The sequence below is a fragment of the Amycolatopsis sp. NPDC104863 genome, assembly GCF_055582965.1.
Window position 1 is genome coordinate 640,954 of record NZ_JBVJOW010000003.1, and the last position, 226,585, is coordinate 867,538.

The window sequence follows — 226,585 nt, forward strand, 5'->3', positions numbered from 1 at the left end:
CCCGTCCTGCCTCGAAGCGGAGACGGCCGTGCCGTGAAGTAGGGCGGCAGGGGGTGACCGGCGCCGCTCCGGTCACCCCCTGCCGCGGCTTTCTAGGCCGCCGCGCTGGACTTTCCGCGCAGCTGCACGTTCGCCGTCGACGCGCCCTTGATCGCGGTTTCGATCTGGGCCATCGTCGAAGACGAGCTCAGGCCGGGGACCGTCGCGGTGTTGAGGGCGTAGAGCGTGAACGTGTACGGGTGGCTGGACCCGCCCGGGCAGGGGCCGAAGTACTTCTGCGCGTTCGCCCCGCTGCCCATGGCCTTCTGTTTCGCGCCACCCTGGTTCGGCACGGTGTACCCGGCGCCGAGGCCTTCCGGCAGCGAGCGGGCCGCCGCCGGGACGTCCCAGATCGCCCAGTGCAGCTTGTTGCCGCTGTTCGCGGTGTCGGCGAACACGACGGCGTAGCCCTTCGCCCCGGTGGACGCGCCCCACGTGAGCGGCGGTGACGGGTCCTGGCCCGCCGTGCCGTCGCCGGCGCAGGTGTACTTGTCCGGGATCGTCGTGTTGTCGCCGAACGCCGAGCTCGTCAGCTTGAAGTCACCGGGGGTCGAGCCGCCGGGGAACTTCAACCGCACGATGACGTTGTCGATGCCGCTCGGCGAGCCGCCGTTCTTGTCGTCGTTGGTCGAGGTCAGCCACAGCCCGCCGTCCGGGGGCTTCGTCACCGAACGCAGGCGGCCCCACCGGCCGGAGAACAACGTCGACACTGTGCCGACCCCCGTGCCCGCCGCGTTGATCTGGGTGGCGAACATCTGCTCACCGGTGACGCCGGCGATGTAGATCCAGTCGTTGACGATCTCGATGCCGGACGGCCCGGCCTGCGACGTCGACCAGGTCTTCTTCGGGGCGATGAAGCCGCTGCAGCTGCCCTGCGTGCCTTCGCAGCTCGGCCAGCCGAAGTTGCCGCCCTTCTGGATCAGGTTGAGCTCGTCCTGGCTGCTCTCGCCGAACTCCGCCGCCCACAGCTGGCCGCGGGAGTCCCAGGCCAGGCCCTGCGGGTTGCGGTGGCCGTAGCTGTAGACGTACCGGGCGTTGCCGCCGGTGGCGTAGAACGGGTTGTCGCTCGGGGCCGAGCCGTCGGCGTTGAGCCGCAGGATCTTCCCGTTGAGCGAACTCTTGTTCTGCGCGTTGTCGCTGTTCTTCGCGTCGCCGACGGTGGCGTAGAGCTTGCCGTCCGGGCCGAACTTGATCCGGCCGCCGTTGTGGTAGCGGTTCTTCGCGATCCCGGTCAGCACCGGCGTCGACGTCGAGGACAGCGTGGTCCCGTCGTAGGTCATCTTCACGATCCGGTTGTCGCCGGATGCCGTGTGGTACAGGTAGATCGTGTGGTCGCTCGACCAGTTCGGCGAGATCGCCAGGCCGAGCAGGCCGCCTTCGCCGTTCGTGCCGACCGCGCCCGGGACCTTGCCCAGCGTCGTCTTCTGGCCGGACGGCGTCACCAGCAGGACCTCGAACCGGTCCCGCTCGGTCACCAGCGCGTTGCCGTTCGGCAGGAAGTCCACGGACCAGCCGAGGTCGACCTTCGTGATGTCCTTGTCGTACTCCGGGATGCCCCCGGCGCCGCCCGGAGCGCTGGTCTTCGCGGTCACCGCGTTGCTGGCCGCCGAGCTGTTGCCGTCGGGGTCACGCGCCTTCACCGTGAACGTGTACGAGGTGTTCGGGTTCAGGTTCGTGACGGTCGTCCCGAGTGACGTCGTGGTAGCGACCTTGGTGCTGCCTTGGAAGACGTCGTAGCCCGCGACCGTGCCACCGTTGTCGGTGGAAGCGTTCCACGCCAGCGAAACGCTGTTCGCGGTGACGCCGGTGGAGCGCAGGTTGCCCGGCACGGTCGGCGGGGTCGTGTCGTCGCTCGGCGGCGTGGTGAAGGTGACCACGTTGCTCTGCTGCGACGGGTTGCCCGCGGCGTCGAACGCGCCGACGGAGATGTCGTAGGCGGTGTTCGGGGTCAGGTTGGTGACTGTCGCCGACGTCGTGGTCCCGTCGACGGTCTTGAGGATGTTGCCACCGCGGTTGATCTCGTACCGCACCACGCCGACGTTGTCGGTCGCGGCGGTCCAGGAGAACGTCGCGGCGGTGGGCAGGATGTTGCTCGCGACGAGGTTCGACGGCGGCGTGGGCGGCTCGCCGTCGGTCGGCGCGGTGAAGGTGTCGGTGAGCTTGTCCGCGTTCGGGCCGCCGTTGGCGGTGGTCGCCGTGGTGCGGATCTTGTTGACACCGGCGGTCAGCTGCACGCTCGCGGTGACGGTCTTCCACGTCGTCCACGCGCCGGTGCCGGGGAAGTCGACGGTGCCCTTGTCCCCGCCGTCGACGACCAGCTTCACCGGCCGGTTGTCGGCGGTTCCGTTGGCGTAGCGGAAGGTCAGCGTGTGCGTGCCCGCCTGCGCGGCGTTCACGGAGTATTCGACGTAACTGCCGACGACGTTGTCGAAGTTGACGAACCCGGTGCCGGAGTACCCGGCATGGTTCGACTCGACGACGCCTTGCGACACGACGGCGTTCTCGGACTCGTAGTCCGTTGCCGCGGCGGCGAAAGCGCTTACCGGGGAGAGCGCGGTCAAGCCGAGCGCCGCGACGGCGGTGCCGGCCAGGACCACGCGCCACGGTGGACGGGGTGCCACTGGGAGCCTCCTGCGTGGGTCGGGGGACAGGGGGTGACCGGGGCGGAATGGTCGGCGGACCACCGGAACGGGGGTGAAATAGTTAGGAAACTTTCCTATCTATGGGACAGATCTCACACCCTCCGAGCGGGTCGTGTCAATACTCGACGCACGCGCTCACCCTTGGTGAAGAAGGGTTTCCCGCTGAGCGGGGCGCGTGCCCGGAAACCGGAACGCGCGGCAGCGGTCAGCGGCAGGGCGGCACCGGTGTACCGCCAGCTGTCCGGGGCGAAGTGGTCGGTCGCGCCGCCGTGGTCCGCCGGGCCGGTCAGCGTGAACGGGGGCCGCCCGCCGGGTTCCGGGCCCACCTCGCGCCCGGTCAGCGGCCCGCGACGGTCGCCGCCTCCGCGGCCCAGTCCCGCGGCACGAGGAACGACGTCAGCTCCGCCTCCGGGCTCCCCGGCTCCGGCGTGAACTCGAACTCCCACCGCGCCAGCGGCGGCAGTGCCATCAGGATGGCCTCGACGTAACCGCCGGTCTGCAGGCCGAACCGTGTGCCGCGGTCGTGGACCAGGTTGAACTCGACGTACCGGCCGCGGCGGTAGAGCTGCCACTGGCGCTCGCGCTCGCCGTGCGGCAGCTCGTGGCGGCGGCGGACCAGCGGGAGGTACGCGGGCGCGATCGTGGCGATGCCCGCCGCGGTGAACGCGGCCACGCGCCGCCAGCCGTCCGGGCCCGGGAGGTGCAGGTGGTCGAAGAAGATGCCGCCGACGCCGCGGGTCTCGCCGCGGTGGGGCAGCCGGAAGTAGTCGTCGCAGGCGCGCTTCGCCTGCGCGTGGAACGCCGGGTCGAACGTGTCGCAGTAGTTCTTGAGCACCCGGTGGAAGTGCGCCGCGTCCTCGGCGAAGCCGTAACACGGCGTCAGGTCCGCGCCGCCGCCGAACCACCACGTGCCGCCCGACTCGAAGTAGCGGAAGTTCGCGTGGAACGCCGGGACGTACGGGTTGCGCGGGTGGATCACCACCGACAGCCCGGTCGCGAAGAACCCGCCGTCCGGGTCGAGGCCGTGCTGCGCCGCGACCGCCTCGGGCAGGGTTTCGCCGTGCACGGCCGAATAGTTGACGCCGGCGCGCTCGAAGACGTCGCCGTTCTCCAGCAGCCGCGCCTGACCGCCCCCGCCTTCGGGCCGCTGCCACGTGGACCGCCCGAAGCGGCCCCCGCCGTCGAGGCGTTCCAGTTCCGCAACCAGCTCGCGCTGGCCGGAGCTCATCATCGCCTTGACGGCGTCACGTCTGCTGTCCGCACCCGAAAGCATGGCCCCCACCCCCGGAGGCAGGTTACCAGCGAACGCAGGTCAGCCGGCGATTTCCGCGCGTGCGACGACCTTGGTGATCTTCGCCCGGACGAGTGCCTCTTCGGGCACGGCGTTGCGCTTGCCGTACTCCTCGGCGCGGTCGGCGCCCATGTAGCGGCCGCCGAGGCGGGTCGCCCACGCCAGCGTCTCGTCGTGGTCGTGGGTCAGCCGCGCTTCGGCGGTGAACTGGACGTAGGAGTACGGCGGCTGCTGGTCGTCGACGACGAGCGAGATCCGCGGGTCGCGGGTGATCGCCTTGCCCTTGATCGTCTCGGTGCCGGTGTTGAAGATCAGCTCGTCGCCGTCGGGGCCCTCGTTCAGCAGGAACCAGATCGGCGCGACGATCGCGGCGCCGTTCGCCCGGACGACGGCGAGCTTGCCGGTCCGGGTGCCCTCCGAAGCGAACTTCCACCACTCTTCGCGGCTCATCTCACGCATGTGAGCGACGTTAGCCCGTCACCCGCGCGTGCGCAGAGGGTGGCCGACTAGCCTGGCCTGCTGTGCGAGACGACGAGACCGGCGGCCCGGGCCTGGCCGACGAGGGGCTGACGCGCCGCCTCAAGGCGCTGGCCTGCACCGCGCCGCTGCACGACCTGGACGCGCGCAAGGCCCTGCTCGACTGGGCCGACGCCACGATCTACCAGATGGCCGAGATCGCGCTGCACACGATCGACCAGGTCACCATCGCGATGGACTTCGACACCGGCGCCGGCCACGACGAGGTCATCGACCGGCTGCTGCCGTTCATCGCCGCCCAGGCGCCGTCGCGGATGCCCGAAGAGCACGTCCGCGTGGCCAAGTGGGTGCTGGACAACCTGATCAACGTCGGCACCACCGACCGCGGCTTCCGGCGCGTCTACGGCTCGATGGGCCCGGGCGGCTACCAGCGCCGCCAGTTCGACTTCAAGCTGCTGGTCGAGCTGGCCGCGCCGGACGGCGAGGTCTACCTGCGCGCCACCGACGAGGCGATCAACGTCCTGGTCGGTGCGCTCGACACCGACGTCGAGTCGGCGCAGATCGCCGCCGAGGTGAAGCTCGAGAACCTGATCAACCGCGGCCGCCTGGCCGACGCGAAGCTGGCCGCCGAGCAGGCCCGCTACCGGACCGTCCAGTACGGCGAGGTGCTGCGCGCGAAGCTCGACGCCACCCGCCGCGACGTCCGGTCGGTCGACTGGGAGCGTGAGGTCCCGGAGCTGCTCGACAGCGCGCTGAGCCACATCGAAGCTCGCTTCCGCGCCGAGAACGCCATCCTCAAGAACATCACCACCGCCCGCGACGAGACCGAGGACCTCGACCGCAAGCGCCGCGCCGCCGAGCTCGTCGACATCGTCGGCGACTGCATCCGCCGGCACACGCGCCTGCAGTCCCGGCTGGCCGACGCGGGTGCGGTCTTCCGCGCCGAGCAGGACCGCCAGCAGTTCTCCGGACCACCCCAACGGGCGACCCTCGACCTGTTCGGCCAGCTCCTCGTGCCGACGCTCGGCCTGCCGCTGGCCGACGCCGTCGCCCCGGCCGAGCACTTCTTCCACGCCGCGGCGGGCATCACGGCGCCCGTCGTGCCGTCGCTGTCGAGCCTGGTCTCGCTGCTGCTGCGGCCCGCGCCCGAGCGTGACCAGCTCGTCGGCGAAATCCCGGAGCCCGAGCTGATGCCCGCCGAGGTCACCGACAAGTTCGGCGACGACGTCTGGCGCGCGGCCGACGAGCTGCTCGACCTGCCGGAGGTGCCGCGCCGGCTGTCCGGCCTCATCGAAGAGGCCCGCCGCAGCCGCCAGCCCGGCCTCGCCGCCCTGGTCGCGCTGCGCGCCGTCCACGCCTACAGTCCCGGGATCGGCGCCGCCCGGCGCCAGGGGGACCGCTCGGTGCTGCTCGCCGTCGACGACGGCGTCCTCCTGGACGACCCGGAGTTCGGTGGCGCCGACCTGCTGCTGTCCACCGCCGCCGTAGAGCGGGCCGACGAAGAAGAGGAAGTCGCGTAATGGCGCTGTCCCACAGCAGCGTGGACGCCGAGGCCGCGGCCCGGCTGGTCGCCTTCGGCATGCGGCCGAAGCAGCTGCCCGCGCGTGACGTCGTCTACGGCGACCTCGTGCGCCGCTACGGCGAGGACAACGCGTTCAAGGCGCTCACCCACGCCGTCGCGGCGGGCCTCGGGCTGATGGTGCTGGAGGTCAACCAGCAGGCCGGCGCGGTGCTCGCGGCCACCGACGAGTCCGTCTTCGAGATCAAGATGGACTCCTACGCCCGGCAGGCCAAGATCCGCGAGCGCCGCGAGACGGAGAAGGTCCTGCACGGCCTCATCCACCTCGCCACCGCCGCGCTCGGCTACCCGCGCCCGGACGACCTCGCCAACGACACCTACATCGGCCGCGTCAGCGTCGAGCAGGTCGACGCGATGGTCCGCGAGGCCGCCCGCATGCTCGACGAACGCGCCGCGGCGGCCGAGGCCAACAACGACCCGCTGGCCGATGCGCCCGAGCTCGAACAGGCCTGGCGCGCCTACGCCCGCCGTCCCGCGGCCGCGGCGACAAAGGACGGGCGCCTGGCCGCCGACACCACCCGCGGCATGGTCAGCCGTGCCCTGCGCTTCCTCGCCGACCAGGGCTTCCTGGTCCCGGTGAGCGACGAGCAGGGCGGCACCTATCGCACCACACCGCGCTACCAGATCCAGGTCCGCGAACTCGCCGCCGACGCCGCCTTCGACGACCTGCTCGCGCTGGACGTCGTGGCCGTCGCGAACGCCGGGGGCACGTTGCGCGCCACGGCGTCGGACACGCTGTAGAGGGGAATCGATGTACGAGCTTTCGCGGGTCCGCCTGCACTCGGTGGGCCCGGCGGGCGCCCGCTACCAGGACGTCGTCCTCGACTTCAGCGGGGTCGGCGCCAAGATCACCGCGCCCCAGCAGGACGCCCTGTTCAGCGCCGGCATCCACGCGACCGGGCCGGCCGAGCTGCGCCGCCCGTCCCCGGCGAGCGTGCTGTTCCTCGAGAACGGCGGCGGCAAGTCCGTCCTCATCAAGCTGATCTTCTCGGTCATGCTGCCCGGGCGCCGCCAGGTCGTCGGCACCACCAGCACGAAGGTGCTCGAGAAGTTCGTCGCCGCCAAGGACGTCTCGCACGTCGTGCTGGAGTGGCTGCACGTCGAGAGCGGGCACCGGATCATCACCGGCAAGGTCTCCGAATGGCGCGGGCACGTCGTGTCCGCCGACTCCGAGAACCTCGTCGACTCCTGGTACTGCTTCCGCCCGACCGCCGCGCTGGCCCTCGGCTCGCTGCCGATGACCCAGGACGGCCGGCTGCTCACCATGTCCGGCTTCCACGACAAGCTCGCCGCCGCGCAGCTGGCCGAGCCGGAGCTGGAGCTGTCCTGGACCCGGCGCCACCACGAGTGGACCGGCCGGCTCGACACGCTCGGGCTCGACACCGAGCTGTTCCGCTACCAGCGCGCGATGAACGCCGGCGAGGGTGAGGCGGCGGACGCGTTCGCCTTCGGCACCGACGACGCGTTTGTCGAGTTCCTGCTGCGCGCGGTGATCTCCGAGGACGAGCCGAAGGACCTCGCCGAGGTCGTCTCGACCTACGCGCACAACCTCGCGCAGCGCGGAGACCTGCTGTCGGAGCGCGACTTCGTGGCGGGCGCGCTGGATCTGCTCGGGCCGCTGGCCGCCGAAGAAGGCGTCGCCGCGGAGTCGCGGAAGATCGCGGAGTCCGCGAAGGCCGACATGGCGTCGCTCGCCGGTCGTGTCGTCGCGCGCAACGAGCTGGAGAACGCGCGGCTGTCCGGGCTCGAAGACCACGTCACCGAGGTCAAGTCCGCGGAGAAGCTCGCCGAGGGTGACCACCGGCGGCTCGCGGCCGGGGTCACGGAGCTGCGCCGCCTGGTCGCGGTGCTGCGCCTGGACGAGGCCCAGGAGGCCCGCAAGCGCGTCGACGCCGAACTCGCGACGGCGAAGACCGCCGCGGAAGCGTGGCGCGAGACGGCGACCGTGCTCAACCAGCTGAACGCGGCCCGCAAGGCGAAGGACCTGCGCGAGCTCGTCGGCAGCCGTGAAGAGAAGGCGCGCCCGGCGCTGCAGGCGCGCAACAACGCGGCGTCCGCGCTGGCCCGCGGGCTGCATTCGCTGGCGCAGGACGCCCAGCGCCAGGCCGACAAGGCCGAGGCGCACGCGGGCGCGTTGCGTGCCGAAGCGGAGAAGGCCCAGACCGAGCGTGACGAGGCCGCGAACCTCGCGGCCGCCCGGCGGGCCGAGGCGCGCGGGCTGACCGCGCGGATCACCGAGCTGCGGGAAGAGGTCCAGAACGCCGTCCGCGGCGGGCTGCTGTCCTCGGGCGCCGACGTCGCGGACGCGTCCCGGGCCGCTCGCTCCGCGGCGGAATCGGCGTCTGCTGAGCTGGCCCGGCGCGAGCAGGAGCTGGACCGTGTCGCGGCGGATCTCCAAGCGGCGCAACGGGCCGTGAACGAGGCGCACCAGCTCGCGGGCACCACCCAGGACCGCTTCGAACGCGCCACCGAGGACCTCGACCGGGCGCATCGCCGCACCGACGCGCTCGCGGCCGAAAGCCGTCTCGTCGAGCTGCTCGGCGCGGACGAGGTCGCCCTCGAGAGCGACCTGCCGGTGCTGCTGGAACGGCTGCGCGAAGCGAGCGCGTCCGTCGAGAAGGAGCAGACCGCGCTGCGGATGGAGGAGTCCGCCGACGAGCGGGCCCTCTCCGCGCTCGGCTCCGGCGGGCTGCTGCCGCCGCCCGAAGACGTCCAGGCCGCACTGGACGCGTTGGAAGAAGCCGGGATCACGGCGTGGTCCGGCTGGCGTTATCTGTCCAAACTGGACTCTTCGCGCCGGGACGAGGTGCTGGAAAGCCTGCCGCAGCTGGTGTCCGGGGTGCTGTTGAACGACGCCGCGCACGCCGATCGCGCCCGGGACGTGCTGACGAAGCGGCGGCTGCTGCCGTCCGCGATCATCGCCGTCGGCACCACCGAGGGCCTCCTGGCCGAGGCGCCCGCCGCGCCCGGTGTCGAGTTCCTCGTGCCGCCGAACCCCGCGATGTACGACGAAGAAGCCGCCGACGCCGAGCGGGAAGCCGTGGCGCGGCGGAACACCGAGCGCCAGCGGCGGCTGGAGTCGTTGTCCGCCAAGCTGTCCGCAGACGGCGCGTTGACGTGGAAGCTCACGACCTGGCGTGAGGACTACCCGCCCGGCGCTATCGCGACGCTCGCCGAGCAGGCCCAGGCGGCCCGCACGGCACGCGAAACCGCGCGCACGGCGCTGGAGCAGGCGGACGCGGAGTTCGCGCGGTTGAGCGAAAAGACCGCGTCACTGCGTGAGCGCGTCCCCGAGCTGCGGGCGGCCGCGGCCGAAGCCGAGGAGAAAGCGCGGCGGCTCGGTGAGCTGGGGGCGCGTGGCGCCCGGATCGCGGAGTGGACCGAGGACGTCGAGCGCGCCACCGAGGTCGCCGAACGCGCGGATCTGCAGGCCGCCGACGCCGCCGGCAAGGCCGCGCGGCTGCGTGAGCAGGCAGGGGAGGAGCAGCGCACCGCCGACGGCCACCGCCGGACCGCGACCACCGCTCGCGCCGAGCTGGCCGAAGTCCCGGGCGCGGCCGACATCGACGGCACGGTGGACGGCTTGCCGTCCGAGCCGGTCGACGCGTTGCGGCGGACCTACCTGTCGGCGTCCGAGTCTTACGCGAAGGTCGAGGTCGGCAGCGACCTGCGGGCCGAGCTGGAGCAGGCCGAGTCGGCCGAAGCGGCCGCGGGTTCGGCCGTCGAGTCGCTCGACGAAGCCGTCCGTTCGCGGGCCGCGGAACTGCTGGAAACCCCCGACGGCTCCGACGCCTCGGCCCGCGCGGCCGCGTTGGCGCGCGCCCGCCGGGTTGTCGACGGCCTGGAGGACGAGCGCACCGAGGCGATCGGCCTGGTCTCGACCCGGCGCGCCGAGCTGGACGCGTTGCCGCTGCAGAACGGCGTCTCGGGGGAGAAGCCGCGCGACATCGAGCACGGCCTCGAGCTGATCGACGCCGCCGGGCTGGAGATGTCCGTGGCCGCGCGGAAGTGGGAAGAGCTGCAGGAACGCCGGGCCGCGGCGGAGGCCACGCTCGAGTCGGCGAAGAGCTCGGCGTCCGGCTTCTCGCTGCTCGCCGAGTCGATGGCCCACCTGGTGACCGACACCGACGCCGTGGCCTACGACGGCGACGTCGACACCGCCCGCGCGCAGCACACGCGGCTGAACGCGACGCTGTCCGAGGCGCAGGACGCCGCCGACGCGGGAGACCGGCGGGTGCGTGCCGCCGCCGACCAGCTCGCGCAGTACGCGACGGAGAAGCGGTTCGAGAAGCTGAGCACGCCGGTGCGGCAGCAGGTCATCTCCGTCAAGCGCGACCAGCTCCCGGCGCACGCCGCCGAGTGGGCCGAAGCGCTGCGGCCACGGCTGCGGTCGCTCACCGACGACCTCGCGCAGATCGACCGGCACCGCGGCGGCATCATCACGCGCCTGCAGGGCATGGTCGACGGCGCGCTCCGGCAGCTGCGCTCGGCCCAGCGCGTCTCCCGGCTGCCCGACGGCCTCGGCGACTGGTCCGGGCAGGAGTTCCTCCGGATCCGCTTCACCGAGCTGGAGGACAACGCGCTGACCGAGAAGCTCGGCGAGGTCGTCGACGAGGCCGCCGTGGGCAAGACGGCGGACGGCCGCGACGTCAAGCGCGACGGGCTTTCCCTGGTGCTGCGCGGAGTCCGCGCCGCGGCGCCGAAGGGGTTCCGCGTCGACATGCTCAAGCCGGACTCGGTGCTGCGGACCGAACGCCAGCGCGTCTCGGAGATCCGCGACGTCTTCTCCGGCGGCCAGCAGCTGACCGCGGCGATCATCCTGTACTGCACGCTGGCCGCGTTGCGGGCCAACAACCGCGGCAAGGTCCGCAACCGGCACTCGGGTGTGCTGTTCCTGGACAACCCGATCGGCCGCGCGTCCGCGGGATACCTGCTGGAGCTGCAGCGCGCGGTGGCGGAAGCGCTCGGCGTGCAGCTGATCTACACGACGGGCCTGTTCGACGCGGGCGCGTTGTCGGAGTTCCCGCTGATCGTGCGGCTGCGCAACGACGCCGACCTGCGGGCGGGCCGGAAGTACCTGTCGGTCGACTCGACGATCCGCACGTCGCTGGAGGACCTGGGCGAGCCCGACGGCGTCGCGCGCCTCTCGGCGACGCGGATGTTCTCCCGGACCGCCGACGAGCCCGAGGATTCCGCCGAAGGCGAACAGAGCGCCTGAGCGGAACACCCCGGGAGCGCGGGAGGTTGACGCGCGCATGACGAACCTGGGGGCGCTGGGCGCCACGTTGGGCACGACCGGGCCGGAGACCGTCACGGCCGCCGCGGAGCTGGACGAGCTGGGCTACGCCACGCTGTGGCTGGCCGGCGGGCAGGGCAACAACCTGCCGCTGATCACCGACGTGATCCACGGGACGGCGAAGATCCCGGTGGCGAGCGGCATCCTCCCGGTCGACCGGGTGCCCGCGGCCGACGTCGCCCGGGCGTACGCGGACCTGCCGGCCGGGCGGTTCGTAGTCGGCCTCGGTGGCGCCCACGGCCCGCGTCCGCTGGCCACGCTGAACGACTACCTCGACGAGCTGGACGACACCGTCCCGGCGGCCGACCGCATCCTGTCCGCGCTCGGCCCGAAGATGCTGGAGCTGGCCCGGGACCGCGCGGCCGGGGCGTACCCGTTCCTGGTGACGACGGACTACGTCGCCTCGGCGCGGGAGATCCTGGGCGCGGGGAAGCAGCTGGTGGTGCTGCTGAGCGTCGTCCCGGACTCCGGCACCTCCGCGGCCCGCGATAAGGCCCGTTCCGGCTCGCTCCGGTTCCTGGCCGGGATGCCGGGCTACGCGAACAACTTCCGCCGCATGGGCTTCACCGACGCCGACGTCACGGACCTGTCGGACCGGCTGGTCGACGGGCTCACCGTGCGCGGCGACCTCGACGCCGTGGTGGCCCGCCTGCGCGAATACCGGGCGGCGGGGGCGGACCAGGTGGTCGTCCCGGCCAGTGACCTGCCTCGCGAGTGGTGGCCCGCGCTGGCGGAGGCCATCCGCTGACCGTGTTCAGTCACCCCGGCCGGTGAAGGCCAGCGTGGTGCCGAGGCCGATCATGACGAGGCCGCCGGTGCCGCCGACCATCTCGAGGCGCTTCGGTGAGCGGGCGAACCACGCGCGTGCGGTGCCCGCCACCAGCGCCCACGCGGTGTCGGTGGTCAGCGCGATCGCGGGCAGGCACAGGCCGAGCAGCAGCATCTGCGCCGGCACCGACCCGGCCGCCGGGTCGACGAACTGGGGCAGCAGCGCCGCGAGGAACACGATCGACTTCGGGTTGGCGAAGCCGACGACAAAACCGTCGCGCAGCACGGTGAAGACGCGGCCCGGGGTGGTGCGCACCTTCGCCGCCATCGCGTCGGACAGCTTCCGCCGGTGCCGGAACGCCTGGATCCCCAGGTACACCAGGTAGATCGCGCCCGCGATCTTGATCCCGGTGAACACCGCGGCCGACGTCGTGACGAGCGCGCCGAGGCCGAACGCGACCGCGACGACCTGCGTGTAGACGCCCACGGAGTTGCCGAGGACGGTGAGCAGCGCGTCGCGCCGGCCGACGGTGAGCGCGCGGCTGATCGTGAAGAGCACGCTCGGGCCGGGGACGACGACCATGAGGAAGGTCAGCGCGGCGAAGGCCGCGAAGTGCGTACCGGAGACCATGCCGCGAGGGTAAACGGCTCCCGACCGGGGAACCAGGCGTTTTTGTCGGTGCGGGGTGGTAAGACCAGCGGGTGCCTCCGCCGAAGATCACCACCGAGCAGCGCCGTGCCCGCCTCGCCGTCCGGCACCACCTGGCCGCGCCCGCGGCCACGGTGGCCGACGCCGTGGCCGGGGTGATCGCGCTGCACGCCACCGACCCGGCGACCGTCCACCTGTCGGCGTGCGCGCGGCTCGCGTCCCCGGCGATCGCCGCGGTGGAGCAAGCGCTGTACGAGGACCGCACCTTGCTGCGGCTGCTGGGCATGCGCCGCACGGTGTTCGTCACCAGTCTGGACACGGCGGCGCTCGTGCAGGCCGCGTGCTCCGCGGACATCGAAGTCAAGCAGCGGAAGCTCCTGGAGCAGCACCTCGGCCAGCAGGGCCACCCGGAAAACGTGCCGGAGCCGGGGAAGTGGCTGGCCGAGGTCGAAGCCGCGGTGGAAGCGGCTCTGCGCGCCCGCGGCTCGGCGACGGCGCAGCAGCTGAGCGAGGACGAGCCGAGGCTGCGCCAGCAGCTGCTGATGGCGGCGGGGAAGCCGTACGAGGCGATCGGCAACGTCACGAGCCGGGTGCTGTTCCTGCTGGCGGCGAGCGGCCGGATCGTCCGCGGCCGCCCGCGGGGCAGCTGGATCAGCACCCAGTACGTCTGGCACCCGATGGATGCCTGGGCGCCGGGGCTGCGCCCGTGGGAGGCGGAGGAGGCGCGGGTCGAGCTGGCCCGGCGCTGGCTGCGGGCGTACGGCCCGGCGCCGGTGGCCGACCTGCGCTGGTGGACGGGCTGGACGGCCGGCCAGACGAAGAAGGCACTGGCCGTGCTGAAGCCGGCGGAGGTCGACCTCGACGGCGTGCCGGGCGTGGTGCTGCCGGACGACGTCTCACCGGTGCCGTCACCGCCGCCGTGGGTGGCGTTCCTCCCGGCCCTGGACCCGACCCCGATGGGCTGGCAGGAGAGGGACTGGTTCCTGGGCCCGCACCGCCCGGCGCTGTTCGACCGCAGCGGCAACATCGGCCCGACGATCTGGCTGAACGGCCGCGTGGTGGGCGGCTGGGCCCAGCGCGCCTCGGGCGAAGTCGTGTTCCGGCTGCTGGAGGAGGTGGGGAAGGAGGCGACGGCGATGGTCGAGGCGGAGGCGGACCGCTGCGCGGGCTGGTACGGCGAGGTTCGTGCGGTGCCGCGGTTCCGGACACCGCTGGAGCGGGAGCTGACCGGGTGAAGCGGTCTCGCTGGATCGGTCGAGTCATGGACCTCACGCCCGCTCCCGCGCGCCCGGAACCCGGCGTCGGACAGCGGCCGGAAGCCGCCTTCCGACCAGATCGACTGAATCGTTCCAGCGCCTCGCGGGACACCTCCCCGTCACCAGTCCGCACCCCGCACTCCCAGCCGGAACCGCCGAACCGCGAGCCTCACCGGTCCACCGTGGTCCACCCGGCGGACCCACCCGGAAACCACCAGACTTCTTAATCGATTCTTGACCCGTTCGCCAAGTGGTGGAAGTCTCGTCAGGGCAGTCAGGGACGCGCATGCCCGCACGCTAGGGTTGCCGCGAGCCCGCAAGTCACGGCCGGGACTCCGGCCGATCCTCAGAGGAGTGGCAGCAGTGACCGTTCGCGTAGGTGTCAACGGCTTCGGCCGCATCGGCCGCAACTTCTTCCGCGCCGTGCAGGCCAGCGGCCACGACATCGAGGTCGTCGCCTTCAACGACCTCGGCGACGTCGCCACCATGGCCCACCTGCTGAAGTACGACTCCATCCTGGGCCGGTTCCCGGGTGAGGTCAGCGTCAGCGACGAGGGCATCGTCGTGGACGGCAAGACCATCAAGGCCCTCGCCGAGCGCGACCCGGCCAACCTGCCCTGGGGCGACCTGGGCGTGGACGTCGTGGTCGAGTCGACCGGCTTCTTCACCAACGCCGACGCCGCCAAGGCGCACATCGCCGGCGGCGCGAAGAAGGTCATCATCTCCGCGCCCGCCAAGGGCGAGGACCTGACCGTCGTGCTGGGCGTCAACGACGACAAGTACGACGGCTCGCAGAACATCATCTCCAACGCGTCGTGCACCACGAACTGCCTCGGCCCGCTGGCCAAGGTGCTCAACGACTCGTTCGGCATCGAGCACGGCCTGATGACCACGATCCACGCGTACACGCAGGACCAGAACCTGCAGGACGGCCCGCACAAGGACCTCCGCCGCGCCCGCGCCGCCGCGCTGAACGTGGTGCCCGCCTCGACCGGCGCCGCCAAGGCGATCGGCCTGGTGCTGCCGGAGCTGCTGGGCAAGCTGGACGGCTTCGCCTTCCGCGTCCCGGTCCCGACCGGCTCGGCCACCGACCTCACGGTGACGCTGAAGAAGTCCGCCACCGTCGAGGAGATCAACGCCGCCTACCAGGCCGCCGCCGAGGGCCCCCTCGCCGGCATCCTGCGCTACTCGGTCGACCCGATCGTGTCCTCGGACATCGTCACCGACCCGGCGTCCTGCATCTACGACTCGCCGCTGACCAAGGTCATCGGCAACCAGGTCAAGGTCGTCGGCTGGTACGACAACGAGTGGGGCTACTCCAACCGCCTCGCGGACCTGATCAAGCTCGTCGGCTCGAAGCTCTGAGCCGGATGTCCGTCAAGAACCTCGACGACCTGCTGGGCGAGGGCGTTCAGGGCCGGTACGTACTCGTGCGTTCCGACCTGAACGTCCCGCTCGACGGGTCTCGCATCACCGACGACGGCCGGGTCCGCGCCGCGCTGCCGACGATCAAGAAGCTCGCCGAGGCGGGGGCGAAGGTCGTCGTCACCGCGCACCTCGGCCGCCCCAAGGGCGAGCCGGACCCGAAGTACACGCTGGCCCCGGTCGCCGCGCGGCTCTCCGAGCTGCTCGGCGCCGACGTCACCCTCGCCGGTGACCTGGTCGGCGACTCCGCGAAGGCCCTGACCGCCGGCCTGGCCGACGGCAGTGTCGTCCTGCTCGACAACGTGCGCTTCGACGCGCGCGAGACCAGCAAGGACGCCGTGGACCGCTCCGAGCTGGCCGCCGAGCTGGGCGCGCTCGTCCCGGGCGGCGCGTTCGTCTCCGACGGCTTCGGCGTGGTGCACCGCAAGCAGGCCTCGGTCTACGAGGTCGCCTCGGTGCTCCCGGCGTACGCGGGTGGCCTGGTGCTGGCCGAGCTCGACGTGCTGAAGAAGCTCACCGACGACGTGCAGCGGCCGTATGTGGTCGTGCTCGGCGGCGCGAAGGTGTCCGACAAGCTCGGCGTCATCGCGAACCTGCTGACCAAGGTCGACCGGCTGCTCGTCGGCGGCGGCATGGCGTACACCTTCCTCAAGGCCCAGGGCCACGAGGTCGGCCAGTCGCTCCTGCAGGCCGACCAGCTCGACCAGGTGAAGGGCTTCCTCGCCGAGGCCGAGAAGCGCGGCGTCGAACTGGTGCTGCCGGTCGACGTCCTCGCGGCGACGGAGTTCGCGGCCGACGCCGAGAACGAGGTCGTCGACGCCACCGCCATCCCGGCCGACCGCCAGGGTCTCGACATCGGCCCGAAGACGCGCGAGCTGTTCGCCGGCAAGCTGGCCGACGCCAAGACCGTGTTCTGGAACGGCCCGATGGGCGTGTTCGAGTTCGAGGCGTTCTCCGGCGGCACCCGTGCCGTCGCGGAAGCCCTGGTCAAGAGCGACGCGTTCACGGTGGTCGGCGGCGGCGACTCGGCGGCGGCCGTCCGTCAGCTCGGGCTGCCCGAAGACGGCTTCTCGCACATCTCCACCGGCGGCGGTGCCTCGCTGGAGTACCTCGAAGGCAAGGAACTGCCGGGCGTGACCGCCCTGGAGGAGAAGAACTAGTGGCACGCAAGCCGTTCATCGCCGGCAACTGGAAGATGAACCAGAACCACCTCGAGGCGATCGCGCTCGTCCAGAAGATCGCCTTCGCGCTGCCGGAGAAGTACTACGCGAAGGTCGACGTGGCGGTGCTGCCGCCGTTCACCGACATCCGCAGCGTGCAGACCCTGGTCGACGGCGACAAGCTGTCGCTCACCTACGGCGCCCAGGACATCGCGCCGCAGGACTCCGGCGCCTACACCGGTGACATCTCGGGCCTGATGCTGGCGAAGCTGGGCTGCAAGTTCGTCGCCGTCGGGCACTCGGAGCGGCGCGAGTACCACGCCGAGACCGACGAGCTGGTCAACAAGAAGGTCAAGGCCGCGCTGAAGCACGGCATCACGCCGATCCTCTGCATCGGGGAGAAGCTCGAGGTCCGCGAGGCCGGCGAGCACATCCACCACACCACGACGCAGCTGATCGAGGGCCTGAAGGGCCTCAAGGCCGAGCAGGTCACCGGCGTGGTCGTCGCGTACGAGCCGGTCTGGGCGATCGGCACCGGCAAGGTCGCCTCCTCGGCCGACGCCGAAGAGGTCTGCAAGGCCATCCGCGCCACCCTCCAGGAGAAGTACGGCGACGAGGTCGCTTCGTCCGTCCGGGTGCTCTACGGGGGATCGGTGAAGTCGGGCAACATCAGCGAGCTGGTGGGCTGCGAGAACATCGACGGTGCCCTGGTCGGCGGAGCGAGCCTCGACGGCGAGGAGTTCACGAAACTCTGCGCACTCGCCGCGGGCGGGCCGCTGCCCTGATCGAGGCCACGACCGGGTAACCTGTGTATCCGGTCCGTCACACAGCAGTGGACGAGTCCAGGGGTACGGTGGTGGTCGGAAACGACCATGCCGTACCCCTGCATTCTCCTAGAGCCCAGAGGATGACATGAAGCTGTTCCTGCAAATCCTGTTGATCGTCACCAGCGTGTTCCTCGTGGTGGCGGTTCTCCTGCACCGTGGCCGGGGTGGTGGCCTGTCGTCGCTGTTCGGCGGTGGGATGCAGTCCAGCCTGGCGGGGTCGAGCGTGGCCGAGAAGAACCTCGACCGGATCACCCTGCTGCTGGGCGCGGTCTGGCTGATCAGCATCGTGGGGCTGGGCCTGCTGCTCAAGGTGTGACGTCCGGCGTCACGTCGTCGATCGAGACCGGGTCACGGCGGCAGGGCGCAGCGATTCGGCGTGCCTATTGGGGGGCGCGCCGCCGATTCCATAGGTGTGAGGATTCATGGTTGGCGGTAACGCGATTCGGGGCACCCGGGTGGGTGCCGGACCTACGGGCGAATCGGAACGAGGTGAGTCGGCGCCGCGGCGCCGCGTCGGCTACTGGTGTGCCAACGGGCACGAAGCCCGCCCATCGTTCGCGCTCGACGCGGAGATCCCCGACGAGTGGGACTGCCCCCGCTGCGGGCTCCCCGGCGGGCAGGACGAGAAGAACCCGCCGGCCGCGCCGCGGACGGAGCCGTACAAGACCCACCTGGCCTACGTGAAGGAGCGGCGCAGCGACGCCGACGGCGAGGCCATCCTGGCCGAAGCCCTCGAGCGCCTGCGTCAGCGCCGGGAGATCATCTAAGCGTTCGCTGGCCGGAAACCACCCCGGGACACCTCGGGGTGGTTTTTCGCGCGTTCCGGGCCTGAATACTCCGCGGCCCGGACCGCGCTCTCCAGGAGCACGAGTCGCTTCTTCGGGCGCGTGACCCGACTCCCCGGGCGCGTGTGTCGGCGCTTCAATCACGCGAGTTGACCGCTCAATCACGCGAGTTGACCGCTCAATCACGCGAGTTGACCGCTCAATCACGCGAGTTGACCGCTCAATCACGCGAGTCGATCCTTCAGACACGCGAGCTGACTCACCAGGCACGCGAGTCGCCCTCCACGCACGCGAACCGGCTGCCGGAGCACACGCAGGCCTTTCCGCCGGGCGTTCCGCGCCTGAGCAGCCCCCGTTTCCACGCTACGGCAGGGCCCCGACAGTTCCCGGGCCCAAGAAAGCCGCGAACGGCGGATTCCGGCCGTCACAGCCCGGAATCCGCCGTTCGCGGCTTCATCGAATCCGAAATCGTCCGACCCTGCCGGTAAAATGGAGACCGGGGGCCGGCGGCCGCCCTCAGCGGTCCAGCGGATACCGAGCCCGGACCCGGAACCCGCCGTCCTCGGTGCCCGATGTCTCGAAACTCCCGCCCAGCAACCGCGCCCGCTCAGCCAGGCCCGTCAGCCCGTGCCCACCCGAAGGCAGCTTCTCCGACGGACGGTTCGCGCGCTCGTTGCGGACCTCGATCTTGAGGGCGCCGTGCTCGCCGTGGATGCGGATCGTCGCCGTTGCGCCCGGCGCGTGCTTGTGGACGTTCGTCAGGCACTCCTGCACCGTCCGGTACGCCGCCGCCGAGACCTGGTTCGGCAGGGCCTCCGGCAGGTGCTCCACCGACAGGTGCACCGGGACCTCCGACGTCCGGATCAGCCGGTCGAGGTCGTTGATCCCGGGGCGGGGGCCGTCGTCGTCGGCGTCCGCGCGCAGGACGCTCAGCAGGGAACGCAGCTCCTCCAGCGTCCGCTTCGACAGCGTGCGGATGACCTGCGCCGTCTCCTGTGCGCGGTCGTCGGTGGTCTGGGCCTGCAGCGCGCCGGCCTGCATCGCGATCAGCGTGATCTGGTGCGAGACGACGTCGTGCATCTCGCGGGCCAGCCGCGCGCGTTCCTCGGCGCGGACGGCGTCGGCGTGGAAGCGGCGCTCGCGGTCGCGGCTCGTGGCCAGCTCGGCGAGCTTGTTCGAAACCTCGGCCCGCGCTCCGATGAGCAGGCCGATCGCGATCGGCATGCCGGCGACCAGCACGCCGTAGATGCCGTCGAGGATGTGCTCGCGCCAGCTGAGCTCGGCGAAGTCCTCCAGGGGCCACTGCACGAACCGGCAGATCCACACCAGCCCGGCGCCGACCCAGACCTGCCAGTGCAGCTGACGGCGGGTGGCGAGCATGCCGAGGGTGATCATCGACGCGAGCTGCGCCCAGCCGGCCAGGAAGCCGGGCACCGCGACGAGCACGGCGAGGAACGGGAACTTCCGGCGGAACACGACCGCGAGGCACGCGGCGCCGGACAGGTAGATCGAGTACGGCTGGGCCTTCTCGGGGATCACCAGCCAGACGTCGAGCACGGCCAGGATGACCGCGGCCGCCTCGATGGCGAACGTGACCACGGCGGGGCGGGGCACCGAGCCGAACAGGCTCAGCCCGCGCTTTCGGACCCGCTCGGCGGCCGACGGCCCCGAGGCTCCGATCGAGATGCCTGGAATCGAGAGTCCCTCTGTACTCATCGCTGGCGACCCCATTCGTCTTGTGGACTTGATGGTGAGAGGTGCTCAGGGCCCGATCGGGACGCGCAGCAACGGACAAATGTGCGGATGCTAACGAGGTGGCGTACGAAGACGGTAAGTTTCACCCGCCGTCGGCGTTCCGGCGTCCGGATTTCGCAATCGACTGGTCCATCCGGGCGATAGCCACGGACGGGTGCTACCGAGAGTGGGAGCTCTGCTTCCCAGCGTGCACCAAGACGACCACATCGTGGGAATCATGTTACCCACGTGTGGCCGTCCGGCGGTAGTTCTCAGGCCGCCATCGACCGGAGGTCGTCGCTGAGCAGGTCGTGCAGACCCGACGCGCACGCCTTCGCCGTCTCGATCGACCGCGGCAGCATCCCGGCCTCGTAGGTCCGGACGGCCTCGCCGACGCTCGACGCGGTCGCCAGCGCCGTGGCGAGCTCGGTGCCGTCCAGGAGGGCGAGGTTCGCGCCGACCCCGAGCGGCGGCATCAGGTGCGCCGCGTCGCCGAGCAGTGTCAGGTGGGGCGTGTGGGTCCACGCGTGCGGGACCGGCAGGACGTACAACGGCCGCGGCGTGAACCCGCCGTCGAAGTCCCGCAGGTAGCCGAGCAGGCCCGCGTCCCAGCCGGCGTAGCGCTCCAGCAGGCCCGCGCGCACGGCGGCCGTGTCGGCGAAGTCGACACCGGCGACCCATTCTTCCGACGCGTAGAAGACGGCGTAGCAGCGGATGTGGCCGTTGCTGTTGCGCTGCGCGAAGAGCGCCTGGCCACCGACCTTCGTCATCATCGTGCCCTGGCCGGTCAGCGCGGCGAGGGCCGGATGACGGCGGTCGGCGTCGTCGAGCCCGAACTCGACGAACGTGACCCCGCTGTACTCCGGCCGGACGCCGGTGAGGGCGCGGCGGACGCGCGACCACGCGCCGTCGGCGCCGATCACCAGGTCGAAGTCCTGGGCGGTGCCGTCGGCGAAGGCCAGACGCCCGGTCGTGGAGACGTCGGTGATCGGCCGCCCCCAGCGGACGGTGCCGGGCGCCAGGGAGCCGAGGAGAAGCCCGCGGAGCTGGCCGCGGTCGATCTCCGGGCGGAAGTCCTCACCGTCGGCGGGGACCTCGTCCACGACGACCTCGCCGCTCAACGGGTCGAGGGCGCGCATCTGCTGGCCTTCGGGCCGGGAGAGGGCGCGGAACTCGTCGTGGAGGCCGGCGGTGCGCAGCGCGACCTGGCCGGTGTCGCCGTGCATGTCGAGCGTGCCGCCCTGGGGGCGCGCGTCGGCGGCGGCTTCTTGTTCGAACAGGGTGACGTCGAGGCCGTGCAGCTGCAGGACGCGGGCACAGGCGAGCCCGCCGAGCCCGGCGCCGACGATCGCGATCCTGGCGGTGTCGATCCTGGTGGTGTCGATCCTGGTGGTGTCGATCTTGGTGGTGGTCATGGCTTCCCCCTGGAAGTCGGTGCCCCCGGCGGTTCCGGCGGCTCGAACCCAGAAAAGCACAGTGACTCAAAAAGTGCAATGACTCAACTTTTGAAGTGAGTCCACCATCACGTAGGCTGGACCGCATGACCGAAGTGATCGGGCGCCGCGAGCGCAAGAAGGCGCAGACCCGGCAGGCGCTGGCCGACGCGGCACTGGAGCTGTTCCTCGAGCGGGGCTACGACGCGGTCGGGGTGAAGGAGGTCGCGGACGCGGCGGACGTCTCGGTGACGACGTTGTTCAAGTACTTCCCCAGCAAGGAAGCCCTGCTGTTCGACCAGGACGACGACATCGAGGCGGCGCTGGTCCTCGCGGTCCGCGGCCGCCCGCCGGGCCACACGATCGTGGACGCCCTGCGCGAGCACGTCCTGCGCGACATCGCCGACGGCGGCCCGAGCCCCGAGTTCCTCAGCCTGATCGAGAGCACCCCGCCCCTGCGCGACTACGGCAGGCGGATGTGGATGCGCCACGAGACGGCACTGGCCCGCGCGATAGCGGAGGAGCAGGGCGCCCCCGAGGACGACGTCTCGTGCGCGTCACTGGCCCGGTTCGCACTGGCGTCCCGGGAGCTGATCGTGGCCCACGAGAACCCGCGCAAAGCGGCGGAGGAGATCTTCGGCAACCTGGGCCGCGGCTGGCGAACGAAATAACGCGCAAAGAACGAAGGCCCCCTGCCGAAGCAGGGGGCCTTCAAGAAAACTCACGCCGTAGGCGGCTGATACACCTTCGTCAGCTTCCCAGCAGCAGCACGATCCAACAGCCACAAAGTCCGCCGATGCCCCCGCGCCCCCGCCACCGGGAGCTGGACTTCGCCCGCTCCCGACAACGCCAGCGCCACCGCGTCGGCCTTCGCGTCGCCCGCCGTCATCAGCCAGACGTCCCGCGCCCGCCGGATCGTCGGCAGGGTCAGCGAAACCCGCGTCGGCGGCGGCTTGGGGCAGTTGCGGACCGCCACCACCGAACGCTCCGTCTCGTACACCGCCGGGGACTCCGGGAACACCGACGCCGTGTGCCCCTCGCCGCCCAGGCCGAGCAGCATGATGTCGAACGACGGGACGTCGCCGTGGTCCTCCGGGTCCGCGTTGTCCGCCAGCACGTGCGCGTACGCGGCCGCGGCCGCGTCCACGTCGTCGCCGAACTCGCCGTCCGAGGCGGCGATCGCGTGGACCCGCTTGGGATCCAGCGGCACGTGGTCCAGCAGGGCCTCGCGGGCCTGCTTCTCGTTCCGCTCGTCCGAACCCGTCGGGACGAACCGCTCGTCGCCCCAGTAGATGTCCAGGCGCGACCAGTCGATCGCGTCCCGGGCCGAGGACGCCCGCAGCTCGGACAGCACCGCGATGCCGGTGCCGCCGCCGGTGAGCACGAGCGACGCCGAGCCCTTGGCGGCCTGGACGTCCACCAGCCGCGTGACCAGCCGGGCGGCCGCGGCGGCCGCCAGCAGGTCCTGGTTCGCGTAGACGACCACCTCGGTCTTGCTCATGAAGCGCTCTTCTTCCCCGCAGCCGCCTTCTTCGGCGCCTTCGCGGCGGCCGGCTCCTTCGCGGCGGCCGGCTCCTTCGCGGCAGCCGGCGCCTTCTCGGCGGCGGCCGCGGCCCCCGCGGAGGTGACGTCGGGCTTGGCCGGCGCGCCGGTCTTGCCGTTCGTGCCGGACGTGATCTTGCCCAGGCCGTGCAGCGACGCCTCGTAGACCTCGTCCGGGTCGAGCCGGCGCAGCTCCTCGATCAGGCAGTCCTGGGTGCTGCGCCGCTGCAGGGCGATCCGCCGGGTCGGCTGGCCCGGCTGGGTCAGCGTGCCGACACGCCCGTCCGGCCGGTGCAGCTCCACCGCGCCCGACCGACGCTCCAGGTTGACCGAGATGATCCCGGCCGCGCCCGAGCTCTTGACCCGCTTGACCGGCACCTTCAGGTACTCGGCCAGCCACGCGGCCAGCAGCTCGGTCGACGGCGAGTCGGCCTCGCCGGTCACCGTCGCCGCGGTGACCTTCTCGTACGGCGGCAGGTCGAGCGCCGAGACGAGCTGGGCGCGCCAGTGCGTCAGGCGCGTCCAGGCCAGGTCGGTGTCACCCGCGGTGTATGCCTTCGCCCGCGTGGTCAGCGCCCGCACCGGGCTCTTCTCCGCGGCCGAGTCGGTGATCCGGCGCTGGGCCAGCTCGCCGAGCGGGTCCTTGTCCGGGTCCTTCGGGCCGGCGCCGGGCCACCAGGCGACGATCGGCGCGTCCGGCAGCAGCAGCGGCACGACCGCGCTCTGGCCCTGCGCGGCCAGCGGGCCGTAGAGCCGCAGCACGATGACCTCGCTCGCGCCGGCGTCGCCGCCGACGCGGATCTGGCCGTCGATCCGCGGCGCGGCCGTGCGCGCGCCCTTCGCGACCACGATCACCCGCGACGGGTGCTCGCGGCTCGCGCCGTTAGCCGCTTCGATCGCCTCTTCGAGGTTGGCGTCGTCGTCGGCCGCGATGACCAGCGTCAGCACCCGCCCGAGCGCCACTTGCCCGCCCTGTTCGCGGATCTCCACCAGCTTCTTGTTGAGTGCCGAAGTCGTGGTGGACGGCAGGTCGATGATCACGGGCGCCTCCATTTCCGGCCGGTGCGCTCCAGCATTTCGTCCGCCGACGGCGGGCCCCAGGTGCCCGGCGGGTACTGCTCCGGCGAGCCCTCCTTGGCCCAGTGCTCCAGCACCGGGTCGAGGATCTTCCAGGAGAGCTCGACCTCTTCGTTGACCGGGAACAGCGACGGCTCGCCGAGCAGGACGTCGAGGATCAGGCGCTCGTAGGCCTCGGGGGAGGACTCGGTGAACGCGTGCCCGTAACCGAAGTCCATGGTGACGTCGCGGACCTCCATCGTGGTCCCCGGCACCTTCGAGCCGAACCGCAGCGTGATGCCTTCGTCCGGCTGCACCCGGATGACCAGGGCGTTCTGCCCCAGCTCCTCGGTCGACGTCGAGTCGAACGGCAGGTGCGGCGCCCGCTTGAACACCACGGCGATCTCGGTGACACGGCGGCCGAGCCGCTTGCCGGTGCGCAGGTAGAACGGCACCCCGGCCCAGCGGCGGCTCTGCACCTCCAGGGTCACGGCGGCGTAGGTCTCGGTCTTCGAGTCCTTCGCGAAGCCCTCTTCCTGCAGCAGGCCGGGCACCTTCGTGCCGCCCTGCCAGCCGCCCGCGTACTGGCCGCGCGCGGTGGTCTGGCTCAGCGGCCCGATCGCGCTGGTGCCCGAGAGCACCTTGATCTTCTCCGCGCGCAGGGCCCGCGGCTCGAACGAGAGCGGCTCCTCCATCGCGGTGAAGGCGAGCAGCTGCAGCAGGTGGTTCTGGATGACGTCGCGGGCGGCGCCGATGCCGTCGTAGTACCCCGCGCGGCCGCCGAGGCCGATGTCCTCGGCCATGGTGATCTGCACGTGGTCGACGTAGTTGGCGTTCCAGATCGGCTCGAACAGCTGGTTCGCGAAGCGCAGCGCCAGGATGTTCTGGACCGTCTCCTTGCCGAGGTAGTGGTCGATGCGGAACACCGACTCCTCGGGGAAAACGTCGTTGACGATCGCGTTGAGCTCTTCGGCGCTCTTCAGGTCGTGCCCGAACGGCTTCTCGATGACCACGCGGCGCCAGGTGTTCTCGTCGGCGTTCGCGAGCCCGGAGCGGGCCAGCTGCTTGGTCACCACCGGGAACGCGCCGGGCGGGATCGACAGGTAGAACGCGGTGTTGCCGCCGGTGCCGCGTTCCTTGTCGAGGTCCTTGACCGTCTGCGCGAGCCGGTCGAAGGCGTCGTCGTCGTCGAAGGTGCCCTGGACGAACCGGATGCCTTCGGCGAGCCGGTTCCAGACCGACTCCTTGAACGGCGTGCGCGCGTGCGCCTTGACCGAGTCGTGCACGAGCTCGCCGAAGTCCTGGTGCTCCCAGTCGCGGCGGGCGAACCCGACGAGCGAGAAGCCCGCGGGCAGCAGCCCGCGGTTGGCCAGGTCGTAGATGGCGGGCATCAGCTTCTTGCGGGCCAGGTCGCCGGTGACCCCGAAGATCACCAGGCTGGACGGCCCGGCGATGCGCGGGAGCCGTTTGTCCCGCGGATCGCGCAGCGGGTTGCGCCAGGTCATGCGTCGACCTCCTGTACCGCGCGGACGACGGCCGCGAGGCCCGCGGCCCGGTCGGTCAGGTGCAGGCGCAGCACCGGGCGGCCGTGCTCGGCGAGCACCTGCCCGTCGCCCAGGGCCTGGGCGTGCTGCAGCTGCCCCAGCGTGTACGGCCGCTCCGGCACCTCGAGGTCGTGCTCGACGGCGCCGGACAGCTGCAGGAAGACCCCGTTCTGGTGCCCGCCCTTGTGGTACTGCCCGGTGGAGTGCAGGAACCGCGGGCCCCAGCCGAACGTCGTCTGCAGCTGCGTGCGCTTGGCGATCTCGCCGCGCAGCAGCTCGGTCGACGCGTCGTCGAGGCGGTCCAGGTAGGCCTGCACCGCGATGTAGCCGGCTTCCGGCGCCGACGCGAAGAACGCGCGGAGCACGTCGGTGAGGCTGCCGTCCGTGGAAACCCCGGCACTGCCGAAGATCTCGACCGGTCCGTCCACATTGGACGCCGTTTCGCCGCCCTTCAGCTTCTCCGGGTCGTCCAGCAGCGCGCGCGCCGCCTTCTTGGCCGCTTCGACGTCGGGCTGGTCGAACGGGTTGATCCCGAGCAGCCGGCCGGCCAGCGCCGTGGCGAACTCCCAGAGCAGGAACTGCGCGCCGAGCGAGCCGGTGACGGCGATCTTGGCCGCGCCCTTCGGGGCGCGGACCGCGACCGGGGTGGCGTCGGACTTCGCGTCGGCGAAGCCGGGCGCCTCCGTGCCTTCGACCGCGACGGGCAGCAAACCGGTGCCCTGCTTGCCGGTGGACTCGGCGATCAGCTGCTCGGCCCAGTCCGGGAAGCCCTTGATGCCGGAACCGGAGTCGGCCAGCACGACCTTCTCGGCGCCGGTCTCGTGCGCGGCGGCCCACGCGGCGGCCAGCTTGACCGCCGGGTTGTCCACGGAGTCCGCGCCGAGCTCTTCGGCCACCGAGGCGGCCTGGTCGAGCAGGCGGGCGACGTCCGCGCCGGCCAGCCCGGCCGGGACGAGCCCGAACGCGGTCAGCGCGGAGTAGCGGCCGCCGACGTGCGGGTCGGCGAGGAAGGTCTTGCGGTAACCCTCCTTTTCGGACAGTTCCTGGAAGGGCGAGCCCGGGTCGGTGACGACCACGATCCGCCGCGCCGCGTCGATCCCCGCGTCGGTGAACGCCTTCGCGAAGATCCGCCGGTGGCTGTCGGTCTCGACGGTGCCGCCCGACTTCGAGGACACGACGATCACCGTGCGCTCGAGGTCGCCGGCGAGCGCGTCGGCGACCTGGCCCGGGTCGGTCGTGTCGAGCACGGTCAGCGCGACGTCGTCGGTGCCGGTGATGACCTCCGGCGCCAGCGACGAGCCGCCCATGCCGGCCAGCACGACGCGGTCGACACCCTCGGACCGCAGCTCGGTCCGCAGGGCTTCGATCTCGCCGATCAGCGGCCGGGACGACTTGTGCAGCGACGTCCACGAGAGCCGGATCGACGCCTCGGACTCGGCGTCCGGACCCCACAGCGTGGCGTCCTGGGCCGCCAGCTTCGACGCGGCCTGGTCCGCGACCAGGCGCTCGGCCAGCGGAGCGGCCCGCTCCGCCAGCGTGGCGTCCACGATCTCGACGCCGGTGTTTTCCCCTGTCGTCATGTCGTGCTTCAGCCCTTCGCCTTTTCGAGCTGGCCGTTGACGGTGTCGAGCAGTTCGGTCCAGGACTTCTCGAACTTCTCGACGCCCTCGTTCTCCAGCACCAGGAACACGTCGGTGATGTCGATACCGACGGCCGAAAGCCGGTCGAAGACCTCCTGCGCCTCGGCGCCGCGGCCGGTGACCTGGTCACCCTTGAGCTCGGAGTGCTCGGCGACGGCGTCCATCGTCTTCTCCGGCATGGTGTTGACGGTGTCCTTCACCACCAGGTCGTCGACGTAGAGCGTGGGGGAGTAGTCCGGGTTCTTGACGCCGGTCGAGGCCCACAGCGGGCGCTGCGCGTGGGCGCCGTCGGCCGCGAGGGCCTTCCAGCGGTCCGAAGCGAACAGCTCCTCGAAGGCGGCGTACGCGAGCCGCGCGTTGGCGACGGCGGCCTTGCCGCGCAGGGCCTTGGCCTCGTCCGTGCCGATCGTGTCCAGGCGCTTGTCGATCTCGGTGTCCACACGGGACACGAAGAACGACGCGACCGAGTGGATGCCGCGCAGGTCGTGACCGTTGGCCTTCGCCTGCTCGAGACCGGCGAAGAAGGCCTCGATGACCGCCTTGTAGCGGGCGACGGAGAAGATCAGCGTGACGTTGACGCTGATGCCCTCGGCGAGCGTGGCGGTGATCGCCGGCAGGCCCTCCTGGGTGGCCGGGATCTTGATCAGCGTGTTCGGCCGGTCGACGGTCTTCCAGAGGTCCTTCGCCTCGGCCACCGTCTTGTCGGTGTCCTTGGCCAGGCGCGGGTCGACCTCGATGGAGACGCGGCCGTCGACGCCGTTCGTGGCGGTGTAGACGTCGCGGAACAGGTCCGCGGCGTTGCGCACGTCGGTCGTGGTCAGGTCGCGGATGGTGGCCTCGACGTCGGCGTTCTGGGCGGCCAGCTCACGGGTCCGCTCGTCGTAGGCGTCACCCTTGGACATCGCGTTGGCGAAGATCGTCGGGTTGGTCGTGACGCCGACGACGTGCTTGTCGCGGATCAGGTCCGCGAGGTTGCCGGTGTTCAGGCGTTCGCGCGAAAGGTCGTCCAGCCAGATCGATACACCGGCTTCGGACAGCGCGGCGAGCTTGTCTGTGCTCATTACTGTCATCCCCTTCAGTTCTTGGTGTTGGCGATCGAGCGGCGGGCCGCCTCGACGACTGCTTCCGCGGTGAACCCGAACTCACGGAACAGTGTGGCGGCATCGGCGGAGGCGCCGAAGTGCTCGATCGAAACGTTCACCCCGGCGTCACCGGTGAAGCGGTGCCACGACTGGGCGATGCCCGCCTCGACGGACACGCGGGCCTTCACCCCGGCCGGGAGGACCGACTCGCGGTAGGCCGCGTCCTGCGCGTCGAACCACTCGACGCACGGCATCGACACGACGCGCGCCTTGACGCCGTCGGCCTCGAGGGTCTTCTTCGCCTCGACGGCGAGCTGGACCTCGGAGCCGGTGGCCATCAGCACGACGTCCGGGGTGCCGTCCGAATCGGCCAGGACGTACCCGCCCTTGGCGACGCCCTCGGCGCTGGTGCCCTCGAGCACCGGCACGTTCTGGCGGGTGAGCGCCAGGCCGGACGGGTGGTGGATGTCCTCCAGCACGGCCTTCCACGCGTAGGCGGTCTCGTTGGCGTCCGCCGGGCGGACGACGTTGAGGCCCGGGATCGCGCGCAGCGCGGAAAGCTGCTCGATCGGCTGGTGCGTCGGGCCGTCCTCGCCCAGGCCGATCGAGTCGTGCGTCCAGACGTAGGTGACCGGCGCCTTCATCAGCGCGGCCAGCCGGACCGGCGGGCGCATGTAGTCGGAGAAGATCAGGAACGTCGCGCCGTACGGACGGGTGCCGCCGTGCAGCGCGATCCCGTTGAGGATCGAGCCCATGGCGTGCTCGCGGACGCCGAAGTGCAGCGTCCGGCCGTACGGGTTCGCCGCCCACATGTCCGTGGCGGCCTTCTCGGGACCGAACGAGTCGGCGCCCTTCATCGTGGTGTTGTTGCTCTCGGCCAGGTCGGCCGAGCCGCCCCACAGCTCCGGCAGCGGCTCGGCGAGGGCGTTGAGCACCTCGCCGGAGGCCTTGCGGGTCGCGATGCCCTTGGCGTCCGGCTCCCACTTCGGGAGGTTGTCCGCGAAGCCCTCGGGCAGCGTGCGGGTGGCCATCCGGTCGCCGATCTTCTTGCGCTCCGGGTTCGCGGCGCCCCACGCCTCGTACTTCTCCTGCCATTCGGCGTGGGCGGCCTTGCCGCGCTCGAGCGCCTGGCGGGTGTGCTTGATGACGTCGTCCTCGACCTGGAACGACTGCGCCGGGTCGAAGCCGAGGATCTCCTTGACCGCCGCGACCTCTTCGCCGCCCAGCGCCGCGCCGTGCGCCTTGCCGGTGCCCATCTTCTTCGGCGCCGGGTAGCCGATCACGGTCCGCAGCGCGATGAACGACGGGCGGCCGGTCTCGGCCTTCGCGTTCTTGATCGCCTCTTCGATCGCGACGACGTCCTCGCCGCCCTCGACGACCTGGGTGTGCCAGCCGTAGGCCTCGTAGCGCGCGACGGTGTCCTCCGACAGCGCGATGTTCGTGTCGTCCTCGATGGAGATCTTGTTGTCGTCGTAGAAGACGATCAGGTTCCCCAGCTCCTGGCGGCCCGCGATGGACGAGGCCTCGGAGGTGACGCCCTCTTCGATGTCGCCGTCGGAGGCGATGACGAAGATGTGGTGGTCGAAGATGCTCTCGCCGGGCGCCGCGTCCGGGTCGAGCAGGCCGCGCTCGCGGCGGGCGGCCATCGCCATGCCCACGGCGTTCGCCAGGCCCTGCCCCAGCGGGCCGGTGGTGGTCTCGACACCGTCGGTGTGGCGGTACTCCGGGTGACCCGGGGTCTTCGAGCCCCACTTGCGCAGCCGCTTGAGGTCCTCGAGCTCGAGGCCGTAGCCGGCGAGGTACAGCTGGATGTAGAGCGTCAGGCTCGAGTGCCCGGCCGACAGGACGAACCGGTCACGGCCCGGCCAGTGCTGGTCGTTCGGGTCGTGCCGCAGGATGCGCTGGAACAGCGTGTAGGCCAGCGGCGCCAGGCTCATCGCGGTGCCGGGGTGGCCGCTGCCACAGTTCTCGACCGCGTCCGCGGCGAGCACCCGGACGGTGTCCACGGCGCGGGTGTCGGTGTCGGTCCAGTCGGCGGGGACGTTACGCCGGAGGAGTGGGTTGTTCTCGCTGGTAGGGGCGGTTTCGGACACTGAACTCCAACTCCCGGTCATGATGGTTGCGGCTGGTCTTCCTCGTTCCGGTTACCCGTGCGCGGGGTCCTCTGTCTCAATCGATCCCGAAGGGACGATATTCCTGCTCGCGACCCTGCGCAGGGGCAATCGCGGCCCGTCGCGGCCAGCCTAGTGCTTGGACCCGTTCCAGACCCGCGATCACCCACGGGATTCACCACGTCTAACATCGTTCGAGGGTTCACACCGGCGGTTTTCAGCGGCACCACACGCCTCCGGCAGCGGGCCCGCCCCGAACCTGACGCAGGGAGTGAAATGTCGTTGGTGAACGCTGCGCACGGACGCAGTGACGACACCAGCGCCGTGCACCCGACCGGTGAGCGACCGCACGGTGACCGGCGAAGCGTGCGCCAGGTCGTCGGCGCCTATGCCGCGTTGGCGAAGCCGCGGGTGATCGAGCTCCTCCTGGTGACCACGATCCCGGCGATGTTCCTCGCCGGCCGTCAGATCCCCTCGCCGTGGCTGGTCCTGGCCACGCTGCTGGGCGGGACGATGGCCGCGGGCAGCGCGAACGCGCTCAACTGCGTGATCGACGCGGACATCGACAAGGTGATGAACCGCACGAAGCGCCGTCCGCTGGTGAAGGACTCGGTGCCGCGGCGCGGCGCGCTGATCTTCGGCTTGGTCATGGGCGTCGCGTCGGCCGTGGTGCTCTATTTCACGGTCAACCTGCTGTCGGCGATCCTCGCGGTCGCGACGATCCTCTTCTACATCTTCGTCTACACGCTCGGCCTCAAGCGGCGCACGTCACAGAACGTGGTCTGGGGCGGTGCGGCGGGCTGCATGCCGGTCGTCATCGGCTGGGCCGCGGTCACCGGCACCGTGCAGTGGCCGGCGTTCGTGATGTTCGGCGTCATCTTCTTCTGGACCCCGCCGCACACCTGGGCGCTGGGCATGAAGTACCGCGACGACTACGAGCGCGCGGGCGTCCCGATGCTCCCGGTCGTCGCCACGGCCCAGCACGTCGCCAAGCAGATCGTCATCTACTCGTGGGTGATGGTGGCCTGGACGCTGCTGCTGCTCCCGGTGACGTCGTGGCTGTACGGCACGTTCGCCATCCTGGCCGGCGGCTGGTTCCTCTTCTACGCGCACAGCCTGCAGGCGGCGGTCCGGCGCGGGGAAGAGACCAAGCCGATGGCGCTGTTCCACCGGTCGAACACCTACCTGATGATCGTGTTCGTCGCGCTGGCCGTCGACTCGGCGATCGGCCTGCCGACCCTCGGCCTCCCGTTCTGAGCCCGGCGGGGTTCTTCGCCGACGTCATCGAGTCGGGCACCGTGCTCGGGGCCGACCACACGTGGTCACCCGAGCGGGTGGCCGAACTGCTCGGCGACGACTACGGCGACAACCCGTCGAAGCACTCCCTGGGCCGCGACCACGGCATGGCCGAGTTCTTCTGGCAGCGGGGCAGCGCCCGCGAGCCGTGGGCGGGGACCCACTTCTCGGTGCAGGCGCACCGGCTCCGGCACCGCGACCCCGAGATGATCAACCGCCTGGTCCGCGAGCGCTACGGCCCGTTCGCCGGTCCGGTGACGTTCGACGAGGTGAGCGCGCTGCTCGCCGTTCGAGGTGTGCCGCTTGCCGAGGTGCCGTACCCGGACGACCCCGACGAGATGCGCACGTACTGGCAGGCGGGCTCGCGGACCTTGGTCTTCGTGGTGGCGGGGTCTTACTACGGCCGGGCCGGCGACCTCTACCGGGTGCAGAGCCCAGGCTCGCCGTGAGGCCGCGCCTGGGCAAGGACCGGGTGCTGGTGGTGCTGGCGGCCGTCGTGGTCCTCGGCCTGCTGGCGTTTATCGGCCGCGGAAAGGTGTCGCTCGACACGAACGCGCTCCTCGGCAGCGGTTGTGCGATTCCCGCGCGGATCACGGCATCGCCGGGTCCGGCCCCGGACGGCGGTGCGGTGCGCGTCGCCGAACAGGGGCCGGGCGCCGCTGTGCTGGAGAACACGAGCGCGCTGGCCGCCTACCACGTCGTGGTGACGTCCGGTTCGCGGTCCGTCGAGGTGCCGCTGCTCACTCCCGGGCAGCGGGGCGGCGTCGCCCTGGACCGGCCCACACCCGGCCCGGCGGTTTGGCTGGCACCCGAGGCACTGGGCGGCTTCACCCCGGTGACCGCGACCGTCGTCCCGGGTGGTGTCCGCTACCACTCGGCGAACTGCCGGGCGCTGACCAGCCGCGGAGCCGCGGTGCTCCACCGCGACGCGGCCGGCCGCATCACCGGCGGCGAGCAGCTGCCGGCGGCGAGCGTGTCGTGCGCGGTGGGGGAGAAGGAGCTGCCGGCCACCCTCGCTCCCGGCAGCGAGGTCTCCCCGTACTGCGACCTCGCGCCGGAATGATCGCGCCGCGTGCGCCGTTAAACTTGGCTGGCTCTTTTCCTTGAGGCGAAAGCAGGATCCTCTTGTCCGTGTCTTCGGACGGCTTCCCCGCCGAGCTCGCGCGCGAGCAGGCGTACGTCACCACCCTCTACGCGAAGCTCGACGCCGAGCGTGTCGACGCCCAGCGCCGCCTCGACGAGACGCTGCGCCAGACCGGCGGGACCCCGCAGGCCCGCACCGAGCGCGACGTCGCCACGACGCTGTACACCGACCGGCTGGCCCAGCTCGGCTCGGTCGAGCAGGGGCTGGCCTTCGGCCGGCTCGACTTCGTCCCCGGCAGTGCCGAGGAAACCACCTACATCGGCCGGCTCGGGCTGTTCGACGAAGACGACGACTACAAGCCGCTGCTCGTCGACTGGCGGGCGCCGGTCGCGCGGCCGTTCTACCTCGCCACCGCGGCGTCACCCGACGGGGTGCGCCGGCGGCGGCACCTGCGGTCGCTGACCCGCAAGGTCACCGGCTCCGACGACGAGATCCTCGACCTCACCGCCGCCGACCAGGGCCAGGACCTCGGCCTGGCCGGCGAGGCCGCGCTGCTGGCCGCGCTCGAACAGCGGCGCACGGGTGAGATGAGCGACATCGTCGCGACCATCCAGGCCGAGCAGGACCGGATCATCCGCGCGCCGCTGGGCGGGGTCATGGTCGTGCAGGGCGGGCCGGGCACCGGCAAGACCGCGGTCGCGCTGCACCGCGCGGCCTACCTGCTCTACACCCACCGCCAGCAGCTCACCACGCGCGGCGTGCTCGTCGTCGGGCCCAACAGCACCTTCCTGCGCTACATCGGCCAGGTGCTGCCGTCGCTCGGCGAGACCGGTGTGCTGCTCGCCACGATCGGGCAGCTCTACCCGGGCCTGGACGCCGACGGCGCCGAGCCGAAGGAGACGTCGGAGGTCAAGGGCCGGCTGGTGCTGGCCGAGGTGCTCGCCACCGCCGTCCGCGACCGCCAGCGGGTGCCCGAGCCGGTGGTGGAGATCGAGTACGAGCACGACGTCCTGCGGCTCGACCGCAAGACGTGCGCCGACGCCCGCACCCGCGCCCGCCGGTCGCGCCGCCCGCACAACCCGGCGCGGCGCCTGTTCGTCTCCGACGTCCTCGACGCGCTGACACGCCAGGCCGCGCGGAAGCTCGGGGACGACCTGCTCGACGGCCAGGACCTCCAGGACATCCGCGCCGAGCTGGCCGCGGACGAGAACGTCGCGAAGGCGGTGAACGAGCTGTGGCCCGTGCTGACCCCCGAAGGGGTGCTCGACGACCTGTTCGCCGACCGCGAACGCCTCACGAGCGCCGCCGGGAAGCTGCTGTCCGCCGACGAGCGCGCGCTGCTGGAGAGCGGCCGCGACACGAAGTGGACCCCGGCGGACGTGCCACTGCTCGACGAGCTGGCCGAGCTGATCGGCGTCGACGACACCGAGGCCCGCGTCGAGCGCAAACGCCGTGAGCGCGAAGACCGCGCGTACGCCGAAGGGGTGCTCGACATCCTCGAACAGGATGAAGAGATCATCGACGAGGAGCTGCTGCGCGTCTCCGACGTCCTCGACGCCGAGCTGTTCGCCGAGCGCCAGGTGGAGCGCAGCGAGCTGACCGCCGCCCAGCGCGCCGCGCAGGACCGGACCTGGACGTTCGGGCACGTGATCGTCGACGAGGCCCAGGAGCTCTCGGCGATGGACTGGCGGCTGCTGATGCGCCGCTCGCCGAACCGGTCGATGACGCTGGTCGGCGACGTCGCGCAGACCGGCGCGGCCGGCGGCGCGCGGTCGTGGGACGAGGTGCTCTCGCCGTACGTCGCGGACCGGTGGCGGCTGGAGCAGCTGACCGTGAACTACCGCACGCCCGCCGAGATCATGGCGGTCGCGGCGCGGGTGCTGGCCGAGGTGGATCCCGCCTTGTCGGCGCCGTCGTCGGTGCGGGAGACGGGAGTGCCGCCGTGGTCGGCGAACCCGGCTTCCCTCGAGCACGCGCTGCCGGAGCTGGTCACCCGCGAGCTGTCCGAAGTGGACGGTGGCACGGTGGCGGTGCTGGTGCCCTCCGGGCGTCTCGAGCAGGTTTCGGGGTGGCTCGCCGACCGGGACGAACGGCTGAGCGTGCTGACCGTCGAGCGCTCGAAGGGCCTGGAGTTCGACTCGGTGGTGCTCGTCGCGCCGGACGAGGTCGTGGCGGGCTCGCCGCGCGGGCTCAACGACCTGTACGTGGCCCTGACGCGGGCGACCCGGCGACTCGGTGTGGTCCGGACCGGTGACGAAGTACCGGCACTCTCCGTGCTTGGCTAGGGTGCCCGGCATGCAGAAAATCGGGAAGATCGTGGTCGTCGCCGCGGCGGCGCTGTCGCTGGCCGCGTGTGGCCAGGACGCCAAGACCGAGACGGCCGCCCCCGCGGGCCCGCCGGTCCCGTCGTCGGACGCCGCTCAGGCGACCCAGAGCAAGGGCCGTGAGTGCACCGCGGACGACGTCAAGACGACGGGGAAGTTCGGCGAAGCGCCGACGATCACCATTCCGGACAACTGCGACCCGCCGAAGAAGCTGATCACGAAGGACCTGTCCGAGGGCACCGGCAACGGCGCGAAGGCCGGCCAGAACCTGAAGATGAACTACTCGCTGGTGACCTGGTCGGACAAGCAGAAGCTGGACAGCTCGTTCGACCGCGGTGAGCCGTTCGACCTGCAGCTGGGCGCCGGCATGGTGATCCCGGGCTGGGACCAGGGCCTGGTCGGCATCAAGCAGGGCGGCCGCCGCCTGCTGATCATCCCGCCGGACCTCGGGTACGGCCAGGGTGGCCAGGGCATCAAGCCCAACGAGACGCTGGTCTTCGTCACCGACGCCGTCGCGGTGCCGACCGACAAGGGCTGAGCACGTGCGCACCCACCGCGGCCGAGTCCGCGAATGGCACGTCGAGGAGGGCTGGGGGGTCGTCGAAGCACCGGGCTTCGACGACCCCGTCTGGGTGCACTACTCGGTGGTCGAGGCCGAGGGGTTCCGGCAGCTGACCGAGGGCGCCGACGTCGAGTTCACCGCCGAGCGCGCCGAGCAGGACGGCTTCCACTGGCGCGCGGAGTGGGTCAGGGAATGAGCAGCAGCTTGCCCGTCGTCCGGCGGCCCTGAAGGTCTTCGTGCGCCTTCCGGGCGTCGGCGAGCGGGTACTTGCCGCCGATCCGAACGGTGAGGTCGCCCGCCACGACGGCGTCGAACAGCTCCTTCGACCGCCAGTCGATCTCGTCGCGGCTGCGCGTGTAGTGCGCGGACGTCGGGCGGGTCAGGTAGAGGGAGCCGCCGGAGTTGAGGCGCTGCGGGTCGACCGGGGGCACCGGGCCGCTGGACGCGCCGAACAGGGCGAGCAGGCCGCGGACCTTGAGGCTGGCGAGGCTGCCGTCGAACGTGTCCTTGCCGACCCCGTCGTAGACGACGTCGACCCCGGCGCCGCCGGTCAGGTCGCGGGTGAGCTTCGTGAAGTCGTCGCGGTCGTAGCGGATGACCTCGTCGGCGCCGGCCTCGCGGGCGAGCTTCTCCTTCTCCTCGGTCGACACGGTGCCGATCACGCGGGCGCCGCGCGCCTTCGCCAGCTGGACGAGCAGCAGGCCGACCCCGCCGGCGGCCGCGTGCACCAGCACGTCGTGGCCCGGCTTGACCTCGAACGTGGACGCGACCAGGTAGTGCGCGGTCATGCCCTGCAGCATCGTGGCGGCGGCGGTCTCCAGGGAGACGGCTTCGGGGACCTTGACGGCGATGGCGGCCGGCACGATCTTGCGGGCCGCGTAGCTGCCGAGCGAGCCCTGCCAGGCGACGCGGTCGCCGGGGGCGAAGCCGCTGCCGGCGCCGGCTTCGACGACCGTGCCCGCGCCTTCGAGGCCGAGCACGAACGGCAGGTCGATCGGGTAGATGCCCTGGCGCTGGTAGGTGTCGATGTAGTTCACCCCGGCGGCGGCGACGTCGACCAGCAGCTCGCCGGCCTGCGGCGCCGGGACGTCCACTTCGGCCGTGGTGAGCACCTCCGGGCCGCCGGTCCTCGTCACCTGCACTGCGGTGGGCATGGGTCCTCCTCGAGTCGGTTCTACCGGGCACAACTATGGCCGACGCCACGCTGTTCCGCGTTCCGGCCGCGGGTTGGTTATGGTTCGGGACGTGGCTGAGGAAACTTCTGAGACCGTCGCCCCGCCGTCCGGCGCTCAGCTGGGCGCGGCGCGCAAGTTCGTGAAGGCGCACGGCAAGCCGTCCCGCGCGGTGGTCGAGAACATCGGCCGGGCCGGGGCCCGGGTCGTGCTGGTCGGCGCGGACGGCGCGCTCGGCGACGTCGTGGTGGCGTCGGTGGCGACCGGCGAGGCGCTGGTCGAGGCGGTCGAGGACCTCGAAGCCGCGTCGTGGGACGCCGAGACCGTGCAGGCCACGAAGATCGGCCCGGAGCACCGCCGCAAGATGGCCGGCCGGTGAGCCGCACCGCGATCCTGGTCGGCTGCGCGGAGCTCCCGTCCGGCGACGGTGACGACGACGCCGTGGTGCCCGCCCTGACCTCGCTGGGTTTCGACGTCTCGTGGGCGGCCTGGGACGACTCCCGCGTCGACTTCGGCGCGGCCGACGCGGTGATCCTGCGGGCCACGTGGGACTACGCCTCCCGCCGCGCGGAGTTCCTGTCGTGGTGCGAGTCGGTGCCCGCGCTCCTCAACGCGGCCCCGGTGGTGCGCTGGAACACCGACAAGTCGTACCTGGCGGAGCTGCTGGACGCCGGGGTGGCGGTCGTCCCGACCACCCTGGTCGGCCCGGGCGAACCGGCGAAGTTCCCGAAGTCGGCGTACGTGGTCAAGCCGTCGGTCGGCGCGGGTTCCCGCGGAGCGGCCCGGTTCGACGCCGGCGCCGACGCGGCCGAGCACGTGGCGGCACTGCACGCCGAGGGGCACACGGCGCTGGTCCAGCCGTACCAGTCCAGTGTGGACACCGAGGGCGAGCTGGCCCTGTCCTACTTCGGCGGCATCTACTCCCACGCGTTCACCAAGGGCGCGATGCTCGGGTCCACAATGGACGAGTCAGGGCTGTACCTGTCGGAGAAGCTGGCCGCGGCCGAGCCCCCGGCGGACGCCGTGGCACTGGCCGAGGACGTGCTGGACGCGGCGTCGGGCCTGCTGGGGATCCTGCGGGCGGAGCTGCTGTACGCCCGGGTGGACCTGGTCCGCGGCGCGGACGGCAAGCCGTTGCTGCTGGAGCTGGAGCTGACCGAGCCATCGCTGGGCTTCCGCCAGACCGACCCGGCGGCCGCGACGCGGTTCGCTTCGGCGGTGCGGCAGCAGCTGGCCTAACCGGCGGCGGCCTCGATGATCGCCGTCAGCTCCGCCGGGTGCGACAGGAACGGCGAGTGCGACGACGGCAGCCGCTCGACGTGCCCGGCCCGCTGTGCCATGGCTTCCTGGGCGAACATGGGAATGGCGTTGTCGTCTTCGCACACGACGTACGTGCTGGGCACGGTCTTCCACGCGGCCGCCGTGAGCGTCTCGCGGGCGACCGCGTAACTCTGCGGCCGCAGCCGGGCGACGGCTTCCGCGGCGACCTCCGGATCGACGTCGCCGAAGAAGATCTCCTGTGGTGTCAACGGGCTGAAGAGGTCACCGTCGACCTTCCACCACGACGGCGGCTGCCCGCCCACCGTGCCGAGGAGCGACTCACCCTCGTCGAGCTGGAAAGCCGTGACGTAGACGAGGTGGGTGACCTGGGGCACCCCGGCCGCGCCTTCGCTCACCGGCGCCCCGCCGTAGGAGTGGGCGACGACGACCACGGGCCCGTCGATCGTGTCGAGGGCTTCGCGCACCGCGCGGGCGTCGTCGTGCAGCCCGGGCCGCCCGGCCGGCGGTGCGACGCTGGGCAGGTCGACGGTCACCACGGGAAACCCGTGGGCGGCCAGCCGCGTCCGGACGGGCTCCCAGCACCAGGAGCCGTGCCAGGCGCCGTGGACGAGCAGCAGGGTGGGTGCGGTCATCGGGACTCCACGGGGCTCGCGCGGTTCAGGCGCGCCCAGCTCAGTTCACGCGCGGCGAATCGGCCAGCCGCGTTTCCACTGGGCGGAAGCTCAGGCGCGCTTCGCGGCCAGCCGGTCCGCTCGCGGCCACCGCACGTCGCTGGCCCAGCCCAGCTGCTCGAAGGTCCGGATCACCCGCGCCGAGACGTCCACCTGGCCCCGCAGCACGCCGTGGCGCGCGCAGGTCGGGTCGGCGTGGTGCGAGTTGTGCCAGGACTCGCCCATCGACAGGATCGCCAGCGGCCAGAAGTTCGCCGCCTTGTCGCGGCTGGCGAACGGGCGCTCGCCGATCAGGTGGCAGATCGAGTTGACCGACCACGACACGTGGTGCAGGAACGCGATCCGCACCAGGCCGGCCCAGAAGAACGCCGTCACGACGCCCCACCACGACCACGACAGCATGCCGCCCAGGACCGCCGGGAGGGCCAGGCTCAGCGTGATCCACAGCCAGAAGTAGCGGTTCACCACCCGCAGGTCCGCGTCCGCCACCAGGTCCGGCGCGAACCGGTCGGCGTTGGTCACCTCGCGGCCGAACATCCAGCCCATGTGCGCGTGCCAGAAGCCGCGCAGCAGCGCCGAGGGCGAGGTGCCGAACAGCCACGGGGAGTGCGGGTCGCCCTCGCGGTCGGCGAACGCGTGGTGCCGTCGGTGGCTGGCCACCCAGAAGATCACCGAGCCCTGCACCGCCATGCTGCCCGCGACGGCCAGCACGATCCGCAGCGGCCGGTTCGCCTTGAACGCGCCGTGGGTGAAGTAGCGGTGGTAGCCGACCGTCACCCCGAGCGTCGCGAACACGTAGAACACCGCGGCGAGGATCAGGTCGACCCAGCTCATGCCCCAGCCCCAGACCAGCGGGACCGCGACGAGCAGTGCCACGAACGGCACCAGGAGGAACGTCTTCAGCACGATCATCTCGCCGGTGCCGCGGCGGTGGGAGATCAGCGGCTTGGGGGCGGCGCGCGAGGTCATGGCCCAGACCGTAGCGGTAGCGAGTTACGACGGCGTGGCCGACGGTTGCTCAGGTGGTGGCGAGTTCCGGTTGCTTCGGCGCGGCCGTCAGCGAGACGACCGGGCCGCGGTCGCGGCTGCCGGTCCACAATGTCGCCGTCGCGACGATGACCGCCATCGCGCCGAGGACGTGGAAGGAGACCATCGCCTCGGGCACGCCCAGCGCGTACTGCAGCGACCCCAGCCCGCCCTGCGCGACGGCGACCACCCAGACCCAGGTGTAGCGCTGCCAAAGGCTCTTCGGCGCGTTGACGCGCATCAGCTGCAGGCCGAACACCGCGAGCAGCAGCAGGTACAGCACCAGCAGCCCGCCGTGGACCTGGGCGAGCGACTCGACCGGGACGGCGAGGCGGTGGGTGTTGATGTCGCCGCTGTGCGGGCCCGCGCCGGTGACGGTGGTGCCGGCCGCGAGCACGAGCCACATGACCACGGCGAGCGCCACCAGCAGCTTGCGGCCGGACGGCGGGACCAGCGACCGGGCGGGTTCGTCGCCTTCGCGGAACGCGCGCAGCAACAGGACGGCCAGCCAGACCAGGGGAGTGGTGGCGAGGAAGTGGATCGCGACGGTCCACCACTCGAGCTTCGCGAGCACAGTCATGCCGCCGACGACGGCCTGCAGCACCACCCCGCCGGGCATCGTCCAGGCGAGCTTCACCAGGCGCTTGCGGGACGGGTGGTCGATCTGGACCCGCCACGCGGTGAGGACGGCGATGGCGGCGACGGCGATGACCACCCCGGTCAGCATCCGGTTGCCGAACTCGATCCACTGGTTGAGCGCGTGGACACCGGGGTGGTTCACCGGCACGAGGCTGCCGGCGACGCACTGCGGCCAGGTCGGGCAGCCGAGGCCGGACCCGGTGACGCGCACGACGGAGCCGGTGACGCCGATCAGCGCCTGCGCGAGCACCGCGGCGATCCCGACGGCCCGCTGCACGGCGGCGGAGGGAAACGGCAGGCGGGCGACGAGGCTGGTGAACGGCACGACACCGATGGTAGAGCGCGCGGAAAAGCGGCTTTCGGCAGGTCCCGGCGTCCAGAACGGCGTCGCCGGCGCAAGGGACCTAGGTCATCGATGACCGGCACCGAAGGTCAGGCGCGGCCCATCGGCCCGGTCACCTCGCGGTCCGAGATCGCCCAGCAGATGGCCGTGGTGTCGCCCGTGGGCCAGTCCTGGGGCAGCGGGAGGAACGCCGTCGAGGTGACTCCCGCGCGCCGGCCGCCCAGGTGGGCGGTCGGCTGCTGCTCGCAGTGGTCGATCGTCCGGTCCACCAGCGGGCCGCCCAGGTCGATCGGCGGGGCGGCCGGCTGCTCACCGGGACAGACGGCGAACGCCTCCAGCGTGCTCGCGTCCGCGTCCGAATTGCCCAGGTACGCCAGCCAGCCGCTTCACGTCCGGCGGGTAGGCGGCCGGGACGCCCGGGGACCAGACCCGGGTCAGGTGAGCTTCGTCGTGCGGGAAGCCAGTGCTCCCGCGGCCACCGCCCACACCACCAGCACCGCCATCGGCCCGGGCGCGAACGCGCCGTCGACCAGCGCCGCCCGCATGCCCTCGGCCAGCGCTCCCGATGGCAGCAGCTCGACCACCACCGCGAGCCCGGAAGGCAGCGCAGAAGGCGCCAGCAGGATGCCTCCCGCCAGCAGCAGAACGAACCAGACGACGTTCGCCAGCGCCAGCACGGCTTCCGCGCGCAGGGCGCCGCCGAGCAGCACGCCGAGCGCTCCGAACGCCAGCGTTCCCAGCACCAGCAGCAGGATCGCCGAAGCCAGCCCGGCCGGCGAAGGCGACCAGCCGAGGAACGCCGCCACCACGCCGATGATCACCGACTGCAGGGCCACGACGACCAGCGCCGCCGCCACCCGGCCCGCCACCAGCAGCCACCGCGGCAACGCCGTCGCCGACAGACGCTTCAGCACGCCGTAGCGCCGGTCGAAGCCCAGGGCGATCGCCTGGCCGGTGAACGCCGAGGACATCACCGCCAGCGCCAGGATGCGCGGGGTGATCCAGTCCACTTTGGACGCCGAGCCGAGCTGGGCCGCGGGCAGGATGTCCAAGAGGGACAGGCCGATCAGCAGCGCCAGGGGGATGAGCAGGGTCAGCAGCACCTGCTCGCCGTGGCGCAGGGTCAGGCTCGCTTCGATCCGCGCGTGCGTGCGCAGCATGCGCCCGAGCGAGCCGCGCCCGGGCGCCGGGGTGAACGTGCCGGCCGGAAAGGTCACGCGCGCAGCTCCCGTCCGGTCAGCTCGAGGAAGACCTCTTCGAGCGTCCGCTTGCCGACCTGCAGCTCTTCGGGCAGGACGCCCTGCTGCGCGCACCAGGCGGTCACCGTCGACACGACCTGCGGGTCGACCGAGCCGACCACCACGTACGTGCCCGGCGCCGACTCGCGCACGGCGTACCCCTCCGGCAGCGCCGCGGTCAGCAGCTCGGTGTCCAGCCGCGTGCGGGCCTTGAAGCGCAGCCCGGCCGCGCCGGTTTCGTCCATCGTCAGCGACTGGGGCGCTCCGGAGACGACGACCTTGCCGTGGTCGACGATCACCACCGTGTCGGCCAGCGCCTCGGCCTCCTCCATCAGGTGCGTGGTGAGCAGCACCGAGACGCCGTCGGCGCGCAGCGCGCCCAGCAGGTCCCAGACCAGCCGGCGGGCCTGCGGGTCCATGCCCGCCGTCGGCTCGTCGAGGAACACCAGCTCCGGGCGCCCGATCAGCGCGCAGGCCAGGGAAAGCCGCTGCTGCTGCCCGCCGGAGAGGCGCTTGAACGGCGTCCGCCGCACCGAGGCCAGCCCGAGGACGTCCAGCAGCCAGGCCGGGTCGAGCGGGGACGCGGCGCAGGAGGCGACCAGGCGGAGCATCTCGTCGGCCCGCACACCCGGGTACGCGCCGCCGCCCTGGGGCATGATCCCGACGCGGGGGCGCAGGTCGGCCGACTGCCGCACGGGGTCGAGGCCGAGCACGCGGACGGTGCCGCCGTCAGGCCGCCGGAAGCCTTCGCAGACCTCGACGGTGGTGGTCTTGCCGGCCCCGTTCGGGCCGAGCAGGGCGAGCAGGCTGCCGCGCTCCATCCGCAGGTCGAGACCGTCGACCGCGCGGGTGGAGCCGTAGCTTTTCACCAGCCCGGTGATCTCGACGGCGGGGGCACTCACATCGGGTCACGATACGGCGTCGGCATGCGCGGGCAGCCGCGGGGACGGCCTGGACAGCAACACGGGAGCCAGCCGCCGCACGATCAGCATTCCCGCGCCGCACACGACGATCGCCGCGACGTAGGCGAACGGCAGCACGTACGGCCGGCCGTCGAAGGTGCTGCCGGTCGGCGGCAGCAGGAACGGCAGGGCCGCGGACAGCACCGTCGCGGCGACCCGGAACCGGGACGTCCCGGCGGCTGCGGCGAGCGGGATCACCGCCCACAGCACGTACCAGGGCTGCAGGTTGATCTGCAGGATCATCACCGCGCCCAGGGAGACGCCGAGCCCGATGATGGGCCGGTAGCGCCACTTGAAGCTGTCCCAGAGGAACTTGACGGTGATGGCGACGGCGATGAGGTAGCCCAGCGCGCCGAGGATCGGCACCAGGGCGTTGGTGTGGTTGCCCAGCCCGAGCGCGATGCCGAGGACACCGGACAGGTTGGCCAGCTCGGCCGTGGGGGAGATCCACGCGCGGACGAGGCCGGGTGTGTTGAACGTCGCGCCGACCCAGCCGAAGCCGAGCCCGGAGCCGAAGCAGACGGCGGCCAGCACCACGCCGAACCACGCCGCCATCGGCGCCCCGGCCAGGAACAGGTCCTTCAGCCGGCCGTGCCAGCGGCGCGCGACCATCACCGCGAAGAACGGCAGCGCGAACACCGCGGGAACCTTCACCGCGACGCCGAGGGTGATGATCGCCACGCCCAGCCCGATGTAGAGGAGCTCGCCCCGCGCCAGTGGCGGGGGTGTGTCGCCCTTCACCCGGATCGGCAGCCGCCGGATGCCCACCTCCAGCCCGGCGAGCATCAGGCCGACGGCGAGCGCGTCGTTGTGGGCGCCGGCGACGAAGTGGAAGATCAGCAGCGGGTTCAGGGCGCCGAGCCACAGCGCGGTCGCGGGCTGGACGCCGAACCGGCGGGCCAGCCGCGGCAGGGCCCAGACGATGAGGACCACACCCGCGAGCGCGAGCACGCGCTGCAGCAGCACGCCGACCGCGATGCTGTTGCCGGCCAGCGGGGCGAGCCAGCCGCCGAGGCGCAGCACCAGCGGCCCGTACGGCGCCGGCGTCTCGCGCCACATGTTCGACACGCCCGCGGTGTAGGGGTCGGCGACGCCGAGCGCCTGCGCCGGGCCGAGGACGTACGGGTCCATGCCGCGGTGCACGATCTCGCTCTGCGCGAGGTAGCTGTAGACGTCGCGGGAGAACAGCGGCGGGATGACCAGCAGCGGCAGCACCCACAGTGCGATGGTGCGCGCCAGCTGGCCCTGCGACGCCAGCCGGGCGCGGTCGGGCCGGGCGAACTTGCCGAGCATCAGCCAGCTCAGCACCAGGATGCCCATGCCGGAGATGGCGATGGCCAGCGACACCGTCGGGATGCGGGTGAACAGCCGCAGCACCGGGATCTCCTGCACCGGGTTGATCACCGGGGCGGCGCCGGCGCCGAGCGAGCCGAGGGCGAGGAAGAGCGAGCCGACCGTGCCGAACCGGCGGACGACGTTCAGCCCGCGCTGCTCGTCGGCTTCGAGGGGGAGCGGCTCCAGCGGGCGGATGGGCGAAAGCGTCACCGCGTGGGCACCCTCGGTGCGCACGTCCGTTTCCTGCTCCTGCCGCGCAGGATGTTCACCCACAGCCACGCGTGCAGGGTATCGGTCCGCCCCGGAGTGAGTCGGGTCACTGCCCGGCACCCCGCCTTTGCCGACCGCCGGGAAATAAGACACACTTGTGTTGTGAAAAAGACGGAGGCGGGTGAGCAGGCGGGCGGCGACATGCCCCGCGCCGCACTCCCGCACGTTCCGTCGCAGGTCAGCGCCGAGGGCAAGACCCGGCACGAGGTCGCGCGGCTGCTCCTGGAACAGGGTCCCATGACCGCTGTCGTGGTCGCGGAGCAGCTCGGGATCAGCCCGGCCGCCGTCCGCCGGCACCTCGACGCACTTCTTTCGGATGGCGAAGCCGAGACGAGGGACGCGCCCCGGCGTGGGCCCCGGGGCCGGGGCCGTCCGGCCAAGCTCTTCCTGCTGACCGAGTCCGGCCGCGCCCGCTTCGGGCACGCCTACGACGACCTGGCCGTCTCCGCCATCCGTTTCCTCGCCGAGCACGCCGGTGAAGACGCCGTACGCGCCTTCGCCGAGCGCCGCGTCGCCTCGCTGGTCGAGCCCCACCGCCCGGCGATCACTGGATCGAGTGATCCGGCGGCACGCGCGGAGGCCCTGGCGACCGCTCTGACCAGGGAGGGCTACGCTGCGTCGACCCGTCAGGTCGGTGCTCCGGCACCGGGTCAGACGGTCGGAGCGCAGCTCTGTCAGCACCACTGTCCGGTCGCCCACGTGGCCGCGGAGTTCCCGCAGCTGTGCGAGGCCGAGACGGAGGCGTTCGCGAAGCTGCTGGGCACCCACGTCCAGCGGCTGGCGACCATCGCACGCGGTGACTCCGCGTGCACCACGCACGTGCCCGTCACGACGGGTAACCCGGCCCATCCCGAGCCGGGAAGCACGGTGCCCTCTGGGCGCGAAGCACGGATCCCGAATGGAGGGAAACCCGCATGACTGCCGCTGCCGAGCAGCGCACTCCCACCACCGCGCCACTGAGCCAGGAAGAGACCATCGAGTCCCTTGGCAAGTACGCGTTCGGCTGGGCCGACTCCGACGAGGCGGGCGCCAGCGCCCGTCGCGGGCTGAACGAGGATGTCGTCACCGACATCTCCGGGAAGAAGTCCGAGCCGGAGTGGATGCGCGAAGCGCGACTGAAGGCGCTCAAGCTCTTCGAGAAGAAGCCTATGCCCAACTGGGGGGCCGACCTCTCCGGGATCGACTTCGACAACATCAAGTACTTCGTGCGCTCCAGCGAGAAGCAGGCTGCGAGCTGGGAAGACCTGCCCGAGGACATCAAGAACACGTACGACAAGCTCGGCATCCCCGAGGCGGAGAAGCAGCGCCTCGTCGCCGGTGTCGCGGCCCAGTACGAGTCCGAGGTCGTCTACCACTCGATCCGCGAGGACCTCGAGAAGCAGGGTGTCCTGTTCCTGGACACCGACACCGCGCTGCGCGAGCAGCCGGAGCTGTTCGAGGAGTACTTCGGCTCGGTCATCCCGGCCGGCGACAACAAGTTCTCCGCGCTGAACACGGCGGTCTGGTCCGGCGGCTCGTTCATCTACGTGCCGAAGGGCGTGCACGTGGACATCCCGCTGCAGGCCTACTTCCGGATCAACACCGAGAACATGGGCCAGTTCGAACGCACCCTGATCATCGTCGACGAAGGTGCGTACGTGCACTACGTCGAGGGCTGCACGGCGCCGATCTACCAGTCCGACTCGCTGCACTCGGCGGTCGTGGAGATCATCGTCAAGAAGGGCGCCCGCTGCCGCTACACGACCATCCAGAACTGGTCGAACAACGTCTACAACCTGGTCACCAAGCGCGCCAAGTGCGAAGAGGGCGCGACCATGGAATGGATCGACGGCAACATCGGTTCCAAGGTGACCATGAAGTACCCGTCGGTCTTCCTCATGGGCGAGCACGCCAAGGGTGAGGTCCTCTCGGTCGCGTTCGCGGGCGAGGGCCAGCACCAGGACGCGGGCGCCAAGATGGAGCACCTCGCGCCGTACACCTCCTCGACGATCGTGTCGAAGTCGGTGGCGCGCGGCGGCGGCCGCACCTCCTACCGCGGCCTGGTCCGCGTGGCGAAGCGGGCGCACCACTCGCGGTCCAGCGTCGTCTGCGACGCCCTGCTGGTGGACACGATCTCGCGCTCGGACACCTACCCGTACGTGGACATCCGCAACGACGAGGTGTCCATGGGCCACGAGGCCACGGTGTCCAAGGTCAGCGAAGAGCAGCTGTTCTACCTGATGTCGCGCGGCCTCGACGAGGCCGAGGCGATGGCGATGATCGTGCGCGGCTTCGTCGAGCCGATCGCGCGTGAGCTGCCGATGGAGTACGCGCTCGAGCTGAACCGCCTGATCGAGCTCCAGATGGAAGGGTCCGTCGGCTAGTCATGTCGGTTACCGAGAACAACGTTTCGGAGTCGCTTCGCGAGGGGGCCGTCATTCCGGCGGCCTCCCGCGCGGAGCGCTTCACCTCCTACGACGTCGAGGCCTTCGAGGTCCCGGGCGGCCGTGAGGAGAACTGGCGCTTCACGCCGATGAAGCGGCTGCGCGGCCTGCACGACGGCTCCGCGGTCGCCACCGGCGAGATCACGCTGGAAGCCGACGCCGCCCCCGAGCTCACCATCGAGACCGTCGGCCGTGACGACTCGCGGCTGGGCGCCGCGGGCGTCCCGAGCGACCGGATCGCCGCCCAGGCGTACTCCTCGTTCACCCAGGCCACCGTCGTGACGGTGCCGAAGGAGACGAAGGCGTCCAAGCCGTCGGTGCTGCGCATCCACGGCCCGGGTGTGGACAAGGTGGCTTACGGGCACCTGCAGGTCCGCGCCGAGGCGTTCGCCGAAGCCGTCGTCGTCCTCGACCACGTCGGCTCCGGCACCTACGCCGACAACGTCGAGTTCGTCATCGGTGACGGCGCCAAGGTCACCGTGGTCAGCGTCCAGGACTGGGCCGACGACGCGGTGCACGTCTCCGAGCAGCACCTCAAGCTGGGCCGCGACGCCGCGCTGCGGCACACGGTCATCACCCTGGGCGGTGACCTGGTCCGCGTCTCGCCGACGGCGACCTTCACCGACAAGGGCGGCGACGTCGACATGCTCGGCGTCTACTTCGCCGACGGCGGCCAGCACCAGGAGCACCGCCTCTTCGTCGACCACGCGGTGCCCAACTGCAAGTCGCGCGTGGGCTACAAGGGCGCGCTGCAGGGCGAGGGCGCGCACACGGTCTGGATCGGCGACGTGCTGATCCGCGCCGCGGCCGAGGCCACCGACACCTACGAGTTCAACCGCAACCTGGTGCTCACGCCGGGCGCGCGCGCGGACTCCGTGCCGAACCTCGAGATCGAGACCGGCGAGATCGAAGGTGCCGGCCACGCGAGCGCGACGGGAAGGTTCGACGACGAGCAGTTGTTCTACCTCCAGTCGCGCGGGATCGCCGAAGAAGCCGCCCGCCGTCTGGTCGTGCGCGGGTTCTTCCACGAGATCCTGGTGAAGATCGACGTCCCCGAGGTGCGCGAGCGCCTCGAAGCCGCGATCGAGGCCGAGCTCGAAGCCGTTGGCGCCTGACGCCGTCCACCGCAGACTTTAGGAAACGAAGAATGGCTACCCTGGAAATCAAGGACCTGCACGCCTCGGTCGACACCGACGAAGGCGCCAAGGAGATCCTCAAGGGCGTGAACCTGACGATCAAGTCGGGCGAGACCCACGCGATCATGGGCCCCAACGGCTCCGGCAAGTCCACCCTGTCCTACGCGATCGCCGGTCACCCGAAGTACCAGGTGACCTCCGGCGAGGTGCTGCTCGACGGCGAGAACGTCCTCGAGATGAGCGTCGACGAGCGCGCCCGCGCCGGCCTCTTCCTGGCCATGCAGTACCCGGTCGAGGTCCCCGGCGTCTCGATGTCCAACTTCCTCCGCACCGCGGCCACCGCGGTCCGTGGCGAGGCTCCCAAGCTGCGCCACTGGGTCAAGGAGGTCAAGGAGGAGATGGGCAAGCTCGAGATCTCGCAGGAGTTCGCCGAGCGCTCGGTCAACGAGGGCTTCTCCGGCGGCGAGAAGAAGCGCCACGAGATCCTGCAGCTGGCGCTGCTCAAGCCGAAGTTCGCCATCCTCGACGAGACCGACTCCGGCCTGGACGTCGACGCCCTGCGCGTCGTGTCCGAGGGTGTCAACGCGTACAAGGCTTCCAGCGAGGTCGGCGTCATGCTGATCACGCACTACACGCGGATCCTGCGGCACATCACGCCGGACTTCGTGCACGTCTTCGCCGGCGGCAAGATCGTCGAGTCGGGCGGCAAGGAGCTGGCGGACGAGCTGGAGGAGAACGGCTACGTCAAGTACGTGGGCAAGCCCGAGCCCGCCGCTCTCTGACTTCCGTAGTACTACACCGAGAACGAGAGGAGTCGGCCCGATGACCACCACCTCGGCCAGCTCTCTGCCACTCGACGTGGCGGCCCTCAGGGCCGACTTCCCCATCCTGTCGCGCACCGTCCGCGACGGAAAACCCTTGGTGTACCTGGACTCCGGGGCGACGTCCCAACGTCCGACCGCGGTGTTCGAGGCCGAACGCGACTACGTCTTCACGTCGAACGCGGCCGTCCACCGCGGCGCGCACCAGCTGTCCGAAGAGGCCACCGACGCCTACGAGTCCGCGCGCGCGAAGATCGCGGAGTTCGTCGGCGCCGACCCCGAAGAGCTGGTGTTCACCAAGAACGCGACCGAGGGCATCAACCTCGTCGCGTACTCGATGAGCAACGCCGCCACGGCCGGCCCGGAAGCCGCGCGCTTCGTGGTCGGGCCGGGTGACGAGATCGTCATCACCGAGATGGAGCACCACGCGAACCTCGTGCCGTGGCAGCAGCTGTGCCAGCGCACCGGGGCGACGCTGAAGTGGTTCAAGGTGACTCCCGAGGGCCGCCTCGACCTGTCCGATGTGGACGAGCTGATCACGCCGCGCACCAAGGTGGTCGCGTTCGCGCACCAGTCCAACGTGCTCGGCACGGTCAACCCCGTCTCGCTGCTGGTCGAAAAGGCCAAGGCCGTCGGCGCGCTGACCGTCCTCGACGCTTGCCAGTCGGTGCCGCACTTCCCGGTCGACTTCCACGCGCTGGGTGTCGACTTCGCGGTGTTCTCCGGGCACAAGATGCTCGGCCCGTCCGGCATCGGTGTCCTCTATGGACGCACCGAGCTGCTGTCGGCCATGCCGCCGTTCCTGACCGGCGGGTCGATGATCGAGATGGTCCGGATGGAGGGCTCCACCTTCGCGCCGCCGCCGCAGCGGTTCGAGGCCGGCGTGCCGATGACGTCGCAGGCCATCGGCCTCGGCGCGGCCGTCGACTACCTCTCGGCCGTCGGCATGGACCGCATCGCGGCGCACGAGCACGAGCTCGCCGCGGCGGCCCTCGAAGGCATCGGCGCGATCCCGGGTGTCCGGATCGTCGGGCCGACCGACGTGGTGGACCGCGGCGCGACGGTGTCGTTCGTGATCGACGGCGTGCACCCGCACGACGCCGGCCAGGTGCTCGACAGCCTGGGCATCGCGGTTCGCGTCGGCCACCACTGCGCGTGGCCGCTGCACCGGGCGTGCAACGCCCAGGCGACCGTGCGCGCGTCGTTCTACCTCTACAACACGCTGTCCGAAGTGGACGCCCTGGTAGCGGGTGTTCGCGAGGCCCAGAAGTTCTTCGGGGTGGCGCAGTGAACCTGGAAAGCATGTACCAGGAGATCATCCTGGACCACTACAAGAACCCGCACGGGCGCGGTCTGCGTGACCCGTTCGACGCCGAGTCGTTCCAGGTCAACCCGACCTGCGGCGACGAGGTGACACTGCGGGTCAAGCTCGACGACGGGAAGGTCGCCGACGTCTCCTACGACGGCCAGGGCTGCTCGATCAGCCAGGCGTCGACGTCGGTCTTGACGGATCTCGTCGTGGGGCACACCCTCGAGGAAGCGTTCACCACCATGGACGCGTTCGTCGAACTGATGCAGGGCAAGGGAAAGGTCGAACCGGACGAGGAAGTGCTGGAGGACGGCATCGCCTTCGCGGGCGTCGCCAAGTACCCGGCACGGGTCAAGTGCGCCCTCCTCGGCTGGATGGCCTTCAAGGACGCCGTCGCCCGGACCACCAGTGGAGCTGAGAGCGCATGACTGAAGAGACCGCCACTCGTGAGGGGCGCACCGCCGCCGACCTCGACGCCGAGACCACCGCGAAGCAGGACCTCGACCTCGCCAAGATCGAGGACGTCGAAGAGGCGATGCGCGACGTCGTCGACCCGGAGCTCGGCATCAACGTCGTCGACCTGGGCCTGGTCTACGACATCCGCGTCGAGCAGGACAACACGGCGACCATCGACATGACCCTGACGTCGGCGGCCTGCCCGCTGACCGACGTCATCGAGGACCAGACGTCGGCCGCGCTGACGTCCGGTGGCCTCGTCCAGGACTTCCGGATCAACTGGGTCTGGATGCCGCCGTGGGGCCCGGAGAAGATCACCGAGGACGGCCGCGAGCAGCTGCGCGCCCTCGGCTTCACCGTCTGAGATCCGCTCGGGAAGGGCCGCTCTTCGGAGCGGCCCTTTTTGTGTATAACGACCTATACCGCCCGTGCCAGGCCAGCGCGTACAGCACGAGCGCGGCGAGGAAACCGCTGCCGGCGCCGGTGACCGCGAGGTAGGTCGTGTTGCCGACCACGCCGGCGCGGGTCATCGGGTCGTGGTGGGCGAGGAACGGAAGGACGCTCGTCAGCACGCCGGCCAGCGCTCCGCCGAGGAGCAGCGCCACCACCGGCTTGCGGTGGCGGGTGGACGGCGGCGCGGGTTTGGTGGGTGCCGTGCGGTACCAGTGCACCAGCCACCAGGCGAGGATCGCGGCGCCGGCGACCGTGCTGACGAGCTGGATCAGCCGTCCGACGTCGACGCCGGTGACCAGCGGGATCCGCAGGAAGGCGAACCCGTCGTGCTCGTGGGTGAAGGCGTCCCAGCCGACGTGCGTGGCGGCGCCGAGCACCAGGGACAGGGCGATCCAGCCCGGCCGTCGCCAGGTGAAGCCGCCGGGGAGCCGTTCGGCGAGCGGGCGTGGCGCCAGCGCCACCAGCGGCCGCTTCAGGAGCACCTGGAAGACGGCCAGCAGGGCGAGCGCGAGGAGCGGGTCGAGCCAGAGGACCGAGGCGAGTTCGTGGGTCTTGGTCAGGCCGACACCGGGCAGCCGCGGCACGAACCAGAAGACGTCCGGCGCGACGGACCCGGCAACGAGCGCGGAGGGCACGAGCGGCCGTCTCGCCAGCGGCAGCACGGCGGCGGGATGACTCAGCGTGAACGGCACCCGGTTAGTATCCCGAGGTGGTCCTGCGCTCGATCCTCCTGTTCCTCGCGGCGGCGGTGTGCGAGATCGGCGGCGCGTGGCTGGTCTGGCAGGGCGTCCGCGAACACCGCGGCTGGCTCTGGATCGGCGGGGGACTGCTGGCACTCGGCGTGTACGGCTTCGTGGCGACGCTCCAGCCGGACGCCCACTTCGGCCGCATCCTCGCCGCGTACGGCGGCGTGTTCGTGGCGGGTTCGCTGGCCTGGGGCGTGGTGGCGGACGGTTACCGCCCCGACCGCTACGACGTGATCGGGGCCCTGCTGTGCCTGGCGGGTGTCGCGGTGATCATGTACGCGCCGCGGACGGGGTAACACCGTCCACTGTGTCCCGATAGATCGTTGTGACCGAATCCGTCTTCCCGCCCGCACCACCGGCTCCACCCGCGCGTCGCCGGCGCTCGCCGGTGTTCTTCGTGCTGGTGGCCGTGACCGTGCTCGGTGTCGCCGTCGGCCTGTTCGGCGCCGGCAAGCTGCTGATGGGCTACCGGCCGTTCGTCGTCTCTGCCGGCGCGATGAGCCCGACGCTGAACGCGGGCGACCGCATCGTCGTGCGGGAGCGGACCGGCGAGGAGGTGCACCGCGGCGACGTGATCGGCTTCGACGGTGGCGCGTTCGCTTACGGTGGCGGCGAGCCCGGTATGCACGTGTTCCGCGTGGTCGGGGTCGCCGGGGACACGGTCGTCTGCTGCACCGACGGGCACCTGACCGTCAACGGCAAGGTCGTCGTCGAGCCCTACGTCGGCGCCGGCCCGGGCTCGCAGCCCGAGACCGCCACCCGCCCCTTCCGGACCCAGGTGCCCCAGGAGTCGGTCTTCGTCGCCGGTGACAACCGCGGCAACGCCGACGACTCGCGCTTCCGCGGGGTCGTGCGGCTGTTGTGGGTCAGCAAGTTCGTGGTCGCCACCGGCACCGTGGTCAGCCCGCACCCGCTGCCCGCGGTGACCGCGTTCACCGACGCGGGCCTGCCCGGCGTCTCCCCGCCCGACTCGGGCCTGGACGTGGCCCGGTGGTCGATCGTCGCCGGGGTGGTGCTGTTCTTCGCCGGGCTCACCGGGGTGATCGTGTCCGCGGTCCGGACCGCCGGAAGACGACGAACAGCAGCCGCAGGCCCACCAGGGCGCTGATCACCAGCAGGTTGTAGCCGAAAACCTGGTGCAGCGTCAGGCCTTCCGCGATGCGCGGCCCGCCGTCGCCGGTCAGCAGGAGCACCGCCATCAGGCCGGTCGCCGCGCCCACGAACGCCAGCAGGACTTCGTGGACCAGGCTCGTGACGACGGCGCGGTCGCGCTCGTCGGAGAACAGCCGGACGTTCACCGACAGCCGGCCCTCTTCCAGGGCCGCGCCGACGCGGTCGACGCGGCGGGGGATGCGGCGCAGCACCGGCAGCAGCGCCATCAGCTCGTTGACCGCGGTGGTGCGTACCGACTCCGGGCGCAGGCGGGCGCCGACCTGCTCGACCGCGAAGGCCCGGGACTCCGCGACGACGTCGAAGCCGGGATCGAGCGTCGCCAGCGTGCCTTCGACCGTCGCCAAGGCGCGGAACACCGCGGCCACCGGCGGCGGGACGCTCAGCCGGAAGTCCGCGACCACCCGGAACAGCCCGGTGAACAGGTCGAGGTCCGGAGTGCGGCCGGGCCCGAAGTGCCGGGCGACCAGGGCGCCGAGTGCGCGTTCGAGCCGCTGTTCGTCGATCTCGACGGTGCGGTCGACGATCTCCAGGAGACCGTCGCGCAGACCCGGCGGGTCGCCGCGGTCCAGGGCCAGCAGCAGGTTCTGCAGGCCGCCGCGCAACCCCGCGTCGAGCCGGCCGACCGAGCCGAAGTCGAGCAGGCCGAGGCGGCCGTCGTCGAGGAGCATGAGGTTGCCGGGGTGCGGATCGGCGTGGAAGACCCCGCCGATCATCACCTGGTCGAGCAGGCAGCGCAGGAGCGTCCGGGCCAGTCGCTTGCGCTCGGGCGCCGGCGCGGTTTCCAGCGGCTTTCCGACGAGCCTCGACATCACGAGCACGCGGTCGGTCGACAGTCCCTTGTGGACTTTCGGCAGCACGACGTCCGGGCCGGAAGCCGCGGCCACGGCGGTGATGTTGCGGGCTTCGACGGTGAAGTCGAGCTCCTCGGCGAGGACCTGGGCGAACCCGTCGGCGAGTTCGGCGACACCGAGCGAGCGCGCCCAGTCCGCGCGTTCCTCCAGCGCGGCGGCGACGCGGCGGACGATGTCGACGTCGCGTTCGGCCTGCTCCCGCACCCCCGGGCGCTGGACCTTGACCACGACGTCCTCGCCGCTGCGCAGCTTCGCCCGGTAGACCTGCGCGACCGACGCGGCGGCGAGCGGTTCGGGGTCGAACTCGGCGAAGACGTCGTCGGGCGAGCCGCCGAGCTCGGCGGTCAGCACCGCCCACACGGCGTCGGCCTTCGCGGGCGCGACCTGGTCCTGGAGCTTGCCGAGCTCGTCGACGAAGACCGGGGGCAGCAGGTCGGCGCGGGTCGAGAGCAGCTGGCCGAGCTTCACGAACGTCACGCCGCCCTCCTCCAGCGCCCGGCGCAGGGAGCGGGCGAGCTTGGCGTGCCGCCCAGGCGGGAGGCCGGGTTCGCGGCGGCCGGCGAGGTGGCGGCCGAGGCCGTGCTTGATGGCGATCCGGCTGATCTGCGAGTACCGGCGGGTGCGGGAGAGGCGGGCGCGGAGTGAGCGCAGGCGGCCGAGCGGGCTGAAGCCGCTCGGCAGCGCCATCTCGGCGACGAACAGGAAGATCAGCGTCGCCAGGAAAGCGCTGCCCGCCAACGGGATCAGCAGGCCGATGGCCGCCGAGCCGTTGTGCAGCAGGGAAAGCGGGAACGCCTGCCCGATCCCGCCGGCGACGAGCCAGCCGAACCCGGCGGCGCACAACGCGCGGACGGCGCCGATCCGGACACCGAGCACCCGCCGCGACGCGACGACCAGCGGCCACAGCACGAGCGCGTAGAGGGGGAGGGTCGGCAGGCCCAGCAGGATGTCCACGCCGCAGAGCAGACCACGGCGGCGCGGCGGGGCGGCTCACGCAGCGGCGGGACCGGCCTCCCTCCCGCGAGGGAACTACTTTCGGCCGTGGCCCGGGCGCGAGTGGACTTCTAACCTGATCGCGCGAACCACGGTGAAGTGTTCTCTAAACCGGACGAAGGAGACACGATGAACGGACGCGTGATCGGCCGGGTCGTGGCACTGGCCACGGCCGTCGCGGCACCGCTGGGCCTGGGCCTCGCGGCGGCACCGGCCGCCTCGGCGGCCGCGGTCACGACGCTGTACTACACCTCGTCGGGCGCCCCGGACTACGTCAGCCAGATCGACGGCGGCGCGGCCAACTGGAACGCCGCGGTCACCGACGTGAAGCTGGTGAAGCGGAGCTCGGGCGCCACGATCGTGTTCCACGAGATCCACAGCGGCGGCTCGTACACGAACACGAACGGCCACGGCCGCGGCGACATCTACCTGGACACGAGCCAGGTGGCCGAGGGCTTCGACCCGACCCGCATCGCGGCGCACGAGCTGGGCCACAACCTCGGCCTGCCCGACCACTACACGGGCCCGTGCACGGAGCTGATGTCCGGCCACGGCCCGGGCACGGCGTGCAAGAACGCGAAGCCTTCGCCGGCGGAAGCGGCGAAGGTGCAGTCGTTGTGGGTGAACGGTTTCGCGGCGACGCAGGTGCGGAAGGTCGCTTACTAGCCGGCTGACGCCTGGTTGTGCACAGGTCGCTCGAGTTGTGGACAACCAGGCGTCGACGGCGGCCGATCCGGCTTTTCGTCCGGGGGTGCCGATAGGCTGGAGCGGGGCCGGACCCCCGGGAGGGTGGGCGCTGCGTCCTGCCGTGGGAGGGGCGCGGTTCCGGCCAGGCTCGGCGGGTAGGGCCCTCCCGGCTTCCGCGGGAGCCATCACCCATTCCCGCTCAAGAGGGAAGCGCTCGCCCCGCCTACCTGCGAAGATCGACCCGTGCGTGTACTCCGCCCCCTGACGAGCAAGGCGACCTACCGCCGCTGGGTCTACCTCGTCCTCGGCGGTGCCATCAGCGTGCCCTACCTGCTGCTCGCCGCGGTCGCCGTGCCGTCTTTACTGCCGTTCGTCACCACCATGGAACGCGCCGCCGTGGTCGGGGGGCTGATCACGCTGCTCGTGCTGGCCGGGACCGCCTTTCTGCCCGCCGTGCACGTGCTCGAGTCCACCGCCATCCGCGAGCTGCTCGACGACCCCGTTCCCGACGCGCCCGCGAAGCCGCACACCCGGCAAGGCCGGCTGCACGCCGCGACGATGTTCGTCCTGCATGTCGTCGCCGGGTTTGTCGTCAGCTTCTTCAGCCTCGTCGCGCCGGTCATGATCGGCCTTTCCGTCAGCGCCGTGTTCACCGGGCACTTCTTCCAGACCACCGAAGGCGGCGAGGTCACCGTGCCGACCGGCTGGGCGTCGGCCTGGCTCCCAGTCGTCTTCGCCTTCGCCGTGGTGCTGCTGATCTACGCCGTCTGGGTGGTCGGCGGGCTGCTGCGCCGGGCCGCGGCCGGGCTGCTCGGGATGACCGCCGCCGACCGGATCGCCCGGCTGGAGCGGCGGACCGAACAGCTCGCCGAGCGCAACCGGCTGGCTCGGGAGCTGCACGATTCCGTGGGGCACGCGCTGAGCGTCGTCACCGTGCAGGCCGGCGCGGCCCGGCGGACGTTGCGCACCGACCCGGACTTCACCGAGCGCGCGCTGGGCGCCATCGAGGAGTCGGCCCGCACGGCGCTCGACGACCTCGACCACGTGCTCGGGCTGCTGCGCGAGGAGGCCGCGAGCCGGACGCCGCAGCCGGCGTTGACCGAGCTGGAGACGCTGCTCGCGACGACCCGCCTGGCCGGGACCGAGGTCACCGCCGACGTCCGCGGCGAGCCGGGCGCCGTGCCGCCGGTCGTGTCGCGCGAGGTGTACCGGATCCTGCAGGAATGCCTGACCAACGCGGTCCGGCACGCCGGTAGGGTCCCGGTGACGGTGGTCGTCGACGTCGCGGCGCACGGGCTGGTCGCGCGGGTGGCGAACCCGCTGGGCGCCGGCACGGGCCGCGCCGGCGGCGGCCGTGGCCTGCGCGGCATGACCGAGCGGGCCGCGGTGCTCGGCGGCGAGCTGTCGGCCGGGCGGGTGGACGAGCGGTGGGAGGTCGTGGTGCGGGTGCCGTGGAAATGACCGTGCGCGTGCTCTTGGTCGACGACGAGCCGCTGATCCGCGCCGGGCTCCAGGCGATCATCACCAGCGAGCCGGGCCTGAGCGTGGTGGGCGAGGCCGCCGACGGCGCCGAGGTGCCCGGCCTGGTGGCCCGGCTGCGCCCGGACGTCGTGCTGATGGACGTCCGGATGCCCGCGGTGGACGGGATCCGGGCCACCACGCACCTGATGTCCACTGTGGACAGGCCGCCGAAGGTGATCGTGGTGACCACCTTCGAGAACGACGACTACGTGTACGACGCCCTGGTCGCCGGCGCCAGCGGGTTCCTGCTCAAGCGGGCGCGGCCGGAGGAGATCGTCGCGGCGATCCGGACGGTCGTGACGGGCGAGTCCCTGCTCTTCCCGGCGGCGATCCGCCGCCTGGCGGCCCAGAATGCCCCGGCCGTGCCCGGAGACGGCCTGGCGGGCGCCGGGCTGACCGGCCGCGAAAGCGAGGTGCTGCGGCTGATGGCGGCCGGACTGTCCAATGTGGAGATAGCGGGCGAGCTGTACCTGGGCGTCCAGACGGTGAAGACCCACGTGGGCAACGTCCTGGCGAAACTGGGGGCGCGGGATCGGACCCAGGCGGTGATCCGGGCGTACAACTCGGGCTTCGTGGCCCCCGGCGGTTAGTTCGGGCACTATGGGGCGCATGACTTCCGTCGCCGAATACGACAACTTCGCCGAGGCGTACACGGCCGAGAACGAGTCCAGCCTCATGAACGCCTACTACGAACGGCCCGCGGCCCTGGAGCTCGCCGGGGACGTCGCCGGACGGCGGATCCTCGACGCCGGCTGTGGCTCGGGTCCGCTGTTCGCCGCCCTGCGGGAGCGGGGTGCGGTCGTGAGCGGGATCGACCAGAGCGCCGGGATGCTGGAGCACGCCCGGCGACGGCTCGGCCCCGACGCCGAACTGCGGGTCGCCGACCTGGCCGAACCGCTGCCGTTCGAGGACGGCGTCTTCGACGACGTCATGGCGTCCCTGGTGCTGCACTACCTGCGTGACTGGCAGCCGACGCTCGCGGAAGTGCGGCGCGTGCTGAAGACCGGCGGCCGACTGATCGCGTCGGTCAACCACCCGCTCATGGTCAACCTCACGCATCGCCAGGCCGGGCCCCGCCCCGACTACTTCGAGCACTACACCTGGACCGACGAGTTCGAGATGCACGGCGAAACCGCGCGCATGACCTTCTGGAACCGCCCGCTGCACGCGATGACCGACGCTTTCACCGCCGCCGGGTTCCGGATCTGTGCCCTCAGCGAGCCGCATCCCGTCGCGGAGGCCCGGGAGCTGTTCCCCGACGACTTCCAGATCCTCGACACCTTCCCGAGCTTCCTCTTCTTCGTCGTCGAGGCCACCTAGCCGAGGTCGTCGAGGAGGACCTGGATCGCCGCCGCCATCGTGGCCGGGTCGCCGTCCGTCGGCCTCAGCACCAGGTCCGGCGACGATGGCCGCTCGTACGGGGCGTCGATGCCCGTGAACCCCTGGATCTGCCCGGCGCGCGCCTTCGCGTACATCCCCTTCGGGTCGCGCGCTTCGCACACCTCCAGCGGCGTGTCGACGAACACCTCCACAAACGGCAGATCTCCGGATATCTCGCGAGCCGAAGCGCGATCCGACGCATACGGGCTGATCAGGGACGCGATCGCGACCACCCCAGCGTCCGCGAACAGGCGCGCCACCTCGGCCACCCGGCGCACGTTCTCGGCGCGATCCGCAGGGCTGAACCCCAGGCCCGCGTTCAGCCCGTGGCGCAGGTTGTCGCCGTCCAGCAGGTATGCCGGGCGGCCCGCCGCCACCAGACGGCGTTCCAGCTCCACCGCCACCGACGACTTGCCCGACGCCGACAGGCCGGTGAGCCAAACCGTCGCGCCGCGGGTGGGTCGGTCCTCGCGGCGGACCGCCGCCGTGTGCCAGACGACCGGGGACGCCGGGGCGCCGGTGATCATGCCCGCCGCGACCGTGTCGCCCGTGTGCTCGTCCACCAGCAGGAACCCGCCCGTCGCGCGGTTGCGGCGGTACGGGTCGAACAGCAGCGGCGCCCGCGTGCGCAGGCGGATCCGGCCGATGTCGTTCAGCGACAGCGCATCCGCCGGGGAGCGGTGCAACGTCGTCACGTCCAGGCGGTACTCCAGCCGCTCCACCGAACCGCGAGTCTCGGTCGTCGTGTGGCGGACGATGTAGGACGCACCCGGTGTCAGGGAAGACCGCGGCGAGAACCAGCACACCAGCGCGTCGACGTCGCGGGCCTGCTCCGCGCGGTTGCCCGGGCGGCACAGCATCGCGCCGCGGCCGAGATCGAGGTCGTCGGCCAGCTCCACCGCCACCGCCTGGCCGGTGAAGGCCTCCGAAAGCGGCGTGCCGCCCGGGCCCCACACCGCCCGGACCGTCGAGGTGAACCCCGACGGCAGCGCCACCACCTCGTCACCCGGCTTGAACACCCCGCCGGCGATCGTGCCCGCGTAGCCGCGGAAGTCCGACCGGCGGATCACGTACTGCACCGGGAACCGGGCGTCGATCAGGTTGCGGTCGGACGCGACGTGCACCTCTTCCAGCTGGTGCAGCAGCGAAGTCCCTTCGTACCAAGGCATACTCGCGCTGCGGTGGACGACGTTGTCGCCGTGCAGCGCCGAAACCGGCACGAACGTCAGGTCGGCGACGTCGAGCTTCATCGCGAACCGCCGGAACTCGTCGCGGATCTCCTCGAAGCGCGCAGACGACCAGTCGACGAGGTCCATCTTGTTGACACACACCACGAGGTGCCCGATCCCGAGCAGTGACGCGAGGAACGCGTGCCGCCGCGACTGCTCGAGCACCCCTTTGCGTGCGTCGACGAGGATCAGCGCGAGGTCCGCAGTGGACGCTCCGGTCACCATGTTCCGCGTGTACTGCAGGTGGCCCGGGGTGTCGGCGATGATGAACTTCCGCTTGGGCGTGGCGAAGTAGCGGTGCGCGACGTCGATGGTGATGCCCTGCTCGCGCTCGGCGCGCAGGCCGTCGGTGAGCAGCGCGAGGTCCGGGTAGTCCTCACCGCGCTCGCGGCTGGCCCGTTCGACGGCGGCGAGCTGGTCGGTGAAGATCGCCTTCGAGTCGAACAGCAGACGGCCGATCAAAGTGGACTTGCCGTCGTCGACGCTGCCCGCCGTGGCGATCCGCAGCAGCTGCATCAGAAGTAGCCTTCCCGCTTGCGGTCTTCCATGCCTGCCTCGGAAATCCGGTCGTCGGCCCGGGTCGCGCCCCGCTCGGTGACGCGCGTCGCGGCCACCTCGGTGACCACTTCGGACGGTGTCGCCGCCGACGACTCGACGCAGCCGGTGCACGTCGCGTCACCGACGGTCCGGAACCGCACGGTCGCCTCGTACGGCGTCTCGCCGTCCACAAGGGACAGGAACCGGGTCGCCGCGAGCAGCATGCCGTCGCGCTGGACCACCGGACGGCGGTGCGCGTAGTACAGCGGTGGCAGCGCGATGCGCTCGTCGCGGATGTACTGCCAGATGTCCAGCTCGGTCCAGTTCGACAGCGGGAAGACGCGGATGTGCTCACCACGCCGGTGCCGCCCGTTGTAGAGGTTCCACAGCTCCGGGCGTTGCGCCCGCGGGTCCCATTGGCCGTGCTCGTCGCGGAAGCTGAAGACGCGCTCCTTCGCGCGGGCCTTCTCCTCGTCGCGGCGCGAGCCGCCGAACACGGCGTCGAACCCGCCCTCGCGGATCGCCCGCAGGAGTGTGGTCGTCTGCAGCCGGTTCCGGCTGGCGCGCGGCCCGGTCTCCTCGACGACGCGGCCGGCGTCGATGTCGTCCTGCACGCTCGCGACGACCAGCCGGAGGTTCAACGCGGCGACCGTCTCGTCGCGGAAGCGGAGCACTTCGTCGAAGTTGTGGCCGGTGTCGACGTGCAGCACCGGGAAGGGGAGCGGCGCCGGCCAGAACGCCTTCGCGGCGGCGTGCAGCATCACCACCGAGTCCTTGCCGCCGGAGAAGAGCAGGACGGGGCGCTCGAAGGTCGCCGCGACCTCGCGGAAGACGTGCACGGCCTCCGCTTCGAGCGCGGCCAGGTGCGAGAGCTCGTACGAGGTCACGGACACCGGAAAAAAGTAGAACATGTTCTTGTCATTGGTCAAGCGGTGCGGGACCCTGGGACGATGGACCTGGTCGTACTCGAAGAGATCCGCCGGCTGAAGTACCGCTACCTCCGCGCGGTCGACCTGAAGCAGTGGGACGAGGTGGCCGACACCTTCACCGCCGACGCCACGGCCGACTACGGGACCCGCGCGACCGGTGAGGACGGGAAGCACTTCGACGGGCGCGACGCCATCGTCGCGTTCCTCACCGAGAGCCTCGGCAACGGCATCATCACCGTCCACCACGCAGGTCAGCCCGAGATCGAGGTGGACGGCGACACCGCGACCGGGCGCTGGGCGTTCACCGACAAGGTCATCGTGCCCGAGCACAAGGTGATCATCGAGGGTGCCGCGTTCTACGAGGACACCTACCGCCGCGAGGCCGACGGGGTCTGGCGGACGACGCACATCGGGTACGTCCGCACCTACGAGTCGATGCTCTCGTGGGCGGGCAACCCGGGCTTCCGGCTGCTCGCGAACCGCTGGGCCGTGCCGGCATGATCGAGAACGAGTTCTCGTTGACCCGGGCGTTCGCCGACGCCATCGCGGAGGCCGAGAAGCTGATCGCCGAGGCCCCGCCGGCGCAGACCGAGCAGGGGCTCCTGGAGGGGTACGACTACCTCGCCGGGAGCATCCGCGCGTCACTGCAGATGGCCTGGGCCTACCAGCGCGACTTCCCGTACTTCACCGCGTCCACCGGGCCCTACACGAAGATGGGCCTGGACAACCCGGACACGCTGTACTTCAACGCGAACATCCGTGACGACCGCGAGTACCTGGTCACCGGCGTCCGCGGGACCACCGCCGACCTGAGCTTCCAGGTCCTCAACGGCGACTACTCGCCGGTCGTGGTGCCCGACAGCCTCGCCGCGTTCGACGACCGCGCGATCGAAATCGGCGAAGACGGCCGGTTCGAGCTGCGCTTCGGCTCGGCTCGCGAAGACCCGGGCCCGAACTACTTCGTCCTGGGCAAGGGCTCGTCGATGCTCGTGGTCCGCGAGGTCCACAGCGACTGGGCGACCGAGAAGCGCGGTGAAATCCGGATCCAGTGCGTCGACACCGCCGGGCAGGCGCCGCCGGTGCCGGACCGCTCGGCGCTGGCCAAGCGCTACGGCGTCACCGGCAAGATGCTGTTGAGCCGCCTGAAGACGTTCCTGGCCTTCCCGAAGTGGTTCTACGACAACCTGCCGGTGAACACGATGACCGAGCCGCGCTCGACGCCGGGCGGGCTGACCACGCAGTTCTCCTCGGCCGGGCACTACGAGCTGGGCGACGAAGAGGCCATGGTCGTCACCGTGCCGCGCTGCGCGGACGCGCCCTACCAGGGCATCCAGCTCGGCAGCCTCTGGTACGTCTCGCTCGACTACATCAACCACCAGACGAGCCTCACCGCCGACCAGGCGCGGGTCGACCCGGACGGCAAGATCCGGTTCGTCATCAGCGAGCGCGACCCGGGTGTCGCGAACTGGCTGGAGCGCACCGGGCACGACCGCGGGTACGTCCAGATCCGCTGGCAGCGGCTCGCGCGGGACCTCGGCCCGGAGGACGGCCCGGTCGTCGAGGTGGTCAAGGTGGACGAGCTGCCCGACCGGCTGCCGTTCCACGAAGAAGCGCGGGTGACGCCGGCCGAGTGGTCGGCGCGGATCGCGGCGCGGCAGGACGCCGTCGCCGCCCGGATGCTGGGGTGAGCGTGGAGAACCTGTTGCAGGGCAAGGTGGTCGTGGTCTCGGGCATCGGCCCCGGGCTCGGCCGGTCGATCGCGGTGCGCAGCGCCATGGCGGGCGCGGACGTCGTGGTCGCCGCGCGCACCGAGTCGCGGCTCACCGAAGTCGCCAAGGAGGTCACCGATCTCGGACGGCGAGCCGTCGCGGTCCGCACCGACATCGACGACGAGGACTCGGCCGCGAACCTCGTGAGCGAGGCCGTCGAGGCGTTCGGCCGGGTGGACGCGGTGGTGCACAACGCTTTCGCCGTGCCGCCGCTCACCGATCTGGCCACTGTGGACCTCGACGCCGTCCGCAAGGGGTTCGAGACCGCCGGGATCTCCGTGCTCCGGCTGACCCGGCTGTTCCTGCCCGCGCTCAAGGAGAGCAAGGGCTCGCTGGTGATGATCAACTCCGCGGTGCTGCGGCATTCGCGGCGGACGTTCGGCGCGTACAAGATGGCTAAGTCGGCCCTGCTTTCGCTGTCCCAAAGCCTCGCGAGCGAGCTCGGGCCGGACGGGATCCGGGTCAACACCGTCGCACCCGGCTACATCTGGGCGCCGAACCTCAAGTGGTACTTCAACTACCTGGCCAAGGAACGCGGCATCACGCCGGAAGAGGTGTACGCCGAGACTGCGTCCACAATAGACCTGCGGAAGCTGCCGGAACCCGACGAGATCGCCGACGCCGTGGTGTTCCTCGCCTCGCCGATGGCGCGCGCGATCACCGGGCAGTGCCTCGACGTCAACGGCGGCGAGTATCACCACTAGGAGGCGCCATGCTCCCCGGACGGGACGACCTGGGCACGTTCGAGGACCTGCACGCCTCGGCGTCGAAGCTCACCGGGCTCGACGACTTCGGCGGCGACGAGTACACCGAAGGCCTGCGGGTGCTGCTGGAGTCGTACGAGGCCGACGAAGAGCTGACGCCGTTCGGCAACAAGGTGCACCGGGCGATGCTGCGCGGCGCGCTCGTCGCCCGGCTGCTCAGCGAGGCCGGCTGGAAGCAGCACCCGGCCTCCGTGGACGTCCCGGTGGAGCGGCCGATCTTCGTCACCGGCCTGCCGCGCACCGGCACGACGGCGCTGCACCGGCTGCTCGTCGAGGACCCCGCGCACCAGGGCCTCGAGGTGTGGCTCGCCGAGGTGCCGCAGCCGCGGCCGCCGCGCTCGACGTGGGCGGAAAACCCGGTGTTCCAAGGGATCCAGGCCGGCTACGAACGCCACCACGTCGAGCACCCGGAGTTCATGGGCGTGCACCACATGTCCGCCGACCAGGTGGAGGAGTGCTGGCAGCTGCTGCGGCAGTCGATGCGGTCGCTGTCGTTCGAATGCCTCGCGCACCTGCCGCGGTACTCGCGCTGGCTGGCCAAACAGGACTGGACGGACGCCTACGCGCGGCACCGGCGCAACCTGCAGCTGATCGGGCTGCCGGACGCGGGCAAGCGCTGGGTGCTGAAGAACCCGAGCCACCTGTTCGCGCTGGACGCCCTGATGGCGAACTACCCGGACGCGCTGGTGATCCAGACCCACCGCGCGCCGCGCACCATCATGGGCTCGATGTGCAGCCTGGCCGAGAAGGCCGCGGACGGCTGGTCGACGAAGTTCCGCGGTGAGGTGATCGGCCGTGGCCAGCTGGAGCTGTGGGCGCGCGGCGCCGAGGAGTTCCGCTCGGCGCGGGCCCGGTACAACCCGGCGCAGTTCTGCGATGTCGCGTACGAGGACTTCGTCGCCGACCCGGTCGGCACGGTGTCCACTGTGTACGACCACTTCGGACTGACGCTGACCCCGGAGGCGCGGGCGGCCATGACGGCCGTGCACGAGGAGAGCCGGACGGGTTCCGCGAAGCCGGTGCACAAGTACAGCCTGGCGGACTTCGGGTTGACGGCCGAGGAGGTCGACGAGCGCTTCAGCACTCCGTGACCAGCTTGACGACGTCGTCCATCGACGGTCCGGCGGCCATTTCGGCGGCCAGCTCCCGCGCCCGGTTCCGGAAGCGCGGCTCGGTCAGGACGGCGTGGACGTCCCGCCGGATCGCCCGCGGTGACGCCGAGGCGCGGGCGCGGCCGATCCCGGCGCCGGACCAGGTGACGCGGGCGGCGACCTCGCGCTTGTCTTCGCTGGCACCGACCACGACCAGCGGGACGCCGTAGCGGAGGGCGTGGTTGACGCCGCCGTACCCGCCGTTGCCGAGCATCACGGCGCAGCGGGGGAGCAGCTCGTCGTACGGCAGGAAGTCGGCCACGCGGACGTTCGCGGGCAGCGGGCCGGGCCGCAGCCGCCCGCCGCACGTCGTCGCGACGACCAGCACGTCTTCGCCGGCGAGCGCGTCGATCGCCGGTTCGACGAGCCGGCCCAGGTCGTCGTTCGCCACCGTCCCCTGGGTCACGTGCACGACCGGGCGGGAGCCGTCCAGGTCGGCCCACCACGGCGGCAGCGGGTGCTCGCCCGTGCCGCTGACCGTCGTCGGGCCGATGAAGTGCAGCGGCGCTTCGGGGCGGGGGTACTCGAAGCCCGGGCAGGTCATCTGCAGCACGCCGTCGCTGTGCAGCGGCCAGTCCGTGAAGAGCATGCCGGGGTCTTCGCCGAGCAGCTCGCGGGCTTGCCGCTGGGCCGGGCCGAGCACCCACGGCGCGAGTGTCCTGAGGATCGCGCCGCGAAGGCGGTCGGCCGGCCCCTTCGGCGGCGGGCCGCTCGGCACCGGGGGCATGAACGGCAGGAAACCCAGGGTCAGCAGCCGTGGCCGGGGTTCGCGGCGCACCAACGCCAGGCCGGCCATGAAGAGCGGGTCGCACAGCACGACGTCGACGTCGAGGTCCAGGACGCTCAGCTGGGCGGGCAGCACGCGGACGAAGTTCGTCAGCTCGAACCGGGCGAGCTCGAGGCCCTTCAAGCCGGCGCGGCCGGGGATGGAGCCGTCGAGGTCGGTCTCGTCGAAGTCGGCTTCCGGGGGCAGCAAACGCACTTCGGCGCCCAAGGCCTCGAAGGTCGCTCGGTAGCGCGCTCCGGTGACGACGGTGACGTCGTGCCCGGCGGCCCGGAGCGCTTCGACGATCGGCTTGGTCGGCCCGACGTGCCCGCGAGCGGGCTGGACGCACACGAGCACCGAAGCCATGGCTCCCCCTTGATTGACCGATACGTTGTACTATCCAATTGATGACGATACCCGAAGGCGAACGGCGACGTTACGAATCGCCGGTGCGCGAGGCCCGGGCCCGCCGCACCCGGGCGCACGTGGTGGCGACGGCGGGCCGGCTGTTCGCCGAGCGCGGGTACGCGGGCACGAGCATGCGGCAGATCGCCGCGGCGGCCGAGGTCAGCCTGGAGACGGTGACGCAGGCCGGGCGCAAGGCGGATCTGCTGCTCGCCGCGTTCCGGGACGGCTTCGCGGGCAACCCGGACGCGGTGAACCTGGACGCGCTCGTGGGGCCTGCGGAGCTGCCGGATCTGCCGGAGGTGGTCGGCCGGGTGGCTGCGGGGGTGCGCCGGTCGTTGCCGATCTGGCGGGCGTTCACCACCGCGGCGGCGGCCGACCCGGCGGTGGCGGCGGTGCGCGCGGAGCTGGCGGTGGCCCGCCGCACGGAGATCGTGGCTCGGCTGGAGGAGGCGGGGTTGGCGCCGGAGGGGGATCGCGGCCGGTTGGCCGACGCGATCGGGTTGCTCACCTCGCACGAGGCTTACGACCACTTGACCGGCGTTTGCGGCTGGGGGCACGAGGAGTACGTGGCCTGGACGGCCGCGGCGATCCAGGCTCAGCTCACGCTCGACTGGCGATGAGGTCGCGACGTGCGGCCGGCTCGTACGGCAACCCGCTAACCGGCCGCGGCCTGCAAACCCCGCGTTCCGATACCGCGCAGCACTTCCACGCGGTCCGAGCCCGGACGGCTCAGCACCCAGCTCGACCCCGGCACCGCCTTCGCCCGCTTCTTCAACGGCGCCAGCAACCGCGAAACCTCCTGGTACGACGGGACCGCGCCGCTCGCGCAGACCAGCGTCGCCAGGGAGACCGTCACCGGAAGGCCGTCCGCCGACCAGCGGCGGTCCAGCAGCGCGCCCGCCACCGTCGCGATCTCGTCGACGTCGCAGACCACCAGGAAGTCGTCGCCGCCCACGTGGCTCACCCGCATGCGGCGCAGGCCGCCGGACAACGCCGTCAGGGCCGCGCCCAGCTCGCGGATCAGGTCGTCGCCCGCGGCGAAGCCCGCCGTGTCGTTGACCGTCTTGAACGAGTCGATGTCCAGCCACGCCGCGACGAACGGCTCGCCGATCGTGATGCGGCGGGCGACGTCGCGGGCCACCGTGTCGCTGCCCGGCAGCCGGGTCAACGGGTTCAGCGCCGCCGCGGCTTCGACCTTCGCCTCGGCCACACCGCGGACCACCTCGGTCACCAGCACCACGCCGAGGCAGCGGCCGACGTCGTCGACCACGACGACGTCGTCGCCCGTGCGGCCCCAGTCGGCGTCGGTCACCAGCTCGAGGAACTCCATCGCGCCGGCGCGGGCTTCGATCGTGTGCGGGGTGTCGGCGAGCCGGGCCGCCGCGCGCTTCGCGTGCAGCGCATGCCCGTACGGGCCGGTGACCGCGACCAGGAACCGCGTCCGGTCGATCGACCAGCGCGGCCGGTTCAGCTCGTCGACCCCGATCACGCCCGAAGGCGCGTCGGCCGCCGCGAGCACTTCGCGCACCTGGTCGCACGTCGCGGTTTCCGGCAGCGTGGTCGCCGGGCGGAGGAAGTCGCCGACGCACGGCGCCAGTGCGGCCGGGGCGGGCGCGACGCGGGGCCGCGTGAGCAGCGCCGGGGCCGGGCCCTCGGCGGTCGGCGGGGCGAGCAGGTTGCCCTGCGCGATCCGGATGCCCAGCCCGCGCACGGCGTCCAGCTGGAAATCGGTCTCCACGCCGGTCGCCACCAGCCGGGTGCCGGTGCGGTTCGTGTAGTGCAGGAGCGCTTCGACGACGGCGACCGCGGCCTGCTCGTCCGGCAGTCCGCGCAACGCGCTGCGGTCGAGCTTCACCAGGTCGATCGGCGCCTCGACGAGCAGGTTCAGCGGCAGGTCGCCGCGGCCGAGGCCGTCGAGCGCGAGCCGGAAGCCGAGCTCGGTGAGCGCCCGCATGCCGGCGAGCGCGCGCTCGGTGGGCACCGGCGCGAACGGCGGCCCGATCTCCAGCACGACGTCGCGGGTGCGGCGCCCGGCGTCGCCGAGCTCGGCCAGGAGGTCGTCGAACATCGCCGGCGGCGCGGCGAGCGTGCGGGCGGAGAGGTTCAGGTGCAGGGGGAGGGCCGTCTCGTCCTGCCGGACGGCGGCGATCGCGAGGCCGAGGTCGACCTCGGCGAGGCGGCCTTCGCGGCGCGCCTGGGTGAGCAGTTCGGGGACGGTTCCGTGGCCCGGCCTGGCCAGCGCTTCGTGAGCCACGACGCCCCCCGTGTGGAGGCTGTACAGCGGCTGGAAGGCGAAGCGGACCGCGCGTGGCGACTTCACGGCTTCGATCGTCGCGGGTCTCGCGGCGAAACGAAACCGATGTCGACTGATGTTCACCGCGCAGGAACCCGGGTTACCTGAATCGGAGTAACACGCTGTGACACCTGCCACTTATTCAGCCTTGACTTATATAAGCATGAACTTGTAGCTTGGCGGGGTGCACGCGTTCGACGTCCTCGGTGACCCGGTCCGCCGCCGGATCCTCGAGCTGCTGGCCGACGGCGAGCGGGCGGCCGGCGAGGTGACCGGGGTGATCCGGGCCGAGTTCGGCATCTCGCAGCCCGCGGTGTCCCAGCACCTCAAGGTCCTGCGCGAGAACGGCTTCGCGCTCGTCCGCCAGGAGGGCACCCGGCGGCTGTACGCGGTCGGGCACGAGCCGCTGCGGGACATCGACGGCTGGCTGGACCGGTTCCGCCGGTACTGGACCCCGCCACTGGACGCGCTGGCCACCGAAATCGCCCGCGGCAAGCGCGCGCGGCGCCTCACCGAAGGAGAAGGTTCGTGATCGACGTCAGCCACCAGATCAGCGCCGTGCGCCGGACGCTCGGCGACCGGGTGCTCGAAGGCAAGGAGGCCCGGGTCCTGACCATCGGCCAGGTCTACGACACCGACGTCGACGACCTGTGGGACGCCTGCACCAACCCCGAGCGCATCCCGCGCTGGTTCCTGCCGGTCAGCGGTGAGCTGAAGCTCGGCGGGAAGTACCAGTTCGAGGGCAACGCGGGCGGCACGGTCGAACGCTGCGACCCGCCGAAGAGCTTCGCCGCGACGTGGGAGTTCGGCGGCAACGTCAGCTGGATCGAGGTCCGCCTGACCCCCGAGGGGTCCGGGACGCGGTTCGAGCTGGAGCACGTCGCGCACGTCGACGAGCGCTGGGACGAGTTCGGCCCGGGCGCGGTCGGCATCGGCTGGGACGGAGCCCTGGTCGGCCTGGCCCTGCACACGGCCAACCCGGGCTCGGCGGTCGACCCGGAGGCGGCGATGGCCTGGATGATGTCGCCCGACGGCATCCGGTTCATGACGGCGTCGGGCGAAGCCTGGTACGCGGCCGACGTCGCCGCGGGTGCCGACCCGGAGCAGGCCCGCGCGGCGGCCGACCGCACGCTGAAGGCGTACACGACCCCGCCGGAGGCCTAACGCTCGTTCGCCTTGACCGCGGTCAGGGTGATCACGGCGTCGGGCGCGACCTCGGTGCCGGCGGCCGGGTCCTGGCCCGTCTGGACCCAGTTGCGGTCGATGACCAAGGCGCGGCCCTGGCCGGTCCCGTCGACCTCACGCAGGTTGTAGAGGCCGGCCTTCTGCATCGTGTTCTGGGCGTCCTGGTGGTTCATGCCGGCGACGTCCGGGACCTTGATCCGCTTCGCGGCCGCCGAGGCCGAGGTGTCCGCCTTGGGTGACGTCGACGGCGTGCCGGCGTCCCCGGGCGGCGCGCCGCACGCGACCAGGGCGAAGGCAAGGGCTGCGAGCAACGTGACCATGCGTCCGGACATACCGGTGGGGTACCCACGCACCCGCCCGCCGATCGGGTGAAGCCGGATAGGGTCGGCGCATGGATCAGGGCACCGAGCACACCGACCCGCGGGCGGGCCGGCGCGACCCCGTGGCGAACGTCGGCGGGTTCACCGACCTGGCGACCAGCCCGTTCCGGATCGACCGCGACCGGATCGCCGCGTCGCCGTTCTTCGCCCGCCTCGGCGGGGTGACGCAGGTGGTCAGCGCCGGCGGCGCCGGCCTGCTGCACAACCGGCTCACCCACAGCCTGAAGGTCGCGCAGGTCGCCCGCGCCGTCGCCGAGCGGATCACCGCCGGGGACGACGCCGAGCTCGCCGCCAAGCTGGGCGGCTGCGACCCGGACGTCGCCGAGGCCGCCGCGCTCGCCCACGACCTCGGGCATCCGCCGTTCGGGCACCTGGGGGAGCAGACGCTCGACCGCATCGCCCGCCACCGGTTCGGCCTCGCCGACGGCTTCGAGGGCAACGCGCAGTCGTTCCGCATCATCACCACGACCGACGTGCGCGGCCCGTCGGCGATCGGGCTCGACCTCACCGCCGCCGTGCGCGCGGCCGTGCTCAAGTACCCGTGGCTGCGGCTGCACCACCCCGCGCCGCACCCGTCCGGGATGGCGGTGCCGCCGCGCGGGGCCGGCGAGCCGGACGACCACCCGGGCACCGGCGCGGCCAAGTTCTCCGCCTACGCCACCGAGCTCGACGATTTCGAACAGGCCCGCGCGGCGTTCGCCGGACGCGTCGAAGGCTGGCAGCAGACGGTCGAAGCGTCCGTGATGGACACTGCCGACGACATCGCCTACGCCATCCACGACCTGCAGGACTTCCACCGCATCGGCGTCCTGCAGCACGCGCCGGTCGCGGCGGAGCTGGGGCAGTGGCTGGAGCACGCGGACGAGCTGGCCGCGCTGGACGACGAGACGCTGCACGCGGGCCTGCGCCGGCCCGGCCGGTCGCTGGAACGCCTCCGCCGTCGCATGCACGCGAAGGACGCCTGGATCGTCGACGACGACGCGTTCGCCGCCGCGGTGGCGCGGGTGCGCGCGGAGCTGGCGGACGGCCTGCTCGCCGGCGAGTTCGACGGCTCGATCGAGGCCGAGCAGGCGACGGCCGCGTTCTCCGCGAACTGGACGGCGCGGCTGGTCGACGGCGTGTACGTGGTCGCCTCGCCCTCGACCCGCAGCGGGCACGTGTCGCTGCGGCCCGCGCAGTGGCACGAGGTCCAGGTGCTGAAGTTCGTGCACCGCCGGTTCGTGCTGCTGCGGCCGGACCTCGCGCTGCACCAGCGCGGCCAGGCGGGGGTGGTGGCGAGCCTGGTCGACGCGCTGGACGCGTGGCTGCTCGACCGCGACGAGGTGTCCCGGCTGCCGCGCCGGCTACACGACCTGGTCGAGCTGGCGCGCGCGGAGTACTCGGAGCTGGCGCGCTCGGCGCCGGAGCTGCTCGTCGGCGCGACCGGAGAGCCGGTGACGGGCGCGGACGCGGTGCGCGGGCTGGCGCGCGGGCGGGCCGTGGTGGACTTCGTGGCGTCGCTGACAGACAAGCAGGCGGTGACCCTTTTGGACGCGCTGTCCGGGCGCGCCGCGCAGCCGTGGTCGGACTCGTTTGTCCTGTAGCTGTCCGGTGGGAAATTCACGGTTGGACTGAACGGCCTACGACCTCTGGCCGGTTCGGGAAATTATCCGTCCTTTGTCACTCGAACGGCGGGTTTTTACGGAGAACTCACCGTACTTGACTGGGTCTCGCCGGTGATCACCGGCGATCGGTCAGCGTGAGTCGGGGCACGCGCCTGGAGATAATCGGAGGGCGCACGTGCGTCGTACCCGTTCCACGAGATCGAGATCCACCGTGCTCACTGCCGGGGCCGCGGCGTTGCTCGCCGCCCTCGGCCTCGTGTCGCCGCCCGCCGCGGGCGCCGCCACCGCGTCCACACCGGACACCTTCAGCGAAGTCGCACAGCAGCAGATCGCCGCCCTGCAGGCGGTCAAGGCCGGGCGCACCGGCGCCGAGTCCAAAGTGGACAGCAACCTGCTCGCCGCCCAGAAGGGCGTCACCAAGCAGCTGAACGCGCTGCAGTCGGGGGCCAAAGTCTCCCCGGCCGGGACCGTCCTGGTCGACATCCGCGCGAGCAAGGTCTCGCCGGACCTCATCGCCGGGCTCACCAAGGCCGGGGCGGGCATCCGCGCGGTGTCCGACCGGTACGGCAGCGTCCGGGCCGAAGTGCCGCTTTCCGCCGTGGACGCGATCGCCGCGCGCGGCGACGTCAAGCGCGTCGAGCAGGCCGACCAGGCCATGACCGCGCGCGAGCTGGCCACCCCGGCGACGACGCCGGTCAAGACCGAGACCAAGCAGCAGAAGGCCGACCGCATCGCCGGTGAGCTGCAGAAGGCGGTGGCGAGCAAGTCGCAGCGCAGCGCGGCCGCCGCCGCGACCCTGACCAGTGAGGGCGACCGCGCCCACAACGCCGACATCGCCCGCCAGCAGTTCGGCGTCACCGGCGTCGGCGTCAAGGCGTGCGCGCTGTCCGACGGCGTCGACTCCCTGGCCACCTCGCAGGCCAAGGGTGAGCTCCCGCCGAACGTCGACGTCATCGCCGGCCAGGAGGGCAGCGGCGACGAAGGCACCGCGATGCTGGAGATCATCCACGACCTCGCGCCCAACGCCGCGCTCGGCTTCGCGTCGGCGTTCAACTCCGACGCCAGCTTCGCGGACAACATCCGCAAGCTGCGCTTCGAGTCGCACTGCGACGTCATCGTCGACGACGTCATCTACTTCAAGGAATCCCCGTTCCAGGACTGGATCATCGCCCAGGCCGTGAACGACGTGACCGCCAACGGCGCGCTGTACTTCTCCTCGGCGGGCAACGAGGGCAACGTCCTCGACGGCACCGCCGGGCACTGGGAGGGCGACTTCGTCGACTCCGGCAAGTCGGTCGGCAAGTTCGCCGGCGCCGCGCACAACTTCGCGGGCTCCGCGGGCAACCAGATCTACGAGCCCGTTTCGGACGCGTCTTCGGCCGGCGTCCCCGTGACGCTGCACTGGTCGGACCCGCTGGGGCACTCGTCGAACGACTACGACCTCTACCTGCTCAACTCGGCGGGCGCGGTCGTCAGCTTCAGCCAGAACGTCCAGGACGGCACCCAGGACCCGTACGAGATCCTGCAGACGCCGGTCTTCGGCGGCACCGGGCTGCGCCTGGCCGTCGTGAAGTTCTCGGGGCAGGCCCGGTACCTCTCGCTTTCCGCGCTGCGCGGGCGGTTCAAGGACTCGGCCGACGGCCTCAAGGCCTACAACACCCCGGGTGTGACGGTCGGCCACTCGGCCGCGCGCGACGCCTTCAGCGTGGCCGCCACCCCGGCGGCCGCGGCGTTCGGCCGGCCCCTCGAGCCGGGCGACCCGGCCAACCCGACCGGCCCGTTCCCGGGTTCGTTCAGCGGCACGTCGAAGGCCGAGCGGTTCAGCTCCGACGGCCCGCGGCGCGTGTTCTACGAGGCCGACGGCACCCCGATCACCCCGGGCAACGTCTCCTCGACCGGTGGTGAGGTCCGGAACAAGCCGGAGATCACCGCGGCGGACGGCGTGAAGACCAGCGTCACCGGCTTCAACCCGTTCTTCGGCACCTCGGCCGCGGCCCCGCACGCGGCGGCGATCGCGTCGCTCGTGCTTTCGGGCAACCCGGGCCTGCCGCCGGCGGACGTCCGCGAGGCGCTGATCAACACCGCCGTCGACATCGAAACCCCCGGCCGCGACAACGTGACCGGCTCGGGTGTCATCCTCGCCGACAAGGTGCTCGCCTACACCGGTGCCAGCCCGCAGCCGCTCGCGGTGGCCAAGCAGCCGACGGTCACCCCGGCCGACGGCGGCTCCGCGCTCGACCCTGGTGACACCGCCAAGGTGACCCTGCCGGTGACCAACGACGGTGACGGCGCGGCCGTCTCCACCAGCGTCGTGCTCACCAGCCCGACCCCGGGCGTGACCGTGGCGCCGCGCTCGAAGTCCTACGGCACCATCAGCCCGGGACAGACCGGCGTCAACGACTTCACCATCACCGTCCCGGCGAGCCAGCAGCTCGGCGTGCCGGTGGTGCTGAACGCCAAGGTCACCTTCGCCGGCGCCCACTCGCCGACGACGTCGACGTTCTCGCTCCCGGTCGGCACCCCGTCGCCGGTCGCGCAGGACTTCGCCTACACCGGCGCGCCGGTGGCGGTGCCGGACAACAGCCCGGTCGGCGCTTCGGTGACCATCCCGGTCACCGGGGTCGGCCGCGCGTCCAAGGTGACGTTCTCCGTGGACGGCACCGCGTGCAGCACCGACCCGACCTCGACGACGGTGGGCCTGAACCACTCCTACGTCGGTGACCTGGTCGGCACGCTGACCGCGCCCTCGGGCGCCAAGGCGACGGTGTTCCAGCGCAACGGCGGCTCCGGCAAGAACCTGTGCCAGGTTGTCTTCGCCGACAACGCCGCGGCCGCGTTCAGCACGGTGACCTCGGCGAACGCGCCGTTCACCGGCTCGTGGCGGCCGACGCAGGCGCTGACCGGTGGCCTCACCGGCGCGGCCGTGGACGGCACGTGGACCTTCGGCGTGGTGGACGCGGCCGGCGGCGACGTCGGCTCGATCCGCTCGGTGGCCCTGCACATCAACGGGTTCGTCCAGCCCCCGGCGGCCGGCGCGCCGTCGAACGTGCGGGGAGTGACGAACAACGGCCCCGTGCACCCGCTGTGATGGCCTGACAGTGAATTGAACAACCCGAACGGGGCCGTCGCGGTGACGCGGCGGCCCCGTACCGTTTCTCCCATGGCGAAGCCCCGGCAGGTCGCGGGCGGCGGCCGTGCGGTGGAGGTGCCGCCCGACCGCCTGGCCGGCTGGTTCGACCGCTTCTCCGCCCGGCACGAAGGGGTCGTGACGACGGAGGTCGCGGAGCGCGCGGTGCACGTGGTGGCCGTCGACGGCGCCACGGCGACCGCGACCGTCCCTTTCGGACCGCTCGAAGCGCCGCCCGGGACGTTCGACGGTATGGTCGTCGACGCGCTCGTCGCCCACGCGCTGGTGCCGAGGCGGGTCGCGCTCGTGCTGGCGCGCCTCGGCGGGCACAGCGTCGGGGTCGCGTGGGACGGCCGGATCGAGGTCTCCCGCACCGGCCGGCACCTCGTGCAGGGCCGGTCCGCGGCGGGCGGCTGGTCGCAGCAGCGTTTCGCCCGGCGTCGCGCGGGACAGGCGCGGCAAGCGCTGCAGGCGGCCGCCCAGGACGTCTTCGAGGTGCTGATGCCGCGGCTGTCCGAAGTGGACGCCGTGGTGCTCGGCGGTGACCGGCGGGCGCTCGACGAGCTGCGCGCGGACCGCCGGCTGGCCCCGCTGTTCGCCCGCGCCGAACCGCGGGTGCTGGAGATCGGCGAACCGCGGCGGACCGTCCTCGAAGAAGCGGCCGTGCGCGCACTGTCGGTGCAGGTCACGCTGCGCGACGGGTGAGACCGCACACGTCCGGAAAAACCGGTCGACCGCAGCCCGTACACTCGTCTCCGTGGATATCCAGCTGGAGTGACGCCGCGGCCCGCAAGGCCGCCCGAAGCTGTCCTCCGTACGCCCCCTTTCCACGGGAGTTCCCTTGATCACGGCCACCGGCCTTGAGCTGCGCGCGGGTTCGCGCATCCTGCTCGACGGCGTCACCCTCCGCATCCAGCCCGGCGACCGCATCGGCCTCGTCGGCCGCAACGGCGCGGGCAAGACCACCTCGCTGAAGGTTCTCGCCGGCGAAGGCGAGCCGCACGCGGGCGAGGTCCGCCGCACCGGCGAGCTCGGTTACCTGCCGCAGGACCCGCGCGAAGGTGATCTTTCGGTCACCGCCAAGGACCGCGTGCTTTCCGCGCGCGGCCTCGACAAGCTGATGCGCGACATGGAAAAGGCGCAGGCCTCGATGGCCGAGCTGGTCGATGACGCCGCGCGCGACAAGGCCATCAACCGCTACGCCCGGCTCGAAGAGCGCTTCGCCTCGCTCGGCGGGTACGCCGCGGAGAGCGAAGCCGCGCGGATCTGCTCGAACCTCGGCCTGGCCGACCGGATCCTGGCGCAGACGCTGCAGACGCTGTCCGGCGGGCAGCGCCGCCGCGTCGAGCTGGCGCGGATCCTGTTCGCCGCGGCCGAGGCCGGCGCGGGCGGCAAGTCCGAGACGATCCTGCTGCTCGACGAGCCGACCAACCACCTCGACGCCGACTCCATCAACTGGCTGCGCGGGTTCCTCAAGCAGCACGACGGCGGCCTGGTCGTGATCAGCCACGACGTCGAGCTGCTCGCCGACGTCGTCAACAAGGTCTGGTTCCTCGACGCCACCCGCGCCGAGCTCGACCTGTACAACATGGGCTGGCAGCGCTACCTCGACGCGCGCGCCACCGACGAGAAGCGCCGCCGCCGCGAACGCGCGAACGCCGAGAAGAAGGCGTCGGCGCTGCAGCAGCAGGCCGCGAAGCTCGGCGCGAAGGCGACGAAGGCCGTGGCGGCCAAGAACATGGCGCGCCGCGCGGAGCAGATGCTGTCCGCGCTCGAGGACACCCGGCAGGCCGACAAGGTCGCCCGGATCAAGTTCCCCGACCCCGCCCCCTGCGGCCGGACCCCGCTCACCGCGGAGGGCCTGTCCAAGTCGTACGGCTCACTGGAAATCTTCACCGGCGTCGATCTCGCGGTCGACCGCGGTTCGAAGGTCGTCGTACTCGGCCTGAACGGCGCGGGAAAGACCACTTTGCTCCGGCTCCTCGGGGGAATGGAAACCCCGGATACCGGTGAGATCGTGCCGGGTCACGGAATGCGTTTGGGCTATTACGCACAGGAACACGAAACTCTTGATCATGATGCGTCGGTGTGGGAAAACATCCGACACCTCTCGCCGGACACCGGCGCCCAGGAGTTGCGGAACCTGCTCGGCTCGTTCCTCTTCACCGGCGAGCAGCTCGACCAGCCGGCCGGGACGCTTTCCGGTGGCGAGAAGACCCGGCTCGCGCTGGCGGGCCTGGTCTCCAGCGCTGCCAACGTGTTGCTCCTGGACGAGCCCACGAACAACCTCGACCCGGCCAGCCGTGCGCAGGTCCTGGACGCTTTGCGGAGCTTCGCCGGCGCCGTCGTCCTGGTGACGCACGACCCCGGCGCGGTCGAAGCGCTGGAGCCCGAGCGGGTCATCCTGCTGCCCGACGGCACCGAGGACCATTGGTCGGCGGACTATCTGGAACTTGTCCAGCTAGCGTGACCGGTGCGTCCATTCGGGTGCAAGATCACGGCCGCCGGGCACTGGAATGGCCCAATGTGATCGCAGTTTCGGCCGTTTTACGTCTGTCGTCTGGCATTCCGGCGCTCAGTGTTCGATCATTGCCCCGGCAGGGGCCGATATGTGGCCCAGAACACTCTCGGCGGGAAGGCGATCGACGTGGCTGATCTCAAGAAAGGCGCGCGGATCACCGGCAACACGCGCGACAAGCTGGCCGCTGACCTGAAGAAGAAATACGAGAAGGGCCAGAGCATCCGGGCGCTGGCGGAGTCCACCGGGCGCTCCTACGGGTTCGTCCACCGGGTCCTGTCGGAGTCCGGGGTCCAGCTGCGGGGGCGCGGCGGGGCCACCAGGGTCAAGAAGAAGTAGTCGCGGACTGCTGCGCGGGGGGCGCAGCGGGAGCTTCGGCCACGCGGAACACCAGGTGGGCCCCGAGCAGGACCAGCGGGTACACCAGGTAGCCGTAGCGGGTGGCCGGGGTCAGCAGGATCAAAGCGCCGAGTCCGACGGCGATGCGCAGCACTGCGTCGGAGCCGTTCGCGGGGGGCCGGCGCACCAGCCAGACCAGCATGGCCACGGCCGCGACGCCGACCAGCGCGAACGCCGCCACCTGGCCGAAAACGCCGGTCTCGGCGATCAGGTGGCCCGGGAGCGGGCTGGCCGCGGGTGAGCGCACAGCACCCATCCCGAGCGGGAACCGGAAGACGTGTTCGACGAACGCGGCCGGATCCACCAGGTACACGGGCAGGTGCACGGCGGCCGTCGTCGCGACGAGCGCGGCCGCGAACCGCCCGAGCGCGGGCCAGCCGAGCCCGTCTTTGCGGCCGTCCCGGCGTACCAGCACGAACACCGCCAGGACCGCGGCCGCCGGCGCGACGATGAGCTTCGCGCTGATCACCAGCGCCAGCACCAGTCCCGACCAGGCGATCTTCCCGGTCGCGGCCAGCGCGCACGCGAGCACCAGCAGGCCGACGATCGCGAGGTCCGGGCCGGCGACGGCCCAGGTCAGCGCGGTGAGCGGGCAGGCGAGCGCGAGCTGCGCGGCGCCGACCGGAACCTTCGGCCACTTCAGCAGTTTCAGCGTGCCCAGCACACACGCGCACGCGGCGAGGGCGAACATCCAGCGCGCGTCGGTGAGCGCGTTCGCCGGCGGAGAACCGCCGAACAACGCCCGGGGCAGGCCGAAGACGGCCATCACCGGACCGTACGGCGTGTAGTCGTTCACCTCCGGCGCGCGGCCGAGCGCGGTGACGTCGACGTACGGGGTTCCGTGGTGCAGCAGCAGATCCGCGGACCGCTCGATCACCCAGACCTCGGGCTGCGCGGCCCACGAGCCCGGCGTGACCAGCCAGTCCACTCCGGTCAGTCGGCGGATCACCAGGAGTGCCAACGGAAGGATCATTGCCAACAGGCCGACCGCGGCGATGGCGCACCAGCGGGAACCGAGTGCGCCGGTCGGCGTACGGCCCTTGCGTGCGGACAGCAGCAGCCAGCCGCTGTGCAGCGCGCCGAGCGCGTACGCGACCGTCGCGAAGTTGCCCCAGACGCGGTAGCCGTAGAACTCGGACTTCAGCGCCGTCGGCAGCGCGAAGGCCAGGCAGCCCAGGTAAAAGACCAGGTCCCAGCGCAGCGCCGGGAGACCGGCGAGGTACGAAGGCGCGGTGAACAGCCGTGCCGCGCGCCGCCATGCGGGCGCCCGGCCCACCTCCGTTTCCACCCCGTCAGGCTACCGACGGCGCTTTGGTCCGCTTCAGCCGACGTCTCGCAGGCGGGGGAGCAGCTTCGCGGCGGCTTCGGCCGCCTTGACCACGTTGTCGTGGCCGGTCGGCATGAGGACGAGCTCGGTGAACCCGGCGTCGACGTAGCTCTGCGCGAGGCGCAGGGCACTGTCCGCATCGGACGGCAGCCGGAACTGCACGGCCCGGCGGATTTCCGCCGGATCGCGGCCCACCGCCGCGCAGTGGCGGTCGAGGACGGCGGAAAGCCGTTGCAGCTCGGCGGTTTCCGTGCCCGGCAGGGCCGCGTTGAGCCAGACGTCGGCATGCTCGGCGACCACGCGCAGCCCACGCTTTTCGCCGCTGCTGCCCAGCCACAGCGGCGGTTTCGGTACCTGCACGGGCTTCGGGTCACTGATCGCGTCGGTGAGCGTGTAGTGGCGGCCGCGGAAGCCCGCACTCGGCCGTGTCCACAGCAGACGGAGGATTTCGCAGGTTTCTGCCAGTCTTTCGACACGTTCGACCGGTGCCGGCGTCGGCGTGCCCATCATCCGGTCGGTGAGGGTGTCGCCGCCCGCGCCGAGGCCGACGTCGAGCCGGCCGCCGGAGAGGTGGTCGACGGTCGCGGCGATCTTCGCGAACGTGCCCGGGTGCCGGTTGGTGTTTCCGGAGACGAGGCAGCCGATGCGGACCCGTTCGGTCGCCTCGGCCATCGCGGCCAGCAGGCTCCAGCCGTCGAAGACGTCGCCGGTGCGGTCCGGGCCCATCGGCGCGAGGTGGTCGAACACCCAGCAGCCGTCGAAGCCCGCGTCGTCGGCGATCGTCCAGACCTCGCGGAGGGCGGTGATGCCGAGGTGCTGCTGGGGCGGTTTGATCCCGACGGTCGTCATGGGGAGCTCCTGATTATCAGTTTAATAGATCGTCAGCAAGACTGACGATCAGGCTAGGGGTAGAGTCCTCGCGTGTCCAGCGACCTCGATGCCCCGCCTGCCGTCACCCGCCGGCTCGGGTACCTGCTCAAGCACGCCCAGCTGCGGCTCGCGGAGCTGGCCGAGCCGCGGTACGCGCTGCTCGGGGTCACCGGGCGGCAGCTGGCGCTGCTGACGCTGTTCGGGGACGGGCCGGCGCAGTCGCAGCAGGACGGCGCGGCCCGCCTGGGTGTCGACCGGACGACGATGGTCGCGCTGGTCGACGAGCTGGAGGCCAAGGGCCTGGTCGCGCGCGAGGTCGCGCCCGGCGACCGGCGCAAGCGCCTGGTCCGGCTGACCGAGGCGGGGGAGCGGGTGCGGCGGGCGGGCGAGGAGGCCACGCGGGAGGCCGAGGCGGACCTCCTGGCACCCTTGGCGCCCGAAGACGCGGACCGGCTGCGCGCGGCTTTGCTCCGCGTTGTTCGCACTGAGTGAACGGTCGCGGGAAGCAATCGGACGGCGACCGCGTTGTCCAGGTCATATCCGAAGAAAACCTCAGCTATGGTAGAGGTTTTGGAACTGGGGGTCTCCCGTGGACAACACCTGGGCGCTGCTCAGCTCGGCGATGCGCGCCAACGACGTCCCGAAAGGGCTGACGCGGGGCACGTTCAAGCGCGTCGCCCGCTTCGCCCGTCCGCACTGGCGGCGGCTGCTGGCGTTCCTCGTGCTCACCGTCATCTCGGCGGTCCTCGCAGTGTCGACGCCGGTGCTGGCCGGCAAGGTGGTCGACGCGATCGTCGGCGGGCACGACCTGCCGCTGGTCATCTGGCTCGCGGTCGTGATCGCCGGGCTCGCGGTCGCCGACGCCGGGTTCGGCCTGGTCGAGCGGTGGCAGTCCGCGCGCATCGGTGAGGGCATCATCTACGACCTGCGGCGCGCGGTGTTCGAGCACGTGCAGCGCATGCCGATCGCCTTCTTCACCCGCACCCGCACGGGCGCGCTGGTCTCGCGGCTGAACAACGACGTCATCGGCGCGCAGCGGACGTTCACCGCGACGCTGTCCGGCCTGGTCACCAACACGATCCAGCTGGCGCTCTCGCTGGCCGTCATGCTGACGCTGTCGTGGCAGGTCACGCTGCTCGCGCTGGTGCTGCTGCCGATCTTCGTGCTGCCCGCGCGGCGGCTCGGCCGCCGGATGGCCGGGCTGCAGCGGGAGTCCGCGAACCTGAACGCGGGCATGACCACGCAGATGACCGAGCGGTTCTCCGCGCCGGGCGCGACGCTCGTCAAGCTCTTCGGCCGGCCGGTCCAGGAGGCCGACGACTTCGGCCTGCGCGCCGGGCGCGTCCGGGACATCGGCATCCGGACCGCGATGCTGACCCGCTGGTTCATGACCAGCCTGACCCTGGTTTCGGCGTTGGCGCAGGCGCTCGTGTACGGCCTGGGCGGCTACCTCGCGCTGACCGGGGTGCTCGCGCCGGGCACTGTCGTCGCGCTGGCGCTGCTGCTGACCCGGCTGTACGCGCCGCTGACCGCGCTGGCCAACGTCCGCGTCGACGTCATGACGGCCTTGGTGTCTTTCGAGCGTGTCTTCGAGGTCCTCGACCTGAAGCCGATGATCGAGGAGAAGCCGGCCGCGCGGTCCCTGCCCGCGGCGTCCGAGGGTGTCTCGGTGGAGTTCTCCGACGTCCGGTTCGGGTACCCGGCGGCGGACCGGTACTCGCTGGCGTCGCTGGAAGACGTCGCGACGCTCGACCACCGTGGTGGTGAAGAGGTGCTGCACGGGATCTCGTTCCGCGCCGAGCCGGGGCAGATGGTCGCGCTGGTCGGGTCCTCGGGGGCGGGGAAGTCGACGATCGCTTCGCTGCTGCCGCGGCTCTACGACGTCGACGCCGGGTCGGTGCGACTGTCCGATGTGGACGTCCGGGACCTGAGTTTCGCGTCGCTGCGGGAAACCGTCGGGGTGGTCACGCAGGACGGGCACCTGTTCCACGACACGATCCGCGCGAATCTCGCTTATGCGCGTCCCGGCGTCACCGACGACGAGATCTGGGCGGCGCTCGAGCAGGCTCGCCTGGGTGAGCTCGTGCACTCGCTGCCCGACGGCCTCGACACGACGGTGGGGGAGCGCGGTTACCGGCTCTCCGGCGGCGAGCGTCAGCGGCTGACGATCGCACGGCTGCTGCTGGCGCGGCCCAAGGTCGTCGTCCTCGACGAGGCGACCGCGCACCTGGACTCCGAGTCCGAAGCGGCGGTCGGCGAAGCCCTGACCCACGCCCTGGCCGGCCGCACGGCCCTGGTCATCGCGCACCGCCTCTCGACGGTCCGCGCGGCCGACCAGATCCTGGTCCTGGAGCACGGCGAGATCGTCGAACGCGGCACGCACGAGGAGCTCCTGGCCGCCAACGGCCGCTACGCGACCCTCCACGCAACCCAGTTCACCGAAGAAGAACCCGCCATCGCGTGATCAGCCAGGCATCACGCGTGATTGGCGGGGCATCACGCCGATGCCCCGCCAATCACGCGTGTGTCCCCTGCAGACACGCGTGATGCCCCTCTGATCACGCGTGATGCCCCTCCACGCACGTGTAGAGGGCGGCGACCAGGGCCATTTTTCGGGGGTCGTCGCGGATCAGGGGGCCGAGCTGGTTGAGGGTGTAGCCGAAGGCGATGCCGTTTTCCGGGTCGGCGCCGCCGGTGGAGCCGCCGAGGCCGTCGTGGCCGAAGGCCGCCGGGTTCGGGCCGAAGCCGCGGGCGTCGCTGCCGAGGTAGAAGCCCAGGCCCCACTCGTTCGGCAGGCCGAGCACCGCGTCGACCTCCTTGCCCTGGCTCTCCCGCGCCTTGGCCAGCGTCGGGGCGGACAGGAGCGTTCCGTCGACGAGCCCGCCGTAGATCGTCGCGATCGCGCGGGCCGTGCCGTGGCCGTTCAACGCCGGCATGACGGCGTGGCGGAAGGCCGGTTCGTTCGCGTGGTGCCCCGTGAGCCGCGGGTTGGTCAACGCCGCCTGCGCGACCGGGCCGGCCGCCGCGAACGCCGTGGCCAGCGCGTTCGCCATCTCCTCGGTCATGACCGGGTCGACGAGCGTCGCGCACCGCTGCAGGTCGGCGTCGGGCGCCAAGCCGATCGAGAAGTCCGCGCCGAGCGGTCCCGCGACCTGCTCGGCGAAGAACTCGCGGATGCCCTGCCCGGCGATCCGCAGGACGACCTCGCCGACGAGCCAGCCGTAGGCCAGCGCGTGGTAGCCGCCCGCGGAACCGGGTTCGTACAACGGTTCCTGGGCCGCGAGCAGCGACGTCATCAGGTCCCAGTCGTAGAGCTCCTCGACGGCGACCGGCCGCTCGAGGCCGATCCCGGGCACACCGGAGCGGTGGGTGAGCAGCCAGCGCACCGGGACGCCGCCCTTGCCCGCCGCGGCGAACTCGGGCCAGTACTTCGCGACCGGCGCGTCCACGTCCAGCTCGCCGGCGTCGACGAGCTTGTGCGCGCAGATCGCGGTCATGCCCTTGGTCGTCGACCAGACGTTGGCCAGGGTGTCCGCCCGCCACGGCCGCGCGCGGTCCGGACCGGACCAGCCGCCCCACAGGTCCACCACGACCTCGCCGTGCCGGATCGCGGTGAACGCCGCGCCCAGCTCGCCGCGCTCCCGGAAGTTCGCTTCGAAGGCCTCGCGCACCGGCTCGAACCCGGGGGCGCACTCGCCGTGCACCGTCGCCGTGGGAACGTCCATGAAGACCTCCTCCGACCGCCCGACCGGACCACACCGACCAGTCGGTATGCCGACGCTAAAGCGGCCGGGCACGCCCGTCAAGACGTGCCCGGCCGGAGCTTTTTCACCAACAACTACTTCAGCTGCGGCACGATTTCGCCGTACTTCGCCAGCAGCGCCTCGTTGGCCTGGTCGCCGCCTTCCACATTGGAGCTGCGCCACAACGGGACGTCGAGCCCCTCGGCCGTCCCGCGGTCGTAGACCTGCGCGAGCACCAGGTTCCACAGGAACGCGTTGACCACAGTGGACAGCGGCGCGGTGCGCGGGGCGTCCGGCGGGTAGCTCGCGTCGCCCGGGACCACCAGCGAGTCCAGCACGACCGTGCCCTGCTCGACGAGGGTGCTCGACGACCGCTTCGGCGCCGCTGCCACGCACGCCCGCGACGTGATCGCGATGACCGCCGCGCCGCGCTTGCGCGCCTCGATGCACAGCTCGACCGGGTACGGGTTCGACCCGGACGTCGAGAACACCACCAGCACGTCGGCCGGCCCCGGCGCGCGCTCGGCCAGCACCTCGGCGGCCAGCCCGCTGCGCCGCTCGGTCTTCGTGCTGCTCACCGCGCCGTGCAGCGGCAGCAGCTCCGGGTGGTACAGCGGGTAGACGCAGGCCAGCCCGCCGGCCCGGTAGAACGTCTCGGCGACGGCCGCCAGCGAGTGCCCGGCCCCGGCGGTATAGACCAGTGCGTCGGCCCGGATCACCCCCAGCACCAGATCCGCCGCTTCGCGCACTGCTTCGGCGTTGGCCTGCTCGACGTCGGCCAGCTGTTTCGCGACGCTGCCCGAGATGTCCGTGGCGCTCACCACACCCACCCTTCCGTAGGGGATCGGGCGCCGAATCTACCGCGAAGATGGTGGTGCGCGGTGGAATAGGCCGGTGGGCGGTCGCGGTTGACCCGGATGCGGGCGAGGAGGAGGACGCGGGTGAGCGAGGCGGAACCGGCGGTGTCGGTGTGGCCGGCACGCGGGCGGACCGAAGCGGTCGTGCTCGTGCTGCACGGCGGCACCGAGCACAGCACGAGCGGAGTGCCGCCCTGGAGGCTGGCCTACCTGCGGATGGTCCCGATCGCACGCGCCCTGCACAGCGCCGGCCGCAAGGCGGGTGTCGAGGTGCGGCTGCTGCGCAACCGCCGCTACGGCTGGAACGCGCCCGCCCTCGACCCGGTCCGGGACGCCCGCTGGGCCCTCGACCGCATCCACGCCGACCACCCCGGCGTGCCGGTCGTGCTCGTCGGTCATTCGATGGGGGGACGCGTGGCGCTGCGCGTCGCCGACGACCCCGCCGTGCGCGGGGTCTGCGCCCTGGCTCCCTGGACCCCGCGGGGCGAGCCGGTCGAAGCCGTCGCGGGCCGTGCCCTGCTCGTCGTGCACGGCATCCGTGACCGCATGACGAGCCCGGTCGAGTCGCACGCCTTCGCCGAACGGGCCGAAGGTGTCGCGGCCCGGGTCGCGCGGTTCGAGATCGCCGGCGAAGGCCACGCGATGCTGCGCCGCTCCTCGGTGTGGACCCGGCTCACCGTTGCTTTCACACTGGAAGTGCTGGCCGGGAACACCGGCGACGAGTTGCGGGAGGCGTGGGCCGCACCAGGGCCGCAGCGGCTGCGAATACCCGTGTGACACCGCCCCGAACAGGGCATATTGCGAAGCGCGCCGTGGGGTGCGGCGACTAAGATCGATCACCGGCGAAGCTGGCCGGCCGGAGGGAGAACCGTGACCACCTCGAGTGTTGACCGCGCGTCGGCCCAGGACGTCCCCGACGAATCCCGGTGGCCGGGCCTGGCCACCCCACCGCACTCCGCGCTGCGGGCGCGGATCGCCGCCACGCTGTTCCGCCGCGCGGTCCGCCCGCTCGACGTGCGGGTGACGTTCCCGGACGGCACCGTGCTCGGCGCCGGCGGCCCGGAGTCGCCCGAAATGCGTATTTTGCGGCCGGAAGCCTTTTTCCACCGCCTGGGTGTCGACGCCAAGATCGGCTTCGGCGAGTCCTACATGGCCGGTGACTGGACCGCGTCCGACCTGGCCGAGGTGCTGACGCCGTTCGCCGAGCGGATGGCCACGCTCGTGCCGCCGGTGCTGCAGAAGTTCCGGAAGATCGCCGAGCGCACGCAGCCGCCGTCCGAGGAGAACAGCCTCGAAGGCGCGCGGGCCAACATCCACCGGCACTACGACCTGTCGAACGACCTCTTCGGCACGTTCCTCGACGAGTCGATGATGTACTCCTCGGCCCTGTTCGGCCCGGCCGACGACCTCACCGCCGCCCAGCACCGCAAGATCGACAGCGTGCTCGACTACGCCGGGGTGCGCGCGGGCAGCGAGGTCCTCGAAATCGGCACCGGCTGGGGTGAGCTCGCGATCCGCGCCGCCGCCCGCGGGGCGAACGTGACGTCACTGACCATTTCGGAGGAACAGCGCGCGCTGGCCACCGAGCGCATCGCCGCGGCCGGGTTCGCCGACCGCGTCGACGTGAAGCTGTGCGACTACCGCGAGTCGAGCGGCCAGTACGACGCCGTGGTCAGCGTCGAGATGATCGAGGCCGTCGGGGCGTCCTACTGGCCGACGTTCTACGCCACGATCGGGGAGCGGCTGCGCCCCGGCGGGCGGTTCGGCCTGCAGGCCATCACGATGGACCACGACCGGATGATGGCGGCGTCGCGCGCCTACACCTGGATCCACAAGTACATCTTCCCCGGCGGCATCATCCCGTCCGTTCGCTCGATCGAGGACGGCCTGCGCGCGAACACCCGGCTCAAGCTGGCCGGGATGCGCGAGTTCGGCCAGGACTACGCGCACACGCTACGGTTGTGGCGCGAACGGTTCCTGCACCGCTGGGCCGACATCGCCGGGTTCGGGTTCGACGACGTCTTCCGCCGGATGTGGGAGTTCTACCTGGCCTATTCCGAGGCGGGGTTCCGCTCCGGGTACCTGAAGGTCCACCAGTTCGGTTACGAGGTGACCGACAAGTAACCTCGGGCGGCCAACCCGACCCCGGTCCCGCACGTCCTCCTTTCGAGGGCGTGCGGTGTACTGAAGACGACACTTTTGTCCGGATCGGGATTGGGTGATGGTGATGACGTACCGTGGCGACGACGGCGGGCGCCGGATGCCGCCGCCCCGGCCGCCCACCGGCCGCCCCCGGGAGCACCAGCGCGCGCAGATGATGCCGCTGCCCGGGCGGGGCCGCAGCCCGTACGACGAGCGCACCCGCCCGATGGGCGACCCGGAGCCCCAGTACGCGCCGCCCCCGCCGCCGCGCCGTGACCCGCCCCGGCCGGACGAGGACTACCCGCCGTCCCGGCCGCCGCGCCGGCGTCGCCGCTGGGGCTTCGGCCGGGTCCTGATGACGTTGTTGCTGGTCTTCGTGGTGTTCCTCGCGGGGATCTGGGTCTACCTGGAGTTCTCCATCAAGCGCGTCGACGCGCTGGCCGACTACGACGGGCGCCCGGTCGCCGCGGCCGGGACCAACTGGCTGATCGTCGGCTCCGACAGCCGGGAGGGCCTGACCGCCGCGGACGAGGAGCGCCTGGCCACCGGCGACGTCGCGAACGCGGGCGGGCAGCGCACCGACACGGTCATGGTCGCGCACATCCCGGACAACAGCACCAAGCCGACGCTGCTGTCGCTGCCGCGCGACTCGCAGGTGACGATCCCCGGCCACGGCAAGAACAAGATCAACGCGGCGTTCTCCCTCGGCGGGCCGGCGCTGCTGGCGAAGACCGTCGAAGGCGCCACCGGGCTGCACATCGACCACTACGCCGAGATCGGCTTCGGCGGGTTCGCGAAGATCGTCGACGCGATCGGCGGCGTCGACATGTGCATCGACAAGGACATGAGCGACACCTTCACCAACATCACCATCAAGGCCGGCTGCCAGTCGCTCGACGGCCGCTCGGCGCTGGGCTTCGTCCGGATGCGCCACAGCGAGGCGACCCCGCGCTCGGACCTCGACCGCGTCGCCAACCAGCGCAAGTTCATCGGCGCGCTGGTCAGCCAGATCGCCAGCCCGGGCACGCTGCTCAACCCGTTCCACTTCTTCCCGCTGCTGTCCTCGGGGCCGGACGCGCTGACGCTGGACTCCGGCGACCACGTGCACAACCTGGTGGGCCTGGCGCTGGCGATGCGCGGCATCTCCTCCGGCGGAGTCGTCACGACGACGGTTCCGGTGACCAGCGCGTCGGCGGAGAACTGGGACAAGAACAAGTCGAAGCAGCTGTTTGACGCGCTGAAGAACGACTCGGAGATCCCGGACAGCGTCATCGTCAATTAATTCGGGAGCGCTCGAACACCCGGCCGGGGCACCATGGAAGCCATGGAGACCCCGGCCGAGGTGTATGCCCGTGACGAGTTCGTGCTGACCCGGTGGACGCTCGCCGACGCACCGGCGCTCACCGCGACGGTCGCCGGGTCCCTCGACCACATCGGCGCCTGGATGATCTGGGCCGCCGACGGTTACACCGCCGAAGACAGCGCCGAGTTCCTGCGGCGCACGGGAAAGAACTGGGAGACCGGCGAAACGCACGACTTCGCCCTCCGCGTCGACGGCTCGATCGCCGGCGCCATCGGCACGATGGCGCGCGAGGGCGGGGTCGAGATCGGCTACTGGCTCACCCGGGAGCACATCGGCCGCGGCCTGGTCACCCGCGCGGCGGAGCTGCTTACGGAGGAGGCGTTCCGGCTCGGCGCGGGGTACGTCGAGATCAAGCACGACGTGCGGAACGTCCGAAGTGGAGCGGTGCCCGCGCGCCTGGGTTTCACGAAGGTGCGTGAGGAGCCGGTCGACGAGCCCCTGCCCCCGCGGTGTGCGGGCACGAACCACGTGTGGCGCAAGGAGAAACCGTGAAGGAGACGTATACTGGGGACGGGTTCACCCTGACCCGCTGGCTCGCGTCGGACGCCGCCGCCGTGCAGGCGGCCGTTTCGGGGTCCGGCGCGCACCTGGCCGACTGGATGTTCTGGGCCGTCGGCAGCTACACCGACGAGGATGCCGCGGCGTTTCTCAAGCGCACCAACGAGCAGTGGGAATCGGGCGGTGCGTACGAGTGGGCGATCCGCGTCGACGACGCGCTCGCGGGCGGCATCGGTGTGATGACCCGCGAGGGCGGGGTCGAGATCGGCTACTGGCTCGCCCGGGAGCACACCGGCCGCGGCCTGGTGACCCGCGCCGCGCGGCTGGTGACCGAGGAGGCGTTCGGGTTCGGCGCGGGGTACGTCGAGATCAAGCACGACCGGGCGAACGTCCGAAGTGGAGCCGTCCCGGACCGGCTCGGGTTCGTGCTGGTGCGCACGGAGTCCGCGGACGCGGATCGCGCGCCGGCGTGCACCGGCACGAACAACGTGTGGCGCAAGGAGAAGCCGTGACACAGGTCTTTGCCGAAGTGACCCAGCCGAGCCAGCGCTGGCTGTGCGAGCGACGGGGTTTCCCCAACCGCGCCGCCAAGCGTGGGACCCGTGCGGAAGCGCACGAGTACCCGGTCGGACGACGGCGTCGGCGTGACGGCCTGAGAAGGTGGCAGGCGGCCGGCGCGCGAGTGCGCCGGCCGCGGCCGTGGCCGCCCCGCCGGTGACGGTCAGGACACCTTGTTGCGCTCCCGCAGCACCTTGAGCGCCTGGTCGGCGTGGAGGGTGAAGTTCAGCTCGCTCTTGATCTTCTCGAGCACCCGCCGGTCTTCGCCGATCACGAACGTCGCGCGCTTGGTGTGCAGGGGGATGAGCTTGCGCCACACGCCGAACTGCTTGGCGACCTCACCCTCCACATCGGACAGCAGCGGGTAGTCGAAGTCGTTGGCCGCGGAGAACTGCCGCTGCTTGGTGACCCCGTCCGGGCTGATCCCGACGCGGTGCGCGCCGACCTCCGCGAACTCCGCGGCCAGGTCGCGGAAGTGGCAGCTCTCCGCGGTGCAGCCGCCGGTCATCGCGGCGGGGTAGAAGAACAGCACGACCGGCCCGGTGGCCAGGAAGTCCGAGAGCTTGCGCTCACGGCCCTGGTCGTCGGGCAGGCTGAAGTCGGGGGCGAGGTCTCCGGCGTCCATGGACGTCCCTTCTCGTCGGCAGCAGAACCCATCCTGCCGGGTCTTCGGAGCCACCCCGCCACCGGCTTGGTCAGCCGCCCGGGTGACGCGCGATCAGCTCGTCGACCTCGTCCCCGGTCGCCGACGCGCTCACGAACTCCCCGCGCGCCGCCAGCACCCCGAGCTGCCGCAGCCGCGCCGCCTGGTCGTGCGTTCGCACGCCCTCCGCGCCGACACGCAGCTGCAGCTCGCGGGCCCGGGTGATCAGCTGGGTCAGGTGCCGCAGGTCGGTCTCGGCCGGCTCGTCGGTGTCGAGCGCGTCGACCACCGGGCCCGAGAGGATCACGTGGCGGACCGGCAGATCGTGCTGGGGGATCAGCTCCAGGTCGGCCGAGCCCGAGATCGTCAGCACCAGCTGGGTGCCGAGGTCAGCGAGCACCGTGAACGACTCCAGGACCTCGCCGGCCGGGTCGAGGACGGACTCGCGGTCCGTGCACAGCCGCAGCGCCTTCGGGGGCAGCTCGTGCTTGTCCAGCTGCTCCTTGACCAGCAGCACCAGGTCCGGGTCGATGGCCAGCCGTGCGGGCAGCCGGACGCAGACGTCCGGGGCCGCGTCGCCGAAGCGGGAGCGCCACCGGGCCGTCGCGGCCAAGGACTCGGCCAGCAGCCAGCGCCCGAGCGGCACCGTCATGCCCGTCGTCTGGGCCAGCGGGTAGAACTCGGCCGAGTCGAGCTCGCCCTTCTCCGGGTGGTTCCAGCGCAGGCCGGCGTTCACGGCGGCGAGCTCGTCGGTGCGGGCCAGCTTGACCGTCGGCTGGTAGACGAGCGAGAACTCGCCGTTCTCCAGCGCACCGGCGATCACCGCGCCCAGCTGGTAGCGGCCGCGGTCGCGGGCGTCCAGCTCGGGGTCGAACAGCATCCACTGCGCCTTGCCGGCCTCCTTGGCCCGGTGCAGCGCGATCTCCGCCGCCCGCAGCAGCTCGGCCGCGCCGCCTTCGACGGCCGCGCGCACCACGATGCCCGCGCTCGCGCTGACGCCGATGCCGTGCCCGCCGAGGTAGATCGGCTCGTTGAGGTCCTCCAGCGCCCGCTCGACGAGCTCGACGACCTCGGCCGGGCTGAGCTCGCCCCGCAGCAGCACCGCGAAGCCGTCGCCGGACAGCCGCGCGACGAACCCGTCGTGGTGGCCGGTGAACACGGCCGAGAGCTTGCCGGCGATCCCGCGCAGCACCTGGTCGCCGACGCCGGCGCCGAGGCCGTCGTTGACCACCTTGAAGCCGTCGACGTCGAGGTAGACCAGCGCGATGTCGTCGCGCGCGCCGGCGCCGAGCGCGGCCTCGAGCTTGGTGGTGAACGACGACGCGTTGGGCAGCCCGGTCAGCGGGTCGTGCACGTTCTGGTGCAGCAGCCGCTCCTGCAGCAGGTGCAGCTCGTTCGCGTCGGACACCATGAGCACCGGGTAGATCGAGCCCGGCCGGTCGCCGGGCAGCCGGGCGAGGGTGACGTCGGTCCAGAGCTGCCCGTCTTCGGTGTGGTCGAGCAGCATCCGCTCCTGGTAGCGCTCACGCCCCAGGCGCACCTGCTCGAGCCCGGCCTTGAGGCGCGAGACGTCGTGGTCGGTCGAGCCGAGCTCGGTGAGGTGCCGGCCGCGCAGCTTCTCCGGTGAGCAACCGAGCAGCTGGCCCAGCGCGAGGTTCGCTTCGACGATCTCGCCGTCCGGGTCGGCCAGCGCGATCCCCATCGGGGACGCCGCGTAGAGCGCGGTGAACCGGTGCACCGCGCCGTCCGGTCCCGGCGCGACGTGGCCGACCGCGTCGTGCGCGATCTCGAGCAAGAGTGGTTCAAGCTCCTCCGGGGGAAGTGTTACTCCTTTGGTGTCGGCCAACGTGGCCGCCCACCTGCGCGCCACGTCCAGCAGCCCCGGCGCGGCACCGAGCTCAGGCACACTCCACCTCTTCACGCACAGGTCAGCCCAGTTCAGACACGGTGTCGGGGATCATGAAGCCACACTAGGTACCCCTCGGCATCGATCGATGCCACGCCATCATGCGCGTAACGGGGTGTCTACCGGCTGAACGAGTGAACGAATCTCCACATGTGGTGACCTTTTGTCACCGCGTGTATGCAGTGGTGGACAGTCCCGCGTCAACGCGGCGTCAGGCGCACCGGGAGACCGTCGGCGGGGACCGGCAGCGAGACGTAGTCCCAGCGCGCGGTGTAACTCTCCGGAACCGACCAGCGGTACGCGCGCAGCATTTCGTGCATCAGCAACTTCACCTCGAGCCCGCCGAAGTGGAGCCCGATGCACTTGTGCGCGCCGCCGCCGAAGGGCATCCACGCCATCCGGTGCGACTTGTCCTCGCGGCGCGGTTCGGCGAACCGCTCGGGGTCGAAGGTGAACGGGTCCGTCCAGCACTCGGGCGAGAAGTGGTTCACCGTCGGTGAGACGCCGACCAGTGTGCCCTCCGGGATGTAGTGCCCGAGGACCTCGGTGTCCTTGACGGTCTGGCGGGTCAGCGTCGGCACCGGCGCGACCAGCCGCAGCGCCTCCTTCATGACGAGGTCGAGCGTCTCCAGCCGGTCGATGGCGGTGATGTCGAGGACGTCGTCGCCGAGCGCGAGGGACTCTTCGCGCGCCCGCTCCTGCCACTCCGGGTGCTTGGCGAGGTAGTAGGCCATGGCGCTGCTGGTGATGGTCGTCGTGTCGTGCGCGGCCATCATCAGGAAGATCATGTGGTTGACGATGTCGGTGTCGCTGAACCGGTCGCCGTCCTCGGTGGTGGCGTGGCAGAGCGCGGAGAACAGGTCGTCACCGTCGGCGGCGCGCTTGGCGGGCAGGTTCTCGCCGAAGTAGCGCTCCAGGACCCGCCGGCCGTGCAGCCCGGCCGCCCAGCGGCCGCCGGGCACCGGGACGCGCACGAGCGCGGTGCCGGCCCGCACGGAGCTGACGAAGGCGCGGTTGATCCGGTGCGCGTCGGCGCCGCTGCGCATGCCCATGAACACGCGCGTCGCGACGTCGAGGGTGAGCTGCTTGAGCGCCCAGTACAGCCGCGGCCGGTCGGTCGCTCCCCAGGTCGCGACGCCTTCACGCAGGGCGGGGCCCATCTCGTTGACGTAGCCGGTGAGCCGGTCGCGGGTGAAGGCCTCCTGCATGATCCGGCGGTGCAGGTGGTGCTCGCCGAAGTCCATCAGCATCAGGCCGCGCTCGAAGAACTTCTCGATGAAGAACTTCCAGCCCTCCTGCGAGAACGCCTTGTCCTTGTTGACGAGCGCGATCTGCGTCGCCTCCGGCCCGGACAGCGCGACGATCCGCCGGCCGAACCCGCTGGTCCACGACACCGGGCCGTAGAGCTCGTAGCGGCGCAGGCCGAAGGCGGGGCCGAAGCGCATCATCTCGAGCATGTGCCCGACGACCGGCGGGCCCTCGTCACCGAGAACGGGCTTGAGGCCGCTGCCGGCGGGCGGGGTCGCGAGCTCCTGGACGGGCCAGCGCGACTGCAGCCAGCGCTCGTCGACTTTGCGCGGCAGGGGGAGGGCGGTGAGGGGCGGCACCCGTTCACGCAGTGCTTCGGCGGCTCGGCCCACGGTGCTCGTCAAGGTGACCATCTCCCCGTCGAGATCGGCTACCCCTCCACGATGCACCCTTGTTGACGACCTGACAACAGGTTGGGGTGTCCTCTTTTCGGGTGGTCCGTGCCGTGCCTTCCGCACAAAACAGCTCGGCCACGCCCTGGCGGACCAAGGCGTGGCCGAGCTGAGCGCGAGACGTCAGTCCCAGTCGAGGGCGCCGCCCGACTGGTACTCGATGACGCGGGTCTCGAAGAAGTTCTTCTCCTTCTTCAGATCCATCGCCTCGGACATCCACGGGAACGGGTTCTCGGTCTCGCCGAAGATCGGCTGGAGGCCGATCTGCTGCGCGCGCCGGTCGGTGATGAAGTGCATGTACTGCTCGCACAGCTGCGCCGACAGGCCGAGCATGCCGCGCGGCATGGTGTCACGCGCGTACGCGACCTCCAGCTCGCACGCCTCCTTCAGCATCCCGCGCACCTCTTCCTGGAACTCCTCGGTCCACAGGTGCGGGTTCTCGATCTTGATCTGGTTGATGCAGTCGATGCCGAAGTTCAGGTGGATCGACTCGTCGCGCAGGATGTACTGGTACTGCTCGGCGATGCCGACCATCTTGTTGCGGCGGCCGAGCGAGAGGATCTGCGCGAAGCCGGTGTAGAACCACATGCCCTCGAAGATCACGTAGAACGCGACGAGGTCACGCAGGAACGCCGTGTCGGCCTCCGGCGTCCCGGTCTCGAAGTCCGGGTCCTCCAGGTGCTGGGTGTACTTCAGCGCCCACGCGTCCTTGTCCGAAATGGACGGGACCTCGCGGTACATGTTGAACAGCTCGCCCTCGACCAGGCCGAGGCTCTCGCAGATGTACTGGAAGGTGTGCGTGTGCACGGCCTCCTCGAACGCCTGGCGCAGCAGGTACTGGCGGCACTCGGGGTTGGTGATCTGCCGGTACACCGCGAGCACGATGTTGTTGGCCACCAGGGACTCCGCGGTCGCGAAGAAGCCCAGGTTGCGCTTGAGCATCTGCCGCTCGTCCTCGGTGAGGCCGTCCTTCGACTTCCACAGCGCGATGTCGGCCTGCATGGCGACCTCGGTCGGCATCCAGTGGTTGTTGCAGCCGGCCAGGTACTTCTCCCAGGCCCAGGTGTACTTCATCGGCAGCAGCTGGTTGACGTCGGCGCGCGCGTTGATCATGCGCTTGTCGTCGACGTTGATCCGGGCGGCGCCGACCTCGATCTCACCGAGGCCGGTCGCGCCGGTCGTCTCCACGTTGGTCATGTTCCTCGGGTTCCTTACTGGCAGGCTTCGCAGTCGGGGTCGTCGATGCGGCAGGCGGCGCCTTCGGTGGCGACGAAGTCGACGTCGGTCTTCGGCATTTCCTTCGACTCCGGCTTCGGAGCCGGGGTCACCGGGACGGCCGGCACCGCGGCGGCGGGCGACGGGGACGGCGCGGGCGTCGGCGCGGGAGCCGGGGCCGCCGCGGGAGCAGCGGGGGCCGGGGTGGCCGAGACGGCGTTCAGCTTGCCGTCGGTGCCGCGCAGGGTGCTCTTCTCCACGTGCGTCGCGGACCGCGCCCGCAGGTAGTACGTGGTCTTGAGGCCCTTGTGCCACGCGTAGCGGTACAGCTCGTCGAGCTTGCGGCCGCTCGGCGCCGCGATGTAGAGGTTCAGCGACTGCGCCTGGTCGATCCACTTCTGGCGCACCGAGCCGGCGTCGACGATCCACTTCGACTCGATCTCGAACGCGGTCGCGTACAGCGCCTTCAGGTCGTCCGGCACGCGGTCGATCTGGCCGAGGGAGCCGTCGAAGTACTTGAGGTCGCTGACCATGACCTCGTCCCACAGCCCGCGCGCCTTGAGCGAACGGACCAGGTGCGGGTTGACGACGGTGAAGTCGCCGGACATGTTCGACTTGACGAACAGGTTCTGGAACAGCGGCTCGATCGACTGGCCGACACCGGAGATGTTGGAGATCGTCGCGGTCGGCGCGATCGCCATCACGTTGGAGTTGCGCATGCCGACGGTCTTGACGCGCTCGCGCAGCGGCGCCCAGTCCAAAGTGGACGAGGTGTCGACGTCGAGGCCGTCACCCTGGCGGGCGTCGATGAGCAGCTGCAGCGAGTCGATCGGCAGGATGCCCTTGCTCCACAGCGAGCCCTCGAACGACTGGTACTGCCCGCGCTCCTCGGCGAGGTCGGTCGACGCCGAGATCGCGTAGTAGGAGAGGTGCTCCATGGAGACGTCGGCGAACTTCACGGCCTCGTCGGAAGCGAACGGGACGCCGATCTCGAACAGCGCGTCCTGGAAGCCCATGATGCCCAGGCCGACCGGACGGTGGCGCAGGTTGGAGCGGCGCGCCTCCGGGATCGTGTAGAAGTTGATGTCGATCACGTTGTCCAGCATGCGGACGGCCGTGCGCACGGTCTTCTCGAGGCGCTTCGTGTCCAGGCCCTCGGGGGTGACGTGCTTGAGCAGGTTCACCGAGCCGAGGTTGCAGACCGCGACCTCTTCGCTGTTGGTGTTCAGCGTGATCTCGGTGCACAGGTTGGACGAGTGCACGACGCCGACGTGCTGCTGCGGCGAGCGCAGGTTGCACGGGTCCTTGAAGGTGATCCACGGGTGGCCGGTCTCGAACAGCATGGTCAGCATGCGGCGCCACAGCTCCACCGCGCGGATCTTGCGGAACACCTTGATCTCGCCGCGCTCGGCCATCGCCTCGTACTCGCGGTAGCGCTCCGAGAACGCGTTGCCGTAGAGGTCGTGCAGGTCCGGGGTCTCGTTCGGCGAGAACAGCGTCCACTGCGCGTCGGCCTCGACGCGGCGCAGGAACTCGTCCGGCACCCAGTTCGCGGTGTTCATGTCGTGCGTGCGCCGGCGGTCGTCACCGGTGTTCTTGCGCAGGTCGAGGAACTCCTCGATGTCCACGTGCCACGTCTCGAGGTACGCGCAGGCCGCGCCCTTGCGCTTGCCGCCCTGGTTGACCGCGACGGCGGTGTCGTTGGCGATCTTGAGGAACGGGACGACACCCTGCGACTGGCCGTTGGTGCCCTTGATGTGCGCGCCGAGGCCGCGGACCGGGGTCCAGTCGTTGCCGAGGCCGCCGGAGTACTTGGCCAGCAGCGCGTTGTTCTTGTACGCCTGGAAGATCGAGTCCAGGTCGTCGTCCACCGTGGTCAGGAAGCAGGACGACAGCTGGGCGCGGGTGGTGCCCGAGTTGAACAGGGTCGGCGTCGACGCCATGAAGTGGAACGTCGAGAGCAGCTCGTAGAACTCGATCGCGCGGGCTTCGCGGTCGTCCTCGCGGATCGCCAGGCCCATCGCGACGCGCATGAAGAACGCCTGCGGCAGCTCGAAGCGGGTGCCGTTGTGGTGCTGGAAGTACCGGTCGTACAGCGTCTGCAGGCCGAGGAAGCCGAAGTCGAGGTCACGCTTGGCCTCGATCGCGGCGGTGATCTTGTCCAGGTCGAACGACAGCAGCTCGCCGTCGACCAGCTCCAGCTCGACCGCACGGCGCAGGTAGTTGCGGAAGTACGCGGGGTACTCGGCGGCCATCTCGTCCTGGCTGGCCAGGCGCGGGCTCTTCGCGAGGTAGCTCAGGGCCTCGCCGCGCAGCTTGTCCAGCAGCAGGCGGGCGGAGACGTAGGAGTAGTTCGGCTCCTGCTCGACCAGCACGCGAGCGGCCATGATCTGGGCCAGGGCGAGCTCGTCGGCGCTGATGCCGTCGTAGAGGTTGCGCTTGGCCTCGGCCAGCACCGGCTCGGCGGTGACGTCCTCGAGCCCGGCGACGGCCTCGCCCACGACGTGGGACACGCGCGCCCAGTCGAGCGGGCGCAGGACGCCGTCGACACCCTTGACGTTCAGCGCGACCTCGGTCGTGGCCGGCTTGGCGGCCTCACGGGCCTTCATGCGCTCGTCGCGGTAGAGGACGTACGCGCGGGCGACCTTGTGGTGCTCGCCGCGCATCAGCGCGAGCTCGACGATGTCCTGGATCTGCTCGATGTGCAGGGCGGTCTCGGGGCCGGCGTGGCGCAGCAGGGTCGTCTCGACCTGCTGGGTCAGCTCGGCGACGACGTGGTGCACGCGGGAGGACGCGGCGGCGTCGCCACCCTCGACCGCGAGGAACGCCTTCGTGAGCGCGACCGAGATCTTCCCGGCGTCGAACGGCGACACGCTGCCGTCCCGCCGGATGACCCGGATCGCGGTGGGGGTGTCGGCGGCGGCGGGCGGCCGCTGACCGGTTTCGACGGACATGCGTGTCTCCAAGCTTTCGGGCGCGTTCGATCGCCACACGGCCTCACGAGGCCGTGCGCTGCAGGTTCTTCAAAACGGCCCGGCAGTACTCTGCAGCGGTCTCCCCGTCGCTGGGCCCTGCCGGTCACCAGAGACTACATGTAGGGGTCGTTGCCCGCACGGGACCCCAGATGGCGTGTCGTACGCTTAACCCTGGCGGGTTAAGTGATCACCCAGAGAAGCAGTTCGGGGTGCGCCCGGGACGCCCCGGGGGTAGGTTTCGACGCCGTTCGGCCGGGTCAGGCGCCGAAGCGCAGCTGCGAGCCGGGCAGCTCCAGGCTCGCCACCGGGCGCCGTCCGGACAGGTAGCCGAGCGGGCCCGCCGGGTTGAAGCTCCAGTCCGCCGCCGCGGCGCGCGGGCTGATCTTCGCCGAAACCGGCGTCCGCAGCAGCGTGCCGTCGAGCAACTGCGCAACCTCGAAGACGGTCGGCAGGCGCAGCGGCAGCCCGCCGCGCCGGCGGAACGCGGCCGTGGCGATCCAGTCGTCGGAAGTGGCCGCCGTCGCCGTGAACGAGCGGTCGCCGGTGAAGCCGAGGGTCGCCAGGCCCTTCGGGATGCCCCACAGCTCGCGCCCGCCGGCCAGGGAGACCTCGCTGTCGACCCAGATCTCGCTGATCGAGCACGAGACGCGGCGGCCCTTGACCGCCGTCGCGGCCAGCAGCTCGTGGTAGGCCAGCTGACCGGGCGGGGTGTAGTCGATCCACGCCGTGAACACCGACGCGTGCCCCGCGACGAGCAGCGGCTCGGCCGCCAGTTCGGGCAGGTCGGCCGCCGGGACGCGCCAGACCGACACGCGCGCGTCCGCGACCAGGTTCCAGGGCTGCGGGGGATAGGCGGTCATGCGTCCAGCCAGGGGAGGTACGGCGGCAGGTCCTTGTCCACCCGCAGACCCCACGACGGCGGCCGTTTCTGCAGGAACGACATGACCCCTTCGACGGCGTCCGCGTTGGTGCCGAGCCCGCCGATCAGGCGGGAGTCGAGTTCGTGGACCGGGAACGGCGAGTCCGCGCTCGCCATCCGGTAGAGCAGCTGGCGGGTGACGGCGACCGACACCGGCGCGGTGTTCGTGATGAGCTCGTGAGCGAGCTTGTAGGCCTCCTCCAGCACCGTGCCGGTGGGGAAGACCTGGTGCACCAGCCCCTTCGCGAGGGCCTCGGCCGCGGGGAAGACCCGGCCGCTGATCATCCAGTCGAGTGCGGTGCCCATCCCGACGAGCCGGGGGAGGAACCACGCCGACGCGCCTTCGGGGTAGATGCCGCGGCGGGTGAAGACGAATCCGAAGCGCGAGTCCTCGGAGGCGAGCCGGTAGTCGCAGGGGAGCGTGATCGTGCTGCCCGCGCCGACCGCCGCGCCGTGCAGGGCCGCGATCACCGGCTTGTTCATCGTGAAGATCCGCTTGGAGCACCGGCCGGCGGGTTCCTGCCACGACGCGTCCGGGCCGGTCGCCGGGTCGAAGTCGAAGCCGCCCTGTGAGAGGTCGGCGCCGACGCAGAAGTCCTTGCCGGCGCCGGTCAGCACCACCACGCGGACGTCCTCGTCGCGGTCGGCGCGGTCCATCGCGGCGCCGAGCTCGTCGGCCATCCGGATCGTGTAGCCGTTGCGCGCCTCGGGGCGGTTCAACGTCACCGTGGCGATCCGGTCCGCGACGGCGTAGGTGGTCTCGGCCATGCGACGAAACTAAGGCAGTCCGGCACTACTGGCAAGATGTCAATAGTGCGTCCGCAGCGTCCGGGGCGAAACAATCAGGCGTGCTTGATTTTTCTCGGGGCCGGTGCCACGCTGGGCGCCAGTACGCAAGGAGGCGGCGATGGCGGACCTCGGCGTGATCCTCGGGGATCTCGACGCGGAATCACGGACGATCGACGACGTGGTGGCGGACCTGCCCGCGTCGGACTGGGCGCGGGAAACCCCCGCCGAGGGGTGGACGATCGCGCACCAGATCGCGCACCTGGCCTGGACCGACGGGAAGGCCCTGATCGCGGCGGCCCACCCCGAAGACTGGCAGGCCGAGGTGGAAAGCCTGCTCACCGTCGGCGAGCACTACGTCGACGAAGCCGCGGCCGAAGGGGCCCAGGCGTCCCCGGAAGAGCTGCTCGAACGCTGGCGGACCGGCCGGGAGCGGCTGGCCGAGGCCCTCGCCGCGGTGCCGGACGGGCAGAAGCTGCCCTGGTACGGGCCGCCGATGAGCGCGGCGTCGATGGTCACCGCGCGGCTGATGGAGACCTGGGCGCACGGTCAGGACATCTACGACGCCCTCGGCCTGACGCGCGAGCCGACCGCGCGGCTGTGGCACATCGCCCGCTTCGGCACCCGCACCCGCGACTTCGCCTACCTGCTCAACTCCCTCGCGCCGCCGGCCGAGGAGTTCCGCGTCGAGCTCACCGCGCCCGACGGCACCACCTGGGCGTTCGGGCCCGAAGACGCCGAGCAGAAGCTGACCGGCAGCGCCGTGGACTTCTGCCTGGTCGTCACCCAGCGGCGCCACCCGGCCGACACCGACCTGGTGGCGCACGGCGCCGACGTCGAGGAGTGGCTGACCGTCGCGCAGGCCTTCGCCGGCCCGCCCGGGGAAGGCCGGAAACCGGGGCAGTTCGCCCCGCCGACGCACTCTTCTCCGCGGAGGCGGCAATGACATCGCCGTATCGCATCGGCAACGCGTCCGGCTTCTACGGCGACCGCTTCTCCGCGGTGCGCGAGATGCTCACCGGCGGCCCGCTGGACGTCCTGACCGGCGACTACCTCGCCGAGCTCACCATGCTCATCCTCGGCCGCGACCGGATGAAGGACCCGAACCGCGGGTACGCCAAGACGTTCCTGCGGCAGCTGGAGGAGAACCTCGAGCTGGCGCGCGAAAACGACGTCAAGATCGTCGCCAACGCCGGCGGGCTCAACCCCGCCGGGCTCGCGGACGCCCTGCGCGAACTGGCCGACAAGCTCGGCCTGGACGTGAAGATCGCGCACGTCGAGGGCGACGACCTGGTCGCCCGCGCCGACGAGCTGTCGCTGGGGAAACCGTTGACCGCCAACGCTTATCTCGGCGCGTGGGGCATCGCGGAATGCCTGAACGCGGGCGCCGACGTCGTGGTCACCGGGCGTGTCACCGACGCGTCGGTGATCGTCGGGCCGGCCGCCGCGCACTACGGCTGGGCCCGCGACAACTACGACGCGCTCGCCGGAGCGGTCGCGGCCGGGCACGTCATCGAGTGCGGCGCCCAGGCCACCGGCGGCAACTACGCCTTCTTCACCGAGCACTCCCTGGGCGTGCCGGGCTTCCCGATCGCCGAGATCGAGGCCGACGGCTCCAGCGTCATCACCAAGCACCCGGGCACCGGGGGAGTGGTGAACGCCGGGACCGTCACCGCGCAGCTGCTGTACGAGATCACCGGCGCCCGCTACGCCGGGCCGGACGTCACGACCCGGTTCGACACGCTGTCGCTGACCGAGGACGGGCCCGACCGCGTCCGCATCTCGGGGGTTCGCGGAGAGGCTCCGCCGCCGACGCTGAAGGTCGCGCTGAACACCCTGGGCGGGTTCCGCAACGAGACGACGTTCGTCCTCACCGGACTCGACATCGAGGCGAAAGCCGCGCTGGTGAAGGAACAGCTCGAAGCCGCGTTGAAGGACCGGCCGCCCGCCGACGTCAAGTGGACGCTGGCCCGGACCGACCACACCGACGCCGACACCGAGCAGACCGCGAGCGCGCTGCTGCACGTCGCGGTCAAGGACGCCGACCCCAAGGTCGCGGGCCGGGCGTTCACCGGCGCCGCGGTCGAGCTCGCGCTGGCCAGCTACCCCGGGTTCCACGTCACCGCGCCGCCGTCGGATGCCTCGCCCTACGGCGTCTACACCGCGGCCTACGTGGACGCCGGTCTGGTGCCGCACATCGCGGTGCTGCCGGACGGGATGCGTGTCGACATAGCTCCTCCGACGTCCACTGTGGAGCTGTCCGATGTGGACGAGCCCGCGCTCCCCGACCCGCTCGACCACGGGCCGGTGCGGCGCGCGCCGCTCGGCCGGGTTGTCGGGGCCCGCAGCGGGGACAAGGGCGGCAACGCCAACCTCGGCGTCTGGGTGCGGTCCGAGGAGGCCTGGCGGTGGCTCGTGTACCGGCTGACCGTCGCCGAGTTCAAGCTGCTGCTGCCGGAGACCGCGGACCTGCCGGTGACACGTCACCTGCTGCCGAACCTGCGGGCGGTGAACTTCGTCGTCGAAGGCATTCTCGGTGAAGGCGTCGCCTCGCAGGCGCGGTTCGACCCGCAGGCCAAGGCCTTCGGCGAGTGGCTGCGGTCCCGTGAGATCGACATTCCCGAGGTGCTCCTGTGACCGATCCTTTTCGGACGCCCGAACGGGCGGAGCTGCGCAAGACCGTGCGGAAGTTCGTCGAGCAGGAGGTCCTGCCGCACCTCGACGACTGGGAGCGCGCCGGTGAGCTGCCGCGCGACCTGCACCGCAAGGCCGGCGACCTGGGCCTGCTCGGCGTCGCGTTCCCCGAAGAGATCGGCGGGGGCGACGGCAACTATCTGGACGCGCTCGTCGTCGCCGAGGAGATGCACTACGCGGGTGGGTCCGGCGGGCTGTTCGCTTCGCTGTTCACCTGCGGCATCGCCGTCCCGCACATCGCCGAGGCCGCCGACCCGGTGCAGATCGAACGCTGGGTGCGCCCGACCCTCGCCGGGGACAAGATCGGCTCCCTGGGTGTTACTGAACCGGACGGCGGTTCCGACGTGGCCGGGATCCGGACCACCGCGGTCCGGGAGGGCGACGAGTACGTCATCAACGGCGCCAAGACCTACATCACCTCCGGCTGCCGCGCCGACTTCGTGACGACCGTCGTGCGCACCGGTGGTGACGGCGCCCACGGGCTGTCGCTGATCGTCGTCGAGCGTGGGACGCCCGGGTTCACTGTTTCCCGCAAGCTTGAGAAGATGGGGTGGCTCTGCTCCGACACTGCCGAACTGTCCTACGTGGACGTCCGGGTGCCGGTCGAGAACCTCGTCGGCGCCGAGAACAGCGGGTTCGCGCAGGTCGCCACCCAGTTCGTCACCGAACGGCTTTCCCTGGCCGTGCAGGCGTACTCGCACGCCCAGCGCGCGCTCGACCTCACGTTGGACTGGTGCCGGCTGCGCGAGACGTTCGGGCGGCCGCTCATCTCGCGCCAGCTCGTGCAGCACAAGGTGACCGAGATGGCCCGGCGGGTCGACGTCGCCCGCACCTACGCCCGGCAGGCCGCGATCCGGCACGTCTCGGGCGAGGAAGTCATCGCCGAAGCCTGTTTTGCCAAGAACACCGCCGTCGAGGCCGCCGAGTGGGTGGTCAACGAGGCCGTCCAGCTGCACGGCGGGCTCGGGTACATGCGGGAGGCCGAGGTCGAGCGGCACTACCGCGACGTCCGGATCCTCGGCATCGGCGGCGGCACCAACGAGATCCTCACCGGCCTGGCCGCGAAGCGATTGGGATACACCTCATGACGACCCTGAGGTCCACAGTGGACACGCGGGCCGCCGAGTTCGGCGCGAACCGCGAGGCGATGCTCGAGAAGCTCGCCGAGATCGACACCGAGCAGGCCAAGGCGGTGGCCGGTGGCGGGGACAAGTACGTCGAACGGCACCGCAAGCGTGGCAAGCTCCTGGCCCGCGAGCGGATCGAGCTGCTGCTCGACGAGGACTCGCCGTTCCTGGAGCTGTCGCCACTGGCGGCCTGGGGTTCGGACTACCGCGTCGGTGCGAGCCTGGTGACCGGCATCGGCGTGGTCGAAGGTGTCGAGTGCCTTGTGTCGGCCAGCGACCCGACGGTCAAGGGTGGTGCGAGCAACCCGTGGACGGCCAAGAAGTCCTACCGGGCGGCGGACATCGCCGCGCAGAACCGGCTGCCGACGATCAACCTCGTCGAGTCCGGCGGCGCGGACCTGCCGACGCAGAAAGAGATCTTCATCCCCGGCGGCCGGATCTTCCGCGACATCACGCGGGCGTCCGCCGCGGGCTGCCCGACGGTTGCGCTGGTCTTCGGCAACTCGACCGCCGGCGGCGCGTACCTGCCGGGCATGTCGGACTACGTCGTCATGGTCAAGGAACGCGCGAAGGTGTTCCTCGGCGGGCCGCCGCTGGTCAAGATGGCGACCGGTGAGGAGTCCGACGACGAGTCGCTCGGCGGCGCCGAGATGCACGCGCGGACCTCGGGCCTGGCCGACTACCTGGCCGTCGACGAGCAGGACGCGATCCGCCTGGGCCGCAACATCATCAAACGTCTCAACTGGACCAAGCAGGGGCCGTCGCCCAAGCCGGAGTACGACGAGCCGCTCTACGACGTCGATGATCTGCTCGGCATCGTGCCGCCCGACCTCAAGGTGCCGTTCGACCCGCGCGAGGTGATCGCCCGGGTGGTCGACGGCTCCGACTTCGACGAGTTCAAGCCGCTGTACGGCTCGTCACTGGTGACAGGTTGGGCGAGCATCCACGGTTATCCGGTCGGCGTGCTGGCCAATGCCCAGGGGGTGCTGTTCGGCGAGGAGTCGCAGAAGGCCGCGCAGTTCATCCAGCTGGCCAACCAGATCCACACCCCGCTGGTCTTCCTGCACAACACGACCGGCTACATGGTCGGCAAGGAGTACGAGCAGAGCGGCATCATCAAGCACGGCGCGATGATGATCAACGCCGTGTCGAACTCGAAGGTGCCGCACCTGTCCGTCCTCATGGGAGCGTCCTACGGCGCCGGGCACTACGGGATGTGCGGCCGCGCCTACGACCCCCGCTTCCTGTTCGCGTGGCCGAGCGCGAAGTCCGCGGTGATGGGCCCGGCGCAGCTGGCCGGCGTGCTGTCCATCGTGGCCCGCGCGGCCACCGAGGCGCGCGGCCAGGAGTACAGCGAGGAGAACGACAAGGCCATGCGCGCCATGGTGGAAGGCCAGATCGAAGCCGAGTCGATGCCGATGTTCCTCTCCGGCATGCTCTACGACGACGGCATCATCGACCCGCGCGACACCCGCACCGTGCTGGGGCTGAGCCTGTCCGCGATCCACAATGGACCAGTGAAGGGCGCCGAGGGCTTCGGCGTCTTCCGGATGTGAGTGAGCGATGATCCAGAACCTGCTGGTCGCCAACCGCGGCGAGATCGCCCGCCGCGTCTTCCGCAGTTGCCGCGACGCCGGGATCGGCACGGTCGCCGTGTTCTCCGACGCCGATACCGCCGCGCCCCACACCCTCGAAGCCGACGCGGCCGTCCGGCTGCCCGGCAACGCGCCGTCCGAGACGTACCTGCGTGCCGAACTGCTGGTGAAGGCCGCGGCCGACACCGGGGCCGACGCCGTCCACCCCGGTTACGGCTTCCTGTCCGAGAACGCCGCGTTCGCGCGGGCAGTTATCGACGCCGGGCTGACCTGGGTCGGGCCGCCGCCGGAAGCCATCGAGACGATGGGCTCCAAAGTGGAGTCGAAGCGGCTGATGGCCGCCGCCGGGGTGCCGGTGCTGTCCGAACTGGACCCCGCGTCGGTCACCGAGGCGGATCTTCCGTTGCTGGTCAAGGCGTCCGCGGGCGGTGGCGGACGCGGAATGCGCGTGGTCCGCGAGCTGTCCGAACTCGCCGAAGCGGTGGAAGGTGCGAGCGCAGAGGCCGGGTCAGCGTTCGGCGACCCGACGGTGTTCTGCGAGCGGTACCTGGAGACCGGGCGGCACATCGAGGTCCAGGTCCTGGCCGACCAGCACGGCACGGTGTGGGCGGTGGGGGAGCGGGAGTGCTCGATCCAGCGCCGCCACCAGAAGGTCGTCGAAGAAGCGCCCTCGCCGTTTGTCGACGAAGCGATGCGCGCCGAGCTGTTCGACGCCGCGCGCAAGGCCGCCCAGGCGATCGACTACGTCGGCGCGGGCACGGTCGAGTTCCTCGCCGGGCCCGACGGCCGGTTCTACTTCCTGGAGATGAACACCCGGCTGCAGGTCGAACACCCGGTCACCGAGAACGTCACCGGCCTGGATCTGGTGGCCTTGCAGCTGCGCGTCGCGGATGGGGAACGGCTGCCCGCCGACCCGCCGCCGACCGTCGGGCACTCGATCGAAGTCCGGCTCTACGCCGAGGACCCGGCGGCGAACTGGCAGCCGCAGAGCGGCACGCTGCACACCTTCGAGGTGCCCGATGTGGACCGTTCATTCAGCCACGGACCGGGCCTGCGGCTCGACTCCGGCTTCGAGACCGGTTCGGTCGTCGGGGTCCACTACGACCCGATGCTCGCCAAGGTGATCACCTGGGCGCCGACCCGCGCCGAGGCCGCGCGACGGCTCGCCAAGGCGCTGGCCGCGACGAAGATCCACGGTGTGGTCACCAACCGCGACCTGCTGGTCAACATCCTCCGCCACGACGCCTTCCTCGCCGGGGAGACCGACACGGCGTTCTTCGACCGCCACGGTCTCGACACCCTGGCCGCGCCGCTGGCCACTGTGGACACCGAGCGCGTCTCCGCGCTCGCCGCGGCGCTGGCGGACGCGGCGGGCAACCGCGCGACGGCGGCCACGCAAGGACGGCTGCCCAGCGGCTGGCGCAACGTCCGCTCGGCCGGGCAGCGCAAGGTCTTCTCGGTGAGCGACCGCGAGTACGAGGTGGTCTACACACTCGGCCGGGACGGTTTGCGGGCCGAGGGTTACGACGCTGAGGTGGTGACCGCCAAACCCGGCCGGGTCGTCCTGGACGTCGCCGGGGTGCGCCGCACCTTCGACGTCGCGAGGCACGACGGTGTGTCTTATGTGGACTCCGCGCTCGGTTCGGTGGCGCTCAAGGCCGAGCCCCGGTTCGCCGATCCGGACGCCGCGCTGGCCGCGGGGTCGCTGGTCGCGCCGATGCCGGGCACCGTCGTCCGGCTCGCCGTGCAGGCCGGGGACCCGGTCAAGGCGGGCGATCCGTTGCTGTGGCTCGAAGCGATGAAGATGGAACACCGGATCGCCGCCCCCGCCGACGGGGTCGTGGCGGAACTGCCGGTGACAGTGGGACAGCAGGTCGAAGTGGGCACGATCCTCGCGGTGGTGGGAGAAGCAGAATGAACGCGATGAACTTCGTCGAGCCGGAGGAGCGGATCGCGCTCCGCAAGGCCGTCGCCGAGCTCGGCGCCAAGTACGGGCACGAGTACTACGCGCGCAAGGCGCGGGCGGACGAGAAGACCCACGAGCTGTGGGACGAAGCCGGCCGCCTGGGCTACCTCGGCGTCAACATCCCCGAGGAGTACGGCGGCGGGGGCGCGGGCATCGCCGACCTCGCCGCGGTGCTCGAAGAGCTCGCCGCCGCCGGCTCGCCGCTGCTGCTCATGGTCGTCTCACCGGCGATTTGCGGCACCGTGATCTCCCGCTTCGGCACCGAAGAGCAGAAGAAGCAGTGGCTGCCGGGCATCGCCGACGGCACCAAGCGGATGGTCTTCGCGATCACCGAGCCGGACGCCGGGTCGAACTCGCACAAGATCACCACCACCGCCAAACGGGACGGTGACGGGTGGGTCCTCAGTGGACGCAAGGTCTACATCTCCGGCGTCGACGAGGCTGACGCGGTGCTCGTCGTCGGCCGCATGGAGGACGCGAAGACGGGCAAGCTCAAGCCCGCGCTGTTCATCCTGCCGACCGACACCGCCGGCTTCGAGTACACGAAGATCCCGATGGACATCATCGCGCCGGAGAACCAGTACTCGCTGTTCCTCGACGACGTCCACCTGCCCGCCGAGGCGCTCGTCGGCGAGGAGGACGCGGCGATCGCGCAGCTGTTCGCCGGCCTCAACCCGGAACGCATCATGGGCGCGTCGTTCTCCCTCGGCATCGCCCGGTACGCGCTGGCCAAGGCTGTCTCCTACGCCAACCAGCGCCAGGTCTGGGGCACCCCGATCGGCGCCCACCAGGGCCTCGCGCACCCGCTCGCCGAGATCAAGGTCGAGCTGGAGCTGGCCAAGCTGATGACGCAGAAGGCCGCGTCGCTCTACGACAACGGTGACGACTTCGGCGCGGGGGAGTCGGCCAACATGGCCAAGTACGCCGCCGCCGAGGTGGCGATCCGCGCGACCGACCAGGCCGTGCAGACCCACGGTGGCAACGGCCTCGCCACCGAGTACGGCCTCGGCACGCTGGTCACCGCGGTGCGACTCGGCCGGATCGCGCCGGTCAGCCGCGAGATGGTGCTCAACTTCGTCGGCCAGCACAGCCTCGGCCTCCCCAAGTCCTACTAGGAGCGTCGCCATGTCTACTTTGGACGGCAAGACGATCATCATGTCCGGCGGCAGCCGCGGCATCGGCGAGGCGATCGCGCTCCGGGCGGCTGCCGATGGTGCGAACGTCGCCCTGTTGGCCAAGACCGCCGAACCACACCCGAAGCTGCCCGGCACGATCTACACCGCCGCGGAGGCGATCGAGAAGGCGGGCGGGCACGCGCTGCCGATCCTCGGCGACGTCCGCGACGACGACGGTGTCGCGGCGGCCGTGGCGAAGACGGTCGAACAGTTCGGCGGCATCGACATCGTCGTGAACAACGCCAGCGCGATCGACCTGACGCCGACCGAGCAGGTCAGCATGAAGCGCTACGACCTCATGCAGGACATCAACGCGCGCGGTACTTTCCTGCTATCCAAACTGGCCATTCCGCACCTGCGCGCGTCGGCGAACGGGCACATCCTCACGCTGTCGCCGCCGATCAGCCTCGACGAGAAGTGGTTCACCGCCGGGCACCTCGCCTACAGCATCGCGAAGTACTCGATGAGCCTGGTCACCGTCGGGCTCGCGGCGGAACTGAAGGCGGACGGCGTCGCCGTCAACTCGCTTTGGCCCCGCACGACGATCGACACGGCGGCGATCCGCAACGTCGTCGGCGCGGAGCTGGCCGACCGCAGCCGCACGCCGGAGATCATGGCGGACGCGGCGTACGCGATCCTCACCAAGCCGAGCCGCGAGGCGACCGGGAACTTCTTCCTCGACGACGAGGTCCTGCGCGCGGAAGGCGTCACCGACTTCGCGAAGTACCGCATCGGCGGCTCGGAGGAGGACCTCCAGCTCGACTTCTGGGTCGATCCGGCTTGACCGGCGTCCGCGAACCCCAGCAGGAACGCAGCCGCACCACGCGGCGGCGGCTGATCGAGGCCGCGCTCGACAGCTTCGGCGAGCGCGGCTGGCACGGCGTCACGGTGGCCGGGATCGCCGAACGCGCGGGCGTCTCCCGGGGCGCCGCACAGCACCACTTCCCGACGCGGGAGGACCTCGTCGCGGCGGCGGTGGACCTCCTGGGCGAGGCGCAGATCGACGAGCTCCGCGCCCAGGCCGCGGACCTGCCGACCGGCGCGTCCCGCATCGAGCGGGTCGTCGAGATGGTGCTGAACCTCTACACCGGGCCGCTGTTCCGCGCCGCCCTGCAGCTCTGGTCGGTCGCGGCGACCGACGAGGCCCTGCGCGCCGTGCTCGTGCCGCTCGAGGCCCGGGTCGGGCGGGAGGCGCACCGGGTGACCGTCGAGCTGCTCGGCGTCGACGAGTCCCGCCGGGGCGTGCGGGAACTGGTCCAGGCCACTCTCGACCTCGCCCGCGGCCTCGGCCTGGCCAACCTGCTCACCGACGACACCCGGCGCCGCCGGCAGATCGTCCGGGAGTGGGCCCGCACCCTGGAACTGCGGCTCGCGGGCGGCTGAGGCCGGGCCGCTCGTCGCACCGGCCGCGACCTGTGGGCGCAACCGGGCCGCCGTTCGCCGTGCCCGCGCCGCCGGGCTCCTTACCGGAACCGACCGGGTCTAGTAAACGTCCTAGTGCGGTAGCTAACACAATTGGCGCAATGGACGATGACCCGTAGTAGCAGGTTCGAAGAGGAAGGCAGTCCGGTGTCCGGTACAGGAGTCGAGCTCACCCACCGCGCGATGGCGATGCTGAGGGCGGTGGGAGCCGGCCGCGCGCAGATGTCGTGCAGCTGCGAGCCGGACCTCTTCATCGACGGATTCGCGTGTTGTGATCAGATCACGGCCCACGCCCTGGCCCACGGCGGCTACCTGAAACCCGCGGCCGAAGGAGCGACCGGGCGAGTCCCGGCCGAGCTGACCGAAGCGGGGCGCGCCGCTCTGGAGATCAGCCTCGCCGCCTGAGCACCTGAACGTGCGTTACGCAGTGTGGTCGGTTCGCTCGCGCGTTCGGTGCCGGGGCGCGGCGGCGGACGTGGCCCGCCGAACGTGGTGAACTGCCCGGCACCCGGTCCCGCCCGTGGCACTGACCTGGCAGTCTGTCCTCATGGCGGAGCACCCCCCACCGGCGGACGACCAGGCGACGGTCTTCCTCCCCAGCGAGCTGCGCGGCCCCCACTGGCCCACTCGCGACCTCGACGTCTCCCGGCGGCCCTACGACGAGTTCGCCACCCAGATCGTCGCCCGGCCGCCCGCCTCGCCGGTCAGTGCCGGCCGCGGTGAAGGCGCCGGCTCGTCGCTCGCTCGCTCCAGTGGCCGGATGGCCGTTGCCTCGACCGTCAGCCGGATCACCGGGTTCGTCGCGAAGCTGCTGCTCGCCGCCGTGGTCGGGACCGGGGTGGTCAACGACTCCTTCACCGTCGCGAACACGCTGCCCAACATCGTGTTCGAGCTCCTCTTCGGCGGGGTGCTGGCCAGTGTCATCGTGCCGCTGCTGGTCCGCTCGCAGGACGACCCGGACGGCGGCCGCGCCTACACGCAGCGGCTGATCACGATGGCGCTGGTGCTGCTCACCGTCGGCACGGCCGTCGCGGTGGCGATCGCCCCGCTGTTCACCGCGCTCTACGTCGACAAATCGTCTCCGACGGCCAACCCCGGGCTGACCACCGCCCTGGCGTACCTGCTGCTGCCGCAGATCCTCTTCTACGGCCTCTTCGCGCTGCTGTCGGCGATCCTCAACGCCCAGAACGTCTTCGGCCCGCCGGCCTGGGCGCCGGTGCTGAACAACGTCGTCGTCACCGGCACGCTCGTCGTGTTCGCGGTGGTGCCGGGGGAGCTGACGCTCGACCCGGTCCGGATGAGCGACCCGAAGCTGCTCGTGCTCGGCCTCGGCACCACGCTCGGCATCGTCGTGCAGGCGATGGTGCTGATCCCCGCGTTGCTGCGCACCGGGTTCCGGTTCCGCTGGCGCTGGGGCTTCGACCCGCGGATGAAGGAGTTCGGCGGGCTGGCCGCGTGGATCCTCGGCTACGTCGTGGTGAGCCACGTCGGGTTCGTCGTCACCACGCGCGTGCTGACCGGCGGCACCAGCGGCGGGGTCACGGCCTACAGCTACGCGTCCCTGCTCTTCCAGCTGCCCTACGGCATCCTCGGCGTCTCGCTGCTGACCGCGCTGATGCCGCGGATGAGCCGCGCCGCCGCGGACGGCGACACCGTGTCGCTGGTCGGCGACCTCTCGCTCGCCTCCCGCATCTCGACGGTGCTCTTCCTGCCGATCTCGGCGGTGCTCGCGGTGGTCGGCGCGCCGGTCGGCATCGCGATCTTCACGCTGGGCCGCGGCACCCTGGACGACGCCGAGCGCCTCGGCCAGACCCTCGCCGTGTCCGCCGCCGGGCTGCTGCCGTTCGCGCTGGTGATGCTGCAGCTGCGGGTGTTCTACGCGATGAAGGACGCGCGCACGCCCACGCTGATCATGCTCGTGATGACGGCGGTGAAGATCCCGCTGCTGCTGCTCTGCCGCGGGCTGCTCGACGGTGAGCACATCGTCTACGGCGTGATGCTCGTGAACGGCGCCGGGTTTGTCGTCGGCGCGGTGCTCGGCCAGGTCTGGCTGTGGGTGCGGCTCGGGCACCTGCGCAGCAAGCGTTCGCTGCGGGTCGGGCTGATCACGCTCGGGGCCAGCGCCCTCGGTGTCGGGGCCGCGGTGCTCGCCGGGTACGCGGTGCCGGGCTCGCTCGGCACGATCCCCGCCGCGTGGGTGAAGCTGCCGGTCCAGACTTTGCTCGGGATGGCTGTGCCGTTCGGGTTGCTGGCGGTGCTGAAGCTGCCCGAGTTCACCCCGGTGACCCGGCGCGTGGGCGGTCTCCTGCGGCGGCTCGCGCCTCGTTGACGACTACGGCCGGAAAGCCGGTCCGGATGTCTCGAAACGGTAACGAGAGCGCTGCGATCAGCGCGTTTACAATTCCGGCGCGGCTTCTTAGTATCCAGCGGGATCAGCGATGGGGTGGAGGTCGTGCATGACGCGCAGCGCGCGCAGGCGGCGGGACAGGGTGACGGTCGACGAACTGCTGCGGGAAGCCGGAGCGCGGCCGCGGAAACCCGGCTCACGGTCGGCCGAAGCGGCCGCTCGGCGCGGTCCTTCGCCCCAGCCGCGCGGCGCGGGCGGCCGGCTGGCCCTGGCCTCGGCGGTGCTCGTGGTCCTGGGCGGTTTCGCGCTGGCGCTGGCGACCCGGCCGGAGCCGGTCCCGGGGACCACGCGGTTCCCGCAGCTGCAGCCGGCCACGGGCGCCCCGACCTCGGCGATCGCCGTGCCGACCCGGACGACGACGCCGTCGCCGGTGGTGATGCACGCCCGGCAGACGCCCACGCCGACGCCGACGGTCACGATCGAGCTGCCGCCGCCGTCGGATCCGGTGACGACCGTGGTCGTGCCCCCACCGTCCACAACGGACTACTACCGGTGTTATCCGTACGGGTGCCGCGGGCACGGCACCCCGGTGCGCTGAGTTCCGCGGTCCAGGGAGGAAAGCGGTTCCCGGTGACCGGAACCCTTACCGCTCACCGGAACCCGCGAAGACCCCCTCACCGGCCCCGATGCCGGTGAGAGGGCCTCCGACAGCCCCACTACGGGTCTGTGTCAGCCGGTGTAGCCGGCGACGATCTTGGTGAACGCGTACTTGTCCTGCGAGATGCCGGAGCACTCGCCGCCGCCGCTGCAGTCGCGGTTGGTGGCCCAGAACGTGAAGCGGGCCAGGTGGTGGCTCGTCGCGTAACCGCGGATGGAGGTGAAGTTCGCGACCGTGACCGTCTCACCCGCGTTGTCGGTCTTGCCGTTCATCGAGGAGAGGCCGCTGTGCCGGTAGGCGGTGTCGTCGTTCCAGCCGAACGTGGTCTTGAGCTGGTTCTTCAGCCCGTCGACCGCGGACTTCGTCATGGCGGCCATGTCGCCGCCGCTGGAGAAGTCGAACGGCATGACCGACCAGACGTCGACGCCGGCGCCGATCGCCTTGGCCTGGTTGATCAGGCGCTTGCCCCAGGAGTCGGGGCCGGTCGTGGTGGTGCCGATGGTGATGACGACCTTGAGGTTCGGGTTCTTCTGCTTGGTCAGCTTGACCGCGTTGAGGATGCGGTCCTGCACGGTGTTGTTCTGGAACTCGTCGGTGTTCTCGATGTCCAGGTCGATCGCCTTCAGGCCGTAGGCGTCGATGACCTTCTGGTACGCGCCCGCGAGCGCCGAGGCCGACGTGCACTTCGAGCCCAGCTTCGTGCCGGACCAGCCGCCGAAGGAGGGGATCACGTCCCCGCCCGCGTTGCGGATGTTCTGGATCATCGTCTTGTCCGAGCCGGTCAGCGAGCGGCTGCCGTCCCACTTGGGGTTGCAGGTGCCGTCGGACAGCACGAACGCGAGGGTAAACGCTTTCACGCCGGATGCGGACATCGCCGCGGTCGGGCTGGTCTGCCCGCCCCACTGGTACAGGTACGGCGATGCGAGCACCGGGTCCACCGCGGCCATGGCCTGCGGGGCGAGACCCACGGCCGTCGCCATCGCGGCTCCGGCCGCGACCGCGAGGGTCACCAGACGGCGCACTGATTTCATAGGGGGGTCCTCCAATTGTGAGTGGAGCACCTCCGGTTTGAGGCGGCGGGATCATCCCGGGAGGAGCGCTGTGTGCCCCCACACAGTGGACTAGACCAATGTTGCGTGTCAACCCTTCTTCGGTCGGAAAAATGACCCACTGTGTGCGTTCGGCTCCCGAGCGTCCCGTCGCTCAGGGCGATGTGAGATTCCCCTGAAGGCGGAGTGACACGACGCCGCGTACCGGCTACTTTGCCGAAATGGTGGGGGATTCCACGGTCGCAGCCGGCGGGGGACGCCGCCCCGGCCGGTTCCCGCCCGCCGTGCTCCTGCAGCGGTGGGCGCTGTGGCGGCTGCCGCGCCGCGGCCAGGTCTGCTACCTCGTCCTGATCGACGTCCTCGCGGTCGCCGCCGTGGTCCTCGCCGCCGTCCGGTTCCCGCCGCTGACCACGATGCTGACGCCGTTCGCGCTGCTCCTGGCCGGGATGCTCGCCTCGGCGGAGCTCGCGCGCCCGGTGGAACGCCACCGCGAAGAGACCCTCCTCGGCCCCGGCGTCGACACGGCGTGGATCTTCGCCGGCGTCGTTGTGCTCCGGCCGGGTCTCGCCGTCGCGCTGATCGCGCTCTCGGCGCTGCACCAGTGGGTCCGGGTCCGGAGAAGACCCGTCTACCGGCAGGTGTTCGGCGCCGCGGCGACGGCGCTGGCCGGTCTGGTCGCCGGGGCGTTCCTCACCGCGACCGGCGTCCGGCCGTTCGGCACGGTCCTGGACACCCGCGCGGTCGCCCTGCTCGTCGTCGCCGGGGTGGTGTTCCTCGCCGTGAACGCCGCGCTCGTGACCGCCGCCGACGGCCCGCGCGGCCCCCGTGAAGCCCTGCCCGGACACGCTTTCGACGCCGCGATGACGACGTTCGGCCTGCCGCTGGCCTGGGCCGCCACCGCCGCGCCGCTGCTCGTGCCCCTGCTGGCCGGCGCCACCGTCGTGCTGCACCGCGGCGGGCTGGGCCGCGGCCGCCGCGAGCACGTCACCGTGGATCCCGGCACCGGCGTGCTGACCTCCGCGTCGTGGCGCGGCGCCGCCGAAGCCGAGGTCACGCGCCTCGGCCGGCACGGCCCCGGCCAGGCCGTGCTCCTGCTCGACCTCGACCACTTCCGCCAGCTCAACGACCGCTACGGCGCCCGGATCGGCGACGCGGTGCTGCGCGCGGTCGCCGACACCCTGCGCGACGAGGTCCGCGCCGCCGACCTCGTGGGCCGCTCCGGCGGTGAGGAGTTCGCGGTGCTGCTGCCCGGCACCGGCCGCTTCGACGCGATGGCGATCGCCGAGCGGATCCGGCTCCGGGTCGCCTCGACGCTGGTGGCGCTCAAGGCGTCCGGCGACGGGCCCCAGTTCGTCGGCGTGACGGTGTCGATCGGCGTGGCGGGCTGCGCGGCCGACGAGCCCCTGGCCGACGCGCTCCTGGCCGCGGAGGCGGCGTTGCTGCGGGCCAAGGCGGCGGGCCGCAACCGCACGATCTGCGCGGAGCCGGATCCGGGCTAGCTCATGGTGATCGCGTCGAGCTTCTCCCGCAGGTAGTCCGCCGCGATGACCTCGGGGTAGATCCGCCGGCCCAGCGGCGGCGCGAGCGAGGTGATCCGCGCGTCGTGGTCGGTCTCGTAGAAGAAGACCAGCGACATCAAGTCCTCGTCCGGCGCCGTCGCCGCCGGCGGGAGGACGCGGTGGCGGGTCGAGCGCCAGCGGTCACCCGTCCAGCGGGCCATCAGGTCGCCGATGTTCACCGTCAGCGCGTCGGGGTGGAACGGCGCGTCCTCCCACTCGCCGGCGGTGTAGACCTGCAGGCCGCCGACGCCGGCCTGGCGGTCGAGCACCGTCACGGTGCCGAAGTCGGTGTGCGGGCCGATCCGGAACTGGTCCGGCTCGGGCGCGCCGACGCGGGTCATCGGCGGGTACCAGTTGATGTTGAACGTGTACGTCGGGTGCGCGGTGTGCCGCGTGAAGTGGCTCTCGGCCAGGCCGAGCGCCGCCGCGAAGATCTCCAGCAGGTGGTCCGACAGCGCGCGCATCCGGCGCATGTACTCGGTGGCCGTCTCGGCGAGGCCCGGCACCTCGTCCGGCCAGACGTTGGGCTGGAACCAGAACCCGTCGACCTCGGCGACGCCGATCCGGGTGTCCGCGCCCGCCGAGTAGGACTCCTTGAGGTCCGGCGGGGTCTCGGTGCCCTCGGCGTAGCCGTTGGCCTCGACGCCCGGGGGCAGCCAGCCGCGGCCGCCGACGGTGACGGCGTAGCGCTGCTTGACGTCCTCCGGCAGCGCGAAGAACCGCCGGGCCAGGTCCCGGGTCCGGCGGCGCAGGTCGTCCGCGACGCCGTGCCCGGTGACCAGCAGGAACCCGGACTGCCGCAGCGCGCGGTCGACCTGCCCGGCCACCTCGGCCCGGCCATCGGAGGTGCCCGCGAACCACGGCGAAAGGTCCACGAGCGGAACGGATGACGGCATACCGGCTCCTCGCAAGCGCTGTGCTGGAAAGCACTGTCCTATCCGGACTTTTCGACCCCGATGTCCTCGAACCACAGGTCCGGGCGCGTGCTGATGAACTCCGTCATCAGCGCCGTGCACGCGGGGTCGTCGAGCAGGGTGATCTCCACGCCGAGGCCGGCCAGCCAGTCGTGCCCGCCGTGGAAGGTTTCCGCTTCGCCGATGACAACGCGCCCGATGCCGAACTGACGGACGAGCCCGGAGCAGTACCAGCACGGCGAGAGCGTGGTGACCATGATCGTGTCGCGGTAGTGCGGGCGCCGGCCGGCGTTGCGGAACGCCGAGGTCTCGGCGTGCATCGACGGGTCGTCGTCCTGCACGCGCCGGTTGTGCCCGCGGCCCAGCAGGGTGCCCGCGGTGTCGAAGAGGGCGGCCCCGATCGGCACGCCGCCCTCGGCCTTGCCCAGCTCGGCTTCTTCTCGGGCGACGGCGAGCAGGGCGCCAGGGTCGATCGGCATGCGCCACTCTTTCCGCCGGGGGCGGTGCCTGGCAAGTCTTTGACCGCACGGCTGCACCATCCGGCCGATCGAGGACCGGAACTGTCCGCGATGTCTGGCACACTGCCGACCATGTACGGCACTTCGGAACGCCTGCTCAGGCTGCTGTCACTGCTGCAGGCCCGGCGCGACTGGCCCGGCGCGGACCTCGCGACGCGCCTCGAGGTCGACGTCCGCACGATCCGCCGCGACGTCGAGCGGCTGCGGTCGCTCGGGTACCCGGTGCACGCGACACCGGGGGTGGCCGGCGGGTACCGCCTCGGCGCGGGCGCCGCCCTGCCGCCGCTGCTGCTGGACGACGACGAGGCCGTCGCGGTCGCGGTCGGCCTGCGCACGGCCGCGAGCGGCACGGTCAGCGGCATCGAGGAGACGTCGGTGCGCGCGCTGGCGAAGCTCGAGCAGGTGCTGCCGGCCCGGCTGCGGCCGCGGGTGGGCGCCCTGCAGGCGGCGACGGTGTCCCTGCCCGGCGGCGGGCCGACGGTCGACGCGTCGGTGCTGACCGCGATCGCGGCGGCCTGCCGTGACCAGGAGCGGCTGCGCTTCGGCTACGGCGACCGCTCCGGCGCCGAGACCGAGCGGTCGGTGGAGCCGCTGCGGCTGGTCCACACCGGACGGCGCTGGTACCTGGTGGCGTTCGACCTCGATCGCGACGGCTGGCGCACGTTCCGCGTCGACCGCATCACCGGCGTCCCGGCGCCGAGCTTCCGGTTCACCCCGCGCGAACCCCCGGCCGAGGACCTCGCGGCGTACGTCTCGCGGCAGATCTCGTCGGCGCCCTACCCGCACCAGCTCGTGCTGCGGGTCGCCGCGCCGGCGGAGGTGCTGGCCCAGCGCGTCCCGCCGACCAGCGGCGCGGTCGAGCCGATCGACGAGCACAGCTGCCGCGTGCGGACCGGGGCGAGCTCGCTCGACGCCGTGCCGTACTACCTCGCCCAGTGGGGTTACGACTTCGTGGTCGAGGAGGCCCCGCCCGGGCTGGTCGAGCGGCTGCGGGAGATCGCCGGCCGCTTCGCGCGGGCGGTCGGCTGAAAACCGGATGCCCTCGTCCCGGCCGTGGTGTGTGATCGGGGGCATGGGGATCTTCGTGGACGAGCCGGCCGTCGGAGGCCTGCGCGAGGCCGTGGCCGCGCTGCGCGAGTGGCAGGACGACGCGGCGCCGATGCAGCTGCACCCGGGAGACATCGGCTGGTTCTGGCGGTTCGGCGCGGAAGCGACGGCCGCGGCGGTCCGGACCTGGCGCTGCGACGGCCGGATCGTCGCCGTCGGGCTGCTGGACGAGCCCGGGCTGCTCCGGGTGACGTTCGCGCCGGACGCGCGGGGCGACGAGGACCTGGCGCGGCAGCTGGCGGACGTGCTGCCCCCGGGCAAGGTCAACATCGAGGCGCCGCGGGACGCGGTCGTCCAGGACCTGCTGCCGGCGGCCGGGTGGCAGGCCGACGAGCCGTGGACGCCGCTGCGTCGCTCCCTCGCGGAGCCGGTGGACGAGCCGGGCGTCCGGATCGAGGTGATCGAACCGGCGCGGGCGGGGGCGCACGCCGCGGTGGTGCGGGCGGCGTTCGCCAAGTCGACGTTCACCGAGGAGCGCTGGCACGCGATGGCGTCGGGCTCGCCGTACGCCGAGGCCCGGAGCCTGGTCGCGCTCGACGGCGGTGACGCGGTCGCGGCGGTGACGGTGTGGTCGGCAGGCGCGGGCAAGCCGGGGCTCGTGGAGCCGATGGGCGTGCATCACGACCACCGGGGGCGCGGGCACGGCAGGGCGATCACGCTCGCCGCGGCGGCCGCGCTGCGGGAGCTGGGCTCGTCGAGCGCCCTGGTCTGCACGCCGAGCGCCAACGTCGGTGGGGTCGCGACCTACGTCGCTGCGGGGTTCGAGCCGCTGGCCGAGGTCCGCGACCTGCGCCGGGACGCCTAGGTCTTTTCGATCCGCACCTGGTCGCTTTCGCCGTCGGACAGGAACTTCGCGAGCTCGGCGCCCTCCTCCGCGACGGCGCCACGGTCGGCCCGGCCGAGACGCCCCAGCGGCGTGACAGTCACGGTTCCGGCGTCGGTCTTCCACGTCGCGGCGACGCGGCCGTCGACCAGGACGACCCGCTCCCCGGCCACCGAGAGCAGGCGATGGGCGTCGTCGATGATGCGGCCGCGGTCGTCGTAGCCGAGGATCGCGTTGTCGAACGCCGGCAGGAACCGCACCGGGGCCGGGGTGTCCGGGTCGGGGCGCGGCGCGTCCGGCAGGTCCAGGAGCTCGCGGCCGCGCTCGTCGCGGAAGGCCACCAGCTCCTCGCGCACCGCCTTCACCGCCGCCGGCAACCCGGCCAGGCCGCTCCAGGCCCGCAGGTCCGCCGTGGCCGCCGGGCCGAACGCCGCCAGATAGCGCCGCACCAGGGCTTGTCCGACGGGGTCGGCGCCGTCCGGGGCCGGCGGGTCGACGTCGCGGCCGAGCCAGGCGGCCAGCGGCAGGTTGCGCACGCCGCCCTTCGTGCGCCACAGCCCGCGGGGCGGCAGCTGGGCCGTGGGGATCAGCGCGGCGATCAGCATCTCGCCGAGCGGCCGCGGCCCCGGCTCGGGCCAGCGGTCGCCGACGGCCCGCGCGATCTCGCCCATCGAGCGCGCCTCACCGTCGGCCAGCACGGCCCGGCCCGCCGCCGCGAGCTCGTCGAGGTCGACGCCGTCCAGCTCCCGGCGGTAGGTGCCGAGGACACGCTGGCGCAGCATGCCGTCGAAGCGAGAGCGCCAGGTCAGGACGTCGTCGGCGGTGAGCAGGTGGACGGTCCGGCGCATCAGGTGGGTCCGCACGACGCGCCGTCCGGTCAGCAGCTCCGACAGGCCAGCCGGGTCGAAGGCGCGCAGCCGGGACCACAGCCCGGCGAAGGGTTCCTGCGGTTCCTGCGCCTGCAGGCCGCAGAGGTGCGCGACGGCGTCGTGCGCGGACAGGTCGGCGCGGTCGAGCAGCAGCTGCCGGGCGAGCGTGGCGCGGTTGAGCGCCCGGGCGTCCAGAACGCTCACGTCGACTTCTGGCCGTCGAGCGTCTCGCGCAGGATGTCCGCGTGCCCGGCGTGCTGGGCGGTTTCGGCGATGACGTGCATCAGCACCCGGCGCACGCTCCGCTCTTCGTTCGGCGGGCTCCAGGGCGCCTCCGGCAGCGGGTGCTTCGCGGCCAGATTGGGCAAAGCGGTGATGATCTCCTCGCTGCGCTTCGCGACGTCCTCGTAGCGTGCGACGATTTCGGCCAGGGTTTCGCCGGGCAGCATCCGGAAGTTGTTCTGGTGGTCGATCGCCCATTGCGGGACCTCGCGAGCGGTCCCGGCAGCCATGTCCGCCCAGGTCACGCCGTCGGGGAGCGCAAAACTCAGCGCGGCCGGGCCGTCGACGACGAAGCGCAGCCAGCCTTCCTCGATGGCCGCGACGTGCTTGACCAGGCCGCCCAGGCACAGCGCGCTGACCGTGGGCCGGGCGCCGGCCTGCTCGTCGGTGAGCCCGTGCGTCGTCGAGATCAGGGCGGTCCGGGCAGTGGCGAGCTCGGCGATCAGGTCGGCTCGCTCGTCTTCGTTGTTCGGCATACGGCCACTGTGTCAGGAGAAGCGGGCAGGGTGTGTCCGCTATTGCGGGGGCGTCGCCGGAACCTCCGGGCTTCGCGGGTTCGACGCCGTGACCGACCGCTCAGTTTGTGACCTGAGTCTCAGGCTTCGCACCGAGCATCCGCAGCACGAGCTCGCCGTACTCCTTGCCGAGCGCGGTCGGCGTCTGCCGGGCCCGGTCGGTGTACCAGCGGGCGACGTCGACCCCGAGGGAGAGCACCGCGCGCGCCGAGATGTGCGGGTCGGAGACGGTGAAGACGCCATCGGCGGCGCCGGCGGTGATGACGTCGCGCACGATCCGCTCGATCCGCCGCCGCAGCTCGGCGACCACCTCGAACTCCTGCTCGGGCAGGGCCTGCAGCTCGTACTGCACGACCCGGGCCACGGTGTGGCGCCGGGCGTGCCAGGCCACGAAGTCCTCGACGATCAGCCGGATCCGCTCAACGGGATCCGACACCTTCGCGACAACGTTCTCCACTAGGGCGAGGGTCTGCTCGTGCCCGTACCGGCTGATGGCGAACAGCAGCGCGGCCTTGGACGGAAAGTGCACGTAGAGAGCGGCCGGGCTCATCCCCGCGGCGCCGGCGATGTCCCGCGTGGTGGTGGCGTGGTACCCCCGTTTGGCAAAGGCTTCGACGCCGGCCAGCATCAGCCGCCGAGCGGTCTCGGGCTGAACGTCCGGCCACAGTTCGGCCGACAGCGACATCGTCATCCGGTGATCCTCCCAGATCGCACCGCCCCGAGTGCCGGGCACGAGGGCCAGCCCCGATCGGCCCATTGTAAGCGGTTGCTTTGTACGCGAGTCTGGGGACATATCCCGGAAACGGGGATGTCATGCCGAAGAGGATAGCGCCGACCGGCCACGCTCGGTGACATCACGGGCCGGCAGCGTGTCGCCGACAAAGGGACCCGTCGCACGACACGGCTGGGGACTTGAGCAGCTCAGCTGACGGCAGTCTGGCCTTCCGATGGCTGCTCCGGCGCTTTGCCGGAATCGGCGGGATCCTGGTTTTCCGTTGGCTTCGCGGACGTGTCGCCGGGTTCAAGGAGCCACCACGCCTCGAACGATCCCGACAGCAGCAACCACACGCACGTCCCGGCGAGAAGCTGGAGTCCCCAGCCGCTGAACGAGCACCATGACGAGCCCCAGACCGCCGGCCAAGGCGGCACCGAGCCGCCACGGGTGATCGCCCATCGCCGTGATCATCGCGGTGAGAAGGGGAACGAAGAGCTCCAGCAGAGCAGCGACCGCGGCGACGCTCAGCAGAGTTCTGCCGCGCCACACCGATGATTTGACCTGCATCGAGAGGAACATGATCGAAAAGGCTGTGACAGCGACCTGAGCGGTGGTGGTGAAGAAGGTGTTCCAGTCAGGTGACATGCGGACCTGCGACGCGCGGCTGGTACGGAAAACGGCCGGCGAATGTGTGGTCCGGTCCACATCGCCGACTTCAGCGGCGCATCGCTGACATCTTCCTCGGGGATGTGCGGTTCGCAGAGATCAGACTGCGACTATTCGTCGCTGCCGTGCTCGCTCCTGGCGGCGGAGCTCGCTGTCTCTTGACCAAGGCTTTCAGCGCGAGAGGTTGCCGATGACCAGCGAGGCCACTTTTTCCGCCGCGCCGCGGGCGTCGTGGCTCCATGGCCCGGCGGGGTCGGGAGTGGAGTAACCGACGTAGACGTCGATGTCGATGAGGGTGTCGTCCCGGGCGCCGAGTTCGATGCTGCAGGTGTCCGTCCCGGTGCGGATGGAGGGCGGTGACTCGACGACGTAGGTGACGACCGCCGGGTAGGTGTCGATGGTGATGGGATCGAAGCGGTTCAGGCCGCCGGAGTGGCCACGCGCGCGCTCGGTGTAGAGGAATTTCAGCGTGGCGCCGTTGATCCAGACGCCGACGGAGGTCGTTTCGTCGAAGCGCGCGATGCAGCGATAACCGTTTTCGACCTGTTGCCGGCCGCCGACGAACCCGATCTCGTGCAGCTGGTCGAGGGAGAGTGCCTTGCACGGGTCGGCGTTGAGCCCGGCGACCTTCAGGCCGAAACCGGGGATGGGCGGCACGGACACCGACGGTTCGGGCGGCGGCGCGGGCCGAAGCTTCGGTGTGCAGGCCGCGGTGCCGGCGAGCAGCAGGACGGCGAGGACGGTGAGGTGTCGGCGGGTCACTGGTGGTCGGCTCCTGGCTTGACCCGGTAGCGGGCGGGGTCGTCGACGACTTCGGTGGTGGAGGCGAGGTCGGGGACTTGGGCGAAGTTCCTGCTGACCGCTTCGAGCGTGAAGATGGTGCTCGTCTGGGCGGCGATGCTGCTGAGCATCGACCCGAGGAGGGCGGAGCAGTCGTCCCAGAAAGTCTTGAAGGCGCTGTTGATGTCCTCGGCGATGTCGCTGAGCTTGAAGGGTGCGATCGGCGGGACGATAGTGGTCTCGAGGAAGGAGATCACGATCGAGCCCCCCAGCCTGGCGAGGTTGGACGCGCACCGCGCCAGGGCGAGCAGCAGATCCTTGTAGTTGTTGATGATCACGGTGGCGATCCGGGCGGTTTCGTCCATCAGCGCCTTCAGCGACGTCTGGTTCTGGCCGAGGACGGTCACGGCCATGCTCGTGTAGGAGTTGAACTGGTCGGCGGCGTCGCCGTGCCATCGCGCCTGCAGGTCCAGTTTGGCTTCGTTGAGCAGGTCGACTGCTCGGGTGATGGCATTGTTCTGGGCGAACTTGTCCCCGATGAGCAGGACTTTGCCGATGTCGCCGCCGATGAACACGCGCAGCGTGTCGAGCAGGTGGGTGATGCCGTGGGCGCCGATCAGCTCCGCGTACTGGCGGACCTGGGCGTCGGTGTCTTCGGGGTAGTGCAGGTTGTTCAGGTCGTCGAGGGTTTTCTGCAGTTCGGGGCTGGTCACCGGTCACCGCCTTCCAGCTTCTTGAGCCGTTCGAATTCGGCCTCGTCGCGGGTTTCGTAGTAGGTCGCCGCGGTGGCGAGGGCGTCGGCGAGGCGCTGGATCCGGTCGGCGTTGGTCGAGGTGGTGGAGCGCATCGCGCCGACGGCTTCGTTGAACTCGTGCACGGTGCCGCGGCCTTGGCGGCCGGGCATGAGCACGGTCAGGGTGCCGGGCAGCCCGAGGTCGTATTCGCCGAGCGCGGTGTCCTGCAGGTCGCGGTCAGCGAGAGCTTTCAGCAGGCCGGCGGCTTCGGCGACCTTGGCCGCGGTGGAGCGGAGCGCTTCGGGATAGACGTGGTAACCCTTGCCGGGCCCGGGGTCACCGGGGTTGACCGGGGTGATCGGGTCGAAGGTCATCGCAGGTGCTCCTTCGCGATCGCCGCGTCGAGAGTGCTCCGACGCCGCTGGGCGGCGTCGCGTTCGGCCTGCCGGATGCCGGTCAGTAGTTGGCGGGCGAGCGCTTCAGCGGAGTAGTTGCGCACCTCGTCGGGTTCGAGGTCGATCCGGCGCAGCTCGCCGGCGCCGCTGACGGTGATGGTGCCGAGCTCGCCCGGCAGCCGGATCTCGACGGGTGACGTCGCCACCCGCGAGGCGGTGGCGCGTACTTCGCCGACGGCCTCGTCGATCTCGCGGGCGAGGTTGTAGAGCTCGTCGTCGGTGCTCACCAGCGCCCCCGGTCGTCTTCGTCCTCGTCGGTGAGGAAGTCCAGCTCGGCGAAGTTCTCGTCGTCGACCGCCGCGCGCGACGGCGCGGGCGGGGGAGGCGGCGTTGGTGGCTGGGCGGGTGAGGCCGGCTGCCACTCGAGTTTGTCGTCGAGGACGGCACGCACCTGCGGTGCGGCGGATTCGAGGGCGGACCGCCGAGCCGCGGTGACCGCGATGACGACGAGGTTGCCGACTTCCTGTGGATGTGGGCCGCGGACGGCGGACTCGTCGATCGTGAGGTCGACCAGCTCGCCGTGCCCGGTGACCACGGCCTTGACGGTGCCGTCGGGTGATTTCCCTGGGTACCGGGTTGCGCCCAGCTGGGCGTCGAGTTCGGCGGCTTGCGCGCGCAGCTTGGTGACGTTCAGCGCCACGTTCGGTCCTCCCCTGACCACGGTGTGCTCCCCTTGCGGTGGTCATCCTAGGACGTCGTGGCTGCTCGGGTCGGTTCCGTGGTGCGGTGAGGCCGGTCCCGGTTCACTCGATCGGATCGACGGAGCTGTCGCGCCTGTCGTGATTGCCGAACGGGCCGTACTTCCGGAAGGACACGAGATCGCGGGCCAGGCCCGGCGGGCATTCGTCGGCCGGGACGATGCGGAGGGTGATGTTCCCCCGGTCGGCTTGCGCGCGGAGGTGCCTGACCTGCTCGGTTCGCAGCGAGGACGGACAAACGCCGAGCGCGGTCTCGCCGATGAGGAACGTATGGCGGCGTTGAAGGTCGGCGAGTGCGGTGCGTCGCGTGGGAGCGGTGAGGAAGCGCGCTTCGGCTGCTGCGGCATCGACGAGGGCGTGGTTGACCAAGGCAAGGTCGTATTCAGGGATGCGCAGGACGTCGGGGATGAGCGCTGGCGCCCAGCGGATCGTCTCGGAGGCGAGTTCCTCGTAGAAGCGGGCGAGAGCGACGTGGTCGGCGGGGCGGGCGTCGACGAAGCCGGGTTCTTCGGCGTGGCGGGCGAGGTTGAGGATGTCGGCAGACGTGGCGTTGCCGACGCGAAGGGCTCCCAGCGCCCGGACGACGTCGGTGACCCGCGCGGTGCGTCGCCGTTTTCCCAGGCCGAGAGGAGCTGTACTTCCGCAGCGCGAGCCCGACCGCGAGGGCCGCGGGAGCCACGATGTTCGATGACCGGCCCGAGACCTCGAACCCAAGCGGCACGGACCAGAACGGCCGCCGCGCGCACATCGACACCTACCGGATTCAGGCCCGCTAGTCGACCAAATATCGACCATATGCAGAGGGTTTCAGTTAAAGTGTCTGCTTATGCAAGGTTTACAGGTGTCCATTTGGGTTCCGATAGCTGTGGGTATCCTTGGAGTTATTGGCGTTCTGCTCGGGCAAGCAATCAACGTTTGGCGCGAAAATCGTAAGGTCTTACAGGAAGACTTACTCAAGCGAGCAGCCGGCTGGCGTGAGAAAAAGCTCGATATATACATTGACATACTCAACCTCTTTCAAGTCAGCGAGGATCTTGCGGATGAGATCGTCGGCAAGGCGGCTCTACATGAGGACGCCTTGACGGAAACCGATGTATTCCTCAGGAATATTGACCGAGTCAACGAGTTTCGCACGCAACTAAGTCTCTTCGTGCCGATTTCCGTCTATGAGTGCCACTTGGATGCGGGTAATTCACATGTAAGTTTTATCCGAAAATTTGTCTGGAAAATCGAAAATGCGAATGATTCTCACGTTGACCTCAGTGGGGAAATTTCCGAGATGAAAAAGGCGTACAGGCGCTTGCTGATCGAAATGCGAAAAGACCTCGGTATTACCGATCCGACTCGATGGGAGCTGTGGCGCGACCGCGCATAGATAACGCCGCTTCGCGGCTGTCAAACCTCTTGGAGAGCACCGACGACAACACTGAGGACGATTCGATCAACGACGCGCCCTGACCCCGGCCAGGAGTTCTTCCGCAAGGCCGCACGTAAGGTCGGGTTCTCGGCAGACGGGCATGTGCGGCGGTTCCGCCGGGACGGTTCACCGGATACGCGTCCGAGGGATGCGCGCAGGTGAAGAACTCGAGCCGGAGATCGGAGTCTGCTACGCCGACGCCGGTTGCTGCTTTGACCGCGAGCGCCGCGCGCCGCGCGCCGGAGAGTGTCAGCTGTCCGCTGACCGATGTCACCAGGTCCGGGTGCGGGACAACGAGCAGTGCTTGCGCAGCCAAGCCGGCAATGTCGGTTCTTGGCGGTTGCCGGTCGGCTGGGAGGCCAGGTTGCCGGGTCGGTCTACTGGTGCGTGCCGAGACGATCCCGGCGGAACCGGCAGGCGCTCCCGCTGCCGCGGCAGCGCCTGCTCCGGCCGAGGTCCTCGGGATGTCTCCGGCCGCGTGGGACGACCCTGCTGGGGTTGGTCGACGTGGTGTGTGCGGAGCTCGTCGGCCAACCGGATCGCGGGGCGGCGCGGCCGAAGCTGACGCTGGAGGCGATCCGCCGGTCGATCACGGCGGCCACGAACGCTCTGGAGAGCATCGGGTTCGTCGTCGACGAACCCGGCATCACCGTGCGCACCATCGGTGCCCTGCAAGACTGGCTCGGCACCAGGTGCCGGCGATCTGTGCGACCTGGTACGACCTGCGGCGCCCGGGGGTGTCCTCGCAGCGGGTTCCTCGCGCGACGCTCAGCACGCCACCGTCATTCGCGACGCGATGATCGCGGTGACATTTGCCATCGTTAACTGCCGCCCTCCGGATCTTGGTGTCCCTGGAGTCTGCTGATGTCGTCGCTCCACAAACTGCTAAGAGGAGTTTCCGTGCGGGACCTGCTTGCGTCAGCTGCCCGGCGCGACCAGAACTCGGCCTCGTCGGCGTCGCCTCGCGTGTGCAGTAGCACGCCGAGGTTGTGCATCGCGTCGGGATGGCCGGCATCGGCTGCCCGGCGGTACCAGTGTTCCGCCTCGATGACGTCGCCGCGCTCCCGCAGCACGCCACCGAGGTTGGACATGGCGCCGAGGTGCCCCGCGGCGGCTGCCTGCCGCCACCAGCTCTCGGACTCCGCGACTGCGTCACCGCGCTCGCGCAGTAACACTCCGAGGTTGTACATGGCGTCGAGGTTGCCGGCACTGGCTGCCCAGCGCGACCAATGCTCGGCGTCGGCGGTGCGTCCTTGCGCGTGCAGCACTATCACGAGATTGTGGGTCGCGTCGGCCTGGCCGGCATTGGCTGCCTGGTGATACCAGTGTTCCGCCTCGGTGACGTCTCCGTTGCGCCGCGCGTGCCACTCGCCCACGGCCCGCACGGGATCGCCGTTCTCGGCCACGTCCGTGGAGACGTAGCGCCGGCCGTAGTAGAGGTCGTCGTCGACTACGAGCGCGTGGAGTTGGACCGGTTTGAAGGCGGCGTTGCCCGCGCTCCGCTTCGGGTTCGACCGGGTTTCCGGCGAACGCCTCGACTTCCGCCTGGATCCGCAGCATCGTCTCGGCGATCTTCTCCGACGCCCACGGGTCGTTCATGGACGAGTTGAGCATGTAGTGGTCCGCGGTGAAGATCCCGTCGTAGCCGGCCAGCCGGCCGGTCGCCACCTGGCCGGCCAGGTGGCGGGTGTAGCCGCAGTAGAACTCCGCCGGCAGCGCCCGGCCTTCGGTGATCGGCTGCTGGTCGTCCGGGACGATCACCGGCAGCGCCCCCGCAGCACGCCCAGCACGGCCGCGCCCGGGTGCTCGGACCGCCACCGCGCGATGCACGCGCGCCGATCACGTGCCGCCGCCACCAGCCGGGACAGAGCTGCCGCGTCAGGATCCCGCGGTTTGGTAAAGGCTCCAGGTTGCGTCGTCGAAGTAGGGGCCGATGACCGCTGAGTCGTCGGTCGTGCTGGGGATGGAGCTGTTGACGCTGTTGACGGTGCCGAGCTGGGCTTGGACGTTGTAGCCGTCGAACCAGGGGCCGCCGCTGGCTCCCGCGGGGTAGCCGGCACAGTCGATGATGAGCTGGGTGTAGACGACGGGGAATCGCCGGCGGGACTGCCCGGTGCACGCGTGCTGGTGGATGCCGACGTAGGCGATCACCATCCGGCTGGCTTCGTAGTCCTGGTTGACCTCAAAGCCGTTGGAGCCGACCGCGTCCTGTACCTGTACTCCGTTTTCGTTCGGCTTGAGGACGACGAACCCGTAGTCGTAGTCGAGGTCCTGCTTGTAGGCCCAGCCTTCGTTGACCCAGCCGCGCACGCCCTCGAACTTGCCGTAGGGTGGCGGCGGCGGTGTCGGCAGCGACGGGGTCCAGCCCGGGACGAAGATGAAGCCGGTGTTGTAGGAACTCGCGCCTTTTCCCCACACGCAGTGGCCGGCGGTCACGACCACGTTGTGCTTGGGGCTGGTCACCACCGCCGCGGAGCACCTGCCCGTGCCGCCGCCGGGGGTGTCGTACAGCAGGACGCCGACCGTGCGGGCCGGCTCGGCGGCTGCCGCCTTCCCAGCCGGCATCGGTCCGCCCGGTCGTGTCGGCGCGACGCTCTTCGGCGTTCCGGGCGACGCGGAAACGGGGGCCGCGCCACCGATCGGAGCCGCGTCGGCGCCTCCGGAAAAGCCGGTCAACCCCAATGTGATCGTGATTGTCGCGGCAGCAACGGACAAAATGCGTTTTCTTTGGTTCAATTCTTCCCCCTGGATCGCGATGACCAATGAAGGCTATCAACGCGAAGAGTGAGCTCAAGGCCAAACGCTCCCAACGGCACCAAAGGCTGCACCAAAGTTCGCCGGGCCCTGCCTGCTCAAGCGCAGTCCTGACACCAGCGCAAGGCTGCGTGCCAGGTCGCGATCAAGGCCTCGTCGTCGGCGAAGCTGGGGGAGGCGCCGAGCGGGAGCCACGTCTGCTTCACCGGCTCGTTGTCTTCCAGGTGGATCACGCAGATTCCGCGATAGCGCAGAACCTCGGCGCCTCGTTCGTCGGAGATGCTGACTTCGCGGCTGGTGGGCACCAGCCGCGCTCGCCGTTCGCTCGTCACGCGCCTCCCTCTGCCCAGTTCATCGTCTACAGGAACATCGTGTACCGACCGTCACCTGTAACAGGTTTCCAGCGGTTGAAAGGCGCGTCTACCCCGGGTGAGGGATGGCCGGGCGGAGTCGCCGCGTCGCATGATCCTGTGGCCCGTGGTGTGAACGACTGCGATGTCCGACCTGCCGGAGCTGCTTCGAGCGGCGGTACGATCACCTGATGATCAGTCCCTCGACGGAGAACGATCTTCTGCTGGCGATGGTGGAGACGCTGGCCGGCGTCGATGTGGATGTGGAGCCGGCCCGGATCGCGTTCGAGGGAACGCGGGGCGACTTCGCAGTCCGGTTCGCCGCGGCGGTCGAAGCCCAGGCCGCGAGGCTGGCGAAACCCGAGGTGGTCATCGACATCCCGGACCGTCCGGAGGAACTGACCAAGAGCCAGCTGGCAGAGCTGGTCAGGCCGGCCAGGGTGGGGTTTCTGAAGTCGTATCCCACCAAAGCCGACCTTCTCGAACACCTGCGGCAGATCAGACGCCGCCAGGAACGCCGCCCGGCGTGGGTTCCCACCGTGGACCTCGCCGGCCACCCGATTCCAGCTGAGCCGGCTGAGGCCGACGAGTCCATAGCGCCGTTGACCTCGTCAACCGTCACGGGCTTCCCGGAGCTGGGCGAGGTCACCGTCGAAGTGCCGACGGATGGTGAGGACCGGCCGGAGCTCGCCGTCGTGCCTGGAGGCGTAGGCGAACTCGAGATGGTCCTGCACGCTCTCCTGGGCATCGGCGGCGGGGAGGGCGCCCGCGGGCACGTGCGGATCGACGCAACGGCCAACGAGGCACTCGTGCCGGATGAGGTGTGCTGGTGGCCGCGGGAGGCGACCGAGCCCGTTGCCGCCGTCGACGACACGGGCGTGGCCAGCGAGATGCTGGCCACCAGCGCGACTCTGGGCGGGGTGCCGGTGCTCGAGGGCTCGGTCGAAGCGGTCGCGCGGGCGTTGGCATCGGCGGGGGACTGGCGGTTCAGCCGCCAGTGGCGGCTCGAGAGCTGGGATCCGTCCGTGGATGCCCGGGTGCTGGCGACCGCGCGCGCCGCACTGGCCGGCTGGGCGGACGAGGAAGGCAGCGGATTGGTGCTTCATGTGGGAGGCGGAGGATTCCACGCTCACGAAGGAGTTCTCGGAGAGCCTGGGGTTCTCCACGGCTATCTCCTGTGCGTCATCAGATCCGGCAGGGGGAACGACACGATCGACACCGTGCACCGGGTGACACTTTCGTGTCCGGGTGAGTTCTGGTGCCACCGTGGCGGCTGCACCGAGGACGACGTGCCGGAGTTCGACTCGTTGCTGCTGTCGCTCGCCGAAGCCGGGAACACGGCGGACGCCGCAACGAACGCGGATGACGTCCGGGCGGACTACCTCCGGTTGTACGGAGCCGTGGGGTTCGCCGAGTACGCAGATGCCGTGCTCGACGTCGCGGGCATGACGCTTTCCGCCATGGGCTGGATCGAGCTCGATCGCTCGACGTGGGAGGGCGGCCTGGAGGAGATGCTCCTGCGCAAGGCTAACCACTGCCTGACCGTGCTGTACGACCCGGTCACCCGCCGGCTGCGACTGGCCGACGGCAAGCCCGGCCTGGAGTCCACCCTGGATCTGCTCGCCGATGACGGCGTGCTCATCAGCGATGACGGCATGGAACGGGTGGATACGGGCGCCGAAGCGGTCGAGCGGTGGGACGACGACGTGCTGACCGCCGCGCAGGATCTTCTCCGGGGTGCGATCAAGGAGCTGCCGCAGCCGGACGAACCGGTCGAAGGCACCGTGCTCGGTCTGCACCCGCACGCAGACGGAAACCTGCGCGGGCCTGCCGCGGCTACCCTGGCGGAGAAACAGGTCACCATCCTGCTCCGGACGATGGGGCTGCTCGACGATGCGAAGCCGGTGGCGCGTGCGGAGGCATGAACGACCGCGCCCGGCGTCGGGAGGGTGACCGCGAGGAGGACGCACGTGTTCGGACTCAGCCTGGATCACCTGCTGATCCTGCTGGTCGCCGGCCTGTTCATCGTCGGACCGGAACGGCTTCCGGAGTTCGCGCGCTGGCTTGCCCACCTTTACCGTGAGTGCCCAGGAACGGCTGCAGGACGAGCTCGGCCCGGAATTCACGCAGCTGCGTAAACCGCTGCAGGATCTGCAGTCCGGCCGATGTCGCTGATCGAGATCATCTTCAGGGCGATGCCGTCCGGCAGCGGCAGCCTCAGCACGATCGTTCCGTCCTCCAGGCTCGGCGCCATCACGGTCGCGAAGTTCTCCATGAAGGCGGCCGGGCGAATCATCGTGGCCCGCAGGCCGGAAACCGAGTTGAACACGACGTGCGGCACGTGTGCCGCGGCCGCCGCATCGACGAGGGCGGTGCCCCGGATTTCCTCCTCGAGGCTGTTCGCCTCCCCAACGGGACACCCGCGGCACGAAGACGCGCTCGTGTCGTATCGGCGAGCCACGACGGTGCATGAGGATGCCGTTGTCCTGGATCGGCCGGCCCGGTCGCTCGACGGAACCGGCGCGACGTTCCGGGAACTGGGCCGCCCGGCCGGCGCCATTCCGTTCCCGCCGGCAGGCGGTCAAGGTGGCCCGCGACAGCGATTCGCCGTGGTGTCAGGGGTGGTTCTCGACCACCTCGCCGAGTCGTTGACGGCAGCAGGCGAGTACGCCGAGGCCGTCGAGGTCCGGCGGGCGGCGGCCGGTCAGCTCGCTCGCCTCGGCTACGTGAAGCCACCGGCCTTCCCGGCTCGAGTGTCGTGACCACGGGCCGTGATGCGTCGGGCGCTGGTCTGCTGATGCTGTTCGGTCACCGACGACCGTCAAAAGCTGATGTTGCCGTGAATGTCACCGGCCTGCACCACATTGCCGGTGACGGTGCCCGCACCTGGTTGTCTACACCACCGTGGGTGATCGACAGCTTCTGCCACTCCTGGCCTGGTCGCCGGACTCGTGTGGAACACGCGAAGCACCCAGCGAAGGGGAGCCGTGGAACCTCACCGGCGTGGACGAAGCCCAGTGCGGATCTTGATGGAGCCTGCCGCCTTTCGCGGACGTGGGGGCGTGGGCCAAAGAGCGTCTCGACCGCGAAGCTCAGGCGTGGTCGCAGGGATGTGCCTCCGTTGCAAAGGAAGATGCGTGGTGCTGAGCTAACGAGCGATGACGAGCCTTCCTCGTCAGTGCGGTTGCGTGGCCTGCCAGAAGTCGCACTGGTGGGTGGCCGAGGTGTCGTTGGCGCGGGTTGCGTTGGGTGCCAGGGCGAGAACGGAGCTGGAGTCCGGTGTCATGGCCGGCATATCCGGTGCACCTGGCGCGGTCGGCACGCCGGTGCGGGCGAAGCTGCTCCAGTAGCCGATCATCGTGTCGGCCAGCTGGGCCTTCGCCGGGTCGGTCACCAGGTTGCGTCCGCCGAGGTCGAACAGGAACGGCAGGTCCGTGGCGTGGGCGGCGCCGCCCTGGGGAAGGCCGGGGACGACGTTGCCGTTGATGTTCGGCGGGTTCGGGTCGGCGAACTCGTAGCCGTACACCTTCGTCTTCGCGGCCATCGCGCGGTTGCCGGACAGCGTCTGGCAGCCCCAGGTGCTGTCGGAGGTCACCTTGGCCCAGGCCGCGGGCGCCGACGGGAACCTGCTCAGCGGGTAGCGCGCCAGCACCTGCGGCGCCGCCGCGCCGTAGGCGGCCTGGACCAGCGCCGGGTAGGTCGCCGCGGTGATCGTCGTCGGGTCGGCCGCGATGTCTCCGGCTACGAACGCGTTGTGCTCGTCGCGGTTTCCGCCCGACAGCACCGGAACGTCGGCGACCTTACCCGCCCGCAGCGCGTCGGCGGGCGCCTCGGGCAGCAGGTCCGTGCCGTAGGTCAGGCCGTTGGAGAAGTCCGTGTTGAGCTTCGTCAACGCGGACACCGGCTGCTTGCGCAGGCACTCGATCGGATCGGAGCCGGTGCAGCCCAACGTCTTCGCGGCCGCGTCGCCGCGTTGTTCGGTGACGGCCAGCGGCTTGTACGGCGTGTCGGCGGGCAGTCCCGGGTAGATGACACCGGCGGGCCAGTTCAGCAGGCACGAGCCCGAAGAGATGGCCACCCGTTGCGCGAGGCCCTTGGCCGCCGGGGAGGTCAGGAACGCGCAGGCGGACATGCCGCCCGCGGATTCCCCGAACACGGTGACGTTGGCGGGGTCACCGCCGAACGCGGCGGCGTTCTGCTTCGCCCACCCGGTGCCCGCGATCTGGTCGGCGAGCCCGAAGGTGCCGGAGCCGGCGAGGCCGGGCAGTCCGAAGTAGCCGAACACGCCGAGCCGGTAGTTCACCGTGACCACGATGACGTTGCCGCGTGAGGCGAGGCGTTGCGCGTCGTAGGCGGCACCGGAGCCGGAGGTGAAGCCGCCGCCGTGCCACCACACCATCACCGGCAGCTTCGCGCCGGCCGGCATCCGGCGGGGTGTCGTCACGTTGAGGAACAGGCAGTCCTCGGCGGTCGAGGGTTCGGCCCCGGGCAGCGTGGACGCCTGCGCGCACGCCGCCCCGGGTTTGGTCGCTTCGACGACGCCCGGTGCCGCAGGCGCGGGTTGGGGTGCCTGCCAGCGCAGCGCCCCGACCGGGGGCTGTGCGTAGCGCACACCGAGAAATTCCCTGGCGGTGGGTGTGTTCAGGCCGTGCAGGCTGCCGCTGGTGGTCTGCACGGTCAGCGGTGAGTCCTCGGCGGCCGGAGTGTCGGGAGTGGACGAACACGCCGCGAGTGTGCTCGCCAGCGCGGCCAAGGCTACGGAAAAGGGTGCGGTGGTGCGTTTCACGTGTCCTCCTTGCGGGTGGCGGCATCCAGCGTGCGCAGCAGTTCGCCGCGTACGTGGTCAGCTCGGCTGCCTCGGGAGAGGTGTCCCGCAGCTGCGTCGAGCGCCGCGCGGACGGTGGACGCCATGAGGTCGGCGTCGAAGTCACGGAACTGACCGTCGCGTTGTCCCGCGAGCAGGACCTCCCGGACGTCGGTCATCTCCTGGTTGTGCGCCGCGGTCTGCGGACGGGTCGGAGCATCGGTGTGCCGTGCGGCGCCGAAGATCTCGCCGAGCGCGGCGACGTGGTTCGGGTAGGCGGCGTAGAAGTCCACGCTGCCTCCGATGAACGCCAGCAAGGCGTCCCGCGGGCTTTCCGCGGCGGCAACGGCCGGTCCCACCTCGCGGACACCGAGCTCGTACACGGTCTGCAAGACCTGGTCGATCAGGTCGGCACGGTCCCGGAAGTGGTGGGTCAGCACGCCTCTGCTGACGCCCGCGTGCTGCGCGATCACGACCGTGGAGGCGTTCTCCAGGCCGTCACGCGCGATCACCTCGATCGCGCACTCGACCAGCTGGGCCCGCCTGGCCGCGCGGATGAACGAGGGCCGCTTGGTGCGATCGGTCGGCTCGCCGGCTGCTGCCATGGGCTCACCATACAGGCCTATTCGGAATCGAACAGCCCTGTTCGTAATCTCGTGTCCCCGGCGGGAGCTACGTCAGGCCCGCGGGGGAGCGCACCACGGTGAGAGTCGCGGGACCGACTCGCAGGATTCCGTCATCGAGAGGGGCGCAGCGCACGCCGCCGCGCCCGCGGAGGCCGCGGAACGCGCCGGGCGCCAGCACCACGTCCATCCAGGCGCACGGGTGGGCCGGGCGGTAGGCCTGGAAACGGACTTCGCCCGCCCCCGAGTCGAGGCCGAAAACGGCTCCGGTTCCGCCACGCGGCGCGGCCAGCTCGTCAACGGGAAACCCGCGAACGACGATGTTGCGTCGCGCCAGGTGCGGATCGGGCACCACGTCGAGCCCGAGGACGTCGAGCGACTCGGCGGCGAAGAGGGTGACGGCGGCGCGGCGGTGGGCGGGCTGGTTGAAGTACCGGTCGCCGACGATCCCGAGCGTCGCGCGCACGGCCACCTCGGTGCGCTCGACGGGTTCCGGGTCGGGCCGCGGGCCGTCCGCAGGACGGCCTTCGAAGGCGTGTGCGGAGGAGACCAGCAGCGCGACGATCTCCACCGGGGCCGAGATCGTGCCCGGCGTCCTCACTGCCCGTCGGTGTCGCTGGTGAACAGGGTGCGGTAGTCGCCGTAGCCCGCGTCTTCCAGGTCGTCGAGGTGGATGAACCGCAACGACGCGGAGTTGATGCAGTAGCGCATTCCGCCCTGGTCGAGCGGGCCGTCGTCGAAGACATGGCCGAGGTGGCTGTCCCCGTGGAGTGAACGGACCTCTGCGCGGATCATCCCGTGGCTGAAGTCCTCCCGCTCGACGACGTTCGACTTGACGATCGGCTTGGTGAAGCTCGGCCACCCGGACCGGCTGTCGTACTTGTCGACCGAAGCGAACAGCGGCTCGCCGGACACGACGTCGACGTAGATCCCCGGCTCGTGGTTGTCCCAGTACGCGTTCGCGAACGGACGTTCCGTGCCGTCCTGCTGGGTCACGCGGTACTGCTCCGGAGCCAGCTGCGACACGGCGTCCGGACTCTTGTGGTACTTGGCCTGCTGGGACACAGCTCTCCCTTCCCCGCCTTGCGGCGCGAAGCTGGGGCGCCAGGTGAAACGCACCTGGACGCACAGCTGTACAGACGTGCGGCGTACCCGCTCTATTCCGACAGGCGGCCGTTCGTCACCAGGCCCTCCCCGCCGCACCGGGCGTCCGGGGACGCCCGGCCGGGTGTTCCCGGACGGACGCCCCCGCGCCCGAACGGCCCGTCGCCTGGGATGAACGGCGAGCCGTCGGCTGGGAGGCCGGTTTTCCGGCGGGTGTCGTCAGTTCCGTTCGTACGCGCCGATGTCGTAGCCCGCGCCCGCCGGGCGGTTGTGGTCGGCCGTGAACGGCCCGGCGACGACGTTGTTGCGCAGCACGTTCGTCCGGCGAACCGGTCGGCATCGATCACGAGGGATCTTTTTGCCTTGCCGGTGGAGAGGTTGTCGAAGACTCGCACCGAGGACGGCAGCCGGCCTTCGGAGTAGTCCTCGACCGCGAGTCCGATGCCCGCCTTGGTCTTCTCCCGGTTCCTCCCACCACGTTGGCGTAGACGTCCACCGTGGACGATGAGTCGACGTAGGTGTCGGGGCCGCGACCGTCGAAGCCAGGACCGCCACGCTTCGCGTCACCAAGTCGATTCCCACCTCGCTCCGCCGGGCCGCCGGTCTCATTCTCTTCTTAGCGGAACACCGTGGGGACCGGTCCCCGGCGGCGAGGGTCACGGTCCGGACGGTGGCGGACCGGGCACGCGCCGGGCGACCGCGCCCACGGACACGATGAACAGGCCCAACTGCAGACCGGTCGCCCAGCGGTTCCGCTGCCGAGCGCGTCAATCACCGCGGGGAAACATCACCCGGGAACAGCCGTGATGACGATGTTGTCCCGGTAGCTCCTGACTGCGCGGTCGAAGGAACCGCCGCAGGTGAACAGCGTGACGCGGGGACTGCCGGAGGTGGCGAAGTACGGCTGCAGGTCGATCTTGTCCTTGGGGATCTGTTCGCGGGCGACGACGACGAACGAACGGGTCACCCCGTCCTCGCCGGTGAGCGACAGCGTTGTCCCCGGGTCGAGCTCACGCAGCCGGAAGAACGCGCCGGGTCCGGTGGCGGCGCTGTCGACGTGGCCGCCGATGACGAGCGAGCCGGCCGGGCTGTCGAGTGCCGGCCCGAACCGGTACCAGCCGACGGTGTTGATGCTCGGCGGGACCGAAAAGGCGCCGGTCCGGTCGACCCCCGCCGGTGTGACCTTCGCCGTGACGCCGATCCGGGGGATGGTCAAGCGCACCGGCCGCACGGCCGGTTTCCCGGGAGCGGCCGGCCGTGGGGATTCGGTCGGTGGTGGCGCCTCCAGCCGCGTCACGATCGGGGCCGGGGAGCCGGGTGAGTCCGTCCGGTTGCCCAGCAGGGTGCCGGCCACGACCGCCAGCACACCGGCGGTGATGAGGGCGACAGCCGCGGGGCGGTGCGTCCCGGGGAACCGGCGGGACGCACCGCTCCGTCGATCCCGGTTCACCGGGCCGGGTTGCCCGCGCGTCGCCGGAACAGCAGGAAGACGCCGAGGAGCACCAGCAGGACACCGCTCACGGACAGCGCCGACCACCAGGCGCCGGCGTCGCCGGCGGCCAGTCCGCCGGTGCCGGTGGGCATCGAGGAGGGTGCACCACCCAGGTCCTTGATCGTCTGCGCGGCGAGCGCGAGCGTCTTGGCGTCGGCCGAGCCGATCGCGTAGACGATGGTCGAAGTGCCCGCCGCGAGGTCCAGGTCCTTCGGGCCGAGCACCACGGTGCCGGTCCCGGCGAGCGTCACGTCGGCGCTCACCGTTCCCGCCGGCAGGTCGGCCATCACTTCCTTCGGGTTGGTCAGACCGGGGAACACCGGCTTGCCCCCGGCCCGGACGTCGACGGCGGGGGCGGCGGCCGTGTGCCGGACCACGAGCCGGGCCTTGCCCGCGGCGATCATCGCGGTGTCGTTGACGAACGCGGTCAGCGCGGGCTTGCCCGCGGTGTCGAGGTGCGCAACCAGGCTGAGGTTCTTGCCACCCGGCACCGCCAGGCTCTTGTTCTCCAGGATCGCGCTGGTCGCCGCTTCGCCCGGTTTGGTCAGCGCGACGTCATACGTGCCGGCGGCCAGGCTCAGCGGTCCGGCGACGGCGGCCGGCTGGAAGTTGTCGAGGGTCTTCTTCCCGTTGACGTAGACGTCGACCGGCTGACCGGGAATGCCGTGCACCACCGACACCATCGACTCGCCGGCTGCCGCCGCCACCCCGGGCGAGACGGCCGAGAGCGTGGCCAGAATCCCGGCCGAGGCCAGTAGGGTGAGTGAACGCAGAGCGGAGTTCATCAACTGCTCCTTCGAGGCCGACGTTCCAGGTGCTTGTCGATTCGTCCGGAACCGCCCGGCCGGATGCAGTGACGATCGACGGTGTCGCCTCACCTCCACCGGCGGCTAGGGTGTCGTCCGTGTCCGAAGATGCCGTGACGAGCGGCACAGCCGACGATCTCGCGTGGCGGTTCGCCGCGGGCGAGCCGGATGCGTTGCGCGCGGTTTTCGACCGCCACGGACCCGCGGTGCAGCGCCTGGCCAGGGCGAGCCTGCGCGATTCCGCCGACGTCGACGACGTCGTGCAGGCGACCTTCGTCTCGGCGTGGCGCGGCCGTCACACCTACGACCCGGACAAGGCGGGGTTGCTGGCCTGGCTGCTGGGGATCACGCGCCGGCGCGTCGTCGACCTGCTGCGTGCCCGTGGCCGCCAGCAGCGGGACAGTGCCGCGGTCGCCGCGGTCGCACCGACGGAGGAGGCCGCGGCCGAGTCGCCGGAACGCGTGCTCGACCGGCTGGTCGTCGTCGACGGCCTGACCCGGCTGCCCGACCCGCAGCGGGAAGTCCTCCAGCTCGCCTTCTACGCTGATCTGACCCACACTCAGATAGCCGAGCAAACCGGACTGCCGCTGGGCACGGTGAAGAGCCACCTCCGGCGTGGAATGCAGAACCTGCGCTCTCAGCTCGACCGCACCCCGGAGGAGGTGAACGATGTCGCACCCGGATCCCGATCGGCTCGTGCTGCTCGCCCTTGACGAACAGCACCTCGAACCGGAGGACACCGCCCACCTCGACGGCTGCGCCGAGTGCCGCGACGAGATCGAGTCGCTGCGTGCCGTCGCGGGGCTCGGCCGCGAGACGATCACGGAAACGTCATTGCCGCCCGTGCGGGAAGCCGTCTGGGATCGGATCGCCGCCGAAACCGGTCAGGCGAGCCGGCCACCGTCGAACGAAAATGGCGGACAGGTCCTCTCGCGCCGGCCGGCGGGCGTCGAACGCGCGAGTGGCCGCCGGATCTCCCGCGGCGCGCGCTATACGGTCGTCGCGGCCGCCGCCGCGGCGATCGGCGTGGCCGGCACCCTGATCGTCGTGAACGCCGGTGGCGAGGACGACCGGATCGTTGCGGAAGCCCGGCTGAGCCCTCAGGAGTCCGCCCCGCCCGGCGCGTCCGGGCGGGTCCGGATCGTCGACACCGGAACCGGCTCGCTGCGGCTGCAGGTCCAGCTGACCGGCATGCCGGCTCCGGCCGGGCTGTACGAAATCTGGCTGTACGACGGCGCCAAGACGATGATTCCCCTCGGGGTGACTGCGGGCACCGAAGCCGACGTCTCCGTGCCGCCCAACCTGGCCTTGAGCAGTTATCCCGTCGTCGACGTTTCCGTGCAGGAGCTCGGCCAGCAAGAGCACGGCGTCAGCATGTTGCAGGGAAAACTCGGCACCTGAGCGGGGGATGTGCCGGCCGGCGAAGAAAGATCATTCGTCGGCGAAGTCAGTGGATTCCGCCAGTTCGCGCCACTGCGCGAGCTCGGTGGCCACCGTGGCGAGCTTGTCTTCCACGAGCCGCAAGCAGTCGCTGCCCAGCTGCAGGCGAAGCGGCGGTTCCGGTGCGGCGACCAGCTGCCGGACGGCCGTCACCGCCTTGGCCGGGTCGCCGGGCTGACGTCCGTCACTCGCATCGATCGCGGTCTGCAGCCGGCCGACTGTGCCGGCATAGCCGGGGATACTGGTGGCCGGACGGCGTTTGCTGGTGCTGGTCAAGAAGTTCGTGCGGAACGAGCCGGGCTCCACGATCGTGACGTGGACGCCCAGCGGGGCGAGTTCCGCCCGCAGCGCCTCGCTGATCCCTTCGACGGCGAATTTCGAGGCACTGTAAAGGCCGCGTCCCGCTCCGGACGCGAAACCGGCGCTGGAACCGAGGTTGATGACGTGTCCCGCCCGTTGAGCTCGCAGCGTCGGCAGTACGGCGCGGGTGACGTTGAGCAGGCCGAACACGTTGGTGTCGAAGAGATCCCGCACTTCCGAGCCGGAAGCTTCCTCCACCGCGCCGAAGAGTCCGTAGCCGGCGTTGTTGACCAACACGTCGATCCGGCCGAAACGCGCTACACCCGCAGCGACGGCTGCCTCGGCCTGAACGGGGTCGGTGACGTCGAGCGGCACAGTCAGCAGCGCGCTGCCGTGCCGTGACAGGTGCCCGGCGACGGCCGCGGGATTTCGGGCTGCTGCCACGACTTGGTCGCCGTGGACGAGCGCCGCCTCGGCCAGCGCACGACCGAGTCCGCGCGACGCTCCGGTGATGAACCACACTGACATCTCTGCTCCACAGTGGATCGTAACGACTTGGAATGGCTACTTCGGCGCAGGGCCACTCATCGATGAGCTGGCCAGGAGCTCCAGAGAGCGTTCAGCCGGACTGCCCGGCTCCGCGTGGTAGACGACGAGGTGCTGGCCCGGCGCGCTGGTGACCGAGAGATTCTCGAACCGCAAGGTCAGCTCGCCGACGCCCCGATGCACGAAGTGCTTGGTCGTCGCGGTCTTCGCTCGCACGTCGTGCCGGCCCCACAGCCGGGCGAAGTCGCCGCTGCGGACCGACAGCGCGCCCACGAGGTCCGCGAGCCGGGGGTCGTCCGGATCGGGGTTGGCCGCCCGGAGCGCTGCGACGCAGCCCTCCGCGATCCTCGGCCAGTCCCGGTAGAACGACTGCGCCTGCGGGTTCAGGAAGATGCCGCGCAGGAGGTTGGGCTCGCCGTCCAGCCAGGAGAACAACGCCTCGCCGAGCGGGTTCACGGCCAGGATGTCGAAGTAGCGGCCGTAGAGCAGGGCAGGAGTGGTGGTCCACGCGTTCAGCAGCGAGACGAGCTCCGGCGCCGCCCGTTCCGGCCGTGTCCGCTTCGGTTTCGCGGGCGTTGCCAGGCCGCGGAGGTAGGCGGTCGCTTCTTCGTCCAGGAGCAACGCGTCAGCGAGCGCCTGGACGACCCGCGCCGAGGGATGCCGGTCCCGGCCCTGTTCCAGCCGGACGTAGTAGTCGGTGCTCACCCCGGCCAGCATCGCGACCTCGTCGCGGCGAAGTCCTGGTGTGCGGCGCTCGCCGACCGGAATGCCATGGTGTTCGGGCCGGGCCAAGGCTCGCCGCGCCCGGAGAAATTCGCCCAAACGAGGAGCTATCTGCCGTTTTGTCATGTCGCGACCTCCTCCGCACGCCGTTCCTGCCGCAGCCGACGGTAGGCCGCCCCCTCGGCGGCCGGGTAGCTCTGCGACACCCACCTTCCGAAACGTCTCGCCGCAGCCAGGACCGGGGTGGCCGCGAAGGTGGCCGCGGCGCCCAGCGGGGTGTCGGTGGCCAGAATCCACCGCACCGGCTTCATGGCCGTGGTGAGGACTTCACTTCCGCGGGCCCGCATGGCTGCCTCGAACAGGCTGATGGACACGGTCAGAGTGGCCGAGCCGGCGGAGACCTTTTCCAGGTGTTCGACCAGGCTGGCGGCGTCGCGAATGGCAGCTCCCGCACCCATGCCGGCGGTGGGGGGAGTCGCGTGGACGGCGTCGCCGAGAGCGGTGATCGCACCGGCGGGCCACGGGGCCAGGTCACGGGCTCGCGTCGAGGCGGCGTTGAACCGGAACGCGGCCACACTCCCCGGATCGGCGCGGGTGATCACCTCGAGTGCGTGCCCGCGCCAGCCCAGCTCGCGGAACCTGGCCGCCAGCGAGTCCCGCAGGCCGGCGTCGCGAAGGTCGCGCAGCGAGTCCGTGGCCGGGGACTCGGGGAACATGGCGCCCCAGATGTACGTGGGCCCGGTGGTGACCGCCATCCGCAGGCCGGGCGCGTCGAGCACCGCGTTGCCGGCAGGGTCGAGGAAACCGACGTAGAGCGCCGCTCCTCGGGGGCCGATCGCCAGCCCCGATCGGCGTCCGAGCCGCCGCTGCTCGCCCGGGCTCAAAGCCTCGAAGGACGTTCGCCCGGAAAAGCCGACGATGCCCGCTGGTGCGTTGGTGGGGCCGCCTGCCAGGTAACGAGCCACCAGGGAGTGGGTCCCGTCCGCGCCGACCAGCAGGTCGCACGGAACGGCCGGGGCGCCGGCGAACCTGGCCAGGGGCGTGCCGTCTTCGGCGCGATCGACGCCGGTGACCTCGTGGCCCAGGTGGAGGTCTTCGCCGACGGCCTCGGCCAGCAGAGTCCGCAAGGTGACGCGGTCGATGTCCACACCGGACTCACCACTGAGGTCAGGGCCCTCTCCCAGCAACCGCCCGCGCCGGTCCCAGAACGCATCCTTGTCCCGCAGGCGCAGTGCGGATGCGGACGCCAGCAGCCGCTCGAAGATCTGCGGTGCGATCAGCTTCCGCAACGCCGACTGCGCGCGCTCGTCCAACGTGATGTGGTACCCACCGGTCGCCGCCACCTCGAGGTCGCGATCGAACACCGTGACCCGGAACCCCCGGCGACGCAGACCTGCACCCAGGGCAAGGCCACCGATCCCGCCCCCGACTACGACAACACGCATCCTGTTTCGACTCCCTCTTGGTTGCTGCCCCTCAGCGGCGACTCTCGCACCAGTAGTGGACACCGAATGGCCTCGACCGGGCATGATGGGTCTCGTGGCGGACACTTCACGGCGGGCGTTGCGATTGCTGTCGCTGCTCGCGGCCCGCCGGCAGTGGTCGCTCGGCGAGCTCGCCGGCCGGCTCGGCGCCAGTGAACGCACCATCCGGCGTGACATCGAGACGCTCCGGCAGCTGGACTATCCGATCACCACCGTCCACGGTCCCGCCGGCGGCTACCGGCTCGGCGCCGGTCACGCGCTTCCGCCGTTGCTGCTCGACGACGACCAGGCCCTCGCGGTCGCGGTGGCCCTGCAGACCGCACCCAGCACGGTGTTCGGTCTCGGAGACGACGCGGCCCGGGCACTGGAGGCCCTCAAGCAGGTCATGCCGGCCCGGCTGCGGGCCGCGATGGAGTCCCTGCGGCTGACCAGGCTGCCGAACTACTGGGAGTTCCCGGCTCCGCCCATCGACTCGGACGCGCTCAAGGCGGTGGGTGATGCGGTGCGCCGCCGCCGCGTGCTGACCGTGGAGGAACTGCGCGCCGACGGCTCACGCGCCGAGCCACGGGATGCCGGCTTCACGCCTGCGCTCCGGATCGAGCCGCACCACCTGGTCGTGTGGGCCGGGCGGTGGTACCTGGTCGCCTACCACCTCGCCGACGAGCGGTGGCGCGTCCACCGAGTCGACCGCCTTCACGCTCGCGCCACGACACGCTCCTCGTTCGCCGCGCGGGAGCTCCCCGGCGGCGACGTCGCTCACTTCGTCATGACGAGCCACGAGCGGGGCGACACGCCGGCCGCCTGGCAGTGCACCGGCACCGCGCACCTGAACCTGCCCGCCGAGACCGTGGCCCGCTGGGCTCCCGGCGGATCGGTCGTCGAACACCTCGACGCGCGGCATTGCCGGGTCAGCATCGGCGCCTGGTCGTGGGCCGGCATCGCGGGAATCCTCGCCACCTTCGACGCCGATCTCACGCACGTGCAGCCACCGGAGCTGGTCCAGGCCTGCCACCGCCTGATGCAGCGATGGAGGGCTGTCGCGGCGGACGCGGACTCGCCGGGTTAAGTCGCTTCGGCCTGCATCCGTTCGAGGTGCTCCTGGCGTATCCCTCGTGTCCAGGAAGCAACGAGAACGGAGTCATCATGCGCCTTCGCATGCTCGGGGTGTCCGTCGTCGCCGCGGCCGCCATGGCCGGTGTCGCCGCGGCGCCGGCCCAGGCTGCTCAGCCGGTGACCGCGTCTTCCCACGCCGTCTCGCACCACCACTTCGGCAAGGGCCGGACCGACCTCACGCTGGACGCCGCCGCGGCGAAGGCGCTCACGTCGCTCGGCGTCAAGGTGTCGCCGGTCTTCGCCAAGGTCAGCCATCCCGGCGGGAAGACCGTCTTCGGGTTCACCATCGTCGGCAACCCGAACGACGGGACGATCGAGCACGTGGGCGGCCTGCTGCTGCGTGCGGGTGGCAAGTGCCTCTACCTGACGAGTTACACCATCGACCTCAAGCGGGGAGTGCTCAGCGGGAAGATCAACTTCGGGGCGCGCGCCGACCTGTTCACGATCGGCGCGGCCACCCCCGCCGGAGTCACCCTGGCGCTCACCGCGCCGGCGGCTGCGTTGCTGAACAAGACGTTCGGCGTCACGGCGTTCGCCCGAGGTCTGGTCATCGGGTATGGCAACCCGATGATCCGCAAGTAACCGCTCCGCCGGAGGTGGCCCGAGCGGCCACCTCCGGCGGCCCGCCGTCAGCGAGCCCATGGTCGGCATCTTCGCGCGGTTCGGCTGGCCGCCGAACCGAATGTGGGCCCGTCGAGCGTGCTGGCGTCGCCTGATCGATCTTGGCGCCGACACGGGACGCCCTTACTTCAAGGTGTGTACAAACGGGCGTCCGGCCGCCGTTCGGCGCTTTACAGCTCACGCCGACGGTCCTACGGTGCGCTCGCACCCCACGCGGCCGGTCCATGCCGACCACGGCTGAAGGAGGTCAGGTGTTCCGCAACCACAGACGCAGTACCCGCTCCACCGTCACGGTGCTCGCGGCCGCGGCCCTGCTCGCGGTTCCCACGTTCACCGCCAGTAGCAGTGCCGCCGTCGACCTGGGCGCCACGCCCTGGCTGGACACCCACCGCCCCGTGCCGGCGCGGGTGGAGGCCCTGCTCCACGCGATGACGCTGCCCGAGAAAGTCGGCCAGATGGACCAGCAGCTGGTCAGCACGCTGACCGACGCCGACGGCACGCGGTGCGGGAACAACGGTTTCAACCTTCCCAATCCCGATTGCATGCGAAAAATCCTGGTCGACTCCAACGTCGGTTCGATTCTCGCGGGCGGTACCGACAATCCGGTCGACACCACGGGCAAGGGCGGCGTGGGCAACACCGGCTACGACTGGGCCACCGAATACAACATCATCCAGCAGTTCGCGATCAAGAACTCGCGCCTGCACCTGCCGGTGGTGTTCGGCGTCGACGCGGTGCACGGCTTCGGCCACCCGTGGCAGGCGCCGCTGTACCCGCAGTCCATCGGCATGGGCGCCACCTGGGACCCCGCGCTCGCCCAGGCCGGGGGCAAGGCGACCGCCGACGCCCTGCGCGCGACCGGCTGGAACTGGAACTTCGCCCCGGTCCAGGACATCGCGCGCGACAACCGGTGGGGCCGCACCTACGAGACGTGGGCCGAGCAACCGGCCCTGGCGGCCGCGATGGGCGCCGCGAACATCAAGGGCATGCAGACGCCCGGCAGGCGCGGTGAGCTGAACGTCAGCGCGACGGTCAAGCACTTCGCCGGCTACTCGCAGTCGATCAACGGCCACGACCGGGCCGAGGCGCTGCTGCCCATGAACTACCTGCAGACGACGATCCTGCCGCCGTACGCGGCCGGGATCGACGCGGGCGCCGGGACGGTGATGGTCAACTCCGGTTCGATCAACGGCGTGCCCGCGACCTCGTCGCACTACCTGCTGACCGACGTCCTGCGCGACCAGATGCGCTTCCAGGGTGTCGTGATCAGCGACTACCAGGACGTCTCCGCGTTGCAGACCGCCTATCACATCGCGGCCGATCTCCCCGGTGCCATCGCCGCCGCGGTGAACGCGGGTGTCGACATGAGCATGCAGGTCTCCGACGCGGCGGGGTGGCAGGCCGCGATCCTGCAGGCCGTCAGCACGGGCAAGATCTCACCCGCGCGGATCGACCAGGCCGTGCGCCGCATCCTCACGCTGAAGTTCCAGCTCGGCCTGTTCGACCAGCCGTGCGTGGCCGACCCGGCGAAACCGTGCGTGAACGCGAACGCCGCCAACGCCGCCGTCACCGCGGGCCGTGACCAGACGGCCAAGGCCGCGCGGGAGTCGATCACGTTGCTGCGCAACGAGAACAACGCGCTGCCGTTGCCGGCCGGCGCGAAGGTCGTGGTGACCGGTCCGAGCGCGGACTCGATGACCAACCAGCTCGGCGGCTGGAGCGTGAGCTGGCAGGGCGTGGCGGGTGCCGGGCACGTGTGCTGCATGGGCCCCGAGAACCAGATTCCACCGGGTACCACCGTGCTGGGCGGTATCCGGGCCGCGGACCCGGCCGCGGTCTACGCGCCGGACCAGGCCAGCGCCGTCGCGGCCGCGGCGGGCACCAGTGCCTATGTGGCGGTGGTGGGGGAGAAGGCCTATGCGGAAGGGCTGGGCGACAACCCGGCGCCGGCCCTGGCGCCCGACCAGCAGGCCCTCGTCACGGCGCTGGAGGCGACCGGCAAACCGGTGATCGTCGTGGTCGTCGCGGGCCGGCCGGTCGGGCTGGGCCCGGCGGAGAAGGCGAACGCGGTGCTGATGGCCTACCAGGGCAGCACGGAAGCCGGCGCGGCCGTCGCGGATGTGGTGTTCGGCAAGACGAACCCCGCGGGCAAGCTGCCGATCAGCTGGCCGTCCGACGCGCCGGCCGTCGGCGGCGACTTCGCCGGCACGGCGCCGTCCCCGCTGGGAGACCAGCCGAAGTTCTTCGACCAGCTGCCCAGCACGGCGTCCGGTCAGGGGAACGCGTACAACCCACAGTTCCCATTCGGTTACGGCCTGTCGTACACGACGTTCACGCACACGAACCTGGCGGTGACGCCGAAGATCGCGCGGGGCGGCACGGCCACCGCGACGTTCACCGTCACCAACACCGGAACCCGCGCCGGCACGGACATCGTGCCGGTCTACGTGGCTCAGCCGGTGAGCCCAGTGGTAGTCCCGCCACAACGGCTGGTCGGCTTCGCGCGGGTGACGCTCGACCCGGGCCGGTCACAGGTCGTGCGCGTGTCCTTCCCGGCGGCCGCGCTGGCCGAAAGCGCGCCGGACATCAACGCGTCCGGCCCGCCCGCCGTGGTGCCGGGCAGTTATGTGCTGCAGCTGGACAAGAACGGCACGACGCCGTACGAGGTGGACGTGTCGGCGCCGTTCCTGATCCGGTAGCCCGGGGTCGAGTGCGGGGCGACGCCGGCGCGTCGCTCCGCACTGCCGGTCCAGGCTCTGGTCCTCTTGCTCCGGTTCGGCGATGGTGACCTTGCGGATCTCCTTGCCGATTTCGGCGCAGCCAGCCAGGACTTCGGCCTGCCCTCGGTCCGCGGCGGACGGTGCTCGAACCACGCCCAACCCGTTTTCCGGCGTCGAATGAAGGCTTCACTACGAGGAGACGAGTCGCAGCCGTGGCGCGGCCACCGGAGAGCCGAGATCGACCGGTCGAATGCGTCTGCGGCAACACCAGCTGCGAGGCCGAGATCTCCGGTTAAGCGGTCTTCCAGATCGCGTGGTCGAGTTCCCAGGGTGTCCGGCCCAGCTCGGCGGCGGCGTCGGCGAGCAGCCGCCGTGCGGCCGGGATGGTGACCGGGTGGCCGAGGTGGCGAATCAGCCAGCGAAGCACCTTCCGGTCCGGTTTCACCTGCTCGTCGGTGCCGGCCAGCATCCAGAGGTAGCGGAGCCGGATGTCGTGCGTGCCGTTGCCGGGGATGGCTCGCAGCCGGCTTTCCACGGCGTCGAGCCGGGTGAGGTCTGCTAGGAGCGTGGTGACGTCGCCGAGGGTGTGCACACCGGAGCCGGCGAGGACTTCGGCGTAGCGCACTGCGGCTTCCGCCTTGAGCACGCCGCCTCGTGTGCTGGTGCGGCCCCGGTTCTCCAGGACGTCGGTGGCGAACCGGTCCGATCCCAGCCGGCGGCCCAAGGCCGCCAGCGCGTCGACGGGCTGCTCGGCAGTGGTGCCGGCCACGGTGGCGAAGTCGGCGACGTCGACCAGATGGGGCACCAGACCCTGGTGCTTCGCGTACCGGTCGCAGACCGCGATCGTGCTGGTGTATCGGGCGTTGATCGAGAACACCGCGTCGAGCACGCACACCGGCAGGTGCGCCCACCGTCGGGCGCGGGGCCGGATGTCGAGCCCCGTGGCGGCTTCGACCAGGCGATGGACGTCCGCGGCCGTGGTCATGGCCGCGCTTCGACGGGGCGGAGGCGGAACATCGTCAGCGGGAAACCACTGTCGATGAGGCTGCTGGCGTGACGGCCGCCGTGGGCATCGACGAATTCCAGGGCCGCCATGTGGTCGCCGGACAGGAAGGCCCCTTCGATCGCGCTCGCGTCGCCCTCGCGGGCGATGCGCGTCGATAGTTGCTGGCCCAGGTATTGCGCAAGGCTGTTGTGGCGGCCGGTCTCGGCGCCGCCGATCTCGAAGCCCAGCTCATGGGCGACTTCGGGGTACCTCGTGTGGAGCGCGATGGCCAGCTGGTAGGCCGTGGCGTACGGGCGGCCGAGGTGGTGACCCGGCGGCTCTGGGGTCACTTCACGCAGGACCTCGACGACCTTCTCCAGCACCGACAGTCGGTTCCACACACTCGGCACAGCCGCCCCTTCCGCGTTCCGATCGGACGTCGGCAAGTCGCGTGCGGCGGCTGCGCTGTTACTCGCGCAGGTACGGCTACGTGCAGACATCGCGCCGGGCACCTTGGTGTCCCCCGTTGCCCGCCAGTGGCTGGACCGCTTCGCCGACGCCCGAGGCATTCACGAAGACGAAGGTGTCACCCACCGCAGCCTCAGGAATCGTGCCTCACGGGGCGATCGCGTAAACGTCGGTGACGAACTGCGCAATGGCCCGGCATGCCGTCGAAGTCGGCGGCGATGGCCGTGGTCAGTTCATAAGCGCCGGTCGTCGAAATGACGGGACGCGAGCGATCGACCGGACGGAATGGCTGCTCAGCCGCGGCGAGGATCGGCTGTGACGGCCAGCCGGTACTCCTGGTTAAGCCGGGCGAACCTCAGCGGGTCGACGGCGGCCGGGTCGGTCGGCAACGCGATCACCGCCGCGTTGCCGGGAGTGCGGCGGATGTCGGCGCCCAGTTTCTCGGTGATCGGGGGCAGCAGCCGGTAGTGGTCTGCGTCGATGTAGGTCCACCAGCTCAGCCAGTCCGGCCAGGCACCCCACGGTGGCGGGGTGCCGCCCGAGAGCGGGTCGGGCAGCTCGGACCAGATCTGCTCCAACGACCATTCGTCCTCGACGCGGCCGAACAGCGCACCGGTCTTGTCCGCGATCGTGATCCACAGGTCGGTGAGCAGCCGGTGCAGCTGCCGGAACGGTTCGGCGTGGGCACCGGGGGTCCGTGGGCAGTGGGCCGAGTCCAGCGCCAGGTGCAGGGAGTCCCAGCCGCGTCCGTCGTCGGGCTTGGTGGAGAGCCAGATGTCCACTTCGGTCCCGGTCCACAGGTTGGTCGACCACGATCCCGTGGCGAGGCTCTGCACCAGCTGTTCCCGATTGAGCACCCGGTGTTCGCCTTCGCGGCCCGGCGCGTTGTCGAAACCGTTGATCCCGCCGTCCGGCCGGTACGGCGACAGCCCGGCGTTGCCGGCCAGGGTCAGCAGCAGCTCTACCGTCGTGGGGTTCACCGTTCCGCTGGGCAGTGACAACGTCCAGTTCCAGTCCGAGCCCATGGCCGGCATCTTCGCACGGTCCGCCCTGCGGCTGTCACTCCGGACGAGCGACCTGGATCTCGACCCGGTGCCGGAGGTAGTCGTCACTCGACGTGCGAGCGATCCGCACGGCGTCGGCCACCAAGCCGCGCAGGTCGTCGGGATACAGCCGCTCGTCCAGTCGCAAGCCTGGGAGGATGCATCGTCGGACGTCGAGATCGGGCACCTCGACGAAGCGGCGCAGGGCGGCATTGCGGTATCGCTCGCGTAGGTCGCTGAACGCCTCGTACTCGGCGAGGCTCTGCGCCGTAGGGGTGTCGGACCCGCGCGGGTAGGTCAGGGCAACCTGCGTCCAGTACCAGGCACGCGCGGCACCCGCGATGTCGGCAGCGGTGCTGGATTCGAGGTGGTCGATGAGAGTGAGCTGCACCCGACGGCGACCGAACGCCGTTACGGCGGGCTCGACGAGTTGCCGATTGAAGCTCGGGTTCGGCTCGTGAATCGCGCAACGCATCAACGGCTCGAACCATTCCTCGGGAACGGGAGCCGCTTTCGCGCGGCGCGTGACGATGTCGCCGATCGACCTGCGGGCATCGTGGTACCACCGCGAATGAACGTCGGTCTCGTCCGCGGCCGGAAGGTCGGCGCCGACCAGCTCGAGCAGCTCCCGCAGCAGGGAGAGATAGGCGGCCGAGCGGTCGGTCGTGCGCCCCGGCAGCGGCTGGAGCAGGATCGGCTCTTCGTCCTTCGACGTCACAAGCAGCAAGAGTATCGAGCGGCAACGCCTCGGTCGTCGGCAGGAGCGGACGTCCGGCGTTGCTGCCCCGGCTGCGTTCTGCTTGCTACCGTGTTCAAGAACCGTGCGAGCCGGGTATCCGCTGAGTCGAGTCACCTCCCGTGCTTGGCGGTGATTCGGCGACGGCGTCGGTTCAGCAGCGAGCCGGCGCCTTCGTGCGTCACCGGTCCGGCGCGGCCAAGGCGGTCTCGACGAAGTCGTGGGCGATCTCGCGGAGCTTCGCGTTCCGCTCCTGCGACGCCTTGACGAGCAGCTGGAAGGCGTCGTCGGCCGGGATGCGGTGCAGGGCCATCAGGATGCCCTTGGCCTGGTCGATCACCGCGCGGGAGGTCAGCGCCGTGCGCAGCTGCTCCATGGTCTCGCGGGCGGTTTGGTGCCGGCGGGTGCTGCGAAGAGCGGCTTCGGCGGCGGCGGTGTAGAGCTCCAGCAGGGCCGCGTCGAGCGCGCCGAAGCTGTTGCCGCCGGTGTCGTACAGGTTGAGCGAACCGTGGTACTGGTGGTCGACGAACAGCGGGGCGGACAGGTAGGCGACGATCGAGGACTCGCCCGCTGCCGCGGCGAACTCGGGCCACCGCGGAGCCGCCTCGGTCACCTTGACCCGCTGGAGCTCGCCGGTCCGGGCGGCCTCCAGGCAGGGGCCGCGCCCGGCGGCGTACTGCGCCTGGTCGACGTGGTGCGCGCTGTCCCCGGTCGCCGTCGCGGTGTACGGGGCGCCGTCGCGCAGCAGCGTGATGCTGGCGATCTCCGCGTCCGGCACCGCGTGCATGACCTGCCGGCACACCCGGTTCAGGACCACCAGCAGGTCGTCTTCCTCCGCGAAGGTGCCGGCCAGCCGGTCGAGTGCGGCGGTGACGTCGTCCACTCTCCGCGCGGCGTCGCGCTCGTGCAGCAGGTTGTCGTCCATCGGGCGCTCCCTCGGGTGGCTGTGTCCGGTCGTCGGTTGCAGCCTGATTTCCCAAGGTGGGGTTCCCGCCAAACGGTTTCAGCCGGCCCGTAGTGGGTAAGCGCGGGCGCGCCCCTTTCACGCACATCGGCGGGCTGCCGGTCGCCTCTGGCAGCGTTGTGACAGTCAGGGCTCCGGCGGCGACTCTCTGGTGTGCCTTCTTCTCGTCCTCCTCGCGATGCCGTCGGCCGCTCGCGGTCACGAATGTTCTCGCTTCGCTCGCCGCGCAGTCGTGGTTGGGGCGGCCGGGTCGGTGTCTTCACCCAGGCCGCCACGGCGCTCGCGGCCATCGGCGCGCTGATCTTCACCGGGCTGTCCGTGTATGTGACCAGTAACCAGAACGCCGCGCAGAACGAGCTGGCAGCGCAGAGCCAGTACACGGACCGCTACACCAAGGCCGTCGACCAGCTCGGCCAGCAAGGCGCCGACCGCCTTCAGATCCGGCTCGGCGGGATCTACGGACTCGAGCGGCTCGCGCGCGACTCCCCGCGTGACCAGCCCACCATCATCGAGATCCTGTCGGCGTTCATCCGCAGCACCCGTGCGCCGGTCGTCCAGGGCGTCGCGTGTCAGAAGCAAGAACTCCCCGTCGACGCCAAAGCGGCCCTGTCCGTCCTGAACCGACGTGACCGCAGCCGCGATGAACACACCGGTATCGATCTCAGCGGAGTTTGTTTTACCGGCGTGAACTTTTCTGCTTTCCATCTGGAAGACGCAAAACTCGAGGGCTCCGACTTTACGGAGGCTGCCTTTGTGCTCGCTGGTCTCGATCACGCGAGACTACGTGACGCAACCCTTCGTGGTGCCCAGCTCGACCGGGCGGATCTCACCGGGGCGGATCTCGGCAGTGCAGATCTTCGAAGCGCGTCCCTGAGCTCCGCCAACCTTAACAGTGCCTCTTTCGTTCTAGCCGATCTTGGCGGCGCTGACCTGACTGCGTCGGATCTGAGTAGCGCATCCCTCAACGGCGCGAACCTTCGCGGCGCGAGCCTTCTTCGATCCACCTTGTCAGGAGCTGACCTCAAGGGAGCGGATCTGAGGGGCGCCAATCTCGGAGACGCCCACCATGATGATCGCACCAGCCTCCGAGATGCGCTGAAAGACGAGCACACGGTCGGCGCCTGGTGATGCCTGGCCCGTGCGGATGTCACGACGGGTGAATGAGGCGGCTCTCATAGGCGAAGACCACGGCCTGGATCCGGTCGCGGAGCTCGAGCTTCAGCAGGATCCGTCCCAGGTGTGACTTCACGGTCGCCTCCGCGAGGTGCAGCCTGGCGGCGATCTCGGAGTTGGACAGGCCGGCTCCCACCTGGACGAGCACCTCGTGCTCGCGGGCGCTGAGCCGGCTCAGCCGCTCGTGGTGTTCGGTGCTGCCGCCGGGCAGGTGCGGGCGGAACTTCTCCAGCAGACGGCGGGTGATCCGCGGGGAGACCACCGCGTCGCCCGCGGCCACGTGACGGATCGCCGTGAGCAGTTCCTCGGGCCTCGTGTTCTTCAGCAGGAACCCCGACGCTCCGGCCTCGAGCCCGGCGAAGGCGTACTCGTCCAGGTCGAACGTGGTGAGGATCAGCACCCGGGTCTGCGGACAGGTCCCGACGACCTGCCGGGTCGCCTCGATGCCGTCGGTGCCGGGCATCCGGACGTCCATGAGGACGACGTCGGGGCGCAGTTCCCGGGCGAGGCGGACGGCCTGGGCGCCGTCTTCGGCTTCGCCGACCGGTGCCATGTCGGGCTGGGCCTCCAGGACCGTGCTGAAAGCCATGCGCAGCAACGCTTCGTCGTCGGCGACCAGGATGCGGATCGTCACGCGGACGCCACCGCGCTGCCGGCGAGGACGAGGCGCGTGTGGACACCCCAGCCGCCGCCCGGGAGCGGGCCGGCGCGCAACGTTCCCCCGTAGGAGGCCGCGCGCTCTCGCATGCCGGTGATGCCGTGGCCGGGCCGGACTTCGGTGGGGGACGGCGTGCGGGCGCCGCTGTCGGTGACGTCCACGGTGACGGTTTCGGTCGAGCACTCGATCCGGACCTTCGCCTCGGTGCCGGTGGGGGTGTGCTTGAGCGTGTTGGTCAAGGCTTCCTGCACCAGGCGGTAGACGGTCAGCTGCGCGGTGGCCGGGATGTGCGCGTGGCCGCCGTCGACTTCGATTCGGGTCGACAGCCCGGCCGCGCACATCTGGTCGGCGAGGGTCTTCAGCTGGGCGATCCCGGGCAGCGGGTGGCGCAGCGCCTCCGGTTCGCCGGTGCGCAGGATGCCCAAGGACCGCCGCATGTCGGTCAGGGCCTGCCGGCCCGTTTCGGAGATCTGCAGCATCGCGGTGGTGGCCTTGCCGGGCGAGCGATGCTGCGCGTAGACGGCGGCGTCGGTGAGCGCGACCATCACGGACAGGTTGTGCGTGACGATGTCGTGCATCTCCCGGGTGATCCGGGTCCGCTCTTCGGCGACGGCCACCCGCGCCTGCTGGTCGTGTTCCCGCTCCAGGCGCCCGGCCCGTTCCTCGACGGCCGCGAGGTAGGCGCGGTGGGTCCGCACGTGCACGCCGAGGACACCGACGGCGACGATGATCGCGGTGACCGCGACGAACGGGGTCAGGAACGCGCCGTCGGTGGCCCAGCGCAGGCAGGCCAGCAGGCCCCCGGTCGCCAGGACGGCCCCGGCGACCAGCGTGCCGCGCAGGCCCGAGTGCACGGCCACCGCGTACAGCGCCACCAGCAAGGCGATGTCCGCCGGCAGCTGGACGTCCAGCAGCCACTGCAGCGCGGCTACGGCCACCACGGCGGCGAACACCGTGCGCGGCGCCCGGTGCCGCCACACCAGGGGCAGCGTGAGGACGACGGTGAGGGTCACGGCCACGGGCAGCTCTCCCGGCGGCCGCGTGGTCACGACGTTGAGCAGAAGAAGTGCCGGCAGCAAACCACCCCGCACCACCGGCGGCAGCTGGAAAGCCCGGCGCGCGACGGCCCTTCCGAGCCGAGCCGCTCGTCCTGTCCGGTGGTCGCCGGGCCCGGCAGCCGCCTCGGTCATCGCACGTTCCTGTCGATCCAGCCCCGGTACAGGGCGCGTCCCGTCATGCTAGGCCGAGGGCACCGCTCCGCACATGAGCCCGGCGTCTGATCCCACCCGGCCGGGATCCGACCTGAGGAGGAGCGCCACCCCCTCCTGCGGTCGCAGACGAGTCCCCGATCCGGCCGCGCCGAGTGCCACTCCCGTCGCATGCGACGTGCTCGGGATGGCGACCGGAGAGCGATGTGGCCGCGCCTCCCCGGCGCCGAGGATGGCCGGGTGACCGAGATCATCACGGGACTGAACCTGTCCCTCCTGGAAATTCTGGTGGTGCTGGGCGCCGTCGCACTGGTGGTGGCGCGCTGGCTTCCGGCCGCCGTCCGCTCGCGCGCCACGATCGCGGCGGGGGCGGTTCTCCTGGCGTCCGTGATCGCGCTGGGCGTGACGGGGTTCCGCTGGCAGTTGCTGCCGGTGCTGGCCGGCGCTGCCTTCGCGGCGCCGTTCGCCTTCTCCCCGGTGCTGCGACGTCGTACCGGCCGCCCGGCACGACGGGCCCGCTGGTGGCTCGCGCTGCCGGGAACGGCGGCCTGCGTCGCGCTGATCGCCGCGGGCGTCGTGGCCGCCTGGGCCTTTCCCGTCCCCGTGTTCCCCGGCCCCTCGGGGCCGTTCGCGGTCGGCACCCGCGTGCTGCAGTGGACCGACCCGCTCCGGCCCGAGACCTTCACCGCCGATCCGGGCGACCGCCGCACGGTCGTCGTCCAGCTCTGGTACCCCGCGCAGGACAGCACCGCCGACGCGCCGCGGGCCCCCTACCTCGGACGCACGGAGGACGAAGCGCGCATCGTCTCCGGCGCCCTCGCCACCGGAACCGGCCTGCCGGGGTTCCTGCTGGACGACGTCCCGCGCGCCCGCACCCATTCGGTCTTCGACGCCCCGGTGGCGCGCGACGGAGGACGGTTCCCGGTCGTGCTGTTCTCGCCCGGGTCCGGCGGGGTGCGCACCCAGAACACCGCGTGGGCGGAGGAGCTGGCCAGCCACGGTTACGTGGTCGCCGCGCTCGACCACCCGTACGACTCCGCCGCCGTCGTCCTGGCCGACGGCCGGACGGTCACCACCGAAACCGTCTCCAGCGGCGACCGCGACACCGACGAAGTTCTGGCGGCCGGCTGGACCGCGGTCCGGGCCGCCGACCTCGGCTTCGTCCTCACCCGGCTGACGGGTCTGGACCGGGGTGACGGCGCCGACCCGCTGGCCGGGCGCCTGGACACCGGCCGGGTCGCCGCGACCGGTCACTCCCTGGGCGGCGCCGCCGCCCTGCAGGCCGTCCGGGAGGACCGCCGGTTCGCCGCCGTCATCGACCTGGACGGCTACCCGCACGGCCCGGTGACGCCGGCCTTGGCCCGGCCCGCGCTCGCCCTGACCCAGGCCATCACCCCGGCAACCGATCCGCGCTACCTGCCGCGCCTGACCGAGGTGCTCGAGGGCAGCACCGCGACGAGCTACCGGCTCACCGTTCCCGGCGCGGCCCACCTCACGTTCACGGACGGGCCGCTGTACCTGCCACCGGTGCCTTCGATCGTCGGTTCCCTGGGCCGCACCGACAGCCCGCGGGTCGTGGCCGCGGCCACGCTCGCCTTCCTGGACACCGTTCTCCGAGGTGCTTCCACCGATCTGGCCGGCGTGTTGCCGGCTTACGGAGATCTCAGCGTCCACCACCCGGGCACCCGCCGCTGACCGGCTAGCGCTCCGGGGATCCCGGCGGTCACCGAGGGCTGACTCAGAAGAATCCGTCGCGCCCGGCACCCGGCGGGACCTGGTGCCCGAGGTCGGCACTGATCCGCGCGGCCGTGCGAACGACCAGCGGCACGACCTCCTGGCGCAGCTTCCCGACGTCGAACCGGCCGCTCGACGTCGACGACGCCAGTGCCGCCACCACCGCGCCGGTCTGGTCGCGCACCGGCGCCGACACCGACAGCAGGCCCTCCTCCAGCTCCTCGGCGACCAGGGCCCAGCCCTGGTCCGCCACCGTGCGCAGGGCCTGGCGGAACTCGGCCTCGCCGGTGATCGTCCGCGCGGTCAGCCGGGGCAGCCCGGCCGCCACCACCTCGTCCACCAGGGCCGGCGGGGCCCACGCCAGCAGCGCGCGGCCCATCGACGTCGCGTGTGCGGGCACCCGGGTGCCGATCGAGACGTTGATGCTCATGATCCGCCGCACCGGCACCCGCGCGATGTAGACGACCTCCGGGCCGTCGAGCGCGGCGAGGGACGCCGATTCGCCGGTCTCCTCGGCGAGGCTCAGCAGCCGCGGCTGGGCGATCTCGATCATCGCGTGGGACGCCGAGTAGTGCTGGCCGATGCTCAGCACGCGCGGGGTCAGCGACCACCGGCCGCCGCTGCCGTCGACGTACCCGAGTCGTTGCAGCGTAAGCAGAATCCGGCGCACGGCCGGGCGGGACAGCCCGGTCGCGCCCGCCAGCTCGGCGAGCGTCGGGTTCGTGCGGTCGGCGTCGAAGGCCATCAGCACCGCGAAACCGCGCTCGATGCTCTGGATGAAGTCGCGGTCGCCGCCCGGTTCCTGCTCCATCGCCTCATCCTTCCGCATCGGCCGTCTTGACAACGCCGGGCACGCGGGGGACTCTCATCAACGTGTCCGCATAGCGTGCAAAGTGTACGCACAGCGTACAGGAGGTGAGAGCGATGACGCTCGACCAGCGTGCAGTCCGCACCGCTTTCGGCCGGTTCGCCACCGGCGTCACCGTCGTGACCTGCCGCAACGACCGGGGCGAGCCGCACGGCGCGACCGTCAACGCCTTCACGGCCGTTTCGCTGGAACCGGCGTTGTGCCAGGTCACGCTCACCCGCCGGTCCAAGGCCTGCGCCTACCTGGACGGCGCGCCGTTCGCGGTGAACGTCCTCGCGGCGGACCAGCTCGACACGGCGTGGCACTTCGCCGGCCGCCCCCAGGACCGGGCCCCGGCCTGGGCCGAGGGCGTGCTGGCGCCGGTGCTGACCGGCACGGCGGCCACCATCTCCTGCCGCCCGTGGCGCACCTACGACGGCGGTGACCACCTCATCGTCGTCGGCGAGGTCGAGCACCTCGACACCAGCGACGCCGACCCGTTGCTGTTCTTCGCCGGCGGGTTCCGCGAGCTCGGCCCGCGCGGCCACGACCACTGGTCGGCCTCGGTCGACTGCCCCGACCTCGGCTGGTTCGGCTCCGCCACGGAGTTCGCCCCGCTGACCACCGCTTCCTGACGACCATTCACCGACGAAGGGTTTGCCGATGACCATCCAAGAGGACGCGCCGGCGAAGGTGCGCACGACCCGGCCGATGACCGGCGACGAGTACGTCGAGTCCATTCGCGACGGCCGGGAGGTGTTCATCGACGGCGAAAAGGTCGGTGACGTCACCACGCACCCCGCGTTCCGCAACTCGGTGCGGATGACCGCGCGGCTCTACGACGCGCTGCACGACCCCGACCGGCAGTCCGTGCTCACCGCGCCGACCGACACCGGCAGCAGCGGCTTCACCCACCCGTTCTTCCGCACGCCGCGGTCCAAAGAGGACTTGTTCGCCGACCGGGACGCGATCGTCGCCTGGGCCCGGATGACCTACGGCTGGATGGGCCGCAGCCCGGACTACAAGGCCGCGTTCCTCGGCACGCTCGGCGCGAACTCCGACTTCTACGAGCCCTTCGCCGACAACGCCCGGCGCTGGTACGCCGAGTCGCAGGAGAAGGTCCTCTACTGGAACCACGCGATCATCAACCCGCCGGTGGACCGCGACCGCAACCCCGACGACGTCAAGGACCTGTTCATCCACGTCGAAGAGGAGCGCGACGACGGCCTGATCGTCTCCGGCGCCAAGGTCGTCGCGACCGGCTCGGCGATCACCAACTACAACTTCATCGCCCACTACGGCCTGCCGATCAAGAAGCGCGAGTTCGCGCTGGTCTGCACGGTCCCGATGGGCGCGCCCGGGATGAAGCTGATCTGCCGCAACTCCTACGCGAAGGTCGCGGACGCGACGTCGGGCCCGTTCGACTACCCGCTCTCGAGCCGGTTCGACGAGAACGACACGATCTTCATCCTCGACAGGGTGAAGATCCCCTGGGAGAACGTGTTCATCTACGGCGACGCCGAGAAGGCGAGCACCTTCTTCCCGGGATCCGGGTTCCTGCACCGGTTCACCTTCCACGGCGTCGCGCGGCTGGCCGTCAAGCTCGACTTCATCGCCGGGCTGCTGATGAAGGGCGTGGAAGTCACCGGCACCAAGGACTTCCGCGGCATCCAGACCCGCGTCGGCGAGGTCATCGCCTGGCGCAACCTGTTCTGGGCACTGTCGGACGCGATGGCCGCCAACCCCGACGAATGGAAGAACGGCGCGGTGCTCCCGCACCTGGACTACGGGCTCGCGTACCGCTGGTTCATGACGCTCGGCTACCCGCGGGTGCGCGAGATCATCATGCAGGACCTCGGCTCCGCGCTGATCTACCTGCCGTCGTCGGCGAAGGACTTCCAGTCGCCCGAGATCCGGCCCTACCTCGACCAGTACGTCCGCGGCTCCAACGGCTACGACTCCGTCGAGCGGGTGAAGCTGATGAAGCTGATCTGGGACTCGATCGGCAGCGAGTTCGGCGGCCGCCACGAGCTGTACGAACGCAACTACTCCGGCAACCACGAAGGCGTGCGCGCCGAGCTGCTGTTCGCGTCCCAGCAGTCCGGCTCGGCCGCGGCGATGAAGGGCTTCGCCGAGCAGTGCATGGCCGAGTACGACCTCGACGGCTGGACCGTCCCCGACCTCTACAACCCCGGCGCCACCTCCCTTTCCCGGTGACTCGAAGGACTTCCGCGATGACCACCACCGAACACCACATGCCCACGGCCGCCGGTTCGGGCAGCTCCGCCAGCGAGGCCTTCCGCGCCGCCGCCCGGGAGACCGGCGAGGTGCCGCCCGAGCGTGTCGACGAGGTCGCCCGCGCCGTGCTGCGCGGCGTGCACCAGGCGATCCGCGAACACGACGTCACCTACCCCGAGTTCCAGGCCGCGAAGCAGTGGCTGATGGATCTCGGCGAAGGCGGCGAGTGGCCGCTGTTCCTCGACGTCTTCGTGGAGCACGTCGTCGAGGAGGTCGCCGCCCGGACCCAGGACGGGACGAAGGGCAGCATCCAGGGCCCGTACTACCTGCCCGGCCAGGAAACCCTGCCGTGGCAGAGCACCCTGCCGATGCGCGGCGACGAAAAGGGCACGCCGCTGGTGTTCGCCGGACAGGTCCGCGACCTGGACGGGAACCCGGTGGCCGCGGCCGAGCTCGACGTCTGGCACGCCGACGACGACGGCTACTACTCCGGCTTCGCTCCGGACATCCCGGCCGGCAACCTGCGCGGGGTTGTGGTGACCGACGGGCAGGGCCGGTTCGAGATCACCACGGTGCAGCCCGCGCCGTACCAGATCCCGACCGACGGCCCGACCGGCAAGCTCGTCGCCGCGGCCGGCTGGCACGCGTGGCGCCCGGCCCACCTGCACCTGATCGTGCGGGCGCCGGGGCACCGCACGATCACCACGCAGCTGTACTTCCAGGGCGGCGAATGGCTCGACAGCGACGTCGCCGAGGCGACCAAGCCGGAGCTGGTGCTGAACCCGGAGCCGCGCGAGGACGGCAGGCTCGGCGTGACGTACGACTTCGTGCTCGAGCGCGCCTGACGTCCCGCCTGCCCTTCACCCGAAACGAGGATTCATGACCGACCTGGGGATCGAGCGCGTCGAAACGGTGTTGCTGGACGTGCCCTTGCGCCGTGCGCACCGCTTCGCCCGCACCGGCATGTCAGCCCAGCCCGTGCTGCTGGTGTTCGTCCACACCCGCGGCGGCGCCGTCGGCGTCGGTGAAGGCGTGGTGCCGGGCGGGCCGTGGTGGGGCGGCGAGTCCGTGGAGACCATGCGGCTCGTCGTGGAGCGGTACTTCACGCCGGTCCTGCTCGGTCGCCAGGTGGACGACGTCGCCGGGATCCTGCGTGATCTCGGCGACGTCGTCGCGGCCAACCTCTATGCGAAGGCGGCGGTGGAGGTGGCGCTGCACGACGCGTGGGCCCGCGCGCTCGGCGTCCCGGTGCACACGCTGCTGGGCGGCCTCGCCCGGCGGTCGGTGCCGGTGACCTGGGCGCTGGGCACCGAACCGGCGCCGGTCGTGGTCGACGAGGCCCTCGCCAAGCTGGATTCGGGGCAGCACCGCAGTTTCAAGCTCAAGATGGGTGCTCTCGAACCGGCCGACGACGTCGCCCGGGTGTGCGCGGTGGCGGAGAAACTCGTGGGGGTGGCGGGCGTGCGGGTCGACCTCAACGCGCGCTGGGACCTGCTGACGTCGCTGACCTACCTGCCGCGGCTGGCGGACGCCGGGGTCGAGCTGGTCGAGCAGCCGGTGCCGGGCGCGGAGTTCGAAGCGCTGGCCGAGATCAACCGGGCCCTGCCGATCCCGGTCATGGCCGACGAGAGCCTGCGCACGCCGGGCGACGCGTTGCGGCTGGCCCGGACCCGCGCGGCCGACGTCTTCTCCCTGAAGACGACGAAGTCCGGTGGCCTGCGGGCGACCCGCGCGATCGCGGAGGTCGCGGCGGCGGCCGGGATCCCCTGCCACGCGGGGACGTCCATCGAGAGCCCGGTCGGCACCGCGGCGACCCTGCAGCTCGCGTGCACCGCTCCGGTGGTGACGTGGGGGAGCGAGCTGTTCGGGCCGCTGCTGATGAGCGAGGAGCTGCTGACCGAGCCGTTGCGCTACGCGGACGGCGAGCTGCACCTGCCGGACGGCCCGGGCCTGGGCGTCGACCTGGACCCGGCGGCCGTCCGCCGGTTCACGAGGAGCTGAGATGTTGTTCCACGTGCGGATGGACGTGACGATCCCACCGGGCCTCGACGTCGCCGACCGGGTCGCCGAGGAGAAGGCTCGCGCGCTGGAGCTGCAGCGGGCGGGGGTGTGGGTGCACCTGTGGCGGATCGTCGGGCGGTACAGCAACTTCAGCGTCTTCGACGTCGAGTCGAACGACGAGCTGCACGCGCTGTTGTCGAGTTTGCCGCTTTACCCGTTCATGCGGATCGAGGTCGTTCCGCTGGCGAAACATCCGTCGGACCTCGCGGGCTAAACCATGAAGTGGATCTACGCGTGTTCGCCTCGTAGGCAGTCAGCTGACGCGGCGTCGCAGGGCGCCGTGTCTTCAGGGAGGAGACGCATGCCCGAGGAGTATTCGAACCCGGACCGCACTCGGCCGGACGAGCGGGGTCGGGCACGGTGGGCCACCGCTGTCGGGGTCGCGGTGATCGCGGCCGGCGGGGTGCTGGGTGCGGCATCGACGGCGACGGCGAGCACTCCGGACTCCGGCATCCACGTCGTGGCGCGGGGAGAGACCGCGGATGGTGGCTGGGTGGCGTTCACCGGCGTCGGTGAGGTCAAGGTCGGCGGGGCCACCGGCGGCGCGCAACCGCGGGGCGTGAAGGAGGTCGGCGGGGGCACCTGGTCGTACGGGGCGTCGGTCAACGCGATCGGGCAGAAGGTCTGCTACTCGCAGTACGAGCACCTGCAGGTCAAGCACGGCGCGTCGGTGAAGATGAACGGCAAGGCGGACGCGGACAACGGGGTCGCGCCGGGCGGGCTCGCGGCCGCTTCGCTCCACGAGTACACGACGGCAACCTGCTACACGTACTGGAACAAGAGCTGACCGTCGCGCAGCTCCGATCACGGGAGTGATCGGAGCTGCGTGGTCGCCGCCGAGGTCAGTGGCGACGTTCGATGAGGACGTTCGCCAGCTCGGTGAGCATGGCGGTGCCCGCCGGGCTCAGGTGGTCCGAGACACTCGACAGCGCGTCGATCGCCTGAGCCGAGTGAGCCGCAGCAGCCTGGCGCGTCACTTCGAGGCCGCCCGTTTCCCGGACGACGCGGACCGCCATGGCCGCGGCGGCGCGGTCTCCCTGTCGCAGCAGCGTGCGAAGGGCAGGACGCTCGCGGAGCGCGTGCACCACCGGCAGCGTGTAGACGCCCTCGACGATGTCGTGCCCGGCCGGCTTTCCCAATGCCTCGGCCGACGACGTGACGTCGAGCAGGTCGTCCACCAGCTGGAACGCCAGGCCCAGGTGATGGCCGTAATCGGCCAGGGCGTCGGCGGCGGCCGCGGGCAGGCCCGCCGCCATTGCTCCGAGCCGGCAGGCTGCCGCCAGCAGCGCTGCCGTCTTGCCGGAGATCGCTTCGAGGTAGGACTCTTCGGTCCGGTCCACGTCGAACAGTGCGGCGGACTCGCGGGCCTGGCCTTCGCAGAGCCGGCTGAACGTGCGCGCCGCGATCGCGCCCTCCTCCGCGCCGAGGCGGGCGCCGGCCAGCAACCCCTGGGCCAGCAGGTAGTCCCCGGCCAGCACCGCGCGGATGTTGCCCTCGCGGATGTTGACGCTGTCGACGCCGTGGCGGGTCGCGGACTCGTCCATCACGTCGTCGTGGACCAGGCTCGCCAGGTGCAGCAGCTCGACCACCGCGCCGGCCTCGACCGCCCGGTCCCGCGCCCGCGGTGCCAGCGGTGTCGCCGCCGCGTAGGCCGTCGCCAGCGTGAGCAGCGGGCGCAGCCGCTTCCCGCCCCCGAGCATGCGGGTGACCACGTCGGAGACGATCAGCGGCTCGGCGGCCGCGACCTCGCCGATCCGGCCGAGGCAGCCGGCGAGGTCGGCGGCGAGGACGTCCGGGCCCGCCAGCTTCGCCACGATCCGATGCGGCGCGGACGTCATCACCCCGGCGACGTTCGCGCCGGGGGAACCTGTGTTCAGCGCAGTGCTCATGACGCCTCTTTCGTCTCGTGCGCCACCGGACATCCGGTGGGCGCGGCCGGCGGCGCGAACCGGTCGGCGACGCGGGCGACGGGTTCCGGCACCATCGGCAGCGGGCCGGTGCCCAGCGACGCCTTGGGCGCGGTGCTGATCCGGTGACCCGGCACCGGCCGCAGCCGCCACCGCGCGACGGTCGCCGCCAGCGTCAAGGTCGTCTCGGCGATGCCGAAGTTGTCCCCGATGCACTTGCGGTTGCCGTGCCCGAACGGGAGGACGGCGTTGCGCGGCAGGTGTTTCGCCCGCTCCGGCAGCCAGCGGTCGGGGTCGTAGCGGTCGGGGTCCGGGAACATCTCCGGGTTGCGGCCGAGGAGGTAGGAGCTGTAGAAGACGGGCGTGCCGGCGGGAAGCCACTTTCCGGCGATCTCGACGTCGCGGGTCGTCGTGCGGGACAGCAGCCACGCCGGCGGGTACATGCGCAGCGTTTCGGTGAGCACACGGTCGGTGTACTGCAGTGCCGGCAGATCGGCGATGGTGGGCAGCCGCCCGCCGAGGACGGTGCGGACTTCCTCCTGCAGCCGGTCCTCGATTTCGGGATGGGTGGCCAGCAGGTGGAACGTCCAGGCCAGCGTGTTCCCGGTGGTCTCGGTGCCCCCGATGAGCACCGTCATCACCTGGTCGTGGATCTCCTGGTCGCTCAACCCCAGGCCGGTGTCCTCGTCCCGCTGGTTGACCAGGATCGACAGCACGTCGCCCTGGTCGACGCCGGCCCGCCGGTATTCGGCGACGGTGTGCGCGATGACCTCTCGCATCCGCGTCTGGGCCTGTGCGAAGGCGCGGTTGCCCTTGCTGGGGATCTTCTCGATCAGCGACGTCGGCGAGATCATCCGGTGGTAGACGCCCCGCATGATCACCGGCATGCACTCGGTCACCGCCCGCACGGCGTCATCGCCGATCCGGGTGGCGAACATGGTGCGCGCGGTGATGCGCAGCGTCAGGCCGTGCGTGATGTCGCTGACGTTGAACGCGGTCCCGGGACGCCACGACGACAGCTCGGCGTCGATCTCCTCGGTCATGAGCTCGGTGTAGTGCGCCATCCGCGCGCGGTGGAAGGCCGGCTGCACCAGCCGCCGCTGCCGCCGGTGGCTCTCGAACCCGGAACTGACCAGGCCGTCACCGACCAGCAACCGGGCCTTCTCGAAGAGCGGACCGCCCTTGTCGAACGTCCGCGAATCGTTCAGCAGCCGGGTGACCAGGTCGTGGTGGCAGGCGATGTAGGCGAGCCGCGGCCCGAGCCGGAACGCCACCAGGTCGCCCTGGGCCGGCAGTGAGGTGAGAAAGTCCAGCGGCTTGCGCCACAACAGCGGCACATGGCCGAGAAGCGGGACGCGGCCCGGCGCCTCGCCGACGGTGTAGGTGGGCGAGTTCTCTTTGACGATGGTCACTTCCACTCCCAGGTCCGGTCGTTCGCGGGGGCCGGACGGAACCGGGCCACCGGTGCGGTGAGGTCGAGCCAGCCCGACGTCGTGCCGTCCCACACCGAGCCGTCGCCGAAGTACCGGGGCGTGAGGTACTCGAACTCCTGGCTGCCGCCGATGAGCAGGTCCATGCCCTTGAGGTACGCGTGGACGTCCGCGCGGTGCCCGAGCGGGCCGGCCAGGACGCGGTCACGCGCGGCGATGTAACCACGCTCGTGGTGCTCGACGAGCTCGCAGAGGCGGTCGACCGCGGCCTGCAGTCCGCGGCCCTCCTTCTGCCACAGCACACGCACCGCGGTCATGGTGTCACCGTCGGCGTGTTCCTTGCGCCAGGAAAGGAGGTCGTTGACCAGGATCATCTGCCGCATGGAGTGCGTGTGGATTTCGGCGAATCCGGGCGTTTCCCGCAGCTCGGTCATGTCGACGCCGGCGGCGTACTCGGTGAACAGCTCCAGGAAGTCGCAGCCGAAACTGTCCTGGCGGACGGCCATGCACGTTTCGTAGTCGGGGATGTCGTCGGTGAGCTTCGACTCGATCTCCGTCGCGCAGCCGCGCAGGAACGCCTCGAGGCTCCCGACCAGCCGCTTCACCTGGTCCGGCGCGAGGCCTGCACTGATGCGCAGCCAGAGGTCGCGCGCCGCACGTCCGTACGGAAGCTTGCTGGCCAGCGCGTCCGCGTCGTCCACATCGGCCAGGATCGCGGCGAAGACCTGCCTCGCGTTGTCGTGGCTGGCGCCCAGTGCCGTCCGGTCGGAGACGAAACTGTCGATGACGGTGACGAACTGGTACCAGTCGGCGATGTTGCGCGCGCGGTCCTCGTCGGCGTGCGGCACGGTCATCGGGCCGTAGATCCCGTTGCGCTGCCGGAGAAAGTACAGCAGCGACTCTTCGTCGGCGAAGCATTCGCCGAGGAACTTCCGCACCCAGCCGTTCGACGCGATCTCGATCTGCGCGGCCTTCGGGTGGTAGGCGTACGGAAGAAGTCTTGGCAGTTCAGGAAGATGGAACTCCTGCACCCCGGAAACGGTGGATGTCGCAGTCATACGGTGGACCCCCATGCTCAGACAGCACGCAGACTGGGCCTGCTCGATGCCGACCGATTCTGCTGACGTCGGCCGAACGGGTCCACTCCGAGCGTGCTTCCCGGAAAGGATCCGCATAGGACAGAAACCTTTCCGCGCAACGGCGACCGGGGAGAGGGCCTCGGGCACGACGGGAGTGGACGCGACTCACTCGAATGCGCGAAGGTGGATGGACGCGGACAGCCGCGAACTGGGGCGTTGTCTTTCGTGAAGCTACCGTGCGCCGCACTGACTCGCATCCTCCTGACGCCGAGGCGAGGACCGAACCGCATGAACACATCGTCCACTGGGCTTTCCGCGGAACGTCGTGCTGTGGGAAGGAAAATCATCCTCGCCGAGCCTCGCGGCTTCTGCGCCGGAGTGCGACGCGCCATCACCACGGTCGAGCGCGCACTGGATCTTTACGGCGCACCGGTCTACGTGCGCAAGCAGATCGTGCACAACCGCCACGTCGTCGACTCGCTCGCCCGGCGTGGCGCCGTGTTCGTCGAATCCGAAAACGAGGTCCCTCCGGGGAGCGTGTGCGTGTTCTCCGCGCACGGCGTGTCCCCGGCAGTGCGGGAAAACGCTGCCAAGCGCGAGCTTCGGGTGATCGACGCGACCTGCCCGCTGGTGTCCAAAGTGCACCAGCAGGCCCGCCGCGACGTCCGCGACGGCAGGATCCTGGTGCTGATCGGGCACAACGGACACGAGGAAACAGAAGGTACGCGAGGGGAATCGCCCGACAAGACGCTCGTCGTCGAGACCGTGGAAGACGTCGCGCGGCTCGACCTCGACGACGACACCCCGCTCGCCTACCTGACCCAGACGACACTTTCCGTCGACGACACCGTGGACATCATCGCGGCACTGCGCGCACGGTTCACCGACCTTTCCGGGCCGCCGGACACCACGATCTGCTATGCCAGCCAGAACCGGCAGACCGGTGTCAAGTCGATGGCCCTGCGCAGCGACCTGATCCTGGTCGTCGGCGCGGAGAACTCCAGCAACTCGGTCCGGATGGTGGACGTCGCCATCCAGGCGGGCGTCCGCGCCCATCTGGTGCCCGAAGTGTCCCAATTGGACGAAGCCTGGCTCGAGAACGTGGACACGGTCGGGGTCAGCTCCGGCGCCAGCGTGCCGGAAGTACTGGTCCAGCAGGTACTCGACCGCTTGGCCGACGCCGGCTTCTCCGATGTGGAGATCGACTTGACCGCCGAAGAGGACGTCGTCTTCGCCACGCCCTCGGCGCTGCGATGAAGGCCAAGCCAGCGAAGGAGGAGATGTCCGTGCTCGAATCCATCCGCTGCCCCGCGGACGTCCGCGCGATGCCCGCGGAGCGCCTGCCCGCGCTCGCCACGGAGATCCGCCGGTTCCTGATCGACAAGATCACCCGGTCCGGCGGGCACCTCGGTCCCAACCTCGGGGTGGTCGAGCTGACCATCGCGCTGCACCGCGTCTTCGACTCACCGCGGGACCGCATCGTGTGGGACACCGGTCACCAGGCCTACGTTCACAAGATCCTCACCGGTCGCGCGGGCGAGTTCGACGGCATGCGCAAGCGCGGGGGTCTGTCCGGCTACCCTTCGCGGGCCGAGTCCGAGCACGACGTCGTCGAGAATTCTCATGCCTCGACCGCTTTGTCCTATGCGGACGGACTGGCCAAGGGGTACCGGCTGCGCGGGGACGACCGCGCCGTCGTGGCGGTGATCGGCGACGGCGCGTTGACCGGCGGGATGGCCTGGGAGGCGCTGAACAACATCGCCGCCGCCCGGGACACCCCGGTGGTGATCGTGCTCAACGACAACGGCCGGTCGTACGCGCCGACCGTCGGGGGACTGGCCCAGCAGCTCGCGGCCGCACGGATCTCCCCGGACTGTTTCCCGAAAGGTGGCGAGGACGCCTCGGCGCCGCAGGTCATGTTCGAGGAGCTCGGGTTGACCTACCTCGGCCCGGTGGACGGGCACGACCTCGAAGCCGTCGAGGCGGTGCTGCGCCAGGCGGCCCGGCTCGGCGGCCCGGTGGTCGTGCACTGCGTGACCAGCAAGGGGAACGGTTACGTCCTCGCGGAGAACGACGAGGCCGACCGGTTCCACGCGGTGTGCGGGATGGATCCGGAGACCGGCCGGCCGCTCGTGGCCGCGCCGCCGTCGTGGACCTCGGCGTTCGGTGCCGAAATGGTGAGGCTGGGGGAAACCCGGACGGACGTCGTCGCGATCACCGCGGCGATGCTCCGGCCGACCGGGCTCAGCGCGTTCGCGAAGCGGTTCCCGGAGCGCGTGTTCGACGTCGGCATCGCCGAGCAGCACGCGGTCACCTCGGCCGCGGGACTGGCGATGGCGGGCATGCGACCCGTTGTCGCGGTGTACGCGACCTTCCTCAACCGGGCCTTCGACCAGGTGCTGATGGACGTGTCGCTGCACCACTGCCCGGTGGTGTTCGTCCTGGACCGGGCCGGCCTGACCGGTGACGACGGCGCGTCGCACAACGGAATGTGGGACCTCTCCCTGCTGAACCTCGTACCCGGCCTGCGGATCGCCGCGCCCCGCGACCACGCGACACTGCGGCGGGCGCTCGACGAAGCGATGGCGGAAACGAATGCGCCGTGCATGATCCGGTTCCCGAAGGGTGCCCTGGGTGAGGACATCGCGACGATCGGCGTACACGGAGGCATGGATGTCCTGCGCGCCGGCGCCCCTGCGGACGTGCTGATCGTCTCGGCGGGCGCGCTCACCAGGCTGTGCCTGGACGTCGCCGACCGGCTCGAAGCGCAAGGTCTCGGTGTCGACGTGGTCGACCCCCGCTGGCTCAAGCCGGTCAACCCGGGCCTCGTCGCCATGGCGGCGGAGTACCGACTGGTCGTGACGGTCGAAGACGGCCTGCGCGCCGGCGGCTTCGGCTCGGCGGTCGCGGCGCGGCTCAGCGAGGAGAACGTGGCCACCCCCGTGCTGCGCTTCGGTGTGCCGAGCCGGTTCCTCGGCCACGGCAGCCGTGCCGAAGTCTTGGCGGAGTGTGGCCTCACCCCGGCGGAGATCGCCGGCGCCGTGGGTGAACGCATGTCGGAACTGCTGTCCTGGCGGGGCGGCACGAGCTGGGAAATGAGCGACAGCGCATCATGAAGATCGACTTGGGAACTCCCGCTTTCGCCCCGACGGTGCTGGGCAAACGCCGCAAGACCCGCCAGCTGCAGGTGGGCCCGGTCGGTGTCGGCAGCGAGCACCCGATCTCCGTCCAGTCGATGACCACGACGCTCACCTCCGACGTCAACGCGACGCTGCAGCAGATCGCGGAGCTGACCGCGGCGGGCTGCGACGTCGTGCGGGTGGCGTGCCCGTCGGCCGATGACGCCGAGGCGTTGCCCGCGATCGCGCGCAAGTCGCAGATCCCGGTGATCGCCGACATCCACTTCCAGCCGAAGTACGTGTTCGCCGCGATCGAGGCGGGCTGCGCCGCGGTGCGGGTGAACCCGGGCAACATCCGCAAGTTCGACGACCAGGTCAAGGAGATCGCGCAGGCGGCGAAGGACCACGGGACGCCGATCCGGATCGGCGTCAACGCGGGTTCGCTGGACAAGCGGATCATGGACAAGTACGGCAAGGCGACCCCGGAAGCGCTGGCCGAGTCGGCGTTGTGGGAGGCGTCGTTGTTCGCCGAGCACGACTTCCACGACATCAAGATCTCGGTGAAGCACAACGACCCGGTGGTCATGGTCCGCGCGTACGAGATCCTCGCGGAGCAGTGCGACTATCCGCTGCACCTCGGCGTGACCGAGGCCGGTCCGGCGTTCCAGGGCACGATCAAGTCGGCAGTGGCGTTCGGCGCGCTGCTGCGCCAGGGCATCGGCGACACGATCCGGGTGTCGTTGTCGGCGCCGCCGGTCGAAGAGGTCAAGGTCGGCATCCAGATCCTGCAGTCGCTGAACTTGAAGCAGCGGAAGCTGGAGATCGTGTCGTGCCCGTCGTGCGGGCGCGCGCAGGTCGACGTCTACACCCTGGCCGAGCAGGTCACCGCGGGGCTGGAGGGGATGGAGATCCCGCTGCGGGTGGCTGTCATGGGCTGCGTTGTCAACGGCCCGGGCGAGGCCCGCGAGGCTGATCTGGGTGTCGCGTCCGGTAATGGCAAGGGCCAGATTTTCGTGAAGGGCGAGGTCATCAAGACCGTGCCGGAGCACGCGATCGTCGAGACGCTGATCGAAGAGGCCATGCGCATCGCCGAGGAGGCCGGGGAGTCCCTCGGCCAGGGCGAGCCCGTGGTCACCGCCGGCTGAGCTTCGTCGCGGGCGGGATCCGCAGGCTTTCCCACAGGACCGTCAGGACGAACAGGGCGAACCAGGCGAGCATCACGACCGTGCTCACGATGAGGACGGCGCCCGCGTCGGTGAGCAGGATGAGTGTCAGGCCGCTGAAGCCCCCGAAGAACGTCGTCACGGTGCCGAAGCCGATCAAGATGACCGTGAGATTGGGCGAGCCGACCGTGGTGCGGGGCAGGACCGGCACCGCGAGCAGGTTCACGGCCAGCGCCAGGACGTTCAGCACGGCGATCGCCCACAGAGTCCACAGCACCGGCACGACGCCTCCCCGGTTCGGTCGTCCCAGGATGTGCCGATCCGGACACAGTGTCAAGACACAGTGTCCGGACTTGCTGTCCGGCTACGATGCGGGTGATCACCACTCGCACGGGGAGACGTTGATGCCCTCTGTCACCCGGCCCGCCGCCGGCAAGCGCCAGGACCGCCGCGACGAGCTGGAGCGCCGCCTGTTCGCGGCCACCGAGCAGCTCGTCGCCGAGGGGGCGAGCTTCACCGAGCTGAGCGTCGAGCGCCTGGCCGCGGCGGCCGGCATCTCCCGCTCGACGTTCTACGTCCACTTCGAGGACAAGGGCGACCTGGTCCGGCGGCTCGCGACCACCGTGCTGACCGAGCTGCGCGACGTGGCCGGCTCCTGGTGGGCGACGGCGGAACACGGCGGCCGAGCCGGCCTGACCACGGCCATCACGGCGATCGTGGACGTCTACCGTCGCAGGGCGCCGGCCTTCACGATCATCACCGAGACGGCGGCTTACGACCCGGCGGTCTCCGCCGAGCTGCGCAGCCTGATGGGATCGATCATCAACGCCACCCGCGAGGCGATCGAACGCGGCCAGGCCGCGAAGGTGATGCGCCCGGTGGTGCCGGCGGAGACGGCGGCGGTCCTGACGTGGATGGTCGAGCGGGCGGGCTACCAGCTGGTCCGCGAAGCCGACCCGGCCCGCGACGCCGTCGTCACCGAGGTCCTCACCGACATCATCTGGACGACGCTGTACACGACGGCTCCCCGAACCTGACAGAAGCCGGTTGATCCCCGACGTCAGCTGGTTCATGATCACGCCGTGGAACTCGACTGGGGCTATTTCCGCCGGCTGTACGAAGGGGTGCTCGAGCACGATGACGGCGCCGGAGGGTGCCGGGCGTACCTGAGCGGTCAGCGGCCGACGGCGGCCGAGCATCTGGCCGAGCTGGAGCCGTTGCGGAAACGCGAGCGAATTCCGGCCGGCGGCTACTCCGGGGACGACGAGCAGCTGTGGCGGATCATGAAGCTGTACGGGCTCAGCCGGGTCGGCGACTACCTGATCGAACGGTTCTGCCCGCCGGGGCTCGCGGTGCACACGGAGTTCTTCTCGGGTATCGGGCTGACTCCGTTCGACGACGCCGAGGCGTTCTCTCCGTTCCACCACGAGGTCGTCGCCGTGGTGCAGGACCCGTCGGCGACGAGGGTGACCGTGGAGGAGGTGGTGTGGCCCGGCCTGTGGTTCGGTGATCTGCTGTTCAGCCGCGCCGGTGTCCGGGTGCGGGCGCCGCGGGACCTCGTCGACGCCAGGGTGGCCACGACCTCGACGCTGTACTTCACGTTCCGCCGCGGGTCGCGTCCGACCGACGACCTCTCGCATGGCTGGGGTTCGAACTCGCAGTGGCGGACATCGTTCATTCGGTTCTACTCCGACGAGGAGGGCCTGCACTTCAACTGGGACGGCGAGGTGGACATCGCGGCCGATCCTCCGGCGTTGCGGGCCGGTTGGTCGGAGGACGAAGTCGAGCCGCTGGACCAGCGCCGGGAACTGGTGCTGCACCGCTGTTTCGTCCGAGAGCCACTGCCGGCCGACGAGAGCGACCGATACCCCTATGGTGATCGGCTCAGCGTGACTGCCGCGGAATGGCCGTTACGTCCGGAGTCGCTCGTGCAGGTGCCGTGGACGAAGTAGGACGCGCTGTGCGCGGACGTCGAACGCCGTGTCGATGCCGCGGCCTTCAGGCCCCGAAGATGGGCACCGACGTACAGGCGTTGCCGTTCACGCCCTTCCACTTGGTGAAAGAGCCGTTGGCGTTCTTGCGCCAGAACGACACGCAGATCAGTGAGCCGTTCGGGAAGTTTCGGTTCACGGTGAACGTGTGGTCGACCTCCTGGTCGGTGGGGCCGGTTAGCTTGTAGCCGTTGGGGCCGAAGACCTCGAAGAATCCCGTTGCCCCGGTCTCGCTGAGCTGTCGCCACGCGTAGACCGTCGCCACCTTGGCGCCGCCGCCGGTGGAGCGGTTGCACAGTGCGTTTGCGTAGCAGATGACCTCGGTGTCGGTGGTTCCGGCGGCCGCCGGGCCGACGAGCGCCGAGGTTGCCGCGACGATGATCGCGGTCAGCGTTGCGCCGCGTTTTCCAGGTCCCACGGTTTCTCCTCCTCGCCGTCACAATGCGCAGCTGAAACGGCCGACCGTGAACGCGGGTTGACGGTTCTCGCGGCATTCACCCGAATGGGGCAGCGGCGCGAAGCTACTCGAACACCCCGTAACCCGCGACGGCGTGGGCCCGCACCCCCGCCATGTCCAGCTCCACGCCGATCCCGGGCGCGTCGGGCAGCGTGATGTACCCGTCCTTCACGATCGAGCCGCTGCCGTCCGGGGCGTGGACGTAGCTGTCCCACACCGCGCGCTCCTCCAGTGCGTGCCACTCCTGCACCAGGAAGTTGGGGATCGCTCCACACTGATGGGACGTCGCCATCGTGCCCAGCGGGGTCGACACCAGGTGCGGGGCGAACGGGACGTAGTGCAGCTCCGCGAGGTTGGCGATCTTCTTCGCCTCCGCGAGGCCGCCGCACTTCGGGACGTCCGGCTCGATCACGTCGACGGCCCCGCGCTCGAGCAGTTCGCGGAACCCCCAGCGCAGGTACAGGTTCTCGCCCGCGCAGATCGGCGTTCGGGTCTGCTCCCGCACGCGCACCAGCGCGTCGACGTTCTCCGCCGGCAGCGGCTCCTCCAGCCACATCAGGTGGAACGGCTCGAGCTCCCACGCGATCCGGCACGCGCTCGGCACGTCGTAGCGGGCGTGGAGATCAATCGCCAGATCGACGTCCGGGCCGATCGCTTCCCGGACGGCCGCCACGCGCTCGACCATCGAGCGCAGCTCGGCGGTGTTGATCGTGTGGTTGAAATCGTCGAACTTGGCCGGGTGATGCAGGTTGTCGATGTCGAACTTGAGCGCGGTGAAGCCTTCGGCGACCATCCGCTGAGCGCGGTCGACGCAGCCCGCGACCGAGCCCGCCGGGTCGTCGCCGTCGCCGCAGTCGGCGTAGAGGCGGATGCGGTCGCGGAACTTGCCGCCGAGCAACCGGTACACCGGCTGGCCCGCGGCCTTGCCCGCGACGTCCCACAGCGCCAGCTCGATCCCGGACAGGGCGATCACGAACACCCCGCTCTGGGCGCCCGCGAAAACCTTGCTGCGGCGCAGTTTCTCCCAGCACCGCTCGACGTTGCGCGGGTCCTCGCCGACCAGCAGCGGCGTCAGGGCGCGGATCATCCCGACGACCGCGCCCGCGCCGGCGTCGGGGTTGGCCTCGCCGAACCCGCTGACGCCCTCGTCGGTGTCGATCCGGACCAGCGTGGCTTCACCGTGGTAGGCGACCACCGCCGTCGTGACGTTCACGATCCGCATTGCTCTCCCGCCACACCAACTTGTCCGATAAGCTGATGACATGCAAAGGAGACAAGAGTCTCCGGACGCTGTCAAGGTCCGGACTCTCCCGGTGCAGGTGGCCGCCCGCCTGACCCGGCGCATCGTCAGCGGCGACATCGAGGACGGCCGCGCCCCGTCGGAGCTCGAGATCTCGAGTGAGTTCGGGGTTTCCCGCGTCGTGGCGCGGGAGACGCTCAAGATCCTCGCCTCGCTCGACATCGTCGACGTCGCGCAGGGCCGCCGGGTCGTCGTGCGCCCCCGCGCGGAGTGGGACTACCTGAGCCCGTTGCTGATCGAGTGGCTGCCCCCGGAGATCGTCGACGAGCTGCTGCGCGAACTGCACCAGATGCGCGCGCTGCTCGAGCCCGAGCTGGCCGCGATGGCGGCGGCCAGCATCTCCGACGAGACGCTGGCCCGGCTCGGCGACGAGATCGAGCGCATGGCGGCGCTCGAAGCGGATCCGGAGGCCTACCTCGAGGTCGACCACGAGTTCCACATGGAGATCTGCCGGGCGGCCGACAACCGCATCCTCGACCGGATCATGTACTCCGCCCGCTGGCTGGGCACGGCCAGCCGGCGCGTCACCAACGAGGCGCAGGCCGGGCTGCGTCGCGCCACCGCCCAGCACACGGAGATCTACGAAGCGCTCGTGGCGCGCGATCCGGAAGCGGCTCGCGCGGCGATGCGCGGGCACCTGAGCAACAACTACTCCACGCTCGTCGCGGAGAAGCAGCAGCGAAGCAAGCGGGCCGCCAAGCGGCGTTAGGACACCCTGGTTCCGGATCCGATGACGAGGACGGACGAGGCATGGCAGCACCTGCGATCGCACCGATCCGCCTGGGGCTGATCGGCACCGGCCTCGCCGTCGAAAAGCTGCACTGGCCGGCCTTGCGCGGCCTGGCCGACCGGTACGCGGTCACCGCGTTCACCGACTCCTCCGCCGGGCAGCGCACGAAGTTCGCCGGCTACAGCGGGGTCGACCCGGCCCGGGCCACCGCCGACCGGGCCGCGTTGCTGGCCCGCGACGACGTCGACGCCGTGCTGGTCTCGGTGCCGATCCCGCACCTGTACGAAGTGGCGCGAGACGCCCTGGCGGCCGGCAAGGACGTGCTCTGCGAGAAGCCGGCCGGCGCCGACGCCGAGCAGGCCGCGGCCTTCCTCGCCCTGGCGGCCGGGCATCCGGACCGCACCTTCATGGTGGGGGAGAACTACTTCTACCGCGACGACCTGCGCTACGCCCGCGCCCTGCTCGACAGCGGCGCGATCGGCCGCCCGCACCTGATGGCGTGGCGGTACGCCACGCGGTCGGTGCCGCGGGCCGGCGGGTTCACCGGCACGCCGTGGCGGCAGCGGCCGCGGTACCGCGGGGGCGTGCACCTCGACTTCGGCGTGCACCACATCGCCCAGATCCGGCTGCTCTGCGGCGACGTCGCGCGCGTGCACGGCGCCGTGCGAGCGGCCAACAGCACGATCGACGCACCGTCGGACCTCACGCTCACCCTCGTCTTCACCGGAGGCGCCATCGGCAACTACACCGCGTCCTTCCCCGAGATCCCGGTGCCGCCCGAACCCAACGACATGCGGCTCTACGGCACCGAGGGTGTGCTCGTGCTCGGCGGGTCCGAGGCGGAGCGCCGCGTGACGCGCAGCGGCTCCGACGCCACCACCCACACCACCGTCTTCCGCGGTAGTGACAACGGCTACCGCGCCGAGCTCGTCGACTTCGCCGACGCCGTCCAGTTCGGCGTGCGGCCGGTCGGCAGTGTCGCCCAGAGCGTGGCCAACACGATGGTCGTCCAGCGGGCGCTCGACTCCGCGGACCAGGCGGCTGCACTGGCGCTCGACCCCGTGCCCGGCGCGGGCCCGGTGCCGCTGTGGCGGCCCCGCGGCTCGGCGGGGCTCTTCGACGGGCTGCCCGGACACCGCATCAGCAGTTCGGCGTCTTTCGCCGCATGAACGACCCGCAGCGCGGCACTCGCCGCGCTGTCCCGCCGGTTGCACCGTCGCCCCCGTCGGTACGAGGAGTTGTCATGGAACAGAAAACGGACCTCTCAAGGCGCACCTTCCTCGGGGTGAGCGCGCTGGGCGTGCTCGGCCTCGCCGGGTGCGGAGGTGATCCCGCCCCCGCGCCGCAGGTCGACGTCCAGGTGCCGAAGGCGCTGCTCGACCAGGCGGCGTCGCTGCGCGGCGGGTCGGTGGGGATGCTCTCGCAGAAGCTGTATTCGGAAGCCGCCAACAAGGCGCTGGACAAGTCGCTGCAGGTGTTCGCGCAGGCCACCGGCACCACGATCCGCAACGACCTGGTCTCCGGCGACGCCGGGGACATGGTCGCGAAGATGGACGCCGAGGTGAAGGCGGGCACCAACCGCGATCTGGCCTTCATGAGCGACCGGCGGTTCGTCGGCCAGCTCCACAACCTCGGCGCCCTGACCGACGTCACCGACGTGGTCACCGAGATGAAAGCGCTTTACGGCGAGCCCGCGACGGAGGCGACCAACTACTGCGTGTTCGACGGCCGCTGGTTCGCGATCCCGTACCACTTCATCGCGACCGGGATGTACCTGCGCAAGGACTGGTACCAGGAAAAGGGTCTCCCGCTGAAGCCCTACTACTCTTGGGAAGAGCTGCGCGACAACGCGTTGGCGGTTTCCGACCCGGCGAAGCGGCGCTTCGGCTGGGGGCTCACGGTGAACCGGTCCGGGGACGCCAACGGGTTCATCCAGAACGTCATCAACACCTACGGCGGGGCGATCGCGGACAACACGGGCACCAAGGTCGTGTTCAACTCGCCGGAGACCGTCGAAGCCGTCACGTTCATCGGCGACATCTACACGAACCCGAAGTACCAGCCGATGCTGCCACCCGGGATCGGCAGCTGGACCGACTCGAGCAACAACGAGAACTGGCTGGCCCAGATCCTCGGGCTCACGCTCAACCAGTTCAGCGTCTACGCCGATTCGAAGACCAAGAAGAACCCGGTGTACGCCAACACCCACCCGTTCAACGGCGCGACGGGACCGGCGCTCGACCGGCCGCTCGCGTACGGCGAGTCGAATTCGTTCGTCGTGTTCAAGGGAGCGAAGAACCCCAGCCTCGCCAAGCTCGTCGCGAAGTTCATGGCCGGCGGGAGCGCGCTGCTCGGCGTCGCGAAGGAGGCACCGTGCCTGGTGAATCCCTCGTGGGACAAGGTGTGGGACTCCGACCCGTACTACACCACCGGTGACCCGGCCTTCGCCGCGCTGCGGGAGCAGACCCGCGTGCCGCTCCCGGTGAAGACCAAGACCGGCTACGCCTTCCCGCAGCCCCCGAGCCCGGGCGAGCAGGCCGCCATCGCCGCCTACCTGCTGACCGACATGATGCAGTCGGTCATCCAGGGCACCCGGCCCGCCGACGCCGTGGCCGCGACCCACACGCGGATCGTCCAGATCTTCGAGCAGCAGGGCTATCGGCAGTGACGCTCCTGCGGCCACGCCCGGCGCCGGCCCGTCCGGCGCCGGGCGGATCGTCTTCGCTGACGCCGACCCAGCGGCGGCTCGGGCGCGACTGGCGCCTCGCCGCGGTGTTCATCGGGCCGACGCTGGTGCTGGTCGCCGGCCTGATCCTGGTCCCGATCATCGGCTCGATCTTCACCAGCGCGACCGAACGCCACGGCGAGGCGACGGTCTTCGTCGGGCTGGACAACTACACCGCCCTCATCGGCGACACGCTGTTCCACCACGGCGTGCTCAACTCGTTCGTCTTCACCGCCTACGCCGAGATCTTCAAGGTGACGTTCGGGCTCATCGCGGCGTTGATGCTGCACCACATGCGCCGCGGCCGGGCGGTCCTCGCCGGGGTGATCCTGCTGCCGTGGGTGATCCCGACGGTGGTCACGGCCTTCACCTGGCGGTCGCTGCTCGACCCGATCTTCGGCAGCGTCAACGTCCTGCTCACCGACTCCGGGATCGGGCCCGGCCTCGCCGCGGTCGGGCTCGTCGACAAGTGGCCCGCGGAGTGGCTGTCCGATCCCGCGCTCGCGATGCCGGCGGTCATCCTGGTCAACGTCTGGAAGGGCATCCCGTTCTTCACGGTGACGTTCCTGGCCGGGCTCAAGGCCATCGACAGCGGTCTCCACGAGGCGGCGATGGTGGACGGCGCGTCGCCGTGGCAGCGTTTTGTGCACATCACGCTGCCGGGGCTGCGGCCGGTCATGATCGTGACGGTGCTGCTGTCGTCGATCTGGACGTTCAACAACTTCGACCTGATCTGGCTGATGACCCAGGGCGGGCCGGGGGATGCCACCGCGCCGTACGTGATGGTGGCCTATTCCAAGGCCATCCAGCAGCTGCAGCTGGGCGCGGGCGCCGCGGTCACGCTGGTGATGCTGCCGATCATCGCCGTCCTCGTGGTGATCCTCGTGCGGATGATGCGGCGCAGCGACCAGCCGGGCGCGGCCGATCTGGGACGTCGGCGGCTGAGTCCCGCCCAGCGCCGGGCGCTGCCGTGGGTGATCGTCGTGGGCTCGGTGCTCGTGCTGGTCTGGGCGTCACCGCACATCGTCTGGAAGGCCGCGGTGGTGCTGGGTGTGTTCGTGGTGCTCGCGGCCGCCGTCGGCCGGGCCGTCTCCGCGCTCGCGTCGAGGGGAAACCGGCTGGCCGCGCGTGTGGTCGGCGGCACCGGCTCGGGGGTCGCGCTCGTGGCGCTGCTGGCGTTCGTGCTCGCGCCGCTCTACTGGATGACGGTCACGGCCTTCAAGTCCGACGACCAGATCGTCGCGCGCACCGACGACCTCTGGCCGACGCCGTGGAGCACCGAGCAGTTCACGAACCTGTTCGAGGGCCGGGCGTTCGGCACCTGGTACGTCAACACGATCCTGGTGTCGGTGGCGTCCACGGTGATCGCCCTGGTCTGCGCGGCGCTGGCCGGTTACGCCCTGGCGCGGCTGAAGTTCCGGGGTTCGGAAAGCTTCACGGTGACGATCCTGCTCACCTATGTGATGCCGGGCGCGCTGTTGTTCATCCCGCTGTACCAGCTGATGAGCGGGATCGGGCTCAACGACTCGCTGTGGTCACTGGTGCTCGCCTACCCGACGTTCACCCTGCCGTTCGCGACGTGGCTGCTCGTCGGGTACTTCAAGTCGATCCCGGCCGACCTCGAGGAGGCCGCGCTGGTCGACGGCTGCACGCGGTTCGGGGCGTTCCGGCGGATCGTGCTGCCGCTGGCCAAACCGGGCCTGCTCGCGGTCGCGCTGTTCACGCTCACCAACGCGTGGAACGAGTTCCTGTTCGCCTTCGTGTTCATCACCAAGGACGAGTACAAGACGCTGCCGGTCGGCATGCAGTCGATGATCTTCGGCGACGTCGTGCCGCAGGGACAGCTGGCCGCGGCGTCGCTGCTGGTCAGCATCCCGGTGGTGCTCATGTACGGCTTCGGGCAGCGGTTCCTCACCGAGGGCCTCACTGCGGGAGCGGTGAAGGGATGAGCGAGGAGCACGTCGCGACGGCGTCCCGGTCGAGCAAGCTGCGCATCACCGACCTGCGGGTGGCGAACCTGGCCGGGGTGCCGTTCCGCTCGTCGATCATCCGGATCGACACCAACCAGGGGCTTGTCGGCTACGGGGAGGTGCGCGACGGGGCCAGCGCCACCTACGCGCTGATGCTCAAGAGCAGGCTCGTGGGCGAGAATCCCGGCAACCTGGACAAGATCTTCCGCAAGATCAAGCAGTTCGGGTTCCACGGCCGGCAGGGCGGCGGGGTTTCGGGCGTCGAGATGGCGTTGATGGACCTGGCCGGAAAGGCGTACGGCGTGCCCGCGTACGCGCTGATCGGCGGCCGGTTCCGGGACGAGATCCGGTGTTATGCGGACACGCCGTCGCTGCCGGACCCGCACACGATGGGCCTCCGGCTGCTGGAACGCAAGCAGCGCGGGTTCACGATGTTGAAGATGGACGTGGGTGTCGACCTGCTGTGGGACGTCCCGGGGGCGCTGATCGCGCCGCCGGGCGCCCGCTCGGACGTGACGACGATGCATCCGTTCACCGGAATCCAGGTCACCGTCAAGGGTGTCGACCACCTGGTGTCCTATGTGGACATCGTCCGGTCGGTGGTCGGTTACGACATCGCGCTCGCCGTCGACCACTTCGGCCACATCGCGCTCGACTCCGCCATCCGGATCGGCCGGGCGCTGGAGCCGTTCACACTGGCGTGGATCGAGGACCTGATCCCGTGGCAGCTGACCGACCAGTGGCGGCAGCTCACCGAGGCCGTCGCCGTCCCGACGTGCACGGGGGAGGACATCTACCTCCTGGACGGCTTCCGGCCGCTGCTGGACGCCGGTGCTGTCCGGGTCGTGCACCCCGATCCGGCGACGGCGGGCGGGATCGCGGAGACCAAGCGCATCGGCGACTACGCGCAGGAGCGCGGGATCGCGATGGCACTGCACCTGGCGGCGTCACCGATCGCGACGATGGCGTGTGTGCATCTGGCTGCCGCGACGGAGAACTTCCTTGCACTGGAACACCACGCGGCTGATGTGGAGTTCTGGGGCGACCTCGTCACCGGGCCGGTGATCCAGGACGGTTACATCGCGGTGCCGGACACGCCTGGGTTGGGATTCGGGGATGTCAACGAGGAGCTGCTGCGCCGCCACTTGGATCCGCGCGATCCGGTGTTCTTCGCCGAGACGACGCACTGGGACAAGGAGTCGAGCCACGACCGGTTGTGGAGTTAGGCGCGGCTCAGCGGTATTCTTGCTGACGGCGGCAATCCCGATGCCGCACAGACGGGCGATCGGGTGCCGGACATCGGGAGTTTCCGTCACCCGCGCCCGTACCAGGCTCTAGGCGCGGCCCTGTTCGGCCCGCCACCGTTCGTACTCGGGCCGGGCCTCGTCGGACAGCGGGTAGTACCGCCGCAGGTCGCCGCCCTCCGCCAGGCGGATGCGGGAGAACTCCTCCCACTCCGCGTGTTCCTGGGCGTGGGCCACCAGGGCCGGGGCGAGCTTGACCGGCACCACGACCGCCCCGTCGTCGTCGGCGACCACGATGTCGCCCGGCTCGACGAGCGTGCCGCCGCACGCCACCGGGACGTTGACAGCGGCCGGGACGATGCCGGTCTGCGTGTGGAAGTTCGGGGTGGCGCCGCGGATCCACAGCCCGAGGCCGAGCTTCTTGGCCTCGCCGGTGTCGCGCAGGCAGCCGTCGACCACCACGCCGGCGCCGCCGCGGCCCTTGAAGTAAGTCAGCATCATCTCGCCGAACACGCCGCTGTTCATGTCGCCGCGTGCGTCGACGACGATCATGTCGCCGGGCTGCGCGTGGTACATGACGTGCCGGTGCAGCTGCTTTTCCGGTTCCTCGTATTCCTCGACGGGGTAGAGGTCTTCCCGTTTCGGCAGGAACTGCAGGGTCAGCGCCGGACCGGCCACACGCACGCCGGGCGTCACCGAAACCGGGCCGCTGATGAACGCGCTGCGGATGCCCATCCGGCTGAGCTCGCCGCTGGCCGTCGCGCTGCCGATGGCCGCGAGCGCCGCGCTGAGCTCGGCGGGCGGGCGAACGATGTTGTGCGTTTCGACCACGTCGACAGCTCCCTCGGATCCGCGATGACCGTGGAGAATCCCCGGTTCGAGCCTACCCGGTCCGGTGATCACCGCGGATTCTGTCTCGTGGACAACCTGGGAGAGACGGAGGTGCGCTGCTAGAATTCTTGAAACGTTTCAAGAGGCTGTGGATGGAGCGTTCATGTCCGGTCACCGGCTCGTCGTTGTTCTCCTTTCCACGGTGCTGGCCGTGGTGTTCGCGGCCTCACCCGGCAGCGCGACGGGGCGTGATTCGGCGCAGGCCTTCGACTTGCGGGTGGACAACGTCGTCAATCCGCTGGCAGCGAGCACCGCGCCGAAGCTGAGCTGGAAGCTGCGCCCCGGCGACCGGCAGACGGCGTACCGGATCCTCGTCGCCAGCAGTCCCCGGCTGCTGGCCGAGAACCGGGCCGACGTCTGGGACAGCGGCAAGGTCGCCGGCGCCGATTCGGTCGCGGTGCCCTACCGCGGACCCGCGGCGGGGAAGCGGAACTACTGGACCGTCCAAGTGTGGGGTGCCCGCGGGGGCGCCCCGGCGAAGGCCGACACGGCGTGGTGGGAGACCGGACCCGACTGGGCGGGCGCCGAGTGGATCACGCCGGACACCGGCGGCGCCTACGCGTGGCAGGACTTCACCCTGGACGTCGACTTCACGATCAAGGCCGCGGCCGCGAGCGTCGTCTTCCGCGCCACCGGCTCCGACGACTTCCTGATGTGGCAGGTGAACGCCGCCACCACCCCGGGCAAGGTGCTGCTGCGGCCGCACGAGAAGAGCCACGGCTCGTTCGCGCTGCTCGGGGAGACCGACCTGAGCCCGGTCCTCACCCCGCAGAACGCCGGCGCGCCGCACCACCTGCGGATCGAAGCCCGGGGAAGCACCGTCGTCACGGTGCTCGACGGGACCGAAGTGGACTCCCGCACGGTCGACGCGGTGCGCGCGGGCACCATCGGGTTCCGCACGTCGGTCAGCCAGGGCACCCCCGAGGCAGCCGCCTACGACAACCTCGCCGTGCACGGTCTCGACGGCACACCGCTGTTCTCCGACGACTTCTCGGCCACGCCGGACGCCCGGTTCCCCGGCACCACGGTCACCGACGGGCAGCTCGAGCCGCAGGGCGACCCGCTCCTGCTCGCCCAGTCGCCGGACGCGCCGTTGCTGCGCCACGAGTTCGTCCTGGACAAGAAGGTCGCCTCGGCGCGGGCGTACGTCTACGGCCTCGGCTTCTACGAACTGCACCTCAACGGCGGCAAGGTCGGCGACCAGGTACTGGCCCCGGCGAGCACACCGTACGACCGGCGAAACCTCTATGACTCCTTCGACGTCACCAACCAGGTCCACATCGGACACAACGCCGCGGGACTGTGGCTGGGCAACGGGTACGGACCGCGGTTCAGCCAGTACGGGTTCCGCTGGACCGGGCCGAAACAGGGGATCGTCGCGCTGGTCGTCACCTTCGCCGACGGCACCAGCCGGACCATCACCACCGATGACTCCTGGCGGTGGTCGGACGGCCCGGTGACGGCCAACGACCTCTACGCCGGGGAGAGCTACGACGCCCGCCTCGCCCAAGACGGCTGGGACCGGCCCGGCTTCGACGACGCGGCCTGGCACCCGGTGCGCCCGGCCGCCGCGCCCAGCACGACGCTGACCGCCACCACCGCGCCGCCGATCCGCGTGGTGCAGACCCTGCGGCCGGTGGCGGTGAAGCAGCCGCGTCCGGGGGTGTACGTCTACGACTTCGGGCAGAACTTCGCGGGCTGGGCGCAGCTGCGTGTCGCCGGGCCGGCCGGGACGACCGTGCGGCTGCGCACCGCCGAGGAGCTCAACGCCGACGGCACGCTCGACACCACCACCAACCGCAACGCCGCGTCGACCGACTCCTACACCCTCGGACCGGCGCGCGGGGTCCAGGTCTACGAGCCGCGGTTCACCTACCACGGCTTCCGCTACCTGGAGCTCACCGGCTACCCGGGCCAGCCGGACCTCGGCAGTGTCGCGGGCCGGGTCGTGCACGCCGACGTCGCCGCGACCGGGCACGTCGAGACGTCCGATCCGCTGCTGAACACGATCTGGGCGAACAACCGGCGCGCGGTGCTGAACAACTCGATGAGCCTGCCGACCGACAACCCCGTGCGCGACGAGCGGACCCCGCCGGGCATGGACGTGCAGGCCTACCACGACGCGTCCGTCCTCGACTTCGGCATGGCCGGCTTCTACGGCGAGTACCTGCTCGACCTGCCGCCCGGCACGGCGCTGCCGAGCGACGCGGGCAACGCGCAGCTGCCGGACATGGGCGGCGGCTCGGTCGACCTGGCCTGGTCGCTCTACGAGCAGTACGGCGACCTCGGCCGGCTCGCCGCGGCCTACCCGGCGATGAAGGCGTTCGTCGACACCAACGCCACCGCCTACCCCGGCCGCATCTGGCCGGACGACCGCGGCTTCGGCGACTGGTGCCCGCCCGACCGCGGCCCGAACGCCAACGGGGGACAGGGGAACCCGTCGGCGGGCGACTGCTTCAGCGAGCGGTCCGTCGTCAACACGGCGTTGTCGTTCCGGCAGGCCGAGGACGTCGCGAAGGCCGCGCGGGCCCTGGGGAACACCGCCGACGCGGCGCACTTCACCGAGCTGGCGACGTCGATCGCGGACGCGTTCAACGCCCGCTTCCTCGACGCCTCGGGCACCATCTACGGCGACGGCCGGCAGACGACCAGCATCCTCCCGCTGGCGTTCGGGATGGTGCCGCCGGACAAGGTGGCCGGGGTGGGCGCGAAGCTCGCCGACACGATCCTGACGAAGAACGGCGGGCACCTCGACACCGGGATCTTCGGCACCCGGTACCTGCCCGAAGCGCTGGCGAAGGCCGGCCGGATCGACGTCGCCCTGACGGTGCTGCGGCAGCGGACCTACCCGGGCTTCGGGTACGAGATCGGCCGCGGCGCGACCACGCCGTGGGAGCAGTGGACCTACGAGTCCGGCATGGAGACCCACGACCACGCGATGTTCGCCGGGATCAACGCCGCCTTCTACACGCAGTTCGCCGGTATCACGCCGGCGGCCCCGGGGTACGCGTCGATCACGATCGCCCCGCAGGTACCGCCCGGCCTCGGCCACGTCGCGGCGTCGATCAACACGGTCCGCGGGGTGGTGGCGTCGGAGTGGACGCAGACCGGCTGCCGGTTCGACCTCACCGTGACTGTGCCCGGCAACTCGACCGCCACGGTCACCCTGCCGACGGGGACGCGGACCCAGGTCGGTTCGGGGGTGTCGAAGTTCAGCGCCCGCCACGGATGTTAAGCGGCACCGGGGAAAGTTGTCACGCGGCGGCGCTCCGGTAACACGCCGATGTTCCGGAGGAAACCGTCCGGAAATGGTTTGCCGGTGCACTGATCGGCATGAACCTCCAGCTCGACGGCCTGCACCGGCCGGTGATCGTGGTCGGCGGCGGCCAGGCGGGACTCTCGATGTCCCACTGCCTGACCTCCGCCGGGGTCGGGCACCTCGTGCTCGAACGCGAGCGCGCGGGGCACGAATGGCGGACCCGCCGCTGGGACAGTTTCTGCCTGGTCACCCCGAACTGGCAATGCCGGCTGCCCGGTTTTCCCTACGCGGGTGACGATCCGGACGGGTTCATGGTCCGGGACGAGATCGTCGCCTACCTCGAGTCGTACGTGAAGGACTTCGACGTCCCGCTGCACGAGGGTGTCGAAGCCACGCGGCTGCGGCAGCTGCCCGGCGGCGGGTTCCGGCTCACGACGTCGGCCGGCGAGCTGACCGCCGACCACGTCGTGCTGGCCACCGGCCCGTACCAGGTGCCGCTCAAGCCGCGGCTGGCCGAACGGCTGCCCGAGCACGTCGTCCAGCTGCACTCGGCCGAATACCGGAACCCCTCGCAGCTTCCCGACGGGGACGTCCTGGTCGTCGGCACCGGGCAGTCCGGCTGCCAGATCGCCGAGGACCTGCACCTCGCCGGCCGCCGGGTGCACCTCGCCGTCGGGTCGGCGCCGCGGGTCGCCCGGCGCTATCGCGGGCGGGACGTCGTGGCGTGGCTGGACGACATGGGGTACTACGGCCGGGGAATCGACGAGTTCGCCGACGCGGACGCCGTGCGGTTCCGGGCCAACCACTACGTCACCGGCCGCGACGGCGGCCACGACATCGACCTGCGTGCGTTCGCCGCCCAGGGCATGCAGCTCTACGGCCGGTTGTCCGGCATCCGCAACGGTCGGCTGGAGTTCGCCGACGACCTGCGCCGCAACCTCGACGCCGCGGACGCCGTCTCCGAAGGCATCAAGGACTCGATCGACGGGTTCATCACCCAGCGGGGGATTCCCGCGCCCCGGGAGGAGCGGTACAGGCCGGTCTGGGAACCCGTCGACGGCCCGCGCGGTCTCGCCGCGGAAGCGCTCTCCGCGGTCGTCTGGAGCACCGGCTTCGGTCGCGACCACCGCTGGATCGACGTCCCGGTCTTCGACGGCAAGGGGTATCCGACGCACCACCGCGGGGTCACGAGCTGCCCCGGCCTGTACTTCCTCGGCCTGCCGTGGCAGCACACCTGGGGCTCGGGCCGGTTCTGCGGTGTGGCCGCGGACGCCGAGTACCTGGCCCGGCGGATCACCGGCGGCGGCCGGGGTGACGTCCGATGGCTCTCCGGCACGCCGGTGAGCACGTACCCGGCCGACGACGACTGGGTCGCACCGAGGACGGTCGCATGAAGTGGACGAACGACGCCCACCGCCACCTGGGCGTCCTCCCGGCGTTCCCGTTCTACGGCGGCCCGCCGGTCGCGCCCGCGATCGGGAGCCGCGCGACGATCGGCGAGCTCCTGTCCGATTTGGACCGCGAGGGCACCGAACGTGCTTTGGTGATCCCGAACTACGGCGTCCCGGATCCGGCGATCGCCTTCTCCTTCAACGAGCTCTGTGTCGAGGCGGCGGGCAAGGACGACCGGATCAGCGCCGCGCTGTGGGTGTCGCCGCGAGCCGAAGACGCCGAGCGCACCGACGACGCGCTGAAGCTGGTGGGCGAGTCAGGCGTCCGGGCGTTGAAGCTCAGCTTCCTCTTGGGCGGCAAGGCATCCGACCCCGCGTGCAAGCCGCAGCTCGACAAGATCTTCGCCACGGCAAGGGAACACGACCTCGTCGTGCACGTCCACACCTCGCCGGGCGCGGCGTCGGACGTCGACGAGGTCGGCAAGCTCGTCGACGCCTACGCCGACGACGTCAAGCTGCACCTCGTCCACTTCGGCGGCGGCATGAGCGGGCACATCAAGCTCGTCGGTGGCCGCTTCTTCGACTGGATCGCTGCCGGGAAGCAGGTCTACACGGACCTGTCCTGGGCGATCGGTTTCACGCCCCGCTGGCTCGTCGAGGAGATCTCACGCCGGGGCCTCGGCCACGACCGCGTGCTGTTCGCCTCCGACGAACCGTGGGGCGATCACGAGGGTGAACTCGCCAAGCTGGCCGCCGCGGCCGGCGACGGTGAGCTCGCCGACCTGGTTTTCCGCGGCACGTTTGACGTGCTGTACGGACCGAAGAAAGGGAAATAGACCGATGGCAGAGCTGACCGACACCGAAAAGACCAGCCTCGACGAGATCCCGCACCCGTCGCTGCCGCAGGGGTCCAACCTGTACGGCGGGACCAAGGTCTTCCCGGACTACCAGGCCGAACCCGGCCAGAGCTACTTCACGCTCGTGCACGGCATCGCGCACGAGTCGTCGGTGAGCTTCGTCGCGATCCTGCAGGCGACGCGCGCGCTGCGGAAGGGCTTCGAAGCCGCGATCTACTTCTACGGCCCGGGTTCGCTGAACTGCCTGGCCACGCGCGGCTTCCCGACCACCGGCAACGCCGCGTTCCCGGGTGAGCTGAACATCAACGACCAGCTCAAGACGTTCATCAGCGAGGGCGGCAAGGCCTACTGCTGCCGCTTCGGGCTGTCGCTGCACGGCGCGCGCGAGGAGGACCTCATCGAGGGCGTCATCCCGACGCACCCGCTGGACGTCCAGGACGCGCTGATCCACTACGCGCGCAAGGGCGCGATCATCAACTCCACCTACATGTTCTAGGAGCGGTCCGTGCGCGTTGGCATCGAAGAGGATTTGGAGACCCGCGCCGACATCGCCGTCCGCGGGGTGCGCGTGGACGCACCTGTGCAGCGCAGCAAGGGCGCGGGGCCGAGCGACGACGGCCACCTGGTGGTCGACGGTGCCAACGCCACGCTGCCGCTGAACCCCGACAGCCCCTACGAGGTCCGCGACGGCCGGATCCACCGCGGCCGGGTCGACCTCGGCCTGAGCGTCGCGCCGGTCGGCCGGCCGCGGTTCTACGATCTGTCCACTTCAGACGGTGTGCCGTACCGGAAGATCGCCCTGCTCCACGGACAGGACGTCCTCGCGACCACCGTCGTCCAGACGTGCATCCGGTACACCGAGGACCAGCGCTGCCGGTTCTGCACCATCGAGGAGTCGCTGCGGGCGGGGTCCACCGTGGCCGCGAAGACCCCGCAGCAGCTCGCGGAGGTCGCCGAAGCGGCGGTGCGGCTCGACGGCGTCCGGCAGATGGTGATGACGACCGGCACGACGTCCGGGCCCGACCGCGGCGCCCGGCACCTCGTGCGCTGCGTCCGCGCGGTGCTCGACGCCGTGCCGGGCCTGCCGATCCAGGTGCAGATCGAGCCGCCGGGCGACCTCGGCGTCCTTCAGGAGCTGCGGGACGCCGGGGCGACGTCGATCGGCATTCACGTCGAGTCCCTGGACGACGACGTCCGGCGGCGCTGGATGCCGGGCAAGTCGACCGTGCCGATGGCGGAGTACGAAGCCGCGTGGGCGGAGGCGGTCCGGGTGTTCGGCCGCAACCGCGTCTCGACGTACCTGCTGATCGGCCTCGGCGAGGACCCGGACTCCCTTGTGGACGGTGCCGGGCGGCTGATCGACATAGGCGTTTATCCCTTTGCCGTGCCGATGCGGCCGATGGTCGGCACGCTGGCCCGGCGGGACGGGGCGACCGCGCCGTCACCCGCGCTGGTCGCCGACGTCACCGGCCGGATCGCCGCGCTGCTGCGGGCGGCCGGGATGACCGGCGCCGACCAGGGCGCGGGCTGTGCCGCGTGCGGCGCGTGCGGCCTGCTCAGCGCGGCGGGAGGCTGACGTGGACCACGACATTCTCGCGTTGCTGGGTGACGTCCGCAGTGTCGCGGCGCGCCCGGCGTTCGGCATCGGCGAAGCCGACCACAGTGGACTGACCGCCTATCGCACCTTGCGGCACGAAGCTTTTGTGGCCCGGCAAGGACTTTTCGCCGGGCACGACTTGGACGACCACGACACCGACCCGCGCACCCTGGTCCTGGTAGCGAGGGACACGGCAGGCGAAGTGCTCGGCGGTGTCCGGCTCGGCCCGGCGACCGACGGCCCGGACCTCGGCTGGTGGAAGGGCGGCCGCCTGGTCGTCGCGCCCGGGTCACCACCGGGGATCGGCTCGGCCCTGGTCCGCGCGGCCTGCGCACGAGCCGAGGCCGAAGGCGCGCTGCGGTTCGAAGCAACCGTGCAGACCCGCACCGAAAAGCTGTTCACCCGGCTCGGCTGGCAGCGCGTCCGGCCGGTGACCGTCGCGGGCCACGACCACGTGCTCATGCGGTGGCCGATCGGCCGGATCGCCGCGCTGGCCCGCTCGACCAAGGCCGCGCTCGGCCCGCTGTTGCAGGGAATGACCGGCGTACCCGGCTTTGTCGGCGACGACGGCGTCCCGCTGCCCGGCACCGACGTCGTCGCGGCCTGCGACGCGATCATCCCGTCCATGGTCGAGCGCGACCCGGAGTGGGCGGGCTGGTGCTCGGTCCTGGTCAACCTCAACGACCTGGCCGCGATGGGCGCCACCCCGACCGGCCTGCTCGACACGCTGGGTGCGCGAGACGCGTCGTTCGCCGCGCGAGTCCTGAGTGGACTGCGCAAAGCGAGCGAGGCGTACGGCGTCCCGGTACTCGGCGGCCACACCCAGTTCGGCGTCCCGGCTTCGCTGTCGGTGACGGCGTTGGGGCGCACCGAAGACCCGGTGCCCGGCGGCGGTGGCCAGCCGGGTGAGCGCGTCTGGCTCACCGCCGACCTCTGCGGCGGCTGGCGGCCCGGCTACACCGGACGGCAATGGGACTCGACTAGCTTCCGCCGCACACCCGAGCTGCGCGCCCTGCTCGGCTCGGTCGCCGCGGCGCGACCGAGCGCGGCCAAGGACGTCTCGATGGCCGGGATCGCGGGCACCCTCGGCATGCTCGCCGAGGCGTCCGGCTGCGGCGCGGTGCTGGACGTCGGCGAGGTGCCACGGCCGCGCGAAGCGTCCACAGGGGACTGGCTGACCTGCTTCCCGGGGTTCGCGATGCTCACGGCCGGAGCGCCCGCACCCGCGGGCCCGGCGGTGACCGCGGACTGCGGCGAGCTGGTCGCGGGCGCCGGCGTCACGCTGCGCTGGCCCGACGGCGAACGGACGCCCGCCATCGACGGCGGCGTCACCGGATTGGGGAACTCATGACCACACTCAGGATGGCCGCGGCCGCCGCGCCGTTCGACCGCGACCTCGAAGGCGACTTCGCGCGCATCGAGAAGCTCGTCGGCGAGGCGAAAGCCGAGGGCGTGCGGCTGCTGGCCCTGCCCGAGGCGGCGCTCGGCGGTTACCTCGCCAACCTCGACGGCGGCGCCGAGGGCCCGCCCGCGCTGGCCGTGGACGGCCCGGAGATCAAGCGGCTGGCGGCCCTCGCCGGTGACCTCGTCCTCACGGCGGGGTACTGCGAACTCGCCGGCGGCCGCCGCTACAACTCCGCGGTCTGCGTCACCGGCGACGGTGTCCTCGGCAACCACCGCAAGGTCCACCAGCCCCTGGCCGAAAACGCCAGCTACGGGGCCGGGCGCGGGTTCGCCGCCTTCGACACGCCGGTCGGGCGCCTCGGCATGATGATCTGCTACGACAAGGCCTTCCCCGAGTCGGCGCGGGCACTGGCCCTCGACGGCGCCGAGATCGTCGTCTGCCTGAGCGCGTGGCCGGGCAGCCGGACCAACGCGGCTCCCGACCTGGCCCAGGACCGCTGGAAGCGGCGGTTCGACCTCTTCGACCGGGCGCGGGCGCTGGAGAACCAGATCGTCTGGCTCTCGGCCAACCAGTCCGGCGCCTTCGGCGACCTCCGGTTCGTCGCGAGCGCCAAGGTCGTCGACCCCGGCGGCGAGATCGTCGCCGACACCGGCGTCACGGAAGGACTGGCCGTCGCCGAGCTCGACGTCCAGGCGGCGCTCGCGACCGCGCGGCGGTCGATGGGGCACCTGGCGGACAGACGGCCCGACGCCTACCCGGTTAGTGTCCCGTGAATGGGGCAGATCCGCATCGCCGCCGTGGCCGCGCACTTCGGCCGCGACCTCGACTTCGACCTGCAGCGCATCGCGACGCTGATCGACCACGCGCGCTCGTCGGGCGCCGCGCTGCTGGTGCTGCCGGACGCGGCCCTCGGCGGGTACCTCGCCGACCTGCGCCACCCGGACCCGGACGCCCTGCCCCCGGCACTCGACCCCGGCTGCGCGGAGCTGAAGACGATCGCCGCGCTCGCCGCGGAGATGGTCGTCTGCGTGGGCTACTGCGAGGCGGACGGGCCGCGTCGTTACAACTCCGCGGTCTGCGTCACCGGCGACGGTGTGCTCGGCCGGCACCGCAAGGTGCACCAGCCGCCGGGGGAGAGCGTCGCCTACGAGCCGGGTGACGCCTTCGCCGCGTTCGACACGCCGGTCGGGCGGCTGGGCATGCTGATCGACTACGACAAGACGTTCCCCGAGTCGGCGCGCACGCTGGCGGTCGACGGCGCGGAGGTGCTCGCCTGCCTCAGCGCGTGGCCGACCAGCATCACCAACCGCGCGCCGCGGATGGCGCAGGACCGCCAGTCGCGCCTGTTCGACCTCTACGACCAGGCTCGCGCGGCGGAGAACCAGGTGGTCCTCGTCTCGTCCAACCAGACCGGCGCGATGGGCGGGATGCGGTTCCTCGGCCAGGCCAAGGTGGTCGGGCCCGGCGGTGACATCCTCGCCCGCACCTGGTCGAAGGCCGGCATCGCGGTCGCCGAACTGGACGTCGGCCAGGAGATCGCGAACGCCCGGCGTGTGCTGCACCACCTGGGGGAACGCAAACCGTCGGTGTACCGGGAGGCTTGATGCGCATCGCCCTGCTGAGCTACTCCACCAAGCCGCGCGGGGGAGTGGTGCACACGCTCGCACTGGCCGAGGCGCTGGCGGAGCTCGGCGAAGACGTCACCGTGTGGACGCTCGGCCGCGGCGGCGACGCCGGGTTCTTCCGGCCGGTCGACCCGCGGGTGCGGCTGGCGATCGTCCCGTTCCCGGACGTCGCGGGGGAGTCCGTCGGCGCGCGGATCCTGCGCTCGATCGCGGTGCTGCGGTCCGCGTTCACCCCGGCCGACTACGACGTCGTCCACGCGCAGGACTGCATCAGCGCCAACGCCGTCGACGCGTGCGTGCGGACGATCCACCACCTCGACACCTTCACGACCCCGGAGCTGGCGGCCTGCCACGAACGCGCCATCGTCCGGCCGTACGCGCACGTCTGCGTTTCGGCCTCGGTCGCGGCGGAGGTCCGGGCCGGCTGGGGCATCGAGGCGACGGTGATCCCCAACGGCGTCGACTACGACCGCTTCGCCACCGCGGCCCGGTCACCGGAACGCGGGCGGTACGTGCTGGCGGTGGGCGGGATCGAGCCGCGCAAGGGGTCGCTGGACCTGCTGGAGGCGTACGCGCTGCTGGCCGAGCCGGACCTCCGCCTGCTGATCGCGGGAGGCGAGACGCTGTTCGACTACCGCGAGTACCGGACGCGCTGGGAGAAACGCGCGGCCGAGCTGGGCGTCGCGCCGGTCGTGCTGGGCCCGGTCGCCCACGACGAGCTGCCGTCGCTGACGGCTTCGGCGGCGGTGTTCGCCTTTCCCTCCACCAAGGAGGGTTTCGGGCTGGCCGCGATGGAGGCCCTGGCCGCCGGGGTGCCGGTGGTGACCCGCGACCTGCCCGTGCTGCGCGAGGTCTTCGGCGGCGCGGCCCGGTTCGCGGCCGACCCGCCCGGCTTCGCCCGGGAGCTGCGAGCCGCCCTCGACGACACCGACCCCGCGCCCGGGCGCGCGCTGGCCCGCCGCTACACGTGGGTTGCGGCCGCCGAAGCCCACCGGGACTTCTACCGCGCGTTGTGATCGGTTCCCGCGATCAGCCGTCGATCAGGTCCCGGCAGCCGGCGGCCGTGAACGCGGCCTTGATCTTCGGGTCGACCTGGGCCAGACCCTGAAGGTCGGCGGTGCTGATGTCGTCCGCGGCGGGCACGCCGGTGCGCGGGAGCCGGTCCGCGCCGTCGCGGGCACCGGTCAGGTTCTTCACCACGGGGGAGTAGTCCACCTCCAGCTCCTGCCGGGCGGCGACCGCGTGATGGCGCGGCGGAAGACGTGGCAGCGGGGTTCGACGTGGCGGGTCCGGCCGGATCTTCAGTATGACCTCGCCGAAGCGCCCGCGCCCACCGTCGGAAATTTCCGAAGATCGAAGCAACGTCGCCCGCTATATATCGTCTTCTGATATATGTGGACCATGGCGGAGCGAAGCATGTCCGAGCAGACGTTCCTGGTGCTGATCGCGCTCGCGGACGAGCCGCGGCACGGCTACGGGGTTGTCCAGCGGGTGGAAGAGCTGTCCGAGGGACGGGTGCGGCTGCGGGTCGGCACCCTCTACGGCGTGCTGGACCGGCTGGTCGCCGACGGCTGGGCCGAGCACGACCGGGAGGAGGTCCACCAGGGCAGGCTCCGGCGCTACTACCGGCTGACCGGCGCGGGCAGCACGGCACTGGCCGAGCAGACCCGGCGGCTGGCCGCGAACGTCGACATCGCGAGCACCGTGCTGCGAGCCCGCGGCCAGTGGCCCGGCGCGGCGGAGGTGCGCGCGTGAGCGACCCCGGGACGCACTACCGCGCGCTGGTCCGGGTGCTCCCGGCGTGGTACCGCGCCGAACGCGGCGACGAGATCGTCGGCACCCTGCTCGACCTGCACGGTGCGCGAGCCCGGGCGGCACTGCGGACCGAACTGTGGGCGCTGCTGGCGCTGGGTGTGCACACGCGGCTCGCGGGCCGGGCGGCACCCGCCCGCACGCTCGCGCTCGGCGACCTGGCGCGGGTGGGTGTGCTGCTCGGCCTGCTCTGGGGCGTGCTCAGATCCGCGTCCCACGCCGGCGACAGACTCTGGATGATGATCGCGTGGCGGGGCGGAGACCTGCCACCGTTCGTCTACACCTCACTGAGGTCCGCGCTGGTCAGGGACCTCGTCCTGCTGGCGGCGGCCCTGGTCCCGCTCGTGCTGCTGGTGGACGGCTGGCGCCGCGCGGCGCGGGTCGCCGCGGGGGCGGTGCTGGCCGCCGGGGCGCTCTGGGGGTTGACCAGGTACTCCCTCGAGCTCTTCCCGGACCTGGTCGTGCACTACGCCCCGCAGTGGCTTCCGCTGGTGCTGCTGCCACTGGCCTTCCACGCCGCCGCCCCGCTGCCGCCCGCGCGGCCGTGGTGGTGGGCCGTCGGCGGAAGCCTGGTCTTCGCCGTGACGGCGGGGTACGTCTTCGCGAGCGACCTCAGCGGCCTCGCCGGGCTGTCCCCGCTCGTCTGGCTGTGCACGATCGCGGGTGCCGGATTCCTGCTGCTGCGGCGCCGCATCGGGCGCCGCGCTGCGCCGTGGGCGGTGGCGCTGGCCCTGTGCATCGCGCTGGCCGTGGCGCAGCTGCTGGTGGTGAAGCGCGGGATCGTCGTTTTCGACGGGCTCGTGGTCGTCCAGATCGGCCTGGCCGGGCTGGTGGTGGCGGCCCTGACCGTCGCCGGAATCCTCGACTACCGCCGCACCGTCGCGCCTCGCTGATTCTTCTCCGTCAAGAAAAGGGTTTTCTTTCTCATGGACACCATTCCCGTCGCGCCCTCGCGCGCCCTTTTGCCCTCGCTCGAGGCGCCGTCGTCGCGGGCGAGAACCCGCTGGAACGGCCTGCTCGCACCGGCCGCCGCGGTGCTCATCGCGGTGCTGGGCTACCTGACTCGCTGGATCTGCGACGACGCGCTGATCTTCACCCGGATCGTCGAGCAGATCCTGGCCGGGAACGGCCCGGTCTATTCCGCGGGAGAACGCGCGGAACCGTCCACGAGTGCGCTCTGGCAATGGCTGCTCGCCCTCGCCGGGTTCGTCTCCGGGCACACCGACACGTCGGCGATCTCCTGGGTGCTCGGGCTGACGCTGACGGCGGCCGGCTTCGCTCTCGCGGTGGCCGCGACCCGGCGGTTGCACGACCGGCCCGGAACCTGGCTGCTGCCCGCCGGCGTGCTCGTCCTGCTCGCGGTGAACCCGGTCTGGCAGTACGCGACTTCGGGCCTGGAGACCGGGCTCAACACCTTCTGGATGGCGGCGTGCTGGTGGCTTCTGGTGCGGCTGCGGGGAACCACGTCGGCCCGGGCGATCGCCGGCGCGGCGGCGGTCATCGGGCTCGGCCCGCTCGTCCGGCCGGAACAGGCGCTGGTCGCCGCGGTCTTCCTGATCGCGCTGTGGCTGCTGGTGCGACCGGGACCCCGGGTGACACTCGCGGCGGCCTCGGCGGCGGCCGCACTGCCGCTGGGCTACGAGATCTTCCGCGTGGGTTACTACGGCGTCCTCGTCCCGATGCCCGCGATCACGAAGAACGCCGACGCGTCGAGGTGGGCCGCCGGGTTCGCCTACGTCACCGACTTCGCCGGCCCGTACCTGCTGTGGATCCCGCTGGTGCCGGTGACGGTGGGGCTCGCGTGGCTCCTGCGGCGGTCGCGCGCGGACCGGACCGGCCTGCTGGTGACGCTGACCCCGGTGGTGGCGGGCCTGCTGCTGCTGGGGTACGTGCTGAAGGTCGGCGGCGACTACATGCACGCGCGCATGCTGCTGCCGTCGCTGTTCCTCGTGCTGCTGCCGGTACTGGTGCTCCCGCGGTCGCGGACCACGGGCGTGCTCGCGCTGGTCGTCGCGGTGTGGGCGCCGCTGTGCGCCGGGGCGGCCCGCTACCGGGAGGCGCCGGCGGCGGTGCACTCGATCGACGACGAGCGCGCCTACTACCAGGCGTGGACCGGCCGCGAGCACCCGACGGAGTCGGCGGACTTCACGCCGCGACAGCGGAACCTGCGGGACGCGGTGGACTCCGGCGGCCGGGTGCTGGTCTACCAGGGACCGCGCGGCGAGATCGTCACGGCCCCGTTGCGCGCGGACGCGCCGGGCCGGGCGGCGGTGGTCGGCGTGTACCTCGGCACGGTCGGCGTCCTGGCGCCCGTCGACGTCGGGATCGTCGACTTCTGGGGGCTGAGCAACCCGATCGGCGCCCGGTTCGCCTTCCCGGACGGCAAGCCCGGGCATGCGAAACCGCTGGGCAACGCGTGGCTCCTCGCGGACTACGCGGAGCCGGAGGCACCGGTCTCACCCGCGGGCAACTTCGCCGTCCAAGGGGAGGTCACGCCGGAACAGGTGGCGGCCGCCCGGCACGCACTCGCCTGCGGTGACCTCGCGGAGATCCAGCGGTCGACGCGGGAACCGCTGACGTTCACCCGGTTCTGGACCAACCTGACCGGCGTGTGGCACCGGACCGGGGTCACCGTCCCGCCGGATCCCTTCGAAGCGGAGCGAAAGTTCTGCGGACGGCCGTGAACCGGAGATGATCCCCGCCGGCAAGGGAAACCGGTGACCTCGTTCGCCGCATCCCCCGGACGGGCACGGCGCCGGTCAGGTGGTGACGAAGGCGGTGCCGGTGAGCTGCTCGGAGACCTGCCAGACGAACACCGTGCGCAGTCCGTGGTCGGTGCCCGCGATCCGGATCATCGCCGCCCGCAGCTTTTCCCGGTTCACCGGCACGTCCCGGCGGGCCCGGACCTGGGCCGGCGCCGGCGCGGTCGACGCCGAAGACCCGGTACCGCCCGCCCGGGAGCGGCAGCACGGTGAGGGTGCCGCGATCGGCGGCCCAGAAGTGCGGCTCGGCCGGGGGACGGCGGAGTTCGACGTCGCCGACGAACCGCACAACGTCGGGCCGGTGCCGGGAAAGCCGACGCCCAGCTCACGGCGCACCGTGCTCCGGGCCCCGTCGGCGCCGACCGCGAACCGGGACACGACGGTCCGCTCCCGGCCCGCGTGCCGCACCACCAGCCGGACCTCGCCGGCGTCCTGGGCGAGCCGGCGCAGCTCGGTCCCGCGGCGGACCGGAACCCCCCCCGCCCGGCGAGGTGGCCGGCCAGAATCCGTTCGGTGCCGGCCTGCGGGATCATCAGCACGGGCAGCAGGCCGAAGTGCGTCGCGGGCAGCTTCGTCCCGGCGGCCACCATCAGGTCGGTGACACTGCCGGCCCCGACGACGCTCACCTCGGCGGTCACGAGCCGAGCCGGCGGCGTTCGAGGGCGTAGGACAGCGCGTTGACGAGCAACGCGGTGCCGGCCACGACCGTCTGGGGACCGCGCCACCGCGGCGGCGCCGTCCGTCCGGTGCCTGGCCGGGCCCGGTCGAACAGCGCCGTGCCCGGGTACAGCGTGGCGGAAAGCTGCGTCACCCAGTAGACCGACGCGGCCGCCGTGGTGACCTGCAGGCGTTCCTTCGTCCAGGCGCCGCGCCGGCCCCACAGCAGGTACGTCGCCGTGGCGCCCAGGACGGCGCCCGTGCTCATCGTCTGTGCATTGTGGAACTTCGCGTGGGGCGGCCAGTCCGGGTTGTGGATGTGGGTTTCGTTCCAGTCGAAGCGGTACGACCCGCACGCCGACCAGACCGAGCTGAGCGTGAGCAGGACCTTGCCGACACTGACGTCCATGGTCTTTTCCTCCGTCAAGGGAATCAGGCGAACGAAGCCGCGTGCTCGGCCGCCCACCGGGCGAACGGCAGCGGTTCGCGGCCCAGCACGCGTCGTGCGGTGGTGGTGGCCGGGGACTCGCCGGCGGCCGAGCCGACGATGAAGTTGATGATCGATTGTGCGACCTCGGGTGTTTCGAACCGCTCGAAGTGCTGCTGTGCCTGGGAAACCGAGAGTTCTTCGACCCGGACGGGCCGCCCGGTGGCTTCGGCGAGCAGTTCGACCTGACGCCGTTGGGACAGCAGTTCGCCGCCGGTCAGCAGCTCCGAGACGCCGTCCGTGCCGGGATCGAGCAGCGCCGTGACCGCGACGGCCGCGATGTCGCGTTCGTGGATCGGCGCGGTCGCGGCTTCCGGGTGCAGCAGCCGGACCACTCCCTCCGTGCGGACGGAGTGCGCCCAGTTGAGCGCGTTGTTCGCCAGCACCAGAGGCCGGACCGGCGTCCACGGCACGCCGGAGTCCGCGAGGATCCGCTCCACCTCCCGGTGGTGCTCGGTGATCACGTTCCCACGGGTACCGGGGAGCAGCACGCTGCCCGAGGACATGAGCACGACGTGCTCGACCCCGGCGTCACGCGCCGCCCCGGCGAAGGCCGCGGTGCCCGTCGCGGTGGCGTACAGGAACACCCGGCGCACGCCGGCCAACGCGGCCTTCAGCGTTTCCGGGGCGGCGAGGTCGGCCGCGACCACCGGAACGTCCGGCGGCAGCCCGGCTTTCGCCGGGTCGCGCACCGAAGCGCGCACGGCCTCGCCCACGGCCGTCAGCCCGGCCAGGACATGGCGGCCGACTCCGCCCCGGGCCCCGATCACCAGCGTCGTCACGGTTTTCCTCCTTGTTCGGCTTCTTCACCGAGCATGTCCGACCGGCGCGATGCGGGACCATTCAGAACCCGGAAGACGTCACTTAATGCCGTGTGATCGGCATTCGTGCGACACTTCCGGCATGTTTGACGCAGTTGACCTGCAGATCCTCCACGCGCTGCAATGCTCTCCCCGGGCGCCGTTCCGGCGGATCGGGCAGCTGATCGGGGTGTCCGAGCAGACGGTCGCCCGCCGGTACGCGGCGCTCCGCAGCGAGGGAGTGCTGCGGGTGCTCGGTCGGAGTGCGCCCGCCGCGGGCCGGCACGACGAGTGGGTCGCGCGGATCCGCTGCCGGCCCGACCGCGTCGACACCGTCGCCGACGCGCTCGCCCGGCGTCCGGAGGTTTCGTTCGCCCACATCACTTCGGGCGGCGCGGAGGTCATGTGCCTGTTGCGCGCCGGCAGCGGATCGGACGGCAACGACGTGCTGCTGCGGCAGCTGCCGAAGTCCGTTTCCGTGCTGGGCGTGCGCATCGACCTGCTGCTGCACCGGTTCGGGCCGCGCGGCGCGTCGGACTGGACCGGGTACGACGGCCGGCTGAGTCCCGCGCAGGAACGCGAGCTCCGGGACGAGCTGCCCCCGGTCGCCGGACCGCCCGTCGAACCGTCCGCCGAGGACGCCGGGCTCCTGGCCGTGCTGGCGTCGGACGGCCGCGCGACCCACGCCCGGCTCGCCCGCGAGACCGGTTCGACCAAGGCGCGGGTGGCGCGGCGGCTGGCCGCGCTGGAGACGTCCGGCGCGCTCTACTACGACGTCGACCTGCTGCCCGAGCGGCTCGGCTACCACTCCCACGCGACCATCTGGATCCGGGTCGCCCCACGGCACCTGGAAGAGGTCGGCGAAGAGCTGGCGCGGCACGACGAGGTCGCCGTGACGCTCGCGGTCAGCGGGCCGGACAACCTGATGGCGGTGGTGGCCTGCCGCGACCCCGAGGCGCTCTACCGCTACCTGACGACCCGCATCGCGAAGATCCGGGCGATCGACGGCTACGAGGTCAGCGTCCGCGTGCGGCCGGTGAAGCAGGCGGGTTCCCTGGTCGCGAGCGGCCGGCTCCTGGCGGCGACATCCCTGTTCCGTATCGAATGAAACCGTATCACTCGACGCCCTTGGGGTAGGGTGCTCACATGACCGCCAAGCCCAGGACCCGCGCCACCGACCGCCCGGGAGACGCGTCCCCGTTCGCGTTGGGGTTGCTGCTGCGCCGGGCGCACGCCCGCGCCGCCGGGGCGATGGCCGCCGCGATGCGGCCGCACGGGCTGGAGCTCCGGCACTTCGCCGTGCTGCTCATCCTCGTGGACCGCGGGCCGACGATGCAGCGGGACCTGGTCGAGGCGACCGGTTCGGACAAGGCCGGGGTCATGCGGGTCGTCGACGACCTCGAAGCGAAGGGGTTCGCGGTCCGCAACGCCGTGCCGGGGGACCGGCGGGTGCGCGAGGTCGAGATCACGCCGGCCGGCCTGAAGGTCTTCGACGCCGCGCACGACGACGCGCTCGCCCCGGCCGAAGAGCTGGTTTCGCACCTGCGCGCCGGTGAACCGGCGAAGCTGATGGACCTGCTGACCAGGTTCACCTATCCGCCCGGCGGCGAGGGTTAGGCCGGTCGCGCGGCACCTCCTCAGGGGACCGGGAACAGACGCTGTTTGACCGGCGGCAGGGCTTCGGCGAGGCGCAGGACCGTCCGGAAGGCGTGCCGCGGCAGGCGGGAGGTCGTCGCCGCGCCGCGGGCGTTGCGGGTGGACAGCGCCAGTGCCGCGTTGGCGTAGCCACGCATTTCGGCTTCGTAGCCCGGCACGCCGCCGTCGCCGGCCAGGTGGCGGCACAGCGTGTCGGCGTCCCGCAGGGCCGTGTTGGCACCGATCCCGGCCATCGGAGTCATGTTGTGGATCGCGTCGCCGAGCAAGGTGACGGTTGTCGGCGCCCAGTCCGGGAGCTGCGGCATCGTCTTGAGCGGGATCGCCGCGACGGTCGCGGGATCGGTCTCGGCGATGATCCGCCGGAGCGGGGACGCCCAGGCGGCGGTCCGGTCACGGACCAGGTCGAGCAGGTCCGTGGCACCGAGGTCGCCCGGGTAGGTCGAGCGGTCGGCGGCCCACGCCCACACCAGGTACCGCGCCTCGGCGCTGTCGTCCCAGGTGGACAGGAACAGCCAGCCGGGCCGGGCGGGCACGACGTTGTTGACGGCGCCGTCGACAAGCGTCGCCGGCAGCGCGCTCGCGAGCTCGGGGGTGAGCCGGACGCGGCCGGCGACGTTGACGATGCCCAGGTCCTGACGCCGGAGATCGGGCAGCCGCTGCTCGCGGACGCGGGAGTTCGCGCCGTCGGCGCCGACGAGCAGGTCCGCGTCGATCGAGTGGCCGTCGGCGCTGTGCACGCGGACGCCGTCGCCGGTGTACTCGAAGCGGTCGAACGCGGTGCCCCAGCGGACCACGCCGTCGCAGCCGAGGAGCAGGGTGTCACGCAGCGCGTCGCGGCTCACCGCCCGCCGGCGCGTGACGGGATCGGCGTTGGCCGGGGTGCCGGTGTGGTCGCGTTCGGCGAGCACCCGCAGGTCCTGGTCGTGGAAGCGGACGATGTCCGGTGCGGGCGTGGACGTCTCGACCAGCCGCGCCCAGTTCTCCCCGGGGAGACAGGCGTGCAGGGCGTGCAAGCCGTCGGCGTTGAGGTGGATGCCGTAGCTGGCGGGCCGGGCGTGCGGGGTCGGGTGGCGTTCGAGGACGACGACGTCCACGCCGGCCCGGCGCAGCCCGTGAGCCAGGCACAGGCCGCCGAGCCCGGCGCCGGCGATGACGACTCGCATGAGGGTTCTCCCTTGTCAGTGTCAGGCTTCGCCGGGAAAGGCGAGCTGAGTCAGCAGGTGCAGCAGGAGCCGGACGTCGCCGAGTCCTTCGCTCAGGCGCGCGGCGACAGGCTCGGCGTTCCGGTGGGCGGTGTCGAACACGGCAGTCCCGGCGGAGGTCGGGGTGATCGTGTGCACGCGGCGGTCGCCGGGCCGCGGATCGCGGGTGACGAGCCCGGCACGTTCGAGGTCGTCGACGACGCGGACCATCGTGGCCTTGTCGCTGCCGATGGCGCCGACGAGCGCCTGCTGGCTCATCGGGCCGCCGGTGTGGAGCGCGACGAGCACGATGAAGTGCCGGAACTCCAGCCCCAGCGGCCGCAGGACGGCCAGCAGCTCCGCGGCGACGCGGTCGTGGGCGCGCCGCAGCAGCAGGCCGAGGGCGTACGGGGACTCGTCGCCCGGCCGGTCCGTCGCTCTCGCTGTCTCCAGCCGCATCGTCATGACCGAGAACGTATCAGTCGATACAACCTTGCGCAAGAACGTTTCATGTGAGACGTTTCCGGTGTGAACACGAACCAGGAAGTCCTCGCCCCGCCCGAACACGCGGCCTCGCCGCGGAAGAACCGCTGGGAAGGCATCGCGGTGACCGCCGCGCCGACGGTGGCCTTCGTGGCGGCCAACGCCGCCGGTGACCTCACCGCGGGCCTGGTGTCTGCCGCGGTGACCGCGATCGCCGCGTTCGGCTGGCGGCTGGGCCGGCGTCAGCCGGTGCGCCAGGCCGCGCTGGGCCTGTTGCTGGTCGCGGCGTGCGCGGTGGTGGCCGCCGTCACCGGTGAGGCGCGCGGGTTCTTCCTCATCCCGGCGCTCATCCCGTTCGCGGTCATCGCCGTCTGCGTGACGACCGTCCTCATCGGACGTCCGCTGACCGGGCTCCTCCTCAACCGGGTGGCCGGCGGCCCCGCTAACTGGCGCTCGGTGCCCCGGCTGCGGCGGATCCATACGGTTTCGACGCTCACCTGCGCGGCGGTCAACGTCGTCAACGGTGCGCTCCAGGTGGTCTACTACCGCGGCAACCAGCCGCTGGTCCTGGGGGTGGTGCACATCGCGACCGGCCCGGTGTTCGCCGTCATCGTGGCGGTGACGATCGCTTGCGTCCGCCGCCGTCCCTGACCGTTGCGCGCGGCGGCCTACGAGTTCCGGCGGATCGCCAGCAGCACCGTGTCGTCCGCGTACACGACGACGTCGTGCATCCGGGCGACCACCTCGCCGGGCAGCAGCGTCGCCGGATAGCTCGTGTGCGTGCTGGCCACCTCCAGCAAGCGGGCCTGGCCTTCGTCGACGTCCTTGCGGGATTCGACCAGCCCGTCGGTGTAGAGCAGCAGGGTGGCGCCCGGCTCCAGGTCGACGTCGACCAGGCAGGGGCTGCCGGGGTTCGGGAAGCCGACGCCGCGGCCGACGCGGGCCGGGCGGAGGAGCCTCGTTGTTCCCGCGCTGTCCGCCAGGACGGGCTCCGGGTGGCCGCCGTTGGCGAGCTGGGTGTGGCCGGTCGTGGGGTCGATGCGGGCCAGCAGCACCGTTGCCATCAGCGTGGGGGCGATCGTGGCGAGGGCGCGGGACGCGCGCGCGATCAGGTCGGCGAAGGGGCGGCCCTCCAGGGCCAGCGTGCGGATCGCGTGGGTGACGGTGAGCGCGTCCCTCGTCGAGGTGACGCCGTGGCCGACCGCGTCGACCAGGGTCACGTGCAGGTGGCCGTCGGGGAGGACGAACCAGTCGTAGAGGTCGCCGCCGGTGGGGGAGTCCGGTTCGGTCGGGGAGTAGCAGACGCCGAGCTCCAGCCCCGGGACCTCCGGCGGCGGCGGGCGCAGGGCGCCTTCCAGCTCCTGGAAGATCCGGGCGTGGGCGTTGCGGAGCTGCTCGTCGCGTTGCTCGAGCTCGACGTACATGGCCAGCACGCCGCTGTTGGTTTCCGCCAGCTCGGTGCGCAGGTCCTGCTGCTCCCGGGCCTGCGCGTCCGCGGCGGCGACCAGCGCGAGCATCTCCTGCCGGGTTGCCCGCTCGTCGTCGGCGGGCGCGGGGACCGGTCGGTGCCCGGTGGCGACCTGCCAGCCGACGGTGCCGTCGGCGCCGGCGACCGCCGGCAACGGCAGGTCGTCGAGGACCGGCCGGGACGCGGTCTCCGGCAGCCGGACGGCGACGGTGAGGACGTCCTCGGTGACGGCGGTCGTGAGGGTGACCACGCCGTCGTCACCGAGCGCCGGCTCGGTGACGAGGGTGACCGCCAGGACCAGCCGGGCACGGTCTTCGACCGGAACCCCCGCTTCGCCGCACGCGTCGCGGACACGACGGCGCAGCGAAGCGGCGGTTCCGGCCTGCTTCAGGTCGAGTGCGGCAAGCTTCCGGTCCGGAGCCTGCTCCGGACGAGACAGAGCCACCCCTGCACTCTGGCATCCCGCCGCCGAACCGGCAGAACGGATTCAGGCGATCACGGTCACGCCTCCGGGCGCGCGGACGCCGGGCCGAGCTGCAGCACGACCGCCGTCCACGTCATGCCCACGCCGATGCCCAGCAGCAGCACGTGGTCGCCCGGACCGGCCTCACCCGTGCGGAGCAGGTGCTCGAGCGCCACGATCTGGTCGCTGGCGCCCAGGTGGCCGACCCGCAGGCCCAGCTCGGTCATCGTGCGGTGCTCGGGGATGCCGAGCGGGCGCAGGATCTGCGTGTGCACCAGGCGGCGGCCGTAGTGCGGGGCGCAGATCCGGGTGATGTCGGGCAGGTCGACACCCGCGTCGGCCAGCGCCGTCTTCACGACCGCCGTGACGCCGTCGGCGTTGCGGCTGTCGACGTGCGCCGGCCCGCCGTGGCGGCCGAGCCACTGGCGCTTGCGGCTGCGGATGTCGAGGGACCGGTGGGCGGTGATGCTGGCGGAGCGGAACGGTTCGTCGCCGCGTTGCAGGCCTTCCAGGGACGGGTCGGTGTAGGAGGCGACCGCGCGGACCCGCGCCAGGCCCGGCCGGCGGGACAGCACGACCGCGCTGCCGGCGTCGCCGTAGACGATGCCCGTGTCGGTGGTCCAGTGCGGGAAGCCGGGGCCGCCGAACCGGTCGCCCGCGGTGATGAGCGCGGCCTCGTGGTCCGGGCGGCCGCGCAGCACGCTCGCCGCGACGTCCAGGCCGGCGACCAGGCTGTTGCTCATCGCGCCGAGCTCGAGCGTGAGGCCCGGACCGGCGCCGACGCCGAGCTGGTCGCGCACGTAGGACGCGGCGTGCCAGAAGTCGATGCCGGGGTGGTAGATCCCGGCGTGCAGGCACAGGGTCGGCCACACCGGCTCGCCGCTCGTGGTTTCCGCCTGGCGCAACGCTTCCCGCCCCGCGCGCACGGCGAGCTCGGGGCCGGGCAGCCCGGCGACGGCGGTGGAGAGCTGGCCGGTCCGGCCGGCGTCGGCGGCGGTGAACTCGCCGGCCGCCAGCGAGACGGCGACCGGGGTCAGCGCGCCGACCTCGACGCCGATCCCGGCGAGGTGCAGGTCGTCAACGCGCATCGGCGGCCACCTCCGGCAGCGCGGCTTCGATCTCCGACAGGGTGTCGTCGAGGTGGAGCGGGGGAGCGGAGACGCACCCGGCGGCGGCGAGCTCGGCGGCGACGGCTCCGGGGCTTCCCGCGGCGAACCGGTGGAAACCCGCGAAGCGGGCCGGACCGGCGCCCGGAACGGCGATGGCCAGGTGCGCCCAGCCGGTTTCCCGGTCCCACCGCACGACCAGCCGGGTGGACCCGGTGGTGGCGGGCTCGCTGAGCACCTGTGTCAACGTCGTGGCGGTCAAGCAACTTCCTTTCGGCACGGCAAAACAGCCCGCACCACGGGGCGCGCGCTGGCTGGGGGGATGGCGGGGACGCGTCGTCGGGCCCCTGTGAACGGCGAGAAACCTACCGTGATGATCATGCGACACTTGTTGCCACCCCGATACACAGAGTGATCGCACCGACTGCTACGCGATCGGATTTGCCGAAGTCAACTCGGTTTCACCGGTTGGTGATCATGAGGATTCTTCGGGTGTTCGTCACTCTGAGTAGTAGCCGCGCGCTGAGGAAGCCCCGCACGACCGGCGCCACCCCGGCGGCCGCCGCCGGACCTCCCGGCCGGCGGCGGCCGTCGGCTCAGCCGCAGTGTTCCGTGCGCTCCTGGTCGGTCATCGGGGCGGTGTGCTGGGTGATGTCGCCGGTCGAGCCGGGGACCGGGCCGTCCGCGTCGAAGTCCTGGTACCAGATGTAGTGGTCGTAGAACCGGTCCGGGAAGTGCATCTCGTAGGTGCCGTGGACCTTCTGCATCTTCGGCGCGCGCTCCACCCAGCCCTTTTCCCCGGGCCGGACGTCGACGTTGGTCGCCTGTCCTTCGGTGTGCGAAGACTCCCACGTGTGCTGGTAAGACGTCTCGATGGACACCTTGAACACTTCCGAGAACCCGTATTCGGCCGAAAGGGAGACGCCGAAGCTGTTCGACTCGCCGGTGGTGTCGGACCAGTTCACCGTGCTGCGCTGCAGATCTCCGGTGCAGTTGTAGGCCGCCTCGCCGACCTGGTGACCGGCCCCCGTGTGCTCCTCCGGCGGGCCCGCCGGGTGGAACACGCACGAGTCCGTGCCGTTGTCGCACTTGTCGAGCAGTTCCCGTGCGGTGGGCTGGCCGTCGGCCGACGCGCCGGGTGCGGAGAGCACGAGCCCGGCCGCGGTCAGCAGGCCGAGGCCCGCCGCCGTCCATGCGGTGCGCTTGCTGGTCATGGTGGTCACTCCTTCGCTCAGCTGAAACCGATGGACTGGGTGCGGTCGTCCATGAAGGACCCGACGTTGCCGGTGTTCTCCTTGAACGGGCCGTCGCGGTCACCGCCGAGATTCGGCTCCGGGTAGAGCCAGATCCAGCAGTCGCCCCACGGCTGCACGGACGAAATCTTGTTCTTCCAGTCGTCGCCCAGGTCGAACTGCCAGTTGACCCAGCCGTCCTTCTTGCACAGTTCGGGGCCGGTGATCGTGAGCGAGTTCCCGCTGTAGTCGGGACCGTCGAAGAAGGTGCCCTGCACGACCTGCCCGTCCGCCTCCGCGTCGGCCACCGAGCGCTGCGTTCCCGTGGAACAGTGCTGCACACCGGTTTCCGAGTTCAGCACGCAGTGCCGGGTGACGTCCGCGGCCGCGGCGGGAACGGCGCCGAGCAGGGAAACGGCCGATGCCGCCGCCGCGGCCGTCATGGCTGTTCTGGCCCAGGTGTTCGCCATTGTGGTTCCTTTCTCCGGAATCGGAAAAGAATCTTCGTCCTCGAAAGTACGTCGAGGCGGACGAAGCGTCGCGACCATTGCCCGCCGGACCTTCCGGGTCTGCCCCATTCCCCTGAGGACACTGCCGCCGGACTGCGCGCGAAACGTGACCGGGGTACGCTGCGCCGGCCGGGTGGGCCTCCTAGGGGTTTTTGCAGACTTCCGCCGCCGAAGCAGGATCCGGGCGGGCGGCGCGGTAGAACCGGTGCATGGTGAGTACGGAACCCGGCGTCGTCGACTTCCCGCGGCGGGCGCCCGGCCAGGTCACGCCGCCCGATGGCTACGCGGATCTGCGGGCCCGGCCCGGGCTCTGCCGCACGATGCTGCCCGGTGGCACTCCCGTCTGGCTGGTCGCGCGGCACGAGGACGTGCGGGCCGCGCTGACCGATCCGCGGCTCAGCTCGGATCCGGCGAAGCCCGGTTTTCCCGCCACCGGCGGGGCTCCCGAGGCGCTGCCCGGGTGGTTCGTCGCGATGGACGCGCCCGAGCACACGCGGTTCCGGAAGCTGCTCATCCCCGAGTTCACCGTGCGGAAGGTGCGGGACCTGCGCCCGGGCATCCAGCGGGTCGTCGACGAGCGGATCGACGCCATGCTCGCCGCCGGGAACTCCGCCGACCTCGTGTCCGCCTTCTGCCTCGTGCTGCCCTCGCTCGTCATCTGCCAGCTGCTCGGGGTGCCCTACGAAGACCACGAGCACTTCGAGTCGCGCACGCGGGTCCTGGTCAACCTGGCTTCGACCGCCCGGCAACGGGAAGTGGCGCTGGGCGAGATCAACACCTACCTCACCGAGCTCATCGCGGCCAAGCGCGAACAGCCCGCCGACGACCTCATCAGCCGGCTGCTCGCCGGCGGCGCGCTGGACGACGCCGAGCTGCTCGGGGTCGCCATGCTGCTGCTGGTCGCCGGGCACGAGACGACCGCCAACATGCTTTCCCTCGGCGTGGTCACGCTGCTGAACAATCCACAGTGGATCGGCCACGACGGCGTCGTCGAAGAGCTGCTGCGGTTCTACTCCATCTCCGACGTCGTCAGCCTGCGCGTCGCCACCGAAGACCTCGAGATCTCCGGCCAGCTCATCCGCCGCGGCGAAGGGGTCGCGCCGCTCGGGCTGGCCGCCGGGCACGACGGCACCGTGTTCGAAGACGCCGGTGAGTTCTGCCCGGCCCGCTCGGCGCGCCACCACGTCGCGTTCGGGTACGGGATCCACCAGTGCATCGGGCAGAACCTGGCGCGGCTGGAGATGGAGGTCGCCCTGGACACGCTGTTCGCGCGGGTGCCGCGCCTGCGCCTGGCCGTGCCGTCCGACGAGCTCGAGTTCAAGCACGACGGAGTCCTCTTCGGACTCTACGGGCTGCCGGTGCGCTGGTAGCTCAGGCGGTCCGGACGTTCACGCCTTCGCGCTCGATCTCGGCGGCGACCGTCGAGTCGATGCCGCCGTCGGTGATGAACGTGTCCACTTCGGACAGCTCGGCGAAGCGGGCGAAGTGGTCGTTGCCGACCTTGGTGTGGTCGGCCAGCAGCACCACACGGCGGGCGCCGGCGATCGACGCGCGCTTCACCATGGCTTCCGCCGGGTCCGGGGTGGTCAGGCCGCGCTCGACGGACAACCCGTTGGTGGCCATGAAGGCGACTTCGACGAACGTCTCGCTGAGCGAGTGCAGGGCCCACGAGTCGACCGACGCCAGCGTGCGCGCCCGCAGGCGGCCGCCGACCAGCATCACCGTCAGGTTGGGCCGTTTGGACAGCGTCAGCGCGATGTTCACGGAGTTGGTGACCACGGTGAGGTTGCAGTCGATCGGCAGCGCCTCGGCCAGGTGCGCGGTGGTCGTGCCCGCGTCGAGCAGGATCGCGCCCTCCGCCGGGAGCTCGGCGAGCGCGGCCTTGCCGATCCGCTTCTTTTCCCCCGTCATCACGCTTTCGCGAGTGTTCAACGCGGGCTCGAAGCCGAGCCGCTCGATGGGGATCGCCCCACCGTGGACGCGGCGCAGCGACCCGTGGCGCTCGAGGGTGGTGAGGTCGCGGCGGATCGTTTCCGTCGTCACCGCGAACTCGCCGGCCAGCTCGGCCACGTCGACCCGGCCGTTGGAGCGCGCTCGCTCGAGGATCAGCTGCTGACGCTCTTCCGCGTACACCCGCGACCCCCGCCATGTCGTTCTGTGTGGTTGGTGATGTTACTTTATGTTGAATCACGCCCGGAGTGCAATGCCGCGGCGGGAGCGGTGAGGGCGTGCAGCTCGCGTTCGATCTCGGCGTTCACCGCGCTCTGCTGACGGGCCAGGAAGAAGTGTCCGCCGGGAAACGCTTCCAGCCGGAAGCCGCCTTCGGTGTGCTCGCCCCAGTTCCCCGCCTCCTCGGCGGTCACCTTCGGGTCGCGCTCGCCGATGAGGACGGTCACCGGGCAGCGGACGCGCCGGTCCGCCGGGCAGCTGTAGGTTTCGATCGCCCGATAGTCGGCGCGGATGGCGGGCAGCGCCATCCGCAGGATCTCGTCGTCGCCGATGACCGTTTTGTCCAGCCGGTTGAGCTCGCGGACCTCGTCGAGGATCCCGTCGTCGTCCCGTTCGTGGACCCGCTCGTCGCGGAAGGTCGACGGCCCGCGCCGGCCGGACGCGATCACCGCGCCGGGCGCCCGGACCCCGCGCCGTTCGAGCCGCCACGCGGTTTCGAAGGCGAGGACCGCGCCCATGCTGTGTCCGAAGAAGACAGCCGGTTTGTCCGACAGGGCCGCCAGTTCGTCGGCGACGAGGTCCGCGAGCGCGGCGATGGAGTCGAGGTTCGGCTCCCGCCGCCGGTCCTGGCGCCCCGGGTACTGCAGGGAGACGACGTCGACGGCCGGGGCGAACCGGGCCGAGACCGGGTGGAAGTAGCTCGCCGAGCCACCGGCGTGCGGGAAGCAGACCAGCCGGGTCCCCGCGCCGGGGGCGGGGTGGTACCGGCGGATCCACGACGTGGTGGCGTTGTCCGCGATGTTCACGAGAGCTCTTCCCTTCGACGCGGGTTCAGATCAGCCAGTCAACGCCGCTCCCGGCCACGGATTCCCTAGTGTTGCCGCTCACACCCGCCGGACCGCCGCGAGGTCCGGGGTTTTCCGGGTGCGAAGGCCCCTAACGTCGGCGGGGCACGCGGTCCGGCCGGGCCACGGCCACCTGCTCTGCCCTGCCCGAGAGGAGCCCCGATGACTGCCGACGCGCTCACCGCCGCCCGGCGCAAGGCGACCGAACTGCGCCGAGCCATCCAGTCGCTGCACCGGATCCACGGTGACACCCCGCCGATGCGGCGCCTGATGAGCGACCTCGGCTGGATCGAAACCGGGCTGGGGGAGCTGCCCGTGGTCCCGCTCGGTGTGGCCACCGACCGGATTCCGGTGCCCGACGCGCCGTACGCGCGGGAAATGTGGCACGGCGCCGACGACGAAGGACTGGGCGGCCGCCGCCTTCCGTGAAAGTGGGGTGAGGATGGCGGAGGTGACGGCTGTCGCCGGCCGCGTGGTGGGCCGGCGGCGGGAGCTGGAGGTCCTCGGTTCGGCGTTCGCCAACGCGCGGGCCGGTTCGGCGACCCTGGTGCGGGTGCGCGGGGCGACCGGCACCGGCAAGACGGCGCTGCTGGCGGAGTTCGCGCGGGTCGCGGGTGACCGCGCGACCGTGCTGTCGGAAACCTGCCGTCGTCCCGGCGGCAGCGCCGGGAACGCCGTCGAAGGGCTGCTCCCGGACGCCGGGGGCCGCTACGGGATGCCGGTGGCGGTGCTTTCGCGGCGGCTCGGCCGCCGCCTGGCCGAGCTGACCGCGACCGGCCCGGTCGTCGTCCTGCTCGACGACTTCCACCACTGCGACGAGGCCTCCGTGCGGGTGCTGGCCCACCAGGCGCACCGGGGGGCCGAGCAGCCGCTGCTGGTCGTCGTCGCGCAACGGCCCGCCGACCGGCCGCTGTGGCCGCCGATGACCCTGCCGCCCGGTGACGTCGCGACCGTCGACCTGGGCGCCTTCAGCGAGCCCGACGTCGCCGAGGCGGTCGCCGCGTGGTGGCCGGAGCGGCCGGGGCCCGGCTTCACCGCCGAGCTGGCCGAGCTGACCGGCGGCAACCCGGCCCTGCTCGGGGAGATCTGCGCCGCGCTGCACCTCGACGGCTTCGCCCCTGAGGAAGCGGCTCTGGCGCGAGCCCGGGCGCTGGCCCCGGCCGCCCGCGCCCGGCTGGTCGAGCGCGTGCTGGCCGGCCGTCCGGAGCACGTGCGGCGGGTGGCCGAAGCCGTGGCGGTGTTCGGCAAGCCCGACGTGGAGCTCGCCGGCCTGCTCGGCGGGGTGCCCGAACCACTCGCCGCGGACGCCCTCGGGGTCCTGGCCGCCGAACACGTGCTGCGCGCGGACGGGCGCGAGCTCGCCTCCGCCGCGGTCCGCGACGCCGTGCTGGCCGGCGTGCCCGAGCGGCGGCTGGACCCGCTGCGGCTGACCGCGGCCCGGCTGCTCAACGACCGCGGCCGCGCCCCCGAAGACGTCGCCGGGCACCTGGTCGGGCGCCGCCGGCTGCCGGAGCGCTGGATGCGGGACGTGCTCGCCGAAGCCGCGCGCACCGCCGAGCGCGCGGGCCGGCCGCACGACGCCGCGCGCTACCTCGGCGTCCTCGTCGCCGACCGGCCCCAGGACATGCCGGTGCGCATCGAGTTCGCCCGGCTCGTCGGCGTCCGCGACCCGCTGGCCGCCTACGCGACGCTCGCCGGGATGTCCGGGCTGGCCGAAGACACGGGCAGCCGCGCGCGCATCTCGCTGCAGTTGGCCATCGCCGCGCTTTCGGCCGGCGAAGCGGCCGAAGCGACCAGCCTGCTGACCGGCGCGCTCGAGCAGCTCGACGCCGACCCCGCCGGGGACGCCGGCCGGGTCCTGCGCACCGAGCTGGAGGCCGCGCTGCTGGCGGTCGCGTTCGAACAGCCCGGCACCCTCGAGCTCGTCGGCGCGCGCCTGCCGTCGATGTCCGGGCTGACCGGCCAGACGTCGGCCGAGGTGAGCGTGCTGGCCCTGGCGTCGCTGGCGCACATGATCCGCGGCGCCGACCGCGACCTCGCGGTCTCCTGCGCGCGCCGGGCCCTGGAACGGCCGGAACCCTCGGTGCGGTGGGCCTGCTCGCTGGCCGCCTTCGTGCTGTTCGCCGCGGACGAAGTCGACGAGGCACTGGCCGCGCTGGGCGGGCTCTCGCCCGGGCCCGTGCGCGGCGACACCGGCTGGACGGAAGTCGTGACGCTGACCGCGCATTCGTGGCTGACGTGCGGCGCGGGCGACCTTTCCCGTGCCCTGTCGGACGCTTCGGCGGCTGTGCGGGCGGCCGAGCGCGACGACCGCGCCGAGCTCGCGACCGCGCCCCTGGTCGCCCAGGCGCTCGCCCTGCTGCAGCAGGGTGACACCGAAGGCGCGGCCGCGGCGCTGGCCCGCGCCGACCACTTCGGCCTCGACGGGTCCGTCCTGCGTTTCCCCGCCCACCTGCTGGCCCGCGCGCGGCTGGCCGAGGCGCGCGGCGACCTCGAAGGCGCGCTGGGCCACGCCCGCCGCTGCGGCGACGCACTGCGGGCGGAAGGCGGGGCCAACCCGCTGTTCGTCCCGTGGTGGCTCGACGGCGCCCGCGTGCTCGTCCGGCTCGGCCGGCGCGACGAGGCCGCCGGGCTCGTGGCGCACGGCGAAGAACTGGCCCGGGCGTGGGGAACCGCGTCCGCGCGTGGCCTCGCGCTGCTGGGCCGCGGGCTGGTGGCCGAAGGCGGCGCCGCCGTCGACGGGCTGACCGCCGCGGCCGAGGTGCTCGCCGGCACCGCGGCGTCCTGGCACCTGGCCGAGGCGGAGACGGCGCTGGGCCGGGCCCTCCTGCGCGCCGGTGACCACCAGGGCGCGCGCCGGCGGTTCCGGTCCGCTGTGGACCGTTCGGTGCGGTCCGGGTTCTGGGGCCGGGCCGAGGAGGCTCGGGCGGGCGTCACGGCGGCCGGCGGGCGCAACTACGCGGTCACCGGCAGCGTCACCGACGTGCTGACCCTGGGCGAACGGCGGGTCGGGGAGCTCGCCGCGACCGGCGCCACCAACCGGACCATCGCGGACGCGCTGCAGCTGGCCGTGCGGACCGTCGAGATCCACCTGACGAGCGTCTACCGCAAGCTGGGGGTCACCGGCCGCGCCCAGCTGCAGGAGCGGTTCCCCGGCGGCCTGCTCGCGCCGGAACCGGCGCTGTGACGAGGATGCGGCCGCACGGGGGCCGCACGCGCCCGGTGGCGCACGGAGAACCCGGGGGAGCGCCATGCGTCCGGTGCCCGGGCTAGCGGTGGTCGTCGACGACACCGGCGTGCTCGAAATGGTGCTGCCCACCGGGGAGCACCGCGTGCTCGCCAGCGGGCTCGGCGCGGCGATGTGGATCGCGCTGGCCCAGCACGACTGGGATCCCGCGGCCGCGGCGGGCGCGCTCGCGCCCACCTGCGGTGTCGAACCGGCGGAGCTGACGGGATCGCTGCGCGCGTGGATGGGCGACCTCGCGGCGCTGGGCGTGCTGCGCGCCGATCCGGGCGCGGCCGGGCCGGACGGAAAACCCTAGAGTTGTCGGCGGTTCGTTGACCGCTGCCACCGCCGTGCCCGACGCTTCCTTGGCACCAGGGAAGAATCCCGGAGACTCAGGAGGCGCGGTGGGCGGGCAGGCGCAGGATCGGCCGGCCGTGATCGGCGGCGGGGTGATGGGCTCGGCCATCACGGCGATGGCACTGGGACACGGGGTTCCGGTCACGCTCGTCGAAACCGACGGCGAGGCGGTGGAATCCGCGAAACGGCGGGTGGCGCAGCAACTGCGGCACGGCCGCCTGATGGGCGCGTTCCCCGACGTCGCCGAAGGCGAGCTGACCGCGACGACCGGCTTGGGCGCGGCGAAGGACGCGACGGCGGTCATCGAAGCGGTCATCGAAGACGACAAGGTCAAGGCGAGCGTGCTCGGCGAGCTGGCGGCGCTGGTCGCCCCGGGGACACCGTTGATCACCAACACCTCCGGCATCCCGGTGGACGAGCTGGCCGACGCTCTCGAGCGGCCCGCGGACCTGCTGGCGACGCACTTCATGAACCCGGCCTACCTCATCCCGAACGTCGAGGTGGTCCGCGGTCCGCGCACCGGGCAGTCCACTCTGGACTCGGTGCTGGGCCTGCTGGAACGGCTGAGCCGCCGCCCGATCGTCGTGCGCGACTCGCCCGGGTTCGTCACCAGCAGGCTGCTGCACCCCATGATCAACGACGCCGCGCGGCTGGTCGAAGAGGGCACCGCGTCGGTGGAGGCGGTCGACGAGCTCATGCAGGGCTGCCTCGGCCACCCGACCGGCCCGCTGCGCACCGCCGACCTGATCGGCCTGGACAACCTCGCGGACGCGCTGCGGGCGCTCGCCGAACGCACCGGCGACCCGCGGCACCGGCCGTGCGCGCTGCTGCAGTCCAAAGTGGCCGACGGCCACCTCGGCCGGAAGACCGGACGGGGCTTTTACGAGTACGGGAAGGTGTTCTGAGTGAACGACGTCTCCACCACCGCAACCCCGGCACGCACGCCGGAGGCCGTGACGCGGGAGATCCGGGAGTTCCTGACCGGGCGCGTCAAGCAGGACGTGCCGGTCGACCAGGACCTCTTCCGCACCGGGCTGGTCTCGTCGATGTTCGCCATGGAGCTGGTCGTGTTCCTCGAGCAGACCTACGGCATCGCGATCGTCGGCCCGGACCTGAAACTGGACAACTTCCGCACCGTCGAGGGCATGACCTCGCTCGTGGGGCGTCTGCTCGATGAGTGACAACCCCCTCGAGGCGGCCGCCGCCGAGCTGACCGCGCGGGTCGGCGACCGGGCGGCGGCCTGGGACGTCGACGGCCTGCTGCCCGAGGACCTGCTGCGCGCGCTGGGCGCCCGTGGCCTGCTGTGCGCCGAGGTGCCCGCCATGTTCGGCGGCGTCGGCGCCAGCAGTATCCACAGTGGACAGTTCACCGCGCACGCCGGCTCGCTGTGCAGCTCGCTGCGCAGCGTCATGACCTCCCAGGGCATGGCGGCCTGGACGATCCAGCGCTTCGGCGACCGGGCCCAGCGCGCCCGCTACCTCGGCCGGCTCACCTCGGGCGACCTCGCCGCGGTGGCGTTCAGCGAACCCGCCGCGGGCAGCGACCTGTCCACAGTGGCCACGACGGTCCGCGCCGACGGCGACGACGTCGTGGTCAACGGCGAGAAGGTCTGGATCACCGCCGCGGCCTACGCGGACCTGATCGTGGTCGTCGGCGAGCTCGACGGCCTCGGCACGGCCGTCGTCGTCCCGGCGGACGCCGAGGGCGTCACCGTCGAGCGCGTCCCGTACCCCAGCGGGTGCCGCGCCGCCGGCCACTCGACCGTCCGGCTCCACGACGTCCGGCTGCCCCGCTCGGCGGTGCTCGGCGGCGGCGGGGTCGAGCTGTCCATGCTGGTCACGACCGCGCTGGCCTACGGCCGGATCTCGGTGGCGTGGGGCTGCGTCGGCATCCTGCGGGCCTGCCTGGCCGCCGCCGGCGCGCACGCCACGCGGCGGCACCAGGGCGGCCTGCCGCTGGCCGACCGCCAGCTCGTCGCCCGGCACCTGGCCGACCTGTACGCCGACGAGCAGGCCGCGACGCGCGTCTGCGAGCACGCCAGCCGCGCGTGGGACGAGCGCTCACCCGAGATGGTGGTCGCAACCGTGCTGGCCAAGTACGTCAGCTCGACCGCGGCCGCCCGCGGCTCGGGCGCGGCGGTGCAGGTGCTGGCTTCGGCGGCGGCGCAGGACGGCCACGTGGTCGCCCGCGCGCACCGCGACGCGAAGCTGATGGAGCTCATCGAAGGCAGCAACGAGATCTGCCAGCTCATCCTGGCGGGGCACACCCGTGTCCTCGTGAATTCCGGCGACTGAGGAGGAGTCCGGTGGCTAGCACGACCATGGTCAAGTGCCTGGTGTGGGACCTCGACGACACCCTGTGGAACGGCACGCTGCTGGAGGACGGCTCGGTCGAGGTGGCCCCCGCGGTCCGCGAGCTGGTGAAGACCCTCGACGCGCGCGGCATCCTCCAGTCCGTCGCGAGCAAGAACGACCACGAGCACGCCTGGGCGCGGCTGGAGGAGCTGGGGCTGGCGGAGTACTTCGTGCTCCCGCAGATCGGCTGGCACCCGAAGTCCCGCTCGGTCAAGGCGATCGCCGACGACCTCAAGTTCGCCCTCGAGACGATCGCGTTCGTCGACGACCGCGACAGCGAGCGGGCCGAGGTGACCTACCACCACCCGCAGGTGCGCACCTACCGCGCCGAGGACGTGCTGGAGCTGGCGGGCCTGCCGGAGTTCAGCCCGGCCACGGTCACCGTCGACTCGCGGCGGCGGCGCCAGATGTACCAGGCGTCGTTCCGGCGTCAGGAGGCCCAGGCCGGGTTCGCCGGTCCGGACGAGGACTTCCTGCGCTCGCTGGACCTGCGCATGACGATCCTGCCGGCGACCGACTCCGAGCTGTCCCGCGTCGAGGAGCTGACGCGCCGCACGAGCCAGATGAACGCCACCGGCATCCACTACTCCGACGAGAAGCTGCGCAGCCTGCTCGACGACCCGTCGCACCGCGTGCTGGTGGTCAGCATGCAGGACCGCTTCGGCCCGCACGGCGCGGTCGGGGTGATCCTGCTCGAGACGTTCGACGAGTTCTGGCACCTGAAGCTGCTGGCGACGTCGTGCCGGGTCGTGTCGTTCGGCGCGGGCTCGATCATCCTGCGCTGGCTGGCCAACCAGGCCGCGACCGCCGACGCGCACCTGGTCGCCGACTTCCGGCCGACCGACCGCAACCGGATGATGGAGATCGCCTACCGCTTCGCCGGGTTCGCCGACGACGCGTGCGCGTGCGCGGCCGTGCTGCCCGACGGCGAGGCGCCCGGCCTGCAGCGCCTGCACCTGGAGCCGGCGCCGCAGGAGGAGCCCACGACGGTCACCCTGGTGGCGCCCGACCTCACCGAGCCCGCCGGGGTGCGTTGAGCCGTTTCACCCCAGAAGCCCGTCTCGCGACCCGCGAGGCGGGCTTCTGCGTTTCCGTTGTGCGGGCAGGGAAAAGACCGCCACGGGTCGGGCGTGGCGGCCTCTTTCGCTTGCGGGGGTTCAGTTCGCCCGGCGGATGAGCGTGATGCCGTCGGCCATCGGCAGCAGCGAGATCTCCACGCGCGGGTCGTCGCGGACGAAGCGGTTGAACTCGCGGATGGCGACCGTGTCGGGGTCCTGCGCCTCGGGATCGGTGACGCGGCCGAAGAAGAGCGTGTTGTCGACGACGATGAGGCCGTCCGGCGCGAGCAGGCCGAGCGCGGCCTCGTAGTAGGCGGCGTACCCGACCTTGTCGGCGTCGATGAAGACCAGGTCGACGGTGCCCGGACTGTACTCGTAGAAGAGCGTGTCGAGCACTGTGATGGCGGGCGCGATCCGCAGGTCGATCTTGTCCTCGACCCCGGCCCGCCGCCAGTAGGGCCGGCCGAAGGCGGGCCAGCGGTCGGTGACGTCGCAAGTGATGAGCAGGCCGTTGTCGGGCAGGGCCCGGGCCAGGCAGAGGGAGCTGTACCCGGTGAAGGTGCCGACCTCCACCACCAGCTGCGCCCGGGTGAGCTTGACCAGCATCGCGAGCAGCCGGCCTTCTTCCGCGGACACCTGCATCGCCGCCCCCATGGGCAGCGCCGCCGTCTCGTCGCGCAGTTCGCGCAGGATCTCGTCCTCGGCTTGCGAATGCTCGCTGACGTAGCTCAGTACGTCGGAGGACGCCAGTAGTTGGGTCGCCATGCCCCGAAGCGTAGGTTCGCCCGTTCCTGGAAGTGTCTAGTTCACAGCCGGAGCAGACCCTGGTGAACGCGGTGCAGCAACGCGAGCGGCGGCCGCCCGGCAACCCCGAGCTCGGCGGCCGCGGCGACGAGCAGCCCGGCGTCCACGCCTTCCCGCACGAGCGCGCGGGTGTCGTCCAGCGACCGCAGCAGGTAGGCGGAGACCTCGGCGATCGAGGTGGGGATCTGGCACATCCGGCAGACGGCGGCGAGATCGGGCGCGAGCACCCCGGCCCGCCGGTGCCGCCCGGTGGCGCTGACGATGACTTCGGGCGGGAGGAGGTCCCGGGCCGGCGGAGGCGGGGGGATGCTGCCGCGGATGTAGGGCGGGAGCGGGGTCGGGCGGGTTTCGGCGGGGGATGCGGTGCGGCCGGGGGCGGTCCTGCGGTGTGTGGGGGTGCCCGCGGCCGGGGTGTGAGCGGCGGGTTCGGCGGTGCGGTGCGTGGGGGTGCCGCGGCTTGGGGTGGGGGCGGCGGTTTGGCCGGGGGTTGTCTTGCTCCGGGGGGCGGCGGTGCGGTCTGCGGTCTTGCCGGGTGTCGCCGTGCCTCGGGGAGCGGCGGTGCGGTCGGCAGTCTTGCCGGGTGTCGCCGCGCCTCGGGGAGCGGCGGTGCGGTCTGCGGTCTCGCCAGCTGTTGCCGTGCCTCGGGGAGCCGGGCCGCGGTCGGCGACCTCGCCGGGCGTTGTCCTGCCTCGGGGAGTGGTGGCGCGGTCGGCCGCATCGCCGGGCCTGGTGTTTCCGTGCGCGGGAGTGCCGCGGCTTGGGGTGTGGCCGGCGATCTCGCCGGATGCCGTCTTGCCTCGGGGCGTGGTCGTGCCGTCGGCGGCCTTGCTTCGGGGAGCCGGCGTGCCGTTGCCAGCCCTTCCCGCGCTTCGGGGACCGGCGGCATCGTCCGCGCGCAGGGCGGCTTTGCCCCGGCCCCGGGTGCGGTCACCGTCGCGGGAGCCGGCGCTCTCGCCGGGCCGGCGAGCCCGGGCCGGTTCGTCGCCGCGCGGCTGCCGGCGCCCGCCTCGGGCGGCCGGCTCACCCTCGGTGGCCCCGGCCCCGGCTTCCTCGCCGCGACCACGCCGCTCGGCCGGCTGAGCCGGAACGTCACCATCCGGTTGCGCACCGTTACCATTCACCTGCGGCGTAGGGCTGGACTTGGGTTTGGGTGTGAATCCATGTTCGGCCCACACCGTGTAGTCGCCCCAGCCGCCGAAGGACAGGGCCGTCGCCGGGCTGGTTGCGACGCGGCGATCGTGGGACTTTTTCATGTTCGCGGCCTCGAAACGGATCCGACAGGGCTGGTGAGTCACCTTCACCGACCGCCCTGCCCGGGTGTCAAGCTCGCGGTCCGGAATGTAGGGGTTTCTGGGTCTACGTGGGTAGTGCGTTGACGCTGGGGGTCAAGTACAGACAAAACGAAGGCGCCGGACTTGTTAAACCAACATTCATCGTCTTAGGCTGCATAGCCACGTCACTCGTTCGTGAACTCCGGGTGACGGGCCAGAAACCGCTGCGGGCGGAGGGTGATGGTGGTGCCCGGACCAGGTAGAGCCGGATCGGCGTTGCCGGTCGCGCCTGTCCTGCGCACTTCCGGACGGCCCGCCCTCCCGGTCGCCGCGCCGGTGCTGACCGTGCCGTGGCTCGGGGAGCGGGACGACCGCTCGCGCCGCAGCGCCGGTGGCCGGCTCGTCGAGCGGGACGACGAGCTCGGTGTGCTGCGCCGTGGCATCCGCGGGCTGCTGGCCGGGCGGTCCGGTCAGGTGACCGTCGCCGGGCCGCGTGGCACCGGGCGCAGCGCGCTGCTCGACGCCGTCGTGCGCGAGGCCAGGACCGCCGGGGTGACCACCGCCTTCGCGTCCTGCTCGCCGGGGGAGTCCGCCGTGCACCGCGGGGTGATCAACCGGCTCTTCGCCGACCTCGCCGACGCCGACTGCCGCCTCGACGGCGGGGCCCGCTCCTGCGGCCGCGCCTCGGCCGACCGCTCGATCCCGACCCTGTGCGGCGACTTCGTGGGCGTCGCGAGCCAGGGCCCGCTGCTGATCGCCGTCGACGACGTCCAGTGGGCCGACCCCGGCTCGACGGCCTGGCTCGAAGCGATGGAACACCGGCTGCAGCAGGCGCCGATGCTGCTGGTCCGGTCGGTGCTGGCCACCGGCGAGCCGCCGGCCGCGCCCGGCGGCGAGACCGCCGTCGTCCGGCTGCTCACCGAAGACGGCCTGCGGGAGCTGGTCGCCGGCCGCTTCCCCGGCAGCCACGCCGACCCGCGGTTCACCGCCGGGCTGCACGAGGCCACCGGCGGCCGGCCCGCGCTGGTCGCGCCGGTGCTCGAACGGCTGGCCGCCGCCGGGCAGGACCCGGTCGCCGCGCACCTGCCCGCCGTCACCGCGCACCTGGCCGACGTCCGCGCCGGCGAGCTCGCCGTGTCGATCGCGGCCCTGCCCGCCGACGCCCTGAACCTGCTCCGGGCCATCGCGGTGTGCCGCGGCCTGCTCGACTTCGACCTCGTGACGACGCTGGCCGGCCCGCTCGCCGGCCGTGTCGGCGACGCCCTGCGCCAGCTGGTCGGCTTCGGCCTGGTGCGCGAAGACGCGCCGACGCGCATCGCCGACGACGCCACCGCCGACGCGGCGCTCGGCTCGCTGAGCGCCGCCGACCGCGGTGAGCTCGCCACCCGGTGCGTCGAACTGGCCTACCGCGCCGCCGTGCCGGACGACCAGCTCGCCGAGCTGCTCGCCACCGTGCGCCCGGTCGGCGCGTCGTGGGCCGTCGCGACCCTGCGCCGGGCCGCGGAGCAGCGCCGGGCCCTCGGTGACGACGCCGGCGCGGCCCGGCTGCTCGGGCGGGCCCTGCGGGAGCCGGTCAGCCCGGCCGAACGCCGGAAGCTGATGCTGGGCCTGGCCCTGGCCGAGATCGCCGACCAGCCGGAGCTGAGCGACCAGCGCCTGCAGCGCGTCCTGCTCGACACCGGTCCCGAGGTCTCCGGCGCGATCCTGCTCGAAGCCGCCGACCACCTGCTCGCCCGCGGGGACACCCGCACCGCGCACCGGGTGATCGCCGCGACCTGCCGCCGGCGCAGCGCGTTCGCCGCCGGGACGGCCGCGCTGGCCGCGCTCGGCCGGCTGGCGCAGGACGACTGCTCGGCGGGCCCGGTCGTCCCGGTCCCCGGGTTCGACGCACCGGAGTCCGCGCCCGGCGACACCGATCCCGTGCGCGCGGCGACGTACGCGGTGCGGCTCGCCCGCAGCGGGCGGCGGCCCGGCCGCGCGCGGGAGCTCGCCCGGCTGGCGCTCGAACCGGGCGCGAGCCTCCCGTACACGCTGCGCCTGCAGGCCGCGTGGGTGCTGCTCTGCGCCGACGAGCTTTCCGAAGCCGTGCTCAGCCTCACCGACGTCCACCAGGACGCGACCCACGCCGGGGCGCGCGCGGCCGCGGCGAACGCACTGCTGCTGCGGGCGCGCTGCGAGGTGCGGCGCGGCAACCTCGGCCAGGCCGAAGCCGACCTCGACGCCGCCGTGGCGCGGCTGCCGGAGCGGGCCTGGCACCCGCGGGCGCTGCCGGGCCTGCTGGCCGTGCGCGCGGAGGTGGCGCTGGCCGCGATGCGCGTCGACGAAGCCGAACGCGCGGTCGGCACGGTGCTCCCGGCCGGCGCCGACGACGGCTCGGCGGCCGGATACCTGTTGGTGCAACGCGGTTTCGCGCACCTGGCCAAGGGAGACGCGCGGGCCGCGCTCGAAGCCTTCACCGCGGCCGGCCGCGGCGCCGCCGGGCGGCGCGAGGGCAACCCCGTCGACCTGCCGTGGCGGACCGGCGCGGCGCTCGCCTCGGCCCGTTCCGGCGCCGACGCCGGCGAACTGGCCCGCGAAGCGCTCGACCGCGCGGAAACCTGGGGGGTGCCGGGCGCCCGCGGCGCCACGAGCCTGCGGCTGGCCGAGATCTTCACCGGCGCCGAGCGCCGGGCGCACCTCGAACGCGCCGTGACCCTGCTGGAGGGCACCGCCCGCCGCGTCGACTTCCTGACGGCCGTCACCGAGCTGGCCGCCGCACGGCTCGAAGACGGCGACACCACCGAGGCCGCCGCGCTGCTCGGGCGGGTGGCGACCCTGCGGCCGCAGCTGCTGCCGGCCGGGCTCGCGGAGAAGATCCGCGAGGTTTCCGGCGGGCTGGCCCGCCACGGCTCCGACCCCGGTTTCCGGCCCGCGCCCGGCGCCCCCGCCGGCGCCCTGTCCGAACAGGAGGCCCGGATCGCCGCGCTCGCCGCCGCGGGCCGCACGAATCCGGAGATCGCCCGGGCACTGCAGCTGAGTGGCCGGCTGGTCGAGCTGCGCCTGACCCGGATCTACCGCAAGCTGACCGTGACCGGCCGGGGGCAGCTCGCCGAGCTGATGAGCCCCGGCACCGCGGCGAGTTGATGACCGGTGCTGCTGGAGCGTGACGCCGAACGGGCCGCGATCGCGACCGCGTTGAACGCGGCCGCGGGCGGTGACGGCTCGCTGCTGCTGATCAGCGGCCCGGCCGGCAGCGGGAAGTCGGCGCTGCTGCGCGACACGACGGCCGCGGCGCTCGGCGCGGGCGCGCGGGTGCTGCGCGCGGACGCCACCCGGCTGGAAGAGGACTTCGCGTTCGGCATCGCCCAGCAGCTGTGCCGCCCGGTGCTCGTCGCCGCCGGCGAGGCCGAACGGGACCGCTGGTTCCAGGGCGCGTCCGAGCAGATCCTGCGCGCGCTGACCGAGGAACGGCTCATCACCAACGGCCACGAGCACTACCTCCCGACCGAAGCCGTCCTTTATGGACTGCACACGGTCGTGCACGCGATGTCCCACGACGACCTCGTCGTGGTGATCGTCGACGACCTGCAGTGGGCCGACCAGGGATCGCTGCGGCTGCTGGGGTACCTCGCCAAGCGGCTGAGCGGGTCGCGGATCCTGCTGGCGCTGGCGCTGGCCGACGAGTGCGAGGCGCCGAAGTACCCGCTGGTGCACGAGCTGGTGACGGCGGCCGCGCGGATCGTGGTGCCCGCCCCGCTTTCGGCGTCCGGGGTCGCGTCGATGGCCGAAGTCGCCTTCGGCGAGCGCGCGGAAGAGCCGTTCACCGCGATGCTGCACCGCGTCTCCGGTGGCAACCCCGCCGACGTCGCGACCGTCCTCACCGGACTGGTCGCCGAGGGGCTGCGGCCGATCGCCGCGCAGACCGCCGCCGCGGAAGCCGAAGCGGTGCGGGTGCTCGACCACCGCGTGCTGATGTCGCTGGGGTCGCAGCCGCCCGCGGTGCTCGCGCTGGCCCGCGCGGTCGCGGTGCTCGGCGACCTCGCCGAACCCGGGCTCGCCGCCGACCTCGCCGGCCTCGACGACGTGGAGTACTCCTCGGCGGTGCAGCACCTGGAACGGCTGCGCCTGGCCGACCGCCGGGACGGCCGGATCGGGTTCGTCACCACGAGCGTGCGGGACGGCGTCGAGTCCGCGATCCCGGTGGAGCTGCGGGAAACCCTTTACCGGCGCGCCGCCCGGCTGCTCTACGACCACGGCCGCCCGGCCGAGCGCGTCGCCGAAACGCTGATGAAGGTCGGCACCGCCGAAGACCCCTGGGAAGTGCGGATCCTCAGCTCGGCCGCGGTGACCGTGCTCGAGCGCGGCGCGGGTGAGCTGGCGGCGCGCTACCTGCGCCGGGCGCTGCTGAACACCGCGCCCGACAGCGAGGAGCGCGGCCGGCTGCTCGTCGAGCTGGCCGCCGCGGAACGCGGGTTCGACCTCGTCGCCGCCGCCCGGCACCTGTCGCAGGCGTTGTCGCTGCTGCCGGCCGGGCCGCAGCAAGCCGAAGCGGCGCTGTGGATCCCGCCCGCGTTCGCCGCGTCGGCGCCGAGCCTCGGCGCGGCCGTGCGCGCCGCCGTCGAACCCGCGTTGCGCGCGGGCGAACCGGTCGAGCTCGCGCTGCGGGCCGAGGCGCGCAGCTGGTACCCGGGGATCGGGCAGCCGCCGGGTGGCGACGCCGCGCTGGCCCGGCTCACCGAGCTCGACCGGGCCGAACGGCTGGACTCGCCCGCGGGCCGCGAGCTGGCGGTGGTGCTGCTGCACGCCGCGGTGCTCTCGGGCAGCGTCGCGGCCGACGACGTCGAGACCGTCCTCAAGCGACTGATCAGCGAGGAGCCGCTCGACCCGCGTCACGCCTACACGTCGTTGCCGCTGCTGGTGTCCACGACGGTGCTGGCCGACCGCGCCGCGGTGCTCGAGCCCGCGCTGACCGCGGCCGCGCAGGCGGCCCAGGAACACTGGCCCGGCACCGCGCCGCTGATCGCCGCCGAAACCGCGGAAGTCAAGCTGGCGCAAGGGGAGCTGGCCAAGGCCCGGCGGATCGCGCTCGGCGTGCTCGAAGGCGCCGGCCACGAAGCCTGGCCGGACGCGCTCGCGCGGTCGGTCACCACGCTCGCCCAGGTCGCCCTGGAAACCCAGGACCCCGAGCTGGGGGAGCGGCTGCTGGCCGTGCCGATGGACAGCACCGACCACCGCGTGTTCGCCGCCCGGCGGCTGACCCGCGGGATGGTCGACCTGGTCCGCGGCGACCCGGCCACGGCGCTGGGCCGGTTCCTCGACTGCGGCCGCCGGCTGGAGCGCGAGGGCTGGGTCAACACCCCGCAGTACCCGTGGCGGATCTGGGCCGCACTGGTGCGCCAGCGCCTCGGCGACCTGGCCGCCGCCCAGGCGCACGCGTCCGAGGAGGACCAGTACGCGCAGCGCTGGGGGACACCGCTCAGCGTCGGGCGTTCCCTGCGCCTGCAAGGCATGCTGACCGGCGGCGCCGAGGGCATCGCGCTGCTGCAGGAGGCCGCCGGCATCGTCCGCGAGTCGGAGAACGTCGTCGAACGCGCCCGCACCGCCGTCATCCTGGGCACCCGCCTGCTCGACGCCGGGCTGCCGGAGGCCGAGGAGCTGCTGGCCGAGGGCCGGGAGCTGGTCAAGCTGATCGGCGCGTCCTGGTTGGACGGCAGCGGGGAGACCGAGCTGAACGGCCCGGTGCTGCGGCTTTCCGGTGACAGCATGGGGAACCTGACGAAGACCGAGGCGACGGTCGCGCGGCTCGTGGTGCGCGGCTGGACGAACCAGCGGATCGCGGACTCGCTCGGCGTCACCCGGCGGGCGATCGAAAAGAACCTGACCGGCACCTACCGCAAGCTCGAGGTGAGCGGCCGCTCGGAGCTCGTCGAGCGCCTCGGCGCGCTCGAACCCGAGAACTGATTTCCCTTGCCGCACCGCGGGGTGCGGGGTCCGTACCACCCGGCGTGCGGACCGGTGCGGGTCCGCACCACGGTTCGGAGCCCGGTGCGGCGCGCGGGGTGCTGGTTCGGACCCCCTTTTCCCAGGCGGAAAGTGCGAAAGGGCAGCGATTTTGCCCGTGCGGTACGGGGTTCGGTACCGCACCGCACCCCACCGCCCTCCGTACCTCCGTACCCCCGCCGCCACCGCACCACAGTGTTAAGACCAGGTGTCCGGATTGTGTTGCCGGTGATAATCAAGCGTGCATAACATGATCTGCATCACCCCGGAGAGCGGCTCACACGGTCACCGAGACCTTCCCCGCCGCCGGCCTTTTCGCCCCGGGTGGTTCAGCTTCCAGCCGGAGAAAGGAATGCCTTCATGAGTGCGGACGTTGCGGATCTGGCTGCGGGTGTCGGTGTCGTCCTGGTGGACCGGGGCGCCCGGACCGCTCCGCGCAAGCCCACGCTCCACGCGGTCACGCCCGAGATGTGCATGGTGAACCTCGACCACCGCCTGCGCGTGGTGTCGGCCAGCATGGAGTTCTTCCGGGTCTTCGAGCGCAGCTCGGACGCGGTGACCGGGACCAGCCTGTGCGACCTGCTGCACCCCAGCGTGCGGAGCAAGGTCGAGAACCAGCTGCGGCTGCTGGCCCGCGGCGAACGGCGCCGGTTCGTCGAGCGGATCCTCGTGATGCGGGAGAACGGCACGACGCTCTCGGGCGAGTTCATCGGCTCCACGGTGCACGGCCTCGGCGACCGGCTCGACAGCCTGACGGTCGTCTTCCGGCCGGACAAGAACGACCGCGGCCACCAGGTCGCGTGCCACAAGAAGAAGGTCCTGTCCGAGATGGACGCGCGGATCCTCGAAGGGGTGGCCTCCGGGGTCTCCACGATCCAGCTGGCCGCCAACCTGCACATGAGCCGGGGCGGCGTCGAGTACCACGTGACGACGCTGCTGCGGAAGATGAAGGTGAAGAACCGGCCGGCGCTGATCTCGAAGGCCTACTCCATGGGCATCTTCGGGGTCGGGTCGTGGCCTCCGCGCGCGCTGCCGGACTTCGTGCGGTGACCCCGGTGGTGGCCGCCCGGCGGACCGGCCGGAGCGGTGTGACGTGCGGGAACTCGGCGGCGGGCCGGGCGTCCTTCCGGATTCCGGAGGGTCACCCGGCCCGCCTTGCCGTACCCGGCGGCGGTGGTGGCGATATTGCTTTGTGTTGGTTTTTGACTTCACCGTGTGTGCGGAGTTCTTCCAGGCCAGGGCGGGAAGATCACGATCTCCCGATGATAACGGTTGAACTTTGGGTGAAGTCGGGTCTTGCAAACGAAGATGAACACAGGCAATATCAACCAAACCAACGAGGACCCCGGTGGAGGTGTGCTGAAGTGTTCGTGACCCTGACGGCGAACCCGAGCGTCGACCGGACGGTCGAGGTCGACCGGCTCATCCGGGGCGAGCTGCACCGGGCGACGGGTGCGCGCGTCCAGCCGGGCGGCAAGGGCATCAACGTGGCCCGTGCGCTGGTCCGCAACGGACTCAAGGCCCGGGCGGTCGTGCCCGCCGGTGGCGCCGACGGCGACCACCTGATCGGCCTGCTGCACGACTACAACATCGACGTCGTCCGCGTGCGCACCGCCGAACCGGTGCGCAGCAACATCAGCGTGGTCGAGCCGGACGCGACCGTCACCAAGGTGAACGAGAGCGGCCCGCACCTGTCGGGTGCGGAGCTGGAGACCCTGTGCGACACCCTGATGTCCCATGTGGACGACGCGGAATGGGTGGTGGCGGCGGGAAGCCTGCCGCCCGGCGCCGGTGACGACTTCTACGCCGACCTGATCGCGCGCCTGGCGACGACCGGCGCCAAGGTCGTCATCGACACCAGCGGCCCGGCGTTCCGCGCCGCGGTCAAGGCCGGCCCGGCCCTGGTCAAGCCGAACCTCGACGAGCTCGAGGAAGCGGTCGGCCGGCAGCTGGGCACCGTGCGCGACGTCGTCGACGCCGCCCAGGAGCTTCGCGCCCTCGGCGCGGGGAAGGTACTCGCCAGTCTCGGCAGCAAGGGCGCCGTGCTGGTGGAAGACGCGGGAGTCTGGTGCGCCAACGCATCGGCCGAACCGCGGAGCTCGGTCGGAGCCGGCGACGCGATGCTCGCCGGGTTCCTGGCGGCAGGGGGGAGTGGCCCGCAGGCGCTGGCCACAGCCGTCGCCTGGGGAGCGGCCGCGGTGTCGCTGCCCGGGAGCACGATGCCGGGTCCCGAAGACGTGGGGGCACGTCGAGTGCGGGTGGACCCGCGTCCGGAGTGGGACGAGAAAGTGCGCGAATAGCACCGCCTTCGTCCCGCTCGACGCCATCGCTGGATGGCAAAACCCTCCAAACCCTTTTCCAGAGAAGGAAGCCAACGATGACTACCACTGCGGAGCGCGAAGAGGAAGCAACTCCGTCGAGGGCCGAACGCGCACGGGTCACCATCCAGCGATTCGGCGGCCATCTCGCCGCCATGGTCATGCCCAACATCGGCGCGTTCATCGCCTGGGGCCTGATCACCGCGCTGTTCATCCCGAGCGGGTGGACGCCCAACGCGCACATCGCCGAGCTCGTCGACCCGATGATCAACTTCCTGCTGCCGGTCCTGATCGGGTACACCGGCGGCCGGATCGTCCACGGCCAGCGCGGCGCCGTCGTCGGCGCGGTGGCCACGGTCGGCATCGCCGTCGGCGCGTCGATCCCGATGTTCCTCGGCGCGATGATCGTGGGCCCGCTGGGCGGCTTCCTGATCAAGCTCTGGGACGACAAGGTCGGCAGCAAGACCGCGCCGGGCTTCAAGATGCTCGTCGACAACTTCAGCGCCGGCATCATCGGCGGCACGATGGCGGTGCTGGGCATGCTGGGCATCGGCCCGGTCGTGCAGGGCATCACCAAGGGCCTCGGCAACGGCGTGCAGGCCCTGATCGACGCCCACCTGCTGCCGCTGGTCTCGATCATCGTCGAGCCGGCCAAGGTGCTGTTCCTCAACAACGCGATCAACCACGGCGTGCTGAGCCCGCTGGGCGTCGCCGACGCGCTGCGGGACGGCAAGGCCATCCAGTTCCTGATCGAGCCGAACCCCGGCCCCGGCCTGGGCATCCTGCTGGCGCTGACCTTCTTCGGCGCCCGCAGCGCGCGGGCCACCGCGCCGGGCGCGATCGTCATCCAGTTCCTCGGCGGCATCCACGAGATCTACTTCCCGTACATCCTGGCGACCCCGCGGCTGATCCTGGCCGCGATCGCCGGTGGCGCGGCGGGTGTCGCGACGTTCAGCATCTTCAACGCGGGCCTGACCGCCACGCCGTCGCCGGGCAGCATCATCGCGGTCCTCGCGGTGACGCCGAAGGGCGGCTACCTGGGCGTGATCGCCGGGGTCGTGATCGCGGCGGCCGTGTCGTTCATCATCGCGGCGGTGCTGCTCAAGTTCGGCCGGGACGCCCGGAAGGAAGAGCGCGAGCTGGCCGTGGCCAACGGCGGGGCCGTGGCGTGACGATCACCGTCGATCGAAGGAAGGAAGCACGGGAATGAGCAGCATCGAAGGTAAGGAAGTCAAGAAGGTCATCATCGCCTGCGACGCCGGGATGGGCAGCAGCGTGATGGTCGCCTCCCAGCTGGCCAAGCGGCTGAAGCCGTACT

General features: G+C 71.3%; 214 protein-coding genes and 2 pseudogenes (2 of these 216 running past the window's edge). 123 read left to right on the forward strand and 93 right to left on the reverse strand.

What is annotated here, in order from left to right; all coding sequences use genetic code 11:
* On the forward strand, positions 1-37 hold the end of the coding sequence (locus ACZ63J_RS19675; RefSeq protein WP_465405109.1) for an FGLLP motif-containing membrane protein. It extends 1,622 nt beyond the left edge of the window; the window shows 37 of its 1,659 coding nt (coding positions 1,623-1,659); its start codon lies beyond the left edge, outside the window; the stop codon is at positions 35-37.
* Positions 38-92: 55 nt separating this feature from the next.
* Here ACZ63J_RS19675 and ACZ63J_RS19680 read toward each other — a convergent pair whose 3' ends face one another.
* The 3 genes from ACZ63J_RS19680 to ACZ63J_RS19690 form a co-directional block, all read right to left on the reverse strand.
* Positions 93-2,660 carry a PQQ-dependent sugar dehydrogenase gene (locus ACZ63J_RS19680; protein WP_465405110.1) on the reverse strand — a complete coding sequence of 856 codons (2,568 nt, stop codon included), beginning with the start codon at positions 2,658-2,660 and terminating at the stop codon, positions 93-95.
* Positions 2,661-3,018: 358 nt separating this feature from the next.
* Entirely contained in the window at positions 3,019-3,954 is a 936-nt protein-coding gene (gene hemF / locus ACZ63J_RS19685) for an oxygen-dependent coproporphyrinogen oxidase (protein WP_465405112.1), read from the reverse strand.
* A 39-nt stretch (positions 3,955-3,993) separates the two neighbouring features.
* Positions 3,994-4,431: a PPOX class F420-dependent oxidoreductase gene (locus ACZ63J_RS19690; RefSeq protein WP_465405114.1), complete on the reverse strand. Its 438-nt coding sequence runs from the start codon at positions 4,429-4,431 to the stop codon at positions 3,994-3,996.
* Positions 4,432-4,493: 62 nt separating this feature from the next.
* Here ACZ63J_RS19690 and ACZ63J_RS19695 point away from each other — a divergent pair, with 62 nt between their 5' ends.
* Genes ACZ63J_RS19695 through ACZ63J_RS19710 form a run of 4 tightly spaced genes read left to right on the forward strand, consistent with a single transcriptional unit; the run spans position 4,494 to position 12,072 of the window.
* The gene (locus tag ACZ63J_RS19695) at positions 4,494-5,969 is read left to right on the forward strand and encodes a hypothetical protein (RefSeq protein WP_465311175.1); all 1,476 of its coding nucleotides are present in this window, start codon (positions 4,494-4,496) and stop codon (positions 5,967-5,969) included.
* The gene (locus tag ACZ63J_RS19700) at positions 5,969-6,769 is read left to right on the forward strand and encodes a hypothetical protein (protein ID WP_465311176.1); all 801 of its coding nucleotides are present in this window, start codon (positions 5,969-5,971) and stop codon (positions 6,767-6,769) included. Before ACZ63J_RS19695 ends, ACZ63J_RS19700 begins: the two co-directional genes overlap by 1 nt.
* Before the next feature lie 10 nt (positions 6,770-6,779).
* Positions 6,780-11,246, forward strand: a complete 4,467-nt coding sequence (locus ACZ63J_RS19705; protein WP_465405116.1) for a coiled-coil domain-containing protein — start codon at positions 6,780-6,782, stop codon at positions 11,244-11,246.
* 37 nt (positions 11,247-11,283) lie between these two features.
* Positions 11,284-12,072: a TIGR03620 family F420-dependent LLM class oxidoreductase gene (locus ACZ63J_RS19710; RefSeq protein ID WP_465405118.1), complete on the forward strand. Its 789-nt coding sequence runs from the start codon at positions 11,284-11,286 to the stop codon at positions 12,070-12,072.
* Between the two features lie 6 nt (positions 12,073-12,078).
* Here ACZ63J_RS19710 and ACZ63J_RS19715 read toward each other — a convergent pair whose 3' ends face one another.
* On the reverse strand, positions 12,079-12,723 hold the full coding sequence (locus ACZ63J_RS19715; protein WP_465337718.1) for a LysE family translocator: 645 nt from the start codon (positions 12,721-12,723) through the stop codon (positions 12,079-12,081).
* 71 nt (positions 12,724-12,794) lie between these two features.
* Here ACZ63J_RS19715 and ACZ63J_RS19720 point away from each other — a divergent pair, with 71 nt between their 5' ends.
* The 6 genes from ACZ63J_RS19720 to ACZ63J_RS19745 all read left to right on the forward strand — a co-directional run bounded on the left by ACZ63J_RS19720 (position 12,795) and on the right by ACZ63J_RS19745 (position 18,176).
* Positions 12,795-13,976 (forward strand): winged helix DNA-binding domain-containing protein, encoded by a 1,182-nt coding sequence (locus ACZ63J_RS19720; protein ID WP_465405119.1) that lies wholly within the window; start codon positions 12,795-12,797, stop codon positions 13,974-13,976.
* Positions 13,977-14,360: 384 nt separating this feature from the next.
* A complete protein-coding gene (gene gap, locus ACZ63J_RS19725; protein WP_465405121.1) occupies positions 14,361-15,362 on the forward strand; it encodes a type I glyceraldehyde-3-phosphate dehydrogenase in 1,002 nt (333 codons plus the stop codon).
* Positions 15,363-15,367: 5 nt separating this feature from the next.
* The gene (locus ACZ63J_RS19730) at positions 15,368-16,582 is read left to right on the forward strand and encodes a phosphoglycerate kinase (protein ID WP_465405123.1); all 1,215 of its coding nucleotides are present in this window, start codon (positions 15,368-15,370) and stop codon (positions 16,580-16,582) included.
* Positions 16,582-17,367, forward strand: a complete 786-nt coding sequence (gene tpiA, locus ACZ63J_RS19735; RefSeq protein ID WP_465405125.1) for a triose-phosphate isomerase — start codon at positions 16,582-16,584, stop codon at positions 17,365-17,367. The genes ACZ63J_RS19730 and tpiA overlap by 1 nt, the downstream gene beginning before the upstream one ends.
* Before the next feature lie 127 nt (positions 17,368-17,494).
* Entirely contained in the window at positions 17,495-17,725 is a 231-nt protein-coding gene (gene secG, locus ACZ63J_RS19740; protein WP_086845181.1) for a preprotein translocase subunit SecG, read from the forward strand.
* A gap of 106 nt (positions 17,726-17,831) precedes the next feature.
* Entirely contained in the window at positions 17,832-18,176 is a 345-nt protein-coding gene (locus ACZ63J_RS19745; RefSeq protein WP_086671261.1) for an RNA polymerase-binding protein RbpA, read from the forward strand.
* A gap of 534 nt (positions 18,177-18,710) precedes the next feature.
* On the opposite strand, the gene ACZ63J_RS19750 is transcribed toward ACZ63J_RS19745, so the two are convergent.
* Positions 18,711-19,910: a sensor histidine kinase gene (locus ACZ63J_RS19750; RefSeq protein ID WP_465405127.1), complete on the reverse strand. Its 1,200-nt coding sequence runs from the start codon at positions 19,908-19,910 to the stop codon at positions 18,711-18,713.
* 290 nt (positions 19,911-20,200) lie between these two features.
* Positions 20,201-21,343, reverse strand: coding sequence for an FAD-dependent oxidoreductase (locus ACZ63J_RS19755; protein ID WP_465405129.1), 1,143 nt, complete (start codon positions 21,341-21,343; stop codon positions 20,201-20,203).
* A 125-nt stretch (positions 21,344-21,468) separates the two neighbouring features.
* Here ACZ63J_RS19755 and ACZ63J_RS19760 point away from each other — a divergent pair, with 125 nt between their 5' ends.
* Positions 21,469-22,032 carry a TetR/AcrR family transcriptional regulator gene (locus tag ACZ63J_RS19760; RefSeq protein WP_465405130.1) on the forward strand — a complete coding sequence of 188 codons (564 nt, stop codon included), beginning with the start codon at positions 21,469-21,471 and terminating at the stop codon, positions 22,030-22,032.
* 50 nt (positions 22,033-22,082) lie between these two features.
* On the opposite strand, the gene pgl is transcribed toward ACZ63J_RS19760, so the two are convergent.
* The 6 genes from pgl to tkt are packed head-to-tail and all read right to left on the reverse strand — an operon-like array spanning position 22,083 to position 30,318.
* Positions 22,083-22,862, reverse strand: coding sequence for a 6-phosphogluconolactonase (gene pgl, locus ACZ63J_RS19765; protein ID WP_465405131.1), 780 nt, complete (start codon positions 22,860-22,862; stop codon positions 22,083-22,085).
* The gene (gene opcA, locus ACZ63J_RS19770) at positions 22,859-23,944 is read right to left on the reverse strand and encodes a glucose-6-phosphate dehydrogenase assembly protein OpcA (protein ID WP_465405133.1); all 1,086 of its coding nucleotides are present in this window, start codon (positions 23,942-23,944) and stop codon (positions 22,859-22,861) included. The genes pgl and opcA overlap by 4 nt, the downstream gene beginning before the upstream one ends.
* Positions 23,941-25,464, reverse strand: coding sequence for a glucose-6-phosphate dehydrogenase (zwf, locus tag ACZ63J_RS19775; RefSeq protein ID WP_465311189.1), 1,524 nt, complete (start codon positions 25,462-25,464; stop codon positions 23,941-23,943). Before zwf ends, opcA begins: the two co-directional genes overlap by 4 nt.
* The gene (locus ACZ63J_RS19780; RefSeq protein WP_465405135.1) at positions 25,461-27,083 is read right to left on the reverse strand and encodes a glucose-6-phosphate isomerase; all 1,623 of its coding nucleotides are present in this window, start codon (positions 27,081-27,083) and stop codon (positions 25,461-25,463) included. The genes zwf and ACZ63J_RS19780 overlap by 4 nt, the downstream gene beginning before the upstream one ends.
* A gap of 8 nt (positions 27,084-27,091) precedes the next feature.
* Positions 27,092-28,204, reverse strand: coding sequence for a transaldolase (gene tal, locus ACZ63J_RS19785; protein WP_465405137.1), 1,113 nt, complete (start codon positions 28,202-28,204; stop codon positions 27,092-27,094).
* A 14-nt stretch (positions 28,205-28,218) separates the two neighbouring features.
* Positions 28,219-30,318: a transketolase gene (gene tkt, locus ACZ63J_RS19790; protein ID WP_465405139.1), complete on the reverse strand. Its 2,100-nt coding sequence runs from the start codon at positions 30,316-30,318 to the stop codon at positions 28,219-28,221.
* A 294-nt stretch (positions 30,319-30,612) separates the two neighbouring features.
* On the opposite strand from tkt, the gene ACZ63J_RS19795 reads away from it, so the two are divergent.
* From ACZ63J_RS19795 to ACZ63J_RS19820, 6 genes are all read left to right on the forward strand, one after another.
* On the forward strand, positions 30,613-31,593 hold the full coding sequence (locus tag ACZ63J_RS19795) for a heme o synthase (RefSeq protein ID WP_465405141.1): 981 nt from the start codon (positions 30,613-30,615) through the stop codon (positions 31,591-31,593).
* A 41-nt stretch (positions 31,594-31,634) separates the two neighbouring features.
* A complete protein-coding gene (locus tag ACZ63J_RS19800) occupies positions 31,635-32,081 on the forward strand; it encodes a hypothetical protein (RefSeq protein ID WP_465405143.1) in 447 nt (148 codons plus the stop codon).
* Positions 32,078-32,695, forward strand: coding sequence for a hypothetical protein (locus ACZ63J_RS19805; protein ID WP_465405145.1), 618 nt, complete (start codon positions 32,078-32,080; stop codon positions 32,693-32,695). The genes ACZ63J_RS19800 and ACZ63J_RS19805 overlap by 4 nt, the downstream gene beginning before the upstream one ends.
* 62 nt (positions 32,696-32,757) lie before the next feature.
* A complete protein-coding gene (locus ACZ63J_RS19810; RefSeq protein WP_465405147.1) occupies positions 32,758-35,001 on the forward strand; it encodes a HelD family protein in 2,244 nt (747 codons plus the stop codon).
* Positions 35,002-35,011: 10 nt separating this feature from the next.
* Positions 35,012-35,578, forward strand: coding sequence for an FKBP-type peptidyl-prolyl cis-trans isomerase (locus tag ACZ63J_RS19815; RefSeq protein ID WP_465311197.1), 567 nt, complete (start codon positions 35,012-35,014; stop codon positions 35,576-35,578).
* A gap of 4 nt (positions 35,579-35,582) precedes the next feature.
* On the forward strand, positions 35,583-35,798 hold the full coding sequence (locus tag ACZ63J_RS19820; protein WP_465405149.1) for a cold-shock protein: 216 nt from the start codon (positions 35,583-35,585) through the stop codon (positions 35,796-35,798).
* Here ACZ63J_RS19820 and ACZ63J_RS19825 read toward each other — a convergent pair.
* The gene (locus ACZ63J_RS19825; protein WP_465405151.1) at positions 35,788-36,756 is read right to left on the reverse strand and encodes a quinone oxidoreductase family protein; all 969 of its coding nucleotides are present in this window, start codon (positions 36,754-36,756) and stop codon (positions 35,788-35,790) included. The genes ACZ63J_RS19820 and ACZ63J_RS19825 overlap by 11 nt on opposite strands.
* Before the next feature lie 79 nt (positions 36,757-36,835).
* On the opposite strand from ACZ63J_RS19825, the gene ACZ63J_RS19830 reads away from it, so the two are divergent.
* Entirely contained in the window at positions 36,836-37,153 is a 318-nt protein-coding gene (locus ACZ63J_RS19830; RefSeq protein ID WP_465311199.1) for a hypothetical protein, read from the forward strand.
* Positions 37,150-38,013 (forward strand): ATP-grasp domain-containing protein, encoded by an 864-nt coding sequence (locus ACZ63J_RS19835; protein ID WP_465405153.1) that lies wholly within the window; start codon positions 37,150-37,152, stop codon positions 38,011-38,013. The genes ACZ63J_RS19830 and ACZ63J_RS19835 overlap by 4 nt, the downstream gene beginning before the upstream one ends.
* On the opposite strand, the gene ACZ63J_RS19840 is transcribed toward ACZ63J_RS19835, so the two are convergent.
* The 7 genes from ACZ63J_RS19840 to mptB form a co-directional block, all read right to left on the reverse strand.
* Positions 38,010-38,687, reverse strand: coding sequence for an alpha/beta fold hydrolase (locus ACZ63J_RS19840; protein WP_465405154.1), 678 nt, complete (start codon positions 38,685-38,687; stop codon positions 38,010-38,012). The genes ACZ63J_RS19835 and ACZ63J_RS19840 overlap by 4 nt on opposite strands.
* A 90-nt stretch (positions 38,688-38,777) precedes the next feature.
* A complete protein-coding gene (locus ACZ63J_RS19845; RefSeq protein ID WP_465405156.1) occupies positions 38,778-39,695 on the reverse strand; it encodes an acyl-CoA desaturase in 918 nt (305 codons plus the stop codon).
* 49 nt (positions 39,696-39,744) lie between these two features.
* Positions 39,745-40,716 carry a COX15/CtaA family protein gene (locus ACZ63J_RS19850; RefSeq protein ID WP_465311202.1) on the reverse strand — a complete coding sequence of 324 codons (972 nt, stop codon included), beginning with the start codon at positions 40,714-40,716 and terminating at the stop codon, positions 39,745-39,747.
* A gap of 107 nt (positions 40,717-40,823) precedes the next feature.
* Positions 40,824-41,003: a hypothetical protein gene (locus ACZ63J_RS19855; protein ID WP_465405158.1), complete on the reverse strand. Its 180-nt coding sequence runs from the start codon at positions 41,001-41,003 to the stop codon at positions 40,824-40,826.
* Positions 41,004-41,168: 165 nt separating this feature from the next.
* On the reverse strand, positions 41,169-41,894 hold the full coding sequence (locus ACZ63J_RS19860) for an ABC transporter permease (protein WP_465405232.1): 726 nt from the start codon (positions 41,892-41,894) through the stop codon (positions 41,169-41,171).
* 53 nt (positions 41,895-41,947) lie between these two features.
* Complete coding sequence (locus ACZ63J_RS19865) at positions 41,948-42,874, reverse strand: ABC transporter ATP-binding protein (protein WP_465311203.1); 927 nt, start codon at positions 42,872-42,874, stop codon at positions 41,948-41,950.
* Positions 42,875-42,880: 6 nt separating this feature from the next.
* A complete protein-coding gene (mptB, locus tag ACZ63J_RS19870; RefSeq protein ID WP_465405233.1) occupies positions 42,881-44,503 on the reverse strand; it encodes a polyprenol phosphomannose-dependent alpha 1,6 mannosyltransferase MptB in 1,623 nt (540 codons plus the stop codon).
* A 177-nt stretch (positions 44,504-44,680) separates the two neighbouring features.
* Between mptB and ACZ63J_RS19875 the strand changes: the two genes are divergently transcribed.
* The 7 genes from ACZ63J_RS19875 to ACZ63J_RS19905 are packed head-to-tail and all read left to right on the forward strand — an operon-like array spanning position 44,681 to position 51,048.
* Complete coding sequence (locus ACZ63J_RS19875) at positions 44,681-45,457, forward strand: helix-turn-helix transcriptional regulator (RefSeq protein WP_465311422.1); 777 nt, start codon at positions 44,681-44,683, stop codon at positions 45,455-45,457.
* Positions 45,454-46,902: a Fe-S cluster assembly protein SufB gene (gene sufB, locus ACZ63J_RS19880; RefSeq protein ID WP_465405160.1), complete on the forward strand. Its 1,449-nt coding sequence runs from the start codon at positions 45,454-45,456 to the stop codon at positions 46,900-46,902. The genes ACZ63J_RS19875 and sufB overlap by 4 nt, the downstream gene beginning before the upstream one ends.
* Positions 46,903-46,904: 2 nt before the next feature.
* Entirely contained in the window at positions 46,905-48,077 is a 1,173-nt protein-coding gene (sufD, locus tag ACZ63J_RS19885; protein ID WP_465405162.1) for a Fe-S cluster assembly protein SufD, read from the forward strand.
* Between the two features lie 32 nt (positions 48,078-48,109).
* Positions 48,110-48,880 (forward strand): Fe-S cluster assembly ATPase SufC, encoded by a 771-nt coding sequence (gene sufC, locus ACZ63J_RS19890; protein ID WP_103336133.1) that lies wholly within the window; start codon positions 48,110-48,112, stop codon positions 48,878-48,880.
* 40 nt (positions 48,881-48,920) lie between these two features.
* Positions 48,921-50,210 carry a cysteine desulfurase gene (locus ACZ63J_RS19895; RefSeq protein WP_465405164.1) on the forward strand — a complete coding sequence of 430 codons (1,290 nt, stop codon included), beginning with the start codon at positions 48,921-48,923 and terminating at the stop codon, positions 50,208-50,210.
* Positions 50,207-50,656, forward strand: a complete 450-nt coding sequence (gene sufU / locus ACZ63J_RS19900) for a Fe-S cluster assembly sulfur transfer protein SufU (protein WP_465311207.1) — start codon at positions 50,207-50,209, stop codon at positions 50,654-50,656. Before ACZ63J_RS19895 ends, sufU begins: the two co-directional genes overlap by 4 nt.
* A complete protein-coding gene (locus ACZ63J_RS19905; protein ID WP_465311208.1) occupies positions 50,653-51,048 on the forward strand; it encodes a metal-sulfur cluster assembly factor in 396 nt (131 codons plus the stop codon). The genes sufU and ACZ63J_RS19905 overlap by 4 nt, the downstream gene beginning before the upstream one ends.
* Here the strand turns inward: ACZ63J_RS19905 and ACZ63J_RS19910 are convergent.
* Positions 51,038-51,829 (reverse strand): DUF4184 family protein, encoded by a 792-nt coding sequence (locus tag ACZ63J_RS19910; RefSeq protein ID WP_465405166.1) that lies wholly within the window; start codon positions 51,827-51,829, stop codon positions 51,038-51,040. The genes ACZ63J_RS19905 and ACZ63J_RS19910 overlap by 11 nt on opposite strands.
* 17 nt (positions 51,830-51,846) lie before the next feature.
* On the opposite strand from ACZ63J_RS19910, the gene ACZ63J_RS19915 reads away from it, so the two are divergent.
* Together ACZ63J_RS19915 and lepB are read left to right on the forward strand one after the other, a co-directional pair.
* Positions 51,847-52,179: a YnfA family protein gene (locus ACZ63J_RS19915; RefSeq protein WP_465311211.1), complete on the forward strand. Its 333-nt coding sequence runs from the start codon at positions 51,847-51,849 to the stop codon at positions 52,177-52,179.
* Positions 52,180-52,208: 29 nt separating this feature from the next.
* Positions 52,209-52,991, forward strand: a complete 783-nt coding sequence (gene lepB, locus ACZ63J_RS19920; protein ID WP_465405168.1) for a signal peptidase I — start codon at positions 52,209-52,211, stop codon at positions 52,989-52,991.
* Here lepB and ACZ63J_RS19925 read toward each other — a convergent pair.
* Positions 52,915-54,861, reverse strand: coding sequence for an ABC1 kinase family protein (locus ACZ63J_RS19925; protein WP_465405170.1), 1,947 nt, complete (start codon positions 54,859-54,861; stop codon positions 52,915-52,917). The two genes, lepB and ACZ63J_RS19925, sit on opposite strands and share 77 nt — an antisense overlap.
* 168 nt (positions 54,862-55,029) lie before the next feature.
* On the opposite strand from ACZ63J_RS19925, the gene ACZ63J_RS19930 reads away from it, so the two are divergent.
* The 4 genes from ACZ63J_RS19930 to ACZ63J_RS19945 all read left to right on the forward strand — a co-directional run bounded on the left by ACZ63J_RS19930 (position 55,030) and on the right by ACZ63J_RS19945 (position 58,428).
* Positions 55,030-55,566, forward strand: coding sequence for a snapalysin family zinc-dependent metalloprotease (locus tag ACZ63J_RS19930; RefSeq protein WP_465311213.1), 537 nt, complete (start codon positions 55,030-55,032; stop codon positions 55,564-55,566).
* Between the two features lie 264 nt (positions 55,567-55,830).
* Complete coding sequence (locus tag ACZ63J_RS19935) at positions 55,831-57,048, forward strand: sensor histidine kinase (protein ID WP_465405172.1); 1,218 nt, start codon at positions 55,831-55,833, stop codon at positions 57,046-57,048.
* Positions 57,045-57,698 (forward strand): response regulator, encoded by a 654-nt coding sequence (locus ACZ63J_RS19940; protein WP_465405174.1) that lies wholly within the window; start codon positions 57,045-57,047, stop codon positions 57,696-57,698. The genes ACZ63J_RS19935 and ACZ63J_RS19940 overlap by 4 nt, the downstream gene beginning before the upstream one ends.
* A gap of 19 nt (positions 57,699-57,717) precedes the next feature.
* Positions 57,718-58,428 (forward strand): class I SAM-dependent methyltransferase, encoded by a 711-nt coding sequence (locus tag ACZ63J_RS19945; RefSeq protein ID WP_465337676.1) that lies wholly within the window; start codon positions 57,718-57,720, stop codon positions 58,426-58,428.
* Here the strand turns inward: ACZ63J_RS19945 and cysC are convergent.
* Together cysC and cysD are read right to left on the reverse strand one after the other, a co-directional pair.
* Complete coding sequence (cysC, locus tag ACZ63J_RS19950; RefSeq protein ID WP_465405175.1) at positions 58,425-60,233, reverse strand: adenylyl-sulfate kinase; 1,809 nt, start codon at positions 60,231-60,233, stop codon at positions 58,425-58,427. The two genes, ACZ63J_RS19945 and cysC, sit on opposite strands and share 4 nt — an antisense overlap.
* Positions 60,233-61,165, reverse strand: a complete 933-nt coding sequence (gene cysD, locus ACZ63J_RS19955) for a sulfate adenylyltransferase subunit CysD (RefSeq protein ID WP_465405177.1) — start codon at positions 61,163-61,165, stop codon at positions 60,233-60,235. The genes cysC and cysD overlap by 1 nt, the downstream gene beginning before the upstream one ends.
* A gap of 39 nt (positions 61,166-61,204) precedes the next feature.
* On the opposite strand from cysD, the gene ACZ63J_RS19960 reads away from it, so the two are divergent.
* The 4 genes from ACZ63J_RS19960 to ACZ63J_RS19975 are packed head-to-tail and all read left to right on the forward strand — an operon-like array spanning position 61,205 to position 64,807.
* Positions 61,205-61,684, forward strand: coding sequence for a nuclear transport factor 2 family protein (locus tag ACZ63J_RS19960; protein ID WP_465337672.1), 480 nt, complete (start codon positions 61,205-61,207; stop codon positions 61,682-61,684).
* A complete protein-coding gene (locus ACZ63J_RS19965) occupies positions 61,681-62,871 on the forward strand; it encodes a hypothetical protein (protein WP_465405178.1) in 1,191 nt (396 codons plus the stop codon). Before ACZ63J_RS19960 ends, ACZ63J_RS19965 begins: the two co-directional genes overlap by 4 nt.
* Positions 62,868-63,656 carry an SDR family oxidoreductase gene (locus tag ACZ63J_RS19970; RefSeq protein ID WP_465311221.1) on the forward strand — a complete coding sequence of 263 codons (789 nt, stop codon included), beginning with the start codon at positions 62,868-62,870 and terminating at the stop codon, positions 63,654-63,656. The genes ACZ63J_RS19965 and ACZ63J_RS19970 overlap by 4 nt, the downstream gene beginning before the upstream one ends.
* An 8-nt stretch (positions 63,657-63,664) precedes the next feature.
* Positions 63,665-64,807 (forward strand): sulfotransferase family protein, encoded by a 1,143-nt coding sequence (locus ACZ63J_RS19975; RefSeq protein ID WP_465405180.1) that lies wholly within the window; start codon positions 63,665-63,667, stop codon positions 64,805-64,807.
* Here the strand turns inward: ACZ63J_RS19975 and ACZ63J_RS19980 are convergent.
* A complete protein-coding gene (locus ACZ63J_RS19980) occupies positions 64,794-65,999 on the reverse strand; it encodes a glycosyltransferase (RefSeq protein WP_465405182.1) in 1,206 nt (401 codons plus the stop codon). The two genes, ACZ63J_RS19975 and ACZ63J_RS19980, sit on opposite strands and share 14 nt — an antisense overlap.
* Before the next feature lie 41 nt (positions 66,000-66,040).
* Between ACZ63J_RS19980 and ACZ63J_RS19985 the strand changes: the two genes are divergently transcribed.
* Entirely contained in the window at positions 66,041-66,661 is a 621-nt protein-coding gene (locus ACZ63J_RS19985) for a TetR/AcrR family transcriptional regulator (RefSeq protein ID WP_465405183.1), read from the forward strand.
* A 35-nt stretch (positions 66,662-66,696) separates the two neighbouring features.
* Here the strand turns inward: ACZ63J_RS19985 and ACZ63J_RS19990 are convergent, their stop codons facing one another.
* Complete coding sequence (locus ACZ63J_RS19990) at positions 66,697-68,361, reverse strand: EAL domain-containing protein (RefSeq protein WP_465405185.1); 1,665 nt, start codon at positions 68,359-68,361, stop codon at positions 66,697-66,699.
* A gap of 157 nt (positions 68,362-68,518) precedes the next feature.
* Here ACZ63J_RS19990 and ACZ63J_RS19995 point away from each other — a divergent pair, with 157 nt between their 5' ends.
* Both ACZ63J_RS19995 and ACZ63J_RS20000 read left to right on the forward strand, forming a co-directional pair.
* Positions 68,519-68,866 carry an ArsR/SmtB family transcription factor gene (locus tag ACZ63J_RS19995; RefSeq protein WP_465311226.1) on the forward strand — a complete coding sequence of 116 codons (348 nt, stop codon included), beginning with the start codon at positions 68,519-68,521 and terminating at the stop codon, positions 68,864-68,866.
* The gene (locus ACZ63J_RS20000; protein ID WP_465405187.1) at positions 68,863-69,498 is read left to right on the forward strand and encodes an SRPBCC family protein; all 636 of its coding nucleotides are present in this window, start codon (positions 68,863-68,865) and stop codon (positions 69,496-69,498) included. The genes ACZ63J_RS19995 and ACZ63J_RS20000 overlap by 4 nt, the downstream gene beginning before the upstream one ends.
* On the opposite strand, the gene ACZ63J_RS20005 is transcribed toward ACZ63J_RS20000, so the two are convergent.
* Positions 69,495-69,851 (reverse strand): PASTA domain-containing protein, encoded by a 357-nt coding sequence (locus ACZ63J_RS20005; RefSeq protein ID WP_465405188.1) that lies wholly within the window; start codon positions 69,849-69,851, stop codon positions 69,495-69,497. The genes ACZ63J_RS20000 and ACZ63J_RS20005 overlap by 4 nt on opposite strands.
* A 59-nt stretch (positions 69,852-69,910) precedes the next feature.
* On the opposite strand from ACZ63J_RS20005, the gene ACZ63J_RS20010 reads away from it, so the two are divergent.
* From ACZ63J_RS20010 to ACZ63J_RS20030, 5 genes are all read left to right on the forward strand, one after another.
* Complete coding sequence (locus tag ACZ63J_RS20010) at positions 69,911-71,482, forward strand: deoxyguanosinetriphosphate triphosphohydrolase family protein (protein ID WP_465405190.1); 1,572 nt, start codon at positions 69,911-69,913, stop codon at positions 71,480-71,482.
* A 232-nt stretch (positions 71,483-71,714) separates the two neighbouring features.
* Positions 71,715-74,591, forward strand: a complete 2,877-nt coding sequence (locus ACZ63J_RS20015) for a S8 family serine peptidase (RefSeq protein WP_465405192.1) — start codon at positions 71,715-71,717, stop codon at positions 74,589-74,591.
* Between the two features lie 72 nt (positions 74,592-74,663).
* Positions 74,664-75,335, forward strand: coding sequence for an acVLRF1 family peptidyl-tRNA hydrolase (locus ACZ63J_RS20020; RefSeq protein WP_465405194.1), 672 nt, complete (start codon positions 74,664-74,666; stop codon positions 75,333-75,335).
* A 136-nt stretch (positions 75,336-75,471) separates the two neighbouring features.
* Positions 75,472-77,100, forward strand: a complete 1,629-nt coding sequence (locus tag ACZ63J_RS20025) for an ABC-F family ATP-binding cassette domain-containing protein (protein ID WP_465337660.1) — start codon at positions 75,472-75,474, stop codon at positions 77,098-77,100.
* Between the two features lie 177 nt (positions 77,101-77,277).
* The gene (locus tag ACZ63J_RS20030; protein WP_395924901.1) at positions 77,278-77,487 is read left to right on the forward strand and encodes a helix-turn-helix domain-containing protein; all 210 of its coding nucleotides are present in this window, start codon (positions 77,278-77,280) and stop codon (positions 77,485-77,487) included.
* Here the strand turns inward: ACZ63J_RS20030 and ACZ63J_RS20035 are convergent.
* Together ACZ63J_RS20035 and ACZ63J_RS20040 are read right to left on the reverse strand one after the other, a co-directional pair.
* Complete coding sequence (locus ACZ63J_RS20035; RefSeq protein ID WP_465405235.1) at positions 77,474-78,787, reverse strand: glycosyltransferase 87 family protein; 1,314 nt, start codon at positions 78,785-78,787, stop codon at positions 77,474-77,476. The genes ACZ63J_RS20030 and ACZ63J_RS20035 overlap by 14 nt on opposite strands.
* An 81-nt stretch (positions 78,788-78,868) precedes the next feature.
* Positions 78,869-79,723, reverse strand: coding sequence for an LLM class flavin-dependent oxidoreductase (locus ACZ63J_RS20040; RefSeq protein WP_465405196.1), 855 nt, complete (start codon positions 79,721-79,723; stop codon positions 78,869-78,871).
* 72 nt (positions 79,724-79,795) lie between these two features.
* Between ACZ63J_RS20040 and ACZ63J_RS20045 the strand changes: the two genes are divergently transcribed.
* Together ACZ63J_RS20045 and ACZ63J_RS20050 are read left to right on the forward strand one after the other, a co-directional pair.
* Positions 79,796-80,236, forward strand: coding sequence for a MarR family winged helix-turn-helix transcriptional regulator (locus ACZ63J_RS20045; RefSeq protein WP_465405197.1), 441 nt, complete (start codon positions 79,796-79,798; stop codon positions 80,234-80,236).
* Between the two features lie 97 nt (positions 80,237-80,333).
* Positions 80,334-82,208 carry an ABC transporter ATP-binding protein gene (locus ACZ63J_RS20050; protein WP_465405199.1) on the forward strand — a complete coding sequence of 625 codons (1,875 nt, stop codon included), beginning with the start codon at positions 80,334-80,336 and terminating at the stop codon, positions 82,206-82,208.
* Positions 82,209-82,302: 94 nt separating this feature from the next.
* On the opposite strand, the gene ACZ63J_RS20055 is transcribed toward ACZ63J_RS20050, so the two are convergent.
* Complete coding sequence (locus ACZ63J_RS20055; protein WP_465405201.1) at positions 82,303-83,469, reverse strand: serine hydrolase domain-containing protein; 1,167 nt, start codon at positions 83,467-83,469, stop codon at positions 82,303-82,305.
* A 113-nt stretch (positions 83,470-83,582) separates the two neighbouring features.
* Positions 83,583-84,311: an SIS domain-containing protein gene (locus tag ACZ63J_RS20060; protein ID WP_465405203.1), complete on the reverse strand. Its 729-nt coding sequence runs from the start codon at positions 84,309-84,311 to the stop codon at positions 83,583-83,585.
* Between the two features lie 117 nt (positions 84,312-84,428).
* Here ACZ63J_RS20060 and ACZ63J_RS20065 point away from each other — a divergent pair, with 117 nt between their 5' ends.
* The 5 genes from ACZ63J_RS20065 (at position 84,429) to ACZ63J_RS20085 (ending at position 88,859) form a co-directional block, all read left to right on the forward strand.
* Positions 84,429-85,121, forward strand: a complete 693-nt coding sequence (locus ACZ63J_RS20065; RefSeq protein ID WP_465405205.1) for an alpha/beta hydrolase — start codon at positions 84,429-84,431, stop codon at positions 85,119-85,121.
* A gap of 93 nt (positions 85,122-85,214) precedes the next feature.
* On the forward strand, positions 85,215-86,468 hold the full coding sequence (locus tag ACZ63J_RS20070; RefSeq protein ID WP_465405207.1) for a class I SAM-dependent methyltransferase: 1,254 nt from the start codon (positions 85,215-85,217) through the stop codon (positions 86,466-86,468).
* Positions 86,469-86,565: 97 nt separating this feature from the next.
* Positions 86,566-87,768: an LCP family protein gene (locus ACZ63J_RS20075; RefSeq protein WP_465405208.1), complete on the forward strand. Its 1,203-nt coding sequence runs from the start codon at positions 86,566-86,568 to the stop codon at positions 87,766-87,768.
* Between the two features lie 42 nt (positions 87,769-87,810).
* On the forward strand, positions 87,811-88,341 hold the full coding sequence (locus ACZ63J_RS20080) for a GNAT family N-acetyltransferase (protein WP_465405210.1): 531 nt from the start codon (positions 87,811-87,813) through the stop codon (positions 88,339-88,341).
* Entirely contained in the window at positions 88,338-88,859 is a 522-nt protein-coding gene (locus ACZ63J_RS20085; RefSeq protein ID WP_465405212.1) for a GNAT family N-acetyltransferase, read from the forward strand. Before ACZ63J_RS20080 ends, ACZ63J_RS20085 begins: the two co-directional genes overlap by 4 nt.
* 209 nt (positions 88,860-89,068) lie before the next feature.
* On the opposite strand, the gene ACZ63J_RS20090 is transcribed toward ACZ63J_RS20085, so the two are convergent.
* The 7 genes from ACZ63J_RS20090 to ACZ63J_RS20120 form a co-directional block, all read right to left on the reverse strand.
* The gene (locus ACZ63J_RS20090; protein WP_465405214.1) at positions 89,069-89,530 is read right to left on the reverse strand and encodes a peroxiredoxin; all 462 of its coding nucleotides are present in this window, start codon (positions 89,528-89,530) and stop codon (positions 89,069-89,071) included.
* A 70-nt stretch (positions 89,531-89,600) separates the two neighbouring features.
* Positions 89,601-91,418, reverse strand: coding sequence for a putative bifunctional diguanylate cyclase/phosphodiesterase (locus ACZ63J_RS20095; protein WP_465405237.1), 1,818 nt, complete (start codon positions 91,416-91,418; stop codon positions 89,601-89,603).
* A gap of 236 nt (positions 91,419-91,654) precedes the next feature.
* On the reverse strand, positions 91,655-93,115 hold the full coding sequence (locus ACZ63J_RS20100; RefSeq protein ID WP_465405215.1) for a cytochrome P450: 1,461 nt from the start codon (positions 93,113-93,115) through the stop codon (positions 91,655-91,657).
* 162 nt (positions 93,116-93,277) lie between these two features.
* Positions 93,278-94,351 carry a ribonucleotide-diphosphate reductase subunit beta gene (locus tag ACZ63J_RS20105; protein WP_465311245.1) on the reverse strand — a complete coding sequence of 358 codons (1,074 nt, stop codon included), beginning with the start codon at positions 94,349-94,351 and terminating at the stop codon, positions 93,278-93,280.
* Between the two features lie 14 nt (positions 94,352-94,365).
* The gene (locus tag ACZ63J_RS20110; RefSeq protein WP_465405217.1) at positions 94,366-97,323 is read right to left on the reverse strand and encodes a ribonucleoside-diphosphate reductase subunit alpha; all 2,958 of its coding nucleotides are present in this window, start codon (positions 97,321-97,323) and stop codon (positions 94,366-94,368) included.
* Positions 97,324-97,601: 278 nt separating this feature from the next.
* A complete protein-coding gene (locus ACZ63J_RS20115; protein WP_465405219.1) occupies positions 97,602-98,204 on the reverse strand; it encodes an acetoacetate decarboxylase family protein in 603 nt (200 codons plus the stop codon).
* Complete coding sequence (locus ACZ63J_RS20120; RefSeq protein ID WP_465405221.1) at positions 98,201-99,031, reverse strand: enoyl-CoA hydratase-related protein; 831 nt, start codon at positions 99,029-99,031, stop codon at positions 98,201-98,203. The genes ACZ63J_RS20115 and ACZ63J_RS20120 overlap by 4 nt, the downstream gene beginning before the upstream one ends.
* A 139-nt stretch (positions 99,032-99,170) precedes the next feature.
* Here ACZ63J_RS20120 and ACZ63J_RS20125 point away from each other — a divergent pair, with 139 nt between their 5' ends.
* The 11 genes from ACZ63J_RS20125 to ACZ63J_RS20175 all read left to right on the forward strand — a co-directional run bounded on the left by ACZ63J_RS20125 (position 99,171) and on the right by ACZ63J_RS20175 (position 111,973).
* Positions 99,171-99,995, forward strand: coding sequence for a TIGR03084 family metal-binding protein (locus tag ACZ63J_RS20125; protein ID WP_465405223.1), 825 nt, complete (start codon positions 99,171-99,173; stop codon positions 99,993-99,995).
* On the forward strand, positions 99,992-101,686 hold the full coding sequence (locus tag ACZ63J_RS20130) for an acyclic terpene utilization AtuA family protein (protein ID WP_465439549.1): 1,695 nt from the start codon (positions 99,992-99,994) through the stop codon (positions 101,684-101,686). The genes ACZ63J_RS20125 and ACZ63J_RS20130 overlap by 4 nt, the downstream gene beginning before the upstream one ends.
* Positions 101,683-102,831 (forward strand): acyl-CoA dehydrogenase family protein, encoded by a 1,149-nt coding sequence (locus ACZ63J_RS20135; protein ID WP_465408220.1) that lies wholly within the window; start codon positions 101,683-101,685, stop codon positions 102,829-102,831. Before ACZ63J_RS20130 ends, ACZ63J_RS20135 begins: the two co-directional genes overlap by 4 nt.
* Positions 102,828-104,426, forward strand: coding sequence for an acyl-CoA carboxylase subunit beta (locus tag ACZ63J_RS20140; protein WP_465408222.1), 1,599 nt, complete (start codon positions 102,828-102,830; stop codon positions 104,424-104,426). The genes ACZ63J_RS20135 and ACZ63J_RS20140 overlap by 4 nt, the downstream gene beginning before the upstream one ends.
* A 7-nt stretch (positions 104,427-104,433) precedes the next feature.
* Complete coding sequence (locus ACZ63J_RS20145; protein ID WP_465408224.1) at positions 104,434-106,383, forward strand: acetyl/propionyl/methylcrotonyl-CoA carboxylase subunit alpha; 1,950 nt, start codon at positions 104,434-104,436, stop codon at positions 106,381-106,383.
* Positions 106,380-107,546, forward strand: a complete 1,167-nt coding sequence (locus ACZ63J_RS20150) for an acyl-CoA dehydrogenase family protein (RefSeq protein ID WP_465408226.1) — start codon at positions 106,380-106,382, stop codon at positions 107,544-107,546. Before ACZ63J_RS20145 ends, ACZ63J_RS20150 begins: the two co-directional genes overlap by 4 nt.
* A gap of 10 nt (positions 107,547-107,556) precedes the next feature.
* Entirely contained in the window at positions 107,557-108,390 is an 834-nt protein-coding gene (locus ACZ63J_RS20155; protein WP_465408228.1) for an SDR family oxidoreductase, read from the forward strand.
* Positions 108,387-108,989, forward strand: a complete 603-nt coding sequence (locus ACZ63J_RS20160) for a TetR/AcrR family transcriptional regulator (RefSeq protein ID WP_465337635.1) — start codon at positions 108,387-108,389, stop codon at positions 108,987-108,989. Before ACZ63J_RS20155 ends, ACZ63J_RS20160 begins: the two co-directional genes overlap by 4 nt.
* Positions 108,990-109,175: 186 nt before the next feature.
* Entirely contained in the window at positions 109,176-109,433 is a 258-nt protein-coding gene (locus ACZ63J_RS20165; RefSeq protein ID WP_465311257.1) for a hypothetical protein, read from the forward strand.
* Between the two features lie 142 nt (positions 109,434-109,575).
* Positions 109,576-111,357: a murein biosynthesis integral membrane protein MurJ gene (gene murJ, locus ACZ63J_RS20170; protein ID WP_465408230.1), complete on the forward strand. Its 1,782-nt coding sequence runs from the start codon at positions 109,576-109,578 to the stop codon at positions 111,355-111,357.
* 127 nt (positions 111,358-111,484) lie between these two features.
* Positions 111,485-111,973: a hypothetical protein gene (locus ACZ63J_RS20175; protein WP_465408232.1), complete on the forward strand. Its 489-nt coding sequence runs from the start codon at positions 111,485-111,487 to the stop codon at positions 111,971-111,973.
* 131 nt (positions 111,974-112,104) lie between these two features.
* Here the strand turns inward: ACZ63J_RS20175 and ACZ63J_RS20180 are convergent, their stop codons facing one another.
* Entirely contained in the window at positions 112,105-113,064 is a 960-nt protein-coding gene (locus ACZ63J_RS20180; protein ID WP_465408234.1) for a chitinase, read from the reverse strand.
* A gap of 239 nt (positions 113,065-113,303) precedes the next feature.
* On the opposite strand from ACZ63J_RS20180, the gene ACZ63J_RS20185 reads away from it, so the two are divergent.
* The gene (locus ACZ63J_RS20185) at positions 113,304-114,581 is read left to right on the forward strand and encodes a GGDEF domain-containing protein (protein WP_465408236.1); all 1,278 of its coding nucleotides are present in this window, start codon (positions 113,304-113,306) and stop codon (positions 114,579-114,581) included.
* On the opposite strand, the gene ACZ63J_RS20190 is transcribed toward ACZ63J_RS20185, so the two are convergent.
* The gene (locus tag ACZ63J_RS20190; protein WP_465408238.1) at positions 114,578-115,537 is read right to left on the reverse strand and encodes an isopenicillin N synthase family dioxygenase; all 960 of its coding nucleotides are present in this window, start codon (positions 115,535-115,537) and stop codon (positions 114,578-114,580) included. The two genes, ACZ63J_RS20185 and ACZ63J_RS20190, sit on opposite strands and share 4 nt — an antisense overlap.
* Before the next feature lie 38 nt (positions 115,538-115,575).
* The gene (locus ACZ63J_RS20195) at positions 115,576-116,034 is read right to left on the reverse strand and encodes a nucleoside deaminase (RefSeq protein ID WP_465311264.1); all 459 of its coding nucleotides are present in this window, start codon (positions 116,032-116,034) and stop codon (positions 115,576-115,578) included.
* Between the two features lie 111 nt (positions 116,035-116,145).
* On the opposite strand from ACZ63J_RS20195, the gene ACZ63J_RS20200 reads away from it, so the two are divergent.
* Positions 116,146-117,102: a helix-turn-helix transcriptional regulator gene (locus ACZ63J_RS20200; RefSeq protein ID WP_465337627.1), complete on the forward strand. Its 957-nt coding sequence runs from the start codon at positions 116,146-116,148 to the stop codon at positions 117,100-117,102.
* A gap of 43 nt (positions 117,103-117,145) precedes the next feature.
* Positions 117,146-117,985 carry a GNAT family N-acetyltransferase gene (locus ACZ63J_RS20205; protein WP_465408240.1) on the forward strand — a complete coding sequence of 280 codons (840 nt, stop codon included), beginning with the start codon at positions 117,146-117,148 and terminating at the stop codon, positions 117,983-117,985.
* Here ACZ63J_RS20205 and ACZ63J_RS20210 read toward each other — a convergent pair.
* The 10 genes from ACZ63J_RS20210 to ACZ63J_RS20255 all read right to left on the reverse strand — a co-directional run bounded on the left by ACZ63J_RS20210 (position 117,982) and on the right by ACZ63J_RS20255 (position 124,431).
* A complete protein-coding gene (locus tag ACZ63J_RS20210; RefSeq protein ID WP_465408242.1) occupies positions 117,982-119,076 on the reverse strand; it encodes a winged helix DNA-binding domain-containing protein in 1,095 nt (364 codons plus the stop codon). The genes ACZ63J_RS20205 and ACZ63J_RS20210 overlap by 4 nt on opposite strands.
* The gene (locus ACZ63J_RS20215) at positions 119,073-119,630 is read right to left on the reverse strand and encodes a DinB family protein (protein ID WP_465408244.1); all 558 of its coding nucleotides are present in this window, start codon (positions 119,628-119,630) and stop codon (positions 119,073-119,075) included. The genes ACZ63J_RS20210 and ACZ63J_RS20215 overlap by 4 nt, the downstream gene beginning before the upstream one ends.
* A gap of 100 nt (positions 119,631-119,730) precedes the next feature.
* Positions 119,731-120,360 carry a TetR/AcrR family transcriptional regulator gene (locus ACZ63J_RS20220; RefSeq protein ID WP_465408246.1) on the reverse strand — a complete coding sequence of 210 codons (630 nt, stop codon included), beginning with the start codon at positions 120,358-120,360 and terminating at the stop codon, positions 119,731-119,733.
* Between the two features lie 330 nt (positions 120,361-120,690).
* On the reverse strand, positions 120,691-121,089 hold the full coding sequence (locus tag ACZ63J_RS20225) for a hypothetical protein (protein WP_465408248.1): 399 nt from the start codon (positions 121,087-121,089) through the stop codon (positions 120,691-120,693).
* Between the two features lie 132 nt (positions 121,090-121,221).
* Positions 121,222-121,812, reverse strand: a complete 591-nt coding sequence (locus tag ACZ63J_RS20230) for a DUF3558 family protein (RefSeq protein WP_465408250.1) — start codon at positions 121,810-121,812, stop codon at positions 121,222-121,224.
* Positions 121,809-122,543, reverse strand: coding sequence for a hypothetical protein (locus tag ACZ63J_RS20235; RefSeq protein WP_465408252.1), 735 nt, complete (start codon positions 122,541-122,543; stop codon positions 121,809-121,811). Before ACZ63J_RS20235 ends, ACZ63J_RS20230 begins: the two co-directional genes overlap by 4 nt.
* Positions 122,540-122,938, reverse strand: a complete 399-nt coding sequence (locus tag ACZ63J_RS20240; RefSeq protein ID WP_465408254.1) for a hypothetical protein — start codon at positions 122,936-122,938, stop codon at positions 122,540-122,542. The genes ACZ63J_RS20235 and ACZ63J_RS20240 overlap by 4 nt, the downstream gene beginning before the upstream one ends.
* Entirely contained in the window at positions 122,935-123,246 is a 312-nt protein-coding gene (locus tag ACZ63J_RS20245; protein WP_465408256.1) for a YbaB/EbfC family nucleoid-associated protein, read from the reverse strand. The genes ACZ63J_RS20240 and ACZ63J_RS20245 overlap by 4 nt, the downstream gene beginning before the upstream one ends.
* Entirely contained in the window at positions 123,243-123,659 is a 417-nt protein-coding gene (locus ACZ63J_RS20250; RefSeq protein ID WP_465408258.1) for a YbaB/EbfC family nucleoid-associated protein, read from the reverse strand. The genes ACZ63J_RS20245 and ACZ63J_RS20250 overlap by 4 nt, the downstream gene beginning before the upstream one ends.
* A gap of 103 nt (positions 123,660-123,762) precedes the next feature.
* Positions 123,763-124,431 (reverse strand): Scr1 family TA system antitoxin-like transcriptional regulator, encoded by a 669-nt coding sequence (locus tag ACZ63J_RS20255; protein WP_465408260.1) that lies wholly within the window; start codon positions 124,429-124,431, stop codon positions 123,763-123,765.
* 127 nt (positions 124,432-124,558) lie between these two features.
* On the opposite strand from ACZ63J_RS20255, the gene ACZ63J_RS20260 reads away from it, so the two are divergent.
* On the forward strand, positions 124,559-125,092 hold the full coding sequence (locus ACZ63J_RS20260) for a hypothetical protein (protein WP_465408262.1): 534 nt from the start codon (positions 124,559-124,561) through the stop codon (positions 125,090-125,092).
* An 863-nt stretch (positions 125,093-125,955) separates the two neighbouring features.
* On the opposite strand, the gene ACZ63J_RS20265 is transcribed toward ACZ63J_RS20260, so the two are convergent.
* Together ACZ63J_RS20265 and ACZ63J_RS20270 are read right to left on the reverse strand one after the other, a co-directional pair.
* Entirely contained in the window at positions 125,956-126,540 is a 585-nt protein-coding gene (locus ACZ63J_RS20265) for a tetratricopeptide repeat protein (RefSeq protein ID WP_465408263.1), read from the reverse strand.
* A gap of 472 nt (positions 126,541-127,012) precedes the next feature.
* Positions 127,013-127,597 carry a trypsin-like serine peptidase gene (locus ACZ63J_RS20270; RefSeq protein ID WP_465408265.1) on the reverse strand — a complete coding sequence of 195 codons (585 nt, stop codon included), beginning with the start codon at positions 127,595-127,597 and terminating at the stop codon, positions 127,013-127,015.
* Between ACZ63J_RS20270 and ACZ63J_RS20275 the strand changes: the two genes are divergently transcribed.
* Complete coding sequence (locus ACZ63J_RS20275; protein ID WP_465408267.1) at positions 127,584-127,922, forward strand: hypothetical protein; 339 nt, start codon at positions 127,584-127,586, stop codon at positions 127,920-127,922. The two genes, ACZ63J_RS20270 and ACZ63J_RS20275, sit on opposite strands and share 14 nt — an antisense overlap.
* 64 nt (positions 127,923-127,986) lie before the next feature.
* Here ACZ63J_RS20275 and ACZ63J_RS20280 read toward each other — a convergent pair whose 3' ends face one another.
* Positions 127,987-128,220 carry a hypothetical protein gene (locus ACZ63J_RS20280; RefSeq protein ID WP_465408269.1) on the reverse strand — a complete coding sequence of 78 codons (234 nt, stop codon included), beginning with the start codon at positions 128,218-128,220 and terminating at the stop codon, positions 127,987-127,989.
* 209 nt (positions 128,221-128,429) lie between these two features.
* Between ACZ63J_RS20280 and ACZ63J_RS20285 the strand changes: the two genes are divergently transcribed.
* From ACZ63J_RS20285 to ACZ63J_RS20295, 3 genes and pseudogenes are all read left to right on the forward strand, one after another.
* Complete coding sequence (locus tag ACZ63J_RS20285) at positions 128,430-130,163, forward strand: hypothetical protein (RefSeq protein ID WP_465408271.1); 1,734 nt, start codon at positions 128,430-128,432, stop codon at positions 130,161-130,163.
* Between the two features lie 45 nt (positions 130,164-130,208).
* Positions 130,209-130,404 (forward strand): annotated as a pseudogene (locus ACZ63J_RS20290) (twin-arginine translocase TatA/TatE family subunit); the annotation flags it as partial.
* A complete protein-coding gene (locus ACZ63J_RS20295; protein ID WP_465408273.1) occupies positions 130,404-131,000 on the forward strand; it encodes a hypothetical protein in 597 nt (198 codons plus the stop codon). The pseudogene ACZ63J_RS20290 and the gene ACZ63J_RS20295, both read left to right, overlap by 1 nt.
* Before the next feature lie 413 nt (positions 131,001-131,413).
* Here ACZ63J_RS20295 and ACZ63J_RS20300 read toward each other — a convergent pair whose 3' ends face one another.
* The 6 genes from ACZ63J_RS20300 to ACZ63J_RS20325 form a co-directional block, all read right to left on the reverse strand.
* Entirely contained in the window at positions 131,414-133,024 is a 1,611-nt protein-coding gene (locus ACZ63J_RS20300; RefSeq protein WP_465408275.1) for a carboxylesterase/lipase family protein, read from the reverse strand.
* Positions 133,021-133,647, reverse strand: a complete 627-nt coding sequence (locus ACZ63J_RS20305) for a TetR/AcrR family transcriptional regulator (protein WP_465408277.1) — start codon at positions 133,645-133,647, stop codon at positions 133,021-133,023. The genes ACZ63J_RS20300 and ACZ63J_RS20305 overlap by 4 nt, the downstream gene beginning before the upstream one ends.
* A gap of 67 nt (positions 133,648-133,714) precedes the next feature.
* On the reverse strand, positions 133,715-134,266 hold the full coding sequence (locus ACZ63J_RS20310) for a molybdenum cofactor biosysynthesis protein (protein WP_465408279.1): 552 nt from the start codon (positions 134,264-134,266) through the stop codon (positions 133,715-133,717).
* Positions 134,263-134,730: a peptide-methionine (R)-S-oxide reductase MsrB gene (gene msrB, locus ACZ63J_RS20315; protein WP_465337600.1), complete on the reverse strand. Its 468-nt coding sequence runs from the start codon at positions 134,728-134,730 to the stop codon at positions 134,263-134,265. Before msrB ends, ACZ63J_RS20310 begins: the two co-directional genes overlap by 4 nt.
* Positions 134,731-135,556: 826 nt before the next feature.
* Positions 135,557-136,123 carry a class F sortase gene (locus ACZ63J_RS20320; protein ID WP_465408281.1) on the reverse strand — a complete coding sequence of 189 codons (567 nt, stop codon included), beginning with the start codon at positions 136,121-136,123 and terminating at the stop codon, positions 135,557-135,559.
* 92 nt (positions 136,124-136,215) lie between these two features.
* Positions 136,216-137,046, reverse strand: a complete 831-nt coding sequence (locus tag ACZ63J_RS20325; protein WP_465408283.1) for a DUF4397 domain-containing protein — start codon at positions 137,044-137,046, stop codon at positions 136,216-136,218.
* Positions 137,047-137,165: 119 nt separating this feature from the next.
* On the opposite strand from ACZ63J_RS20325, the gene ACZ63J_RS20330 reads away from it, so the two are divergent.
* Entirely contained in the window at positions 137,166-137,780 is a 615-nt protein-coding gene (locus tag ACZ63J_RS20330) for an RNA polymerase sigma factor (RefSeq protein ID WP_465337592.1), read from the forward strand.
* Positions 137,737-138,468, forward strand: a complete 732-nt coding sequence (locus ACZ63J_RS20335; protein ID WP_465408285.1) for an anti-sigma factor domain-containing protein — start codon at positions 137,737-137,739, stop codon at positions 138,466-138,468. Before ACZ63J_RS20330 ends, ACZ63J_RS20335 begins: the two co-directional genes overlap by 44 nt.
* A gap of 30 nt (positions 138,469-138,498) precedes the next feature.
* On the opposite strand, the gene ACZ63J_RS20340 is transcribed toward ACZ63J_RS20335, so the two are convergent.
* The 3 genes from ACZ63J_RS20340 to ACZ63J_RS20350 are packed head-to-tail and all read right to left on the reverse strand — an operon-like array spanning position 138,499 to position 141,605.
* Positions 138,499-139,335 carry an oxidoreductase gene (locus ACZ63J_RS20340; RefSeq protein WP_465408286.1) on the reverse strand — a complete coding sequence of 279 codons (837 nt, stop codon included), beginning with the start codon at positions 139,333-139,335 and terminating at the stop codon, positions 138,499-138,501.
* Between the two features lie 36 nt (positions 139,336-139,371).
* On the reverse strand, positions 139,372-140,202 hold the full coding sequence (locus ACZ63J_RS20345) for a helix-turn-helix transcriptional regulator (protein ID WP_465408288.1): 831 nt from the start codon (positions 140,200-140,202) through the stop codon (positions 139,372-139,374).
* Complete coding sequence (locus tag ACZ63J_RS20350; protein WP_465408290.1) at positions 140,199-141,605, reverse strand: FAD-dependent oxidoreductase; 1,407 nt, start codon at positions 141,603-141,605, stop codon at positions 140,199-140,201. The genes ACZ63J_RS20345 and ACZ63J_RS20350 overlap by 4 nt, the downstream gene beginning before the upstream one ends.
* Before the next feature lie 10 nt (positions 141,606-141,615).
* On the opposite strand from ACZ63J_RS20350, the gene ACZ63J_RS20355 reads away from it, so the two are divergent.
* The 3 genes from ACZ63J_RS20355 to ACZ63J_RS20365 all read left to right on the forward strand — a co-directional run bounded on the left by ACZ63J_RS20355 (position 141,616) and on the right by ACZ63J_RS20365 (position 145,993).
* On the forward strand, positions 141,616-142,626 hold the full coding sequence (locus tag ACZ63J_RS20355; protein WP_465408293.1) for a helix-turn-helix transcriptional regulator: 1,011 nt from the start codon (positions 141,616-141,618) through the stop codon (positions 142,624-142,626).
* Positions 142,627-142,703: 77 nt separating this feature from the next.
* Positions 142,704-143,255, forward strand: coding sequence for a hypothetical protein (locus tag ACZ63J_RS20360; protein WP_465408295.1), 552 nt, complete (start codon positions 142,704-142,706; stop codon positions 143,253-143,255).
* Positions 143,256-143,545: 290 nt separating this feature from the next.
* A complete protein-coding gene (locus tag ACZ63J_RS20365; RefSeq protein ID WP_465408297.1) occupies positions 143,546-145,993 on the forward strand; it encodes a glycoside hydrolase family 3 N-terminal domain-containing protein in 2,448 nt (815 codons plus the stop codon).
* 313 nt (positions 145,994-146,306) lie between these two features.
* On the opposite strand, the gene ACZ63J_RS20370 is transcribed toward ACZ63J_RS20365, so the two are convergent.
* The 5 genes from ACZ63J_RS20370 to ACZ63J_RS20390 form a co-directional block, all read right to left on the reverse strand.
* Positions 146,307-146,999, reverse strand: coding sequence for a hypothetical protein (locus tag ACZ63J_RS20370; RefSeq protein WP_465408299.1), 693 nt, complete (start codon positions 146,997-146,999; stop codon positions 146,307-146,309).
* Positions 146,996-147,382, reverse strand: coding sequence for a hypothetical protein (locus ACZ63J_RS20375; protein WP_465408300.1), 387 nt, complete (start codon positions 147,380-147,382; stop codon positions 146,996-146,998). Before ACZ63J_RS20375 ends, ACZ63J_RS20370 begins: the two co-directional genes overlap by 4 nt.
* Positions 147,383-147,760: 378 nt before the next feature.
* Complete coding sequence (locus ACZ63J_RS20380) at positions 147,761-148,501, reverse strand: hypothetical protein (RefSeq protein ID WP_465408302.1); 741 nt, start codon at positions 148,499-148,501, stop codon at positions 147,761-147,763.
* 25 nt (positions 148,502-148,526) lie between these two features.
* Positions 148,527-149,228: a hypothetical protein gene (locus tag ACZ63J_RS20385; RefSeq protein WP_465408304.1), complete on the reverse strand. Its 702-nt coding sequence runs from the start codon at positions 149,226-149,228 to the stop codon at positions 148,527-148,529.
* Positions 149,229-149,427: 199 nt separating this feature from the next.
* Positions 149,428-150,171, reverse strand: a complete 744-nt coding sequence (locus ACZ63J_RS20390; protein WP_465408306.1) for an ANTAR domain-containing protein — start codon at positions 150,169-150,171, stop codon at positions 149,428-149,430.
* A gap of 243 nt (positions 150,172-150,414) precedes the next feature.
* Here ACZ63J_RS20390 and ACZ63J_RS20395 point away from each other — a divergent pair, with 243 nt between their 5' ends.
* Complete coding sequence (locus ACZ63J_RS20395; RefSeq protein ID WP_465408308.1) at positions 150,415-151,338, forward strand: pentapeptide repeat-containing protein; 924 nt, start codon at positions 150,415-150,417, stop codon at positions 151,336-151,338.
* A gap of 19 nt (positions 151,339-151,357) precedes the next feature.
* On the opposite strand, the gene ACZ63J_RS20400 is transcribed toward ACZ63J_RS20395, so the two are convergent.
* On the reverse strand, positions 151,358-152,017 hold the full coding sequence (locus ACZ63J_RS20400) for a response regulator transcription factor (RefSeq protein WP_465408309.1): 660 nt from the start codon (positions 152,015-152,017) through the stop codon (positions 151,358-151,360).
* On the reverse strand, positions 152,014-153,231 hold the full coding sequence (locus ACZ63J_RS20405; RefSeq protein WP_465408311.1) for a sensor histidine kinase: 1,218 nt from the start codon (positions 153,229-153,231) through the stop codon (positions 152,014-152,016). Before ACZ63J_RS20405 ends, ACZ63J_RS20400 begins: the two co-directional genes overlap by 4 nt.
* A gap of 258 nt (positions 153,232-153,489) precedes the next feature.
* Between ACZ63J_RS20405 and ACZ63J_RS20410 the strand changes: the two genes are divergently transcribed.
* Entirely contained in the window at positions 153,490-154,944 is a 1,455-nt protein-coding gene (locus ACZ63J_RS20410) for an alpha/beta hydrolase family protein (protein ID WP_465408313.1), read from the forward strand.
* Between the two features lie 43 nt (positions 154,945-154,987).
* On the opposite strand, the gene ACZ63J_RS20415 is transcribed toward ACZ63J_RS20410, so the two are convergent.
* Positions 154,988-155,794, reverse strand: coding sequence for an IclR family transcriptional regulator domain-containing protein (locus ACZ63J_RS20415; RefSeq protein ID WP_465408315.1), 807 nt, complete (start codon positions 155,792-155,794; stop codon positions 154,988-154,990).
* A gap of 113 nt (positions 155,795-155,907) precedes the next feature.
* Here ACZ63J_RS20415 and ACZ63J_RS20420 point away from each other — a divergent pair, with 113 nt between their 5' ends.
* The 6 genes from ACZ63J_RS20420 (at position 155,908) to ACZ63J_RS20445 (ending at position 160,916) form a co-directional block, all read left to right on the forward strand.
* Positions 155,908-156,465 carry a flavin reductase family protein gene (locus ACZ63J_RS20420; RefSeq protein ID WP_465408317.1) on the forward strand — a complete coding sequence of 186 codons (558 nt, stop codon included), beginning with the start codon at positions 155,908-155,910 and terminating at the stop codon, positions 156,463-156,465.
* Positions 156,466-156,493: 28 nt separating this feature from the next.
* Complete coding sequence (locus ACZ63J_RS20425; RefSeq protein WP_465408319.1) at positions 156,494-158,047, forward strand: 4-hydroxyphenylacetate 3-hydroxylase family protein; 1,554 nt, start codon at positions 156,494-156,496, stop codon at positions 158,045-158,047.
* A gap of 17 nt (positions 158,048-158,064) precedes the next feature.
* Positions 158,065-158,913 (forward strand): catechol 1,2-dioxygenase, encoded by an 849-nt coding sequence (gene catA, locus ACZ63J_RS20430; RefSeq protein WP_465408321.1) that lies wholly within the window; start codon positions 158,065-158,067, stop codon positions 158,911-158,913.
* Between the two features lie 34 nt (positions 158,914-158,947).
* Positions 158,948-160,069 (forward strand): muconate/chloromuconate family cycloisomerase, encoded by a 1,122-nt coding sequence (locus ACZ63J_RS20435; RefSeq protein ID WP_465408323.1) that lies wholly within the window; start codon positions 158,948-158,950, stop codon positions 160,067-160,069.
* Position 160,070: 1 nt separating this feature from the next.
* Positions 160,071-160,343 (forward strand): muconolactone Delta-isomerase, encoded by a 273-nt coding sequence (locus tag ACZ63J_RS20440; RefSeq protein WP_465408325.1) that lies wholly within the window; start codon positions 160,071-160,073, stop codon positions 160,341-160,343.
* An 87-nt stretch (positions 160,344-160,430) separates the two neighbouring features.
* Positions 160,431-160,916: a lactococcin 972 family bacteriocin gene (locus ACZ63J_RS20445; protein WP_465408327.1), complete on the forward strand. Its 486-nt coding sequence runs from the start codon at positions 160,431-160,433 to the stop codon at positions 160,914-160,916.
* 55 nt (positions 160,917-160,971) lie between these two features.
* Here the strand turns inward: ACZ63J_RS20445 and ACZ63J_RS20450 are convergent, their stop codons facing one another.
* The 3 genes from ACZ63J_RS20450 to ACZ63J_RS20460 are packed head-to-tail and all read right to left on the reverse strand — an operon-like array spanning position 160,972 to position 164,497.
* Positions 160,972-162,018, reverse strand: a complete 1,047-nt coding sequence (locus ACZ63J_RS20450; protein ID WP_465408329.1) for a polyprenyl synthetase family protein — start codon at positions 162,016-162,018, stop codon at positions 160,972-160,974.
* Positions 162,015-163,448, reverse strand: a complete 1,434-nt coding sequence (locus ACZ63J_RS20455; protein ID WP_465439552.1) for a cytochrome P450 — start codon at positions 163,446-163,448, stop codon at positions 162,015-162,017. The genes ACZ63J_RS20450 and ACZ63J_RS20455 overlap by 4 nt, the downstream gene beginning before the upstream one ends.
* Entirely contained in the window at positions 163,445-164,497 is a 1,053-nt protein-coding gene (locus ACZ63J_RS20460; RefSeq protein ID WP_465408333.1) for a terpene synthase family protein, read from the reverse strand. Before ACZ63J_RS20460 ends, ACZ63J_RS20455 begins: the two co-directional genes overlap by 4 nt.
* Before the next feature lie 378 nt (positions 164,498-164,875).
* On the opposite strand from ACZ63J_RS20460, the gene ACZ63J_RS20465 reads away from it, so the two are divergent.
* From ACZ63J_RS20465 to ispG, 3 genes are read left to right on the forward strand one after another with little or no spacing between them, the layout of a single operon-like run.
* Complete coding sequence (locus tag ACZ63J_RS20465) at positions 164,876-165,802, forward strand: 4-hydroxy-3-methylbut-2-enyl diphosphate reductase (RefSeq protein ID WP_465408335.1); 927 nt, start codon at positions 164,876-164,878, stop codon at positions 165,800-165,802.
* A gap of 23 nt (positions 165,803-165,825) precedes the next feature.
* Positions 165,826-167,661, forward strand: a complete 1,836-nt coding sequence (locus tag ACZ63J_RS20470; protein WP_465408337.1) for a 1-deoxy-D-xylulose-5-phosphate synthase — start codon at positions 165,826-165,828, stop codon at positions 167,659-167,661.
* A complete protein-coding gene (ispG, locus tag ACZ63J_RS20475) occupies positions 167,658-168,809 on the forward strand; it encodes a flavodoxin-dependent (E)-4-hydroxy-3-methylbut-2-enyl-diphosphate synthase (protein WP_465439554.1) in 1,152 nt (383 codons plus the stop codon). The genes ACZ63J_RS20470 and ispG overlap by 4 nt, the downstream gene beginning before the upstream one ends.
* Here ispG and ACZ63J_RS20480 read toward each other — a convergent pair.
* On the reverse strand, positions 168,796-169,110 hold the full coding sequence (locus ACZ63J_RS20480; protein ID WP_465408491.1) for a hypothetical protein: 315 nt from the start codon (positions 169,108-169,110) through the stop codon (positions 168,796-168,798). The genes ispG and ACZ63J_RS20480 overlap by 14 nt on opposite strands.
* Positions 169,111-169,231: 121 nt before the next feature.
* Here ACZ63J_RS20480 and ACZ63J_RS20485 point away from each other — a divergent pair, with 121 nt between their 5' ends.
* Together ACZ63J_RS20485 and ACZ63J_RS20490 are read left to right on the forward strand one after the other, a co-directional pair.
* Positions 169,232-169,864, forward strand: a complete 633-nt coding sequence (locus tag ACZ63J_RS20485) for a TetR/AcrR family transcriptional regulator (RefSeq protein WP_465408493.1) — start codon at positions 169,232-169,234, stop codon at positions 169,862-169,864.
* Positions 169,865-169,909: 45 nt separating this feature from the next.
* Complete coding sequence (locus ACZ63J_RS20490; RefSeq protein ID WP_465408495.1) at positions 169,910-170,779, forward strand: hypothetical protein; 870 nt, start codon at positions 169,910-169,912, stop codon at positions 170,777-170,779.
* A 46-nt stretch (positions 170,780-170,825) separates the two neighbouring features.
* Here ACZ63J_RS20490 and ACZ63J_RS20495 read toward each other — a convergent pair whose 3' ends face one another.
* Entirely contained in the window at positions 170,826-171,236 is a 411-nt protein-coding gene (locus ACZ63J_RS20495; protein WP_465408497.1) for a hypothetical protein, read from the reverse strand.
* Positions 171,237-171,339: 103 nt separating this feature from the next.
* Positions 171,340-172,497: a mandelate racemase/muconate lactonizing enzyme family protein gene (locus ACZ63J_RS20500; RefSeq protein ID WP_465408499.1), complete on the reverse strand. Its 1,158-nt coding sequence runs from the start codon at positions 172,495-172,497 to the stop codon at positions 171,340-171,342.
* A 40-nt stretch (positions 172,498-172,537) separates the two neighbouring features.
* On the opposite strand from ACZ63J_RS20500, the gene ACZ63J_RS20505 reads away from it, so the two are divergent.
* The 5 genes from ACZ63J_RS20505 to ACZ63J_RS20525 all read left to right on the forward strand — a co-directional run bounded on the left by ACZ63J_RS20505 (position 172,538) and on the right by ACZ63J_RS20525 (position 179,226).
* Positions 172,538-173,284 (forward strand): FadR/GntR family transcriptional regulator, encoded by a 747-nt coding sequence (locus ACZ63J_RS20505; protein WP_465408501.1) that lies wholly within the window; start codon positions 172,538-172,540, stop codon positions 173,282-173,284.
* Positions 173,285-173,325: 41 nt separating this feature from the next.
* Positions 173,326-174,474, forward strand: a complete 1,149-nt coding sequence (locus ACZ63J_RS20510; protein WP_465408503.1) for a Gfo/Idh/MocA family protein — start codon at positions 173,326-173,328, stop codon at positions 174,472-174,474.
* A gap of 74 nt (positions 174,475-174,548) precedes the next feature.
* On the forward strand, positions 174,549-175,973 hold the full coding sequence (locus ACZ63J_RS20515; RefSeq protein ID WP_465439556.1) for an extracellular solute-binding protein: 1,425 nt from the start codon (positions 174,549-174,551) through the stop codon (positions 175,971-175,973).
* A complete protein-coding gene (locus ACZ63J_RS20520) occupies positions 175,970-177,979 on the forward strand; it encodes an ABC transporter permease (RefSeq protein ID WP_465408509.1) in 2,010 nt (669 codons plus the stop codon). The genes ACZ63J_RS20515 and ACZ63J_RS20520 overlap by 4 nt, the downstream gene beginning before the upstream one ends.
* Positions 177,976-179,226, forward strand: a complete 1,251-nt coding sequence (locus tag ACZ63J_RS20525; protein WP_465408511.1) for a mandelate racemase/muconate lactonizing enzyme family protein — start codon at positions 177,976-177,978, stop codon at positions 179,224-179,226. The genes ACZ63J_RS20520 and ACZ63J_RS20525 overlap by 4 nt, the downstream gene beginning before the upstream one ends.
* 108 nt (positions 179,227-179,334) lie before the next feature.
* On the opposite strand, the gene ACZ63J_RS20530 is transcribed toward ACZ63J_RS20525, so the two are convergent.
* Positions 179,335-180,075 (reverse strand): ribonuclease activity regulator RraA, encoded by a 741-nt coding sequence (locus ACZ63J_RS20530; RefSeq protein WP_465408513.1) that lies wholly within the window; start codon positions 180,073-180,075, stop codon positions 179,335-179,337.
* A 163-nt stretch (positions 180,076-180,238) separates the two neighbouring features.
* Between ACZ63J_RS20530 and ACZ63J_RS20535 the strand changes: the two genes are divergently transcribed.
* The 9 genes from ACZ63J_RS20535 to ACZ63J_RS20575 all read left to right on the forward strand — a co-directional run bounded on the left by ACZ63J_RS20535 (position 180,239) and on the right by ACZ63J_RS20575 (position 191,285).
* Positions 180,239-183,370: a family 78 glycoside hydrolase catalytic domain gene (locus ACZ63J_RS20535; RefSeq protein ID WP_465408515.1), complete on the forward strand. Its 3,132-nt coding sequence runs from the start codon at positions 180,239-180,241 to the stop codon at positions 183,368-183,370.
* 98 nt (positions 183,371-183,468) lie between these two features.
* A complete protein-coding gene (locus ACZ63J_RS20540) occupies positions 183,469-184,788 on the forward strand; it encodes an MSMEG_0569 family flavin-dependent oxidoreductase (RefSeq protein WP_465408517.1) in 1,320 nt (439 codons plus the stop codon).
* Complete coding sequence (locus ACZ63J_RS20545) at positions 184,785-185,621, forward strand: amidohydrolase family protein (protein ID WP_465408519.1); 837 nt, start codon at positions 184,785-184,787, stop codon at positions 185,619-185,621. The genes ACZ63J_RS20540 and ACZ63J_RS20545 overlap by 4 nt, the downstream gene beginning before the upstream one ends.
* 4 nt (positions 185,622-185,625) lie before the next feature.
* Positions 185,626-186,138: an MSMEG_0572/Sll0783 family nitrogen starvation response protein gene (locus ACZ63J_RS20550; protein WP_285484086.1), complete on the forward strand. Its 513-nt coding sequence runs from the start codon at positions 185,626-185,628 to the stop codon at positions 186,136-186,138.
* Positions 186,139-186,147: 9 nt separating this feature from the next.
* Entirely contained in the window at positions 186,148-187,218 is a 1,071-nt protein-coding gene (locus ACZ63J_RS20555) for an MSMEG_0568 family radical SAM protein (RefSeq protein ID WP_465408521.1), read from the forward strand.
* A gap of 1 nt (position 187,219) precedes the next feature.
* A complete protein-coding gene (locus ACZ63J_RS20560; protein WP_465408523.1) occupies positions 187,220-188,590 on the forward strand; it encodes an MSMEG_0567/sll0787 family protein in 1,371 nt (456 codons plus the stop codon).
* Complete coding sequence (locus ACZ63J_RS20565; protein ID WP_465408525.1) at positions 188,587-189,417, forward strand: carbon-nitrogen hydrolase family protein; 831 nt, start codon at positions 188,587-188,589, stop codon at positions 189,415-189,417. Before ACZ63J_RS20560 ends, ACZ63J_RS20565 begins: the two co-directional genes overlap by 4 nt.
* A complete protein-coding gene (locus tag ACZ63J_RS20570) occupies positions 189,418-190,248 on the forward strand; it encodes a carbon-nitrogen hydrolase family protein (protein ID WP_465311359.1) in 831 nt (276 codons plus the stop codon).
* Complete coding sequence (locus ACZ63J_RS20575) at positions 190,248-191,285, forward strand: MSMEG_0565 family glycosyltransferase (RefSeq protein WP_465408527.1); 1,038 nt, start codon at positions 190,248-190,250, stop codon at positions 191,283-191,285. Before ACZ63J_RS20570 ends, ACZ63J_RS20575 begins: the two co-directional genes overlap by 1 nt.
* 13 nt (positions 191,286-191,298) lie before the next feature.
* Here ACZ63J_RS20575 and ACZ63J_RS20580 read toward each other — a convergent pair whose 3' ends face one another.
* Positions 191,299-191,484, reverse strand: coding sequence for a hypothetical protein (locus ACZ63J_RS20580; RefSeq protein WP_465408529.1), 186 nt, complete (start codon positions 191,482-191,484; stop codon positions 191,299-191,301).
* A 201-nt stretch (positions 191,485-191,685) separates the two neighbouring features.
* Between ACZ63J_RS20580 and ACZ63J_RS20585 the strand changes: the two genes are divergently transcribed.
* The 3 genes from ACZ63J_RS20585 to ACZ63J_RS20595 are packed head-to-tail and all read left to right on the forward strand — an operon-like array spanning position 191,686 to position 194,765.
* Positions 191,686-192,024: a PadR family transcriptional regulator gene (locus ACZ63J_RS20585; RefSeq protein WP_465408531.1), complete on the forward strand. Its 339-nt coding sequence runs from the start codon at positions 191,686-191,688 to the stop codon at positions 192,022-192,024.
* Positions 192,021-192,974, forward strand: coding sequence for a hypothetical protein (locus ACZ63J_RS20590; RefSeq protein ID WP_465408533.1), 954 nt, complete (start codon positions 192,021-192,023; stop codon positions 192,972-192,974). The genes ACZ63J_RS20585 and ACZ63J_RS20590 overlap by 4 nt, the downstream gene beginning before the upstream one ends.
* 33 nt (positions 192,975-193,007) lie before the next feature.
* Positions 193,008-194,765 carry an arabinofuranosyltransferase AftB family protein gene (locus ACZ63J_RS20595; protein WP_465408535.1) on the forward strand — a complete coding sequence of 586 codons (1,758 nt, stop codon included), beginning with the start codon at positions 193,008-193,010 and terminating at the stop codon, positions 194,763-194,765.
* Between the two features lie 75 nt (positions 194,766-194,840).
* Here the strand turns inward: ACZ63J_RS20595 and ACZ63J_RS20600 are convergent.
* The 3 genes and pseudogenes from ACZ63J_RS20600 to ACZ63J_RS20610 form a co-directional block, all read right to left on the reverse strand.
* Positions 194,841-195,314: pseudogene (locus tag ACZ63J_RS20600) on the reverse strand (FAD-dependent monooxygenase); the annotation flags it as partial.
* Between the two features lie 163 nt (positions 195,315-195,477).
* On the reverse strand, positions 195,478-195,909 hold the full coding sequence (locus tag ACZ63J_RS20605; RefSeq protein ID WP_465408537.1) for a DUF6640 family protein: 432 nt from the start codon (positions 195,907-195,909) through the stop codon (positions 195,478-195,480).
* A 23-nt stretch (positions 195,910-195,932) separates the two neighbouring features.
* Positions 195,933-196,769 (reverse strand): NAD(P)H-binding protein, encoded by an 837-nt coding sequence (locus ACZ63J_RS20610; RefSeq protein WP_465408539.1) that lies wholly within the window; start codon positions 196,767-196,769, stop codon positions 195,933-195,935.
* 121 nt (positions 196,770-196,890) lie between these two features.
* Between ACZ63J_RS20610 and ACZ63J_RS20615 the strand changes: the two genes are divergently transcribed.
* Positions 196,891-197,895 (forward strand): Lrp/AsnC family transcriptional regulator, encoded by a 1,005-nt coding sequence (locus ACZ63J_RS20615; protein WP_465408541.1) that lies wholly within the window; start codon positions 196,891-196,893, stop codon positions 197,893-197,895.
* A gap of 38 nt (positions 197,896-197,933) precedes the next feature.
* The gene (locus tag ACZ63J_RS20620) at positions 197,934-198,404 is read left to right on the forward strand and encodes a MarR family winged helix-turn-helix transcriptional regulator (RefSeq protein ID WP_465408543.1); all 471 of its coding nucleotides are present in this window, start codon (positions 197,934-197,936) and stop codon (positions 198,402-198,404) included.
* Positions 198,405-198,424: 20 nt separating this feature from the next.
* Here the strand turns inward: ACZ63J_RS20620 and ACZ63J_RS20625 are convergent, their stop codons facing one another.
* Together ACZ63J_RS20625 and ACZ63J_RS20630 are read right to left on the reverse strand one after the other, a co-directional pair.
* The gene (locus ACZ63J_RS20625; RefSeq protein ID WP_465408545.1) at positions 198,425-199,606 is read right to left on the reverse strand and encodes an FAD-dependent oxidoreductase; all 1,182 of its coding nucleotides are present in this window, start codon (positions 199,604-199,606) and stop codon (positions 198,425-198,427) included.
* Positions 199,607-199,627: 21 nt separating this feature from the next.
* Positions 199,628-200,089, reverse strand: coding sequence for a MarR family winged helix-turn-helix transcriptional regulator (locus tag ACZ63J_RS20630; protein ID WP_465408547.1), 462 nt, complete (start codon positions 200,087-200,089; stop codon positions 199,628-199,630).
* Positions 200,090-200,152: 63 nt separating this feature from the next.
* Between ACZ63J_RS20630 and ACZ63J_RS20635 the strand changes: the two genes are divergently transcribed.
* Positions 200,153-200,758: a DUF3159 domain-containing protein gene (locus ACZ63J_RS20635; RefSeq protein WP_465408550.1), complete on the forward strand. Its 606-nt coding sequence runs from the start codon at positions 200,153-200,155 to the stop codon at positions 200,756-200,758.
* 17 nt (positions 200,759-200,775) lie between these two features.
* Here the strand turns inward: ACZ63J_RS20635 and ACZ63J_RS20640 are convergent, their stop codons facing one another.
* The 5 genes from ACZ63J_RS20640 to ACZ63J_RS20660 form a co-directional block, all read right to left on the reverse strand.
* A complete protein-coding gene (locus ACZ63J_RS20640; RefSeq protein WP_465408553.1) occupies positions 200,776-202,020 on the reverse strand; it encodes a PP2C family protein-serine/threonine phosphatase in 1,245 nt (414 codons plus the stop codon).
* 56 nt (positions 202,021-202,076) lie between these two features.
* Positions 202,077-203,126 (reverse strand): ketoacyl-ACP synthase III family protein, encoded by a 1,050-nt coding sequence (locus ACZ63J_RS20645; RefSeq protein WP_465408555.1) that lies wholly within the window; start codon positions 203,124-203,126, stop codon positions 202,077-202,079.
* Positions 203,116-203,406, reverse strand: a complete 291-nt coding sequence (locus ACZ63J_RS20650) for a hypothetical protein (RefSeq protein ID WP_465408557.1) — start codon at positions 203,404-203,406, stop codon at positions 203,116-203,118. The genes ACZ63J_RS20645 and ACZ63J_RS20650 overlap by 11 nt, the downstream gene beginning before the upstream one ends.
* Before the next feature lie 334 nt (positions 203,407-203,740).
* Positions 203,741-204,358 (reverse strand): hypothetical protein, encoded by a 618-nt coding sequence (locus ACZ63J_RS20655; RefSeq protein ID WP_465408558.1) that lies wholly within the window; start codon positions 204,356-204,358, stop codon positions 203,741-203,743.
* A gap of 17 nt (positions 204,359-204,375) precedes the next feature.
* Positions 204,376-204,846 (reverse strand): hypothetical protein, encoded by a 471-nt coding sequence (locus tag ACZ63J_RS20660; RefSeq protein WP_465311378.1) that lies wholly within the window; start codon positions 204,844-204,846, stop codon positions 204,376-204,378.
* 248 nt (positions 204,847-205,094) lie between these two features.
* On the opposite strand from ACZ63J_RS20660, the gene ACZ63J_RS20665 reads away from it, so the two are divergent.
* Complete coding sequence (locus tag ACZ63J_RS20665) at positions 205,095-206,255, forward strand: cytochrome P450 (RefSeq protein WP_465408560.1); 1,161 nt, start codon at positions 205,095-205,097, stop codon at positions 206,253-206,255.
* A gap of 1 nt (position 206,256) precedes the next feature.
* Here the strand turns inward: ACZ63J_RS20665 and ACZ63J_RS20670 are convergent, their stop codons facing one another.
* Positions 206,257-207,018 carry a DeoR/GlpR family DNA-binding transcription regulator gene (locus tag ACZ63J_RS20670; protein ID WP_465311380.1) on the reverse strand — a complete coding sequence of 254 codons (762 nt, stop codon included), beginning with the start codon at positions 207,016-207,018 and terminating at the stop codon, positions 206,257-206,259.
* A 44-nt stretch (positions 207,019-207,062) separates the two neighbouring features.
* Entirely contained in the window at positions 207,063-207,860 is a 798-nt protein-coding gene (locus tag ACZ63J_RS20675) for a thioesterase II family protein (protein WP_465337515.1), read from the reverse strand.
* A 201-nt stretch (positions 207,861-208,061) separates the two neighbouring features.
* Here ACZ63J_RS20675 and ACZ63J_RS20680 point away from each other — a divergent pair, with 201 nt between their 5' ends.
* From ACZ63J_RS20680 to ACZ63J_RS20710, 7 genes are all read left to right on the forward strand, one after another.
* A complete protein-coding gene (locus tag ACZ63J_RS20680) occupies positions 208,062-208,328 on the forward strand; it encodes a hypothetical protein (RefSeq protein ID WP_465311382.1) in 267 nt (88 codons plus the stop codon).
* Positions 208,329-208,350: 22 nt separating this feature from the next.
* Positions 208,351-211,086: an AAA family ATPase gene (locus ACZ63J_RS20685; RefSeq protein WP_465408563.1), complete on the forward strand. Its 2,736-nt coding sequence runs from the start codon at positions 208,351-208,353 to the stop codon at positions 211,084-211,086.
* Between the two features lie 64 nt (positions 211,087-211,150).
* Positions 211,151-211,441 (forward strand): hypothetical protein, encoded by a 291-nt coding sequence (locus ACZ63J_RS20690; RefSeq protein WP_465408565.1) that lies wholly within the window; start codon positions 211,151-211,153, stop codon positions 211,439-211,441.
* 88 nt (positions 211,442-211,529) lie between these two features.
* Positions 211,530-212,387 carry a 3-hydroxyacyl-CoA dehydrogenase family protein gene (locus ACZ63J_RS20695; RefSeq protein ID WP_465408566.1) on the forward strand — a complete coding sequence of 286 codons (858 nt, stop codon included), beginning with the start codon at positions 211,530-211,532 and terminating at the stop codon, positions 212,385-212,387.
* The gene (locus tag ACZ63J_RS20700; protein WP_465311386.1) at positions 212,388-212,663 is read left to right on the forward strand and encodes an acyl carrier protein; all 276 of its coding nucleotides are present in this window, start codon (positions 212,388-212,390) and stop codon (positions 212,661-212,663) included.
* Positions 212,656-213,777 (forward strand): acyl-CoA dehydrogenase family protein, encoded by a 1,122-nt coding sequence (locus ACZ63J_RS20705; RefSeq protein ID WP_465408568.1) that lies wholly within the window; start codon positions 212,656-212,658, stop codon positions 213,775-213,777. Before ACZ63J_RS20700 ends, ACZ63J_RS20705 begins: the two co-directional genes overlap by 8 nt.
* Before the next feature lie 26 nt (positions 213,778-213,803).
* Positions 213,804-214,874: an HAD-IIIC family phosphatase gene (locus ACZ63J_RS20710; protein ID WP_465408574.1), complete on the forward strand. Its 1,071-nt coding sequence runs from the start codon at positions 213,804-213,806 to the stop codon at positions 214,872-214,874.
* Positions 214,875-214,994: 120 nt separating this feature from the next.
* Here ACZ63J_RS20710 and ACZ63J_RS20715 read toward each other — a convergent pair whose 3' ends face one another.
* Both ACZ63J_RS20715 and ACZ63J_RS20720 read right to left on the reverse strand, forming a co-directional pair.
* Positions 214,995-215,660 (reverse strand): O-methyltransferase, encoded by a 666-nt coding sequence (locus tag ACZ63J_RS20715; RefSeq protein WP_465408570.1) that lies wholly within the window; start codon positions 215,658-215,660, stop codon positions 214,995-214,997.
* Between the two features lie 41 nt (positions 215,661-215,701).
* Positions 215,702-216,952, reverse strand: coding sequence for a DUF742 domain-containing protein (locus ACZ63J_RS20720; RefSeq protein ID WP_465408576.1), 1,251 nt, complete (start codon positions 216,950-216,952; stop codon positions 215,702-215,704).
* A 294-nt stretch (positions 216,953-217,246) separates the two neighbouring features.
* Here ACZ63J_RS20720 and ACZ63J_RS20725 point away from each other — a divergent pair, with 294 nt between their 5' ends.
* From ACZ63J_RS20725 to ACZ63J_RS20750, 6 genes are all read left to right on the forward strand, one after another.
* Positions 217,247-220,093 (forward strand): AAA family ATPase, encoded by a 2,847-nt coding sequence (locus tag ACZ63J_RS20725; protein ID WP_465439558.1) that lies wholly within the window; start codon positions 217,247-217,249, stop codon positions 220,091-220,093.
* 6 nt (positions 220,094-220,099) lie between these two features.
* Positions 220,100-222,910, forward strand: a complete 2,811-nt coding sequence (locus ACZ63J_RS20730) for an AAA family ATPase (RefSeq protein ID WP_465402416.1) — start codon at positions 220,100-220,102, stop codon at positions 222,908-222,910.
* A gap of 399 nt (positions 222,911-223,309) precedes the next feature.
* Positions 223,310-223,999 (forward strand): helix-turn-helix transcriptional regulator, encoded by a 690-nt coding sequence (locus tag ACZ63J_RS20735; protein WP_465311391.1) that lies wholly within the window; start codon positions 223,310-223,312, stop codon positions 223,997-223,999.
* 314 nt (positions 224,000-224,313) lie between these two features.
* Positions 224,314-225,249, forward strand: a complete 936-nt coding sequence (gene pfkB / locus ACZ63J_RS20740) for a 1-phosphofructokinase (protein ID WP_465311392.1) — start codon at positions 224,314-224,316, stop codon at positions 225,247-225,249.
* Positions 225,250-225,326: 77 nt separating this feature from the next.
* Positions 225,327-226,439 (forward strand): mannitol-specific PTS transporter subunit IIC, encoded by a 1,113-nt coding sequence (mtlA, locus tag ACZ63J_RS20745; RefSeq protein WP_465337496.1) that lies wholly within the window; start codon positions 225,327-225,329, stop codon positions 226,437-226,439.
* 34 nt (positions 226,440-226,473) lie between these two features.
* Positions 226,474-226,585, forward strand: the 5' end (the start) of a protein-coding gene (locus ACZ63J_RS20750; RefSeq protein WP_465311394.1) for a PTS lactose transporter subunit IIB. The gene runs 197 nt beyond the window's last position; 112 of the gene's 309 nt are visible here — the first part of the coding sequence; its start codon is at positions 226,474-226,476; its stop codon lies off the right edge, out of view.

Coding starts and splice junctions, on each gene's coding strand:
- hemF (WP_465405112.1), bottom strand. CDS start 3,954: ATGCTTTCGGGTGCGGACAGCAGACGTGACGCCGTCAAGGCGATGATG.
- ACZ63J_RS19690 (WP_465405114.1), bottom strand. CDS start 4,431: ATGCGTGAGATGAGCCGCGAAGAGTGGTGGAAGTTCGCTTCGGAGGGC.
- ACZ63J_RS19700 (WP_465311176.1), top strand. CDS start 5,969: ATGGCGCTGTCCCACAGCAGCGTGGACGCCGAGGCCGCGGCCCGGCTG.
- ACZ63J_RS19705 (WP_465405116.1), top strand. CDS start 6,780: ATGTACGAGCTTTCGCGGGTCCGCCTGCACTCGGTGGGCCCGGCGGGC.
- ACZ63J_RS19710 (WP_465405118.1), top strand. CDS start 11,284: ATGACGAACCTGGGGGCGCTGGGCGCCACGTTGGGCACGACCGGGCCG.
- ACZ63J_RS19715 (WP_465337718.1), bottom strand. CDS start 12,723: ATGGTCTCCGGTACGCACTTCGCGGCCTTCGCCGCGCTGACCTTCCTC.
- ACZ63J_RS19730 (WP_465405123.1), top strand. CDS start 15,368: ATGTCCGTCAAGAACCTCGACGACCTGCTGGGCGAGGGCGTTCAGGGC.
- secG (WP_086845181.1), top strand. CDS start 17,495: ATGAAGCTGTTCCTGCAAATCCTGTTGATCGTCACCAGCGTGTTCCTC.
- ACZ63J_RS19745 (WP_086671261.1), top strand. CDS start 17,832: ATGGTTGGCGGTAACGCGATTCGGGGCACCCGGGTGGGTGCCGGACCT.
- ACZ63J_RS19750 (WP_465405127.1), bottom strand. CDS start 19,910: ATGAGTACAGAGGGACTCTCGATTCCAGGCATCTCGATCGGAGCCTCG.
- ACZ63J_RS19755 (WP_465405129.1), bottom strand. CDS start 21,343: ATGACCACCACCAAGATCGACACCACCAGGATCGACACCACCAGGATC.
- ACZ63J_RS19760 (WP_465405130.1), top strand. CDS start 21,469: ATGACCGAAGTGATCGGGCGCCGCGAGCGCAAGAAGGCGCAGACCCGG.
- pgl (WP_465405131.1), bottom strand. CDS start 22,862: ATGAGCAAGACCGAGGTGGTCGTCTACGCGAACCAGGACCTGCTGGCG.
- zwf (WP_465311189.1), bottom strand. CDS start 25,464: ATGACCTGGCGCAACCCGCTGCGCGATCCGCGGGACAAACGGCTCCCG.
- ACZ63J_RS19780 (WP_465405135.1), bottom strand. CDS start 27,083: ATGACGACAGGGGAAAACACCGGCGTCGAGATCGTGGACGCCACGCTG.
- tal (WP_465405137.1), bottom strand. CDS start 28,204: ATGAGCACAGACAAGCTCGCCGCGCTGTCCGAAGCCGGTGTATCGATC.
- ACZ63J_RS19795 (WP_465405141.1), top strand. CDS start 30,613: ATGTCGTTGGTGAACGCTGCGCACGGACGCAGTGACGACACCAGCGCC.
- ACZ63J_RS19815 (WP_465311197.1), top strand. CDS start 35,012: ATGCAGAAAATCGGGAAGATCGTGGTCGTCGCCGCGGCGGCGCTGTCG.
- ACZ63J_RS19825 (WP_465405151.1), bottom strand. CDS start 36,756: ATGCCCACCGCAGTGCAGGTGACGAGGACCGGCGGCCCGGAGGTGCTC.
- ACZ63J_RS19830 (WP_465311199.1), top strand. CDS start 36,836: ATGGTTCGGGACGTGGCTGAGGAAACTTCTGAGACCGTCGCCCCGCCG.
- ACZ63J_RS19840 (WP_465405154.1), bottom strand. CDS start 38,687: ATGACCGCACCCACCCTGCTGCTCGTCCACGGCGCCTGGCACGGCTCC.
- ACZ63J_RS19845 (WP_465405156.1), bottom strand. CDS start 39,695: ATGACCTCGCGCGCCGCCCCCAAGCCGCTGATCTCCCACCGCCGCGGC.
- ACZ63J_RS19860 (WP_465405232.1), bottom strand. CDS start 41,894: ATGCTGCGCACGCACGCGCGGATCGAAGCGAGCCTGACCCTGCGCCAC.
- ACZ63J_RS19875 (WP_465311422.1), top strand. CDS start 44,681: ATGCCCCGCGCCGCACTCCCGCACGTTCCGTCGCAGGTCAGCGCCGAG.
- sufB (WP_465405160.1), top strand. CDS start 45,454: ATGACTGCCGCTGCCGAGCAGCGCACTCCCACCACCGCGCCACTGAGC.
- sufD (WP_465405162.1), top strand. CDS start 46,905: ATGTCGGTTACCGAGAACAACGTTTCGGAGTCGCTTCGCGAGGGGGCC.
- sufC (WP_103336133.1), top strand. CDS start 48,110: ATGGCTACCCTGGAAATCAAGGACCTGCACGCCTCGGTCGACACCGAC.
- ACZ63J_RS19895 (WP_465405164.1), top strand. CDS start 48,921: ATGACCACCACCTCGGCCAGCTCTCTGCCACTCGACGTGGCGGCCCTC.
- ACZ63J_RS19905 (WP_465311208.1), top strand. CDS start 50,653: ATGACTGAAGAGACCGCCACTCGTGAGGGGCGCACCGCCGCCGACCTC.
- ACZ63J_RS19930 (WP_465311213.1), top strand. CDS start 55,030: ATGAACGGACGCGTGATCGGCCGGGTCGTGGCACTGGCCACGGCCGTC.
- ACZ63J_RS19940 (WP_465405174.1), top strand. CDS start 57,045: ATGACCGTGCGCGTGCTCTTGGTCGACGACGAGCCGCTGATCCGCGCC.
- ACZ63J_RS19945 (WP_465337676.1), top strand. CDS start 57,718: ATGACTTCCGTCGCCGAATACGACAACTTCGCCGAGGCGTACACGGCC.
- cysC (WP_465405175.1), bottom strand. CDS start 60,233: ATGCAGCTGCTGCGGATCGCCACGGCGGGCAGCGTCGACGACGGCAAG.
- cysD (WP_465405177.1), bottom strand. CDS start 61,165: ATGTTCTACTTTTTTCCGGTGTCCGTGACCTCGTACGAGCTCTCGCAC.
- ACZ63J_RS19960 (WP_465337672.1), top strand. CDS start 61,205: ATGGACCTGGTCGTACTCGAAGAGATCCGCCGGCTGAAGTACCGCTAC.
- ACZ63J_RS19965 (WP_465405178.1), top strand. CDS start 61,681: ATGATCGAGAACGAGTTCTCGTTGACCCGGGCGTTCGCCGACGCCATC.
- ACZ63J_RS19975 (WP_465405180.1), top strand. CDS start 63,665: ATGCTCCCCGGACGGGACGACCTGGGCACGTTCGAGGACCTGCACGCC.
- ACZ63J_RS19980 (WP_465405182.1), bottom strand. CDS start 65,999: ATGGCTTCGGTGCTCGTGTGCGTCCAGCCCGCTCGCGGGCACGTCGGG.
- ACZ63J_RS19985 (WP_465405183.1), top strand. CDS start 66,041: ATGACGATACCCGAAGGCGAACGGCGACGTTACGAATCGCCGGTGCGC.
- ACZ63J_RS20005 (WP_465405188.1), bottom strand. CDS start 69,851: ATGTCCGGACGCATGGTCACGTTGCTCGCAGCCCTTGCCTTCGCCCTG.
- ACZ63J_RS20010 (WP_465405190.1), top strand. CDS start 69,911: ATGGATCAGGGCACCGAGCACACCGACCCGCGGGCGGGCCGGCGCGAC.
- ACZ63J_RS20020 (WP_465405194.1), top strand. CDS start 74,664: ATGGCGAAGCCCCGGCAGGTCGCGGGCGGCGGCCGTGCGGTGGAGGTG.
- ACZ63J_RS20040 (WP_465405196.1), bottom strand. CDS start 79,723: ATGACGACCGTCGGGATCAAACCGCCCCAGCAGCACCTCGGCATCACC.
- ACZ63J_RS20055 (WP_465405201.1), bottom strand. CDS start 83,469: ATGGACGTTCCCACGGCGACGGTGCACGGCGAGTGCGCCCCCGGGTTC.
- ACZ63J_RS20075 (WP_465405208.1), top strand. CDS start 86,566: ATGGTGATGACGTACCGTGGCGACGACGGCGGGCGCCGGATGCCGCCG.
- ACZ63J_RS20080 (WP_465405210.1), top strand. CDS start 87,811: ATGGAGACCCCGGCCGAGGTGTATGCCCGTGACGAGTTCGTGCTGACC.
- ACZ63J_RS20090 (WP_465405214.1), bottom strand. CDS start 89,530: ATGGACGCCGGAGACCTCGCCCCCGACTTCAGCCTGCCCGACGACCAG.
- ACZ63J_RS20100 (WP_465405215.1), bottom strand. CDS start 93,115: ATGGTCACCTTGACGAGCACCGTGGGCCGAGCCGCCGAAGCACTGCGT.
- ACZ63J_RS20105 (WP_465311245.1), bottom strand. CDS start 94,351: ATGACCAACGTGGAGACGACCGGCGCGACCGGCCTCGGTGAGATCGAG.
- ACZ63J_RS20110 (WP_465405217.1), bottom strand. CDS start 97,323: ATGTCCGTCGAAACCGGTCAGCGGCCGCCCGCCGCCGCCGACACCCCC.
- ACZ63J_RS20115 (WP_465405219.1), bottom strand. CDS start 98,204: ATGACCGCCTATCCCCCGCAGCCCTGGAACCTGGTCGCGGACGCGCGC.
- ACZ63J_RS20120 (WP_465405221.1), bottom strand. CDS start 99,031: ATGGCCGAGACCACCTACGCCGTCGCGGACCGGATCGCCACGGTGACG.
- ACZ63J_RS20125 (WP_465405223.1), top strand. CDS start 99,171: ATGGCGGACCTCGGCGTGATCCTCGGGGATCTCGACGCGGAATCACGG.
- ACZ63J_RS20130 (WP_465439549.1), top strand. CDS start 99,992: ATGACATCGCCGTATCGCATCGGCAACGCGTCCGGCTTCTACGGCGAC.
- ACZ63J_RS20140 (WP_465408222.1), top strand. CDS start 102,828: ATGACGACCCTGAGGTCCACAGTGGACACGCGGGCCGCCGAGTTCGGC.
- ACZ63J_RS20145 (WP_465408224.1), top strand. CDS start 104,434: ATGATCCAGAACCTGCTGGTCGCCAACCGCGGCGAGATCGCCCGCCGC.
- ACZ63J_RS20150 (WP_465408226.1), top strand. CDS start 106,380: ATGAACGCGATGAACTTCGTCGAGCCGGAGGAGCGGATCGCGCTCCGC.
- ACZ63J_RS20155 (WP_465408228.1), top strand. CDS start 107,557: ATGTCTACTTTGGACGGCAAGACGATCATCATGTCCGGCGGCAGCCGC.
- murJ (WP_465408230.1), top strand. CDS start 109,576: ATGGCGGAGCACCCCCCACCGGCGGACGACCAGGCGACGGTCTTCCTC.
- ACZ63J_RS20175 (WP_465408232.1), top strand. CDS start 111,485: ATGACGCGCAGCGCGCGCAGGCGGCGGGACAGGGTGACGGTCGACGAA.
- ACZ63J_RS20180 (WP_465408234.1), bottom strand. CDS start 113,064: ATGAAATCAGTGCGCCGTCTGGTGACCCTCGCGGTCGCGGCCGGAGCC.
- ACZ63J_RS20185 (WP_465408236.1), top strand. CDS start 113,304: ATGGTGGGGGATTCCACGGTCGCAGCCGGCGGGGGACGCCGCCCCGGC.
- ACZ63J_RS20190 (WP_465408238.1), bottom strand. CDS start 115,537: ATGCCGTCATCCGTTCCGCTCGTGGACCTTTCGCCGTGGTTCGCGGGC.
- ACZ63J_RS20195 (WP_465311264.1), bottom strand. CDS start 116,034: ATGCCGATCGACCCTGGCGCCCTGCTCGCCGTCGCCCGAGAAGAAGCC.
- ACZ63J_RS20200 (WP_465337627.1), top strand. CDS start 116,146: ATGTACGGCACTTCGGAACGCCTGCTCAGGCTGCTGTCACTGCTGCAG.
- ACZ63J_RS20205 (WP_465408240.1), top strand. CDS start 117,146: ATGGGGATCTTCGTGGACGAGCCGGCCGTCGGAGGCCTGCGCGAGGCC.
- ACZ63J_RS20215 (WP_465408244.1), bottom strand. CDS start 119,630: ATGCCGAACAACGAAGACGAGCGAGCCGACCTGATCGCCGAGCTCGCC.
- ACZ63J_RS20220 (WP_465408246.1), bottom strand. CDS start 120,360: ATGACGATGTCGCTGTCGGCCGAACTGTGGCCGGACGTTCAGCCCGAG.
- ACZ63J_RS20240 (WP_465408254.1), bottom strand. CDS start 122,938: ATGACCTTCGACCCGATCACCCCGGTCAACCCCGGTGACCCCGGGCCC.
- ACZ63J_RS20285 (WP_465408271.1), top strand. CDS start 128,430: ATGATCAGTCCCTCGACGGAGAACGATCTTCTGCTGGCGATGGTGGAG.
- ACZ63J_RS20295 (WP_465408273.1), top strand. CDS start 130,404: ATGTCGCTGATCGAGATCATCTTCAGGGCGATGCCGTCCGGCAGCGGC.
- ACZ63J_RS20305 (WP_465408277.1), bottom strand. CDS start 133,647: ATGGCAGCAGCCGGCGAGCCGACCGATCGCACCAAGCGGCCCTCGTTC.
- ACZ63J_RS20325 (WP_465408283.1), bottom strand. CDS start 137,046: ATGAACTCCGCTCTGCGTTCACTCACCCTACTGGCCTCGGCCGGGATT.
- ACZ63J_RS20335 (WP_465408285.1), top strand. CDS start 137,737: ATGTCGCACCCGGATCCCGATCGGCTCGTGCTGCTCGCCCTTGACGAA.
- ACZ63J_RS20340 (WP_465408286.1), bottom strand. CDS start 139,335: ATGTCAGTGTGGTTCATCACCGGAGCGTCGCGCGGACTCGGTCGTGCG.
- ACZ63J_RS20345 (WP_465408288.1), bottom strand. CDS start 140,202: ATGACAAAACGGCAGATAGCTCCTCGTTTGGGCGAATTTCTCCGGGCG.
- ACZ63J_RS20350 (WP_465408290.1), bottom strand. CDS start 141,605: ATGCCCGGTCGAGGCCATTCGGTGTCCACTACTGGTGCGAGAGTCGCC.
- ACZ63J_RS20360 (WP_465408295.1), top strand. CDS start 142,704: ATGCGCCTTCGCATGCTCGGGGTGTCCGTCGTCGCCGCGGCCGCCATG.
- ACZ63J_RS20370 (WP_465408299.1), bottom strand. CDS start 146,999: ATGACCACGGCCGCGGACGTCCATCGCCTGGTCGAAGCCGCCACGGGG.
- ACZ63J_RS20380 (WP_465408302.1), bottom strand. CDS start 148,501: ATGCCGGCCATGGGCTCGGACTGGAACTGGACGTTGTCACTGCCCAGC.
- ACZ63J_RS20390 (WP_465408306.1), bottom strand. CDS start 150,171: ATGGACGACAACCTGCTGCACGAGCGCGACGCCGCGCGGAGAGTGGAC.
- ACZ63J_RS20395 (WP_465408308.1), top strand. CDS start 150,415: ATGTTCTCGCTTCGCTCGCCGCGCAGTCGTGGTTGGGGCGGCCGGGTC.
- ACZ63J_RS20405 (WP_465408311.1), bottom strand. CDS start 153,231: ATGACCGAGGCGGCTGCCGGGCCCGGCGACCACCGGACAGGACGAGCG.
- ACZ63J_RS20415 (WP_465408315.1), bottom strand. CDS start 155,794: ATGGAGCAGGAACCGGGCGGCGACCGCGACTTCATCCAGAGCATCGAG.
- ACZ63J_RS20420 (WP_465408317.1), top strand. CDS start 155,908: ATGACGCTCGACCAGCGTGCAGTCCGCACCGCTTTCGGCCGGTTCGCC.
- ACZ63J_RS20425 (WP_465408319.1), top strand. CDS start 156,494: ATGACCATCCAAGAGGACGCGCCGGCGAAGGTGCGCACGACCCGGCCG.
- catA (WP_465408321.1), top strand. CDS start 158,065: ATGACCACCACCGAACACCACATGCCCACGGCCGCCGGTTCGGGCAGC.
- ACZ63J_RS20435 (WP_465408323.1), top strand. CDS start 158,948: ATGACCGACCTGGGGATCGAGCGCGTCGAAACGGTGTTGCTGGACGTG.
- ACZ63J_RS20440 (WP_465408325.1), top strand. CDS start 160,071: ATGTTGTTCCACGTGCGGATGGACGTGACGATCCCACCGGGCCTCGAC.
- ACZ63J_RS20445 (WP_465408327.1), top strand. CDS start 160,431: ATGCCCGAGGAGTATTCGAACCCGGACCGCACTCGGCCGGACGAGCGG.
- ACZ63J_RS20450 (WP_465408329.1), bottom strand. CDS start 162,018: ATGAGCACTGCGCTGAACACAGGTTCCCCCGGCGCGAACGTCGCCGGG.
- ACZ63J_RS20470 (WP_465408337.1), top strand. CDS start 165,826: ATGTCCGTGCTCGAATCCATCCGCTGCCCCGCGGACGTCCGCGCGATG.
- ispG (WP_465439554.1), top strand. CDS start 167,658: ATGAAGATCGACTTGGGAACTCCCGCTTTCGCCCCGACGGTGCTGGGC.
- ACZ63J_RS20485 (WP_465408493.1), top strand. CDS start 169,232: ATGCCCTCTGTCACCCGGCCCGCCGCCGGCAAGCGCCAGGACCGCCGC.
- ACZ63J_RS20500 (WP_465408499.1), bottom strand. CDS start 172,497: ATGCGGATCGTGAACGTCACGACGGCGGTGGTCGCCTACCACGGTGAA.
- ACZ63J_RS20505 (WP_465408501.1), top strand. CDS start 172,538: ATGCAAAGGAGACAAGAGTCTCCGGACGCTGTCAAGGTCCGGACTCTC.
- ACZ63J_RS20510 (WP_465408503.1), top strand. CDS start 173,326: ATGGCAGCACCTGCGATCGCACCGATCCGCCTGGGGCTGATCGGCACC.
- ACZ63J_RS20515 (WP_465439556.1), top strand. CDS start 174,549: ATGGAACAGAAAACGGACCTCTCAAGGCGCACCTTCCTCGGGGTGAGC.
- ACZ63J_RS20525 (WP_465408511.1), top strand. CDS start 177,976: ATGAGCGAGGAGCACGTCGCGACGGCGTCCCGGTCGAGCAAGCTGCGC.
- ACZ63J_RS20535 (WP_465408515.1), top strand. CDS start 180,239: ATGTCCGGTCACCGGCTCGTCGTTGTTCTCCTTTCCACGGTGCTGGCC.
- ACZ63J_RS20540 (WP_465408517.1), top strand. CDS start 183,469: ATGAACCTCCAGCTCGACGGCCTGCACCGGCCGGTGATCGTGGTCGGC.
- ACZ63J_RS20545 (WP_465408519.1), top strand. CDS start 184,785: ATGAAGTGGACGAACGACGCCCACCGCCACCTGGGCGTCCTCCCGGCG.
- ACZ63J_RS20550 (WP_285484086.1), top strand. CDS start 185,626: ATGGCAGAGCTGACCGACACCGAAAAGACCAGCCTCGACGAGATCCCG.
- ACZ63J_RS20565 (WP_465408525.1), top strand. CDS start 188,587: ATGACCACACTCAGGATGGCCGCGGCCGCCGCGCCGTTCGACCGCGAC.
- ACZ63J_RS20570 (WP_465311359.1), top strand. CDS start 189,418: ATGGGGCAGATCCGCATCGCCGCCGTGGCCGCGCACTTCGGCCGCGAC.
- ACZ63J_RS20575 (WP_465408527.1), top strand. CDS start 190,248: ATGCGCATCGCCCTGCTGAGCTACTCCACCAAGCCGCGCGGGGGAGTG.
- ACZ63J_RS20585 (WP_465408531.1), top strand. CDS start 191,686: ATGTCCGAGCAGACGTTCCTGGTGCTGATCGCGCTCGCGGACGAGCCG.
- ACZ63J_RS20595 (WP_465408535.1), top strand. CDS start 193,008: ATGGACACCATTCCCGTCGCGCCCTCGCGCGCCCTTTTGCCCTCGCTC.
- ACZ63J_RS20605 (WP_465408537.1), bottom strand. CDS start 195,909: ATGGACGTCAGTGTCGGCAAGGTCCTGCTCACGCTCAGCTCGGTCTGG.
- ACZ63J_RS20615 (WP_465408541.1), top strand. CDS start 196,891: ATGTTTGACGCAGTTGACCTGCAGATCCTCCACGCGCTGCAATGCTCT.
- ACZ63J_RS20620 (WP_465408543.1), top strand. CDS start 197,934: ATGACCGCCAAGCCCAGGACCCGCGCCACCGACCGCCCGGGAGACGCG.
- ACZ63J_RS20625 (WP_465408545.1), bottom strand. CDS start 199,606: ATGCGAGTCGTCATCGCCGGCGCCGGGCTCGGCGGCCTGTGCCTGGCT.
- ACZ63J_RS20630 (WP_465408547.1), bottom strand. CDS start 200,089: ATGACGATGCGGCTGGAGACAGCGAGAGCGACGGACCGGCCGGGCGAC.
- ACZ63J_RS20645 (WP_465408555.1), bottom strand. CDS start 203,126: ATGCGCGTTGACGACCTGCACCTCGCCGGGATCGGCGTCGAGGTCGGC.
- ACZ63J_RS20655 (WP_465408558.1), bottom strand. CDS start 204,358: ATGACCAGCAAGCGCACCGCATGGACGGCGGCGGGCCTCGGCCTGCTG.
- ACZ63J_RS20660 (WP_465311378.1), bottom strand. CDS start 204,846: ATGGCGAACACCTGGGCCAGAACAGCCATGACGGCCGCGGCGGCGGCA.
- ACZ63J_RS20665 (WP_465408560.1), top strand. CDS start 205,095: ATGGTGAGTACGGAACCCGGCGTCGTCGACTTCCCGCGGCGGGCGCCC.
- ACZ63J_RS20680 (WP_465311382.1), top strand. CDS start 208,062: ATGACTGCCGACGCGCTCACCGCCGCCCGGCGCAAGGCGACCGAACTG.
- ACZ63J_RS20690 (WP_465408565.1), top strand. CDS start 211,151: ATGCGTCCGGTGCCCGGGCTAGCGGTGGTCGTCGACGACACCGGCGTG.
- ACZ63J_RS20705 (WP_465408568.1), top strand. CDS start 212,656: ATGAGTGACAACCCCCTCGAGGCGGCCGCCGCCGAGCTGACCGCGCGG.
- ACZ63J_RS20710 (WP_465408574.1), top strand. CDS start 213,804: ATGGTCAAGTGCCTGGTGTGGGACCTCGACGACACCCTGTGGAACGGC.
- ACZ63J_RS20715 (WP_465408570.1), bottom strand. CDS start 215,660: ATGGCGACCCAACTACTGGCGTCCTCCGACGTACTGAGCTACGTCAGC.
- ACZ63J_RS20720 (WP_465408576.1), bottom strand. CDS start 216,952: ATGAAAAAGTCCCACGATCGCCGCGTCGCAACCAGCCCGGCGACGGCC.
- ACZ63J_RS20735 (WP_465311391.1), top strand. CDS start 223,310: ATGAGTGCGGACGTTGCGGATCTGGCTGCGGGTGTCGGTGTCGTCCTG.
- mtlA (WP_465337496.1), top strand. CDS start 225,327: ATGACTACCACTGCGGAGCGCGAAGAGGAAGCAACTCCGTCGAGGGCC.